The organism is Variovorax sp. UMC13 (assembly GCF_014170375.1).
Lineage (GTDB): Bacteria > Pseudomonadota > Gammaproteobacteria > Burkholderiales > Burkholderiaceae_C > Variovorax.
Window position 1 is genome coordinate 219,308 of record NZ_LZZW01000010.1, and the last position, 194,102, is coordinate 413,409.

158 protein-coding genes and 1 pseudogene (1 of these 159 cut by a window edge) are annotated in these 194,102 nt (G+C 69.8%); 68 read left to right on the forward strand and 91 right to left on the reverse strand.

Features of this window, described 5'->3' with window-relative positions:
- Positions 1-3,107, reverse strand: partial view of an SdrD B-like domain-containing protein gene (locus A9977_RS06075; RefSeq protein ID WP_183023976.1) — the start only. Its footprint begins 4,882 nt before the window's first position; 3,107 of the gene's 7,989 nt are visible here — the first part of the coding sequence; the start codon lies at positions 3,105-3,107; the stop codon falls past the left edge of the window.
- Between the two features lie 365 nt (positions 3,108-3,472).
- A complete protein-coding gene (locus A9977_RS06080; protein ID WP_405054671.1) occupies positions 3,473-4,207 on the reverse strand; it encodes a response regulator transcription factor in 735 nt (244 codons plus the stop codon).
- Positions 4,208-4,328: 121 nt separating this feature from the next.
- Here A9977_RS06080 and A9977_RS06085 point away from each other — a divergent pair, with 121 nt between their 5' ends.
- On the forward strand, positions 4,329-6,386 hold the full coding sequence (locus A9977_RS06085; protein WP_259651833.1) for a sensor histidine kinase: 2,058 nt from the start codon (positions 4,329-4,331) through the stop codon (positions 6,384-6,386).
- On the opposite strand, the gene A9977_RS06090 is transcribed toward A9977_RS06085, so the two are convergent.
- From A9977_RS06090 to A9977_RS06110, 5 genes are all read right to left on the reverse strand, one after another.
- Entirely contained in the window at positions 6,387-7,094 is a 708-nt protein-coding gene (locus A9977_RS06090) for an ABC transporter ATP-binding protein (protein WP_183023979.1), read from the reverse strand.
- Positions 7,087-7,845, reverse strand: a complete 759-nt coding sequence (locus A9977_RS06095; RefSeq protein ID WP_183023980.1) for an ABC transporter ATP-binding protein — start codon at positions 7,843-7,845, stop codon at positions 7,087-7,089. The genes A9977_RS06090 and A9977_RS06095 overlap by 8 nt, the downstream gene beginning before the upstream one ends.
- The gene (locus A9977_RS06100) at positions 7,842-8,843 is read right to left on the reverse strand and encodes a branched-chain amino acid ABC transporter permease (protein ID WP_183023981.1); all 1,002 of its coding nucleotides are present in this window, start codon (positions 8,841-8,843) and stop codon (positions 7,842-7,844) included. Before A9977_RS06100 ends, A9977_RS06095 begins: the two co-directional genes overlap by 4 nt.
- Positions 8,843-9,715 (reverse strand): branched-chain amino acid ABC transporter permease, encoded by an 873-nt coding sequence (locus tag A9977_RS06105; RefSeq protein ID WP_183023982.1) that lies wholly within the window; start codon positions 9,713-9,715, stop codon positions 8,843-8,845. The genes A9977_RS06100 and A9977_RS06105 overlap by 1 nt, the downstream gene beginning before the upstream one ends.
- Positions 9,716-10,029: 314 nt before the next feature.
- Complete coding sequence (locus A9977_RS06110) at positions 10,030-11,205, reverse strand: ABC transporter substrate-binding protein (RefSeq protein WP_183023983.1); 1,176 nt, start codon at positions 11,203-11,205, stop codon at positions 10,030-10,032.
- Positions 11,206-11,402: 197 nt separating this feature from the next.
- Between A9977_RS06110 and ampC the strand changes: the two genes are divergently transcribed.
- Complete coding sequence (gene ampC / locus A9977_RS06115; RefSeq protein ID WP_183023984.1) at positions 11,403-12,569, forward strand: class C beta-lactamase; 1,167 nt, start codon at positions 11,403-11,405, stop codon at positions 12,567-12,569.
- Between the two features lie 19 nt (positions 12,570-12,588).
- Here ampC and A9977_RS06120 read toward each other — a convergent pair whose 3' ends face one another.
- The 3 genes from A9977_RS06120 to A9977_RS06130 are packed head-to-tail and all read right to left on the reverse strand — an operon-like array spanning position 12,589 to position 15,486.
- Positions 12,589-13,575, reverse strand: a complete 987-nt coding sequence (locus A9977_RS06120; RefSeq protein ID WP_183023985.1) for a PDR/VanB family oxidoreductase — start codon at positions 13,573-13,575, stop codon at positions 12,589-12,591.
- A gap of 31 nt (positions 13,576-13,606) precedes the next feature.
- On the reverse strand, positions 13,607-14,383 hold the full coding sequence (locus A9977_RS06125) for a GntR family transcriptional regulator (RefSeq protein WP_183023986.1): 777 nt from the start codon (positions 14,381-14,383) through the stop codon (positions 13,607-13,609).
- The gene (locus A9977_RS06130; RefSeq protein WP_183023987.1) at positions 14,380-15,486 is read right to left on the reverse strand and encodes an aromatic ring-hydroxylating dioxygenase subunit alpha; all 1,107 of its coding nucleotides are present in this window, start codon (positions 15,484-15,486) and stop codon (positions 14,380-14,382) included. The genes A9977_RS06125 and A9977_RS06130 overlap by 4 nt, the downstream gene beginning before the upstream one ends.
- Positions 15,487-15,630: 144 nt before the next feature.
- On the opposite strand from A9977_RS06130, the gene A9977_RS06135 reads away from it, so the two are divergent.
- Positions 15,631-16,752: a 5-methyltetrahydropteroyltriglutamate--homocysteine S-methyltransferase gene (locus A9977_RS06135; protein WP_183023988.1), complete on the forward strand. Its 1,122-nt coding sequence runs from the start codon at positions 15,631-15,633 to the stop codon at positions 16,750-16,752.
- 28 nt (positions 16,753-16,780) lie between these two features.
- On the opposite strand, the gene A9977_RS06140 is transcribed toward A9977_RS06135, so the two are convergent.
- Entirely contained in the window at positions 16,781-17,674 is an 894-nt protein-coding gene (locus A9977_RS06140) for a LysR family transcriptional regulator (protein ID WP_183023989.1), read from the reverse strand.
- A gap of 100 nt (positions 17,675-17,774) precedes the next feature.
- Between A9977_RS06140 and A9977_RS06145 the strand changes: the two genes are divergently transcribed.
- From A9977_RS06145 to A9977_RS06155, 3 genes are all read left to right on the forward strand, one after another.
- Entirely contained in the window at positions 17,775-18,692 is a 918-nt protein-coding gene (locus A9977_RS06145) for a dihydrodipicolinate synthase family protein (protein WP_183023990.1), read from the forward strand.
- Between the two features lie 52 nt (positions 18,693-18,744).
- Positions 18,745-19,704 carry a tripartite tricarboxylate transporter substrate binding protein gene (locus A9977_RS06150; protein ID WP_183023991.1) on the forward strand — a complete coding sequence of 320 codons (960 nt, stop codon included), beginning with the start codon at positions 18,745-18,747 and terminating at the stop codon, positions 19,702-19,704.
- Positions 19,705-19,958: 254 nt separating this feature from the next.
- The gene (locus tag A9977_RS06155) at positions 19,959-21,341 is read left to right on the forward strand and encodes a phospholipase D-like domain-containing protein (RefSeq protein ID WP_183023992.1); all 1,383 of its coding nucleotides are present in this window, start codon (positions 19,959-19,961) and stop codon (positions 21,339-21,341) included.
- 3 nt (positions 21,342-21,344) lie between these two features.
- Here the strand turns inward: A9977_RS06155 and A9977_RS06160 are convergent, their stop codons facing one another.
- A complete protein-coding gene (locus A9977_RS06160; protein WP_259651834.1) occupies positions 21,345-22,520 on the reverse strand; it encodes an ROK family protein in 1,176 nt (391 codons plus the stop codon).
- A gap of 153 nt (positions 22,521-22,673) precedes the next feature.
- Between A9977_RS06160 and A9977_RS06165 the strand changes: the two genes are divergently transcribed.
- Complete coding sequence (locus A9977_RS06165; protein ID WP_183024140.1) at positions 22,674-24,167, forward strand: glycine betaine ABC transporter substrate-binding protein; 1,494 nt, start codon at positions 22,674-22,676, stop codon at positions 24,165-24,167.
- Between the two features lie 3 nt (positions 24,168-24,170).
- Here A9977_RS06165 and A9977_RS06170 read toward each other — a convergent pair whose 3' ends face one another.
- On the reverse strand, positions 24,171-25,172 hold the full coding sequence (locus A9977_RS06170; RefSeq protein WP_310936096.1) for a tripartite tricarboxylate transporter substrate binding protein: 1,002 nt from the start codon (positions 25,170-25,172) through the stop codon (positions 24,171-24,173).
- Between the two features lie 203 nt (positions 25,173-25,375).
- Here A9977_RS06170 and A9977_RS06175 point away from each other — a divergent pair, with 203 nt between their 5' ends.
- Positions 25,376-26,464 (forward strand): isocitrate/isopropylmalate dehydrogenase family protein, encoded by a 1,089-nt coding sequence (locus tag A9977_RS06175; RefSeq protein ID WP_183023994.1) that lies wholly within the window; start codon positions 25,376-25,378, stop codon positions 26,462-26,464.
- A gap of 3 nt (positions 26,465-26,467) precedes the next feature.
- Here the strand turns inward: A9977_RS06175 and A9977_RS06180 are convergent, their stop codons facing one another.
- The 9 genes from A9977_RS06180 to A9977_RS06220 form a co-directional block, all read right to left on the reverse strand.
- Positions 26,468-27,136: a glutathione S-transferase gene (locus A9977_RS06180; RefSeq protein WP_259651835.1), complete on the reverse strand. Its 669-nt coding sequence runs from the start codon at positions 27,134-27,136 to the stop codon at positions 26,468-26,470.
- Positions 27,129-28,565: an aldehyde dehydrogenase family protein gene (locus A9977_RS06185; protein WP_183023995.1), complete on the reverse strand. Its 1,437-nt coding sequence runs from the start codon at positions 28,563-28,565 to the stop codon at positions 27,129-27,131. Before A9977_RS06185 ends, A9977_RS06180 begins: the two co-directional genes overlap by 8 nt.
- A gap of 204 nt (positions 28,566-28,769) precedes the next feature.
- Positions 28,770-30,446 (reverse strand): ShlB/FhaC/HecB family hemolysin secretion/activation protein, encoded by a 1,677-nt coding sequence (locus A9977_RS06190; RefSeq protein ID WP_183023996.1) that lies wholly within the window; start codon positions 30,444-30,446, stop codon positions 28,770-28,772.
- On the reverse strand, positions 30,443-49,270 hold the full coding sequence (locus A9977_RS06195) for a leukotoxin LktA family filamentous adhesin (RefSeq protein ID WP_183023997.1): 18,828 nt from the start codon (positions 49,268-49,270) through the stop codon (positions 30,443-30,445). Before A9977_RS06195 ends, A9977_RS06190 begins: the two co-directional genes overlap by 4 nt.
- 261 nt (positions 49,271-49,531) lie before the next feature.
- Complete coding sequence (gene gudD / locus A9977_RS06200; RefSeq protein ID WP_183023998.1) at positions 49,532-50,857, reverse strand: glucarate dehydratase; 1,326 nt, start codon at positions 50,855-50,857, stop codon at positions 49,532-49,534.
- Positions 50,854-51,306: a nuclear transport factor 2 family protein gene (locus tag A9977_RS06205; RefSeq protein WP_183023999.1), complete on the reverse strand. Its 453-nt coding sequence runs from the start codon at positions 51,304-51,306 to the stop codon at positions 50,854-50,856. Before A9977_RS06205 ends, gudD begins: the two co-directional genes overlap by 4 nt.
- Positions 51,307-51,348: 42 nt before the next feature.
- On the reverse strand, positions 51,349-52,260 hold the full coding sequence (kdgD, locus tag A9977_RS06210) for a 5-dehydro-4-deoxyglucarate dehydratase (RefSeq protein WP_183024000.1): 912 nt from the start codon (positions 52,258-52,260) through the stop codon (positions 51,349-51,351).
- 154 nt (positions 52,261-52,414) lie between these two features.
- The gene (locus A9977_RS06215; protein WP_183024001.1) at positions 52,415-53,395 is read right to left on the reverse strand and encodes a tripartite tricarboxylate transporter substrate binding protein; all 981 of its coding nucleotides are present in this window, start codon (positions 53,393-53,395) and stop codon (positions 52,415-52,417) included.
- A gap of 125 nt (positions 53,396-53,520) precedes the next feature.
- On the reverse strand, positions 53,521-54,372 hold the full coding sequence (locus A9977_RS06220; protein WP_183024002.1) for a FadR/GntR family transcriptional regulator: 852 nt from the start codon (positions 54,370-54,372) through the stop codon (positions 53,521-53,523).
- 128 nt (positions 54,373-54,500) lie between these two features.
- Here A9977_RS06220 and A9977_RS06225 point away from each other — a divergent pair, with 128 nt between their 5' ends.
- The 16 genes from A9977_RS06225 (at position 54,501) to A9977_RS06300 (ending at position 69,251) form a co-directional block, all read left to right on the forward strand.
- Positions 54,501-55,250: an amino acid ABC transporter permease gene (locus A9977_RS06225; protein WP_183024003.1), complete on the forward strand. Its 750-nt coding sequence runs from the start codon at positions 54,501-54,503 to the stop codon at positions 55,248-55,250.
- A 58-nt stretch (positions 55,251-55,308) separates the two neighbouring features.
- Positions 55,309-55,953 (forward strand): amino acid ABC transporter permease, encoded by a 645-nt coding sequence (locus tag A9977_RS06230; RefSeq protein ID WP_310936097.1) that lies wholly within the window; start codon positions 55,309-55,311, stop codon positions 55,951-55,953.
- Positions 55,937-56,755, forward strand: a complete 819-nt coding sequence (locus tag A9977_RS06235; protein ID WP_183024005.1) for an amino acid ABC transporter ATP-binding protein — start codon at positions 55,937-55,939, stop codon at positions 56,753-56,755. Before A9977_RS06230 ends, A9977_RS06235 begins: the two co-directional genes overlap by 17 nt.
- 52 nt (positions 56,756-56,807) lie before the next feature.
- Positions 56,808-57,605: a transporter substrate-binding domain-containing protein gene (locus A9977_RS06240; protein ID WP_183024006.1), complete on the forward strand. Its 798-nt coding sequence runs from the start codon at positions 56,808-56,810 to the stop codon at positions 57,603-57,605.
- Between the two features lie 13 nt (positions 57,606-57,618).
- On the forward strand, positions 57,619-58,419 hold the full coding sequence (locus A9977_RS06245; protein ID WP_183024007.1) for an NAD(P)-dependent oxidoreductase: 801 nt from the start codon (positions 57,619-57,621) through the stop codon (positions 58,417-58,419).
- A 152-nt stretch (positions 58,420-58,571) separates the two neighbouring features.
- The gene (locus tag A9977_RS06250) at positions 58,572-59,477 is read left to right on the forward strand and encodes an SMP-30/gluconolactonase/LRE family protein (RefSeq protein ID WP_183024008.1); all 906 of its coding nucleotides are present in this window, start codon (positions 58,572-58,574) and stop codon (positions 59,475-59,477) included.
- Positions 59,478-59,525: 48 nt separating this feature from the next.
- Positions 59,526-60,503, forward strand: coding sequence for a TRAP transporter substrate-binding protein (locus tag A9977_RS06255; protein ID WP_183024009.1), 978 nt, complete (start codon positions 59,526-59,528; stop codon positions 60,501-60,503).
- Positions 60,504-60,617: 114 nt separating this feature from the next.
- Positions 60,618-61,106, forward strand: coding sequence for a TRAP transporter small permease (locus tag A9977_RS06260; RefSeq protein WP_183024010.1), 489 nt, complete (start codon positions 60,618-60,620; stop codon positions 61,104-61,106).
- 4 nt (positions 61,107-61,110) lie between these two features.
- Positions 61,111-62,406 carry a TRAP transporter large permease gene (locus tag A9977_RS06265; RefSeq protein WP_183024011.1) on the forward strand — a complete coding sequence of 432 codons (1,296 nt, stop codon included), beginning with the start codon at positions 61,111-61,113 and terminating at the stop codon, positions 62,404-62,406.
- Between the two features lie 20 nt (positions 62,407-62,426).
- On the forward strand, positions 62,427-63,977 hold the full coding sequence (gene garD / locus A9977_RS06270; protein ID WP_183024142.1) for a galactarate dehydratase: 1,551 nt from the start codon (positions 62,427-62,429) through the stop codon (positions 63,975-63,977).
- Positions 63,978-63,995: 18 nt separating this feature from the next.
- Complete coding sequence (locus tag A9977_RS06275; protein WP_183024012.1) at positions 63,996-64,760, forward strand: SDR family NAD(P)-dependent oxidoreductase; 765 nt, start codon at positions 63,996-63,998, stop codon at positions 64,758-64,760.
- A gap of 44 nt (positions 64,761-64,804) precedes the next feature.
- Positions 64,805-65,785 carry a tripartite tricarboxylate transporter substrate binding protein gene (locus tag A9977_RS06280; protein WP_183024013.1) on the forward strand — a complete coding sequence of 327 codons (981 nt, stop codon included), beginning with the start codon at positions 64,805-64,807 and terminating at the stop codon, positions 65,783-65,785.
- Positions 65,786-65,889: 104 nt separating this feature from the next.
- Positions 65,890-66,879 (forward strand): tripartite tricarboxylate transporter substrate binding protein, encoded by a 990-nt coding sequence (locus tag A9977_RS06285; RefSeq protein ID WP_183024014.1) that lies wholly within the window; start codon positions 65,890-65,892, stop codon positions 66,877-66,879.
- A 361-nt stretch (positions 66,880-67,240) separates the two neighbouring features.
- A complete protein-coding gene (locus tag A9977_RS06290; protein WP_183024015.1) occupies positions 67,241-68,314 on the forward strand; it encodes a diguanylate cyclase in 1,074 nt (357 codons plus the stop codon).
- A gap of 353 nt (positions 68,315-68,667) precedes the next feature.
- Positions 68,668-68,940, forward strand: coding sequence for a hypothetical protein (locus tag A9977_RS06295; protein WP_183024016.1), 273 nt, complete (start codon positions 68,668-68,670; stop codon positions 68,938-68,940).
- A gap of 14 nt (positions 68,941-68,954) precedes the next feature.
- Positions 68,955-69,251, forward strand: a complete 297-nt coding sequence (locus A9977_RS06300) for a hypothetical protein (protein ID WP_183024017.1) — start codon at positions 68,955-68,957, stop codon at positions 69,249-69,251.
- A gap of 76 nt (positions 69,252-69,327) precedes the next feature.
- Here A9977_RS06300 and A9977_RS06305 read toward each other — a convergent pair whose 3' ends face one another.
- Entirely contained in the window at positions 69,328-69,666 is a 339-nt protein-coding gene (locus tag A9977_RS06305; RefSeq protein WP_183024018.1) for a PRC-barrel domain-containing protein, read from the reverse strand.
- Between the two features lie 315 nt (positions 69,667-69,981).
- Here A9977_RS06305 and A9977_RS06310 point away from each other — a divergent pair, with 315 nt between their 5' ends.
- Positions 69,982-71,100: a hypothetical protein gene (locus tag A9977_RS06310; RefSeq protein ID WP_183024019.1), complete on the forward strand. Its 1,119-nt coding sequence runs from the start codon at positions 69,982-69,984 to the stop codon at positions 71,098-71,100.
- A 75-nt stretch (positions 71,101-71,175) separates the two neighbouring features.
- Here the strand turns inward: A9977_RS06310 and A9977_RS06315 are convergent, their stop codons facing one another.
- The 8 genes from A9977_RS06315 to A9977_RS06350 form a co-directional block, all read right to left on the reverse strand.
- Positions 71,176-72,108 carry a DMT family transporter gene (locus A9977_RS06315; RefSeq protein ID WP_183024020.1) on the reverse strand — a complete coding sequence of 311 codons (933 nt, stop codon included), beginning with the start codon at positions 72,106-72,108 and terminating at the stop codon, positions 71,176-71,178.
- Entirely contained in the window at positions 72,105-72,500 is a 396-nt protein-coding gene (locus A9977_RS06320) for a hypothetical protein (RefSeq protein WP_183024021.1), read from the reverse strand. Before A9977_RS06320 ends, A9977_RS06315 begins: the two co-directional genes overlap by 4 nt.
- An 81-nt stretch (positions 72,501-72,581) precedes the next feature.
- Complete coding sequence (locus A9977_RS06325; protein ID WP_259651836.1) at positions 72,582-73,415, reverse strand: AraC family transcriptional regulator; 834 nt, start codon at positions 73,413-73,415, stop codon at positions 72,582-72,584.
- An 88-nt stretch (positions 73,416-73,503) separates the two neighbouring features.
- Positions 73,504-73,689 (reverse strand): hypothetical protein, encoded by a 186-nt coding sequence (locus A9977_RS06330; RefSeq protein WP_183024022.1) that lies wholly within the window; start codon positions 73,687-73,689, stop codon positions 73,504-73,506.
- Complete coding sequence (locus A9977_RS06335; RefSeq protein ID WP_183024023.1) at positions 73,686-74,858, reverse strand: PepSY domain-containing protein; 1,173 nt, start codon at positions 74,856-74,858, stop codon at positions 73,686-73,688. The genes A9977_RS06330 and A9977_RS06335 overlap by 4 nt, the downstream gene beginning before the upstream one ends.
- A gap of 34 nt (positions 74,859-74,892) precedes the next feature.
- Positions 74,893-76,977: a TonB-dependent siderophore receptor gene (locus tag A9977_RS06340; RefSeq protein WP_183024024.1), complete on the reverse strand. Its 2,085-nt coding sequence runs from the start codon at positions 76,975-76,977 to the stop codon at positions 74,893-74,895.
- Positions 76,978-77,205: 228 nt separating this feature from the next.
- The gene (locus tag A9977_RS06345; protein ID WP_183024025.1) at positions 77,206-78,033 is read right to left on the reverse strand and encodes an alpha/beta hydrolase; all 828 of its coding nucleotides are present in this window, start codon (positions 78,031-78,033) and stop codon (positions 77,206-77,208) included.
- Entirely contained in the window at positions 78,020-79,333 is a 1,314-nt protein-coding gene (locus A9977_RS06350) for a hemolysin family protein (RefSeq protein ID WP_183024144.1), read from the reverse strand. The genes A9977_RS06345 and A9977_RS06350 overlap by 14 nt, the downstream gene beginning before the upstream one ends.
- 22 nt (positions 79,334-79,355) lie before the next feature.
- Here A9977_RS06350 and A9977_RS06355 point away from each other — a divergent pair, with 22 nt between their 5' ends.
- A complete protein-coding gene (locus tag A9977_RS06355) occupies positions 79,356-80,201 on the forward strand; it encodes a symmetrical bis(5'-nucleosyl)-tetraphosphatase (RefSeq protein ID WP_183024026.1) in 846 nt (281 codons plus the stop codon).
- A gap of 15 nt (positions 80,202-80,216) precedes the next feature.
- On the opposite strand, the gene A9977_RS06360 is transcribed toward A9977_RS06355, so the two are convergent.
- On the reverse strand, positions 80,217-80,930 hold the full coding sequence (locus A9977_RS06360; protein WP_183024027.1) for a GNAT family N-acetyltransferase: 714 nt from the start codon (positions 80,928-80,930) through the stop codon (positions 80,217-80,219).
- Between the two features lie 98 nt (positions 80,931-81,028).
- Here A9977_RS06360 and A9977_RS06365 point away from each other — a divergent pair, with 98 nt between their 5' ends.
- On the forward strand, positions 81,029-82,504 hold the full coding sequence (locus tag A9977_RS06365; RefSeq protein WP_183024028.1) for a PLP-dependent aminotransferase family protein: 1,476 nt from the start codon (positions 81,029-81,031) through the stop codon (positions 82,502-82,504).
- Here A9977_RS06365 and A9977_RS06370 read toward each other — a convergent pair.
- From A9977_RS06370 to A9977_RS06410, 9 genes are all read right to left on the reverse strand, one after another.
- Positions 82,501-83,424: an AraC family transcriptional regulator gene (locus A9977_RS06370; RefSeq protein ID WP_259651837.1), complete on the reverse strand. Its 924-nt coding sequence runs from the start codon at positions 83,422-83,424 to the stop codon at positions 82,501-82,503. The genes A9977_RS06365 and A9977_RS06370 overlap by 4 nt on opposite strands.
- Positions 83,425-83,462: 38 nt before the next feature.
- Positions 83,463-84,164: a fumarylacetoacetate hydrolase family protein gene (locus A9977_RS06375; RefSeq protein WP_183024029.1), complete on the reverse strand. Its 702-nt coding sequence runs from the start codon at positions 84,162-84,164 to the stop codon at positions 83,463-83,465.
- An 82-nt stretch (positions 84,165-84,246) separates the two neighbouring features.
- Positions 84,247-85,203, reverse strand: coding sequence for an ABC transporter substrate-binding protein (locus A9977_RS06380; RefSeq protein WP_183024030.1), 957 nt, complete (start codon positions 85,201-85,203; stop codon positions 84,247-84,249).
- A 33-nt stretch (positions 85,204-85,236) separates the two neighbouring features.
- Entirely contained in the window at positions 85,237-86,385 is a 1,149-nt protein-coding gene (locus tag A9977_RS06385) for a cytochrome c (RefSeq protein ID WP_183024031.1), read from the reverse strand.
- Between the two features lie 13 nt (positions 86,386-86,398).
- The gene (locus A9977_RS06390; RefSeq protein ID WP_183024032.1) at positions 86,399-87,172 is read right to left on the reverse strand and encodes an ABC transporter ATP-binding protein; all 774 of its coding nucleotides are present in this window, start codon (positions 87,170-87,172) and stop codon (positions 86,399-86,401) included.
- Complete coding sequence (locus A9977_RS06395; RefSeq protein WP_183024033.1) at positions 87,166-88,233, reverse strand: ABC transporter permease; 1,068 nt, start codon at positions 88,231-88,233, stop codon at positions 87,166-87,168. Before A9977_RS06395 ends, A9977_RS06390 begins: the two co-directional genes overlap by 7 nt.
- Positions 88,230-89,228 (reverse strand): ABC transporter substrate-binding protein, encoded by a 999-nt coding sequence (locus tag A9977_RS06400; RefSeq protein WP_183024034.1) that lies wholly within the window; start codon positions 89,226-89,228, stop codon positions 88,230-88,232. The genes A9977_RS06395 and A9977_RS06400 overlap by 4 nt, the downstream gene beginning before the upstream one ends.
- Before the next feature lie 28 nt (positions 89,229-89,256).
- Positions 89,257-90,081 (reverse strand): class II aldolase/adducin family protein, encoded by an 825-nt coding sequence (locus A9977_RS06405; RefSeq protein WP_183024035.1) that lies wholly within the window; start codon positions 90,079-90,081, stop codon positions 89,257-89,259.
- A 151-nt stretch (positions 90,082-90,232) separates the two neighbouring features.
- A complete protein-coding gene (locus tag A9977_RS06410) occupies positions 90,233-91,339 on the reverse strand; it encodes an LLM class flavin-dependent oxidoreductase (protein ID WP_183024036.1) in 1,107 nt (368 codons plus the stop codon).
- A 147-nt stretch (positions 91,340-91,486) separates the two neighbouring features.
- Between A9977_RS06410 and A9977_RS06415 the strand changes: the two genes are divergently transcribed.
- The 3 genes from A9977_RS06415 (at position 91,487) to A9977_RS06425 (ending at position 94,725) form a co-directional block, all read left to right on the forward strand.
- Positions 91,487-92,698 carry an acyl-CoA dehydrogenase family protein gene (locus A9977_RS06415; RefSeq protein ID WP_183024037.1) on the forward strand — a complete coding sequence of 404 codons (1,212 nt, stop codon included), beginning with the start codon at positions 91,487-91,489 and terminating at the stop codon, positions 92,696-92,698.
- Positions 92,699-92,729: 31 nt separating this feature from the next.
- Positions 92,730-94,367: a rhodanese-related sulfurtransferase gene (locus A9977_RS06420; protein WP_183024038.1), complete on the forward strand. Its 1,638-nt coding sequence runs from the start codon at positions 92,730-92,732 to the stop codon at positions 94,365-94,367.
- Positions 94,368-94,503: 136 nt separating this feature from the next.
- Entirely contained in the window at positions 94,504-94,725 is a 222-nt protein-coding gene (locus A9977_RS06425) for a hypothetical protein (RefSeq protein WP_183024146.1), read from the forward strand.
- A 32-nt stretch (positions 94,726-94,757) separates the two neighbouring features.
- On the opposite strand, the gene A9977_RS06430 is transcribed toward A9977_RS06425, so the two are convergent.
- The 10 genes from A9977_RS06430 to hpaH form a co-directional block, all read right to left on the reverse strand.
- Entirely contained in the window at positions 94,758-96,236 is a 1,479-nt protein-coding gene (locus A9977_RS06430; protein ID WP_183024039.1) for a DEAD/DEAH box helicase, read from the reverse strand.
- A 111-nt stretch (positions 96,237-96,347) separates the two neighbouring features.
- Positions 96,348-97,226, reverse strand: coding sequence for a neutral zinc metallopeptidase (locus tag A9977_RS06435; protein WP_183024040.1), 879 nt, complete (start codon positions 97,224-97,226; stop codon positions 96,348-96,350).
- Between the two features lie 49 nt (positions 97,227-97,275).
- Positions 97,276-97,530 (reverse strand): hypothetical protein, encoded by a 255-nt coding sequence (locus tag A9977_RS06440; protein WP_183024041.1) that lies wholly within the window; start codon positions 97,528-97,530, stop codon positions 97,276-97,278.
- A 115-nt stretch (positions 97,531-97,645) separates the two neighbouring features.
- Entirely contained in the window at positions 97,646-98,212 is a 567-nt protein-coding gene (gene dcd, locus A9977_RS06445) for a dCTP deaminase (RefSeq protein ID WP_183024042.1), read from the reverse strand.
- Between the two features lie 56 nt (positions 98,213-98,268).
- Positions 98,269-99,561, reverse strand: a complete 1,293-nt coding sequence (gene guaD / locus A9977_RS06450; RefSeq protein WP_183024043.1) for a guanine deaminase — start codon at positions 99,559-99,561, stop codon at positions 98,269-98,271.
- A gap of 57 nt (positions 99,562-99,618) precedes the next feature.
- On the reverse strand, positions 99,619-100,716 hold the full coding sequence (locus A9977_RS06455) for a BMP family ABC transporter substrate-binding protein (RefSeq protein ID WP_183024044.1): 1,098 nt from the start codon (positions 100,714-100,716) through the stop codon (positions 99,619-99,621).
- An 84-nt stretch (positions 100,717-100,800) separates the two neighbouring features.
- The gene (locus tag A9977_RS06460; RefSeq protein WP_183024045.1) at positions 100,801-101,748 is read right to left on the reverse strand and encodes a fumarylacetoacetate hydrolase family protein; all 948 of its coding nucleotides are present in this window, start codon (positions 101,746-101,748) and stop codon (positions 100,801-100,803) included.
- Complete coding sequence (locus A9977_RS06465) at positions 101,745-102,617, reverse strand: extradiol ring-cleavage dioxygenase (protein ID WP_183024046.1); 873 nt, start codon at positions 102,615-102,617, stop codon at positions 101,745-101,747. Before A9977_RS06465 ends, A9977_RS06460 begins: the two co-directional genes overlap by 4 nt.
- 14 nt (positions 102,618-102,631) lie before the next feature.
- Complete coding sequence (locus A9977_RS06470; RefSeq protein WP_183024047.1) at positions 102,632-104,101, reverse strand: aldehyde dehydrogenase family protein; 1,470 nt, start codon at positions 104,099-104,101, stop codon at positions 102,632-102,634.
- Positions 104,102-104,266: 165 nt separating this feature from the next.
- On the reverse strand, positions 104,267-105,070 hold the full coding sequence (hpaH, locus tag A9977_RS06475; protein WP_183024048.1) for a 2-oxo-hept-4-ene-1,7-dioate hydratase: 804 nt from the start codon (positions 105,068-105,070) through the stop codon (positions 104,267-104,269).
- 246 nt (positions 105,071-105,316) lie between these two features.
- Between hpaH and A9977_RS06480 the strand changes: the two genes are divergently transcribed.
- A complete protein-coding gene (locus tag A9977_RS06480; RefSeq protein WP_183024049.1) occupies positions 105,317-105,628 on the forward strand; it encodes a DUF1161 domain-containing protein in 312 nt (103 codons plus the stop codon).
- A 3-nt stretch (positions 105,629-105,631) separates the two neighbouring features.
- On the opposite strand, the gene A9977_RS06485 is transcribed toward A9977_RS06480, so the two are convergent.
- Together A9977_RS06485 and A9977_RS06490 are read right to left on the reverse strand one after the other, a co-directional pair.
- On the reverse strand, positions 105,632-106,075 hold the full coding sequence (locus A9977_RS06485) for a GNAT family N-acetyltransferase (RefSeq protein WP_183024050.1): 444 nt from the start codon (positions 106,073-106,075) through the stop codon (positions 105,632-105,634).
- The gene (locus A9977_RS06490) at positions 106,072-106,989 is read right to left on the reverse strand and encodes a LysR family transcriptional regulator (protein WP_183024051.1); all 918 of its coding nucleotides are present in this window, start codon (positions 106,987-106,989) and stop codon (positions 106,072-106,074) included. The genes A9977_RS06485 and A9977_RS06490 overlap by 4 nt, the downstream gene beginning before the upstream one ends.
- A 128-nt stretch (positions 106,990-107,117) precedes the next feature.
- On the opposite strand from A9977_RS06490, the gene A9977_RS06495 reads away from it, so the two are divergent.
- From A9977_RS06495 to A9977_RS06505, 3 genes are read left to right on the forward strand one after another with little or no spacing between them, the layout of a single operon-like run.
- Positions 107,118-108,053: a hydroxymethylglutaryl-CoA lyase gene (locus tag A9977_RS06495; protein ID WP_183024052.1), complete on the forward strand. Its 936-nt coding sequence runs from the start codon at positions 107,118-107,120 to the stop codon at positions 108,051-108,053.
- A gap of 13 nt (positions 108,054-108,066) precedes the next feature.
- Positions 108,067-109,218 (forward strand): CaiB/BaiF CoA-transferase family protein, encoded by a 1,152-nt coding sequence (locus A9977_RS06500; RefSeq protein WP_183024053.1) that lies wholly within the window; start codon positions 108,067-108,069, stop codon positions 109,216-109,218.
- A 35-nt stretch (positions 109,219-109,253) separates the two neighbouring features.
- Positions 109,254-110,237 (forward strand): tripartite tricarboxylate transporter substrate binding protein, encoded by a 984-nt coding sequence (locus A9977_RS06505; RefSeq protein ID WP_183024054.1) that lies wholly within the window; start codon positions 109,254-109,256, stop codon positions 110,235-110,237.
- A gap of 7 nt (positions 110,238-110,244) precedes the next feature.
- Here A9977_RS06505 and A9977_RS06510 read toward each other — a convergent pair whose 3' ends face one another.
- Complete coding sequence (locus tag A9977_RS06510; protein ID WP_183024055.1) at positions 110,245-111,294, reverse strand: adenosine deaminase; 1,050 nt, start codon at positions 111,292-111,294, stop codon at positions 110,245-110,247.
- Positions 111,295-111,463: 169 nt separating this feature from the next.
- Between A9977_RS06510 and A9977_RS06515 the strand changes: the two genes are divergently transcribed.
- From A9977_RS06515 to A9977_RS06525, 3 genes are all read left to right on the forward strand, one after another.
- Positions 111,464-112,699, forward strand: coding sequence for a phosphatase PAP2 family protein (locus A9977_RS06515; protein WP_310936100.1), 1,236 nt, complete (start codon positions 111,464-111,466; stop codon positions 112,697-112,699).
- Between the two features lie 71 nt (positions 112,700-112,770).
- Entirely contained in the window at positions 112,771-113,394 is a 624-nt protein-coding gene (locus tag A9977_RS06520) for a GNAT family N-acetyltransferase (RefSeq protein ID WP_183024057.1), read from the forward strand.
- 232 nt (positions 113,395-113,626) lie between these two features.
- The gene (locus A9977_RS06525) at positions 113,627-115,078 is read left to right on the forward strand and encodes a SulP family inorganic anion transporter (protein ID WP_183024058.1); all 1,452 of its coding nucleotides are present in this window, start codon (positions 113,627-113,629) and stop codon (positions 115,076-115,078) included.
- A 31-nt stretch (positions 115,079-115,109) separates the two neighbouring features.
- Here the strand turns inward: A9977_RS06525 and A9977_RS06530 are convergent, their stop codons facing one another.
- From A9977_RS06530 to A9977_RS06575, 10 genes are all read right to left on the reverse strand, one after another.
- The gene (locus A9977_RS06530; protein ID WP_183024059.1) at positions 115,110-115,487 is read right to left on the reverse strand and encodes a type II toxin-antitoxin system HigA family antitoxin; all 378 of its coding nucleotides are present in this window, start codon (positions 115,485-115,487) and stop codon (positions 115,110-115,112) included.
- A 49-nt stretch (positions 115,488-115,536) separates the two neighbouring features.
- Complete coding sequence (locus A9977_RS06535) at positions 115,537-115,848, reverse strand: type II toxin-antitoxin system HigB family toxin (RefSeq protein WP_183024060.1); 312 nt, start codon at positions 115,846-115,848, stop codon at positions 115,537-115,539.
- Between the two features lie 107 nt (positions 115,849-115,955).
- A complete protein-coding gene (locus tag A9977_RS06540) occupies positions 115,956-117,125 on the reverse strand; it encodes a BMP family ABC transporter substrate-binding protein (RefSeq protein ID WP_183024061.1) in 1,170 nt (389 codons plus the stop codon).
- 166 nt (positions 117,126-117,291) lie between these two features.
- Entirely contained in the window at positions 117,292-118,212 is a 921-nt protein-coding gene (locus tag A9977_RS06545) for an ABC transporter permease (RefSeq protein WP_183024062.1), read from the reverse strand.
- A complete protein-coding gene (locus A9977_RS06550) occupies positions 118,212-119,363 on the reverse strand; it encodes an ABC transporter permease (RefSeq protein ID WP_183024063.1) in 1,152 nt (383 codons plus the stop codon). The genes A9977_RS06545 and A9977_RS06550 overlap by 1 nt, the downstream gene beginning before the upstream one ends.
- Positions 119,356-120,894 carry an ABC transporter ATP-binding protein gene (locus tag A9977_RS06555; protein WP_183024064.1) on the reverse strand — a complete coding sequence of 513 codons (1,539 nt, stop codon included), beginning with the start codon at positions 120,892-120,894 and terminating at the stop codon, positions 119,356-119,358. Before A9977_RS06555 ends, A9977_RS06550 begins: the two co-directional genes overlap by 8 nt.
- A gap of 121 nt (positions 120,895-121,015) precedes the next feature.
- Positions 121,016-121,972, reverse strand: coding sequence for a LysR family transcriptional regulator (locus A9977_RS06560; RefSeq protein WP_183024065.1), 957 nt, complete (start codon positions 121,970-121,972; stop codon positions 121,016-121,018).
- A gap of 163 nt (positions 121,973-122,135) precedes the next feature.
- Complete coding sequence (gene xdhB / locus A9977_RS06565) at positions 122,136-124,571, reverse strand: xanthine dehydrogenase molybdopterin binding subunit (RefSeq protein ID WP_183024066.1); 2,436 nt, start codon at positions 124,569-124,571, stop codon at positions 122,136-122,138.
- Position 124,572: 1 nt separating this feature from the next.
- Positions 124,573-126,180: a xanthine dehydrogenase small subunit gene (gene xdhA, locus A9977_RS06570; RefSeq protein WP_183024067.1), complete on the reverse strand. Its 1,608-nt coding sequence runs from the start codon at positions 126,178-126,180 to the stop codon at positions 124,573-124,575.
- 191 nt (positions 126,181-126,371) lie between these two features.
- Positions 126,372-127,634 (reverse strand): Nramp family divalent metal transporter, encoded by a 1,263-nt coding sequence (locus A9977_RS06575; RefSeq protein ID WP_183024068.1) that lies wholly within the window; start codon positions 127,632-127,634, stop codon positions 126,372-126,374.
- 99 nt (positions 127,635-127,733) lie between these two features.
- Between A9977_RS06575 and A9977_RS06580 the strand changes: the two genes are divergently transcribed.
- The gene (locus A9977_RS06580; protein WP_183024069.1) at positions 127,734-128,567 is read left to right on the forward strand and encodes an alpha/beta hydrolase; all 834 of its coding nucleotides are present in this window, start codon (positions 127,734-127,736) and stop codon (positions 128,565-128,567) included.
- 6 nt (positions 128,568-128,573) lie between these two features.
- Here A9977_RS06580 and A9977_RS06585 read toward each other — a convergent pair whose 3' ends face one another.
- Both A9977_RS06585 and A9977_RS06590 read right to left on the reverse strand, forming a co-directional pair.
- A complete protein-coding gene (locus A9977_RS06585; protein ID WP_183024070.1) occupies positions 128,574-129,908 on the reverse strand; it encodes a glycerate kinase in 1,335 nt (444 codons plus the stop codon).
- 54 nt (positions 129,909-129,962) lie between these two features.
- Positions 129,963-131,168, reverse strand: coding sequence for a urate hydroxylase PuuD (locus tag A9977_RS06590; RefSeq protein ID WP_183024071.1), 1,206 nt, complete (start codon positions 131,166-131,168; stop codon positions 129,963-129,965).
- A gap of 232 nt (positions 131,169-131,400) precedes the next feature.
- Here A9977_RS06590 and A9977_RS06595 point away from each other — a divergent pair, with 232 nt between their 5' ends.
- The gene (locus A9977_RS06595; RefSeq protein WP_183024072.1) at positions 131,401-131,754 is read left to right on the forward strand and encodes a VOC family protein; all 354 of its coding nucleotides are present in this window, start codon (positions 131,401-131,403) and stop codon (positions 131,752-131,754) included.
- Between the two features lie 16 nt (positions 131,755-131,770).
- Here A9977_RS06595 and xdhC read toward each other — a convergent pair whose 3' ends face one another.
- A complete protein-coding gene (gene xdhC / locus A9977_RS06600) occupies positions 131,771-132,571 on the reverse strand; it encodes a xanthine dehydrogenase accessory protein XdhC (protein ID WP_183024073.1) in 801 nt (266 codons plus the stop codon).
- Between the two features lie 68 nt (positions 132,572-132,639).
- On the opposite strand from xdhC, the gene A9977_RS06605 reads away from it, so the two are divergent.
- Entirely contained in the window at positions 132,640-133,155 is a 516-nt protein-coding gene (locus A9977_RS06605; protein ID WP_183024074.1) for a hypothetical protein, read from the forward strand.
- On the opposite strand, the gene A9977_RS06610 is transcribed toward A9977_RS06605, so the two are convergent.
- Positions 133,136-134,059, reverse strand: coding sequence for a LysR family transcriptional regulator (locus tag A9977_RS06610; RefSeq protein WP_183024075.1), 924 nt, complete (start codon positions 134,057-134,059; stop codon positions 133,136-133,138). The genes A9977_RS06605 and A9977_RS06610 overlap by 20 nt on opposite strands.
- A 169-nt stretch (positions 134,060-134,228) precedes the next feature.
- Between A9977_RS06610 and A9977_RS06615 the strand changes: the two genes are divergently transcribed.
- A complete protein-coding gene (locus tag A9977_RS06615; protein ID WP_183024076.1) occupies positions 134,229-135,602 on the forward strand; it encodes an aspartate aminotransferase family protein in 1,374 nt (457 codons plus the stop codon).
- A gap of 14 nt (positions 135,603-135,616) precedes the next feature.
- Positions 135,617-136,495: a transporter substrate-binding domain-containing protein gene (locus A9977_RS06620; protein WP_183024077.1), complete on the forward strand. Its 879-nt coding sequence runs from the start codon at positions 135,617-135,619 to the stop codon at positions 136,493-136,495.
- A gap of 6 nt (positions 136,496-136,501) precedes the next feature.
- Here the strand turns inward: A9977_RS06620 and uraH are convergent, their stop codons facing one another.
- Entirely contained in the window at positions 136,502-136,852 is a 351-nt protein-coding gene (gene uraH / locus A9977_RS06625; protein ID WP_183024078.1) for a hydroxyisourate hydrolase, read from the reverse strand.
- A gap of 84 nt (positions 136,853-136,936) precedes the next feature.
- Between uraH and A9977_RS06630 the strand changes: the two genes are divergently transcribed.
- The 5 genes from A9977_RS06630 to A9977_RS06650 all read left to right on the forward strand — a co-directional run bounded on the left by A9977_RS06630 (position 136,937) and on the right by A9977_RS06650 (position 142,305).
- Entirely contained in the window at positions 136,937-137,602 is a 666-nt protein-coding gene (locus tag A9977_RS06630; protein WP_183024079.1) for a GntR family transcriptional regulator, read from the forward strand.
- Complete coding sequence (puuE, locus tag A9977_RS06635; RefSeq protein WP_183024080.1) at positions 137,599-138,543, forward strand: allantoinase PuuE; 945 nt, start codon at positions 137,599-137,601, stop codon at positions 138,541-138,543. Before A9977_RS06630 ends, puuE begins: the two co-directional genes overlap by 4 nt.
- Before the next feature lie 160 nt (positions 138,544-138,703).
- A complete protein-coding gene (gene uraD / locus A9977_RS06640; RefSeq protein ID WP_183024081.1) occupies positions 138,704-140,491 on the forward strand; it encodes a 2-oxo-4-hydroxy-4-carboxy-5-ureidoimidazoline decarboxylase in 1,788 nt (595 codons plus the stop codon).
- A 17-nt stretch (positions 140,492-140,508) separates the two neighbouring features.
- Positions 140,509-141,735 carry an ArgE/DapE family deacylase gene (locus A9977_RS06645; RefSeq protein WP_183024082.1) on the forward strand — a complete coding sequence of 409 codons (1,227 nt, stop codon included), beginning with the start codon at positions 140,509-140,511 and terminating at the stop codon, positions 141,733-141,735.
- A 141-nt stretch (positions 141,736-141,876) separates the two neighbouring features.
- Positions 141,877-142,305, forward strand: a complete 429-nt coding sequence (locus A9977_RS06650; RefSeq protein ID WP_183024083.1) for a YciI family protein — start codon at positions 141,877-141,879, stop codon at positions 142,303-142,305.
- 40 nt (positions 142,306-142,345) lie between these two features.
- Here the strand turns inward: A9977_RS06650 and A9977_RS06655 are convergent, their stop codons facing one another.
- Positions 142,346-142,765 carry a hypothetical protein gene (locus tag A9977_RS06655; RefSeq protein ID WP_183024084.1) on the reverse strand — a complete coding sequence of 140 codons (420 nt, stop codon included), beginning with the start codon at positions 142,763-142,765 and terminating at the stop codon, positions 142,346-142,348.
- A gap of 238 nt (positions 142,766-143,003) precedes the next feature.
- On the opposite strand from A9977_RS06655, the gene A9977_RS06660 reads away from it, so the two are divergent.
- On the forward strand, positions 143,004-144,500 hold the full coding sequence (locus tag A9977_RS06660; RefSeq protein ID WP_183024085.1) for a nucleobase:cation symporter-2 family protein: 1,497 nt from the start codon (positions 143,004-143,006) through the stop codon (positions 144,498-144,500).
- 12 nt (positions 144,501-144,512) lie between these two features.
- On the opposite strand, the gene A9977_RS06665 is transcribed toward A9977_RS06660, so the two are convergent.
- Positions 144,513-145,370, reverse strand: a complete 858-nt coding sequence (locus A9977_RS06665; protein WP_183024086.1) for an aldo/keto reductase — start codon at positions 145,368-145,370, stop codon at positions 144,513-144,515.
- Between the two features lie 134 nt (positions 145,371-145,504).
- Here A9977_RS06665 and A9977_RS06670 point away from each other — a divergent pair, with 134 nt between their 5' ends.
- The 3 genes from A9977_RS06670 (at position 145,505) to A9977_RS06680 (ending at position 148,821) form a co-directional block, all read left to right on the forward strand.
- On the forward strand, positions 145,505-146,818 hold the full coding sequence (locus tag A9977_RS06670; protein WP_183024087.1) for a C4-dicarboxylate transporter DctA: 1,314 nt from the start codon (positions 145,505-145,507) through the stop codon (positions 146,816-146,818).
- A gap of 5 nt (positions 146,819-146,823) precedes the next feature.
- A complete protein-coding gene (locus A9977_RS06675) occupies positions 146,824-147,528 on the forward strand; it encodes a GntR family transcriptional regulator (RefSeq protein ID WP_183024088.1) in 705 nt (234 codons plus the stop codon).
- A 159-nt stretch (positions 147,529-147,687) separates the two neighbouring features.
- The gene (locus tag A9977_RS06680; RefSeq protein ID WP_183024089.1) at positions 147,688-148,821 is read left to right on the forward strand and encodes an AI-2E family transporter; all 1,134 of its coding nucleotides are present in this window, start codon (positions 147,688-147,690) and stop codon (positions 148,819-148,821) included.
- 15 nt (positions 148,822-148,836) lie between these two features.
- Here A9977_RS06680 and A9977_RS06685 read toward each other — a convergent pair whose 3' ends face one another.
- Entirely contained in the window at positions 148,837-149,742 is a 906-nt protein-coding gene (locus A9977_RS06685; protein WP_183024090.1) for a LysR family transcriptional regulator, read from the reverse strand.
- 111 nt (positions 149,743-149,853) lie between these two features.
- Between A9977_RS06685 and gcl the strand changes: the two genes are divergently transcribed.
- The 8 genes and pseudogenes from gcl to A9977_RS06720 all read left to right on the forward strand — a co-directional run bounded on the left by gcl (position 149,854) and on the right by A9977_RS06720 (position 160,508).
- Positions 149,854-151,647, forward strand: a complete 1,794-nt coding sequence (gene gcl, locus A9977_RS06690; RefSeq protein WP_183024091.1) for a glyoxylate carboligase — start codon at positions 149,854-149,856, stop codon at positions 151,645-151,647.
- Between the two features lie 138 nt (positions 151,648-151,785).
- Positions 151,786-152,571, forward strand: coding sequence for a hydroxypyruvate isomerase (gene hyi, locus A9977_RS06695; protein WP_183024092.1), 786 nt, complete (start codon positions 151,786-151,788; stop codon positions 152,569-152,571).
- A gap of 13 nt (positions 152,572-152,584) precedes the next feature.
- On the forward strand, positions 152,585-153,487 hold the full coding sequence (locus A9977_RS06700; RefSeq protein WP_183024093.1) for a 2-hydroxy-3-oxopropionate reductase: 903 nt from the start codon (positions 152,585-152,587) through the stop codon (positions 153,485-153,487).
- Positions 153,488-153,587: 100 nt separating this feature from the next.
- Positions 153,588-155,888 carry an NADP-dependent malic enzyme gene (locus A9977_RS06705; protein WP_183024094.1) on the forward strand — a complete coding sequence of 767 codons (2,301 nt, stop codon included), beginning with the start codon at positions 153,588-153,590 and terminating at the stop codon, positions 155,886-155,888.
- A 289-nt stretch (positions 155,889-156,177) separates the two neighbouring features.
- Positions 156,178-156,417 (forward strand): RNA polymerase sigma factor, encoded by a 240-nt coding sequence (locus tag A9977_RS34175; protein ID WP_259651838.1) that lies wholly within the window; start codon positions 156,178-156,180, stop codon positions 156,415-156,417.
- A 6-nt stretch (positions 156,418-156,423) separates the two neighbouring features.
- Positions 156,424-156,777 carry a sigma-70 family RNA polymerase sigma factor gene (locus tag A9977_RS34180; protein WP_310936098.1) on the forward strand — a complete coding sequence of 118 codons (354 nt, stop codon included), beginning with the start codon at positions 156,424-156,426 and terminating at the stop codon, positions 156,775-156,777.
- On the forward strand, positions 156,774-157,802 hold the full coding sequence (locus A9977_RS06715; protein ID WP_183024095.1) for a FecR domain-containing protein: 1,029 nt from the start codon (positions 156,774-156,776) through the stop codon (positions 157,800-157,802). The genes A9977_RS34180 and A9977_RS06715 overlap by 4 nt, the downstream gene beginning before the upstream one ends.
- Positions 157,803-158,161: 359 nt before the next feature.
- Positions 158,162-160,508 (forward strand): annotated as a pseudogene (locus A9977_RS06720) (TonB-dependent siderophore receptor).
- A 12-nt stretch (positions 160,509-160,520) separates the two neighbouring features.
- Here A9977_RS06720 and A9977_RS06725 read toward each other — a convergent pair.
- Together A9977_RS06725 and A9977_RS06730 are read right to left on the reverse strand one after the other, a co-directional pair.
- Positions 160,521-161,588, reverse strand: coding sequence for a DUF917 family protein (locus tag A9977_RS06725; protein ID WP_183024096.1), 1,068 nt, complete (start codon positions 161,586-161,588; stop codon positions 160,521-160,523).
- Positions 161,589-161,634: 46 nt separating this feature from the next.
- Positions 161,635-163,275: an OPT/YSL family transporter gene (locus A9977_RS06730; RefSeq protein WP_183024097.1), complete on the reverse strand. Its 1,641-nt coding sequence runs from the start codon at positions 163,273-163,275 to the stop codon at positions 161,635-161,637.
- A gap of 156 nt (positions 163,276-163,431) precedes the next feature.
- On the opposite strand from A9977_RS06730, the gene A9977_RS06735 reads away from it, so the two are divergent.
- From A9977_RS06735 to A9977_RS06760, 6 genes are all read left to right on the forward strand, one after another.
- Complete coding sequence (locus A9977_RS06735; protein ID WP_183024098.1) at positions 163,432-164,205, forward strand: IclR family transcriptional regulator; 774 nt, start codon at positions 163,432-163,434, stop codon at positions 164,203-164,205.
- A 143-nt stretch (positions 164,206-164,348) separates the two neighbouring features.
- On the forward strand, positions 164,349-165,380 hold the full coding sequence (locus A9977_RS06740) for an ABC transporter substrate-binding protein (RefSeq protein ID WP_183024099.1): 1,032 nt from the start codon (positions 164,349-164,351) through the stop codon (positions 165,378-165,380).
- On the forward strand, positions 165,380-166,237 hold the full coding sequence (locus A9977_RS06745) for an ABC transporter ATP-binding protein (protein WP_183024100.1): 858 nt from the start codon (positions 165,380-165,382) through the stop codon (positions 166,235-166,237). Before A9977_RS06740 ends, A9977_RS06745 begins: the two co-directional genes overlap by 1 nt.
- On the forward strand, positions 166,234-167,010 hold the full coding sequence (locus A9977_RS06750; protein ID WP_183024101.1) for an ABC transporter permease: 777 nt from the start codon (positions 166,234-166,236) through the stop codon (positions 167,008-167,010). The genes A9977_RS06745 and A9977_RS06750 overlap by 4 nt, the downstream gene beginning before the upstream one ends.
- Before the next feature lie 7 nt (positions 167,011-167,017).
- Positions 167,018-167,503 carry a nucleoside deaminase gene (locus A9977_RS06755; protein WP_183024102.1) on the forward strand — a complete coding sequence of 162 codons (486 nt, stop codon included), beginning with the start codon at positions 167,018-167,020 and terminating at the stop codon, positions 167,501-167,503.
- A gap of 55 nt (positions 167,504-167,558) precedes the next feature.
- Entirely contained in the window at positions 167,559-168,101 is a 543-nt protein-coding gene (locus A9977_RS06760) for a hypothetical protein (protein ID WP_183024103.1), read from the forward strand.
- Here the strand turns inward: A9977_RS06760 and A9977_RS06765 are convergent.
- Both A9977_RS06765 and A9977_RS06770 read right to left on the reverse strand, forming a co-directional pair.
- Positions 168,098-168,499, reverse strand: a complete 402-nt coding sequence (locus tag A9977_RS06765; protein ID WP_183024104.1) for an OsmC family protein — start codon at positions 168,497-168,499, stop codon at positions 168,098-168,100. The genes A9977_RS06760 and A9977_RS06765 overlap by 4 nt on opposite strands.
- A gap of 52 nt (positions 168,500-168,551) precedes the next feature.
- Positions 168,552-169,628 carry an aromatic ring-hydroxylating dioxygenase subunit alpha gene (locus A9977_RS06770; RefSeq protein ID WP_183024105.1) on the reverse strand — a complete coding sequence of 359 codons (1,077 nt, stop codon included), beginning with the start codon at positions 169,626-169,628 and terminating at the stop codon, positions 168,552-168,554.
- Positions 169,629-169,817: 189 nt separating this feature from the next.
- Between A9977_RS06770 and A9977_RS06775 the strand changes: the two genes are divergently transcribed.
- Positions 169,818-170,336: a nucleoside deaminase gene (locus A9977_RS06775; protein WP_183024106.1), complete on the forward strand. Its 519-nt coding sequence runs from the start codon at positions 169,818-169,820 to the stop codon at positions 170,334-170,336.
- A gap of 285 nt (positions 170,337-170,621) precedes the next feature.
- A complete protein-coding gene (locus tag A9977_RS06780; protein WP_183024107.1) occupies positions 170,622-171,452 on the forward strand; it encodes an urease accessory protein UreD in 831 nt (276 codons plus the stop codon).
- A 3-nt stretch (positions 171,453-171,455) separates the two neighbouring features.
- On the opposite strand, the gene A9977_RS06785 is transcribed toward A9977_RS06780, so the two are convergent.
- The gene (locus A9977_RS06785; RefSeq protein ID WP_183024108.1) at positions 171,456-172,631 is read right to left on the reverse strand and encodes a GGDEF domain-containing protein; all 1,176 of its coding nucleotides are present in this window, start codon (positions 172,629-172,631) and stop codon (positions 171,456-171,458) included.
- Positions 172,632-172,744: 113 nt separating this feature from the next.
- On the opposite strand from A9977_RS06785, the gene A9977_RS06790 reads away from it, so the two are divergent.
- Positions 172,745-174,205: an MFS transporter gene (locus A9977_RS06790; protein WP_183024109.1), complete on the forward strand. Its 1,461-nt coding sequence runs from the start codon at positions 172,745-172,747 to the stop codon at positions 174,203-174,205.
- On the opposite strand, the gene A9977_RS06795 is transcribed toward A9977_RS06790, so the two are convergent.
- From A9977_RS06795 to urtB, 14 genes are all read right to left on the reverse strand, one after another.
- Positions 174,165-175,601 carry a cytochrome c gene (locus tag A9977_RS06795; RefSeq protein ID WP_259651839.1) on the reverse strand — a complete coding sequence of 479 codons (1,437 nt, stop codon included), beginning with the start codon at positions 175,599-175,601 and terminating at the stop codon, positions 174,165-174,167. The genes A9977_RS06790 and A9977_RS06795 overlap by 41 nt on opposite strands.
- A 3-nt stretch (positions 175,602-175,604) precedes the next feature.
- Complete coding sequence (locus A9977_RS06800; RefSeq protein ID WP_183024110.1) at positions 175,605-177,257, reverse strand: GMC family oxidoreductase; 1,653 nt, start codon at positions 177,255-177,257, stop codon at positions 175,605-175,607.
- A 58-nt stretch (positions 177,258-177,315) separates the two neighbouring features.
- On the reverse strand, positions 177,316-177,939 hold the full coding sequence (locus A9977_RS06805; RefSeq protein WP_183024111.1) for a sugar dehydrogenase complex small subunit: 624 nt from the start codon (positions 177,937-177,939) through the stop codon (positions 177,316-177,318).
- A 58-nt stretch (positions 177,940-177,997) separates the two neighbouring features.
- Positions 177,998-179,419: an MFS transporter gene (locus A9977_RS06810; protein WP_183024112.1), complete on the reverse strand. Its 1,422-nt coding sequence runs from the start codon at positions 179,417-179,419 to the stop codon at positions 177,998-178,000.
- Positions 179,416-180,684 carry an MFS transporter gene (locus tag A9977_RS06815; protein ID WP_183024113.1) on the reverse strand — a complete coding sequence of 423 codons (1,269 nt, stop codon included), beginning with the start codon at positions 180,682-180,684 and terminating at the stop codon, positions 179,416-179,418. Before A9977_RS06815 ends, A9977_RS06810 begins: the two co-directional genes overlap by 4 nt.
- A gap of 113 nt (positions 180,685-180,797) precedes the next feature.
- On the reverse strand, positions 180,798-182,279 hold the full coding sequence (locus A9977_RS06820; protein ID WP_183024114.1) for a heavy metal sensor histidine kinase: 1,482 nt from the start codon (positions 182,277-182,279) through the stop codon (positions 180,798-180,800).
- The gene (locus A9977_RS06825; RefSeq protein WP_183024115.1) at positions 182,276-182,974 is read right to left on the reverse strand and encodes a heavy metal response regulator transcription factor; all 699 of its coding nucleotides are present in this window, start codon (positions 182,972-182,974) and stop codon (positions 182,276-182,278) included. Before A9977_RS06825 ends, A9977_RS06820 begins: the two co-directional genes overlap by 4 nt.
- A complete protein-coding gene (locus A9977_RS06830) occupies positions 182,971-186,138 on the reverse strand; it encodes an efflux RND transporter permease subunit (protein ID WP_183024116.1) in 3,168 nt (1,055 codons plus the stop codon). Before A9977_RS06830 ends, A9977_RS06825 begins: the two co-directional genes overlap by 4 nt.
- Positions 186,135-187,316, reverse strand: coding sequence for an efflux RND transporter periplasmic adaptor subunit (locus tag A9977_RS06835; RefSeq protein WP_183024117.1), 1,182 nt, complete (start codon positions 187,314-187,316; stop codon positions 186,135-186,137). The genes A9977_RS06830 and A9977_RS06835 overlap by 4 nt, the downstream gene beginning before the upstream one ends.
- A gap of 4 nt (positions 187,317-187,320) precedes the next feature.
- On the reverse strand, positions 187,321-188,856 hold the full coding sequence (locus A9977_RS06840; RefSeq protein WP_183024118.1) for an efflux transporter outer membrane subunit: 1,536 nt from the start codon (positions 188,854-188,856) through the stop codon (positions 187,321-187,323).
- Positions 188,857-188,930: 74 nt separating this feature from the next.
- The gene (gene urtE / locus A9977_RS06845; protein ID WP_183024119.1) at positions 188,931-189,623 is read right to left on the reverse strand and encodes an urea ABC transporter ATP-binding subunit UrtE; all 693 of its coding nucleotides are present in this window, start codon (positions 189,621-189,623) and stop codon (positions 188,931-188,933) included.
- Positions 189,624-190,369: 746 nt separating this feature from the next.
- Entirely contained in the window at positions 190,370-191,242 is an 873-nt protein-coding gene (urtD, locus tag A9977_RS06850) for an urea ABC transporter ATP-binding protein UrtD (protein ID WP_183024120.1), read from the reverse strand.
- Complete coding sequence (gene urtC / locus A9977_RS06855) at positions 191,239-192,453, reverse strand: urea ABC transporter permease subunit UrtC (RefSeq protein WP_183024121.1); 1,215 nt, start codon at positions 192,451-192,453, stop codon at positions 191,239-191,241. Before urtC ends, urtD begins: the two co-directional genes overlap by 4 nt.
- A complete protein-coding gene (gene urtB / locus A9977_RS06860; protein WP_183024148.1) occupies positions 192,450-193,997 on the reverse strand; it encodes an urea ABC transporter permease subunit UrtB in 1,548 nt (515 codons plus the stop codon). The genes urtC and urtB overlap by 4 nt, the downstream gene beginning before the upstream one ends.
- Between the last annotated feature and the right edge of the window lie 105 nt (positions 193,998-194,102).

The following is a 194,102-nucleotide window of genomic DNA, read 5'->3' on the forward strand; positions in this document are numbered from 1 at the left end:
TCGACGTCGGCGCGGAAGCGGAAGGTGGTGTTCTCGCCGATGGCGTTGTTGCCGGGCTGGGCGTCGTACTGATCCAGCGAAGCGTCCGCGAACGAGGCCTTGACGTTGTTCGTGAAGATGCCCTTGCCGACGCCCTTGAGCACCACCGTGAACTGCAGCGTGCTGAGTTCGCCGGTGTTGCCGCTGCCGCTGCCGCCGAGCACGGGCACGTTGAACACGACCTGCCCACCGGGCTGGCCGACGGTCACGCCGCTGAGGTCGATGGTGGTGCCGGGCGGTGCATTGGCCGGAATCGCAGCAGAGACGAAGGTGGGCGCCGCCTGGCCAGGGATCGTGCCGGCGGTCGGCAGGGTGTCGACCAGCCGCACGTTCTCGGCGGTCGAGGGACGGTTGTTCGACAGCGTGATGGTGTAGCGCACCTCCTCGTCCGACATGGCCGGGTCGACCGAGTCGGTCTTGGCCACCACCAGGTCGTAGTCGGGCGCGGTGACGTTCGCCGGCGCCGAATTGCTGTTGTTGTTGTTGACGTTCTCGGGCGTCTTCGTGGAGACCACCACGTTGTTGATGACGGTGCTGCCGTTCAATACCGCCAGCGGGCGCATCTCGACCCGGACTGTCTGCTGCGCACCGCGGGCGATGCTGGTCCAGCTGCAGGTCAGCTTGTTGTTCGCTGACGGACCGACCGGCTGCGTGGTGTTCGGCTGCACGGCACATGTGCCGCCACCGCTCGGCGTGGCCGAGATGAACATCAGGTTGGGCGGCAAGGTGTCGTCGATCTGCACGTCGTAGGCCGTGCTGTAGCTCAGGTCGGCGAAGGTGCGGTTCTTCGCGGTGATCACGTAGGTCAGCAGCTGCCCGACCTTGACAGGCGTGGGGTTGGCGCTCTTGTCCACGGTCACATCGACCAGCGCCGTGTAGTAGGCGGTCGCGTTGGCCGTGTTGTTGGCAAGGTTCGGGTCGGCTGGCGTGGCCGCCAGCGCGTTCGCCGAGTTGGCGATCGGGAAGTCGTGGCTGGTGGCCGACGTGCCGCTGCCGTAGTGGCGTACATCCACGGCGATCACCGGGCACAGGGGCAAGGCACTCGGTGCGTCGGTGCTCGCGCGGCAGACCGGCAGCGTCGTGATGTTGCAGCTCTGCAGCGCGGCGGTACCGCCGCCCGCGCCGGGCGTGCCGACACTGCAGCTGCCGCCGAAAGTGGCGCCGTTGGGCGTCTGCAGCACCGTGCTGGCACTCGACCCCACCACGCTCTGGAAGGTGTCGGTGACCGCGACGTCCCGGGCCACCGACTGGCCGCGGTTCACGACCTCGATCTCCCACTTCACCGGCTGGCCGGCCACCTGCCGGTTGCCAGCGGTACTGCCGATGCCGACCACGCGCTTGAGCACGAGCACGTCGGCCTGCGTTGCCGACTCGTCGATGCCGGTGCCGATCGTGGTGCAGTCGTTGCCGGTCTGGGTGTCGGGATCGGTGCCGTTGCCCAGCGCCACGTTGACGCAGGCCTGGTTGCTGATCAGGCCACTCGCCGGCAATGTCGGGACGATGGACGGGATGTTCACGGTGCCGCCCGACACATTCACGGCGAGATCGGCGGTGAGCGTGCGTTCGCACGACACCAGGGCCGGGCCGTTCACGGGGTAGGCGGCGGGCACGCCACCGTTCACCGTGCAGACGTAGTTGGTGCCCGAGGGCCGGGCGGTGATCTGCACGCCGGCCGGCACGTTGTCCACCAGCGTGATCCTGCTGCCGCTCAGCAGGCGGGTGCCACCGAGGTTGGTGGAGCTCAGCACGTAGTTGAACGCCGTGTTCAGCGGCACGTTCAACTGGCCGGTGGAGAGGCTCTTGCCGACGCGGAAGTCGGTGTCGGACAGCGCCACGTTGGCCGCGGCCGTGCCGGTCTTCGAATCCGCCAGCGGGCCGCCGGAACTGACGGTCGCGCTGTTGGTGATCGGTGCGCCGGGTGTCATCGCGGTCACCGGCACGACGATGTTGCCGAGCGCGACGTTGGAGCCGCCCGCGCCACCGATGTCGGGACGCGTGCAGCTCACGGTCTGGCCTGCGACGCTGCAGTTCCAGCCGCCGGTGCTGGTGATGGGCGCCTCGATCCGGAAGTTCGACGGGAGGGTGTCGGTGACCGTCACGCCCACCGGTGGGCTGCCGCTGAATGAAGGCGCCAGCGTGAAATTGAAGCGCTGGCCGGTCAGGATCTGGCCGCCGTCGTGGCTCTTGGCCATCGCCAGTGCACTGCCCGCGCTCACCGTGGTGTTGGCCGTGGCGGCGTTGTTGCTCGAGACGCCGTCGCCGACGTTGCCGGTCGGCGCCACGTTCGCCTGGTGGGTGATCGTCGAGCCCGTGGCGGCGCTGACCGTGCCATTGACCGTGAAACTCTGGCTCGCTCCCAGCGCCAAGGCGCCGGCCGTACAGCTCAGCGTGTTCGAGGCAATGGTGCAGCCCGCGGGCGCCTGCGTCACGCTGAAGCCCGGCGGCAGCGGATAGGTCAGCAGCGAACCCGAGCTCGCATCCGGACCGTTGTTGGTGAGCCTGAACACCACCGACTGCACGCTGCCACTGCCGGCCGTGCTCGGCGCGGTCATGACGAGCGCGATGTCCGCGCCCTGGTTCACCGTGATGGTCTTGGGCACCGGCGGGTTGCTGCCCTGGGGCGTGGCCACCACGGTGAGCGTGCCCTGGGCCCGCGTCTGCAGCAGCACCTCGAACACCCGGGTCTGGCCGCCGGCCAGCGTGATGCCGCTGCAGCTGACCGTGCCCGGCCCCGCGTCGCCGACCGCCACGCTGGACGTGCAGCTGCCCACGGGCACGGCGCCCGTGCCCCGGTAGACGGTGTTGGCCGGGATCGTGAAGGTGAACGAAGTGCCCGGCGCGCCGACCGCGTTGCCGTTGTCGTCCGAGACGCCGATCGCCGTGCTCACGGTGCCCCCCGCCGGCACGATCTCCGGCGTGGGCACCACGCTGGAAATCTGGGTGGCGGCCTGCGCGGCGCCGGCCAGCAGCAGCGAGGAAGCGACAAGAACGGCGAAGCGCCTGGCAACTTGCGCGGCGGTGGCGAGGCCCGTGAGGGGACGGACTCTCGAAATACTCAGGATGGTCATTGCGTGCGGTCGGTCATGAGTGACGCCGCCCGGATGCCGCGCATGGCGCGCGGCGTCCGTCGTGGGCGGCAGTGCTCCGAAAAACCTCCTTGCGCGGTCAAGCGCGTTGCGGGGGAGGTCTTCGACGGCCGCGATTGTTCTTGTGCACCCCGGTTACATTCAAACCGAGTTTTTGACAATTATTGACAATTTGTGACGCTCACGAATACTTTGGGATTCGTCAATTGCAAACTGGCCGCTCAATTGCAGATTCATTCCGCTGAAAAGCGGAAATACCGCACACTTTTAAAGACGGCGTGCGCCGCAATGCACAAGGCCCGGGGGTCCCGGGCCTTGAATCCTTTTGCCGAAGCGGCGGTGCTTTGCTACTTCGCCAGCACGTAGCCGGTGCCGCGCACCGAATACAGCGGCAGGCGCATGCCCAGCTTGCGCGCCTTGCGGCGCACCCGGCTGGCGATGGCATCGACGCGGTGGCCGTCGAAATCGAAGACGTCCCCGCCCAGCGCCAGGATCAGTTCGTCGCGGCTCACGGTCTGGCCGCGGCGGCGGAACAGGCAGCCCATGAAGGCCCGCTCGCTGGTCGTGAGCTTCATCTCCAGCCCGTTGGGATCGGCGACGATCCACTCGCCTTCCAGCAGCCGCCAGGTGCCGGCGCGCACCTCGGGGGGCGCAGGCGGCGCGCTCGCCGCCACCGGTGCCGGCGCCGCCACGGGGGGCAGGCGCCGCCCCAGCGCGTTCAGGGTCTCGGCCAGCTCGTCGATGTGCACCGGCTTCACGAGGTAGGCGTCGGCCCCGGTGCGCAGACCCAGCAGCCGCTCGTCGAGCTGGCCGCGCGCCGTGACCAGCACCACCCCCACGCCGCCCGCGGCGCGCAGGTGGGCCACCACCGACAGGCCGCTTTCACCCGGCAAGCCGATATCGATCACCGCCACATCGCAGGGCGCGATCGCAAAAGCCTTGTAGAACTCGGGCGCAGCCGGAAAGCCGGCGGTCTGAAAACCCAGTGCAGCCAGGCTAAAGAGCATTTCTTCGCGAAGATCGTCGTCGTCTTCCAGAACATGAACACGCAAGCGCCGGGGTGTGGTGATAATTTTCATCATTCTTAATAAATTGTAATTACGTCATTTCCGTTGCGTTCAACAGAAATTCGCTCCGCCCCGCCTTTTGTTCTGGAACGCGTCTCTTCCGATGTCCTTTTCCCCGTTGTTGCGAAGCTGCCTGATGGCGCTCTGCCTGTGGCTGGCCGCGCCGGCCTGGGCCTTCCTGACCCTGGCGCCGTCCGACGGGCTGGCGCGCGCCGCGCTACCGACGGATGCGGTCGAGGTGCTGAACGATCCGTCGGGCGCCTGGGACATCGCAGCCGTGAGCCAGGGGCCGCCCAGCCAGGACTTCGTGCCGCTGACCCGCCCGCTGGCGGCGGGCTTCACCCGCGACGTGGTCTGGCTGCGGCTGTCGCTGGCCCGTGCCCCCGAGACGCCCGCGCCCTGGCTGCTGCGCATCCTGCCGGCCCGCCTGCACGACGTGACGCTGTACGCCCCCGACGGCCGAGGTGGCCATGTCGCCACCGAGCTGGGCGCGGGAAGGCCCTTCGCGCAGCGCGAGATCGCCGACCATCACTTCGTCTTCCCGCTGACGGTCGGAACCGCACCCGCGCACTACTTCGTGCGCCTGCACAACGAGGCCGGCCCCCTGCAGGCGCAGCTCGAGCTCTGGCAGCCCGCGGGCTTCGAGCGCGAGCGCGGCACCGACTACGTCTTCATCGGCGCGCTGATGGGCGCGGTGGCGCTGGCGATCTGCATGAACCTGTGCTTCTGGGCCTGGCTCAAGGAAGGGCTCTATGGCCACTACGCGCTCTACCTGTTCGTGCTGTGCGCATTGCTGCTGCTGCGCATGGGTTACGCGGCGCAGTGGCTGGAGCCCGGGCGCGCCCTGCCCTTCGACCAGATCATGCTGGCGGCCCAGTGCGTGTTCAACGCGGTGGCCACGGCGTTCATGGCGCGGATCTTCGGCTTCCGGCGCCACGCGCGCTGGGCGGCGCGCTTCTTCGATCTGATGGTCGCCTGCAACCTGGCGGCCCTGGCGCCGGTGCTGGCAGGCCACCCCGCCGCGGTCGCACCCTGGCTTGCCACCGGCAGCCTGGTGTCCACGCTGTTCGGCGCACTCTTCGTCTGCTACCTGATCGGCGTGCGCCGACGCTGGCGCTACCTGCTGCCGGCCGCGGCCTTTTCGGTGGGCACGCTGCTGGGCCTCTACGCCATGCTCCAGACCTGGCTCGGCCAGGCGCTGCCCGGCGGCCTCAGCGAGGACATCCACCTGCTCGGCACCATCACGCACCTGGTGCTGCTCAACGTCGCCGTGGCCGACCGGACCCGGCATGCGGAGCGCAACTACCGCCTCGAGAAGGAACGCGTGTGGTCGGTCACGCGCGACGCCGAGCAGGCACTCGAGGTCAAGGTGATGCAGCGCACCGCCGAGCTGGCGCGCGCCAACGTCGCGCTGCGCGACGAGATCAAGAAGCGCGGGCTGCTGGAAACCCGGCTCCTGCAGTCGATCGAAGTCAAGCGCAACGCCATCAAGCAGCAGCATGAGTTCGTGTCGATGGTGTCGCACGAATTCCGCACGCCGCTGGCGGTGATCGACGCGGCCGCGCAGTCGCTCGACATCTCCGCGCTCGGCGCCGATCCGACAGTGAAGCCGCGCACCGCGAAGATCCGGCGCTCGGTGCAGCGGCTCTCGATGCTGATCGAGAACATCCTGACCGTCGACCGGCTGCAGCTCGAGCAGCGCCCCCTGCGGCTGGAGCCGGTGGACGTCGAGCTGCTGCTGCGCGGGCTGTGCGACACCTTCAACATGCCCGGCGCCCGGCGCCTGCGGCTCGAGGCACGGGTCCACGCGCCCGAGGTCGAAGCCGACCGCTCGCTGCTGGAGATCGCGCTGCAGAACCTGATGCACAACGCGCTCAAGTACTCGCCGTCCGAGCGCGGCGTGCGCGTGGTGCTCACGGGCGAGGCGGAGGGCGTGTCGATCGAGGTGATCGACCAGGGCGTCGGCGTGGCGCCCGACGAGACGCAGCACATCTTCGAGCCCTACTACCGCTCGGCGCGCATGGCCAAGGTGCCGGGCTCGGGCCTGGGGTTGCACCTGTCGCGCGAGATCGCGCGCCGGCATGGCGGCGAGGTGAGCCTGGTCGCGACCGGCGACGACGGCTCGACCTTCCGCCTGGTGCTGCCGACCACGCCGCCACCGCCGCCGCCGCGCTCGGACTTCGCGGCGCTGTAACTACCGCGCCACGCCGAGCAGGCGGTCGAGCAATTCGGGCTGCGCGCGCAGCGCGGGCGCGCTCGAGGCATGCACCACGCGGCCATGGTCGAGCACCACCGCCTCGTCGGAGATCGCGAGCACGGCCTGCGGATGCTGCTCGACGATGATCGCCGCCAGGCCCTCGGCCTGCGTGACGCGGCGGATCGCGCGCAGCAGCTCTTCCACGATGATCGGCGCCAGCCCTTCGAGCGGCTCGTCGAGCAGCAGCAGCCGCGGGTTGAGCACCAGCGCGCGGCCCACCGCGAGCATCTGCTGCTCGCCGCCGGAGAGCTGCGTGCCCAGGTTGCCCTTGCGCTCGGCCAGCCGCGGGAACATCGCGTAGACGCCCTCGGGCGTCCACTTGCCGGGACGCTGCACCGAAGTCAGGTTCTCGTGCACCGTGAGCGACTTGAAGATGTTGCGCTCCTGCGGCACCCAGCCGATGCCGGCGGCCGCGCGGCGGTGCGGCGCGAGCCGGTCGAGCACGGTGCCGGCCAGCGCGATGCGCCCGCCGTGCTGGCGCGTGACGCCGGCCAGCGTGTTGATCAGCGTGGTCTTGCCGGTGCCGTTGCGGCCCAGCAGCGCCAGCGTGCGGCCCTCGGCCAGCGCGAAGGACACGCCGTCGAGCACCACCGCCTCGCCGTAGCCTGCGCGCAGGTTCTCGATCTGCAGCAGCGTTTCACTCATGCGTGGCTCCATGGCCCAGGTAGACCTCCTTGACGCGCGGGTCGGCCGCGATGGCCTCGGGCGTGCCCTCGGTCAGCACCGCGCCGTTGACCAGCACCGTCATGCGGTCGGCGAAGCCGAACACCAGGTCCATGTCGTGCTCGATCAGCAGCACCGTGACCCCGGCCGGCAGCGCGGACACGGTCTGCAGCAGCTCCTCGCGCTCGCCCGCGGGCACGCCGGCCACCGGCTCGTCGAGCAGCAGCACGCGCGGCTCGCAGGCCAGCGCGATCGCGATCTCCAGCAGCCGGCGCTTGCCGTAGGCCAGCTGCTTGGTGGGCTGGCGCGCCACGTCGGCCAGGTGGAACTGCTCGAGCAGCTGCGCCGCGCGCGCCGTCACCGCCGTGTTCGAACCCAGCGGCCGCCACCATTGCGCGCCCAGGCCCCGGTGCTGCGACACCACCAGCACCAGCGTCTCGAGCGGCGTCATCGAATCGAAGAGCTGGTTGATCTGGAAGGTGCGCACCAGCCCGCGCGCCACGCGCTTGTGCGGCGCCAGGGTCGTGATGTCTTCGCCCAGCAGGGTGATGCGGCCTTCGCTCGGCGTGAGCACGCCGGTCAGCTGGTTGATCAGCGTGGTCTTGCCCGCGCCGTTGGGGCCGATCAGCGCATGGCGTGCGCCGCGCTTCAATTCCATCGACACGTCGTGGGTGGCGGTGATGCCGCCGAAGCGCATCACCAGGCCATGGGTCGAGAGCACGGTATCGCTCATGCCGCGTCCACCTTCTTCTTCGTTGCGCCGGCACCGAACCAGGTCCAGGGCTTGAACAGCCGGTCGCGCCCCACCAGCACCAGTAGCACCAGGATCAGGCCGATCCAGAACATCCAGTACTGCGGCGTCACGGCCGACAGCCAGGTCTGCAGCAGCTTGAACACGATGGCGCCCACCACGCCGCCATAGAGCCAGCCCACACCGCCGATCACCAGCATCAGCAACACGTCGGCCGAGCGATCGAAAGCCAGCACGTCGAGCGAGGCGAAGCCCGTGGTCTGCGCCAGCAGGGCGCCCGCGGCACCGGCCACGCCGGCCGCGAGGGTGTAGATGACCGCGACCCGCGACACCACCGGGATGCCGATGGCCATGGCGCGCAGCCGGTTGTCGCGGATCGCCTTGAGCGTGGCGCCGAAGGGCGAATGCACCAGCCGGCGCATCAGCAAAAACAGCAGCAGCATCACGGCCAGCGAGTACCAGGCGGCCGTGCGGCCGTAGAGATCGAATTCGAACAGGCCGAGCACCGGCCCCATCACCACGCCCTGCAGGCCATCGGCGCCGCCGGTGAGCCAGTCGAGCTTGTTGGCCAGTTCCAGCAACAGCAGCGCGGTGCCCAGGGTGACCATCAGCCTCGTGAGGTCGCTGCCGCGCAGGATCGTCACGCTGGCGACCAGGCCCAGCAGGGCCGACAGCACGGTCGCGAACACCAGGCCCACGGTCGGGTCGGGCATCACGAGCTTGGCGAACAGCGCGGCCGCATAGGCGCCGAAACCGAAGAAGGCCGCATGGCCCAGCGACACGATGCCGGTATAGCCCAGGATCAGGTCGAGCGACATCGCGAACAGCGCGACGATGGCGATCTCGTTGACCAGCAGCGAATGCGAGGGCATGAGCAGCGGCAACGCGAAGGCCGCGGCCCAGGCCACGAATTCGAGCGGGTGCCAGCGGGCCTTGCGCAGCAGGGCCGACTGGAAGTCGGCGGCGGACGGTGCGTCCATCAGCGACCTCCCTTGCGGGTGAACAGGCCCTGCGGGCGCCACATCAGGATCAGGATCATCAGCAGGTAGACGGTGAACGCGCCCATCTTCGGAATGAAGTACTTGCCCGCCACGTCGGCCACGCCGAGCAGCAGCGCGGCCGCGAGCGGCCCGGTGATCGACGAGGTGCCGCCGACCGAGACCACGATCAGGAAATAGATCATGTACTTGAGCGGGAAGGTCGGGTCGAGCCCCAGGATCTCCGCGCCCAGCGCGCCGCCGAGGCCGGCCAGGCCCGAGCCGACCGCGAAGGTCAGCAGGAACACGCGGTTGACGTCGATGCCCAGGCCCGAGGCCACGCGCGGATCGTCGACCGCGGCGCGCAGCCGGCTGCCGAAGCGGGTCTTCGACAAGATCAGCTGCAGCACCACGGTCAGCACCGCGCACACCGCGACGATGAACAGCCGATAGTGGCCCATGCCCAGCATCCATGCGCCGTCGCCGAGCTCTGTGCGCCCGCGCAGCCAGTCGGGCAGCTGCAGGTTCTGCTGCGAGGAGCCGACGAAGTAGTCGATGGCCGCCACCGCCATGAAGGTCAGGCCGATGGAGAACAGCACCTGGTCCAGGTGCGACTTGCCGTACATCGGCCGGTAGAGCGTGCGCTCCAGCAGCGCGCCGGCGCCGCCCACCACCACGAAGGCCAGCGGCAGGCACAGCAGGAAGGGGATGCCCAGCTTCTGCATCGCGAACACCGTGAGGTAGCCGCCCGCCATGGCGAACGCGCCGTGCGCGAGGTTGATGAAGTTCATCAGCCCCAGCGTCACGGCCAGCCCGACCGCGAGCACGAAGAGGAGCATGCCGTAGGCGATGCCGTCGAAAAGAATGGTCAGCATGGTTCAGTCGGGACGCGGGAATACGGATGGCCGGACGCAGAGGACGCGGAGATTTCGCAGAGGACGCAAAAAAGAAAATCAGAAATTTCTTCGACCTCCTTTTGCGCCTTCTGCGTCGTTTCGGACTTCCTTCTGCGCCCGGAAGTCCGATCCTGTGCTTACTTGGCGGACCCTGGAATACGGATGGACGGACGCAGAAGACGCGAAGGTTTCGCAGAGGACGCAAAAGAATATCGAAGAAATCTTCTTGGTTTCTTTCGCGTCTTCTGCGTCATCTTGGTTTTCGTTCTGCGTCCGGAAGTCCGGTCCCGCTTTTACTTGGCCTTTCCAGGGTCCTTCACACCCTTGATCACGTCGAACTCGACGTTGTACAGCTGCCCGTCCTTCTTCTCGACCTTGCGCAAATACACGTCCTGCACCACGTCGCGGGTCTGCGCGTCGATCAGCACCTGGCCGCGCGGGCTCTCGAAGATCTGGCCCTTCATCTTCTCCAGCAGCGCGGTGCCGTCGCCCTTGCCGCCAGTGGCCTTGAGCGCTTCGTAGATCACCCGCATGCCGTCGTAGCCACCGATGGCCATGAAGTTGGGGCGCATCTTGGGATTGGCCTTCTCGAAGGCCTCGACGAACTTCTTGTTCATCGCCGACGGGTGCGCGGCCGAGTAGTGGTGCGAGGTGACCACGCCCAGCGCGCCGTCGCCCATGTCGTTGAGCTGGTCGTCGTCGGTCACGTCGCCGGTGGCGATCAGCCGGATGCCGGCCTTGTCCATGCCGCGTTCGAGGAACTGCTTCATCACCGCCGCGCCCGCGCCCGAGGGCACGAACACGAACAGCGCATCGGGCTTGGTGTCGCGCACCTTCTGCAGGAAGGGGGCGAAGTCGGGGTTGCGCAGCGGCACGCGCAGCTTGTCGAGCACCTTGCCGCCGTTGAGCTGGAAGCGCTCGCTGAAGAACTGCTCGGCGTCGTTGCCCGGGCCGTAGTCGGCCACCAGCGTCACCACGGTCTTGATGCCGTTCTTGGGCGCCCAGTCGCCCATCGGCACCGACACCTGCGGCAGCGTGAAGCCCGAGCGCACGATGTAGGGCGAGGCCTCGGTGATGCTGGAGGTGGCCGCGGCCATCACGAGCTGGGGCGTCTTCGACTGGGTGGCGATGGGCGCCACGGCCAGCGCCAGCGGCGTCAGGCCGAAGCCGGCGAGCACGCCGACCTTGTCGTTCACCACCAGCTCCTGCGCCAGGCGCTTGGTCACGTCGGGCAGGCCGGTGTCGTCCTTGACGATCAGCTCGATCTTGCGGCCGGCCACGGTGTCGCCGTTCTGTGCCATGTACAGGCGCGCGGCCGCTTCGATCTGGCGGCCGGTGGACGCCGATTGGCCGGTCATGGGCAGGATCAGCCCGATCTTGAAGGGCGTGGTCTGCGCCTGCGCGGCGAAAGGCAGGGCCAGTGCGATGGCGGCCAGGCCTGCGGCCTGGACCAGATGGCGACGTTGCATGGTTGTCTCCTGAGGAATATGGAATGCCGTAACCGGCGTCATTGTGAACACGCCCGGGCGCGCCGACTTCGCGGCAATCCCCTAGGCGACCGATGCTGCGGCGGCATTGTGCGCGAACACCATGCAACATGTGCGGTGATCGCGCAACAGGCAGGGGCGGCTAGCATTTCCGTCCCTGTCACACACGAAAGAACCTCATGCCTGCACGCGCTCGGCTCCGCGCCGGATTCACCCCTGTGATCGGCGCCCTCTTGTTCGCGAGTGCCGCGCTCGCCAAGGCGCCGCCACCCACCCCACCCATCGACGAGGTGGTGCGCGAAGCCGCCCACACCTTGATGCAGCAGAACGGCATACCCGGCCTGGCGATCGCGGTCACCGTCGACGGCCGGCAGCATTTCTTCAACTACGGTGTCGCTTCGAAGAAGACGCAGCGCCCGGTCACGCGCGACACCCTGTTCGAGATCGGCTCGATCAGCAAGACCTTCACCGCCACGCTGGCCAGCTACGCCCAGGCCACCGGCCGGCTCGCACTCACCGATCCGCCGGCCAGATACCTGCCGCCGCTCGAAGGCAGCGCCTTCGGCGATGGGACCACGCTGATGCACCTGGGCACCCACACCGCCGGCGGCTTCCCGCTGCAGGTGCCCGATGCGGTGCAGACCACCGGGCAGCTGTTCGGCTACCTCCGCACCTGGCAGCCGCAATACCCGGCCGGCACACGCCGGACCTACGCCAACCCCAGCATCGGCATGCTGGGCCTGATCGCGGCAAAGAGCCTGGACATGCCCTTCGAGGAGGCGATGGCACGGCACGTCTTCCGCCCGCTCGGCCTGAAGCACACCACCCTCGACGTGCCCGCCGCGCAGATGGCCTCGTACGCGCAGGGCTACACCAGGACCGACGCGCCGATCCGCCTGCGCGGCGGCATGCTGGGCGCCGAGGCCTACGGCGTGCGCACCAGCGCACGCGACCTGATCCGCTTCGTCGAGGCCAACCTGCGCGGACCCGGCACGACGCCGCTGCAGCGCGCCATCGACGCCACCCACACGGGCTACTTCCGCACGGGCGTGATGACGCAGGACCTGGTCTGGGAGCAGTACCCCTACCCGGTCGCGCTGCCGGTGCTGCTCGAAGGCAACGGCGACAAGATGGCCTACGAGACCCAGGACGCCACGCCCATCGACCCGCCGCAGCCGCCGCAACAGGCCGTGTGGATCAACAAGACCGGCTCGACCAACGGCTTCGCGGCCTATGTGGCCTTCGTGCCCGCGAAGAAGATCGGCATCGTGCTGCTGGCCAACAAGAACGTGCCGATCGCGCCGCGCGTGCGCCTGGCCTACGAGATCCTCGAGAAGCTGGAGTGATCGCCTCGGCATCGCGGCCTCAGGCGTCCGGGCGGTAGGCGGAGTCGAGCGTGAGCGTGCCCACGGCGCGCGAGACGCAGGCGCAGATGCGCGTGTTCGCCGCTTTCTCGTGGGCGCCGAGGAACACGTCGCGGTGGTCGAGCTCGCCGTCCACGGCCAGCACGTCCATCGCGCACAGGCCGCATTCACCGCGCTTGCAGTCCGAGAGCGTCTGCACGCCGGCCGCCTCGAGTGCGTCGAGCAGCGTGCTGTCGGCCGGGACGGTGATCGTCAGGCCGTGGCGCGGAATGCGCACCTCGAAGGCCTGCGTGGGCAGCCGGCCGCTGCTGCCGAAGGTCTCGAAGCGCAGGTGCTCGAGGGGCCGGCCGGCCGCCTGCCAGGCGCGCTTGATCGCTTCCAGCATCGGCACCGGGCCGCAGGTGTAGAGCTGGCCGCCGGGCGGGAGCGCGGCGATGGCGGCGTCGAAATCGATGGCGGCCGCGCCTTCGTGGGCCGACACGCGATCGCCCAGTGCCGCCCGCAGCTGCGAGAGGTAGCCGAGCTCGCCCGCATGGCGCGCGCCGTAGAGCATCCGCACCGGCACGCCGTTGCGTTGCGCATGGGCGCCGAGGCGCTGCGCCATTCCCACCAGCGGCGTGATGCCGATGCCGCCGGCCACCAGCAGGTAGCCGGGCGCGCCGAGGTCGAGCGCGAAGTGGTTCTGCGGCGCGCTGACCTGCAGGCGATCGCCCACGCCCAGCCGCCACATCGCCAGCGAACCGCCACGGCCGTCGTCGAGCCGCTTCACCGCGATGCGCCAGCACCGGCCGTCGCCCTCGCCGACCAGCGAGTAGCAACGGGTCTGCAGCGTGCCCTGCGCGGTCATCACCTGCACCTGCAGGTGGGCGCCGGGTTCATGGGCACTGGCGAAACCGCCGTCGGGACGCAGTTCGAATTCGCGCACGGTGGGCGTGACGTCGCGCAGCGCCACGACCTGCGCCTGCAGCCATTGGAGATCGCTTTTCATCGGGAGGGCACCCCAGGAGACCGACGACCGCTCAGCCGCGGCGGCGGATCAGCTGCACGCCGGGCAAGGGGCGCTGCGCGGCGGTGAGCGTGCCATGCAGCGCCTCGCGCAGGTTGCGCCGCGCGATGCGGCTGTGCTCGCGCATCAGCGCCTCGGCACGCGAGCCCTCGCCGGACTCGATGGCGTCGAGCACCTGCACGTGCTGGTCCTGCGCGATCACGAGCATGTCGCGCGCGGCCGGCGAATTCGCCTGCACGATGACGAAGCCCGAGGGCGAGGCGAAAGGCAGCTTGACCACGCGCTCCAGCTGCTGCGCGATGACCGGGCTGCCGGCCATCTCGCACAGCAGCGCATGGAAGCGCTCGTTGTGCGTCACGTAGCGCGAGAAGGCGGCGTCGTCGAGCGCGGGCTCGCGCAACAGCTCGTCGATGCGGCTCAGGCAGGCGCGCGCCTCGCGCAGCACCACCGGCGCCGCGCCGCGCTCGGCCGCGAGCCGCGCGACCAGGCCTTCGAGCGTGCCGCGCAGTTCGATGGCATCGGCCACGTCGCGTTCGGAGAAAGTGCGCACCGCATAGCCGCCGTTGGGCAGGGCTTCCAGCAGGCCTTCCTGTTCGAGCCGCATCAGCGCGCTGCGCACCGGCGTGCGCGACACGCCGAGCTGCTCGGCGATGGCCACCTCGGCGATGCGCGCACCGCCGGGCAGCTCGCCCGCGAGGATCATTTCGCGCAGCCGCAGCTGCGCCTTCACGGCCTGCGAGCTGCCGCTGTCGCCGGGCTCGGCGGCGGTGGACACGGTGGCGACCTTCATGCGACCTGCCCCTCGGCGGCGTGGATCGGGATCGCGGCGCGCGCCGGCCGCTCCCGCTCGACCATGCGCTCGATGAGCCTGCGCGCCCACATCGAACCGGCGTCGATGTTGAGGTTGTAGAAGCGGTGGTCGGGGTGGTCGTCCATGGCCTTCTGCTGCGCCTCGAGCACCAGTTCGTCCTCGCGGAAGATGCCCGAGACGCCTTCGCGCAATTCGTGCGTGAGGCGCTGTTCGCCGATGCAGTAGTTGCGCGAGAAGGCCCAGAAATACAGGCAGGTCTTGTCGGTCTCGGGCGTGATGGTGTTGAGCACGTAGCCGTTCACGCCCTTGCTGCGGTCGCCCGGGTGCTCGCCCTTCGGCACCGCCCCGCTGCCGGCCTCGGCCACGCCGACGTCGATGTTCACCGTGCACGGGCCTTCGAAACGGATGATCTGCCAGCGGTCGACCTTGCCGGTGTAGCCGCGCGCGTGGCGGATCTGGCTGCCCCAGAAGGGCGGCGGATCGATGTCCTCCATCCAGCGCGTGACGGTGGCCGAGCGGTCGCCGTGCGTGGCGACGAAGGGCGCCTCGGCCACTTCGCGGTTGCCGATGGACGAGCCGTGCACGAAGGTCTCGTGCGTGAGGTCCATGAGGTTGTCGACCACCAGGCGGTAGTCGCAGTTCACGCGGATCATCTTGCCGTCGCCGGCCCAGGCCGGGTCGTCGTTCCAGTGCATGTCGGGCACCATCGCCGGGTCGGCCTTGGCCGGATCGCCGGGCCAGATCCAGACGAAGCGGTGCTTCTCCACCGCCGGAAAGCTGCGCACGCAGGCCGAGGGATTGAGCGTCTCCTGGCTCGGCATGTGGGTGCAGCGGCCCTGGCTGTTGTAGACCAGGCCGTGGTAGCCGCAGACCAGCTCGTCACCCTCGAGGCGACCCAGCGACAGCGGCATCAGCCGGTGCCAGCAGGCGTCTTCCAGCGCGGCCACCTGGCCGTCGGTGCGGCGGAACAGCACCACTTTCTGGTTGCAGACGGTGCGCGGCAGCAGCGCGTGGCGCACTTCCACGTCATAGGCGGCGGCGTACCAGGCGTTCAGCGGAAAGGCACTCGTGGGCGTTTTCATGAATACTCAATGTATACAGAAACACCGAAAAATCCAGCGTTTCCGCCAATTTCAAGGGTAAGTACTGATCATCCTGTACACATCGACTTCCGCTTCGGAGGCGATACGATGCTGCGCTCGATCCCCATCCGACGGAGACCTCCCATGTCACAGCACGCCGCCCTCCCCGCCCGCTACGACCATGTCGGCAGCTTCCTGCGCCCCCAATACCTGCTCGAGGCGAGAGAGCAGAAGGCCAAGGGCGCGATCACGCCCGAGCAGCTGCGCACGGTCGAAGACCGGGCCATCAGCGAGATCGTGCAGTTCCAGCAGGACGTGGGCCTCAAGAGCATCACCGACGGCGAGTTCCGCCGCACCTACTTCCACATCGACTTCCTCGACCAGCTGGGCGGCGTGAAGACGGACATTCCGGTCACCATCCGCAAGCCCGACGGCACCGAGGAACTGGCACCGCCCGCGATGCGCGTGATCGACAAGGTCCGGCACGTGAAGAACATCCAGCTGGCCGACTTCGAGTACCTCCAGAGCCAGGTGGCGGCCGGCCGCACGCCCAAGGTGACCATCCCCTCGCCCACCATGCTGCACTTCCGCGGCGGACGCGCGGGCATCAGCAAGGTGGCGTATCCCGAGCTCGACCCGGTGTTCTACGACGACGTGGCCCAGGCCTATGGCGACGAGCTGCGCTCGCTGGCCGCGGCCGGCTGCACCTATGTGCAGATGGACGACACCAACCTCGCCTACCTCTGCGACGAACGCATGCGCGAGGCGGCCCGCCAGCGCGGCGACGACCCCAACGAGCTGCCGCACCGCTACGCCGCCTTCATCAACAAGGTGGTGGCGCAGAAGCCGCCGGGCATGCTGCTGGCCATGCACCTGTGCCGCGGCAACTTCAAGAGCACGCATGCCGCGGCCGGCAACTACGAGCCGGTGGCCGAGGCGCTCTTGAAGGAGATGGACCTCGATGCCTACTTCATGGAGTACGACGACGCACGCTCGGGCGACTTCAAGCCGCTGCGCTACCTGCCCAAGGGCAAGACCGTGGTGCTGGGCCTGGTGACCACCAAGTTCGGCGAGATGGAAGACAAGGACGAACTCAAGCGCCGCATCGACGACGCCGCGAAGTACGTGCCGCTCGAGCAGCTCGCGCTGTCGCCGCAATGCGGCTTCTCGAGCACGGTGCACGGCAACAACATCGCGGTCGAGGCGCAGCGCAACAAGCTGCGGCTGGTGATCGAGACGGCGCGCGAGGTGTGGGGTACCGACTAGGGCCTGTTCACACCACAGGCCCTGGCCTTCAGACAGCGGCAAAGGCCCGCTGCAGCGCCTCTCGCACCGTGTGGGCCACGCCCTCGCGGCTGCCCTTGCGCCAGACCAGGTGCAACTCCGATTCGAGTGCCGCGTGGGGCTGCAGCGCGCGGAAGGCCACGTGGGCATAGCCCAGGCGTTGCGCCGATGCGGGCACCAGCGCCACGCCCATGCCCGCATCGACCAGCGACAGGATCGAGTGCGTGTGACTCAGCGTCTGCACCGTCTCGGGCGCCACGCCTTCGGCGCGCAGGCGCCCGGCGATGAGCTCGTAGAGATAGCGCGTCTCCGACGGGCAGAACTCGATGAAGGGCTGGCCCTGCAGGGCCGACAGCGGCATCGCCGGCCCCTCGGCCAGCGCATGGCCGCGCGGCGCGGCCAGCACCAGCGGCTCGCGCATCAGCGTGCTCGCGTCGGCGAAGCTGCGCGGCACGAAGGGCCGCACGATGCCGAGCTCGATGCGGTCGCCGGCCAGCGCGTCGAGCTGGTCGGTGGTCTGCATCTCGCGCAGCATCACCTGCACGTCGGGCAATGCGGTGCGCAGCGCGAGCAGCACCGTCGGCAGGACCGAGAAGCTGGCCGCCGCGATGAAGCCCAGCGTCACGCTGCCGGCGTCGGCCCGCATCGCGCGGCGCGCGGCCAGCGCCGCGGCCTGGCTGCGGCGCAGGATGTCCTCGGCCTCGCGCAGGAACACGCTGCCGGCCGGCGTGAGCCGCACCGTGCCGCCCGCGCGCTCGAGCAGGCGCGCGCCCACCTCGTGCTCGAGCAGCTGGATTTGCCGCGTGAGCGGCGGCTGGGTCATGTTCAGCAGGACGGCGGCGCGACCGAAATGGAGTTCGGTCGCGACGGCCACGAAGCAGCGGAGTTGGGAGAGCTGGAACACGATTCAGTTTTTGAATGGCGGCATCGCCTGATTGGATTGGACGCGATCGTCGCCGGTTTCTAGAGTCGCCACTCGGCTTTCATGATTCTGGAGACAAGCGATGAGTTTCTTTCACGGCGCGGACCTGCGCCAAGCGTTGAACGGCATTTCGGGCATTCTGGTCACCCCCTTCGACGCGAACGACGCGATCGCGCCCGCACCGCTGCAACCCGTGGTCGACCGCGCCATCGCGGCCGGCGTGCAGGTGCTGGTGGCCAACGGCAACACCAGCGAGTTCTACGGCCTGCAGGCACACGAGGCCGAACAGGCGGTGCGCATCTCGGCCGACTGCGTGCGCGGCCGCGTGCCGCTCCTGGCCGGCATCGGCCGCAGCGTGCACGAAGCCTGCGCGCTGGCCCGGGTCTCGCGCGCGGCCGGCGCCGATGCGCTGATGGTGCACCAGCCACCGGACCCCTTCGTCTCGCCGCGCGGCGTGCTGGCCTATGTGCAGCGCATCGCCGAGGCCGGCGAGGGACTGCCGCTGGTGCTCTACCTGCGCAACGAGAACATCGGGCTCGACGCGATCGAGGCCCTGTGCCGCGTGCCCGAGGTGGTTGGCGTCAAGTGGGCATCGCCCACGCCGCTGGTGCTGGCGCAGGCGATGCGCCGCACCGCCGACCGTGAACTGGCCTGGGTCGGCGGCCTGGCCGAGGTCTGGGCGCCGCCCTTCTATGCGGTCGGCGCGCGCGGTTTCACCTCGGGGCTGATCAACGTGATGCCCGAGCGCTCGGTGGCGATCTACAACGCACTGGAAGACGCCAACCACGCGCGTGCCATGCAGCTGATCGACGAGATGCTGCCCTTCGAGGAACTGCGCGCGCAGGAGAACAACGGCACCAACGTGACCGTGGTCAAGACCGCGCTGCAGATGATGGGCAACGACTGCGGCGCCACCCGCGCGCCCTCGGCCTGGCCGCTCACCGATGCACAGCAACAGGCGCTGCATGCGCTGCTGCAGGGCTGGCAGCTCACCCGCTGAGCCCGCCTCCCTCTCTTTCTCTCGCGCACCCCATAACGATCAAGGACAAACCATGAAACTGCGTCGCTCCCTGCTGCTCTTCGCCGCCCTGCTGCCCCTGGGCAGCGCGGCCCTGGCCCAGGCCTATCCCGCCCGGCCGATCACCATCGTGCTCGGCTCCACCGCCGGCAGCGCCACCGACGGCCTGGCGCGCGCCATCGCGGCCGAGGTCACCAAGTCCAGCGGCCAGCCGGTGATCGTCGACAACCGGGCCGGCGCCTTCGGCGGCATCGCGGCGCAGTACACGGCCAACGCGCAGCCCGACGGCTACACGCTGTTCATGACCACCAACACCACGCAGTCGGCCAACCCGCACCTGCTGAAGAAGCTCAGCTACGACCCGATCAAGGACTTCGCGCCGGTGGCATTGCTGGCGCGCGGCTACCTGGCGCTGGTGGTCAACCCCAAGGTCAAGGCGAACAACGTGGCCGAGCTGGTGGCGCTGGCCAAGAGCGCGCCGGGCAAGCTCAACTACGGCTCGGGCAGTTCGTCGGCACAGGTGGCGACCGAACTGTTCCAGCAATCGACCGGCACCAAGTTCACCTACGTGCCGTACAAGGCCAACCCGCCGGCCGTGCTCGACCTGGTGGGCGGGCAGATCGACCTGATGATCGTCGACCTCACGACCAGCCTGCCCCAGGTCAAGGCCGGCAAGCTGCGCGCGCTGGGCATCAGCAGTGCGAAGCCCTCGCCGCTGGTGCCCGAGGTGCCGACCATCGCCACCTCGCTGCCCGGCTACGAGTTCGGCTATTGGAACGCGCTCTATGCGCCCGCCAAGACGCCCGCGCCGGTGGTGCAGCGGCTCAGCGAACTCATGCGCGACGCGCTGGCCACGCCCTCGGTGCGCCAGGCGATCGAGAAGACCGGGCAGGAAGTCGCGTTCGCGCCGCCCGAGGAGCTGGCGAAGTTCCAGCTGGCGGAGCTGGAGCGCTGGGGCCGGATCATCAAGGCCGCGGGCATCGAACCCGAATAAAGGTCCTCCCCCGAAGGCTCGCGCACTGCGTGTCGCTTCGCCCTCCCCCTCAAGGGGGCGACACCAGCGGTCCGGCGAAGCCGGTTCCGCGGTAGCACTTGGCTCTCCCCCGAAGTCTCGCGCACTGCGTGTCGCTTCGCCCTCCCCCTCAAGGGGGCGACACCAGCGGCCCGGCAAAGCCGGTTCCGCGGTGTCCCTGGTACTTCGCTGGATAGCGCGGGGCGTTTCGCGCGGGCCGGTTAATCTCTGCGGACATGCCGCACCTGCTCCAGCCCTGGCTGCCCTCGCCCTCCCAGCATTTCCTGGTCGTGACCTTCGCGCTGCTCGTCTATGTGCTGACGACGCGGGCGCGGCGCGAGCAGCGGGCGCCGACCACGGCCATCGCCTGGGTCATGGGGCTGCTGCTGATCCCGTACGTCACGCTGCCGATCTACCTGCTGTTCGGCCAGCGCAAGCTGCGGCCGGTGGGCGCGCCGCGGCCGCCGCGCACGCTGCCAGCGGGCCACTGGGCGGCCGAGCTCATCGAGAGCTTCGGCCTGCCGGCCCCCGGGCGCTGCGCGCCGCGCTTCCATGCCGACGGCGCCGCGGCGCGCGATGCGCTGTGGCAGGTGATCGACGGCGCGCGCACGCGGCTCGACGTCTGCACCTTCATCATCGGCGACGACGCGCTGGGCCACGAGGCCGTGACCCGGCTCACGCGGCGAGCCCGCGACGGCGTGCAGGTGCGCGTGCTGCTCGACGGCTTCGGCGCGCTCACGCTGCCGACCCACCACTTCGATGCGCTGCGCTCGGCCGGCGGCACGGTGGCGGTGTTCCGGCCGCTGTTCAGCCTGCGGCGCAACGGCCCGCGCAACCTGCGCAACCACCGCAAGCTGGTGATCGCCGACGACCGCTGGCTCTGGTCGGGTGGACGCAACCTCGCGGGCGAATACTTCACCGGCAACGACGAGCATCCGGTGCCCTGGCGCGACCTGTCCTTCGACCTGCACGGCAGCGTGGCCGAGGCCGCGGCGGTGCAGTTCGAGCACGACTGGTCCTCGGTGCGCGACACCACGCCGCGCGACATCCCGCCCAGCGCCACCGACACCCAGCGCGAGGACGGCACGCTGGCGCAGTTCCTGCCCAGCGGCCCGGACCAGACCGAAGACACGGCGCACGCGCTGCTGATCGACGCCTGCTTCCGCGCCGAGCACCGCATCCTGGCCATCACGCCCTACTTCGTGCCCGACGACGGCCTGCGCAACGCGCTGCGCCTGGCCGCGCGGCGCGGCGTGCAGGTGACCATCGCGGTGCCCGAATGCTCGAACCACCGGCTGGCCGACTTCGTGCGCGCGCGGGCGATGCGCGACCTGGCCGGCGCCGGCGTGACCTTCCGCATGCTGCCCTTCATGGCGCATGCCAAGGCGGTGGTGGTCGACGAGCAGCTGGCGCTGTGCGGTTCGATCAACCTCGACCTGCGCAGCCTGCTGCTCAACCACGAGGCGGCGGTGGTGTTCTACGGCCGCGCGCCCATCGACTGGCTGGCCCACTGGATCGAGACCACGGCCTCGGCCGGCGCGCCCTACCGCGCGCGGCGGCCCGGGCTGATGCGCGACTTGGCCGAAGGCCTGCTGCTCACCATCGCCTTCCAGCTCTGAGCTTCAGCGCTTGCGGGCCTTGGCGGCCTTGGCCTTCTTCTGCGCGTCCTCGATCGGCTTGAGCGGCTTCGGCGCCTTGCCGTTCTTGCCGGGCGCTTCCGCCGGCGGCACCTGCACCTCGGGCTTGTTGGTGTAGCTCGCGTTGCCCAGCCCGGTGCCGATGGTGAGGATGGCCCAGTGCCTGACGTCGCGCATGAAGGGCAGCTCGCTCAGGCCCTGCACCACCGCATCGTTGTGCAGCCGTGCGGTGGTGGGTGCGCCGCCGATGGTGGGCAGGCGCTTGCACAGTTCGCTGGGCAGATGGAAGGTGTCGCTCTCCCAGTCGCCCGGCAGGTTCTGGGTGCCGGCCGCGATCGAGCCGTCGGTGCGGATGCGGCCCGGGCAGGCGATGCCGACGAAGGGCGCGAGCCGCACGCCCTTGGCCGCGCAGTGGTCGATCAGTTCCTGCAGCATCTGCGCCAGCCGCTCGACCAGCCCGCTGCGGCTGGGCTTGTCGTCGGCATGGCGCCACTTCATGCGCCGCACCACCTTGGCCAGCGACAGGTCGGGCGCCTTGCGCAGCCGCGTCTTCACGATGCCGCAGCGAAGGTTGGTGCCGCCGATGTCGACCGCGAGGATCGCGTCGTAGGCCGCCAGCATGTCGGGCGGCACCAGGTGCACCCAGCCGATCAGGCCGCCGTCGTCGACCTCGTGCGACAGCCGCGCAAGCGGCACGCGCACCTTCATCTCCTGCAGGATCGCCGCAGCCTGCAGGATCGCGCGCTCGCCCACGTCGCTCTCGGGAAAGCCGCCGCCGATCACAATGCGCTCGACCTTCTGCCATGACGGCTCACGCAGGAAGCGGCGCGTGACGTGCGCCAGTTCCTCGGCGAACTCCTCGATCGCGCCGTGCAGCACGTCGGAGGCTTCGGAACCGTTGCGCGTGAGCATGCGGTCGAGCGCCTTCTTGCTCAGGTCGCGCGACGGCTGCGGCCCCATCGGGTCCTCGCCGCCGTTCTTGCGCCGGCGCTTGCGCCACTGCTCGAGCAGGGCGCGGAAGGCGGTCTGGCTGGCCTGGTCGCCGGCAAAGCCGTCCTGGCTGTCTCGCACCTGCAGGCTGTAGCCGTCGACCAGCACCGAGGGGAGCTCGCGCGCGCCATGTTCGGCGGCAAGGTGGGACGGCACGGTCGATGGGGCCATGGGTGCTTTCGAAGGAAATGGGATGCATCGAATGTGGCCGCGATGGCCCCGCACACGCATCGGCGCGGCGCACGAACGGCTGTAGGAGCGCGGCCTGACCGATACACTGGGCCGATGCGCCTGCCCACGCTCCGCCATGTCTGGTGCCTCTTCATGGTCTGCCTGGGGATCGCCCTGAGCCTGCCTGCCTTGGCCCAGACCGAGCGCGACAGCCTGCGCATCGGCTCCAAGCGCTTCACCGAGTCCTACATCCTGGCCGAGCTGCTGGCCCAGAGCGCGGCGCCGCACACGGCCGCGCCGCCCGTGGTGCGCCAGGGGCTGGGCAACACCTCGATCGTCTACGAAGCGCTGCGCTCGGGCGCGATCGACCTGTACGCCGAGTACACCGGCACCATCGCGCTCGAGATCCTGCAGGGCGCGGCCTCGATGACGCGCGAGGAGATGAACGCCCGGCTCGCGCCGCTGGGCCTGGGGGTGGCCATTCCGCTGGGCTTCAACGACGGCTACGCGCTGGCCATGCGCGCGGCCGATGCCGACCGGCTGCAGCTGCGCACCCTGAGCGACCTCGCGCGCCACCCCGAACTCAAGCTGGGCCTGTCGAACGAGTTCATCGGCCGCGCCGACGGCTGGCGGGGGCTGGCCGCGCGCTACGGCTTTGCGCAGAAGCCCACGGGCCTCGACCACGGCCTGGCCTACGACGCCATCGCCGCCAAGCAGGTCGACGTGATCGACATCTACACCACCGACGCCAAGATCGAGCACCTGGGCCTGCGCGTGCTGAGCGACGACCGCAGCTACTTCCCGCACTACGACGCGATCGTGCTGCACCGGCTCGACCTGCCGGCGCGGCTGCCGCAGGCCTGGGCCGCGGTGCAGAAGCTCGAGGGCCGCGTCGACGAGCGCGCCATGATCGCGATGAACGCGCGCGCCGAGCTGCAGGGCGCGGCCTTCGACACCATCGCGCGAGACTTCCTGGCCGGCGGCAGTGCCCCCTCGGCCCAGCGCGGCTTCGTGGCCAAGCTGTTCGGCGACGACCTGGGCCGGCTCGCGCGCCAGCACCTGCTGCTGGTCGCGGTGTCGGTGGGCCTGGCGATCCTGATCGCCGTGCCGATCGCGATCCTCGTGGCGCCGCATGCCCGCACCCGCGCCATGGTGCTGGGCGCCGCGGGCCTGCTGCAGACCGTGCCTTCGCTCGCGCTGCTGGCGGTGCTGATCTCGCTGCTCGGGATCATCGGCACCGGGCCGGCGCTGATCGCGCTCACGCTCTATTCGCTGCTGCCGATCATGCGCAACACCGTCACCGGCCTGGGCGAGGTGCGCAGCGGCCTGCGCGACGCGGGCACCGCGCTGGGCATGACGCCCGCGCAGAACCTGCGTCTGGTGGTGCTGCCGCTGGCCATGCCCACGCTGATCGCGGGCGTGCGCACCGCCACCGCGATCGCCATCGGCACCGCCACCATCGCGGCCTTCATCGGCGCGGGCGGCTTCGGCGAGCGCATCGTGACCGGGCTGGCGCTCAACGACCGGCAGCTGCTGCTGGCCGGGGCCCTGCCCGCGGCCGCGCTGGCGCTCGCGAGCGAGCTGGTGTTCGAGGCCATCGAGCGGCTGCTGGTGCGGCGCGCACCGACCCCGCCCGCGGCCGCCTAGCGGCTACTTGGCGGCCGCGGGCGAAGAACCGACGAAGGCGCCCGATTGGGCCAGGGCCGCCACGCGCTCGCCTTCCTGCGCGATCACGCGGCGGAACGGCGCCGGGCCGCTCTCGGCCTCGCCCGGCCCCTGCGCCGCCAACAGCGCGAGCCGGCTCTTGAAGTCGGCGCTCGACACCACGGCCGTGAGCGCGCTCGTGAGCCTGGCCATGGCTTCGCCCGGCGTGCCCTTGGGCGCGAGCAGGCCGTTCCAGATGCTCAGGTCGAAGGCCGGCAGGCCGGCTTCGGCGAAGGTGGGGATCTCCGGATGCTGGGCGAGCCGCGCGCCGCCCGTGACCGCGATGGCCTTGACCCGGCCGTCCTTGTGCAGCGGCAGCATGGTCACGGTCTGGTCGATCACCGCGTCGATGGTGCCGGCCATCAGGTCGCTCAGCGCCGGGCCCGAGCCGCGGTACTGGATCATCTCGGCCTTCACCCCGGCCTGCTGCAGGAACAGCGCCTCGGCCAGGTGCGCGGTGGTGCCCGGGCCGCCCGAGCCGAAGTTGATCTTGCCCGGCGCCTTCTTCATCTTGTCGACCAGCGCGGGCAGCTGCGTCACGCCGGTCGCATTGCTCACCGACAGCACCATCGGCACCTTGGCGATGATGCCGATCGGCTCCAGGTCGTTCGCCGGGCTGTAGGCCGACTTGGGGTAGAGATGCGGCAGGATCAGCAGCGACTGGTTGATGAACAGCAGCACGCTGCCGTCGGCCGGCGAGCGCAGGAACTTCTGCATGCCGACCAGGCCGCCCGCGCCGGTGACGTTCTCCACCACCACCGAGCGCTCGAGCCGCGCCCCGAGCGCCGTCGCCGTGAGGCGCGCCAGCGCATCCGAGCTGCCGCCCGGGGGCACGGTGACGATCATCGTGATCGGGCGGTCGGCCGCGGCCTGCGCTTGCGCCTGCGACGTGGCGGCGACGCCGAGGCCGAGCGCGATGAGGGTGGTGAGGACGGATCTTCTGAACACTTGCTGTCTCCTTCGGTTCTGATGTCTTGTGGCAATGTGCGGGCGTTGCCGCCAACACATCACATCAATTTATCATACAAGTCCAGGCGAGAAGCTTCGACTTCGGGCGATGGCACCGGGAATTACCCTCAGCAATCATCCAAAGTCGTCTGATATATTCATCATACAACTCACCGGATTTCCACTCTCTCTTTCAAGCCACCATGCAAACTTACGACATCGCGACCATCGAAGGCGACGGCATCGGACCCGAGGTCTGCCAGTCGGCCGTGTCGGTGCTCACCGAAGCCTGCGGCACCCAGCGCCTGCGCTTCACCCAGCTCGGCGGCGGCGCGGCGCACTACGTCAAGACCGGCGCGGTGCTGCCCGACGACACCTACGCCGCCTGCAAGGCTTCGCACGCGATCCTGCACGGCGCCGCGGGCCTGCCCGGCGTCACCTACGCCGACGGCACCGAGGTCGGCAACGACCTGCACCTGCAGCTGCGCTTCCGGCTCGACCTGTTCGCCAACGTGCGGCCGATCCGGCTCTACAGCGGCGTGCAGTCGCCGCTGCGCGACTGGCAGCCGGGCCAGATCGACTACGTGATCGTGCGCGAGAACACCGAGGGCCTCTATGCGAGCCGCGGCGGCGGCATCAACCTGCGCGGCGAGGTCGCGACCGACACGCTGGTGGTCACGCGCAAGGGCGTGGAGCGGGTGGCGCGCTTCTGCTTCGAGCTGTCGCGCCGCCGCCAGGGCGCGCCGCGCGACGGCCAGCGCCGCGTGACGGTCTGCGACAAGGCCAACATCCTGCGCACCTACGCCTTCTTCCGCGCGGTCTGCGACGAGGTGGCGCGCGAGTACGACGACGTGCAGATCGACTACGCCTATGCCGACGCCATCACCGTGCACATGCTCAAGAAGCCCGACTTCTACGACGTGATCGTGGCCGAGAACATGTTCGGCGACATCATCTCGGACCTGGGCGCGGGCACCGTGGGCGGCCTGGGCATCGCGGCCTCGGCCGAACTCGGCGAGACCCACGGCCTGTTCCAGGGCGCGCACGGCTCGGCCCCCGACATCGCGGGCCAGAACGCCGCCAGCCCGCTCGCGACCATCCTCTCGGGCGCGCTGATGCTGCGCTGGCTGGGCGAGCAGCACGGGGACGAGGCGCTGAGGCGCGATGCCGACCGCGTGGAGCAGGCGGTGGAAGCGGTGCTGGCCGCGGGCCAGACTGTGCCGCGCGACCTGGGCGGCAACGCCAGCTGCACCGAGATCACCGCGGCGGTGTGCCGGCAGCTAGCGCGCTGAGCGCTAAGGAAATATCTGGCGCGCGGCACCCGGCGCCCACGGCGGGTACTTCTGCGTCGCTTCGCGCCAGGTCTCGCTCGCGGTCAAGGTCGCGAGCCAGTTCACCAGCGCGGGCCAGGGCTGCGCCGCGAACCAGTCGGCATCGACCTGCGCGAACTGGCGCACGAAGGGCGCGATCGCCATGTCGGCCAGCGTGGGCCGGTCGCCGAACAGGTGCGAGCCCTGCACCAGGCGCTGGTCCAGGGCCTGCAGGAACAGCGCGCCCTCGGCCCGCTGCTGCAGCGCATCGACGCCTTCGAAGCGGTTCGGGTACTTGTAGCGGTCGAGCTGCTGCTTGAAGGCGCCGTCGCATTGCGCGACCAGCGCCAGCATGGTCTCGGGTGTTTCCTTCGGCGGCTGCAGCCAGGCCTGCGGATCATGGCGCGCCAGTGCCCACTGCATGATGTCCAGGCTCTGGTCGATCACCTGCCCGCCGGGCAGCACCAGCACCGGCACCGTGGCCTTGGGCGAGGCCTCGATCAGCGCCGCGGGCTTGTTTCGCAGCACCACCTCGCGCAGCTCGCAGCGCGTGCCGCTCGCAAGCAGCGCGAAGCGCGCCCGCATCGCATAGGGGCAGCGCCGGAAGGAATAGAGCACCGGCAGCGCCGCGCTGCCCACGTCGGTCTCAGGCAAGGGTGTAGGCCGTCTTCACCGTGGTGAAGAACTCCTGCGCGTAACGGCCCTGCTCGCGCGGGCCGTAGCTCGAGCCCTTGCGGCCGCCGAAGGGCACGTGGTAGTCCACGCCCGCGGTCGGCAGGTTGACCATCACCATGCCGGCCTGGCTGTGGCGCTTGAAGTGCGTCGCGTACTTCAGGCTGGTGGTCGCGATGCCCGCCGACAGGCCAAACTCGGTGTCGTTGGCCGTGGCCAGCGCCTCTTCATAGCCCTTGACGCGGATCACGCTGGCCACCGGGCCGAACACCTCCTCGCGGTTGATGCGCATGCCTGCGCCCGACTCGCTGAACAGCGCGGGCGCCATGTAGAAGCCCTCGGTGTCGCGCTTCAGGCGCTCGCCGCCGACGGCCAGCACCGCGCCTTCGCTCTTGCCGATCTCGATGTAGCTCAGGTCCTGCTCGAGCTGGCTCAGGCTCGACACCGGGCCAATGTCCGTGCCCTGCGCCAGCGCGTCGCCGACCTTGATCTTCTCCATGCGGGCCTTCATGGCCGCGATGAACTGCGGGTAGATGCCGTCGGTGACGATCAGCCGGCTCGAGGCGGTACAGCGCTGGCCGGTGGAATAGAAGGCGCTCTGCACGCTGAGCTCCACTGCCTGCACGAGGTCGGCGTCGTCCAGGATCACCTGCGGGTTCTTGCCGCCCATCTCCAGCTGCACCTTCTTGTGGTTGGTGGCGCACTGGACCGCGATGCCGCGACCCACGCCCACCGAGCCGGTGAAGCTGATCGCGTGCACGCCCGGGTGCGCCACCAGCGCATTGCCGATCACGCTGCCGCGGCCCATCACCAGGTTGAACACGCCCGCCGGGATGCCCGAGCGGCTGATGATCTCGGCCAGCGCCCAGGCGCTGCCGGGCACCAGGTCGGCCGGCTTCAGCACCACGCAGTTGCCGAAGGCCAGCGCCGGTGCGATCTTCCAGGCGGGGATCGCGATCGGGAAGTTCCAGGGCGTGATCAGGCCCACCACGCCCACCGGTTCGCGCGTGATCTCGACGCCGATGTTCGGGCGCACCGAAGGCAGCGTCTCTCCCGACAGGCGCAGGCATTCGCCGGCGAAGAACTTGAAGATCTGGCCCGCGCGGGTGGCCTCGCCGATGCCTTCGGCGCGGGTCTTGCCCTCTTCACGCGCCAGCAGCATGCCCAGCTCTTCCTTGCGCGCCAGGATCTCGGTGCCGATCTTGTCGAGCGCGTCGGAGCGCGCCTGGATGCTGCCCGTGGCCCAGGCCGGAAAGGCCGCGGTGGCCGCGGCCACGGCCGCATCGACGTGCGATGCGTCGCCCTGCGTGTATTCGGCGATGGTGTCGCCCAGGTTCGACGGGTTCAGGTTCGGGCTGTAGCTGTGGCCCTTCTTCCATTCGCCGCCGATCAGGTTGTCGTGTTGTTGCATGGTCTCGTCCTCGGGTGGATGGGGAAGCGCGCCGGCATGCCGTGCGCGGGGGCGGTCAGGGGGGTCGGCAAGCTTAACGCGGGCCTGCGGCGAACAGGCTTCGCCCGCCCCCATCCCCCACGCCCGGGAGGTGGAATCGACGCTCGGCCGGCAGCCACGGGCTGCCGCAGCACGGTGCCCTGCGACGCCTCTTCCCGACGGCGGCTACAGCAGGCTGGAGATCAGCTGCACCGTCACCTGGTAGTTGCGATGGGTCTGCGGCACGTCGTCCAGGCCGTAGCCCAGGGTCATGCGCAGGCTGGTGCGCTTGCCGATCGCGGCGTTCAGGCCCCAGCCGATGCCGGTGAGCTTTTCGCTCGGCGCCAGCAGCGAGGCCGGCGGGCGGTAGGGCGAGGTGCGGCCGTGGTCGACGAAGAAGAAGCCGGTGGCGGCGACAGTCTGCGAGCCCAGCGTGGTGTTGACCAGCGGATGGTGCAGCTCGACGTTGAGCGCATAGCCCTCATCGCCCGAGAACGCGCCCACCGGATAGCCGCGCACGCTGCCCTCGCCGCCCAGGAAGAACTGCTCGCCCGAGGGCAGGTTCTTGTCGCGCGCCCACTGGCCGCCCAGGCTGGTGCGCAGCGAGAAGCCGGGCGTGAGGCCCTGGTTGTAGCGCACCGAGGCGCGGTCGACCTGGTATTTGATGCGCTCGAACAGCACCGTGGCATCGGTCCAGTACTTGATGTAGCTGGCGGTCACCGAGCTGGTGTCCGCGGCCCACTGCCATTCCATGCCCAGGCTGCGGTCCTTGCTGTCGGTGCGCTGCAGGAACACGTCGTCGATGTAGTTGCTGCTGATGCGCCGCTTGGTGCCCGCCACCACGTCCCATTGCGAGCTGGCATCGATCCACACCGGCTGGCGCAGCGACAGCACGTGCGCGCGCGAGTTGCCGGTGATGTTCAAGCTCGACAGCGCGCCGTACTTGATGGCCGTGCGGTCCTCGTAGAAGCCCAGGCTGAGCCGGCCGCCGTAGCGGTTGATCGGTATCGCGTAGCTGGCGGCGCGGCTGTCCTGGCCGCGGGCGCGCGTGTACGACAGCGAGACCTCGTCGCGCCAGCCCAGCAGGCTGCGGTTGCGGTACGACAGGCCGGCGCGCCATTCGCCGGTGAGCTTGCTGCCCATGTTGTCGACCGTGGCCAGCAGCTCATGCTTGGGCGGCTCGATCACGGCCACGCGCAGGTCGGTGGTGCCGAAGTTTTCGCCGGGCAGCAGGTCGGCCTGCAGCCGAACGTCGTTGGTGCGGTTGAACCAGACCAGGCCCTGCTCGAGCTTGTCGAGGTCGACCAGCTGGCCGGCCTGCAGGCCCAGGCGCGGCGTGATGAACTCGGCGCTGGTCGAGGCATTGCCCTCGATCAGCACCTTGCCCACGCGGCCCTCGACCAGGCGCACCTCGATCACGCCCGCAGTCACGTCCTGCTGCGGGATCGTGGCCAGCGCGGTGACCACGCCCTTCTCCTTGTAGAGCGCGTTCACGCGGTCGGCCAGCTGCTGCAGCTCGGCCAAGGTGACCTGCCGGCCGCGGTAGTCGGCGGCGATGGCCTCCAGCGCGGGCGCGGCCAGGATCTCCGACGGCGAGAAGCGGATCTCCTTGACCGCCACGCGCACGCCGCTGCCGGTGAGCGGCGCGGGCGTGCTCGGCGCGGCCGGCCGGATCAGCGGCTGCGCGGGCTGCTGCAGTTCGCGCTCGGCCTCGCGCCGGCGCTGCTCCGACTCGATCTGGCGCTGCTGCAGCGCGCCCGCATCGGCCGCCGGCGGCAGCACCAGGGGCGGGACAGGCACGGACTGGGCGGCGGCCTGGACAACGGCCAGGGCCGCCAGGGCCGTGACGGAAAAACGAATCATCGTGTGCACTCCGGAACAATGTTCTTGCTGCAGTCGCCGTCCAGTTTCACCGGCACGCCCGAATAGCGCACCGGCCGGAGGTCCTGCCCCTCGGTGCCCTGGCGGGCCTCGAGCGTGGGGTCTTCGCGCTTGCGCGCCACCGACAGCGCCAGCTCGCTGAACTCGACCGCGCTGCGGTTCAGGCCCATGTCGGCGATCTGGTCGTGCTCGGGGCTGCGGTAGATCACGAACGCGTCGGTGAACGCGTGGTTGTCGTACAGCGAGAAGCTGAAGGGCGCGCCGAAGGAGAAGATCTGCACGTCGGCACCCGGCTGGATGCTGCGGTCGTGCTGGTCGATCACTACATGGGTCTGCGGGTTGGTCACGGTCGCGCGGTCCACCACCAGCATGCTGTCGATCGCGAGCGGGCCGACCGGGTTGGTGATGGCCGCGGTGCGCGCCTTGAAGCGGTCGATCGCGAAGCCGCCCTGGCCCGACAGCGCCAGCACCACATCGCTCGCGGTGCCGCCGTTGAAGCCGGTGACCGTGCCCTTGACGGGCTTGGCGCCGCCGTAGATGTTGGCGTTCACGCGGTCGCCGGCCAGGTCGAACAGCGAGACCACATGGAGGCGGTCGGCCGCCACGCGGCCCGATGCGCGCATCACGACCGCATCGGCCGTGAGCGTGCCGGCCGTGGCGTTGCCGCCGGTCGACGACAACGTGAAGGTGCCGCCGGCCGAGCCCTCGCGCACGTCCACGTCGTGGCGTGCCTCGAGCGTGAAGTCTCGGCCCGCCTTGACGCGCTCCACCGCCACCTCGCCCTGCGGCGCGCTGAGCACGCCGTCGAGCGCCGCGTCCAGCGTGCCGATGCGCAGGTTGCCGGTGCGCGCCTTCGCGATCACGCTGCCCTGGGTGCTGGCGAGCGTGCCGGCCGTCAGGTGGCGGCCCGCATCCAGCACGATGTCGCGCTGCGCGCTCGCGGTGCCGATCGTCAGGTCGCGTCCCGTCGTGGCCTGGATGCCGCCGCCGGTGCTGGCCAGGGTCGTGGCCTGCAGGTCGCGTCCCGCGGCCAGCACGATGTCGCCACCGGCCGTTGCGCGGTTCACGCCGATGTCCTGCGCCGCCGCGATGCCGATGCGGCCGCCGGCCGTGGTGGCGTCGGCCTGCACCGAGCCTGCCGTGGCGCTCATGTCCACGTCGCCACCGGCTTGCGTGGTGCCCGCGACCACATCGCCGGCGTTGGCCGTGAGCGTCACGTCGCCGACCGAGGCGGTGGTGCTGCCGGTGCGCAGGTCGCCGGTGGCGGCGCTCGCGCGGATGTCGCCGGCCAGGCTGGACAGCGTGGTGGCCGCCAGGTTGCGGCCTGCGGCCAAGGCGATGTCGCCGCCGGCCGCGGCCGTGGTCAGCGCGATGTCGCGCGCGGCCGTGGCCTCGATGCGCCCGCCCGCGGTGGTGGCGTCGGCCTGCACCGAGCCCGCGCCGGCGATCAGCGCGACGTTGCCGCCGGCTTGGGTGCGGCCCGCGGCCACGTCGCCGGCATCGGCCACCAGCGTCACGTTGCCGGCCGTGCTGGTGGTGCGGCCCGTGCGCAGGTCGCCGGTGGCGGCGCGTGCGCGGATGTCGCCCGCTGTGCTGGCCAATGTGCCCGCCGTCAGCGCGCGGCCCGCGGCCAGCACGATGTCGCCGCCCGCGCTGGCCGTGCCCAGCGCGATGTCCTGCGCGGCCGTGACGTCGATGCGCCCGCCGGCCGTGGTGTCGGTGGCCTGCACCGAGCCCGCGGTGGCGACCAGCGCCACCTGGCCGCCGGCCTGCGTGCGACCGGCCGTGATCTGGCCCACGTCGGACTGCAGCCGCACATCACCGAAGGCGACGGTGCGGCCCGCATCAATGTTGCCGCCGGTGGACACCAGCGTCACGCCGCCCAGCGTGCTCTCGACCGCGGTGGTGGTGATCTGGCCCGTGGCCGTCAGCGTCGCGTTGTCGACGCTGGTGAGCTGGCCCACCACCACGTCGCCGCTCACCGCGAAGTCGGCGCTGCCGCCGGCCTTGGCGTCGAGGTGGCGCAGGCGCATCTCCAGCGCGTTGCCCTTGCCGATGTCGCCACCGGCCTCGATGGTCACGCCGGCCGCGGGTGCGGCGTCGGCCACGATGTCCAGGCGCGTGTCGCCGCCGTCGCGCACGTCGCCGCCGGCCTTGATGCGCACCGCGTCGGCCGTACCGTTGCCGGTCGAGATGCCGGTGATGGTGGCGTCGGTCAGCGTGTCGATGCGCACCGTGCCCACGTCGCCGCGCAGCGTGGCGCCGTCGGCCATCGTCAGTTCACCGGCCGAGAGCTTCAGGTTCGACGCCGTCGAGCGCACCGACGACGTGGCGGCCATGGCCAGCGTCAGCCCTGCGCTCAGGTCGACCGCGCCGGCCGCCTGCACCGCGCCGTAGAGGCGCAGGTCCGCATCGCCCGAAAGGCTGGCGCTGCCGCCGGCCGTGACGTCGCCGAAGTTCAGGTAGCGACCGCGCGGGCCGTTCAGGTGGATGTCCTGCGCGGCCTGGGCCGTGATGCGGCCCGTGGTGCCGGTCACGCCCACGTCCAGCGCGCCCGCGCCGGCCGCACCGATGTTGCCGTTGCGCGCTGTCAGGTCGATGTTGTTGGCCAGCACGTTGAGGCCGGTGTCGCCGATCGCGTCGAGGATCGAGCCCTCGGCCGTGAGCTTGGCGGTCTGGCGCGAGAACACGGTATCGACGTTGAGGTCGCCCTCCTCCTCGATCTCGATGTTCTCCGAGGCGCGCGCGGTCAGCGTGGCGCCGTCGCGCAGCTTGAGGCGCAAGGGCTGCGACTGGCCGGCGTTCACGCCGTCACCCGGCACGTAGCCGATGCCGCCGTAGGCCGCCTCGAGCACCAGGTTGCCGGTCTGCAGCGGGCCCGAGGTCGGGAGCGCGTTGGTGATCGAGCCGCGCACCTTGATGCGCGTCTCGCCCGTCACGTCGATGCTGCCCAGGCGCGCGCTGCCCATCGAGGCCAGGAAGGCCGAGCCGATGTCGGTGCCGGCCACGGGTGCGGCCGTGACCGAGGCGTTGAAGGCATCGAGCGCGCTAAAGTTCACCGGCGCGCGGCGCAGCACCGTGATGGCGCTGTCGGTCACCACGATGTCGGAGCGCTCGGCCGAGGCCAGCGCCACCTTCATCTCGTCGGTCAGGTTGCGCGGATCGATGTTGGTCGGCACCACCACCGCGCCCTTGGTCTCGCCGATGGCGATGCCCGCCTGCAGCGTCACGTTGCGGCCCGACACGTTGGCGCTCTTGACCACCGGGTTGGTGTTGGTCACGTCCTTGAGCAGGCCCGCGCTGATCGAGATGCCCAGCTCGCGGTCGGTCCATGAGGACTTGGCCAGGATCGCGTCGCGCTCGGCGGTGCTGGCCTGGTAGCGGAAGCCGCTGTCGTAGCTGGCGCTGAAGCCGCCCACCTTCTCGTTGAGCGCGTGGTAGCTGGCGGTGCGCTCGGTCTCGAAGGCGGCAATGGCCGCCGCACTCTGTTGCGGCGTCTGGCCGGCCACGGTCAGGCCCTGCCGCTCGGCGGCCGAGGCCTGGTACTTGAAGGCCGGGTCGTAGGCGCTGGCATCGGGCTGCGTGCTGCGGATCTGCCAGTACAGCTTGTATTCCTGCGTCAGGCCCTGCTCGTAGGACTTCATGGCCTGCGCCTGGTTGGCCTTGTTCTCGTCCGTGCCGGCGCGCAGGCCCGAGGCGTCCCAGAAGGCCAGCAGCTCGTTCCAGGTGCGGGTGTCGACCGACTCGATCGGGTTGTTGTCGATGATCCGGCCCGGCGCCTTGAGCAGCACGTCGCCGCCGGTGGACACCACCGTGTCGACCAGCAGGTGGCCGGCGGTGTTGCCCGACCAGGCCTGCGTCTCGATGCCGATGTCGCCCTGGGCCGAGGCCCTGAGGCCGAACAGGCCGCGCTTGGAAATGTCGTCGCTGTAGCCGACGTTGACCTTGAGCGGCGCCGCGATGCCGCCGATGGCACCGTTCTGCGATGTCAGGTCGACCCGGTCGCCCTGGATCAGCGAGGTGGCGGCGTTGGCCGCCACGATGCTGCCGTCGGAGCGCAGCGTGACGCGGCCCTTGCCGTCGAGCGCGCTGCCGCCGGCCGTGACGCGGCCCACGTTCAGCGTGCCCACGGTCTGCTCGACGTTGACGTTGCCCTGTGCGGCCGCCGCATCCAGCTTGCCGCCGTTGACCGCCACCGCGATCGCGCGCGCCGGGTCGGCGTTGAGCGTGCCGCCCACGGTGCCGGTGGCGTTGAGCACGATGTCCTTGCCGGTCACCAGCGCCGTGTCGTTGAGCTGCACGATCGAACGGTCGGCCGTCGACACGCCCGCCACCGGCGTCACGCCGCTGCCGGCGTTGACGGTGGTGGTGCCGCTGCTGTTGCGGATCTCGCCCTTGAGCAGCACGTCGGCCGCCGAGTTGACCGTGACCTTGCCCTGGTCGTAGCCGCTGAACTCGATGTTGATCTTGTTGTCGGCGGTGAGCGTCTTGGTCGTGATGGTCGTGGTCGGCGTGGTCTCGGTGAACTTCTGGTGGTAGTTGCCCGCGATGCACAGCGTCCACCAGTTGCAGGTCGACCACTCGTCGGTCTTGACCCACAGCGAATCGCCGGTCTTGTGGGTCTGTGAGTTCTGGGTGTACGGGGTCCCGGTCTTGCCCGTGTCGGTGTACAGGTAGGTGCCGTTGTCCAGCCGGTAGCTGTCCAGGATGAAGGGGCCGGACTGGCTGACCACCTCGCCGGTCGGGCCGGTGCGCAGGCTGGACGAGCCGAAGAACTGCGCGCCCTTGTAGTGCCAGTAGCTGATGGTCGAGTTGTCGGTGCCCGTGGTCCAGGCGTAGCGCAGGCCGGTCTGCGGCGCGTAGGTGGTCGCGCGGCCACTGGTGGCCAGCGTGTCGACCACGTCGTTGCGCGTGACCACGCCGTTCTCGCGCTTGTAGACCGTGTGCGTCTTGGTCAGCTGGCTGCCGTTGCCGATGCCCTGGATGTCGGTGATGTCGATGATCCCGGCGATGCCGCGGCCGGTGCCGGTGCTGTCCTTGCCGGTGTCGAGCCTGTTGATCACCACCGACAGGCCGGTCGGGTTGTTGACCAGGATCTGGCCGTAGCCGTCGAGCGCGCGCAGCGTGCCCGCGCCGTTGGTCGAGGTGTTCATGATCTGGCCGTACACCTGGATGTAGCCGCCGCTGACCTGCGTGCCGTCGAGCTCGAAACGGTTGTTCACCACGTCGTAGCTGGCGCCGATGTTGCCGTAGTCCGACACCAGCTGGTACAGGCCGCCGGACACGGCCGTGCGCGTGGCCCAGTCGGCGGTGTTGCGGTCGGCCTTGGCAAAGTCCATGCCGACCTCGAGCCGCTTGAGCAGCGCGTCGTAGGTCACGACGCCCGCCGCCACCGTGTAGGTGGTGTAGCGCAGTGCATCCTTGGCCGCGCCGGTGGCGTTGTTGTAGGCCGTGACGGCGTTGTCCAGCGAGGTCTGCGACAGGCCGAAGAAGCTGGCCGTGCCGGTGAGCTTGGGCGCCGCCGGCAGGTCGATCTTCCAGTCCTGGATGCCGCTCTGCACCAGGCTGTTGATGTTGAGGTAGCGCGCGCTCAGGAACACGCTGCCGTTGGCCACGATGCCGCCGCCCAGCGGCGTGCCGTTGTCCTTGATCGAGGCCGGGTCGCCGCCCACGTGGAAGAAGTTGTCCACGTAGCTCTGCACGAAGTCGCCGTTGTCGGCCTTGATGTCCACCGTGCCGGCGCGGATGCTGCCGTTCGACAGGATGCTGCCCGCAGCGCTCTTCACCGTGACCGAGCCGCGCAGGTTGCTGATGTCGCCCGCCAGCTCGATGTTCGGCGCCGGTGCCAGCACGGTGGCGCCGGCCGCGTTCGCGTCGTAGGTGCTGGTGATGTTGATGGCCGGCTTGGGCGCGGCGCTGGTGTCGCGCGTCAGCACCTGCAGCGCGCTCGCGCCCGTGCCGGTGCTGTTGATGGCGTTGATGTCCGCGCCCGAGTTCACCAGCACGCCGTTGAAGCGCACCGTGCCGCCGTCGTCGCTGTTCACCGTCAGGTTCTTGAGCTTGAGGAAGTTGGGCGTGTTGTTGACGATGTCGATCTGCGCATCGCCCGGCGCGTTGAGCTGGCCCGTGCCTTCGAGCACGTCGCCCGAGGTCCGGATGTTGCCCAGCTTGACCGTGATGTCGTTGACCGTGATGAAGTCCGCGATCGGCCCGTTGGCCGGGGTGGTCGACTGCTGGCCCAGCGTGCTGTTGAGCTGCACCAGGTTGGTGGCGGCGCTGGTCTTCTGGCCGATCGAGGTGTCGAGCGCGGTGGCGGTCTGGTTCACCACCTGCACATAACCGGTGGTGGCGTTGGCGAACTTGCCGGCCTCGGTGTCGATGGTGACCGCGGCGCTGGCGATGCCGTTGCGCGCCGCATCCGCATTGCTGCGCGCGGTGTTGATCGCCGTGACCACGCCGTCCTGGCTGCCGTCGCTCTTCTTGAACGCGGTGGCCAGCGCCGCCTGGTTGGCGCTGATGGTGGCGTTGTTGCTCGCGATCTTGGTCGAGGCGGCATCGATGGCCGCGCTCTGCGTCGAGACGCTGGTCAGCAGCGTCTTGATCTCGCCGGCCCGGGCCAGGATGCTGGCCTGGCGGGTGTCGATCTCGGCCTGCTTGGCCATGTAGGCGGCCGAGCCGTAGGCCAGGGCCTGCATGTCGGTGCGCAGCCCGCCGATCTCGCCCAGCAGCCCGTCGATGACCGTGTTCTTCTGCGCGATGGTCGTCAGCGCGTTCGTGTTCAGCGTGCGGTTCTGCTGGATCGCCGCCAGCTGCGTCGCGTTGTCGCCGATCAGCGCCTGCGTCGCCACGTAGGTGGCGTTGCCGACGCTGAAGTTCGCCAGCGACTTGAGCTGGGTGTCGATGCCGGCGTTGGTCGTGGCCAGCGTGCCGGTGTGGGTGACGATGCTGCCGGCGCTGGTGCCGATCTGCGTGGCCGAGCCGATGGCCGCGGTGGTCGTCGCCTGGATCAGCTGGCCGCTGCCGGTCGCCTTGCCGGTCTCGCTCATCAGCTGCATCTGGTACTGCTTGATCTGCGTCTCGGCGATCTGGCGCGGGCTCGGGTTGTTCCACTGGCCCGGGTTGATCAGCGGCTGGCCCGTGGCCGGGTCCAGCTTGATCGTGCCGTCGGGGTTGGTCGCGCCGCTGGCCAGGCCGAGCTCGACCAGCTTGAACATCAGGAAGTTGATCTCGGCCTGGTAGGCGCCGCGCGCCACCTCGTCCGACGCGTACTGCGACATCAGGCTGCGCAGCTTCATGATGCGCTCCTGGATGTCGGCGCCGATGCCCTTGCCCAGCTCGACCGAGTAGGTCACGCCCTTGCTGGCGGTCGACTTCATGCGCCACAGCACCTGCTTGCCGACCTCCACGTACTTGGCCGGATCGGTGGTCGGGTTGCCGGCCGTGTCCACGAACTGGCCCAGCTCGTTGGTCTGGAAGACCTTGGCATACACCGGTGCCGAGACCGGGTTGCCGGCCGCGTCGATGAGTTCGATCTCGAAGGTCAGCGAGGCGCGGCGGTTGATGCCGGTCATGGCGATGCCGTCGACGTGCACCACGGCGCTTCCCGTCGAGCGGGTCGAGCCGCCGATCACGTCGAAGGACACGTCGCCGCCGCCGAACAGGTTGCTGATGCCGCTCGCGATGGCGGCCAGCGCCTCACGGTAGAGGTCCTTGCCGATGCCCTTGGCATTGACGCTGACGATGCCCTTGTCGGCATACAGCGCGATGTCCTCGGCCGACTCGACCTTGCTGCCGGTGGCCAGGCTCACGCGTGCATTGCTGTTCACGTTGGCCTGCGCATCGGGGTCGGTGGTGATCGGGATCGCGGTCTTGTTCCAGAGGTTGACCGCCGCGTTGGCGTCGATGCGCGTGCGCGTGCCGTCGTAGCCCTGGCCGCCCGAGAGCATCACCGAGCCGTCGTCGGCGCGCAGCAGCGCGTTGGTGTCGACGATGGCCTGGTTGTTGCCGTTGTAGACCGCATAGGCGCGGCCCGAGGGCGCGCCCGCCAGGCCGTAGACGTTGGCCTGGGCCCGCGCGTCGAGCGCCACGGTGGCGTGCGCGCCGGCATTGATGTCGCCGTTGTCGCTGGTCACGCTCGCACCGTCGCCGAAGGAGACGGTGGCGTCGGCTCGGTTCACGTTCACGTTCGAGACCGAACGCGCCACCGAGATCAGGCCGCCCGAATCGAGCCGCACCTTGTCGCGCGCCACGATGTCATTGAAGGCGTCCATGTCCAGCCGCGCGGTGCCGGCCGAAGGCAGCAGCGCATGCACCTTGGCACCGGCGCCGATCGCGGCGGTGGTGATGTGCGAGATGTCGGTCTGGCTCGAGGCCGCGGGCAGGTCGATCACGCCGCCCGAGCCCGAGTCGACGTTGAAGCCTGCCGTGTCGCCGTTGCTGGAACCGATCCAGTCCTTGCGGCTGCTGTTGCTGGCGCTGAGCTTGATCTCGTTGGCCGAGACCACGCCGTTGTCGCCGATCGCGGCCGTGACCGTGCTGTTCACCGTGTTCACCGCCTTGGCGCCGCTCGCGCCCACCACCGAGGCGTTGACGCTGTTGACGGTGGCGTTGTAGTCGGTGGTGTGGCGCGCATCGAGCGAAACCTTCTTCGCCGCGATGCGGTGCGAGCCGTCGCCGCTGCCGGTGGTGGCCTGCGTGAGACTGGTGCCGGCGGTGGTGGCGGTCGCGGCCGAGCCCGCGATCAGGCCGCCGCTGCCCGAGATGGCGTTGGCGCGGTTGGTGTCGGTGCCGTCGGCGCTGAGCGCGAGCTGCGCCATCAACGTGGTGTTGGCGACCGGGGCCGCGACCTGGACGTTGTCGCCCAGCGTGGCCTGCGTCACCGTGTTCGAGGTGGCGCGCGCGTCGTTGAAGCCCGCCGCCACGATGCCGCCCGCGAAGCCCGAGGCATCGGCCTGCTGGCGCGTGTTGTTGAGCGCGTTCACCGCCGCCGTGCCGGTCAGCGTGAGCGTACTGCCGTCGCCCACGCGGCTGTTGACGCGGCTGTCGGTGTCGGCATGGGCCGAGGTCGCGGTGAGGCCGGCGAACAGCGCGCCCGAGGCGCCGGTGGCGTTGGCCGACACGTTCGGCCCGCTGCCCGCGAGCTGCTGCGCGGCCGAGACCGTGAGGTTGCGCCCGCTCAGTTGCGTGCCGCTGCCCAGGTAGGCGTCGACGCGCGAGACCGCCTCGGCCGTGGCCACCGCGGCGCCCGCGGCGGCCGTGAAGCTCAGGTTCACGCCCAGCGATTCGGCCTGCGCGCGGGTCTTGCCCGTGGCTGCGATGCGTGCGTCCTCGGCCAGCCGGATGTCGCCGCCGCTGACGAAGGCGCTGACTTCGGGCGTGGCCTTGGCCGTCGCCACCGAGCCGCTCAGCGCCAGGCCCAGGCCGGCCGCGGCCGCCACCGCATGGCTCTGGGCCTGCACGTCGGATGCCGCCTCGACCGTCAGCGCGCGCACCGCGTCGCCGGTGGCTGCGCCGATCTGCGCGCCGCTGCCGATCGAGGCGCTGGTCGAGCCGTCGATGACGCTGCGGGCGATCGATGCGCCGGCCACGTAGGCGCCGACGCTGGCGCCGTAGGCTTCGGCATCGAGCGAACGCGTGTCGGTGGCGTTCACCAGCACCTCGTCGGCCTTGTGGATGGTCAGGTTGTTGCCGATGGCCGCGCGGGTCACGCTGTCGTCGGCCAGGCTGGCGTAGGCCGCGTTGAGCGCGACCACGCCGCCGGTGCCGGCGAAGCCCAGGGCCTGCGCCTTCTCGGCCAGCGAGGCCGTCACCCGCAGGTCGCCGCCCGCGCTGACCGTCACGTTGTTGCCCACCAGTGCCTGGTTGGCGAGTTGGAAGTTGGCGATGCCCACGCCGGCCCCGAGGCCCAGCGCGCCGACCGACACCGCGCCGGTCTTCATGCCGAAGTCCAGCGTGCCGTGCGCGTTCACGCCCACGTCGCGGCCGGCCACGAGCACCGCGCCGTCGCCCACCTGCGCCGCGTTGCCCGAAGGCTGCGGCGCGCTCAGCGAAGAAGAGATGCTCACGGCCGAGCGCTTGCTCTGCGCGGTGGCCGCGATGTCGCGGGTGCGCGCGTCGTCCGATGCGGCCAGCATGCGGCCCACCGTGTCGTCGCTGGCCTGCGCATCGGCTTCCTGGTTCACGTTGCGCGGGTTGCCCGCGTGCGAGAGCTGGTCGGTCGCGTCCTGGCTCAGCGCCTCGCCGATGCCGTAGACCGCGATGCCGCCGGCCAGGCCCACCAGGCCGCCCGCGCCGCTGACCACCGTGGTCGTGTAGTCCTGGCGGCTCAGCGCGTTGACGCCGATGTCGCGCGCGGCCGTCACCTTCGCATTGCTGCCGATCGAGGCCGTGGTGCGGTTGTTCACCGTGCCCACGTCCACCGCGCCGGCCAGCGCGCCCGCGCCCAGCGCCAGCGAGCCGGTGACCACCTGCGAGCGCAGCTGGTTGCGCGCGCTGACGTTCACGTCCTGCGCGGCGTTGGCGCCGGCGTTGGCCTGGTTGATCTTTGCGTCGTTGCCGATCGAGGCCTGGGTGTCGGAGCGCACCGACTCGACCGAGATCGCGCCCGAGATGCCCGCATAGAGACCGGCCGCGCCGCTGGCGACCACGGTGAACAGGTCTTCCGAGGAGGTGGCCTGCACCTGCACGCCACGCGCATCGGCGATGGTCGCATCCTCGTCGCGGCCGCTGAAGGCCGTCATGTCGTTGCCCGTGCCCTTGCCCAGCGCGTTCACCGTCACGCCGTCGCCGATGCCGGCCTGGGTGGTCTTGGTGAGGCTGCTCACGCCCACGGCCGCACCCACGCCGGCCGCGCCAATGCCCGCTGCCGCCGCGCCCGCGACCATGTCGGTCTGGGTGTCGTCGCGTGCCGCCACGCGCACGTTGCCGCTCGCGTCGATGCGGGTCGTGCCCGCGCCCACCAGCGCCTGCGTGGTGTTGGCGATGGACACCACCGCCACCGAGCCCGCCACCGCGACCGTGCCGGCCGCCGACAGGCCCACGCCCATGTCGAGCACCTGGGTCTGGCCCTCGGCCAGCACCTGCACGTCGCGCGCGGCCTTGACCTGCGCGCCCGAGGCGATGGCCGCCTGCGTGGTGTTCTTGCTCACGAACACGTCGGCGCCCGCCCCCACGGCCACCGCGCCCGCGCCCGAGGCCGCACCGGCCAGGCCCAGGTGGAACTGCTCGTTGCCGGCCGCGACGCGCACCGATTGCGCGGCGTCGGCCACGTCGGCCGTCTGGTTGATCTTCGCGCCGGCGCCGATCTGCGCGCGCGTGTCGGTGTCGACGGTGGACACGTTGGCGCCCAGCGTGATCGCCGCGGCGCCCGCGCCCGCGCCCGTGACCGCATAGGCCTTGACGCTGTCGCTGTTGGTGGCCGTCACGCCCAGGCCCTGCAGGGCCTCGGTGCGCGCGGTGGCGCTGCGCTGCTGCGTGAGCGCCTTGAAGGCGTCGCGCCCGCCGATGCCGTTGCCCTGGGCGTCGGTCGGCGCCAGGCCGCCCTTGGTCACGCGGCCGTCGCCGGTGATCGCGCCGCCGTAGGCGATGTCGTAGTGGCCGGTGGCGGCCTGCAGCGCCGTGCCGTAGCCCAGCGCCTGCACGTTGGCGTTCTCGCCGATGCGCGCCAGCGTGGTCTTGTCGAGCACCACCACGCCGGCCGCCGCGCCCACCGCGGCCGAGCCGCCGGCCGCCGCGCTGCCCGCGATCAGGTCGACGGCGGTGCGGCCGTCGGCCGCCACCAGCGCGTTGCCGCGCGCGCGCAGCGTGGCGCCGTCGCCGATGCGCGCCTCGGTGTCGGTCTTGAGCGTGAAGACCGCGGCCGAGCCGGCCAGGCCGGCCGAACCGCCGGCGCCGAAGCCGATGCTGCTCAGGCGCAGGTCTTCCTGCGAATTGGCCTTGACCGTGAGGTTCTGGCCGGCCTCGACCCAAGCGTTGCCGCCGATCCAGGCCTGCGTGGTCTTCGACAGCACGCCCACGTCGCCCGCGGCACCGCCGCCGACGGAGCCGCCGCCGCCCGCGCCCGCCACCACGTCGAACACCGTGGTGTCGTCGCTCGCGGACACGGCCACGCTCTGCTGGCCGGGCGTCGCGCCCTTGTTGAGCTGCACGCCGTCGCCCAGGTAGGCCTGGGTCTGCGCGTTGAGCACGTTGACGATGGCCGAGCCGCCCACCGCGACCGAGCCCGCGCCCGCGGCGCCGACGGCGAAGGTCTTGAGGTCTTCCGATGCCGCGGCCGCGACGCGGGCCGCGCCGTCGACGCGGGCCTGCACACCCTTGCCGACGAAGGCACGGGTCTCGTTCTCGATCGTGTGCACGGCCGCGGCCACGCCCACGCCGACCGAGCCGCCCACCGCCACGCCGCTCACGATGTCGAACACCGACAGCGCGTTCTTCGCATCGAGCGAGAGATTGCCGCCGGTCTGCACTTTGGTGGCCGCCGAGTCGGCGATGTAGGCCTGTGCCGTGTTCTTGGTGGTCAGCACGTTGGCCACCCCGGCCACGGCCACGTTGCCGCCGGCCGCGCCGCTGAAGCCGATCAGGTTCACGTCCTGCAAGTTCGTCGCGCCCAGGCGGATGCCGCCCGCGCCGTTCACGTCGGCCCCGGTGCCGATGTGGGCGCTGGTGTCGTTGTGGCTTGAGACCACCGCGCTCGACACGCCCACGCCGACCTTGCCGCCCAGCGCCGCCGCCGCGGCCAGCGAGGTGGCGCCGGTGTCGTTGAGGCTGGTCAGCGCGACCTCGCCGGTGGTGACGACCTTGGCGCCGTTGCCGATCGCGGCCTCGGTGGTGTCGGTGAACACGTTGACCGCGAAGGCGCCGGCCACCGAGACGTTGTCGCCGGCCGCGCCGGACACGGCCTCGGTGTAGTAGTTGGTGCCGCCGATCAGCGGGCCGCTGGTGAGGCGGTCGGGCAGGTTCTTGATGTCGTCCACGCCCGAGACCTGCAGCGACACGCCGGGCGTGCTGACCTTCAGGTTCTGCGCGTTGAGCGACAGGCTGGCCGCATCGACCTGCGCGTTGTCGCCCAGCGTGGCCTTGTACTGGTTGTTCGAGACCACGGTGGCCACCGAGGCGCCCACGCCCACGGTGCCGGCCTTGGCCGCGGCCCAGGCCTTGGCGCCCAGCAGGCTGGTGTTGGTCGCGTCGAGCCGGATGTTGCCGGCCTGGTCGATGCGCGCGTTGGCGCCGATCGAGGCCAGCGTCTGCGCGTTCGACACCGCGACCGCGAAGGCCCCGGCCACGCCGACCTTGCTGGCGCCGGCGCCGGCCACGCCCTCGGCCGCGAGCTTGCGGGCGAAGGCCGGCGAGGTGTTCTGCGTCGAGGCGGCGGTGACCGACAGGTCGCCCACCTTGGTGACGTGCGTGTTGTCGGCCAGCGAGGCCACGGTGCTGTTGTTGGCGATGCTGATGCCCACGCCCACGGCCACGCCGACCTGCGTCTTGGCATCGACCGCATCGCCCGCGCCGCGCGCACTGAAGTTGCTGTCGTTGTTCGCGGCCACGCTCATGGCGCCGCCCGCGGCCAGTGTGCGGCCGCCGGTCACGGCGGCCTGCACGTCGTCGTCGAGCACGTTCACGCCCACGGCCGCCGCGATCGCGACCTTGCCGCCGCCCTGCGTGCCCTGGTTGGTCTGGCTGTTCTGGTTGTTGGCGAGCGTCTTGCTGCTGGTCGCGCTGTCGGCCTGCGCCTTGTTGTCGTCGTAGGTCTTCGAAGCCTGCGAGCCGCCGGCGCTGGCCGTGGCGTCGGCCGTGTAGGCGCGCGTGGCGCTGGCCGTGAGTGCGAGCTTGCCGCCGGCCGACAGGTCGCGGTCGAGCACGGCCTGGGTCTGGCTGTTGCTGGTGATCACGCCCGCGGCCGCGCCGATCGCGGCGGTGCCGGACTTGGCCTCGCCCTTCGCGGTGGCGGTGTGGGTGCCGCTGCTGGTGGCCTGCAGCGCCACGTCGCCGCTGGCCGCGACGCCCGCGCCGGACTGGATCAGCGCCTGCGTGCTCTGGTTGAGCGTGGTCACGGCCACGGCCGCATCGAAGGCCAGCTTGCCGCCGGCCGCGCCCGAGGTGGCCTGGGTGTCGCTGTCGACGGCCGTGGTGGCCGCGACGGCGAGGTCGCGCGCGCCCGTCAGGCCCGCGTTGGTGCCCAGGCGTGCCACCGCGGCCGCATCGATCAGGTTGAGCGCCACCGAGACGCCCACGCCCACGCTGCCGCCCGAGGCGCCGCCGGTGGTGGTCGGCAGCGCCTGGGCCACGGCCTTCACCCGGTCTTCGGCCGTGAGCGACACGTCGCCGCCGCCGGCCTGCAGGGTGGCGCGCTCGCCCACCAGCGCCTGGCTCGCGGTGTTCGCGAGGTTGAGCGCCAGCGAGGCCGCGATGCCGACCTTGCTGCCGCCCGCGCCCGATTCGGCCTTGGCCTCGATGTCGTGCTGGCGGTCGCCGGCCACGTCGGTCATGGTGGCGCCGACCGCGATGCCCTTGGCGCGCACCGTCGCGTCGTTGCCGATGCCGGCCAGCGTGGCCGACTTCACCTGGTTGACCGAGGCCGCGGCGCCGATGCCCACCTGCGCGGTCTTGCCGACCGCCGTGCCGTCGGACTTGGCGCTGGCATCGGTCTGGCCGCTGGCGGCCAGTTCGAAGGCGCCGGTGGTCGACACCGTGCGGTTCGCGGCCACCGAGGCCGTGGTGTTGGCGTCGATCACGTTGACCGCCACCGCGGCCGCCACCGACACCTTGCCTTCGCTCGACGCCGCCGAGGCCTTGCCGCCGGCCGCGTTGCCGGTGGCCGTCTGCTGCTTCGCGCTGCCGACCTTGGCCTGGGTCTGCTGGGTCTTGCCGTAGGCGAGCTGGTTGTCGACCTTGTCGTCGACCGTGGCGTCCTCGACCTTCTTGCCGTCGGCACCGGTCTTGCCGGCTTCGTCGTCGGACTTGCCGCCCTTGGAACTGGCGGTGGCCGTGGTCGTGTGCCGGGACGAGGCCGTGGCCTTGAAGCGCACGTCGCCGGTCGCGTCGAGGATGTCGCGCTCGGTGGTCGCGCTGGTCACATCATTGACCAGCGCGATGCCGACCGCCGCGCCGATGGCCGCGCTCTCGCCCACGGCGCTGCCCTTGGCGGCGGTGGTCGTGACGTTGCGCTGCGTGGCCGAGACGCTGACCGCGCCCGTGTTCTGCAGCGCCGCGCCCGTGCCCAGGCGCGCGCTGGTGGTGTTGTTGAGCATCGCCAGTGCGAGCGCGGGCGTGATCGCCACGCCGCCGGCCGAGCCGGCTTCGGCTTCGGTCGCGGCCTTGTGCGCGGCCTTGGCGTCCAGCGACACCGCCCCGCTGCCCGCGAGCGTGGCGCCGTCGGCGATCTCGGCCGTGCTCTGGTTGCCCGTGATGTTCACCGCCACCGAAGCGCCGATGCCCACCTTGCCGCCGCTCGCGCCCTTGTCCACCGGCACGGCCTTGGCCGTGATGTCGGTGTTGTTCTCGGCCGCCAGCGCCACCGCGCCCGTGCCCGCATCGACGTTGGCGCCGCTGCGCACCGCGGCATCGCTGCGCGTGTCGACCAGGTTCAGCGCCAGCGAGCCGGCGATGCCGACCTTGCTGCCGCCCGCGCCCGAAGCGGCCTCGGTCTGCACGGTGTGGGTGCTGTCGCCCGCCACGTCGGTCATGCCGGCGGACAGCGAGAGACCGTTGGAGCGGACCACGGCGCCGCCGCCGACGATCGCGTCGGCCACCGAGGCCACCTTGTTGACCGACACCGCGGCACCGATGCCGACCTGCGTCGTGCTGCCTGCGGTCTTGCCATCGGCATCGGCCTGGGGCAGCGCGCTGCCGTCGCTCACGACCTTGGCGTCGGTGTTGTTCGAGGCGGAAAGCGTCAGGGCGCCCGCCGATGTCACGTCGACCGGCAGCTCGGCGCGCGCGGTCGCGTTCTGCAGGTTGACGCCGACGGCCGCGGCCACCGAGATCTTGCCTTCGCTGGTGCTGGCTGAGCCCTGGCCGTCCTTCTGCGCCTGCACGGCGTTGCCGGTCGAAGCCTGCTGCTTGCTGTCGCCCACCTTGTTGGCCGACTGCTTGTTCTTGCCCAGCGCAAGCTGCTTGCCGATCTTGTCGTCGACGCTCGCGTCCTCGCCGCCGCCGGCCGCACCGGCGTCGTCGGCCTGGTGGCCGCCGCTCGCGCTGGCCGTGGCCGAGACCTCGCTCGCGGACGCGCCCTGGGCCTTGAACGTGACCTGGCCCTTGCCCGCGCCCGAGGCGCCGTTCGCGACGATCGCGCGCGCCGTCGTGGCTTCGACCAGGTCGTCGACCAGCGCCACCGCCACGGCCGCGCCGATCGCGGCCTTGCCGCCGACCGCGCTGCCCTTGGCCGTGGTCCGGGTGGTGGCCGATTGCGCGGCGTTCAGCAGCAGGTCGCCGCCGAGCGTCAGCGGCAGCTTGCTGCTCGCGCCCAGGCTGGCCTGCGTCGTGTTGTTGGCGATCGAGACCGCGACCGAGGGCGTGATCGAGATGCCGCCTTCGGAGCCGGCTTCGGCTTCGGTCGTCACCGCATGGGTGCCGCCCGCGTCGAGCGCCACGTCGCGCGCGCCCTGCAGCTGCGCACCGTCGGCCAGCTGGGCCAGCGTGCGCGTGCCCACCACATTGACCGCCACCGAGGCGCCGATGCCGACCTTGTCGCCGCTCGCCCCGCTGGCTGCGGGCGTGGCCTTGGCCGTGCTCGCGCTGGCGTTGCGCGCCGTCAGCGCCACGTCGCCGCCCGCCCCGGCGAGCGTCACGTTGGCGCCGCCGCGCAGCGCGGCGGCGGTGGCGCTGTCGATGGCGTTCACGGCCAGCGCGCCGGCCACGCCGACGTTGCTCGCACCCGCGCCGGACACGGCCGTCGTGGTGAAGCTGTTGACCGGCGCCGCGGCCGCCATCGAGGCGCTGGCGGACACGCTGCCGGCCTGCAGCGTCTGGGCGATCGCTGCCTCGTTGCTGAGTTGTGCGAGGTTGATGGCCACGGCGGCGGCCACGCCGGTGGCGCTGTTCGTGGCGCTGCTGTCGGCAGCGACCACCACCGTGTTGCCCTCTTCGCTGCGCAGGCCCACCGCGCCCGCGACCTTGGCGGCCTGGCCCGAGGCGAGCAGGGCCTGCGTGTGGCTGCTGAGGTCGCTCACCGCGACCGCGCCCGCGACCTTGATGCCCTCGCCCGGCGCGCTGTCGGCGGTGCTGGCGTTGTCCTTGTACTTGGCCAGCGTCTGGCTGCCCTGGCTGCTGCCGCTGTCGTCCTTCTCGGCACCCTGGCTCGCGGCCTTGGCCGTGACCGTCGCGGTGTTGCGCGAGGCGGCCGACAGGTCGAGCGCGCCCGCGGTGATCGCGGCTTGGCCGTCGATCACGGCCGAGGTCGTGCTGTCGATCACGCTCACGGCCACCGCGGCGCCCGCGGCGTTGTTGCCGGCGGCGGCCGCATCGGCCACCGAGGTGGTGCTGACCGTGTTGACGGCCGCGAGGCCGAGCTTGCCGGTCACGGCCGCGGTGCTGGTGTCGGTCACGCGCACCTGGGCCAGGCTGGTCACGTCGGACACGGCCACGGCCGCATCGCCGGCCTTGTTGGCCAGCGCCGAGGTGGGCGTGGCGTTGGTGCTCACGCTGGTGGTGGCGCCCAGCAGCGCATCGCCGCCGACCGTGAGCTGGCTGCTGCCGCCCACGTTCACCGTGGCGCGCGCATCCACGCGCTGCACGCTGGCCGCGATCGGCGTGGTGAAGGTGGAGGTGGCGACCGTGGTCGTCGCCTGCGCCGTGAGGTTCTCCAACGTGCGCAGCTGGCTGCCCTGGATGTCGATGCTGGCCGCGGCTTCGGCCTTGGCCAGGCCGCTGGTCACGGCCAGCGAGGCGTCGGTCAGCGTCGACGTGGCCGACAGCTCGATGCTGGTCGCGAGCATCTGCGCGCCGTCGAGGTTGATCGCCGCCTTGCCGCCCTGGGTCTGGCTGGCGATGATCCGGATCCGGCCTTCCTGCTCGACGATGCCGGTGGCCACCGAGAGCCCGTTGGCATTGACCACGTCGCTGAAGTCGGGCGCGGTGCCCAGGAAGCGCGCGCCGCTGTAGATCGCGCCGCGCACGTTGATCGCGCCGGCGCTCAGCACCACGCCGTTGATTGCGTTGACGCGCCCCAGGATCGAGACCGTGCCGTCGGCGTTGAGCGGCGCGGTGCCGTTGAGCAGCTGCTGCACGTAGTTGGCATTCGGCCCGTTAGCGCCGAAGAAGCCCTGCACGAAGGCCGCGGTGGGCGTGCTCACGTTGAGCGAGCCCACGTTGACCACGCCGCCCGCGCCCACCACCAGGCCGTAGGGGTTGGCGAACCAGACGTTGCCGCCGATGCGGCCGTCCTTGATGCCGTTGAGCACGCCGTTGATGTCGGTGCGCGCGTCGCGCACGATGTTGATCAGGTTGGTCGCGCCCGTGGGCACGTGCAGGTTGGCGATGTTCCCCGCGTCCACGCTGAAGCGGCTGAAGGAGTTGAAGGCGTTGCCGCCGTTGACCGTGGTGGTCGTGATGTTGACGGCGTTGACCGAGGGCTGGCTCAACTGGGTGTTGGTGCGCCCGTCGATCACGATGCCGTCCAGCGGCCCCGCCATGGCCGGCGGCATCACGCCGGCCGCGCTGCCCAGCGTGGCGGCCAGCAGCGCGGCCAGGCGCTTGCGGCCGATGCCGCCCTTGCTGCGGCCCTTGGCGTTTTCCGCCACCGCCACCCACATGCTGAGCGCCTCGTTCCAGACAATACGGTAGACGCGGTTCATCGACGAGTGGCTGTGCATGGGGGATGTCTCCAGGAGGCACGACCGACGGACCGCGCCGAAAGCAAGCGTTACCTTTGCGGAAACAAAGGTAAAAAGATCCCCTAGATGTAACCTTTTTCTAACAAAAGCACAATCTGGGCGCTTCTGTTGTTACGCATCCGGGCCATCCAGGCCCCGGATTTGGCGCGGCACTACAACAATCGGCCCCTTTTGAACGCCAAAAAGCCCACGGCCTCTTGCGAAACCGTGGGCTCCTGGGCCCCAAGGGCGGCGCGGGCCTCAGCGCACCATGCAGGGCCGCTTGTTGTCGAAGCGCCAGCCCGGGACCAGGTACTGCATGGCCAGCGCATCGTCGCGCGCGCCCAGGCCGTGCTGCAGGTACAGCCGGTGCGCCTTCTCGACTTCGTCCATGTCGAGCTCCACGCCCAGGCCGCCCTGCTGCGGCACCTGCACGTAGCCGCCTTGGATCTGCAGCGGCGCCTTGGTGAGGCGCTGGCCGTCCTGCCAGATCCAGTGGGTGTCGATGGCCGTGACCTGGCCCGGCGCCGCCGCGGCCACGTGGGTGAACATCGCGAGCGAGACGTCGAAGTGGTTGTTCGAGTGCGAGCCCCAGGTCAGGCCCCAGGCCTGGCACAGCTGCGCCACGCGCACCGAGCCCTGCATCGTCCAGAAGTGCGGGTCGGCCAGCGGGATGTCGACCGACTGCAGCGACAGGCTGTGCACCATCTCGCGCCAGTCGGTGGCCACCATGTTGGTGGCGGTGGGCAGGCCGGTGGCGCGGCGGAACTCGGCCATCACCTCGCGGCCCGAGAACACGCCTTCGGCGCCGCAGGGGTCTTCGGCGTAGGCCATCACACCGTGCAGGTCGCGCGTGAGGCGGATCGCATCCTTCAACAGCCAGCCGCCGTTGGGGTCGAGCGTGACGCGCGCCTGCGGGAAGCGCGCGTGCAGCGCACGGATCGCCTCGACCTCCTCCTCGCCGCGCAGCACGCCGCCCTTGAGCTTGAAGTCGGTGAAGCCGTAGCGCGCATGGCTGGCCTCGGCCAGGCGCACGATGGCCTCGGGTGTCATGGCCTCTTCGTGGCGCAGGCGGAACCAGTCGTTGTCGGCCTCCGGTTCGCTGCGGTAGGCCAGGTCGGTCTTGGTGCGGTCGCCGACGTAGAACAGGTAGCCCAGCATCTGCACCGCGTCGCGCTGCTGGCCTTCGCCGAGCAGCGCCGCCACCGGCACCTCGAGGTGCTGGCCCAGCAGGTCGAGCAGCGCGGCTTCGGCCGCCGTGACCGCGTGGATCGCGACGCGCAGGTCGAAGGTCTGCGTGCCGCGCCCGCCGCTGTCGCGGTCGGCGAAGCGTGCGCGCATCGCATTGAGCACCGCGTTGTGGCGGCCGATGGGCTGGCCCACGATCAGGCCGCGCGCGTCTTCCAGCGTCTGGCGGATCTTCTCGCCGCCGGGCACCTCGCCCACGCCGGTGCGGCCCGCGCTGTCCTTCAGGATCAGCAGGTTGCGCGTGAAGAAGGGGCCGTGCGCGCCGCTCAGGTTCATGAGCATGCCGTCGTGGCCGGCCACCGGCACCACGCGCAACTCGGTGACGACGGGGGTCGTCATTGCGGCGGCCTGACCGCCTGGCGCGCGAGCAGCTTCCAGCCGCCGCCCTGCTTCTGCCAGACCTGGAGGATCTTGATCGCGACCTTGCCCGGCTTGCCCCCGTCGAGGGTGTCGGCCGTGAGCGTGTGCCGCACGATCGCCGCATCGCCGGCCACCTTGACGCTCTGCTCGGTGATCGCGATGGTGACGAAGTCCGAGGCGCCGCTCATCAGGTCGGCGATGAAGCTGGCCTTGGTATCGACCTTGCCGCCCGAATGGCCGTAGCTCAGGTCCTCGGCCACCAGCGCGTCGAGCGCGGCGGGTGTGGGGTCGATCATGGCCACGCGCAGCTTCTCCGCGGCGGCGGCCACGGCCGGGGCATCGGTCGTGCCGCCGCCGGAGGTCAGGCCGGCACAGCCGGCCAATGCCACCGAGGCCGCGGCCATGAGGAAGGCTTTCTTCAACAGCATGCTTGTCTCCGTTCTTGTTCTGTCGGATCGTGCACCGGCTGCTTACTGCTTGCCGAGCTTGTCGATCAGGCTCTTCAAGATTTGCATCTCGTCGGGTTTCAGGTCCGTCAGCGGTGCGCGCACCGGGCCCGCATCGTGGCCCACGATCTTCGCGCCGGCCTTGACGATGCTCACCGCATAGCCCGGCACGCGGTTGCGCAGCTCGAGATAGGGCATGAAGAAGGTCTTGAGCAGGTGGTGCTGGGTCGGCAGGTCGTCGGCGGCGACGGCCTTGTAGAAGTCCATCGCGGTCTTCGGGATGAAGTTGAAGACGGCCGACGAATACACCGGCGTGCCCAGCGCCTTGTAGGCCGCGGCATAGACCTCGGCCGTGGGCAGGCCGCCCAGGTAGGCGAAGCGGTCGCCCATGCGCTGGTAGATCGCGACCATGGCCTCGATGTCGCCCACGCCGTCCTTGAAGCCCACCAGGTTCGGGTTGCGCTCGGCCAGGCCGGCCAGGGTCTCGGGCTTGAGGCGGCTGGTGGCGCGGTTGTAGACGATCACGCCGAACTTCACGCTCTTGCACACCGCTTCGACATGCGCCGCCAGGCCTTCCTGGCCGGCTTCGGTCAGGTAGTGCGGCAGCAGCAGGATGCCGTGCGCGCCGGCCTTCTCGGCCGCCTGCGCGCACTGGATCGCGAAGCGCGTCGGGCCGCCCGCGCCCGCGATGATCGGCACCACGCCGCGGCAGGTGTCGACCGCGGTCTGCACGATGCCCGGGTACTCGTCGCCGGTCAGCGAGAAGAATTCACCCGTGCCGCCGGCCGCGAACAGCGCGCTCGCGCCGTAGGGCGCCAGCCATTCGAGGCGCTTCTCGTAACCCTTCTTGTGGAAGTCGCCGTTGGCGTCGAAGTCGGTCAGCGGGAAGGAGAGCAGGCCGGAGCCCATGATGGATTTGAGTTCTTGGGGGTTCATCGAAGCACCATGAAGAAAAGTTGATGAGAGAAAAAAAGAAGAAGCCAACGCCTCTGTTCGTGAACAACCGCGGAACCGGCTCCGCCGGGCCGCTGGTTGTGCCCCCGGAGGGGGGAAGGCGCCCGTGACACGAAGTGCGCGAAGCCCTGGGGGGCTAGTCCAGCTTGATGTCGGCCGCCTTGACCACCGCCGCCCAGCGCGCCCGTTCCTTGTTGAAGAACTGCTCCTCCTCGGCCGGCGCCATGGTCACGACCTCGGCGCCCTGCCCGGCCAGCCGCGAGCGGATGTCGGCCGAGCGGATCACGGTGATCAGCTCCTTGTTGAGGCGCTGGATGATCGCGTCGGGCGTGCCCTTCGCGACCCGCACGCCCTGCCAGGTGCCCGACTCGTAGCCCGGCACGCCCTGCTCGGCGATGGTGGGCACGTCGCCGATCAGCGGCATGCGCGTGGCCTTGGACACCGCCAGCACCTTGAGCCGGCCGGCCTGCACCTGCGGCAAGGTGGCCAGCATGCCGTTCATCAGCACGTTGGTCTGGCCCGACACCGTGTCCTGCACCGCCTGCACGCCGCCCTTGTAGGGCACGTAGGTCCACTTGGCGCCGCTGGCGCGCTCGAGCGCCACGCCGGCCAGGTGCGGCGCGCTGCCGGTGGCCGTGACCGCGAAGTTGAGGTCGCTGGTCTTCGACAGCGCGACCAGTTCCTTGAGGTTGTTGGCCTTGACCGAGGGATGCACCACCAGCAGGTGCGGCGAATAGGCCAGCATGGTCACGCCGCGCAGGTCGGTCGAGGGGTCGAAGGACAGCCGGGTGTAGACCGAGGGGCTGATCGCGAGCGCGCCCACGTCGCACAGCAGCAGCGTGTAGCCGTCGGGCGCCGACTTGGCGACGAAGTCCGCGCCGAGGTTGCCGTTGGCGCCGGGCTTGTTCTCGACGATCACGCTCTGCTTCAGGGCCTCCGACAGCGGCTGGCTGATGGCGCGCGCAATGATGTCCGACGACCCGCCCGGCGGGTACGGCACGATGATCTTGATCGGCCTGGAAGGCCAGCCGGCCTGCGCGCTGGCGGCCAGGGGCAGGCCCAGGGAAAGTGCGGCAAGGGAGGCGGCGCCCAGCAGGCGGCGGCGATGGGAAAGCATGGTGGTCTGTCTCCTGTCGGTGAAATCTTCCCTGCACCGTGAACCGGCGAAGTGGTCAGTCATCGTACAACTTAAGAAATGACTTGTCCAGCCTTGTCCCGCACGATGCACGGGATCGCGCGGCCTCAGCCGCGCGCTGGTGGGGTGGCCGCCGCCGCGTCCTGCGCGGCGCGCTGCGCCGCTTCTTCCTGCGCGATGCGCAACCGCTCGCGGCTGTTGGTCAGGTGGATGCGCATCGCCGCCCGCGCCGACTCGGGGTCGCGCCGAGCGATGGCCGCGTAGATCTCTTCATGCTCGCGGTTGACGCGGCTCAGGTAGGCCCCGTTGCGGTCCAGCGTGCGGATGGCGTTGATGCGGGTGCGCGGGATGATCGTGGTGCCCAGGTGGCTCATGATGTCCGCGAAATAGGGGTTGCCGGTCGACTGTGCGATCTGCAGGTGGAAGCGGAAGTCCGGCGCCACGGTGTCGCCGGCCACCGCCACGTTGCGCTCGAAGTCGTCGAGCGCCTGGCGCATCACCTGCAACTGTTCCTCGGTGCGGCGGCTGGCGGCCAGGCCGGCGGATTCGGTCTCGAGGCTGATGCGCAATTCGAGCACCGCCAGCACGTCGACCGAGGTCGCGATGTCGCCCGCGTCGAGCCGGAACACGCTGCCCGCGCGCGGCTGCAGCACGAAGGTGCCGATGCCGTGGTGGGTCTCGACCAGGCCCGCGGCCTGCAGCTTCGACAGGGCCTCGCGCACCACGGTGCGGCTCACGCCGAAGCTTTGCATGATGGCCGACTCGGTCGGCAGCTTGTCGCCCGGGCGCAGCAGCTGGCTGCGGATCTTCTCGCTCAGGTCTTCCACCAGCCCGTGCGCCAGGCTGCGGCCGCGCTGGCGCGGACGGCCCGCGAAAGCAGCCCCCGCCGCAGCCCCGCCGGCACCGACGTCCGGCGGCGCGTCTGACGCCAAGGGATTACCCGCAATCGACTGAACCATGGTCACGATGATAATCGACAAGCAGGTTGTACGACAACAGATGACATACCACCCAGACCTCCTCGGAAACCGCGTCACGGGGCGTCCAAGCCTCTGAGGAGGCTCGGCAGTTCCGCTCCGGCACTCACATGAAGTATTCGCTCGACTTCGCTCCCCTGGCCCCCTATTGGCCGGTCTTCGTCAACGGCGCCTGGCTCACGCTCAAGATGACCGCGCTGGCGGTGCTCATCGGCGTCGCCATCGGCACGCTGGTGGCCTTCGCCAAGCGCAGCCGGATCAAGCCGCTGGCCCGCGTCTGCAGCCTCTACATCGAGATCGTGCGCAACACGCCCTTCCTGGTGCAGATCTTCCTGCTGTACTTCGGCCTGGCCAGCTTCGGCGTGCGCATGCCCACCTTCGCGGCCGCCGTGCTCGCGATGGTGATCAACATCGCGGCCTATGCGGCCGAGATCATTCGGGCCGGCCTGGAGTCGGTGCCGCGCGGACAGATCGAGGCTGCCGAATGCCTGGGCCTGTCCAAATGGCGCATCGGCTGGCACGTGATGCTGCAGCCCTCGATCGAGAAGGTCTACCCCGCCCTCACGAGCCAGTTCCTGCTGATGATGCAGGCCTCGGCCATGGCCTCGCAGATCTCGGCCGAGGAGCTCACGGCCATCGCCAACACCGTGCAGTCGGACACCTTCCGCTCGCTCGAGACCTACATCGTGGTCGCGGCGCTGTACCTGGTGCTGTCGCTGTTCATCAAGCTCGTGACCTGGGCGCTGGGCGAGTACCTGTTCCGCCGCCGCCGCGTGGTGCGCCGCGCGGCCGCGCAGGCGGGCAAGTTCCAGCCAGCGGGCTCGACGGCCACCGTCGCCGTGCATGGGGGGGCTGCATGAGCGCCGCACGGCCGCCCGAAGGCGCTTGCACCGCAGCGCGAAGCGCGGAGGTGCGCCCGTGAACTTCGGCAGCTTCACCTTCACGCACCTGCTCTACCTGGTGCAGGCCATCGGCTGGACGCTGGTGCTCTCGGCGCTGGCCTTCGCGCTCGGCGCGATCGGCGGCTTCGGCCTGATGCTCGCGCGCATCTCGCCGCGGGCCTGGCTGCGCTGGTCCGCACTGATCTACATCGAATGCATCCAGGGCATCCCGCTGCTGATCCTGCTGTTCATCGTGTACTTCGGCCTGTCGGTCTACGGGCTCTCGCTGCCTTCGCTGGTGGCGGCCGGGCTGGCGATGATGATCTACGTGAGCGCCTACCTGGGCGACATCTGGCGCGGCTGCATCGAGGCCATGCCCAAGCCGCAGTGGGAAGCCTCCGAATGCCTGGCCTTCTCGCGCTGGCAGACGCTGCGCCTGGTGATCATCCCGCAGGCCGTGCGCCTGTCGCTGCCGCCCACCGTCGGCTTCCTGGTGCAGATCATCAAGATGACCTCGCTGGCCTCGGTGATCGGCTTCGTCGAGCTCACGCGCGCCGGCCAGATCATCAACAACACCATCTTCCAGCCCTTCCTGGTCGGTGCCTTCTATTTTGCCCTGTGCTATCCGCTGTCGCGCTGGAGCGAAGCGATGGAGAAGAAACTCAATGTCGCCAATCGATAAACCGTCGCCGGCCCGCGCCCAGGTCGACCTCGCCGCCCCCGCGGGCGGCAGCCATGCCCACGACGCGGCCCGCGGCGCGCCCATCGTCAAGCTGGACCAGGTCTACAAGAGCTTCGGCGCCAACCAGGTGCTCAAGGGCGTGTCCTTCGAGGTCGCCAAGGGCGAGATGATCGCCATCATCGGCGCCAGCGGCTCGGGCAAGAGCACGGCGCTGCGCTGCATCGACCGGCTCGAGGTCATCGACCAGGGCAGCATCGAGGTCTGCGGCATTCGCGTCGACAGCCCGAGCGTCGACCTGAAGAAGCTGCGGCTCGAAGTGGGCATCGTGTTCCAGAGCTACAACCTCTTCCCCCACCTCTCGGTGCAGGAGAACATCATGCTGGCGCTGCGCCACGTGAAGCAGCAGTCGCGCAGCGAAGCGCGCGAAGTCGCCCTGCGCGTGCTCGAGCAGGTGGGCCTGGTGGAAAAGGCCGACGCCTACCCCGAACAGCTCTCCGGCGGCCAGCAGCAGCGCGTGGCCATCGCGCGTTCGCTCGCGATGTCGCCCAAGGTCATGCTGTTCGACGAGGTCACCTCGGCGCTCGATCCGCAGCTCACCGGCGAGGTGCTGCGCGTGATGGAAGACCTTGCGGCCGGCGGCATGACCATGCTGCTGGTCACGCACGAGATGGCCTTCGCCAAGCGCGTGGCCGACCGGATCATCTACATGCACAAGGGCACGGTGTGGGAGACCGGCACCGGCGAGATGCTCGACGCGCCCAGAACGCCGGAGCTGCATGCCTTCCTGAACAACGGGCTGTGAACAGGCAGCCCGGTTCATTTCATTTCCTCCCCATCCATTCCAGGAGACTTTCATGACACTCGGCACCCTCTTCACCCGCAGCTGCATCGCACTGGCCCTCGCCGGCGGCCTCGCGCAGGCCGCCATGGCCGACCAGCTCGACGACATCAAGAAGGCCGGTACGATCCGCGTGGCCATCGCCATCGGCACGCCGCTGTTCAGCTACACCGACGCCAACATGCAGCCGACCGGCTCCGACGTCGACACCGCCACCGAGCTCGCCAAGGACCTGGGCGTCAAGCTGCAGATCGTGCCGATCAACACCGCGGCACGCATCCCGACGCTGCAGGCGCAACGCGCCGACGTGGTCATCTCCAGCCTCTCGATCACCGAGGAGCGCGCCAAGGTGGTGGACTTCTCGATCCCCTACTCGGCCATCACCATCATGGTGGCCGCACCCAAGGACATGAAGATCGCCAGCTACGCCGACCTGAGCGGCAAGCGCATCGGCCTCACGCGCGCCACCACCAACGACACCATCACCACCCGCGAAGCCAAGGGCGCGGAGATCATGCGCTACGAGGAAGACGCGACGCTGATCACCTCGGTGGTGACCGGCCAGGTCGACATCTTCTCGAGCACGCCCTCGAACATGGGCGAGGTCAACAAGCGCGCGCCGGGCAAGAACTACGAGATGAAGTTCTCGCAGCTCGATTCGGGCCTGGGCATCACGATGAACAAGGGCAACCCCAAGCTCAAGGAATGGGTCGACGGCTGGGTCGCGGCCAACATCAAGAACGGCAAGCTCAACACCATCTACAAGAAGTACCACGGTCGCGACCTGCCGGCCACGGTGTTCAAGCCCGCCTGAGGACCCAGCGACCATGGCAAAGGAACTGGGTCGGCTGCTGTTGACCGGCGCCGCCGGCGGGCTGGGCAAAGTGCTGCGCGAATCGCTCAAGCCCTCGGCCGCGGTGCTGCGGCTGTCCGACATCGCGGGCATGGCGCCGGCAAGCGGCGAGAACGAAGAGGTCGTGCCCTGCGACCTGGCGGACAAGGCGGCGGTCGATGCGCTGGTGCGGGGCTGCGACGCCATCGCCCACTTCGGCGGCGTGTCGGTCGAGCGGCCCTTCGAGGAAGTGCTCGAGGCCAACATCAAGGGCACCTTCCACCTCTACGAAGCCGCGCGCCGCCACGGCGTGAAGCGCGTGGTGTTCGCGAGCTCGAACCACGTGATCGGCTTCTACCGCCAGGACGAGCCGCTCGATGCGCACGTCGCGCGCCGGCCCGACGGCTACTACGGCCTGTCGAAATCCTTCGGCGAGGACCTGGCGCAGTTCTACTTCGACCGCTGGGGCATCGAGACCGTGAGCATCCGCATCGGCTCCTCCTTTCCCGCGCCGCTCAACCGCCGCATGATGAGCACCTGGCTCAGCTACCGCGACCTGACGACGCTGATCGAGAAGTCACTGTTCACGCCCGACGTGAAGCACACCGTGGTCTACGGCATGTCGGCCAACCGCGACCTGTGGTGGGACAACGCTGCGGCCGCGCACCTGGGCTTCGTCCCGCAGGACGGCTCGGAGGTCTTTCGGGCGCAGGTCGAGGCGCAGCCGCCTGTGGCGCCCAACGACCCGAACGCGATCTACCAGGGCGGTGCGTTCACCGCCCAGGGCCCTTTCTGAAATGACCACCCCCAGGCTCCGCGCACTGCGTGTCGCTCCTCCCTCCCCCTTCGAGGGGGCCACACCAGCGGCCCGGCAAAGCCGGTTCCGCGGTGTGTCTGGAAGGGGCATTTCCCTCGGCAACCCAGCGGGCCACTGCCCGCACTGATCTCATGGCCAACGCCGCCGAACTCGTCCTCGACGCACGCAATGCCACGGGCGAAAGCCCCGTCTGGCATACCGCGGAACAAGCGCTCTACTGGGTCGACATCCCGGCCAGGCAACTGCATCGCCTCGACCCCGGCAGCGGCGCCCACAGCAGCTGGACCGGCGACGAGATGCTGGCCTGCATCGCGCCGCGCGCCGGCCATCCGGGCCAGTGGATCGCGGGCATGGAGAGCGGCCTGTTCGCCATCGCCACGCGGGACGACGGCACGCTGGCCACCACGCCGCTGGCCCACGCGGTGCACGCCGCGCACGGCATGCGCTTCAACGACGGCCGTTGCGACCGCCAGGGCCGCTTCTGGGCCGGCACGATGCTGATGGACATGGCGGCCGGCCGCAGCGTCGGCCGCGTCTACCGCTACCAGAGCGACGTCAACGCCGAAGCCGCGCTGCGGCTGCAGATCGACGAGCTGATCGTGCCCAACGGCCTGGGCTTCAGCCCCGACGGCCGCACGATGTACCTGTCCGACTCGCACCCCTCGGTGCAGGCGATCTGGGCCTTCGACTACGACCCCGACACCGGCACGCCGCACCACCGCCGCCTGTTCGTCGACATGAAGCCCCTGCCCGGCCGGCCCGACGGCGCGGCCGTCGACGCCGACGGCTGCTACTGGATCTGCGGCAACGACGCCGGGCTGGTGCACCGCTTCACGCCCGCCGGCAGGCTCGACCGTTCGCTCGCCGTGCCGGTGAAGAAGCCCGCGATGTGCGCCTTCGGCGGCGCCGGGCTCGACACGCTCTACGTCACCTCGATCCGCCCCGGCGGCGACGTGGCCGACCAGCCACTGGCCGGCGGCGTGTTCGCGCTGCGCCCCGGCGTGCGCGGCCTGCCCGAGCCGGCCTGCGCCTTCTAGCAGCCCACCCGTTTTTCGATCCCACCAACGAGAGCAAGAGGAAGACAAATGACCATCCGACGCACATTGATCGCGCTCGCCGCCTGTGCCGGCGCAGCGCTCATCGGCAGCGGTGCACACGCCACCGAGTTCCGCTCGGCCGATATCCACCCCGACGACTATCCGACCGTGACCGCGGTCAAGTTCATGAGCGAGCGCCTCAAGGCGCTGTCGGGCGGCAAGCACAGCATCAAGGTCTACAACAACAGTTCGCTCGGCAACGAGAAAGACACCATCGAGCAGACCAAGATCGGCGCGCTGCAGATGGTGCGCGTGAACATCGCCCCGATGAACAACATCTGCGCCGAGACGCAGGTGCCGACCATGCCCTTCCTGTTCCGCTCGGTCGACCACCTGCACAAAGTGCTCGACGGCCCGATCGGCGAGGAGATCTTGAAGAGCTGCGAGAAGCAGGGCTTCATTGGCCTGGCCTACTACGACAGCGGCGCGCGCTCGATGTTCACCGCCAAGAAGCCGGTGCGCAGCTTCGCCGACATGAAGGGCCTGAAGGTGCGCGTGCAGCAGTCGGACCTGTGGGTCTCGATGCTCGAGGCCATGGGCGCCAACGCCACCCCGATGCCCATGGGCGAGGTCTACACCGGCCTCAAGACCGGCCTGATCGACGCCGCCGAGAACAACTATCCCACCTACGAGAGCGCGCGCGCCTTCGAGGTCGCCAAGTACTACAGCAAGACCGAGCACTCGATGGCGCCCGAGATGCTGCTGTTCTCCAAGCGCGTGTGGGACAAGCTCACGCCGCAGGAGCAGGGCTGGATCCGCCAGGCCGCCAAGGAGTCGGTGCCCTACATGCGCAAGCAGTGGGAAGAGCGCGAGATCAAGTCGCTGGCCACGGTGAAGGCCGGCGGCGCGGAGATCATCGACGTGGACAAGGCGCCGTTCCAGGCCGCGATGAAGCCGGTGTACGACAAGTTCATCACCGACGCGAAGTTGAAGGACCTCGTGAAGCGGGTGCAGGACACGAAGTAGCACCTCGCTCCTTCCCCTCCGGGGGAAGGTCGGGACGGGGGCCTCGCAGCGTGCCGCGGGCCCCCACCCCTGCCCTCCCCCAGCGGGGGCGGGCGCAAGACAAAGAACAAAACCATGTACACCAAGATTTGCCGCACGCTCGCGCGTGCCTGCATGTGGCTGGGCATCGTCGGTCTCGTCGCGGTGATCTGCGCCGTGAGCTGGCAGGTGTTCGGCCGCTACGTCATGAACAACACGCCCACCTGGGCCGAGAGCCTGGCACTGCTGCTGGTGCTCTACGTCACGATGTTCGGCGTGGCCGTCGGCGTGCGCGACGCGGGCCACATCGGGCTCGAGTCCTTCCTCGTGCTCGCGCCCGACTGGCTGCGCCTGAAGATGGAATACCTGATCCACGCGCTGGTGCTGGTCTTCGGCGCCGCCATGGCCTGGAACTGCGCCTCGCTGGCCGAATCGGTGTGGGATTACCGACTGCCCACGCTGTGGATCTCCGAAGGCTGGAAGTACGTGCCGGCCGCGATCTCCGGCGTGCTGATCGTGATGTTCTCGATCGAACACATCATCGCGCTCGCCCAGGGCCGCGAAGTCGAACCTGCATGGGGCTGACCGCATGACCATCCCTCTGCTGATTCTCTGCATCTCCTTCACGCTGTTCCTGCTGCTGGGCGTGCCGGTCGCGTTCTCGATCGGGCTCTCGGCCCTGGCCACGCTGGCCTACGAAGGCCTGCCGCTCGCGGTGGGCTTCCAGCAGATGACCTCGGGCATGGGCATCTTCTCCTTCCTGGCGATCCCCTTCTTCATCTTCGCCGGCGAGCTGATGCTGTACGGCGGCATCGCCGACCGCATCGTCGACTTCGCGCGCAACCTGGTGGGCCATGTGCGCGGCGGGCTGGGCATGTCGAACGTGGTGGCCTGCACGCTGTTCGGCGGCGTCTCGGGCTCGCCGGTGGCCGACGTCTCGGCCATGGGCGCGGTGATGATCCCGATGATGAAGAAGGAGGGCTACCACGCCGACTACGCGGTCAACGTGACCACGCACGCGGCCCTGGTCGGCGCGCTGATGCCCACCAGCCACAACCTGATCATCTATTCGCTGGCGGCCGGCGGCAAGGTGTCGATCGCGGCGCTGATCCTCGCGGCGCTGCTGCCCGCGGTGATCCTCACGCTGAGCAACCTGGCGGCCGCCTACCTGGTGGCGGTCAAGCGCGGCTACCCCAAGGGCACCTTCCCGGGCTGGGCCATCGTGGCGCGTTCCTTCGCGGCGGCGCTGCCGGGGCTGTTCATCGTGGTGCTGATCCTGGGCGGCATCCTCTCGGGCATCTTCACCGCCACCGAATCGGCCGCGGTGGCCGTGCTCTACGCGCTGGCGCTGACCATCCTGCTGTACCGCACGCTCAAGTGGGAGCACTTCATCAAGGCCGCCTCGAAGGCGGTGCGCACCACCGGCGTGATCCTGCTGCTGATCGGCATCTCGAGCACCTTCGGCTACCTGATCAGCCTCTACGGCGTGGCCGAACTCACCGGCCAGATGCTGTCGCAGATCACCAGCACGCCCTGGGTCATCTTCCTGATGATCAACGTGATCCTGTTCGTGCTGGGCACCTTCCTCGACATGGCCGCGACCATCCTGCTGTGCACGCCGATCTTCCTGCCGATCGCGCAGCAGTACGGCATGACCTCGGTGCAGTTCGGCATCGTGATGCTGATCAACTGCGCGCTGGGCCTGAACACACCGCCCGTGGGCACCACCCAGTTCGTGGGCTGCGCGATCGGCGGCGTGTCGGTGGGCACGGTGATGCGCACCATCTGGCCCTTCTACGGCGCGCTGATCTTCGCGCTCGGCGTGGTGACCTTCGTGCCGGCCTTCTCCACCTGGCTCCCGAGCCTGTTCATGGTGGTCAAGTGAAGCCGCCCCTGTCCATCCAGATGCACGAACGCGACAACGTCGCGATCGTGGCCAACGACGGCGGCCTGCCGGCGGGCACGGTGTTCGCGTCGGGCCTGGTGCTGGTCGACAAGGTGCCGCAGGCGCACAAGGTCGCGCTCGAGGACATCCCCGAAGGCGGCGTGGTGCGGCGCTACGACGTGCCCATCGGCTATGCCTTGAAGCCCATCCCCGCGGGCAGCTGGGTGCACGAGCGGCTGCTGCGGATGCCCGAGGCGCGCTCGCTCGAGGGCCTGCCCATCGCCACCGTGGCGGCGCCGGCGATGCCGCCACTGGAGGGCTACAGCTTCGAGGGCTACCGCAACCCCGACGGCTCGGTCGGCACGCGCAACCTGCTGGCCATCACGCAGACCGTGCAGTGCGTGGCCGGCGTGGTCGACTTCGCGGTGCAGCGCATCCGCGCCGAGCTGCTGCCGAAGTACCCCAACGTCGACGGCGTGGTGGGCCTGGCGCACGGCTACGGCTGCGGCGTGGCGATCGACGCGCCCGACGCGATCATTCCGATCCGCACGCTGCGCAACATCAGCCTCAACCCCAACTTCGGCGGCGAGGTGATGGTGATCAGCCTGGGCTGCGAGAAGCTGCAGCCCGAGCGCCTGATGCCGCCCGGCACCATCCCGCTGATCGACGAGCGCAACGTGGCCGACGTGGGCAACAGCGCCGACGCCAAGCTCGACGTGCTGTGCCTGCAGGACGAGGCGCACGTGGGCTTCATGTCGATGGTCGATGCGATCCTGCGCCAGGCCGAGGAACACCTCGAACGCCTCGACGCCCGCCGGCGCGAGACCGTGCCCGCGAGCGAGCTGGTGGTGGGCGTGCAGTGCGGCGGCAGCGACGCTTTTTCAGGCGTGACCGCCAACCCGGCCGTCGGTTTCTGCACCGACCTGCTGGTGCGCGCGGGCGCGACCGTGATGTTCTCGGAAGTGACCGAGGTGCGCGACGGCATCGACCAGCTGACCTCGCGCGCCAGCACGCCCGCGGTGGCCGAGGCGATGATCCGCGAGATGGCCTGGTACGACGCCTACCTCGACAAGGGCCGGGTCGACCGCAGCGCCAACACCACGCCGGGCAACAAGAAGGGCGGGCTGTCGAACATCGTCGAGAAGGCCATGGGCTCGATCGTCAAGAGCGGCAGCGCGCCGATCTCGGGCGTGGTGCCGCCGGGCGAGAAGGCCCGGCAGAAGGGGCTGCTCTATGCGGCCACGCCCGCCAGCGACTTCATCTGCGGCACGCTGCAGCTGGCCGCGGGCATGAACCTGCATGTGTTCACCACCGGCCGCGGCACGCCCTACGGCCTGGCCGAGGTGCCGGTGATCAAGGTCGCGACGCGCAGCGACCTGGCGCGCCGCTGGCACGACCTGATGGACATCAACGCCGGCCGCATCGCCGACGGCGAGGCCAGCATCGAGGACGTGGGCTGGGAGATGTTCCGGCTGATGCTCGACGTGGCCAGCGGCCGGAAGAAGACCTGGGCCGAGCACTGGAAATTGCACAACGCATTGGTGCTCTTCAACCCCGCACCCGTGACCTGAATTCACAAGGAAGAAAAGATGGAAGACCTTCAAGGCAAGACCGCCCTCGTCACCGGCGCCAGCACCGGCATCGGTGCCGCCGTGGCCATCGCCTACGGCGCGCGCGGCATGCGCGTGGCCGTGCATTACAACCAGTCGGCCGGGCCGGCACAGGCGGTGGTCGACACCATCGTCCGGGCCGGCGGCGAGGCCTTCGCGATCCAGGGCGACGTGCGCGACTCGGCCGCCATCGCCCGCGTGGTGCGCGACACGCACGCGCGGCTGGGCGGCATCGACGTGCTGGTGAACAACGCCGGGAGCCTGGTGAAACGCGCGCCCATCGCCGAGTTCGACGACGCGCTGTTCGACGAGGTGCTGCACATCAACGCGCGCTCGGTGCTGGCCTTCTGCCGCGAGGTGGTGCCGCTGATGCGCACGCGCGGCCAGGGCGGCAGCATCGTCAACGTATCCTCGGTCGCGGCGCGCACCGGCGGCGGGCCGGGCGCCTACCTCTATGCGGGCGCCAAGGGCTTCGTGAGCACCGCCACGCACGGCCTGGCCAAGGAACTCGCCCCGGACCACATCCGCGTCAACGCGGTCGCCCCGGGCGTGATCCAGACGCCCTTCCAGGACCGCTTCTCCACGCCCGCGATCCTCGAGTCCTTCAAGGCCGGCATCCCGATGGGCCGCATCGGCGAACCCGACGACTGCACCGGTGCCTTCCTCTACCTCGCCTCGGCGCAGCTCTCGGGCTACGTGACGGGCCAGGTCCTCGAGGTCAACGGCGGGCAGTACATGCCCTGAGGCACACCGTTTTTTTTCCTCATTCCAACAGCAGAGACAGACCCATGACAGCCCTTCCCTTCCTGCGCCGCATCGCCGCGCTGTCCGCCCTCGCCGCCCTGGCCTTGGGCGCCGCCGCGCCGGCCGTGGCTCAGGCCCCCAAGTTCCCGACCCGCACCATCGAGTTGCTGGTGCCCTACCAGCCCGGCGGCGGCACCGACGGCTTGGCACGCGCCTTCGCCGACGCGAGCCGCAAGCACATCGACCAGAGCATCGTGATCGTCAACCGGCCCGGCGCCGGCGGCGCGATCGGCTGGACCGAAGTCATCAACGCCCGGCCCGACGGCTACAAGCTGGCGGTGCTCACGGTCGAGCTGCTCACGCTGCCGCACCTGGGCCTGGCCAAGTTCAATTACGACGACTTCCAGCCCATCGCGCAGCTCAACGCCGACCCGGCCGCGATCACGGTGAAGTCCGATGCGCCCTGGAACACGGTGGAGGAATTCCTGGCCGACGCCAAGAAGGCGCCCGAGAGCATCCGCGTGGGCAACTCCGGCAACGGCTCGATCTGGCACCTGGCCGCGGCCGCGCTGGAGGACAAGACCGGCACCAAGTTCAACCACATCCCGTTCCAGGGCGCGGCGCCCGCGGTGCTGGCGCTGCTGGGCGGCCACATCGAGGCCGTGGCCGTGAGCCCGGCCGAGGTCACGACGCATGTGCAGGGCGGCAAGCTCAAAGTGCTGATGGTGATGGCCGACCAGCGCGTCAAGGGCTTCGAGAAGGTGCCGACCGCCAAGGAACGCGGCATCGACCTGTCGATCGGCACCTGGCGCGGCCTCGGCGCGCCCAAGAACACGCCGCCCGAAGTGATGGCGCGGCTGCGCGAGATCGCCGCCAAGACCGCCGCCGAGCCGCTGATGCACGAGGTGATGGACAAGCAGAACCTGGGCTACGTCTACACCGACGGCGCGGTGTTCAAGGAGACGCTGGCCAAGGACAACACCTACTTCAAGGGCCTGATCACCAAGCTCAACCTGAAACCCTGACCGGCTCCACGCACCGCGTGCCGAAGACCTAGAACAACACGGCACCACCCCTCAGGCGCGTCGCGTCTGCGGGCCTTTCTCGACCATCGAACGGAGACAAGACCATGCAACGCCGCACCCTCATCCAGACCGCCATCGCCGGCCTCGCCGCCAGCGCCCTGCCCGCTGCTTTCGCCCAGGGCGCCTGGCCCACCGGCAAGGCCATCACCTACCTGGTGCCCTTCCCGGCCGGCGGCACGACCGACGTGCTGGGCCGGCTGATCAGCCAGAAGCTGGGCATGGTGCTGGGCACCAGCGTGGTGATCGACAACCGCGGCGGCGCGGGCGGCAGCGTGGGCTCGGAGATCGCCTCGCGCGCGGCCCCCGACGGCTACACGCTGCTGGGCGGCACCATCAGCTCGCACGCCATCAACGTGAGCCTGTACCCGAAGATCGGCTACGACCCGGTCAAGTCCTTCGCGCCGGTCACGCTGATCGGCACCAACCCAGTGGTGCTGGTGGTCAATGCCGCCAGCCCCTACAAGACGCTCAAGGACGTGCTCGAGGCGAGCAAGGCCAAGGCCGGCGGCCTGTCCTCGGCCTCGGCCGGCACCGGCACCTCGCAGCACCTGTCGCTGGAACTGCTGGCCTTCAAGTCGGGCGTGAAGTTCACCCATGTGCCCTACAAGGGCAGCGGCCCCGCGATCCAGGACGTGATCGGCGGCCAGGTCGACATGATGTTCGACACCACGGTGGTGGCCGCGCCGCACATCCAGAGCGGCAAGCTGCGCGCCATCGCCGTGACCTCGGCCAAGCGGCTCGCGTCGCTGCCCGAGGTGCCGACCATCGCCGAGTCGGGCCTTCAGGGCCTGACCGATTTCGAGGTCGTGTCGTGGCAGGCCATCTTCGTGCCGGCCGGCACGCCGGCGCCGATCGTCGACCGGCTGCACAAGGAGATCCGCACCATCCTCGCGCAGCCCGAGATGCAGGAAAAGATGAAGGGCTTCGGCATGGAGCCGGCCGACATGACGACCGCCCAGATCGCGGCCTTCCAGAAGGCCGAGGTCGAGAAGTGGGCGCAGGTGATCAAGGCCGCGGGCGTGAAGGTCGAGTGACGCGCCTCGCCTGACGGGCGCGGGCGCCTGCGGCCGTCAACGGCATGGCGGGCCACGGGGCCTCCGCGTGCCGGGTACCATCGACGGATGCCGGCGCATCCGCCTGGCGGCCCACGGCGACGGTCGAGGCCGCGGCGGGGCAGGCCCAGCCCGTCCAGGACCGAGAAATTCACACGCGATCCAGCGCATCCGCCAAGACAGCCCTGCTCCCGGGAACGGCCGCCGCACCTGCGGGCCTTCCCCGCACGATTTCCCAGATGCGCTCCCACTGCGAGACACGACCCCACCGCCTCGGCCTGTCGCCGTCGTCTTGCCGCTCGCGCGCCCGGATCCCGGGATGCGCGCTCGTACGGAACCCACCGTGCCCTTGAGACCCGACGAAGCGCCAGCGGCCGACAGCGAAGAAGCCTATCGCGAACAGACGCTCAGGCGCCTGCAGGCCACGGCCGTCGAGATGGGCGTGACGGCGGTGCTGGGCTCGGCGGTCGCGCTGCTGGCGCGGCTGCTGATCCCCACGCCCGAGTACCTCGTGCTGCGGGTGCTGCTGCTGCCGCTGACGGCGCTCTTCGCCTACCTGATCGTGCGGGCCCCTTCGGTGCGCACCTACGGCGTCGCCTGCATGGCCACCATCGCCACGGTCAGTTTCAACAGCTACCTGGGCGCGCTGGGCACCGACCAGCCGCTGATCTACTTCCTGCCCGCGGCGGCCATCGTGATGCTGGCCACCAGCTTCTTCTGGATCACGCTGGCCCAGTGGCTCGGCGGTGCGCTGGCCTGCTATGCCTTCTTCCTGCCCTTCGTGCTCGACCCCACGGCCAGCCGCACCGACACCGTGTTCTGCGTGCTCTTCGCGGCCATGGCCCTGGTGACCAGCTTCGTCAGCCACCTGCGCATGCAGGACTACCAGCGCCGGGCCTTCGACCAGGAATGCCGGCTGGCCCGGCTCTCCGTCACCGACACGCTCACGGGCGCGCTCAGCCGGGCCGAGTTCCTGCTGCAGGCCGACCGGGCCGCCGGCCGGGCCCGCGCGGCGGGCACGCCGCTCACGCTGCTGTACCTGGACATCGATCATTTCAAGCGCCTCAACGACGGCCATGGCCACGCGGCTGGCGATGCCGTGCTGCGCGGCATGTCCGAGGTGCTGCACAAGGCCTTGCGCAATGGCGACGTCTTCGGCCGGCTGGGCGGCGAGGAGTTCTGCGTGCTGCTCCCGGACCAGGGCGAGGTCGAGGCCCGCGCGCTGGCCGACCGCCTGCGCGCGAGGCTGGCGTCGGTGCCGCGGCCCGACGGGCCGCTGACAGTCTCGGCCGGCATCGCCGGCATGCGCGACGGTGAATCCGTGCTGCAGACACTGCACCGGGCGGACCTGGCCATGCTCAGGGCCAAGCAGGCGGGGCGCGATACGGTGTGCGTGGCGCAGGACGCAGCCTGCTGAAGCCGGGCCGCCGGGGGGCCCGGCATCCGACGCGGAATCAGGCGCCAGCCGAAGCGCGAGTCGTCGCTTCCTGGTGGCCGCCTTCTGACCACCCGGAACCGAGTGAGTCCACATCGCAACGCCCCTGGGTACCCGGACCGCGTCCTGGACGGCCTCACCGTCGAATTTCGGACTACTAAAGTTCTCTTTCTCCTACAGGCCGATCGCCTCAGCGTCCTAGATTGACTGGAACGAGGGCAAGCGCGCCGTCCAGGCGCGACGAGACACGAGACATGCACGCGCACGAGCCTGATGCATCCGCGCAGACGAGCTCTCTGCGGCTGATACCTGGAAGACAGGACTGGAGGTGAAAGATGCTGTCGATCAGTCAAAAAGAGTCGATCCTTCGCAAGGCCGGCGTGGCCATCCCACGCTTCCCCACGCGGCGCCCGCCGCCTCCCCAGCGTTTCGACGATGACGGCACCCGCTACGCCGAGGCCGAGCGCATGGCGGACGACGAACTGAAGCAGGCCGTGGCGCGGTGGAAGGAAGACATCGAAAGCCTTTACGAGACGCACATCCGCCGTCGGGTGGAAGCCACCATCCAGACCGTCAAGAGCCACGCCATCGGCGATCGCGGCGGCTGAACGGAAGGGACACCATGCGCGATCACCATCGTGAGCAGGACGAGGCCGGTTCCGGGGACGAGGAGCCCGCCAAGGGCATCGTGGAGGACATCCTGTCGACCGAGCAAAAGGTGTCGATCCTGTGCAAGGAGGGTGCCGTGGTGCCCACCTTGCCTGTGCGGCGCGCATCGCGGCGGCGGTGGTTCGGACAACGACGCGAGTTCAACGTGAAGCGGGTGCAGCGCCTGGACGCGGAGCACGAGCAGTCCCTGCAGGAATGGAAGAAAGCGGTCGACATGCTCTTTGCAGCATGGCTGACAGCGCAGCGCTGAACGCCTGCGCCGCCGGGGATGCAGCGGACGCGGGCGGCACGCCGCCCGGTCCCTCGGCACGCCCGGGGCGATGGCATCAAAGACCGTAGTAGTTGTTGATGCGCATGGTGTAGGGGTCATCGTATTCCGGCACGCTGCTGTCGGCGTACCTCGGAGCGCCCTCGAGCTTGGCCTTGTCCAGCGGCACCACGTAGCCGCCCTGCGAGGTGTCGTAGTTCAACATGCCCCACGGAATGGGATAGCGATCGGTCCCCATGCCCAGAAAGCCGCCGAACTCGAGCACGGCATAGCGCACCTGCCCGGACAGCTTGTCGATCATGAGGTCGTCGATGGTGCCCAACTTGTCGCCCGCCGTGTTGTAGACGGCGCTGCCTTCGACCCGGTCTGAAGAGATCACGTTTGCCGACATGGCCATGACTGTTCTCCTGTCGACGCATCTGGGAGACGCCGACGCTGCTCCAAAGCCCAGGGGCGTGGTGTCCCTCAAGCCGCGCCGAGGCCTCATAGGTCTTGCGCGGAGCGCCACGTAGGACTTCTCTGCCACCCGCAGTTCCACGCGCGTCCGGATCGCGGCCTCGCGCGGGAAGCATGCGCCGTGCGCCCCAGGCGAGGGCACCGATCAGTGACTTTGGACACTGGTGCCACGGCGCAGCCCCACCTATCTTCACCGGCACCGCCCCACGGACCGTTCCGTGACGGCGTGCATGACAAACACCGGAGGTAGAAGATCATGAAGACGAAGTTGTTCCTGGCCGTGCTGGCGACCGCGGCATTGGTGGCGTGTGGCGGCGGCGGCGGTGGCGGCGATGGCACGCCGATCGGCGTGGGACCCACACCCACACCCACGCCCGGCGGTGGCGCAGGCCCGGGCCCGGGCACCGACCCCGTGACGAACCCGCAACCCGGCACGGACCCCACGCCGATCAGCGCCGACTACAAGTTCCTGAGCTTCCGGCAGGAGCGCAACTTCGACACCGATTCGGCCGAGAAGCGCTTCGACGACTACATCGCCCTGCTCAACCGCGAAGGCGCGGCCGGCTATCGCTACCTCGAGGGCGAGGCCAGCGGCGACATCCTGACGCTGCGCGACAACTTCATGATGGTCAAGGACAGCGACACCACCTACCGCTACGCGTACAAGCGGCTGACCTACGACATCCTGCAGTCCACCGCGCTGCAGGCGCTGCTGGCGCAGGCCAAGGAGCAGGGCGCGCAGGGCATGGTGTTGCTGAAGATCCTCGCGCCCATTGCCATCAACGGCAACAACGATCCCGAGTTCGCCGTGCTCTACCGCCAGGACCTCGGCAGCTCGGCCACCTTCGACCTGACGGCCGAACCCTATGCCGCCACCTCCGCCGACTACGTGAGCCGCGCCAACGCGCAAGGCGCGAACGGCTACCGGCCGTGGGCCAAGCCGGCCCTGTACGGCCAGGGCGACTACCAGTTCTTCCTCAAGGACCTCAGCAGCGCGGCGCGCTATGAAGTGAAGGCGGTGGTCAGCCCGCAGAGCGTGGTCGGCGGCACGGTCGACGACCTCAAGGCGCAGATCCGCAACCAGGGCACGCAAGGCTTCCGGCTGCTGAAGAACCGCTTCATGGAAGACAGCAAGGACTTCCTCTTCTACGTGAAGGACACGACACAGGCGAGTTCCTTCGCCTACGAGTTCCTCGAGAACCCCGACCCGGTGTTCGGCCTGCAGGAAGCCAACGCGATCCAGGCCAATGCACAGACGGCCAACGGCCTGCGCTATTTCGGCCTGCCAGACTCGCCGCTGTTCTTCCGGGCCTCGGCCTGCACCGGCCCACTGTGCCTGTCGCCGGACCGCACCGAGACCAGCGACCAGAACTGATCGCGGCCCGCTGCGCTCAGCCCGCGAGGCCTGGCCGCTGGGCGTCGGCGGCGTCCAGGTCGGTCCTGGGCCCGGTCAAGGCGCGGACGGCGCGGCCACGCGCGCCGCGGGCCGCAGCGTGGTGACGAAGAAGCCGAGCAGGATCAGCACGATGCCCGCGACATGGAAGGCGCGCACCGGCTCGCCCAGCGCCACGAAGGCCAGCAGCGCGGTGAACAGCGCGACGAGGTGGAAGGACACGCCGGTCACCGTGGCGCCGAGCGTCGCGACGCAGCGGTTCCAGAGGATGAAGGCGAACAGCGAGGCGAAGATGCCGATGTAGAGGACCGCCCCGAGCGAGGCCGGATCGCTCGGGATGCGCGCCCCGCGCGCGAGCTCGAGGGCCCAGAAGGGCATCAGCACCAGCAGCCCCGTGGCCATGGTCGCCAGCAGGAACACCAGCGGGCTGATCGCGGCCGGCTTGCGGCGCAGCAGCACCGAGTAGACCGCGTAGTTGGCGACCGCCAGGATCACCAGCAGCTCGCCGCCGTCGAAGCGCAGCGCCGCCAGGCTGGCCATGTCGCCGCGCGCCACGATCCAGGTCACGCCCACGAAGGAGATGGCGATGCCGGCCAGCGTCTTCCAGGTGATGCGCTCGACGCCGAGCAGCACCGCGGCCAGCGGGACCATGAGCGGCAGCGTCGAGTTGAGGAAGGCGACGCTGGCGGCGGGCACGGTCTGCAAGGCCAGGTAGCCGAGCGCGTTGTAGCCGGCGATGCCGAAGGCGCCGCAGGCCGCGATCAGCCGCCAGTGCCTGGCCAGCAGCGCGCGCTCGCGCCAGGCCTGCCGCCAGACGAAAGGCGCCAGCACGGCCAGCGCCACGACCCACCGGCCGACCGCCAGCGACACCGGCGGAAAGACCGGCCCGAGCGCCCGGCCCAGCACCAGGTTGCCGGCCCAGAAGGCGGGCGGCAGCCACAACAGCCAGAGCGGACGCGCCCACAGGGCGAGCAGTGCGTTGCGCATCACCGCTCCTGCAGCCCGATGCGGACCCTGCGGTTGGAACGCCCCTTGTTCTCGATCTTGAGGATGCGGATCGGGCGCGAGGCGCCGGTGGAGTCCAGGTGCGTACCGCCGCAGGCCTGGCGGTCGAGCCCGGCGATCTCGACGATGCGGACCAGGCCTTCGGGCGACGGCGGCGGCGTCACCGAGCGGGAGCGCAGCAGCCCCTTCTCGGCGTGGGCGGCGTTCAGGAGCAGGTCGCTCGCCGCCACCGCCAGGTCCTGGGCCAGCACGTCGTTTCCGCCGCCACCGGGGTAGAAAGGATGCCGGGAGAGCCGCACCGCACCGGGCCGCGCCCCGATGACCGTGGCATCGAGCGTGAGAATGTCGGGATGGTCCTGGCAGAAGCGTCGCGTCATGGGTCACCTTGCTGATGGACCTCAGCATGGCAGGACCGCGCGAAACGCTATTGGTCGGAATTGAGGGTGGCGCGACGAATCTCAGCGCGCCCGCGCGTCCACATACTGGCGCGGCGTCATGCCGAAGGTGCGCTTGAAGTGCTTGTTCATCGCGCTCTGGTCGCAGAAGCCGGCGGCCAGCGCCGCTTCGACGAAGGACTGGCCCGCCTGCAGCCCGCGCAGCGCGGCCCTGAGGCGCAGCTGCGTCAGGTAGGCGTGCGGCGTCAGGCCCAGCGTGCGCTTGAACGCCACGATCAGCTGGAACGGCGTCAGGCCCGCGGCCGCGCCCATCTGCTCGAGGCTCAGGCTCTGCGCATGGCCATCGCGCAGCAGTTCCAGCACCGGCGCGAGCGCGGCCTTGTCCCTGGGCGCCTGGGGCATGCGGCGCGCCGCCTGCCCGTGCCGCTGCAGCAGGTCGCCGAAGGTGCGCACGAGCAGCTCGCGTTGCAGCAGCGTGTCCTGTGCGTCTGCGTCCAGCAGGCGATGCAGCGCCGTCAGCCGCGCGACGAGGTCCGTGTCGGGCACGGTGTTGGCGGTGAAATAGCCGGGCCGGTCGAGGCCGAGGGCGCCAAGCAGCTCTCGCATGGCCGGTTCGGCCAGGTAGAAGGCGCGGTAGCGCCAGCGCGCGCTGCCGCCCATCCGGCCCGAATGCGGCTCGGACGGGTTGAAGACCAGCAGCGCGCCGGGGTGGGCGATGTCCGTGCGTCCCCGGCTCCTGAACTCCGAACCGCCCGCTTCCGTCACCGCGACGACGAGGGAGTCGTGCACATGGGGCGCGTAGTCGTGCGTGGTGAAGTCCGCCTGCAGCAGGTCCATGCCCGGCAGGCCAGGCGCATGCCGGTAGCGGGAGGTGTTGCGAGGGTCCAGGCGGGCCAAAGGGAAGGTCCTTTCCAAGCCGCGGCGCCACGCGGTGCCGTGCGTGGGATGGTAGCGCCCGCGCACCGGTACCCCGCCGGCATCGCCGCTAGCGCGGCTTGCGCACCCAGCCGAACCAGACGCACACGCCGACCGGGATGCCCAGCGTGAGCCAGGCCAGCATGTCGCCCGCGCCGCCGTCGCTGAACAGCGCGGAGATCAGGCCCACCGTGGTCAGCAGGCCCAGCGCGATAGGCCAGCCCCAGAGTTTCCAGAACGCATGCTTGGGCTTCACGAGCGGATCTCCTTGAGGGCGGGCGCGGCCTGCGGCGGGGCGGCCAGGGCCTCCCTGCTCTTGGGCAGGGGCACGCTGTTGCCGCGCTTGAGCCACAGGTAGAGGCCGCTGCCCAGCACGATGATGGTCGCGATGTCGAGCAGCGCCCAGAGGATCTGCATCGGCATGCCGCCGTAGTCGCCGAAGTGCAGCGGCTGCGACACGAGCAGCGCCGTCAGGTACCAGGGCAGCTTGGGCGCGGCCGTGACCTCGGCGGTCTTGGCGTCGACCAGCACCGGCTGCAGCAGCTTGGAGGTGAAGGGCTCGTTGCCCTTGAGGAACACCGTCGTGTGGTGCGGGCTCGAGAAGGCCGTGCCCGGGAAGGCGATGAAGGACAGCTTGGAGTGCGGCGCGACCGCGTAGGCCGCGTCCAGCGACTTCTGCACCGACGCGCGCTCGCCCACCGCCACCACCGGCTGGTCCTTGTAGGGCGCGAGCAGCGCGCTCAACTGGTCGTACTGCCAGTACTTGATCACCAGGTCGGCCCAGGTGTTGATCATGCCGGTGCCGCCGACCACGAAGGCCCAGACCAGGGTGACGATGCCCAGCAGGTTGTGCAGGTCCAGCCACTTCAGGCGCGGGCGCTTGTCGTGCCGCACCGTGCCGAACTCGAGCTTGCGCATGAAGGGCGCGTAGAGCACCACGCCCGAGACGATGGCCACCAGCAGCAGCAGGCCCATGAAGCCCAGGAACAGCTTGCCCGGCAGGCCCGCGAACAGATCGACGTGCAGCTTGAACATCACGTACATGAAGCCCTCGTCGAACTTGGGCTGCGCCAGCACCTCGGCCGTGCGCGCGTCGACCGCCACCGACTTGAAATCGTCGGTGGGCGCGGGCGTGGGCGTGAGCGTGACGAACCACAGGCCGTCGTCGTCTTCCGGCTGCGAGACGAACTGCACCACGCGATCGGGGTGCTTCGACTTGGCGACCTCGAGCACGCGGTCCAGGCTCACGCGCGGCGTGCCGGCCGGCATCTTCGGCGCCTCGATCTCGGTGCCCAGCAGGTGGCCGATCTCATGGTGGAAGATCAGCGGCAGCCCGGTGAGGCACAGCAGCAGCATGAACACGGTGCAGACCAGGCTGCTCCACTTGTGGACCCAGGCCCAGGTCTTGATTCTTCGGCTGTTCATCGTGGTCTTCTTTGGGAGTTTTTTCAGTCGCGGATCAGAAACGGTAGGTGGCGCTGGCCACCACCTCCCGGCCCTTGCCGTACCAGCAGTCGCCCCGCGCCAGGCAGGTGCTGAAGTAGGTCTTGTCGGTGGCGTTGTTGACGTTGAGCGCATAGCGCCACTTCGCAGTGTCGTAGGCCAGCACCAGATCGAGCAGCGCGACGCTGGGGATGTTCGGGCCGTAGCCGCCGTAGGACGTGTCGCGGAAGCTGCTCAGGTAGCGCACGCCCGCGCCGGCCGAGAAGCCGGTGGTGCCGGCGATCGCGAAACGGTACTTGGCCCAGACGCTGGCCTGGTGCCTGGGCACGCCTTCGATCTCCTTGTCGAGATCGCTGTAGGTGTAGTTCGCGATCAGGTCGAGGTCGCGGCCGATCGAGCCCTTGGCCTCGAGCTCCACACCACGGCTCTTGGTTTCGCCCAGCTGGTTGAAGGTGTTCGGCATCGGCTGGACGATCTGGTTCTTCTCGCGCAGGTCGTAGACCGCGGCGCTGTAGGCCATGGCACGGCCCTGGGGCTCGTACTTGAGGCCGGCCTCCCACTGCTCGCCCCGCAGCGGCTTGAAGACCTGGCCCATGCGCGGCGATTGCGGCGTGAACGACTCGGTGTAGCTCAGGTACGGCGACCAGCCCGACGGCAGCACATACATCGCGGCAAAGCGCTTGGTGGTGGCGCTGGTCGTCTGGTCCTCGCTGCCGGCCACGCCGGACACGGCCCGGTCGTGGCGCAGGCCGGCCAGGAAGATCCACTGCTTCCACTTGAGCTGGTCCTGCGCGTAGACGCCGCTGTTGCGCTGCGTGGTGCGCGGCAGGTCGGAGCGCACGGGCTCGACGAAGTTGCCGTAGACCGGCGCGTAGGCGTCGATGAAACTGTAGTTGCTGCCGCTCGCGACGTTCTCCCGCTGGCGCGAGAAGTCGGCGCCCAGCAGCAGCGTGTGCTGCACCTCGCCGGTGGCGAAGTGGGCCTCGGCATGGTTGTCGATCGCGGCGAGCCGGTTGCGGGTCGACGAACTGTCGCCCACGCGGCCCAGCAGGCGCTTGTTGATCGGGTCCGCCCCCCAGCCGCCGGTGAGGGTGAAGAAATCGCCGTAGTGGTAACGGCTGTCGTTGTCGTTGCTGGCGAGGCGGAAGTTCTGCCGCACCGTCCAGGTGTCGTTGAAGCGGTGCTCGAACAGCCAGCCGAAGCTCTTGCGCTCGCTGTTGTAGTAATCGCCGGGCTCGCCGATGAAGCGGCTCGCGGGGATGCGGCCGTTGGGGTTGGGCTGGATGGTGCCTTCCCAGGGCAGGAACTGCGAGCTCGAGCCGCTCTTGTCCTTTTGCCACAGCGCCTGCAGCGTGAGCGAGGTGGCCGCGCTCGGGCGCCAGGTCAGCGAGGGCGCGATCAGGCTGCGGTCGTCGGGCACGTGGTCGACCTGCGTGTCGGCATTTCGGTGCAGCGCGACCAGCCGGTACGACCAGTCGCCGTCCGCGCTTAGCGCGCCGGTCAGGTCGGCCTGGACCTGCTTGCGGCCCCAGTTGCCGAACTGCACGCCGACCTCGCGCTGCGTCTCGACCTGCGGCCGCTTGCTGACCATGTTGACGATGCCGGCCGCGGTGCCCGAGCCGAACAGCATGCCCGCGGGGCCGCGCAGCACCTCGAGCCGCTCCAGCGTGTAGGGCTCGGTGCGCGTGGTGCTGGTGTAGTAGCCGTAGGCCTGGCGCAGGCCGTCGAGGAACACGGTCGGCTCGCTGCCGCGGATGCGCACCGAGTCGGTCCGCGCGTCGAGGCCGTAGGCGTCGGAGCGCACGCCGGCGGCGTAGCCCAGCGCGTCCTGCAGGCTGGTCGCGCCCTGGTCGACGATCTGGTCGCGGGTCACGACGGTGACGGCCTGCGGCGTCTCGGCCAGCGGCGTGTCGGTCTTGGTCGCGGTGACGGCGTTCTTCGCCCGGTAACCGATCACGGCCGAGGTGGCGGTCTCGCGCTCGGTGTTGGCGTCGACGCGCACCTCGGGCAGCGTGGCGCCGGCGCCTTGTGCAGCGGCCTGCAGCGAGAGAAGGCCGAGGGCGAGGGAGAGCGTCGAGCGACGGGCGAAGTGTGGCATCATGCGAATCGTCACCGATGGTTAAATGAGAAAGATTCGCATTCTATCCAGCGGTCGGCCCTTGCGGCGCTGCGCACGCCGAAGCGTTGCATGGGCGCCTCAACGACTTAGAACGTGTGAAGGAGCCGTCGCGAGCGCGCCGAGCCTGTATCGAGGAGCGGAGCCGCACTTGCGTGCGGTGAGCACCGCAGATGCGGGATCGGCGTGCGCAGCAGGCTCATTCGCACGTTCTCAGCTCAATGCATGTTCCAGCAGCAGATCGACCTGCCGCCCCAGCGCACTGCCCGGCGCGACCAGCCGCTGCAGCAGGCTGAAGTGGTCGGTCCCGGGTTCGAAGTGCAGCGTGGAATGGTTGCCCATGGCCAGCCAGACCTCGTGCATGCGCCGGCTCTGTTCGCGCATGGCGGGCGTCTCGTCGGCCCCGGCGGCCAGCAGCAGCGGCGGGCCGTTCGACACCGCGCGGTAGAGCGGCGAAGCGGCCATGGCGCTGTCGGCATCGAGGCGCAGGTTCTCGTTGAGCGAGGTCCGGGCCAGCGGCACGAGGTCGTAGAGCCCGCTGAGCGCCAGCACCCCCGCCACCTCGACCGTGGGCAGGCCGCGCGCCGCCCAGTCGGTCAGCCCCATCTCCATCGCCAGGTGGCCGCCGGCGGAGTGGCCCGCGGCGATCAGCGGCAGCGCGGCGTCGGCATGGGCCAGCACGGCCGGCATGGCGCTGCGCACGGTCTCGGTCAGCGCGGCCAGCGAGACGCTGGGGCACAGCGGGTAGTTGACCATCGCCACATGCAGCCCGCGCTGCACCAGCGAAGGCGCCACGAAGCGGAAGCCCGCCTTGTCGCGCCACTGCCAGTAGCCGGGGTGCAGGTAGACCAGCACGCCGCGCGCGCGCGGGCCGGCGTCGAAGAAATCGAAGGTGCAGCGTTCGCCGACGCCGTAGTGCAGGTCGAGCGTGCACGGGCCTTCGCGCACCGCCTCGGCGCTGCGCTGTTCGAATTCGGCGAACAGCGCGGGAAAGCCCGGCCGGGCCTGGCCCTTCAGGTATTCGTATTCAGGATCGTCCATCGTCGCTCTCGGTGCTTGCATGGGCCACCACGCGGTCGATGCGGCGGCCTTCGAGGGCCGTGACCTCGAAGGTCCAGCCCGCGCATTCGATGCGCTCGCCCACGATCGGCAGCTGGCCCGACACGGCCATCAGCAGGCCGGCCACGGTGTTGTAGCGGCCGCGCTCCTCCTCGGGCAGCTCGCGGATCGCGAGCCGCGCGCGCAGCTCCGACACCGGCATCAGGCCGTCGAGCTCCCAGGCGCCGTCCTCGCGCTTGTGGGCCCAGGCGTCGGTGGTGGTGTTGGACTGCAGCTCGCCGGTGATGGCCTCGAGCAGGTCGCGCGGCGTCATCAGGCCCTGCACCACGCCGTACTCGTCGACCACGAACACCAGCCGGCCGGCGCGCATGCGGAACTGCTCGAGCAGCTCCATGCCGGTGAGCGTCTCCGGCACGAAGGAGGCGGGCTGCGCCACGCCCTCGATGCTGCCCTCGTGCTGGGGGCCGAGCCGCAGCAGGTGCGCCACGCTGATCACGCCCACCACATCGTCGAGCGAGTTGCGGCACACCGGGTACCAGGAATGCACCAGGTTGAGCGCGCCGGCGGCCGCCACCTTCTGCAGGCTGGAGGCCACGGTGTCGGTGGCGTCCAGCCACTCGATGTCGGCCCGCGGCACCATCAGCGAGCTCAGGCGGCGGTCGTCGAGGTGGAACACGTTGCGCACCATCTGGTGCTCGTGCATCTCGATCACGCCGGCGTCCACGCCCTCCTCCAGGCTGGCGGAGATCTCTTCCTCGGTCACGGTGCGCGCGGCGTTGGAGTCGATGCGCAGCAGCTTCAGGATCATCGCGGTGGCGCCCGACAGCAGCAGCACGAAGGGCTTGGCGCCGGTGGCCAGCGCGCGCATGGGCCGCGAGACGAAGCGCGCCACCGGTTCGGGGTAGAGCTGGCCGATGCGTTTGGGCACCAGCTCGCCGAAGATGATGGTGAAGAAGGTGATGCAGGTCACGACCACCGCGGTCGAGGCCACGCTGGCCGTGCCGGCGCCCATGCCCGCGCCTTCCATCCAGACCGCCAGCGGCGCCGCGAAGGCGGCCTCGCCCACGATGCCGCTGAGCATGCCGATGGACGTGATGCCGATCTGCACACTCGACAGGAACTGGGTCGGGTCCTGCATCAGCTTGAGCGCCGCGGCGGCGCCGGCATCCCCTGTTTCGGCCAATGCGGCGAGCCGCGCGCGACGGCTGGTGGAAAGGGCCATTTCGGACATCGCGAACAACGCATTGAGCGTGGTCAGCAAGGCCAGCAGGAAAACATCCATGAACGAAGGAGAGAATGGGGACATGGCACTTTACTTGATCGGCGACGTGCAGGGCTGCGACGAGGCCCTGGGCCGCCTGCTGCAACGCATCGACTTCTCCCCCAGCCGCGACACGCTGGTGCTGCTGGGCGACCTGGTGAACCGCGGCCCGGCCTCGGCCGACGTGCTGCGCCGGGTGCAGGCGCTGGGCGGCGCCGCGCGCAGCCTGCTGGGCAACCACGACCTGCACCTGTTGGGCGTGGCCCACGGCGCACGCAAGTCGGGCCGCAAGGATACGCTCGACGGCGTGCTCGACGCGCCCGACCGCGACGCGCTGATCGACTGGCTGCGCCACCAGGCGATGGCGCTGCACCAGACCGTCGGCGGGCGCGACCTGCTGATGGTGCATGCGGGCGTGCTGCCGCAATGGTCGGTGGCGCAGACCCTGGTGCTGGCGGCGGAGGTCGAAGCGGTGCTGCGCGGGCCGACGCTGGGCGAGTTCGTGCGCACCATGTACGGCAACGAGCCCGCGCAGTGGGACGATGCATTGACGGGCACCGCGCGGCTGCGCGCCATCGTCAACGGCCTCACGCGCTTGCGTTTCTGCACCGCCGAGGGCGTGATGGACTTCGACACCAAGGACAGCGCCGACGCCCCGCCGGCCGGCTTCATGCCCTGGTTCGAGGTGCCGCAGCGCCGCAGCGCGAACGCCACCGTCGCCTTCGGCCATTGGTCGACGCTGGGCTGGATCGACCGGCCCGGCCTGCTCTCGACCGACACCGGCTGCGTCTGGGGCGGCTGCCTCAGCGCGGCGCGCATCGGCGCCACGCTGGACGACATCGAGCACTTCGAAGTGAAGTGCGATCAGGCGCAGAAACCCGGCGCCTGATCCCGGTGCGGCCGCTCAGGCGGCCGGCCGGAACCGCTCCAGCGCCGTGCGCTGTTGCCCCTGCGCGTCGAAGTTGTCCGGCGCCAGCCAGCGCTCGAAGGCGCTGCGCAGCGCCGGCCATTCGCTGTCGATGACCGAGAACCACGCGGTGTCGCGGCTGCGGCCCTTGTAGACCAGCACCTGGCGGAAGACGCCTTCGAAGCGGAAGCCCAGCCGCTGGGCGGCGCGCCGCGAGGGCTCGTTGCAGCTGTCGCACTTCCATTCGTAGCGGCGGTAGCCCAGCGTGTCGAAGGCCAGGCGCATCAGCAGGTACTGCGCCTCGGTCGACAGCGGCGTCTTCTTCAACAGCGGCGAGAAGGTGACGTGGCCCACCTCCATCACGCCGTGCGCGGGCTCGATGCGCATCAGCGCCAGCGTGCCCACCGCGCGGCCACTGGCGCGGTCGATCACCGCGAAATGCATGGGATCGGCGCTCTGCGCGATGCGCTCGATGTAGGCGCGCGTGGCCGCGGGATCGTCGGAGCGCTCGATCGACAGATACGTCCAGTCGCGCCCATCGGGCGCCTGCGCGTAGGCGGCATGCAGGTCGCCGGCGTGCCGGGCCGCGTCGAGCGGCTCGAGCCGGCAGAAGCGGCCCTCGATGGGCTGGCGCGGCGGCAGGGCATGCGGGGTCCAGTCGGGCAGCGCGGGGCCGACGGGCTGGCCGAAGTCGTTGAGGCGGGTGGGCATGGCAAGGTCTTTCGAAAAAAGGGGCTGGCACGGCCAGCAGAAGCCCCGAAGGTAGCCGCGCCATGGCCCCATTGGAAGTGCCAGGCAGAATGCGTTTCATGGTGCCACGGTCCGCCCCCTCCCCCGCTGCCCTGCTCGAGGCCCCGCTGCGCCGGGAACGCGACGCGGGCCCGATGCAACGCCAGCTGTACGAGCGGCTCAGGCACGCCATCCTCGACGGCAGCCTCGCGCCCGGCAGCCGGCTGCCGGGCTCGCGCATGCTGGCCGAGACGCTGGCGATCTCGCGCAACACCGTGAGCGCGACCTACGAGCACCTGGCGGCCGAAGGCTATGTGCAGCCCGACCGCCAGGGCACGCGTGTGGCCGCGCTGTCGGCGCCGGCGCTGCGCGGGCGCGCGGCGGCCCCCACCGGCACCCCGGTCACCGCGCGCCGCCTCGCGGCCTTCCCGCCGAACGCATCGCGCCCCGACTCGGACGCCGCGCTGCGCCCCGGCGTGCCCGCGCTGTCGCACTTCCCGCTGACCGCCTGGCGCCGCGCGCTCGACCGGGCGCTGCGCGCGGCGGGCCCGGCCGCGCTGGGCTACGGCGACCCGCTGGGCGAAGCGCCGCTGCGCGCGGCCATCGCGCGGCACCTGTCGGTGGCACGCGGCGTGCGCTGCGCGCCGCGGCAGATCGTCGTCACCGAGGGCGCGCAGGAGGCGCTGACCCTGTGCGTGCGCCTGCTCACCAATCCAGGCGACGTCGGCTGGGTCGAGGACCCGGGCTACCGCGGCGCCAAGGCCGCGATGCGCGCGGGCGACCTGCGCATCGTGCCGCTGCGGGTCGACGCCGAGGGCCTGCAGGCACGCGAGCGCGACTGGCAGCAGCACCCGCCGCGGCTGGTCTACACCTCGCCCTCGCACCAGTACCCGGGCGGCGCGGTGCTGAGCATCGCGCGCCGGCTCGAACTGATCGCCCGCGCGCGTGCGCACGGCGCGTGGATCGTCGAGGACGACTACGACAGCGAGTTCCGCCACGCCGGCGAGCCCATCGGCGCGATGCAGGGGCTGGTGGAGGACGCGCCCGTGCTCTACGTCGGCACCTTCAGCAAGACGATGTTCCCCTCCCTGCGGCTGGGCTTCCTGGTGCTGCCCGAGGCGCTGCTACCGGGCGTGCAGGCGCCGCTCGAGGAGATGCTGCGCGGCGGCCACCGCCCTGAGCAGCTCGCGATGGCCGACTTCATCGAGAGCGGCCAGTTCAGCCGCCACCTGGGCCGCATGCGGCGGCTCTACCGGGGCCGGCAGCAGGCGCTGCGGCTCGCGCTGCAGCAGCACCTGAAGGTGCCGCACAGCATCGAGGGCGGCCACTGCGGCCTGCACCTCACGGTGCGCCTGCCCGCGGAATTCGACGACCGCCGGATCGCGGCCGAGGCGCTGCGCCACCGCATCGCGCCCGGGCCGCTGTCGGGCTTCGCGCTGCAGCCGCTGGCCGGTGACAACGGCCTGGTGCTGGGCTACGGCAACACCTCGGCCGAGCTGTTCGAGCCGCTGGTCCGGCGGCTCTCGCAGATCGCGCGGGCGAGCGCACGTCCCTAGCCCGGCGTGCCCGCCTCGTGTGAGCGCCGGAAGTTGCGCGGCGTGGTCCCGACCCACTGGCGGAAGCGCCGGTTGAAGTAGGCCTCGTCGGTGAAGCCGCACTGGTGGGCGATCTCGCGCACCAGCAGCGAGGTCGACGACAGCAGTTCCTTCGCGCGCTCCATGCGCCGCTCGGTCACCAGCTCGGTGAAAGTGCGGTCGGTCTTCTTGCGCAGCAGGTTGGCCAGGTAGTTGGGCGAGAGGAAGGCGGCGGCGGCCGCATCGGTGAGCGACAGCGGCTGGTCGAGGTTGTCGCGCACATAGCGCAGCACGCGCTGCAGGGCGTCGCGCTGCGAGGTCCGGCCGTTGTGCTGCAGCGAGCGCCGCATCAGCGCTTCTTCCTGCCGCATGCAGGCCAGCCCGATGATCTGCTGCACGATGCCCCGCATCGCGATCTTGGCGCCGAAGCCGCGGCCCGCGTTGAGCGCCTGCAGCTCGTCGAGCCAGCCGCGGATGCGCGCGAAGTCCGCCGCGTCGAAGGCGAAGTCGACGTACTCCTGGAACAGGAAGGGCGCGAGGTCGGGATGGCGTGCGAGCGAGACGTCGTCGAGGTCCAGCGCATCGACCTCGAGCGTCGGCCAGAGAAAGCGCTGGTCGAAGTTGACGATGCAGTACAGCGCCTCGGGCGGGTGCGGGATCACGTGCACCCGGTAGGGCAGCACGAAGCTCAGGTGGCGCGGGCCGAAGGGCCGCACCGCGCCGCCGATGGCCTGCTGCGACTGCCCTTCGATGCCGACCTGGATCTGGAAGTAGGCATGCCGGTGCGGCAAGGTGAGCTCGTTGCGCGCACCCTGGAAGCGGATGTCGAAATCCAGGTGATCGGCACGCTCGTGCATGCCGTAGGTGCGGACGGAGGTGGGAAGGGAAGAGGAAGAGCGCATCGCGCCCGCGAGCCTACGCCAAGCCGCGCACCGCCGCTTCAGGCGACCTCGACTGCCAGCACCCCCACGCCCGCCACCGTGCCGCGCAGCCGGTCGCCGCGCTGCACCGCGCCCACGCCGGCCGGTGTGCCGGTGAAGATCAGGTCGCCGGGCTGCAGCGTGAACAGCGTCGACAGGTAGGCGATGGTGTCGGGCACGTTCCAGATCATGTCGGACAGGTCGCCGACCTGGCGCTGCGCGCCATTGATCTCGAGCCGGATCTCGCCCGCGGCCGGATGCCCGGCTTGTGCCACCGGCACCAGTTCGCCGCAGGGCGCGGAGCCGTCGAAGGCCTTGCCGGTGTCCCAGGGCCGGCCCGCCTTCTTGGCCTCGGCCTGCAGGTCGCGGCGCGTCATGTCCAGGCCCACGGCATAGCCGTAGACATGCGCGAGCGCGTCCGCCGCGGCGATGTTCGCGCCGCCCGTCTTGAGCGCCACCACCAGTTCGATCTCGTGGTGCACGTCGCTCGACAGCGTCGGGTAGGCGAAGGCCGCGCCGTCCGCGACGATGGCGTTGGCCGGCTTCATGAAGAAGAAGGGCGGCTCGCGCTCGGGGTTGTGGCCCATCTCGCGTGTGTGTTCGGCGTAGTTGCGGCCCACGCAGAAGATGCGGTTGACCGGGAAGCGCGCGCGCTCGCCCGCGATGGGCAGCGAGTGGACGGGCGCGGGGGCGATGGCGTAGCGGGTGTCGGTGGAAGTCATGGATCGACTCTAGCCAGCGACGGCCCGCGCGCCGGGCACGCGTCTACGCAGGTCTTGGACTCCGCTACGTTTCAGCGTTCGCTCAGCCGGCCACGCTGAAGCCGGTGTCGAAGGTCCCCTTCACATCGAGCGGCTGCTTGATCAGCCCGACCTGGCGGTAGAAGTCGGCCGTGGCCTGCTGGTCGGCGACCACCTGCGCGTCGATGGCCACCCACTTCTGCTGGCGGCGTTCGAACTGCAGCTTCGCCGCCTCGGGCGGGATGCCGATGATCCGGGCCAGCGCGGCCGAGTAGGCGTCGACGTTGTCGTAGGACCAGCGCTGCGCCTTCACCACGCGCTGCAGGAAATCCTGCAGCACCGGCCGCTTGGCGGCGATGGCGCCGTCGGTGGCGGCGAGGTAGCTCAGGCCCGGCAGCAGGCCGCGCCCGCTGACCAGCACCCGCGCGTGCTTGCTGACCTCGGCCAGCGCGGTGTAGGGCTCCCAGGTGGCCCAGGCGTCGACCGAGCCCTGCGTGAGCGCCAGCTTGGCATCGGCGGGCGCGAGAAAGCGGATGTTCACGTCCTCGGGCTGGAGGCCGGCCGAGCCGATGGCCTTGAGCGCCACGTAGTGCCCGATCGAGCCGCGGTTGGTGGCGATGCTCCTGCCCTTGAGCTCGGCCGCGGACTTCAGTGGCGAGTCGGGGCGCACCAGCACGGCCGTGCCATAGGCATCGGAGCGGTTGGCACCGATGGCCTTGACGCGCGTGCCCGCGGCCAGCGCGAAGATCAGCGGCGCATCGCCGATCGGTCCCGAATCGACCGCGCCCGCATTGAGCGCCTCGGCCAGCGGCGCGGCGGCCGGGAACTCCGACCACTGGATGTCGTAGCCCAGACCCTCGAGCCCGCCCGCGGCCTCGAGCAGCGCGCGCAGGCCGCCCTTCTGGTCGCCGGCCTTGAGCACCGGGCGGGACTGGGCATGCGATGCGACGGCGGGCAAGGCCAGGGCCGCGGCGGTGCCGAGGGCCTGGGTCACGAACTGGCGGCGGGAGGAGAAGGTCATGGCTCGATTTCTTTCTTTGAGAGAGGGGAGAATTCAGTGGACGAAGCCGCCCTTGACGAAGCGCACCGGCTGCGCGTCCATGCGGCGGATCAGCGCCTCCAGGCCGTCGGTGGGCGGTGCAGCGTCCACGGCGCGCGGCGCGATCTCGGTGCGGCACAGCAGGTCGTCGTCCGACCAGCCGGCCTGGCCCGGCCGTCCGAGCGCGCGCAGCCAGCCGTCGCGGTCGGCCAGCAGTTCAGCGCCGGCCAGCGCCGCGCTGCCCGCGACCTGCGAGAACGCGGCCCAGGCGGCGTCGCCCTCGAGCACGCAGCCCGCGCTCGGCGCGGCCGAGGCGGCGGGTCGCAGCCAGACCGTCACCAGGCGTGGGTCCTCCAGGGGCGGCGCGCCCGCGGCCACGATGCGCACGCGCTGGCCGCGCCAGCTCGCGAGCGGGCGCGCCGGGCCGCCGTCGCAGCGCACGCCGGCATCGGGCAGCGCCACGGGCAGCGCCCAGGCGCCGGTCGCGCGCAAGGTCTCGCCCGCGGCCTGCGCCTTCATGAAATCGATCAGCGCCCAGGCCTCGTCGTCGCGCAGCACGGCGCCGAAGGCCGGCATCGACGGCGCGCCGTGGCGGTCGCGCGTGCCGTTGAGCACATGCCACAGCAGGTCGCCGTCGGCGCGCCGCCACAGCAGCGGACCGCTCAGGTTGGGCGGCCATACGGGCTGCGCGGCCGCAAGCGGCCCCTGCCCTCGCCCGTCGCTGCCGTGGCAGGCGATGCAATGCTGCGCATAGAGCGCGCGGCCCTGCGCGATCGATTGCACCGTGAAGCCGCTGGGCGAGCGATGGAAGCTGGTCGGCGTGGCCGGCACCCAGGCCACTCGCGCGTCGGGCCAGGGCGCGAGCAGCAACAACAAGGGCACGCTGGCCAGCAGGGGCCAGCGGCGGCGGCGCCAGAAGACCGCCAGCAGCAGCACGAGGGCGCACAACGCGAGCACAGCCACCGTGAGGCCCAGGCGCCGCGCCTGGCCCAGGTCGATCAGCAGGTTCTCGCCCGACAGCCGCCAGGCCCAGGGCCAAGCCGGCTGGCCATGGCTGGTGCCCGCCAGGCCCAGCCAGCCGAGCAGGCGCAGCAGCGCGAGTTGCACCGACTGCAGCAGCGCGATCAGGCCGTTGAGCCAGCCGCCCTCGGTCCAGGCGCTCACGCCGTCGCTCGGCTCACCATGTCGCGTCCAGTCCGAGATGCCGCAGCGCCTCGTGCCGCAGCTCGACCAGCCGCGGATGGTTGCGGTGCCGCGGGTACGGCAGGTCGACCACCAGCTCGGCCACGATGCGCGCCGGGCGGTCGCTGAGCACGATCACGCGCTTGGCGAGGAACAGCGCCTCCTCCACGTCGTGCGTCACCAGCAGCGCCGAGAAGCCGGCGCGCTGCCAGAGCTTGACCAGCTCGCTCTGCATCGCGATGCGGGTGAGCGAATCGAGCTTGCCCAGCGGCTCGTCGAGCACCAGCAGCTGCGGGTCGTTGACCAGCGCGCGCGCCAGCGCCACGCGCTGCGCCATGCCGCCCGAGAGCTGGTGCGGGAAGCTCTTCGCAAAATCGGCGAGGCCCACCAGCGCCAGCGCATCGTCGACACGCGCACGCTGCGTCTTGAGCAGGCCGCGCGCCTGCAGGCCCAGCGCCACGTTGTCCCAGACGTTGCGCCAGGGGTAGAGCGTCGGGTCTTGGAACACGACGATGCGCGAGGGGTCGGGCCGGGTGATGGCCTCGCCGTCCTGCGCGATGCGGCCCACGGTCGCGGGTTCGAGCCCGGCCACCAGGCGCAGCAGCGTCGACTTGCCGCAGCCGCTGGGGCCCAGCAAGGCGACGAACTCGCCGGGCTGCACGCGCAGGTCGATGTGGTCGAGCACCTGCAGCACGCCGTCCTGCTGCTTGAACCAGTGGCTCACGCCCTCGATGTCGATGTGGGCGCCGGCCGTGGCGGTGGCTACCATTGGACGGTCCCCTTCTGCCACGACAGCGCGCGGTCGCGCACCGTGAACAGCAGCGTGATCAGGCCCGAGCACAGCACCGCCATCACCCCCAGCGCCGCGTACATGTTGGCGTAGGCGGCCCAGCCCTGGGCCCACTGCAGGTACCAGCCCAGGCCGGCCTTGACGCCCATCATCTCGGCCGTGACCAGCACCGAGAACGATGCGCCCAGGCCCATGAACAGGCCCACGAACACCTGCGGCAGCGCCGCCGGGATCGCCACCCGCCGCACCAGGAACCACTCGGAGGCACCGAGGGTGCGCGCCACGTCGTAGTAGCTCTTGTTCACCGAGGCCACGCCCGACCAGGTCAGCACCGCCACCGGGAAGAAGGTGGCGAGCCCGACCAGGAACACGGCCGCGGCATAGCTCGAGGGCGCGAAGAAGAAGGCCAGCGGCAGCAGCGCCGACGCGGGCACCGGCCCGAGGAAGCGCAGCACCGGGTGCACCCAGTAGCCCGCGATGCGCGACCAGCCGATCCACACGCCGGTGCCGAAGCCGACCAGCGCGCCCAGCACGAAGCCGTGCGCGAGCAGGCGCAGCGAATGCACGGTCGAGAGGCCGAGCCGGGCCCAGTCCTCGTAGGCCACGTCGATCAGGCTCTGCGGCGGCGCGAAGAAGGGCGGCGGCAGCAGGCCCAGCTTGGCCGTCAGCAGCTCCCACAGCGCCAGCAGCAGCGGCGCGGCGATCAGCCACTGGCCCGCGGGTCGCAGCCGGCGCCCGGCCGCACCGGCGTGCGCGCCGAGCAGCGCCACCAGCAGCAGCAGCACGCCCGCGACCAGCGCGGCCACGCCGAGCTCGGTGGTGAAGGTCCAGTCGTTGAAGCCCACTTCCTTGTTGGGCCAGTAGAGCGTGAGCGCGCCGAAAGCCAGCCAGGCGATGGCCGCGACGATGCCGGTGCGCCAGAGACCGGTGACGACGGCGTCCTGCAGGGATGCGGGTACGGCCGTCGCGCGCGGGGTCTGCGCTCGCACAGGCGCGGGCCGTTCGAGGTGCCCCCCCAAAACCTGCTCAGCGGTCGTCATGCCAGCACATCCACCGCCACGTGATTGGCGAGTCGCACCGGATCGGTCGAGGCCTTGAGCACGCCGACCGAGCGGAAGTCGCGCGCATAGAACTCGACCTCGTCGCGCAGGTTCTTGCCCACCGGATGGTGGCCGTGCGTGAGCGTGCCCAGCAGCGCCTGCAGGTCTTCCACCGGCACCTTGGGCGAGTACTTGGCGAACAGCTTGGCCGACTCGTTGGGGTTCTCGGCCACGAAGTCCGAAGCCTGCACGATGGAGCGCACCAGCGCCGCCACCGTGGGCTTGTCCTTGCGCACCAGCTCGCCGCGCGCGCCGACGATGCAGCAGACCTTGTCCTTGTATTCGCCCGAGAGGTTCGACGCCAGCTCGACGTAGCGGCCCTTGTTGCGCTTCTCGATCAGGTAGAGCGTCGGGTCGCCGTCGGCGATCGCCTGGATCTCGCCCTTGTTGACCGCGATGTCGAGCAGGTCGGCCGGGTACTGGCGCCAGGCCACGTCCTTGTCGGCATCGATGCCGTTCTTCTTGAGCAGGATGGAGAAGAAGTTCTTGCCCGGGCTCGCGATGTCCGACACGCCGATGGTCTTGCCCTTGAGCTTCTGCAGGTCGGTGATGCCGGCCTCCTTCACGCCCACCAGCCGCACGCAGCCGCCGTGCGAGCTGCCCACGATCTTCACGTCGAAGCCCGACTCCAGCGGCTTGAGCCAGCGGTGGATCATGCCGACCGCGGCATCGGCCTTGGCCGTGGCCAGCGACTCGAGCAGCTGGTCGGTCGAGCCGGTGTAGTTGATCAGGTCCACCTGCAGGCCGTTCTTCTCGAAGAAGCCGCGCTCCTGCGCCACCACCACCGGCGACAGGCAGAAGGCCGATGCGTTCCAGGCGAAGGTGAGCTTGCGCGGCTGCGACCAGGCGCGCGAGGCGAGCAGGCCGCTCGATGCGACGACCGCGGCGGCTCCGCCGGCACGCAGGACGCCGCGGCGTGAAAGGGATGTGTTCATGCTGGAGGGACCTCGTTTACTTTTGGATTTACAGGAGCAGTTCGGGCTCGGCCTCGACCAGCCCTTCGTAGAGGCTCTCGAAGGCATGGCGCGCGCCGTCGGGCCCGCCGATCTGGCCGTGCGTGTGGCGTGCCACCGCCTCGTCGATGGGCTGCGGCGTGCCGGCGGCCTCGGCCAGCAGCTGCGTGTGGCAGGCGTTGTCCAACGCGATGTACCACCAGGCCGCGGCCTCGACGCTCGGGCCTGCGGTCAGGATGCCGTGGTTCTTCAGGATCGCACCCTTGCCGTTGCCCAGCGCCTTGGCGATGCGCAGGCCTTCGCTGTCGTCGACCACCATGCCGGTGAAGTCGTCGAACAGCGCCACGTCGCCGTGGAACACGCAGCTGTCCTGCGTCAGCGTGTCCAGCTTGCGGCCCAGCGTCGACCAGGCCTTGCCGTAGGTCGAGTGGGTGTGGGCCGCGGCGACGATCCCGGGGTTGTATTCGTGGATGGCCGCATGGATCGCGAAGGCCGCCTTGTTGAGCGGCCGGTCGCCGATCACGGTCTCGCCCTTGGCATTGACCAGCAGCAGGTCCGACACCTTGATGCGCGAGAAATGGATGCCCAGCGGGTTGACCCAGAAGTGATCGGTCAGCTCGGGGTCTCGCGCGGTGATGTGGCCGGCCAGGCCTTGCGCGAAGCCGAAGCGCGCGAACAGCCGGAAGGCGCCCGCCAGCCGCTCCTGCCGATGGCGGCGCTCGGCCTCGACACTGGTGCGCGGCGTCGGCGGGTCGAACCAGAACTTCTGCTGCGGGTTGGGGTTGAGCTTCAGCGGCTGGGCCGCGTGGCGGTCGATGGAAAGAACGGCGCTCATGGGGTTTCCTCGTGTGTGGGGGGTATTGCTCCTTCCCCCTCCGGGAGAAGGCGGGGATGGGAACTTGACGGCATCAAGCGCCGTCACGGCATCCAAGGCCGCGGGCCCCCACCCCAACCCTCCCCCGGGAGGGGAGGGAGAAAGAAAAAAGTCAGGCCGCCTTGCGCGCCGAAGCGATGCGCTGCGCCACCAGCTCGTGCGTGCGCGGGATCAGCGCGCGCCCGTAGTCGCTCGCGTCCTCCAGCGGGTCGAAGCCGCGGATCAGGAAGGTGGTCACGCCCAGGTCGTAGTAGTCGAGCAGCGCATCGGCGACCTGCTCGGGCGTGCCGACCAGCGCGGTGCTGTTGGAGCGACCGCCGATCTCCTCGGCCACCGCGGTCCAGAGCCGCTTGTCGACGCGCGAACCCTGCGCCGCCGCGGCCAGCAGGCGCTTCGCGCCTTCGCTCTGCTGCGGTCCGCCACGGTTGTAGCCCTGCACCACGCGCAGGCGTTTGGTCTCGGCGAGGATGGTCTCGGCGCGCGCCCAGGCCGCCGCTTCGGTCTGCGCGAGGATCGGCCGGAAGGACACCGAGAAGCGCACGCTGCGCCCGTGCTTCGCGGCCTCGGCGCGTACGCGGGTGGTCAGCTCGCGCGCCTGGTCCAGCGACTCGCCCCACAGTGCGTACACGTCGGCATACCGGCCCGCGACCGGGATCGCCGCCGCCGATGCGCCGCCGAAGTACACCGGCACGTGCGGCTTGCCCTGGCGCGTCTGCACCGGCTTGACCTCCGAGAAGGCGTTCTGGAAGCGGTAGTGCGCGCCTTCGTGGTCGAAGGGCTTGTCGGACTGCCACACCTTGTGCAGCACCTCGAGGTACTCGTCGGTGCGCGCATAGCGCTGGTCGTGGTCGAGCCAGTCGCCGTCGCGCTTCTGCTCGTCGTCGGAGCCGCCCGAGATGTAGTGCACCGCGAGCCGGCCGCCGCTGAACTGGTCGAGCGAGGCGAACTGGCGCGCCGCCAGCGTGGGCGACACGAAGCCGGGCCGGTGCGCCAGCATGAAGTGGATGCGCTCGGTGACCGAGGCGGCGTAGGCGACGGTCAGCGTCGCGTCGGGACCGGTCGAATGGTGCGGCACCAGGATGCGGTCGAAGCCCGCGTTCTCGTGCGCCTGCGCGAAGGCCTTGACGTAGTCGCGGTCGATCGCGGGACCGCTGGGCGCATGGACTTCCGAGACCTTCTGGCCCTGGATCATGCCGATGAATTCCATGGGACTGCTCATGGGTTTTCCTTCGACGTGGACGTGCAAAGCGGGTTGCAGGACCGAGACCGTAAGCGCCGCCCGACCCAAACCCAAGGAGGAAAAGCGCGTTTGGATATGCGCGAAACTTTGTTCGCCCGGCCGGGGCTCGCGCTTACCGTCGCAGGCATGAGCACCCACGCCCTGCAACGCACCGCCCTCCCCCCCGCGCCCGCCACCGACGACGTGGTGCTGGCGCAACTGACGGCCCGCTTCGCCGCGACCGCGGCCGACCACGACCGCTACGGCAGCTTCCCGCACGACAACTTCGCCGCGCTGCAGCAGCACGGGCTGATCGCGCTGGTCGCGCCCACGGCCCTCGGCGGCGGCGGCGCCTCGCTGGGCACGGCACGGCGCGTGATCGCGGCGGTGGCGCGCGGCGAGCCCGCGACCGCGCTGATCCTCACCATGACCTACCTGCAGCACAGCACGATCACGCGCGCCGACAGCCGCTGGCCGCGCCACCTGCGCGAACGCGTGCTGCAGGACGCGGTGCGGCACGGCGCGCTGGTGAACGCGCTGCGCGTGGAACCGGCGCTGGGCTCGCCCGCGCGCGGCGGCCTGCCCGGCACCCTCGCCCGCCGCGACGGGGAGGGCTGGACGATCGACGGCCACAAGCTCTACACCACCGGCATCGAGGGCCTGGGCTGGCTGTCGGTCTGGGGCCGCACCGACGAGGCCGAACCGCGCGTCGGCACCTTCCTCGTGCCGCGCGATGCGCCGGGTGTGCGCGTGATCGAGAGCTGGGACCACCTGGGCCTGCGTGCCTCGGGCAGCCACGAGGTGGTGTTCGAGAAGGTGCGCATCCCGCTCGACCATGCGGTGGACCTGCGGGCCCCGGCCGACTGGGCACCCGACGCCGGCAGCCAGACCGACATCGACGGCCACGCCACGCAGAACGCCTGGATGGTGGTGCTGCTGGGCTCGCTCTACGACGCCATTGCGCAGGCCGCGGCCGACTGGCTGGCGGCCTTCCTCCACGAACGCGCCCCCGGCAGCCTGGGCGCGCCGCTGGCCAGCCTGCCGCGGGTGCAGGAACAGGTGGGCGAGATCCGCGCGCTGCTGCGCAGCAACCGGGTGCTGCTCGACCAGGCGGCGGCCGAGGTCGATGCCGGGCGTGCGCCTTCCGTGGTCGACAGCGGCCTGCTCAAGTACACCGTGACGCGCGACGCGGTGCGCGCGGTGGAGATCGCGCTGCAGCTGTGCGGCAACCACGGCCTGAACCGCCGCAACCCGCTGGAGCGCCACTACCGCGACGTGCTGTGCAGCCGCATCCACACGCCGCAGAACGACGCCATCCTGCTGGCCGCGGGCAAGGCCGCGCTGCGCCCCGCGGCCTGAGGCGCCGCCGAACGATCGACAATCCCTTTCCATGACCACTGCCACGCTCACCCCCGCCGACGTCCGCCACCACCTGCTCGCGCGCGACACCGAGATCGCGCTGCTCGACCTGCGCGAGGAGGACCCCTTCGCCCAGGAACACCCGCTGTGGGCCGCCAACCTGCCGCTGTCGCGCATCGAGATCGAGGCCTGGCGCCGGATCCCGCGGCGCGATACGCTGATCGTGCTGTACGGCGAACACGGCGGCATCGACCTCGCGCCCCAGGCCGCGAAGGTCTTTGCCGCGCTGGGCTACACGAATGTCCACCGGCTCGAAGGCGGCCTCGAAGGCTGGCGCGCGGCGGGCGGCGAGCTGTTCCGCGACGTCAACGTGCCGAGCAAATCCTTCGGCGAACTGGTGGAGCACGAGCGGCACACGCCCTCGCTGTCCGCGCCCGAGGTCAAGGCGCTGGTCGATGCCAAGGCCGACGTGGTGGTGCTCGATGCGCGCCGATTCGACGAGTACCAGACCATGAGCATCCCTTCGGCCACCAGCGTGCCCGGCGCCGAGCTGGTGCTGCGGGTGCGCGCGCTGGCGCCCGACCCGGCGACGCAGGTGATCGTCAACTGCGCGGGCCGTACGCGCAGCATCATCGGCACGCAGTCGCTGGTCAACGCCGGCATCCCCAACCCCGTGGCGGCGCTGCGCAACGGCACCATCGGCTGGAAGCTGGCCGGCCAGGTGCTCGACCATGGCGCCGACCGCCAGGCGACCGCCCCGCTGTCCGACGCGCAGCGTGCCCAGGCGCAGGCCGATGCGCGCCGCGTGGCCGACCAGGCCGGCGTGCGCCGCATCGCGCTGGCCGCGCTGCACACGCTGGAAGCCCCCGGGCGCACCGTCTACCGCTTCGACGTGCGCACGCCCGAGGAATACGCCGCCGGCCACCTGCCGGGCTTCGCCAGCGCGCCCGGCGGCCAGCTGGTGCAGGAGACCGACCACCAGGTGCCGGTGCGCGGCGCGCGCATCGTGCTGGCCGACGACGACGGCGTGCGCGCCGCGATGAGCGCCTCGTGGCTCGCGCAGATGGGTTGGGAGGTCTATGTGCCGAGCAGCGTGCCGGACGCCGCGGCGCTCGGCGAGAAGACCGTGCCTGCGCCCGCCTACCCGTCGGTGGCCGCCGTGGTGGCGGACATCACGCCCAGTGAACTGGCGGCGCTGCTGAAGCTGCCTTCAGGCACGGCCGTGATCGACGTGACCACCAGCGCCAACCACGTCAAGCGCCACATCCCGGGCGCCTGGTGGGCGATTCGCGCGCAGCTCGCGGATGCGCTGGCCGTGGTCCCGGCCGTGCAGCGCTATGTGTTGACCTGCGGCAGCAGCCTGCTCGCGCGCTATGCCGCGGCCGACCTGCGCGCGCTGCTCGACGCGCGCGGGCAGCAGGAGGTCGAGGTGGTGGTGCTCGCGGGCGGCAACGCCGCCTGGTTCGCCGCCGGCTTCGAGGGCGAGAGCGGCGAGGCGCGGCTGGCCAACCCGCGCACCGACCGCTACCGCCGGCCCTACGAGGGCACCGACGCACCGGCCGAAGCCATGCAGGCCTACCTCGACTGGGAGTTCGGCCTGGTGGCGCAGCTGGGGCGCGACGGCACGCACCACTTCAGCGTGATCGGGCAACCGCCGAAAGCGGCCTGAAAGCATCGCAACGCGGCCGTCACAGTATGTAGGCCGGGTAAAGGATCGCGCGGCGCAGCGACATCCGTCATCGGCCAAAGCGCCTGGACGTTGGTGGGGGACACCCACAACAACACCTGTCAGGAGCTTTGCCATGATCAGACTTCCCGTCCTTGCCCTGTCCGCCGCCACGCTGGCGGCGGCCCTCACCGGCTGCGTGGTCGCACCGGTGGCGCCCGCCTACGCAGCGCCGCCGGGCGTGGCCTATGTGGCGCCGACCTATGTGTCGCCGGGTGTGGGATTCGTCTGGGCCTACCACCCGCGCTATGGCTGGGGCTGGCACCACCCCCAATACGGATGGCACCGTGGATGGCGGTGACCGAAGCGCGCGCTGCGCGCTTCGTTTGAGCCTCAGCTCGGCTCGGCGCTCTTGAACAGCGCCGCGACCTTGCGCTTGGGCTTGATGTTGCTCGAGATGCCGCGCGCGGGCGCGGCCTTGGCGGCGGCCTCCCAGGCGGGGGTGGCGTCGGGCTCGCCCGGTTCGTAGGGCTTGTCGAAGAAGGGGTCGCGCGAGGCCGAGCGGTGCGGACGGCCGGCGGGGCCGCGCGCGGGGCTGCTGCTGCGCACTTCGCCGCGGGGCTCGCGCGGGGCGTCGAGCTTGTCGAGCACGTCGCGTGCATCGCCGGCCTCGCCCTCCTCGCGCCAGTGGCGGCGGCCGTCGTTGATGCGGCCGCGCGGGCGGTCTTCCTCGTACTCCATGGCCTCGAGCTCGATCGGCTTCTTGATCAGCTTCTCGATGTCGGCCACCAGGCGCGCGTCGTTGCCGCCGCTGGCGAAGCTCACGGCCAGGCCAGAGGCGCCGGCGCGGCCGGTGCGGCCGATGCGGTGCACGTAGTCTTCGGCGTTGAACGGGATGTCGAAGTTGAACACCGCCGGCACGTCCTTGATGTCCAGGCCACGGGCCGCGACGTCGGTGCACACCAGCAGGTCGACTTCGCCCTTCTTGAAGGCCTCGAGCGCCTTCAGGCGTTCGTCCTGGCTCTTGTCGCCGTGCAGCGCGGTGGTCTTGAGGCCTTCACGCTCCAGCGAGCGGGCCAGCCGGGCGCAGCCCAGCTTGCTGTTCACGAAGACGAAGGCCTGCGTGATGCCGCGCTGGCGCACGATCTGCTTGAGCGCGCGGCGCTTGTCGTCGTCGCCCACGCTGTAGAAGCGCTGCTCGACGGTCGATGCGGTTTCGTTGGGGCGCGCCACCTCGATGGTGACCGGCTCCTGCAGGTAGCTGCCGGCCAGGCGCTTGATCTCGGGCGAGAAGGTGGCCGAGAACAGCAAGGTGGTGCGCTGCTTGGGCAGGTAGCTCAGGATGCGCTGCAGGTCGGGCAGGAAGCCGATGTCCAGCATGCGGTCGGCCTCGTCGAGCACCACGTACTCGACCTGGTTGAGCACCGCGTTCTTGGCCTCGATGTGGTCCAGCAGCCGGCCTGGCGTGGCGACCAGCACCTCGACGCCCTTTTTCAGTTCCAGCGTCTGGGGTTTCATGTCCATGCCGCCGAACACCACCGCGCAGCGCAGGTTGGTGTACTTGGCATAGAGCTTGACCTGCTGGGCGACCTGGTCGGCCAGCTCGCGCGTGGGCAGCAGCACCAGCGCCCGCACCGGATGGCGCGCGGGCGAGGTGGAGCTGTTCTCGTGCTTGAGCATGCGCTGCAGCAGGGGCAGCGAAAAGGCGGCCGTCTTGCCAGTGCCGGTCTGGGCGGCGCCCATCACGTCCTGACCCGACAGCACCACCGGAATGGCCTGTTCCTGGATCGGCGTCATGGTCTCGTAGCCCATTTCGGCTACGGCGCGCGCCAGCGGTTCAGCCAGCGAAAGATTGGAGAAGGAGCTTGTCATGAAGCCCGCTATTGTCGCACCGCGGCAAAAAACGGCGATGACAACGCGGAAAAGCGGCTTTTCAAGCCGCTCCGGTGGCGCGAAAACCACGCACCGCGACGCTTACAGTCTTTACAACTGCTTGGCAGCGAAGGTGTCGCAAGCCTGCATGCTGCCGGTCTTGTAGCCGTTGCCGAACCAGCGCTGGCGCTGGGCGCTGGTGCCGTGCGTGAAGCTGTCGGGCACCACCGCGCGGCCGGCCGAGCGCTGCAGCGCGTCGTCGCCGATCTTCTGCGCCGCGTTCATGGCCGACTCGATGTCGCCCGGGTCCAGCCACTGCTTCGACTGCTGCGAGCGGTTGGCCCAGACGCCCGCGAAGCAGTCGGCCTGCAGTTCCACCCGCACGCTGACCGCGTTGTTCTGGGCCTGGCTGAGCCGCCCGCGCATGCCGTCGACCTTGGCCGTGATGCCGAGTTCGTCCTGCACGTGGTGGCCGACCTCGTGCGCGATCACGTAGGCCTGGGCGAACTCGCCCGGCGCCCCGAGGTCGCGCTTGAGCGTGTCGAAGAAGCCCAGGTCGATGTAGACCTTCTTGTCGCCGGGGCAATAGAAGGGGCCCATGGCCGACTGGCCGGTGCCGCAGGCCGTGGGCGTGGCGCCGCGGAACAGCACCAGCCGCGGCGCGGTGTAGCTGCCGCCGTTCTGCTGGAAGGCCGCGGTCCAGACCACCTCGGTGTTCTTGAGCACGGTCGAGACGAAGGCCGCCTCGCGGTCGTCGGGCGGCGGCTTGTGGGCCGGGCCCTGCTGCTGCACCTGCGGGGCCGGACCGCTGCCGCTGAGCAGGCCCAGCACGGTGAGCGGGTTGATGCCGAAGATCCAGCCCGCGATCAGCGCGACCGCGACCGTGCCGATGCCGACGCTGCGCCCGCCGATCGGGAAGCCACCGCCACCGCCGCCGCCATCGCGGCGGTCTTCGACGTTGTCCGACTGTTCATTGCCTTCCCATCTCATCGCGCTCTCCTTCGCCGGTGGATGACGGCGACGCCCGGATCGTACGCGCTCAACGGGCCGAAACGTAACTGACGCTGAGCAGGCCGCCCGGTTCGACGGCGCGCTGCGAGGCGGTCGCCGAGCTCTGCGTGTTCGCTGCGCTCGTGCCCTGGCGTTCGGCCGCGTAGAAGCGCTGGGCCTTCTCGACCTGCGAACGGGTCAGCGACACCATCCAGACGATCTGGACCAGCACGACGGCGAACAGGACGGCGAGCAGCAGCCAGCGGTAGGGACGCGGTTGGCGCAGGGCATTCGACTTGGGCATGGGAGGCTCCGGTACCGCGGGCACAGCGCGGTCGGGAGCGATATTGCAGCGCCGGTGCCTGCAAGCCACAGGCGCCGGGGCGCGACCGGCTGTAGGACCGAAGCGGCCCCGCGCCTCAGGTTTTGGGCAGCGTGACGCCGCGCTGGCCCTGGTACTTGCCGCCGCGGTCCTTGTAGCTGGTCTCGCAGACCTCGTCGCTCTCGAAGAACAGCACCTGCGCGCAGCCCTCGCCCGCATAGATCTTGGCCGGCAGCGGCGTGGTGTTGCTGAACTCCAGCGTCACATAGCCTTCCCACTCGGGCTCGAAGGGCGTGACGTTGACGATGATGCCGCAGCGGGCATAGGTGCTCTTGCCCAGGCAGATGGTCAGCACGTTGCGCGGGATGCGGAAGTACTCGACGGTGCGCGCCAGCGCGAAGCTGTTGGGCGGGATGATGCAGTAGTCGCCGTGCATGTCGACGAAGCTCTTCTCGTCGAAGTTCTTCGGATCGACCACGGTGCTGTGGATGTTGGTGAAGACCTTGAATTCGGGCGCGCAGCGGATGTCGTAGCCGTAGCTCGAGGTGCCGTAGCTGATGATCTTCTGACCCGCGGCCTCGCGCACCTGGCCCGGCTCGAAGGGCTCGATCATGCCGTTCTGCTCGGCCATGCGCCGGATCCACTTGTCGCTTTTGATGGTCATGTCGGGTGTCCTTAGGGGGCGCTATTCTAGGCACCCCGTCGCCCGGACCGGCGCGCTCAGCCCGGCAGTGCCTGCGAAATCACCGTCCGCTCGATCAGGCGGTCGTCGCCCAGCACGATCATCGCGAACAGCAGCTCCTCGAGGTTCTGCGCCAGCCCGGTCTTGCGCGCCAGCAGCGGCGTGGCCTGGGGGTTGATCACCACGAAGTCCGCCTCGCAACCCGGCTGCAGGTTGCCGATGGTGCCGGCCAGGCCCAGCGCCTCGGCCGCGCCGCCGGTGTGGCGCCACCAGAGTTCGGAAGGGGCGATGCTGATGCCGGGCTTGGTCTGCCCCTCGCGGCCCACGTAGTAGGCGGCCAGCATGGTGGTGAAGGGGCTGAAGCTGGTGCCGCCGCCCACGTCGCTGGCCAGGCCGTAGCGGTAGCCGATGCGGTCGGCGCCTTCGAAATCGAAGAAGCCGCTGCCCAGGAACAGGTTGCTGGTCGGGCTCACCGCGGTGGCGGTGCGGGTGGCGCGCATCAGCTGCCGGTCGGCATCGTCGAAATGGATGCAGTGGGCATAGACCGCGCGCTCGCGCATCAGGCCGAAGCCGTTGTAGACCTCGAGGTAGGAGCGCGCCTGCGGGAACAGCTCGCGCGCCCACTTCACCTCGTCCTTGTTCTCCGCCACGTGCGAATGGACCCAGGTGTCGGGGTAGCGCGCCGCCAGTTCGCCCGCGCCGCGCAACTGCGCATCGGTGCTGGTGGGCGCGAAGCGCGGCGTGATCGCATAGCCCAGCCGGTCGACGCCGTGCCATTGCCGGATCAGGTCTTCGGTGTCGACCAGGCTCTGCACCGTGTCGTCGCGCACGCCGTCGGGCGAGTGGCGGTCCTGCAGCACCTTGCCGGTGATCATGCGCAGCTGACGGCGTTGGGCCGAGGCGAAGAAGGCCTGCACCGAGGGCACGTGCGAGGTGGCGAAGGCCAGCGCCGTGGTCACGCCGTTGCGCAGCAGCTCGTCGAAGAAGACCTCGGCCACCGCGGCCGAATGGGCCGGGTCGGCGAAGCGGCTCTCGGCCGGGAAGGTGTAGTTCTCCAGCCAGGGCAGCAGGCCGTCGGCGGGCGCGCCGATGATGTCGGTCTGCGGGAAATGGATGTGCATGTCGATGAAGCCGGGCGCCAGCATGCGGCCGGGCCAGTGCGTGACCGCCGCATCGGGGTGGCGCGGCGCCACCGTCGCATGGCTGCCGGCTTCGAGCACGCGCTGGCGGCCCTGGGCATCGGGCGCGACGACCAGCAGGCCGTCGTCCTCGTAGAGGGGGCGACCGTGGTCGTCGAAGCGCAGGAGGGCGGCGCGGTAGGCTCTTTTCATCGTGGCCGAAGCCTAGCGCAAGACGCGCCGGCGCCGATCCACCGCCGCGTATAGCGGCTATCGGGCGACACGCCCCTGCACGCCCTCGACCAGCCAGTTCATCTTGAGGACCTGCTCGTCGGCCAGCGCGCTGCCCTTGGCGATCACCACATGCCCGTCGTTGTCGCGCACGTCGGCGGCCACGGCCGCGAAGGGCCGCAGCTGGCCCGCGGCGATGTCCTTCTGCCGCGCCAGCACCTCGTCCTGCACCGCCTTGGGTACCTTGGGGCCGAAGTCGCCCACGCGGATCATTCCTTCCTTGACGCCGCCCCAGAGCTTGCCGCTCTTCCAGCTGCCGTCGAGCACGGCGCGCGCGCGCTGTGTGTAGTAGCCGCCCCACTGGTGCGTGACCGCGACGATCTGGGCGTCGGGCGCGACCTTGCGCATGTCGGAGTGGTAGGCCACCGCCATCTTGCCGCGCTCCTGCGCGGCCGCCATCACGGCGGTCGAGCCGGTGTGGAAGGCGATCACGTCGGCGTCCTGGTTGAACAGCGTCATGGCGGCGTCGCGCTCCTTGGGCGGATCGAACCAGACGTCGAGCCACACCACCTTGACCTGCGCCTTCGGGTCGACCGAGCGCATGCCCAGCGTGAAGGCGTTGATGCCCTGCAGCACCTCGGGCATCGGGAAGCCCGCCACGTAGCCCGCCACGTGCGTCTTGGTCATGCGCCCGGCCGCCACGCCGGCCAGGTAGCGGCCCTCGTAGTAGCGCGCGTTGGCGGTGGCGACGTTGGGCGTGGTCTTGTAGCCGGTGATGGACTCGAACTTCACGTCGGGGAAGTCCTTCGCGACCTTCAGCGTCGGCTCCATGTAGCCGAAGCTGGGCGTGAAGATCAGCTTGTGGCCCTGCTGGGCCAGGTCGCGGATCACGCGCTCGGCGTCGGCGCCCTCGGGCACGTTCTCGACGAAGGTGGTCTGCACCCTGGGGCCCAGCGCGGCCTCGACGGCCTTGCGGCCCTGGTCGTGCTGGTAGACCCAGCCCGCGTCGGCCAGCGGTGCGACGTAGACGAAGCCGATCTTGAGCGGCGGCGCGGCGGGCGCAGCGCTTTGTTGTGAAAAGGCGGGAGACGAAAAGCAACAGGCAGCCGCGAGCGCGGCCACGAGGTTTTTGTACATGGTGTTCCTCTACATGGCCCCGGTGAATGAAAAACGCGCTGCAGCCGGGACGCCTGCAACGCGGGGCGGTATTTTAAGCCACCGTCAGCGCCCCGCCTTGGCCCGGCGCAGGTTGTCCTTCAGATGCTCCGGCACGCGCTCGTCGAAGCCCAGCGCCACGCGGCGCACCTCGGGCGTGTCGGTGGGCGCATGGCCCACGCCCAGCGCGCTGGCGCGCGGCGCGTCGATGGCCACCACCGTGCCCTCGACCCGGCCGATGCCGCTGATCTCGCAGGCCACCACGTCGCCCGCATCGACCGAACGCGAATGGCAGGGCGTGCCCATCAGGATCACGTCGCCCGGCAGCAGCGTGATGTGGCGCGCGATGTCGGCGATCACGTAATGCGGGCCCCAGATCGTCTCGTCGCCGATGTGGGCCTCCTGCACCACACGGCCGTTGACCGTGGTGCGCAGGGTCTGGGCGAACAGGTCGACGCCACGCACGATGCCGGGCCCGATGGGCAGCAGCGTGTCGGCGCCTTTGACGCGCAGCATCGCGCCCTGGTCGGTGTCGCGGAAGTCCTGCAGTCCCATGTCCAGCGCGGGGCAGAAGCCCTCGATGAAGTCCCAGGCCTCGTCGGGCGTGACGTTGCGGCAGGTCTTGCCGATCACCACCGCGTACTCGCCCTCGTAGTTGAGGTACTTCACGTCGGCCGGCTTGAGGATCTGGCCGCCGTGGCCGTTGAGCGCCGTCGGCGGCTTGGTGAAGTAGGTCGGCGTCTCGCTGGGCTTGGGCTTGTTGCGGGTCTCGTGGCTGCGCGAGCTGTAGGAGATATGGACCGCGATGATCTTGCTGGGCGAGACCGGCGGCAGGTAGTGCGGGCCTTCGGCCTCGAGCAGCCGGCCGTCGTCGAGCCGCAGCCGGCCGGCGTCGGCGCCCTCTTCCACCACCGTGCCCCAGAAGGCGCTGCCGCCCACCAGCACGCGGCGGCGCTCGACGCGCGGGCCGCGCATCACGGCGGGCAGTTCATGGAAAGGAAATTCGAAGTTCATGGCGTTCCCTGAAACCACATGTGGATGTTGCCGGTGCCTCTCGCGTTTTCATACGCCGAGAGCGTCTCGCCCGGCGTGCGGCATTGCGCCCCGCCCAGCGCGCCCAGCATCTGCAGGTAGTGCGCGCCGAAGGCCTCCCAGGGCAGGCGGCGGTACTCGGTGTCCCAGCGCTCGAGGATCTGGTCGTGCCGGCCCTGGCGCAGCAGCTCGATCGCGCCCTTGTCGCTCGCGATGTTCTCGGGCCGCGACACGTTGCTCTCGTGGAAGATGCGCGGATGGTTGGGCTTCCAGTCGATGCCGTTGAACTTGTGGCTCAGCGCGCCCGAGGCGATCAGCAGCACGCGCAGGTCGCTGCGTTCGATCGCTTCGCCGATGGCCTCGCCCGACTTCAGGAAGTGCGGCCACTCGCAGTTCTGGCACGAGCTCACCGTGACCACCGGCAGCGCCGGTTCCTCGAAGCGCAGGTGCTTCACGAGGTTGATGGTCGGGTACTGCCGGCCCAGGTCCGGGTGGGCGATCACGCGGTTGTAGCCGCCGCGCTCGCGCGACACCGTCTCGATGGCCTGCGCCAGCGCCGGATGGCCGCGGTAGTCGTAGGGCACGCCGTGCAGGTACCAGGGCATCTCGTCGGAGGTGTACATGCCGCTGTACTGCCGGCCGCCGTCGACCAGGTGGTAGCCGGTGGTGAACCAGTGGGTGTCGAAGATCACCGCCACGTCGGGCTTCGCTTGCGCGATCTTCGCGCGCAGCCGGGCGTAGCCGGCGATCAGGTCCGAGTCCTCGCCCGCGCCCTGGAGCCGGCGGAATTCCTCGCACTGCATCAGGCCCGGGTGGTGCGAGACCAGCGCGGCGCCAACGATCGTTCCCATGTGTTGTTTCCTTTTCAACGGTGGCTGAAACTGGCCTTGAACGGCTTCTTCGGGACCACGACGTCCTTGACGTCACAGAAGAACTCGAAGCTCCAGTCGCCGCCCTCGCGGCCCACGCCGCTGCGCTTGATGCCGCCGAATGGCGCGGCCAGGTCGCGGATGCCGAAGCTGTTGACCCAGATGAAGCCGGTGCGCACCCGCTGCGCCACCGCGGTCGCATGCGCGGCCTCGCCGTAGCAGACGCCGCCCAGGCCGTAGTCGGTGCCGTTGGCCAATGCGATGGCCTCTTCGTCGTCGGCGAAGGTCTGCAGCGTGAGCACCGGTCCGAAGACCTCGTTCTGCACGATCTCGTCGTCCTGCCGCAGGCCGGTGAGCATGGTGGGCTGGAAGTACTGGGCGCCGAAGCCGTGCCTGGCGCCGCCCCACAGCACCTGCGCGCCGCCGGCCACCGCGCGATCCACGAAGCCGGCCACGCGCTCGACCTGGCGCGGATGGATGATCGGCCCGACCTCGGTCGCCTCCTCGCGCGGATCGCCGACCGTGAGCTGCGCGACCTGCGCGCGCATCGCGGCGACGAAGGCCTGGGCCACCTTCTCGTGCACCAGGAAGCGCGTGCCCGCGAGGCAGACCTGGCCCGCGTTGCGGTACATCAGTGCGCCGGTCGCGGCGGCGGCCTCGAGGTCGGCGTCCTCCAGCACGATGAAGGGGCTCTTGCCGCCCAGTTCCAGGCTGCAGGGCACGAGGTTGGCGCCGGCCGCCTGCGCGATGGTCCTGGCGGTGGGCACCGAGCCGGTGAAGGACACGCGGGCGATGCGCGCGTCGGCCACCAGCGCGGCGCCGGTGCGCGCGCCCGTGCCCTGCACCACGTTGAACACGCCCGGCGGCAGGCCGGCCGCGTGCGCGGCATCGGCCAGCAGCGAGCAGGTCAGCGGCGCCCATTCCGGCGGCTTGAGGATGCAGGTGTTGCCGGCCGCCAGCGCGGGCCCGAGCTTCCAGGTCGAGAGCATCAGCGGCGCGTTCCAGGGCGTGATGATCACCACCACGCCGGCCGGGTCGTGGCGCACGATGTGCTGCGCCTGCTCGGTGTCGATGGGGCGGTCCTGCAGCGTGAGCGCGTGCTGCGCGAACCAGCGGATGTTGAGCATGGCGCGCGGCACCACGCCGTGGCGCATGCGCGAGAGCAGCACGCCGGCGTCGTTGCTCTCGAGCAGGCAGAAGGCCTCGGCGCGCTTCCCGATCTCCTCGGCGAAGCGGTCCAGCAGCGGCTGGCGCTCGGCCGCGGTCAGCGCGCTCCAGGCCGCAAAGGCCTTCTGCGCGGCGGCGATCGCGGCCTCGACATGCGCGGCCGTGCCTTCGGCGATGCGGCCCAGCAGGCGCTGGTCGATCGGGCTGTGCAAGTCGAAATGCTGGTCTGACGGCACGCGGCGGCCGTCGATGTAATGGTCGGGGGACACGGCGATGCCGGCCACGTCGAGGGTTGTCATGGGTACACCTTCACAAGTCGGTTGTCCATTGCGCTACACGCCGCCCGCGGCCGACGAAACGGGTGCAGCCAAGGCGAGAGATACCGCGGAACCGGCTTTGCCGGGCCGCTGGTATCGCCCCCTTGAGGGGGAGGCGCCGAAGGCGCTTCAGGAGTGGGATTCATTTCAGATGAAGCGGACGGAGATCGAACCCAGCGGGCCATAGTCCGCATGGAACACATCGCCCGCCGCGCAGGGCACGGGCCGGGTGAACGAGCCGCCCAGCACGATCTCGCCGGCATCCAGGCCCTGGTCGAAGGCCGCGAGCTTGTTGGCCAGCCAGGCCACGCCGTTGGCCGGGTGGTTAAGCACCGCGGCGCCCAGGCCCGACTCCTCGATCACGCCGTTCTTGAACAACAGCGCGCCGGCCCAGCGCCAGTCGACCGCGTCGGGCCGCATCGGCCGGCCGCCCAACACGATCGCGGCGTTGGCCGCGTTGTCGGCGATGGTGTCGAGCACCTTGCGCGGCGCCTTGGTCTCGCGGTCGAACTGCTCGATGCGCGCGTCGATGAGTTCCAGCGCGGGCACCACGTAGTCGGTGGCGTTGAGCACGTCGAACAGCGTCACGCCCGGGCCCTTGAGCGGCTTCGCGAGGATGAAGGCGAACTCGGTCTCGAAGCGCGGCACGATGAAGCGGCTCGCCTCCACCTCGGCGCCGTCGCGCAGCAGCATGTCGTCGAGCAGGGTGCCGTAGTCGGGTTCGGTGATCTGGGAGGCCAGCTGCATCGCGCGCGAGGTGAGGCCGATCTTGTGGCCGATCACGTGCCGGCCCTCGGCCCGGCACAGCTTCATCCACTCGGCCTGGATCGCGTAGCTGTCCTCGATGGTCATCGTGGGATGGCGGCGCGAGAACTGTTCGAGCTGCACGCGGCTGCGCTGCGACTGCTGCAGTTCGCGCGCCAGCGCGGCGTGGATCGACGCATCGAGCATGAGGTGTCTCCGTCTTGGTTCAAAGTGCGGGCCACGAGTGTCGGCCGCGCCCGGCGCGCTCACAAGCAATGGTTTCGGAGCCATTCGCAAGCAGGGATTGATAGTCCCGCGCCGAACCGGGCGGCGGCTGAAGCATTCGGTTGCAGCCGCCCCGCCGGATGCTGGCAACCTCGGGGCTTCATGGAAAAAAGAAATCCCTTTCAACGACACGCGTCCGCCCTTCGATGCCTGGGGCTCGCGGCCCTCATGCTGGGAGGCGCCGCCCAGGCACAGAACAACACCGGCGCGAGCTGCGAAACCCTGCGCGCGCAGATCGAATCGCGCATCGCCGCGGCGGGCGTGGCCCAGTTCAGCGTGACCACGGTCGACGCCAACGCGCCCGCCAACGGCAAGGTCGTGGGCAGCTGCGAGCTGGGCTCGAAGAAGATCGTCTACGAGGTCAGGGACGCCAAGGCGCCCGCGCAGGGCACGGCCGCGCCGCGGCCGGCCCGCGGTCCGGCCATCGTCACCGAGTGCCGCGACGGCACGGTCTCGATGGGTGGCGACTGCCGCCCGTAGCCCTCAGTGCGCGTCGTCGGCGCGCGAGGCCAGCAGCAGGTAGGCGCTGTCGCCCGTGCCCCCGCTGCCGGCCTGCGTGAAGCCGCAGGCGCGATAGAAGGCCTGCGCGCCTTCGTTGAGGCTCAGGCACTTGAGCACGAAGCGCGTCTGCGGCCAGCCCGGCAGCGCCCGCAGCAGGGCCCGGCCCACGCCGCGCCCGGCCCAGGCGTGGTCCACGTACAGGTGGTGGATGAAGCGCTCGGGTGCCCAGAGCGCGATGAAGCCGATCGGCCGCGCCGCGTCATCGAGTGCCACCCAGAGTTGCTCGTCCTGTGTCTGGGCATCGAAGTCGGCCAGCGCGAAGGCCTCGGCGGGCTGCCAGACGAAGGTCTGGCGGCGCGAGCGCAGGAAGAGTTCGCGCAGCGCTGGGGCATCGGCGGGCTCGGCACCGCGGACGGTGAAGCTCATGCGCCGGCCTCCTCGGCTTCGCCCTTCCTCACCAGGAACTCCACCATCTTCGCGGCCGCGGGCTGCAGGCTCTCGGCCTCGCGGTAGCAGACCGCGAAGCGCCGGCGCGCCCAGCTCTCTTGCAGCGGGATCACCTGGACCATGCCCGTGCGCGCGGAGGCCAGGCCGACCTGGCGCGGGATCACGCTGATGCCCAGGTTGGCCGCCACCACGCGCAGCGCGGCGTCGAAGTTCGACACCACCACCCGGTAGCTCAGCGTGCGGCCGGCGCGCGCCGCGGCGCGGTGCAGCATGGTGTGCACCGCCGTGGCCGGCGGCAGGCCCACGTGCTCGAAGTCCAGCGTCTGCTCGAAGCGCAGCGTGCGCCTGCGCGCCAGCGGATGCTCGGGGTGCACCGCCACCGCGAGTTCGTCGCGCCGGTAGGGCCGGTGCTGCAGCCCCTCGAAGCCGATGCTGTCCCAGCACACGCCCAGCGACGCGCTGCCCTCGCGCACCATGCGCACCAGGTCGCGCGAGAAGCGCTCCTCGATGTCGACCTTGATGTCGCGGTGCGCGGGCTCGCGCATGAAGGCCGCCACGTCGTCGAGCAGCGATTCGGCGATGGCCGAGGCGCTGGCCACCAGCCGCACCTGGCCGCGGATGCCGCCCGCGAAGGCCGCCACGTCGGACTCGATGCGCGCCAGGGTGAACAGCAGCGTGCGCGCATGCTCGAGCAGCGCCAGCCCGGCCGGCGTGAGCTCGACGCCGCGCCGCCCGCGCACCAGCAGCGGCGCGCCCAGCTGGTGCTCGAGCTGGGCGATGCGCTTGCTGATGGCCGAGGGCTCGATGTGCTCCTGCGCCGCCGCCTGCTTGATGTTGCGGTGGTCGCACACCGCCACCAGCAGGCGCAGGGTCTTGAGGTCGAGGTCTTGCATCGCGTCTTTCTGAGAGATTCCGATCTGGAACTTTGCATGTTCCGATTTACCACTGGATCATGCCATCGGGAATTCCTATAGTGGGCCCACAGCGCGCTGCAACCCGCAGCCCGACCCGGAGACACACGATGAATGGATTGCCCGCACGCGCCACGGTGCGCGAAGTCGGTCTGCGCGACGGCCTGCAGAGCATCGCCACGGTGCTGCCGACCGAGCGCAAGCGCGAATGGCTGCGCGACGCGGTGGCCGCGGGCCAGCGCGAGATCGAGGTCGGCTCCTTCGTGCCGGCGCGCCTGCTGCCCCAGCTGGCCGACACCGCCGAGCTGCTGGCCTATGCCAAGACCCTGCCCGGCCTTTCGGCCTCGGTGCTGGTGCCGAACCTGCGCGGCGCCGAGAGCGCGCTCGAGGGCGATGCCGACCTGATGATCCTGCCGCTGTCGGCCAGCCACGCCCACAGCCTGGCCAACCTGCGCAAGACGCCCGACGAGGTGGTGGCCGAGCTGGGCCGGATCCGCGCGGCCCGCGACGCTTCGGGCCGCAGGACGCTGATCGAGGGCGGCGTGGGCACGGCCTTCGGCTGCACGTTGCAGGGCGCGGTCGCGCCGGCCGAGGTGCTGCGCCTGCTGCAGGCCCTGCTCGACGCCGGTGCCGACCGCGTGAGCCTGGCCGACACCGTGGGCTACGCCGACCCGCTGTCGGTCAGCCGGCTGTTCGAGCAGGCGCTGAAGATCGCCGGCGACCGCTTCTGCTGCGGGCATTTCCACGACACGCGCGGCCTGGCGCTGGCCAACGTGCTGGCCGCGGCGCAGTTGGGCGTGAGCCGCTTCGACGCCTCGCTGGCCGGCATCGGCGGCTGCCCGCACGCGCCCGGCGCGAGCGGCAACGCCGCCACCGAGGACCTGGGCTTCATGCTGGCCGCGATGGGCATCGACACCGGCCTCGACATGGACGCGCTGCTCGCGCTGCGCGCCAAGGTCGCGGGCTGGCTCGCGGGCGAGCAGACGAACGGCGCGCTGTGGCGGGCCGGCCTGCCGAAGACCTTCCCACGCGCCGCGGCGCACTGAAAAAGAAAAGTCCATGAACACTCCCCCGACCGCCACCGGCCTGCCGCTCGAAGGCGTGCGCGTCATCGAATTCACCCACATGGTCATGGGCCCGACCTGCGGCATGATCCTGGCCGACCTGGGCGCCGAGGTCATCAAGGTCGAGCCGCCCGGCGGCGACAAGACGCGCCAGCTGCCGGGCCTGGGCATCGGCTTCTTCCGCAGCTTCAACCGCAACAAGAAGAGCGTGGTGCTCGACATCCAGACGCCCGAGGGCCTCGCCACCGCGGTCGAGCTCATCGGCCAGTGCGACGTGATGCTCGAGAACTTCCGCCCCGGCCTGATGGCGCAGCTGGGCCTGGACCACGCCACGCTGTCGGCGCACTATCCCCGCCTGATCTACGTGAGCCACAAGGGCTTCCTGCCCGGCCCCTACGAACACCGCACCGCGCTCGACGAGGTGGTGCAGATGATGGGCGGCCTGTCGTACATGACCGGCCCCGAGGGCCGGCCGCTGCGCGCGGGCACCAGCGTGAACGACATCATGGGCGGCATGTTCGGCGCCATCGGCGTGCTGGCCGCGCTGCGCGAGCGCGAGCGCACCGGCCGCGGCCAGGAGATCCAGAGCGCGCTGTTCGAGAACTGCGCCTTCCTCTCGGCCCAGCATGTGCAGCAGTTCCTCATGACCGGCGAGCCCGCGCCGCCGATGCCCTCGCGCGTGTCGGCCTGGAGCGTCTACGACGTGTTCACGCTGGCCGAGGGCACGCAGCTCTTCATTGGCGCGGTCAGCGACAAGCAGTTCCAGACCCTGTGCCGCGTGATCGACCGGCCCGACCTGGCCACCGACCCCGCGCTGGCCACCAACGCGCAGCGCGTGGCGGTGCGGCCCGCACTGCTGCGCCAGCTGGGCGAGACGATGGCGCACCGGCGCATCGACGAACTCTCGGCGCAGCTCGAGGCCGCCGGCCTGCCCTATGCGCCCATCACCCGGCCCGACCAGCTGGTCGACGACCCGCACCTGCTCGCCAGCGGCGGCCTGGCGCCGATGGAGGCCGAGGACGGCAGCCAGACGCAGGTCGTGCTCCTGCCGCTGCTCATGGGCGGCCGCCGGCCGGGCGTGCGGCAGGCGCTGGCGAAGATCGGCGAGCACACCGACGAAGTGCTGGCCGGACTGAACGCGCGCTGAAGCCCATTCGATTGACACAAGACGGAGACAAAGAAATGAACACAGCCATTGCACGCCGCACCCTGCTCGCCCTGGGCGCCGCCGCACTCTGCACCGCCGCCGGCCTGGCAAGCGCACAGGGCAACACCACGCCGCTGCGCGTGATCCTGCCCGTGGGCGCGGGCTCGGGCGTCGACACCATCATGCGATCGGCACAGGTCGCGCTGTCGAAGGCGCTGGGCGGCCAGCCGGTGGTGATCGAGAACCTGCCCGGCGCGGGCGGCATCAGCGGCACCCAGGCGGTGGTCAAGGCCGCGCCCGACGGCAACACCGTGGGCGTGGTGTCGAACAACCACGCGGTGAACCCCAGCGTGTTCAAGAAGATGCCCTACGACGGCATCGCCGACCTCACGCCCATCACCATGATCGGCGGCTCGCCCTTCGTGCTGGTGGTGAACCCGGCCAAGGTACCGGCAAAAAATGCGAAGGAGCTGCAGGCCTTCCTCAAGGCCAAACCGGGCGCCTACAACTACGGTTCCTCGGGCAACGGCACCATCATCCACCTCGCGGGCGAGATGTACATGGAGGCCGCGGGCGTCGAGGTGCGCCACATCCCGTACAAGGGCATGGGCCCGATGCTGGCCGACATCGTGGGCGGCCAGGTCGAGATGGGCGTGGGCGCGGTGCCCGCGGTGCAGGGCCACCTGAAGGCCGGCACCTTGCGCGCCATCGGCGTGATGGGCAAGCAGCGCGTAGCCTCGCTGCCCGATGTGCCGACCATCGCCGAGCAGGGCTTCCCGGGCGTGGACGTCGAGGGCTGGTTCGCGCTGGTGGGGCCGGCGAAGCTGCCGGCCGCGCAGGTCAAGCGGCTGCACGACGCCATCGTCGCCGCCTTCAACGACCCCGAGGTCAAGGCCGCGATGGCGCGGCAGGACAACTTCATCGCTCCCACCACGCCCGAGGCCGCGGCGCAGTTCTTCAGGACCGAGCAGGAGCGCTACGCCCGGCTGGTGAAGAAGGCGAACGTGCAGGTCGAGTGACGACGCTTCAGGCGGCGGCGAAGCGCGCGAAAGTCTCGTTGAGGCGCTCGATGTAGCGCGCCTTGGCCGCATCGTCGATGAAGCTGCCCTCGAAGCTGTTGGCCGCCAGCTGCCAGGCGTGCTGCGCCGTGAGGCCGGTGGCCGCGAAGGTCTGCAGGAAGTTCTCGTTCATGTAGCCGCCGAAGTAGGCCGGGTCGTCGGAGTTGACGGTGGCGGCCAGGCCGGCGTCGAGCAGCGTGCCGAGGTTGTGTTCCTTCAGGTCGGGGAACACGCAGAGCTTGAGGTTCGACAGCGGGCACACCGTGAGCGGGATGCGCTCCTTCGCGAGGCGCGCCATCAGCGCCGGGTCCTTGGCGCTCTGCACGCCGTGGTCGATGCGCTCCACCTGCAGCACGTCGAGCGCGCTCCAGACATAGGCCGGCGGGCCCTCCTCGCCCGCATGGGCCACAAGGTGCAGGCCCAGTTCGCGGCAGCGCGCGAACACCTTGGCGAACTTCTCGGGCGGATGGCCGACCTCGCTCGAATCGAGGCCGACGCCGATGAACTTGTCGCGGTAGGGCAGCGCCTGTTCGAGCGTCTCAAAAGCCTCTTCTTCGCTCAGGTGGCGCAGGAAGCACAGGATCAGCGCGGCGCTCACGCCCAGCTTGGCCTCGGCATCCACGCAGGCGCGGTGCAGGCCGTCGATCACCACCTTGACGTCGACGCCACGCGCGGTATGGGTCTGGGGGTCGAAGAACATCTCGGTGCGCAGCACGTTGTCGGCCGCGGCGCGCTCGAGGTAGGCCCAGGCCATGTCGTAGAAGTCCTGCTCGTGGAGGAGCACGCTGGCGCCCGCGTAGTAGATGTCGAGGAAGGACTGGAGGTTGGTGAAGGCGTAGGCCTGGCGCAGTTCCTCGACGCTCGCGTAGGGAATGACCACGCCGTTGCGCTGCGCCAGCGCGAAGATCAGTTCGGGCTCGAGCGAGCCCTCGATGTGCATGTGCAGCTCGGCCTTGGGCATGGCGCAGAGCAGTTCGGGCAGCCGGTCGGCGGGGATCTTGAAATCGTGGGGGTTCATGCAGGGACTCTAAATCCATTTGCGGCGCAGCGACAATGGGCGCCCTGGCCGACAGCGCCGTCGGTCGCCGGGTCCGACGTTTTCCGAAGAATAGAGTGCTCCTCATGTCGAAGCGAATGCCTGCTGTCCCCAGCGTCCGGGGAGACGGACGTTGAACGCCTTGAACCTGGTGCTTTTCGACTGGCTGGGTGCGGGCTTCGCGCCCCACGCCGCGCTGCTGCGCATCGCCTCGCTGCTGGCCGAGGGCTCCACCTGGCTGTGCGCCGCGCTGATCGTCGGCGCGGCCTGGATGCAGCCGCCGGTGCGCCCGCGCGTCGCGCTGATCCTGGTGGTGGCGGGACTGGTGTCGATGCTCTCGCGCGAGATCGCCGCCGTGCTCGCCATGCCCCGGCCCTTCATGCTCGGGCTCAGCCCCCTGCACATCCCGCACGATGCCCGGCCCGGCCTGCCCAGCACCCATGCCTCGGTGATGTTCACCGTGGCCTTCATGCTGCTGACCGACCGGCGCCTGCGGGCCGTCGGCTGGGCGGTGCTGGCCATGGCCGTGCTGACGGGCGGCGCGCGGATCTACGTCGGTGTCCATTTCCCGCTGGACGTGATGGCCGGCGCCCTGCTCGGCGGCTGCGTCGCCGCGGGGGCGCAGGCCGTGCTGATGGCCACCGGCCGCCTGCGCGAAAGCGCCAGACCGCAACTGACGGCAGTCGCCCGGACCCTGTCCCATCCACGGTCCGGGCCTTGGTTGCTGGTCGGCATCGCGCTGGGCGCGACCTGGATCGGGCTCAACATGCCCTTGTCCTTCCGGCCGAGCCTGCTGCAGCAGGGCGGCGCCATCGGCAACAGCACGCTGATCGGCTACCTGCTCGCGGCGCTGTTCGTGCTCAGGATGCGTCCGCCGGCATGGTCGAAACGCGATGCCGGCGCATTGCTCGTCGTGCTGCTGGCCCTGGCCGCGAACGAGGCCGGCCTGCACGTCGCGCTGTTCGGCATCAGCATCCTCAAGGCCCGTTTCTACAGCGGCGGCACGCTGTGGCAGATCGCCGTGGCGCTGGCCCTGCTGGCGCCGATCGCCATCGCCGCCGGCTGGCTGCTGCGCCGCTCGCACGGCGTCTGGCGCAGCGCGCTCGCGCGCCGCCGCTGGCGTGCCGCGGCCCGCACGGTGGCCTCCTTCGGGGTGGCCGTCGTGACGATCAGGGTTCTGGACGGACTGCCGGGCCTCCTGCTGGATGCCGGGATGCTGAGCGAGGTGCCGAGCGCGATGCACTATCTGTTGCTGAGCCTCGAGGAGATCCTCGAGCTGGCGCTGCCGCTGCTGGCCCTGCTGGCGCTGGTGCAGCTGCGGCTGGGCCGCCATCCCACCTGGCTGCGCCGCGGCGACGGCGCGCCCCGGCTGGCGGCCACGGCCTGAGGTCGCAGCCGCGCGATGGCGCGCGCTACGCTATCGGTCCTGTCACCGCCCAGACTGCCCAAGGAAATGAAATGGACCTTCAACCGACATTGACCGCCGCCGAGGCCGAGTTGCGGCCGCTGCAGGCGACCGATGCGCCCGCCCTGCTCGAGGCCGCGGCCGACGGCGAACTGTGGACGATGAAGCTGACCGTCATTCCCGGGCCGGAAAGCGTCGAGCGCTATGTCGCGACCGCACTCGCCGGCCGGGAAGCCGGCACCGTGATGCCTTTCGCGATCGTCCGGCGCGACACCGGCCGCATCGTGGGCAGCACCCGCTTCTGGAAGATCGACCGGGCCAACCGCAAGCTCGAGATCGGCCACACCTGGCTGGGGCTGTCGGTCCAGCGTTCGGGCATCAACACCCAGGCCAAGTACCTGCTCTTGCGCCATGCTTTCGAGGCCATGGGTTGCGTGCGCGTCCAGTTCACCACCGACGAACTCAACGAGCGCTCGCGCGCCGCGATCCTGCGCATCGGCGCCCGGCAGGAGGGCGTGGTGCGCCACGAACGGATCATGCCCGACGGCCGCAAGCGCAATTCCGTGCGTTTCAGCATCATCGACGACGAATGGCCCGAGGTGAAGGCGATGCTGGAGCGCCGGCTGGACGACGGGCCACCCGCGCCCTTCTCCGCTTCATCGGCTTCATCGGCCTGACCCGTCCCGCAGTGGCTGGGCACCGACGAAGACAGGAATCCCGGTCCCCCGAGTTCCTGCGTTCTCCCCATAAACCTTGGGTAACTCTGTGAATAACTCAGGCAATGCCTTGTAAAGAACACGCAAGTTGTTGTTTTTAAATGAGAAAGCCTAGGCTGCCCAAAAGGTGGGCAGTGGACACCTTCAGCTCGGGTGAGTCTTTAGCAGAATTTTTTCGTACTGTCAGCTTTCAATGCCTCTTTCCCGACTGCGCGCCGAATGGGCGCCAAGCATTCCGCGCGAACTCATGGCGGGTGCCGTGGCCACCTTCGCGCTGATCCCCGAAGTCATCGCCTTCTCCTTCGTCGCCGGCGTCGACCCCTCGGTCGGCCTGTTCGCCTCCTTCGTGATCAGCATCGTGATCGCCTTCACCGGCGGCCGCCCCGCCATGATCTCGGCCGCCGCCGGCTCGGTCGCGCTGGTGGCCGCGCCGCTGGTGCAGTCGCACGGCCTGGCCTACCTGCTCGCGGCCGGCGTGCTGGCCGGCCTGGTGCAGGTCGCGTTCGGCCTGCTGCGGCTCGGCGCGCTGATGCGCTTCGTCTCGTCCTCGGTGCGCACCGGCTTCGTCAACGCGCTCGCGATCCTGATCTTCGCGGCCCAGATGCCGCACCTGGTGGGCGCCAACGGCGCGACCTGGGGCCTGCTGGCGCTGGGCCTGGCGATCATCTACCTGCTGCCCCGGCTCACTTCGGCCGTGCCCTCGCCGCTGGTCTGCATCGTGGTGCTGTCGGTGCTGGCGGCCGTGGCCGGCCTGCCGGTGAAGACCGTGGCCGACCTCGGCCAGCTGCCCGACGCGCTGCCGATGTTCGGCTGGCCCGACGTTCCGCTGGACCTGGCCACGCTGCGCCTGATCGCGCTGCCGGCGCTGGCCATCGCGATGGTCGGCCTGCTCGAGTCGATGATGACGGCCAAGGTGGTGGACGAACTCACCGACACGCCCAGTTCGAAGAACCGTGAATGCACCGGCCTGGGCATTGCCAACGTGGCGGCCAGCCTGTTCGGCGGCATCGCGGGCTGCGGGATGATCGGCCAGACGGTGAGCAACGTGCGCTACGGCGGCCGCGGCCGGCTGTCGACGCTGTTCGCCGGCGCCTTCCTGCTGATCCTGATGGTGCTGCTCAAACCCTGGGTGTCGCAGGTGCCGGTGATCGCGCTGGTGGCGATCATGGTGATGGTCTCGGCCTCGACCTTCGACTGGTGCTCGCTGCGCGGCATGGTGCGCCACCCGCGGGTGTCGAGTGCGGTGATGCTGGTCACCGTCGCGGTGACCGTCGCGACCGAGAACCTCGCCGCCGGCGTGGCCGTGGGCGTGATGCTCAGCGGCGTGTTCTTCAGCTTCAAGGTGGCGCGGCTGATGGGCGTGGCCATCGAGGACGACACGTCCGGCGGCCCGCGTGTCTACCGGGTGACCGGCCAGGTCTTCTTCGCCTCGGCCGAACTGTTCGTCGATGCCTTCGACACCCGCGCCACCGAGAACCACCCGGTGCGCATCGACCTGACGCAGGCGCATTTCTGGGACCTGACCGCGGTCGAGGCGCTCGACACCGTGGTGCAGCGCCTGCGCAAGCACGGCAGCGTGGTCGAGGTGGTGGGGTTGAATGCGGCGAGCCGGGTGCTGATCGATCGGCTGGGCAGGGGCGCGTAGCGATCGCTCGTGACGCTCTACGCCTCGCGCCTCAAGCTGCGACGGCGTCCGATTGGCGAATCAGCACTTCGGCCGGGATGCGAAGGCCGTCCGCGAGCCTTCGGATCATGCCGAGCGACAGCGGGCGCTTGTACGCCAACACTTCGTACACCCGGTTGAGCGGGCCGATGTAGGGCACGAGGTCTTTCACCGTCAGGCCTGCCTGCTCCATCCTGAACTTGATGGCCTCGACGGGGTCGGGCGGATCGATGGAGTGATGCTTGGCCTCGTAGGCCTGGACAAGCGTCACCAGCACATCGAGGCGGTCGCCATCCGCTGTGCCCAGGTCCGGATCGCGTTCCATGAGGAGCGACACATCGCGCAGCGTCGCCTTGTAGTCCGCTGGGGTCCGGATCGGATGGATATTCATGTCGTTCACTCCAGACGCGACTCCCGCGTCCCTTGAATAAACACACCGTCTACTGAGTCTGGTCGACGGTTTCGGCATCGATCGCGTCGTACGCAACATGCGTCCCGACGAACTTCACGTACACCACCTGTTGCTTGTAGGAGATCGACACGATCAAGCGATAGTCGTTCCCCTTGATATTGAAGACCACACGCCCGCCCTTCAGGATGCTTGCGTTGGCGTAGCGCGCCTTCACGTCTGCAGGCTGGGTCCATGCTGCCGCCGTCGCTTCGGCGTACCAGGCCTTCAGCGCTTGTTCTGCATGGCGGTGTGCGGGCAATGCCCAGAAACTCCGCAATGTCGACAGCGCAATCACTCGCATCCCGGGATTTTAGTCCCATTTTGGGACCATGCACCAGTCCCTTAACGACAAACGGGCCACACCCTTGCAGGTGTGGCCCGTGAAGCAGTTGGTTATGAACTGCGCTTTTACTTCTTGTCGCCGCCCGGCACCTTGCCTTCGACGCCCTTGACGTAGAAGTTCACGCCCGAGAGGAACTTGTCGTCGGCCACGGCACCGGCCGCGACCACGTCCTTGCCGTCCTGGCCCAGGATCGGGCCCTTCCAGATCGAGAAGCTGCCGTCCTTCAGGCCGGCCTTCACGGTCTCGACCTTGGTCTTGATGTCGGCCGGCACGTCTTCAGCCACCGACACCAGGTCGATCGCGCCTTCCTTCACGCCCCACCAGCTCTGGCCGGTGGCCCACTTGCCATCGAGCGCGTCCTGGGTGGCCTTGATGTAGTACGGACCCCAGTTGATCACGGCCGACGCCAGGTGGGCCTTGGGGCCGTAGGCGGTCATGTCGGAATCCCAGCCGAAGGCGCGCTTGCCCTTTTCCTGCGCGGTCTTGAGCACGGCCGGCGAGTCGGTGTTCTGGAACAGCACGTCGGCGCCGCCGTTGATCAGCGCGGTGGCGGCTTCGGTTTCCTTCGGCGGGCTGAACCATTCGTTGACCCACACCACCTTGGTCGTGATCTTCGGGTTCACCGATTGCGCGCCCAGCGTGAAGCTGTTGATGTTGCGCAGCACTTCGGGGATCGGCACCGAACCGACCACGCCCAGCGTGTTCGACTTGGTCATCGCGCCCGCGATGATGCCGGCCATGTACGCGCCTTCGTAGGTGCGGCTGTCGTAGGTGCGCATGTTCTCGGCCGTCTTGTAGCCGGTCGCGTGCTCGAACTTGACTTCCTTGTTGTCGGCAGCGACCTTGAGCAGCGGCTCCATGTAGCCGAAGGTGGTGCCGAAGATCAGCTTGTTGCCCTGGCCCACCAGGTCGCGGAACACGCGTTCGGCGTCGGCCGACTCGGGCACGCTTTCGACAAAAGTGGTCTTGATCTTGTCGCCGAATTCCTTCTCGAGCGCCTTGCGGCCGTTGTCGTGCGCGAAGGACCAGCCGCCGTCGCCCACCGGGCCGACATAGGCGAATGCGATGTTGAGCGGCGCGGCGGCAGCCGGCGCGGCAGCGGCGGCCGGTGCGGGCGCGGGGGCCGGTGCGGCGGCCGCCGGCTCTTCCTTCTTGCCGCAGCCGATCAGGGCGGCGGAAGCGACAGCCGTGACGGCGGCCAGCTTGAGCAGGGAGCGCTTGTTCAAATCATTCATTTGTCGAGATCCTCGATAGGTTGGCGGAAAAATCAAGAGCGATAGCAATGGTCGACACCGGCGCAGCCGAAGCGCGAACACCGCGGAACCGGCTTTGCCGGGCCGCTGGTGTTGCCCCTGGAGGGGGGCTCGGCTACACGAAGTGAGCCGATTCGGGGTGGGCTTATTATGAGCCGGGGTAGAAGGGTTTCCCGATGGAAGCGGGCATGTTGGCGCGGATGAACGCGGGATTGCGCGAGATCAGCGCCAGCACCACGATCGGCGCGATGTACTGCAGCATGCTCAGGAACTGGCTGGGCACGTCGACGCCGGTGCTCTGCAAATGAAAGCCCAGCATCGACACGCCGCCGAACAGGTAGGCGCCCAGCAGCACGCGCACCGGCCGCCAGGTGGCGAAGGTGGTCAGCGCCAGCGCGATCCAGCCGCGGCCGGCCACCATGCCCTCGACCCACAGCGGCGTGTAGACGGTCGACAGGTAGGCCCCCGACAGCCCGCACAGCGCGCCGCCCGCGACCACCGCCATGAAGCGGATGCGCCGCACCGGATAGCCCAGCGCATGCGACGACTCGGGCGATTCGCCCACCGAGCGCAGCACCAGGCCGGCGCGCGTGCGGTAGAGGAACCAGATCAGGCCGATGGTGAGCACCACCGCGAAATACACCATCGGGTGATGCCGGAACAGGGCCGGGCCGACCAGCGGGATGTCGCCCAGCACCGGCAGCGCGTACGACACGCTCTCGGGCAGCTTGGCTTGCACGAAGTTGATGCCGACGAAGGCCGAGAAGCCGACGCCGAACAGGCTCAGCGCGAGCCCGGTCGCGTACTGGTTGGTGTTGAGCCAGATCACCAGCACGCCGAAGACCGCGGCCATCGCCGCGCCGGCCGCCATGCCGGCCAGGAAGCCCAGCCAGGGGTTGTGCGTGGTCACCACCGTCGCGAAGCCCGCGATGGCGGCGCACAGCATCATGCCCTCGGCGCCGAGGTTGACGATGCCGGCCTTCTCGTTGATCAGGAGGCCGAGCGCCGCGATGGCCAGCACGGTGCCGGCGCTCAGCGACGAGCCGATGAGCAGTGCGTAGGAGTCCATCAGACTTGTCCCCCGGTGGTGCGCGCGACGGGCGCGGTGAGTGGTGTACTGGCTTGCAGCGAAGAGGTGGTGGCGGCGACCGATGCCGCCTTGGCCGCGGCCTTGCGGCGCACGCGGTAGACGATCAGCGTGTCGCAGGCCAGCAGCGAGAACAGCAGCAGGCCCTGGAACACGCCGGTCAGCGACTTGGGCAGGCCCAGGCGCGACTGCGCGAGTTCGCCGCCGATGTAGAACATGCTCATCAGGATGGCCGAGAAGATCATGCCCACCGGATGCAGCCGGCCGACGAAGGCCACGATGATGGCGGCGAAGCCGTAGCCCGCGGGCACGTAGGGCGTGAGCTGGCCGATCGGGCCCGCCACCTCGAGCGCGCCCGCCAGGCCGGCTGCGCCGCCCGAGGTCAGCAGCGCGATCCAGACCGCGCGCCGGGCCGAGAAGCCCGCATAGCGCGCGGCCGCCGGCGCCAGGCCGCCGACCTGCTGCGCGAAGCCGGCGCGGGTGCGGAACAGGAACACCCACAGCGCGCCCGCGCCCACCAGCGCGATCAAGAGGCCGATGCTCACGCGCGAGCCCTTGATCAGCCGCGGGATCTGCGTGACCGCGTCGAAGGTCTTGGTCTGCGGGAAGTTGTAGCCCGCCGGGTCCTTCCAGGGCCCGTAGACCATGTAGCCCAGCAGCAGCGTCGCGACGTAGACCAGCATCAGGCTCACCAGGATCTCGTTGGCGTTGCACTTGTCGCGCAGGAAGGCCACGATGCCGGCCCACACCATGCCGCCCAGGATGCCGGCCATGAGGATCGGCACCACGATCCACGGGCCGGTGCCCTTGTCGGCCAGCAGCGCCACGCCGCCGGCGAAGATCGCGCCCATCACGAACTGGCCCTCGGCGCCGATGTTCCAGACGTTGGAGCGGAAGCACACGGCCAGGCCGAGCGCGATGATCAAGAGCGGCGTGGCCTTGACCATCAGCTCGCCCAGCGCGTAGCCGCTCTTGATCGGCTCCCAGAAGAACACGCCCAGGCCCTTGACCGGGTCCTTGCCGAGCAGCGCGAACAGCGCCACGCCGATCACCACCGTGATCAGCAGCGCGAGGATCGGCGAGCCGTAGGTCCAGAAGCGCGAGAGTTGCGGGCGGGGTTCGAGCTTAAACATGGGCCATCTCCTTGGCGGCAGCGGGTGCGCCGTGGGCGTCCCAGAGGCCGCTCATCCATTCGCCGATCTTCGGCACGGTCGCGGCGGCGCGGTCGACCGAGGGCGACAGCCGCCCCTTGGCGATCACATAGAGGCGATCGCTGATCTCGAACAGCTCGTCGAGCTCCTCGCTCACCACCAGCACCGCGCAGCCGGCATCGCGCAGCGCCAGGATCTCGTTGCGGATCAGCGCCGCCGCGCCCACGTCCACGCCCCAGGTCGGCTGCGAGACGATGAACAGCTTGGGCTTGGCGTCGATCTCGCGCCCGACGATGAATTTCTGCAGGTTGCCGCCCGACAGCGAGCGCGCCGCCGCATGCGGGCCGCCGGCCTTGACGTTGAAGCGCCGGATGATCTCGCTGGCATGCTGCGCGAGCTGGCCGGTGCGGATCCAGCCGCCCTTGCCCACCGAGTCGCTGCGCGTGAGCAGCATGTTGTGCGCCAGGCCCAGGGTGGGCACCGCGCCGCGGCCCAGCCGCTCCTCGGGCACGAAATGCACGCCCAGCGCGCGGCGCTGGCGCGGCCGCAACCTGGCTGCGGCCTGGCCGAAGACCTCGATCATCGCGGGCTCGGCCCGCGTGTCCTCGCCCGACAGCGCATAGAGCAGTTCCTTCTGGCCGTTGCCCGAGACGCCGGCGATGCCCACCACCTCGCCCGCGCGCACGTCGAGCGACACGCGGTCGAGGTCGACGCCGAACTGGTCCTCGCGCGCCAGCGTCAGCGCCTTGACGCGCAGCGCCACCGCGCCCGCCTTGAGTTCGCGGTGCTGCAGCGGCGGCGGCTCGGCGCCGATCATCAGCCGCGAGAGCGACTCGTTGGTCTCGTTCTGCGGATTGCACACGCCCGTGACCTTGCCGCCGCGCAGCACGGTGCAGGCGGTGCAGAGCTCGCGGATCTCGTGCAGCTTGTGGCTGATGTAGAGGATGCTGCAGCCTTCCGATGCCAGCTTCTTCAGCACCACGAAGAGCTTGACCACCGCCTGCGGCGTGAGCACCGAGGTGGGCTCGTCGAGGATCAGCAGTTGCGGGTCGGTCAGCAGCGCGCGGATGATCTCCACCCGCTGCATCTCGCCCACCGACAGCGTGTGGACCGGGCGCGAGGGGTCGATGTCGAGCCCGTACTCGCCGGCCTTGGCCGTGATGCGGCGCGTGACCTCGGCCAGCGCCAGGCTCTTGTCGAGCCCGAGCCAGACGTTCTCGGCCACGGTCAGCGTGTCGAACAGGCTGAAGTGCTGGAACACCATGCTGATGCCCAGCGCGCGCGCCTCCTGCGGATTGCGCACGTTCACGGCCTGGCCGTTGAACATCACCGTGCCCTCGTCGGGCTTGACGGAGCCGTAGATGATCTTCATCAGCGTCGACTTGCCGGCGCCGTTTTCGCCGAGCACGGCGTGCGTCTCGCCCGGCTGGACCACCAGCGAGACGTCGCTGTTGGCCACCACCGCCGGGTAGCGCTTGGTGATGTGGGAGAGCTGGAGTCGTGGCGTGGTCATGCGTGTCTCGCTGGCATCGTGGTTGTCATGGGGGCCGAATCGGTCCGTGGATCCATCGTTGTTCTTCGGTTTCGGCATCGACGTGGAAGCAGGAAGCAGGCCACGCGCGGTGCCCGGGGCGCTAGGGTTCCAGAACGGCGGCGGCGGCGGGCGAACGCAGCGAGGCCGCCACCGACTTGATGCGCTCGCGCAGCCAGCGCGCCGAGCTCGACGCATGCGTGCGCTCATGCCACAGCTGGTAGTACATCAGGCGCGGAAAGCTCACCGGGCACTCGACGATGCGCACCGGCAGCCGGGCCGCGAAACGCTCGCAGTACTGGCGTCCGGTGGTCAGCACCAGCAGGCTCGAGGCCACCATGTCGGGAATCAGGCCGAAATGCGCGCAGCGCGCCGTGATGTTGCGCTGCAGGTCCTGCGCGTCGAGCATCTGGTCGATGATGCCGCGCGCGCCCGGGTGCATCGGCGTGGGCGCGACGTGCTCGGCCGCCAGCCAGGTCTCGGCGTCCCAGCCGCGGCGCAGCACCGGGTGGTCGGCGCTCACCAGCGAGACGATCTCGTCGCCGAACAGCCGGGCCATGTGCAGGTCCTCGGGCGGCTTGAGCCAGTTGCCGATCACCAGGTCGACGTCGCCCAGCGACAGGTGGCCGTGGTAGTTGGAGTCGGGCGACAGCGGGTGGATCTCGATCTTGCACAGCGGTGCCTGCGCCTTCACCTGCGTGACGAACAGCGGCAGGAACATCGGGTCGAGGTAGTCGCTGGCGGCCACGCGGAAGGTGTTGGTGGCGGTCTGCGGGTCGAAGCCGCGGGCGTCGCTGAACAGCACCTCGGCCGAGCGCAGGATGCTGGCGGCGGGCTCGATCATGCGCAGCGCGGCGTCGGTCGGCACCATGCCCGAGCCGGAGCGCACCAGCAGCGGGTCGCCCGACAGTTCGCGCAGCCGCTTGAGCGCGGCCGAGACGGCGGGCTGGTACATGCCCAGCCGGATGGCGGCGCGCGACACGCTGCGGTCGGTCAGCACCGTGTGCAGCACACGGATCAGGTGCAGATCGATCTTGTCGAACAGCGCTTGGTCACGCATTCGGCTCCCCCCCAGTCTTCGCGCACTGCGTGTCGCTCCGCCAACCCCCTACCGGGGGCGACACCAGCGGCCCGGCAAAGCCGGTTCCGCGGTGTCTCACGAAAGAGGAAAAGAAGTCGAGCATGGCGAGTCTGTCGGTCACGCTGCGAAGTCTAAGTGCTGCCTATCCCTGCACGGCCGTGATCGCGGCCAAAATCGCCTCGCTGGTCGCGGGCGCGCGCAGCGGCGGGTCGATCCGGTGCCCGCCGGCGGCCGAGACGGCGTCGCGGATCGCGAAGAAGACCGAGAAGGGCAGCAGCAGCGGCGGCTCGCCCACGGCCTTGCTGCGGTGGATCGAATCCTCGGCGTTGGGGCCGTCGAACAGCCGCACGTTGAACACGGGCGGGCAGTCGTTGGCGGTCGGGATCTTGTAGGTGCTGGGGGCGTGGGTCGTGAGCTTGCCGCTCTGCGGATGCCAGACCAGTTCCTCGGTCGTGAGCCAGCCCATGCCCTGGATGAAGGCGCCCTCGACCTGGCCGATGTCGATCGCCGGGTTCAGCGAGCGGCCCGCGTCCTGCAGGATGTCGGCGCGCAGCAGCTTCCACTCGCCGGTCAGCGTGTCCACCACCACCTCGCTCACGGCCGCGCCGTAGGCGAAGTAGTAGAAGGGCCGGCCCTTGAGCCGGTCGCGGTCCCAGCTCAGGCCCGGCGTGGCGTAGAAGCCGTCGGACCAGAGCTGCACCCGGTCGATGTAGGCCTCGCCCACCAGCGTGGCGAAGCTCAGCGTGCGGCCGGCGACCTCGACCTGGTCGTTGGCGAAGCGCACGTCGGCCGGCTCGCCGCCATGGCGCGCGGCGGCGCACACGGCCAGCCGCTCGCGGATCTGGCGCGCCGCGTCCTGCGCGGCCTTGCCGTTGAGGTCGGCGCCGGTCGAGGCCGCGGTGGCCGAGGTGTTGGCGACCTTGGTGGTGTCGGTGGCGCTCACGCGCACGCTCTCGAAGCCCACGCCCAGCTCGTGCGCCACCACCTGGGCCACCTTGGTGTTGAGCCCCTGCCCCATCTCGGTGCCGCCGTGGTTCACCAGCACCGAGCCGTCGCTGTAGACATGGACCAGCGCGCCCGCCTGGTTGAAGTGCTTGACGTTGAAGGAGATGCCGAACTTGAGCGGCGCCAGCGCCAGGCCGCGCTTGAGCACCGGGCTCGTGCGGTTGAAGGCGGCGATCGCCTCGCGTCGCGCGCGGTAGTCGCTGCTCTGCTCGAGCTCGGCCACCAGTTCGTGGATCACGTTGTCGGTCACCACCTGCTCGTAGGGCGTGACGTTGCGCTCGTCCTTGCCGTAGAAGTTGATGCGCCGCACGTCCAGCGGATCGCGGCCCAGCGCGCGCGCCACGGTGTCGAGGATGTTCTCGACCGCGATCGCGCCCTGCGGCCCGCCGAAACCGCGGAAGGCGGTATTGCTCTGGGTGTTGGTCTTGCCCGAATAGCCGTGCATCGACACCTCGGGCAGCCAGTAGGCGTTGTCGAAGTGGCACAGCGCGCGGGTCATCACCGGCCCCGACAGGTCGGCCGAGTGGCCGGCGCGCGAGACCATCGAGATCTCCGCGCCCAGCAGCCGGCCCTCGTCGTCGTAGCCGACCTCGTAGTCGTACCAGAAGCAATGGCGCCGGCCGGTGACCATGAAGTCGTCGTCGCGGTCCAGCCGCAGCTTGACCGGGCGCTGCAGCTTGTTCGCCGCCACCGCCGCCACGCAGGCGAACAGGCCCGACTGCGATTCCTTGCCGCCGAAGCCGCCGCCCATGCGCCGGCATTCGACATGCACCTCGTTGGCATGCAGGTGCAGCGCGTGCGCCACCAGGTGCTGCATCTCGCTCGGGTGCTGGGTCGAGCAGTGCACATGCATGCCGCCGCCCTCCTTCGGAATCGCGTAGCTGATCTGGCCCTCGAGGTAGAACTGCTCCTGCCCGCCCACGTCGAGCGTGGCCTTCAGCCGGTGCGGCGCGGCCGCGATGGCGGCCCGCACCGCCGCCTGCTCGTCGCCGCCCGGGGCGGAGGCGCTGCGCCGCAGGTGCATCGGCGGCACCACGTACTGGCCGCGCGCGTGCGCGTCCTGCGGCGTGAGCACCGGCGGCGCGGCCTCGACCGTGAGCACCTCCTTGGCGCGCGCGGCCACGCGGCGGGCGATGTCGCGCGTCTGCGCGATCACCGCGAACACCGGCTGGCCCAGGTAGCGGATGTCGCCGCTGCACAGGATCGGGTCGTCGTGCACGATCGAGCCGCAATCGTTGCTGCCCGGGATGTCGGCCGCCGACAGCACCGCCACCACGCCGGGCAGCGCGCGCAGCTGGTCGAGGTCCATGCCGGTCAGGCGGCCATTGGCCACCGGCGACAGGCCCAGCGCGCAATGCAGCGTGCCGCGCAGTTCGGGGATGTCGTCGATGTAGGTGGCCTCGCCGGCCACGTGCAGCTGCGCCGATTCGTGCGGGCGGCTGATGCCCACGCGCGCGCCGCCGTCGTGCGCCTTGGCCTCGGCACCGCGGTCGATGCGCGCCAGGATGTTGGCCTCGTAGTCGGCAAAAGCCTCGGCGGGCTGGAGCAGCAAGGCGTCGATGGACTTGTTCATCTCAGGCTCCTTGGACCGTGGCGGTGGCCGCGGCCGGCAGCACGTCGTGGGGCATCACGCTCCAGACGCTGGTGGATGCAGGCGGCAGCGCGTCGGTGGCGCGGGTTTCCAGCCACAGGCGCTGGACCAGGTTCTGCGCCACCTGCAGCCGGTAGGCGGCCGAGGCGCGCATGTCCGACAGCGGCTGGAAGTCGTCGGCCAGCGCCTGCTGCGCGGCCTTCACGCTGGCCTGCGTCCAGGGCTGGCCCAGCAGCGCGGCCTCGGCCCCGGCCGCGCGCTTGACGATGCCGGCCATGCCGCCGAAGGCCAGCCGCACCTCCTTCACCGTGTCGCCGTCGAGCGCGAGTGCGAAGCCCGCGCACAGCGCCGAGATGTCGCAGTCGAAGCGCTTGCTGATCTTGTAGGCCCGCACCTGGCGCTGCAGCGCGGCCAGCGGCACCGACAGGCCCTGGACGAACTCGCCGGGCTCGAGCCGGTTCTTCATGTAGTCGAGGTAGAAGTCGGTCAGCGGCAGGCGGCGCGTGCGCTCGCCGCGGCGCAGCTCGATCTGCGCGTCCAGCGCCATCAGCACCGGCGGCGAGTCGCCGATGGGCGAGCCGTTGGCCACGTTGCCGCCCATGGTGCCCGCGTGGCGGATCGGCGGCGAGGCGAAGCGCAGCCAGACATCGACCAGCGAAGGCGCGCGCTGCGCCAGCGCGCTCCAGGCGGCTTCGAGCGAGGCGCCGGCGCCGATGTAGAGCGCGTCGCCGCGCTCCTCGACCACCTTGAGCTCGGCCACGTCGCCCACGTAGAGGATGTCGCCCAGGTCGCGGAACTGCTTGTTGACCCACAGGCCGACGTCGGTCGAGCCCGCGAGCAGCCGTGCCTCGGGCTTGCTCTCGCGCAGCGCGGCCAGGGCGGCCAGCGTGGTCGGCGCGTGGAAGTGGTCCTGGCGGCCGTCCCTCGCGGCGGCATAGTCGAAGGTGCCGTCGCGCCGCAGGCCCTCGAGCGCCTGCACCACCGGCCGGGTGTCGAAAGGCATCGCGGGCAGATCGAACATGCGCTGGCCGGCATCGAGGATCGGCCGGTAGCCGGTGCAGCGGCACAGGTTGCCCGACAGCTCGTCGGCCAGCTGCTGGCGGCTCGGGCGGGTGCCCGTGGCCTTGTGGTGTTCGTAGCTGGACCACAGCGACATCACGAAACCGGGGGTGCAGAAGCCGCACTGCGAGCCGTGGCAGTCGACCATCGCCTGCTGCACCGGATGCAGGCGCTGCACCGGGTGCTTGTCGTGGCGCGCGGCGTCGTGCGTGCGCTCGGCGGCGCAGCGCGACTTCAGGTCCTCGACCGTGAACAGCGCCTTGCCGTGCAAGGTGGGCAGGAACTGGATGCAGGCGTTGACCGTTTCCAGCTTCAGGCCGCCGACGGCGCCGGGCGTGCCCTCGGGCGCCAGCTCGCCGATGACCACGGTGCAGGCGCCGCAGTCGCCTTCGTTGCAGCCTTCCTTGGTGCCGGTGCAATGGGCGTCCTCGCGCAGCCAGTCGAGCACCGAGCGCGTGGGATGCACGCCGCCCACCTCGATGGTGCGGCCCTGGTGGAAAAAGCGGATCGGTGAAGTCGTCGTGGGCGTCATGTTCTGGTGCGGCTCGGGTCGGTCGGGGCGCTGCGTTTCGCCCATTTCGGGCGGTGCATTCCGCCCATGCTGGAACTTAAGGCCCGCAGGCCTCTGTTTCATACGGACGTCACCATAGTGGCTATATGGGCAAGCCGCTGGCGGGCCGCCGATGCAGCCATTGTCGTCCCGCCGGCAGCCCGGCGAAAGACTCAGAAGAACAGATCGCGCGCCATCATCAGCACCGCGAAACCCATGAGCGCGGTGCCGCCCCAGCCCAGCCAGCGGGTGCGCCGGCTCGAGACGAAAACGCCCATCACGCGCTCCTTGGCGACCAGCATCATCATGGCCGCCATGATCGGCACCGCCACCACGCCGTTGACCACCGCGCTCCAGTACAGCGCCTTCATCGGGTCGATGGGCGTGAAGTCCAGCGCGGTGCCGACCAGCGTCGCGATGCCGATGATCCCGTAGAAGGGCTTGGCCTCGCGCCAGTGCAGTTCCAGCCCCTCGTCCCAGCCGAAGGCCTCCGCCACCGCATAGGCCGCCGAAGAGGCCAGCACCGGCACCGCCAGCAGGCCGGTGGCGATGATGCCGCCGGCGAACAGCCAGAAGGCGAAGTCGCCGGCCAGCGGGCGCAGCGCCTCGGCGGCTTGCGCGGCCGAGGTCACGTCGTGGATGCCCGCGGTGTAGAGCACCGAGGCCCCCACCACCATCACGAAGAAGGCGATGGTGTTGGAGAAGATCATGCCGATCCAGGTGTCGAGCTTGACCCGCCGCAGCCCGCGCCAGATCTCGGCCTCGGTGCCGACGTGGCTCACGCCGCCGCCCTTCTGCCGCAGCTCCTCGACTTCCTGCGAGGCCTGCCAGAAGAACAGGTAGGGCGAGATCGTCGTGCCCAGCAGCGCGACGATCATCATCCAGTAGTCGCTGCTCCACTGCAGCTGCGGCACCACCAGATCGTGCAGCACCCTGGCCCAGGGCACCTTGACCGCGAACACCGTCGCCACATAGGCGAACAGCGTCAGCGTGAGCCACTTGAGGATGTGCGCGAGCCGGCGGTAGGGCACGAAGATCTGCAGCAGCACCGTGACCACGCCGAACGCGAGCGAATGGAAGTGCTGGCCGCCGCCGACCACCAGCTGCAGCGCCTCGCCCATGGCGCCGATGTCGGCCGCAATGTTGATGGTGTTGGCCAGCACCAGCAGCCCGATCAGGCCCAGCAGCAGCCAGCGCGGCATGTGGTCGCGCAGGTTGGCCGCCACGCCCTTGCCGGTGACCCGGCCGATGCGCGCCGACACCATCTGGATCGCGATCATGAAGGGCAGCGAGAGGAACACCGTCCAGAGCAGGCCGGTGCCGAACTGCGCGCCGGCCTGGGTGTAGGTGGCGATGCCCGAGGGATCGTCGTCCGCCGCACCGGTGACGACGCCGGGGCCCACGTGGCTGAGGAAGGACGGGATCCGGTTTTTCATGGGTGCGAAGCTAGCATGGGAGGATGGGGCGAAACTGACGAAATCACGGACTCACCCGATGCGGCGAAACTAGGGCCTGTCTGTCTTCCAGGAGCCTCCTTGTCATCCAAAGCCTCCCGCATCGCACTCTCGGCCTCGGCCGCCGCCCTCGGCAGCCTCGCGGCCTACTGGACGCTCCTGGCCACGCGGCAGGGGCATATCCTGTTCAACGCCCGCAAGCTGCCCGTGGTGCACCTGTCCGAGCACTTCTCCACCTACTCGCACACGGTGCCGGGCGGCATGGTGCGCGGCTATGTCTACCACCCGCTGGGCGAAGAGGCGCTGCAGGACCTGTTCATCTATTTCGCCGGCCGCGGCGAGGACGTGCGGGCCACGGCCCAGGCGCTGCACTGGCTGCCCGAGGGCTTCGGCCTGGCGGCCTTCAACTACCGCGGCGTGGCCGATTCGCAGGGCGACCCGTCGGAGATCGCCTCGGTCGCGGACGCGATCCAGTTCGCCAGCCACCTGCGCCGCGCCTTCCCGCGCGCGCGGCTGCATGTGGTGGGCCGCAGCCTGGGCACGGGCGTGGCCATCCAGCTGGCGGCGCAGCGCGACTTCGCGAGCCTGCAGCTGGTGACGCCCTACGACTCGATGCTGGAGGTGGCGAAGAAGCGCTTCCCGCTGGTGCCGCTGGCGCTCTTGCTGCGGCACCGCTTCGACTCGCTCAAGCACAGCCAGGAGGTCGCGGCCAAGACCCAGGTGCTGCTGGCCGAGCACGACGTGGTGGTGCTGCCCGAGCGCTCGCAGAAGCTCATCGACGCCTGGCCCACGCCCGTCCAGGTCCAGACGGTGGCGGATTCGGACCATCACAACATCATGGGCCTCGAGGCGACCTGGCTGCACCTGGTCGACTTCGCACTGACGACCGTGCTGCCCGAGACCAAGGCCGCCTGACACGGCTCAGAGAATCAGCAGCGCCCGGAAGTCGTTGACGTTGGTGTGGGTCGGCCCGGTGACCAGCAGGTCGCCGATCGCGTCGAAATAACCGTAGGCGTCGTTGCGGTCCAGGTGGTCGGACAGCTTGCGGCCCGCGGCCGTGGCGCGCGCCAGCGTGTCGGGCGTGACGAAGGCACCGGCGTTGTCCTCGACGCCGTCGATGCCGTCGGTGTCGGCGGCCAGTGCCCAGACCTGTTCCTGGCCCATCAGCGCGCCGGCCAGCCCCATGCAGAACTCGCCGGCCCGGCCGCCCCGGCCCTTGGCCTGGCCGGGCTGGCGCGGCCGGATCGTGACCGTGGTCTCGCCGCCCGACAGGATCACGCAGGGCCGCGCGAAGGGCTCGCCGCGCAGCGCCACGGCACGCGCCAGCGCTGCATGCACCTTGCCGACCTCGCGCGACTCGCCCTCGATCTCGTCGCTGAGGATGTGCGCCGCGATGCCCGCATCGCGCGCGGCCTGGGCGGCCGCTTCGAGCGACTGCTGGGGCGTGGCGATCAAAAAGGTTTCATGGCCCTGGAAGACGGCGTCGGCCGGCTTGGGCGTCTCGAGTTCACCGCTCTCCAGCCGGGCCCGTACCGGCGCGGGCACCTCGATGCCGTAGCGGTCGAGAACCGCCAGCGCGTCGGCGCAGGTGGTGGCGTCGGGCACGGTCGGGCCGCTGGCGATCACGGCCACGTCGTCGCCGGGCACGTCGCTGATGGTCAGCGTCAGCACGCGGGCCGGCGCGCAGGCCGCGGCCAGCCGGCCGCCCTTGATGCGCGACAGGTGCTTGCGCACGCAGTTCATCTCGCCGATGCCGGCGCCGCTCTCCAGCAGCTGCTTGTTGATCCGCTGCTTGTCTTCCAGCGTCAGGCCTTCGGCCGGCAGCACCAGCAGCGAGGAGCCGCCGCCCGAGATCAGGCACAGCACCAGGTCGTCGGCCGTCAGGCCCTGGGTCAGCGCGAGGATGCGTTCGGCGGCCTGCATGCCGGCCGCATCGGGCACGGGGTGGGCCGCCTCGACGATCTCGATGCGTTGCGGCACGCCTTCGGGGCGCGGCGGGATGTGCTCGTAGCGCGTGACCACCAGCCCCGACAGCGGCGCCTCGGCCGGCCACAGCGCCTCCAGCGCCTGCACCATCGAGCCGGCCGCCTTGCCCGCGCCCAGCACCAGCGTGCGGCCCTTGGGCGGCGGCGGCAGGTGCGCGCCCAGCGTGTGCAGCGGCAGCGCGCGCTCGACGGCCGCGCGGTAGAGGTGTTCGAGGAAGGCGCGCGGCGCCGTGCGGGGATCGGGGGCGGTGACCGGGGTCGAGGCTGTCATGTGTGGCTTGTCTCCAATGCCGGAATTCTGCCGCACCGGCCGCCCCGCCCTCACCTACTCGGTCTTTGCGCCGGCCTGGAACCAGCGGCCGATCAGCGCCCGCTCCGCGTCGGTGATCTGGGTCGCGTTGTTCATCGGCATGATCTTCGTGACCACCACCTGCTGGTAGACCGCCTGCGCATGGGCCGCGACCTGGTCGGGCGTGTCCAGCCGCACGTTCTTCATCTGCACGGCCGCGCCGTGGCACATGTAGCAGCGCTGCTCCAGCACCTTCTGCACGTCGCCGAAGGCCACCTTGGGCACCACGGCGCCGGCCACCGGCGCGGCCACCGGTTCGGGCTTCATCCAGACGATGGTCAGGCCCAGCACCGCGATGCCAAACAGCGCATAGGGCAGCGGATGGCGCGCATTGCCCAGCTTGAAGCGGTGGCGCACCACGAAGAACTGGCGAATGGCCGCGCCGCCCAGCATGATCAGCAGCAGCACCACCCAGTTGTACTTGTGGGTGTAGGTGAAGCTGTAATGGTTGCTCAGCATCGCGAACAGCACCGGCAGCGTGAAGTAGGTGTTGTGCACGCTGCGCTGCTTGCCGCGCTGGCCGTGCACCGGGTCGACCGGCCGGCCCTCGCGCAGCGCCTGCACGTTCTTGCGCTGGCCGGGGATGATCCAGAAGAACACGTTGCCGCTCATGGTCGTGGCCATCATCGCGCCGACCAGCAGGAAGGCCGCGCGGCCGGCGAACCACTGGCAGGCCAGCCAGGTCGCGAAGGCGATGAAGATCGCGATCAGCACGCCGACGATGGTGTCGCCGTTCTTGCGCCGCCCGAAGATCTGGCAGATGCCGTCGTAGACGATCCAGAACACGACGAAGAAGGCCAGCGCCACCGAAATCGCGGCGCCCGGCTGCCAGTCCATCTTGCTCTTGTCGATCAGGTAGGTGCTGGCGTTCCACAGATAGGACATCGTGAACAGCGCGAAGCCGGTGAGCCAGGTCGAATAGCTCTCCCAGTACGACCAGTGCAGGTGGTCCGGTACCTTCTTGGGCGCCAGCGTGTACTTCTGCATGTTGTAGAAGCCGCCGCCGTGCACCGCCCACTGCTCGCCGCCCACGCCCTTGTCGAGCGACTCCTGGTCGTGCGGTTTCTCGAGGCTGTTGTCCAGCATCACGAAATAGAAGGAGGCACCGATCCAGGCGATGGCGGTGATGACGTGGACCCAGCGCAGCAGCAGGTTGGCCCAGTCGAGGTAGTAGCTTTCCATGCTCAACCTTGTCGGCGCGTGGGTGCGCCTTGTGAGGGTTTGGATCTGCTCACCACTGCGGGCGCTGTAAGCAGATGAATGGCCGCGAACGCAGGTCTGGCGACCTCGCTCCGCTGCGGCTTGTTGTGGACCAAAGTGTATACACATTTCCTCCGTGTCTGGTGGTTTTTATGGGCAGGGATTTACCGTATCGACCAGCACAATCCGGGCCACCTTCACGCATTGGAACGCCATGGCAGCCACGGGCCGGGATCGGCAGATCGACAACCTCGAGTTCAACGTCGCGGACATCGCGCGCAGCAAGGCCTTCTACGGCGCGGTGTTTGGCTGGGCCTTCACCGACTACGGTCCCACCTACACCGAGTTCAGCGACGGCCGGCTGACCGGCGGCTTCACCACGGGCGAGCCGGTGCGGCCGGGCGGCCCGCTGGTGATCCTGTATGCCGACGACCTGGCCGAAACGCAGCGGCGCATCGAAGCCGCGGGTGCGGCGATCTCCCGGCCGGTGTTCGCCTTTCCGGGCGGCCGCCGCTTCCACTTCACGGACCCGGACGGCTACGAGCTCGCGGTCTGGTCGGCGCCCTGAGCCGGCCCGGCGGCGCTCATTGCATCAGCAGCTGCGCCGCCACCGCGACCGCGATCACCTCGGGCTCCTTGCCCTCGATGCCCGGCACGCCGATCGGGCAGGTGATGCGCGCCAGCTCCTCGGGCGTGAAGCCGCGCGCCTCGAGCCGGTGGCGAAAGGTCGCCCACTTGGTCTTGCTGCCGATCAGGCCCACGAAGGGTAGGTCGTCGCGCGCGCGCAGGCGCTGCAGGCAGGCGATCACCACGTCGAAGTCCTCGGCATGGCTGAAGCTCATGATCAGCACGCACGAGCCCGGCGCCAGCCCGGCCACCGCGCCCTGGACCGGTTCGGAATGCTCGGTCTCGATCTGCACCGGCAGCGCGGGCGCGAACACGCCCTCGCGGCTGTCGATCCAGCGCACCGAGAAAGGCAGCGTGGCCAGCAGGCGGGCCAAGGCGGCCCCCACATGCCCGCCGCCGAACAGCGCGACCGGCTTGAAGTGCGCGCTGAGCTCGCGGGTCAGCGCCGGCACGTCGCGCGCGATGACCCGCTGGAAGGCCAGGAACACCACGCCGCCACAGCACTGCCCCAGGCTGGGGCCCAGCGGGTAGCGGCGCACGGCCTCGATCGGCTCGCCGCCGGCCAGCCAGGCGCGCGCCTCCTGCACCGCCTGGAATTCGAGCTGGCCGCCGCCGATGGTGCCGGTCAGGTCGTCCTGCCAGACCGCCATCCAGGTGCCGGCCTCGCGCGGCACCGAGCCCTGCGTGGACGCGACGCGCACCAGCACCGCGGCTTCGCGGCCGAGGCGCTGCAGCAGTTCGTCGAGGGCCGGGATCATCGCGGGATTGTCCTCCCGGATCACACGCCGATGCATGGGCCTGGCGTATGCACGGTATAACGTCGGCGATGATTTTCCGCCTCACCCCGCGCCATGTCGCGCTCGCCGCCGCCCTGTCCGCCACGCTCTGGCTCGCCGGTTGCGGCACCGCCCCCACCGCCACCACGCCCGGCCAGGTGCCCGGCCAGCTCAGCGGCGCCACCTCCGCGCCGCCGGGCCCGGTCCAGCAGCCGGCGCCCCGCGCATCGGTCGCGGCCAACCCGCGCGAGTACCGGCGCGACGCCGCCCGCCACGTCTACGACGCCAACAAGGACCGCATCTACGGCGGCAAGCTGCCGGCCGTGCTCTATGCCGTGGGCACGCTGCAGGTGAACCTCGACGCGGGCGGCAAGGTGCTGTCGATGCACTGGATGCGTGCCCCCCAGCATGCGCCGGAAGTGATCGCGGAGATCGAACGCACCGTGCTCGCCGCCGCGCCCTTCCCGCCGGCGCAGCGCCTGGGCCCGGTGACCTGGACCGACACCTGGCTGTGGGACAAGGGCGGCCGCTTCCAGCTGGACACCCTCACCGAGGGACAGCTGTAGCCACGCACGGGGACGGCGCCCCGCTGCAGATCCGTTCCCACAACTGGCCGACCACCGCCCGCGCCTGCGTCCGGGCGCGGTAGGCCACGATGCTCACCCCCACATCCCAGGCGCCCTCGCCCACCGGCACCAGGTCGGCCAGCCGCCCGGCGACGAAGGAGCTGTCGGGCAGCCAGGCGATGCCCAGGCCCTGCGACGCCAGGTCGCCCAGCACGTCGGTCATCTCGGCCTCGAAGGCCCGGTAGCCGAACAGCGGCTGCGACGATTGCTCGATGGCCGAATCGACCACGCGCGCGAAGTAGCCGCTGGCCGAGTACATGAGCAGCGGCACCGGCCGCTCCGGCGTGCCCGGCAGCCCGAGCCCGCCCGAGGCGGCCAGCGCGCGCGACGCATAGGGCCGCACCTGCTCCACCCCCAGTTCGTGCCGCTCGAAGCGCGCCATGTCGAGCTGGATCGGATGCGCCGCCTGGTGGAAGCCGATCAGGATGTCGGCCGAGCCCGCATTAAAGGCCGACACCGTGTCGTGCACGTTGCCCACCTCCAGGCTGCAGGTGATCGCGCCTTCGCCCGACCATTGCCGCCACCATCCCGGCAGCCGCGTGCTGGCCAGCGCATAGGTCGAGGCGATGCGCACGTGGTTGCGCGAGGGCGCGTCGCCGATCGCGGCCTTGGCGTCGGCGATCTGGTCGAGCAGCCCGGTCGCGACCTTGCGGAAACGCTCGCCCGCCGGCGTGAGCCGGGTCGGGAACGCGGCGCGGTCGATGAGCTTGGCGCCCAGCCATTGCTCCAGCGCCTGGATGCGGCGGCTGAACGCGGCCTGCGACACGTTGCGCATCTCGGCCGCGCGGGTGAAGTTCTGCACTTCGGCCAGTGTCACGAAGTCCTGAAACCAACGGGTGTCCATTGCCTGATTTGCTCCTTTGCCACGACCTTTTGCAAGTCGCATGCCGATTCGATTTGCGCATCGGCCATGCGTGACGCGCATTGCGGCCGGATGCAAACTCAACATTGGACCGCAGGCCGCCCGCTCGCGACCATCACGAATCCCCTCTTCACAACCCAAAGGATTCATCATGAGCGAGCAACTTCGCGCGGCGGCCAAGGAATACATGGTCCGCTACGGCGGCGACACCTTCCCCAACCTGTTCCGCAGCGCCCGCGGCGCCATCGTGATCGACGACACCGGCCGCGAGATCCTCGACTTCACCTCGGGCCAGATGTGCGCCACCATCGGCCACAACCACCCGGCCATCGTGCGCGCGGTGCACGAGGCCGGCGAGAAGGCCTTCCACATGTTCAGCGGCATGATCCCCGAGGTGGTGGCCGAGCTGGCGCAGAAGATGGCGACCGACTGGATGCCCGCGCCGCTGACCAAGTCGATCTTCGTCAACACCGGCTCCGAGAGCAACGAGGTGGCGCTGCGCATGGCGAAGATGTACACCGGCGGCTTCGAGATCCTGGCCGTGGGCGGCTCCTGGCACGGCGTCACGGGCGGCACCAGCGCCGTGTCCTTCGCCAGCGACCGCAAGGGCTACGGCGTGCACGTGCCCGGCGTGTTCGTGATGCCCGAGCCCAACGCCTACCGGCCCTACATCCAGGGCATGTCGGCCGAGGAGTCCGCGCTGACCTGCCTCGAGCTCGGCCTCAAGATGTACGACATGGCCTCGACCGGCCGCCGCGCGGCCATCATCATCGAGCCCATCATCAGCGCCGGCGGCGTGCTGGTGCCGCCCAAGTCGTACATGCAGGCCCTGCGCAAGGCGGCGGACGATCGCGGCATGCTGCTGATCTTCGACGAGGCCCAGACCGCCTTCGGCCGCATCGGCCACCGCACCGCCTCGGATTTCTACGGCGTGGTGCCGGACATCATGTCGGTCAGCAAGACCATGGGCGGCGGCCTGCCGCTGGCCGCGACGGTGACCAGCCCGAAGATCGAGCAGGACGTGTTCGAGAAGGGCTTCACCTTCTACACCAGCCACGTCTCCGATCCGCTGCCCGCCACCGTGGGCCTGGCCGTGCTCGAGACCATCCGCAGCGAGGGCCTGATTGAACGCGCCCGCAGCACCGGCGCCTACCTGCGCGGCCAGCTGCTCGACATGCAGAAGCGCTACGAGGCCATCGGCGACGTGCGCGGCGAAGGCCTGCTGCTGGGCGTGGAACTGGTGCAGGACCGCGACTCGCGCCTGCCCTACCACGAGCTGGGCGCGCGCACCACGAAGAAGTGCTTCGAGCTGGGCCTGAGCATGAACATCCGGCGCCGGCCCGAGCGCGGCTCGGTCTGGCGCATCGCGCCGCCGCTCAACGTGCACCTCGAGGAGGTCGACCGCGCCGTCGCCATCCTCGACCGCGCGCTGCGCGAGAGCCTGGACGAGATCGCGCGGCCCGCGCCCGTGGCGCGCGCGGACGCGAAGGTGGCCGGCAAGGCCGTCGCGGCGGCGAACAACTGAAGGGCGGCGTCACCATGACCCGACCTCTTCTCCTCGGCGTCGCGCTGGCCCTCGCCTGCCTGGGCGCCGGCGCGCAGGACAGTGGCACGCTCGCCAAGGCCCGGGCCGCGGGCAGCGTCACGATGGGCGTGCGCGACGCCTCGCCGCCGCTTTCGTACTCGCTGGGCACCGGCTATGCGGGCTACCACGTCGAACTGTGCGAGCAGATGTTGTCGAAGCTGCTGCCCGGCGTCGCGATCCGGCAGATGGCCGTGACCTCGCAGAACCGGCTGCCGCTGCTGCAGAACGGCACCATCGACATCGAGTGCGGCTCGACCACCAACAACGCGGCCCGCCAGCAGCAGGCCGCGTTCGCCCACACGACCTACATCACCGAAGCGCGCTTCGCGGTGCGGGCCGCGAGCGGCATCGGCTCGGTCGAGCAGCTCAAGGGCAAGACGGTGGTGACGACCACCGGCACCACGCTGGTCCAGCGGCTGCGCCGGCTCGAGCAGGAGCGGCACATCACGGTGGTGCTGGCCAAGGACCATGCGGAGAGCTTCCTGCTGCTGGAGAGCGGGCGCGCCGACGCCTTCGCGATGGACGACAACACGCTGGCCGGCAACATCGCCAACGCGCGCAACCCCGGCGACTTCAGGATCGTGGGCAAGCCGCTGGGCATCGAGCCGATCGCGATCATGCTGCGCAAGGACGATCCGGCCTTCAAGAGTGCGATCGACGGCTACCTGGCCGCGGCCATGGCCTCGGGCGCGCTGGAGAAGCTCTATGCCAAGTGGTTCATGGCGCCGATCCCGCCCAAGAACGCGGTCATCAACATCCCGCTGAGCGATTCGCTCAAGGCCGCGTTCCTCGCGCCCAACGACCGGCCGGCCGAGGCCTACGAGGAGAAGTAGCGCCGCTCAGGACCCGCGGTAGGTGGAGTAGCTCCACGGGCTGACCAGCAAGGGCACGTGGTAGTGCTGGTCGGTGTGGGCCACGCCGAAGTCCAGCGAGACCTTGTCCAGGAAATTGGGCTCGGGCAGCTGCACCCCGCGGGCCTTGAAATAGGCCGCCACGTCGAAGGTCAGGCGGTAGGTGCCCACGCGCAGGCTGGCGTTGTCGTAGAGCGGCCCGTCGCTGCGGCCGTCGGCGTTCAGGGTGAAGCGCTTGACCAGCGTGGCCTGTTCGCCCTGCGTGGTGTACAGCGCCACCGCCATGCCGGCGGCGGGCCCGCCGTGCATCGTGTCCAGTACGTGGGTGCTCAGGCCCATGGCTCGCTCCTTCGGTCCGGCGGTGCCGGTAGTTTGGTGGACAAAAGTGTATACAGTTGTGGGATTCAGGTCTATCATGAATGCATGGAGTCCTCCACCACCGGCGCGATCGTCGACGCCCTCACCAAGGCGATTGTCGAGCACCGCCTGCAACCCGGCAGCAAGCTCGCCGAACAGAAACTGGCCGACCATTTCGGCGTCTCGCGCACGCTGGTGCGCCAGGCGCTGTTCCAGCTGTCGCAGAACCGGCTGATCCGGCTCGAGCCCGCGCGCGGCGCCTTCGTGGCCGCGCCCACGGTCGACGAGGCACGGCAGGTCTTCGCGGTGCGCCGCATGCTCGAAGCCGAGATGACGCGCGCCTTCGTCCGCCAGAGCACGCCGGCCCGGATCAAGGCGCTGCGCGAACACGTGGCGCACGAGAAGGACGCGGTGTCCGGCGGCAGCGCCCGCCAGCGCAACGAACTGCTGGGCGACTTCCACGTGCGCATGGCCGAGCTCATGGGCAACGAGGTGCTGGCGCAGATGCTGGGCGAACTGGTCTCGCGCTGCGCACTCATCACGCTGATGTACCAGAGCACGAGCGCGGCCGAGCACTCGCACGACGAGCACGCCGACATCGTGAAGGCGCTGGCCGCCCGCGACGAGGAGCGCGCGGTGCGCCTGATGACCGAACACCTGGAACACGTCGAGGCCGAACTCACCTTCGACCGCAAAGTCCCCACCAACGACATCTCGCAAGCCTTGTCATGACCGTTTACGACTCCACCCTGCCCTACCCGCGCGACCTGGTCGGCTACGGCCGCAACCCGCCGCATGCGCGCTGGCCCGGCGGCGCCCGCATCGCGGTGCAGTTCGTCCTCAACTACGAGGAAGGCGGCGAGAACGCCACGCTGCACGGCGACGCGGGCTCCGAGCAGTTCCTGTCCGAGATGTTCAATCCGGCCAGCTACCCGGACCGCCACATCAGCATGGAAGGCATCTACGAGTACGGCTCGCGCGCCGGCGTCTGGCGCATCCTGCGCGAGTTCGAGAAGCGCGGGCTGCCGCTGACCGTGTTCGGCGTGGGCATGGCGCTGCAGCGCCATCCCGAACTCACGGCCGCCTTCCAGGAACTGGGCCACGAGATCGCCTGCCACGGCTGGCGCTGGATCCACTACCAGAACCTCGACGAGGCCACCGAGCGCGAACACATGCGCCTGGGCATGGAAGCCATCGAGCAGCTCACCGGCGAACGCGCGCTGGGCTGGTACACCGGCCGCGACAGCCCGCGCACCCGCCGACTGGTGGCCGACTACGGCGGCTTCGAATACGACAGCGACTACTACGGCGACGACCTGCCCTTCTGGATGAAGGTGCAGAAGACCGACGGCACGGTGGTGCCGCAGCTCATCGTGCCCTACACGCTGGACGTCAACGACATGCGCTTCGCGCTGCCGCAGGGCTACTCGCACGCCGATCCCTTCTTCCAGTACATGAAGGACAGCTTCGACGCGCTCTATGCCGAAGGCGACCCGGACGGCGACGACAGCCCCAAGATGATGAGCATCGGCATGCACTGCCGCCTGCTCGGACGCCCGGGCCGCATCACCGCGCTGCAGCGCTTCCTGGACCACATCGCGCAGCACGACAAGGTCTGGGTCTGCCGCCGCGTGGACATCGCGCGCCACTGGAAGCAGGTTCACCCGGTATGACGTCGGCCACGGTTCGTCGCACGCTGCCTTCCTCCTTCCCCCTCCGGGGGAAGGCCGGGATGGGGGCCTGCGCCCGAGCCGAAGCTTCCGCATCTTCAAGCGCCGCGTGCCCCCACCCCTGCCCTCCCCCAGCGGGGGAGGGAGCCAGACAAGGAACGATATGAGCCAGACGAATCTGACCGTTGCCCAACTCAACGCCGCCGCGCCGGCCGAGGCCATCGCGCTGCTCGACGGCGTCTACGAGCACTCGCCCTGGATCGCCGAGCGCGCGCTGGCCGCACGGCCCTTCCGCTCGCTCGCGCACCTCAAGCATGCGCTGGCGCAGGTGGTGAACACCGCCGCGGCCGACGAGCAGATCGGCCTGATCGCGGCCCACCCCGAGCTCGCCGGCAAGGCCATGGTCAGCCAGACGCTCACGGCCGAGTCGACCAACGAGCAGCGCAAGGCCGGCCTGACCGACTGCACGCCCGAGGAGTTCGCGCAGATCCAGCAGCTCAACGCCGACTACAACGCGAAGTTCGGCTTCCCCTTCATCCTCGCGGTGCGCGGCCCGCGCGGCACCGGCCTGCCCCGGCGCGAGATCATCGAGACCTTCGCGCGCCGGCTGCACCACCACCCGGCCTTCGAGCGCGGCGAGGCGCTGCGCAACATCCACCGCATCGCCGAGATCCGGCTCGACGACAAGTTCGCCGTCGACCTTGCGCTGGGCAACGACGTCTGGGACTGGCAGGAACAGCTGTCGGTCCACACCGATCCCGGCTATGCCGAGAAGGGCCAGCTCACCGTCACCTACCTGACCGACGCGCACCGCGCCTGCGCCGCGCAGATCTCGGCGCTGATGCTGGCCACCGGTTTCGACTCGGTGCACATCGACGCGGTCGGCAATGTCGTGGGCCGATATGAAGGCGCCACGCCCGACGCCAAGACCCTGCTCACCGGCTCGCACTACGACACCGTGCGCAACGGCGGCAAGTACGACGGCCGGCTGGGCATCTTCGTGCCCATCGCCTGCGTGCGCGAGCTCAAGAAGCAGAACAGGCGCCTGCCCTTCGCCTTCGAGGTGGTGGGCTTCGCGGAAGAGGAAGGCCAGCGCTACAAGGCGACCTTCCTGGGCTCCGGCGCGCTCATCGGACACTTCGATTCCCGCTGGCTCGACCAGAAGGACGCCGACGGCATCACCATGCGCGAGGCCATGCAGCACGCGGGCCTCCAGGAAGAGGACATCCCGAAGATCCAGCGCGATCCGGCGCGCTACCTGGGCTTCGTCGAGGTGCACATCGAGCAGGGCCCGGTGCTGACCGAGCTCGACCTGCCGCTGGGCATCGTGACCTCGATCAACGGCAGCGTGCGCTACGTGGGCGAAGTCATCGGCATGGCCAGCCATGCCGGCACCACGCCCATGGACCGGCGCCGCGACGCCGCCGCCGCGGTGGCCGAGCTGATCCTCTACACCGAGCGGCGCGCCGCGCAGGATGGCGACTCGGTCGGCACCGTGGGCATGCTCGAAGTGCCCAGCGGCTCGATCAACGTGGTGCCGGGCCGCTGCAAGTTCAGCCTGGACCTGCGCGCGCCCAACAACACGCAGCGCGACGCGCTGGCCACCGACGTGGTGGCCGAGCTCCAGGCCATCTGCGAGCGCCGCGGCGTGCGCTTCGAGCTGGAAGAAACCATGCGCGCCGCCGCCGCGCCCAGCGCGCCCGCCTGGCAGCAGCGCTGGGAGACGGCGGTCGATGCCCTGGGCATCCCGCTGTTCCGCATGCCCAGCGGCGCCGGCCACGACGCGATGAAGCTGCACGAGGTGATGCCGCAGGCCATGCTCTTCGTGCGCGGCATCAACTCGGGCATCAGCCACAACCCGCTCGAATCGAGCACCAACGACGACATCCAGTTGGCGGTCCAGGCCTTCCAGCACCTGCTCGAAGGCCTGACCACCGACCCCGCCCCCTGATTCGGAGAAGACACGACATGACCGACTACGCCAAGCTCGACGCCTGGATCGACGCCCACTTCGACGAGGAAGTGAAGTTCCTGCAGCAACTGGTGCAGGTGCCCACCGACACGCCGCCCGGCAACAACGCGCCGCACGCCGAGCGCACGGCCGAGCTGCTGAAGGACTTCGGCTTCGAGGCCGAGAAGCATGCCGTGCCCGCGCAGGAAGTGCAGGACTACGGTCTCGAGTCGATCACCAACCTGATCGTGCGCCGGCCCTACGGCAGCGGCGGCCGCACGGTGGCGCTCAACGCGCACGGCGACGTGGTGCCCCCGGGCGACGGCTGGACGCACGACCCGTATGGCGGCGAGATTGCCGAGGGCAGCCTCTACGGCCGCGCCGCGGCGGTCAGCAAGAGCGACTTCGCCAGCTTCACCTTCGCGCTGCGTGCACTCGAGGCCGTGGCCAAGCCCACCCAGGGCGCGGTCGAGCTGCACTTCACCTACGACGAGGAATTCGGCGGCATCCTCGGCCCGGGCTGGCTGCTCAAGAACGGCCTGACGAAGCCCGACCTGATGATCGCGGCCGGCTTCAGCTACGAAGTGGTCACGGCCCACAACGGCTGCCTGCAGATGGAAGTCACGGTGCACGGCAAGATGGCACACGCGGCCATCCCCACCACCGGCGTCGACGCGCTGCAGGGCGCGGTCAAGATCCTCAACGCGCTCTATGCGCAGAACACGCGCTACCAGCAGGTCACGTCGAAGGTCGAGGGCATCACCCATCCCTACCTCAACGTCGGGCGCATCGAAGGCGGCACCAACACCAACGTGGTGCCCGGCAAGGTGGTGTTCAAGCTCGACCGCCGCATGATCCCCGAGGAGAACCCGGTCGAGGTCGAGGCCGCCATCCGCCAGGTGATCGCCGATGCGGCCGCCGAGAGCGCGGGCATCACGGTCGAGATCAAGCGCCTGCTGCTGGCCAATTCGATGAAGCCGCTGGCCGGCAACAAGCCGCTGGTCGACGCGATCCAGAAGCACGGCCAGGACGTGTTCGGCGAACCCATCAAGGCCATGGGCACGCCGCTCTACACCGACGTGCGCCTCTACGGCGAAGCCGGCATCCCCGGCGTGATCTACGGCGCCGGCCCACGCACCGTGCTCGAATCGCATGCCAAGCGCAGCGACGAGCGCGTGGTGCTCGAAGACCTGCGGCGCGCGACCAAGGTCATCGCACGCACGCTGGCCGACCTGCTGGGCTGAGCGCAGCGCCCGCTGCCGTGCCATGCGGCGTCGATGCCGCTGCCTGGTGGCCGGCGGGCGACGCACCGTCGATTGGCGCCGCGTCCCTCGTCGCGCTAAAGTGGACCGAGGGCCTTTCCTCTGTCTACCAAGGAGATCGACATGCGTTTCATGGTGATGGTGAAAGCGACGAAGGACAGCGAAGCGGGCGTGATGCCCACCCAGGAAGAATTCGCCGCGATGGGTGCCTTCAACGAGCAACTCGTCAAGGCCGGCGTGATGGAGGCCGGCGAGGGCCTCCACCCGAGTTCCCGGGGTGCCAGGGTCGCGTTTTCCGGCAAGGATCGGCGTGTGATCGACGGGCCTTTCCCCGCGACGCAGGAACTGGTCGCGGGCTTCTGGATCTGGAAGTGCGCCTCGCTGCAGGAGGCGATCGAATGGGTCAGGAAATGCCCCAACCCGATGCGCACGGACTCCGAGATCGAGATCCGGCAGATCTTCGCACCGGAAGATTTCGGCGACGCGCTGACCCCCGAACTGCGAGAACAGGAAGAGCGGCTGCGCCGGGAAAGCCAGTCGCGCGCCGACTGACGCGAGACGCCTTTACCGCCTGGTGCCGCCAACCGGGCAGCTACTGCGCCACGAAGGCAATCACCTCGCCATTCACGTTGCGTTTGTAGAAGAGCATGTTGTCCTTGACCCGCACGTCGTTGCAGCTGCTCTCGATGGTCTTGCGCATGTCCTGGCAGAGCTTGTCACCTTCGAGTCTCACCTTGCCGTCCAGCATGCCCGCTTCTCCTTGCATGGCGATCCGGTAGCCGGAATCGGCCCCGAAATCCAAGGTCAGGGACTTGCCGTCCGCTCGCTTGCCGACGAACTTCTTGCCTTCGAGACCCTTGAGCGTTTCGGCCGTCAAGGGCGTCGCGTCGGTCGGAAATTCCTTGGGCTGCGCGCTCGCGACACCCATCCAGATCGCGGCGATCCAGACACCCGCATTCCGGCAGCTTCGAGGAACGGCGGCAGCACCGAGGCATGGACGGTTGGAAGTCATGGGCAACTCCTTCTGGTCGTTGGGTGGACACGAGGCCGGACGCCATCTTGCTTCGCAACCCGCCATCGCATCCCATTTTTTGTGAAACCTTTTGTTTTAGATTTCTCTGAAATTTGCGCCTTCACGGCCGCCGCAGCCGTGCTTCCAGACCGATAGAAAACACTATTGCGCACATCTTTGTATACAGTTAATGTGGACTGATCGTCGACCTTCGTCGTTTTCAGCAGGAGTTTTCGCCATGAGCACTCACTCGTCCGCACCGCCCGCCACGGTCCATCCCGTGGACCAGCGGCTCCCTCTCGGCAAGGTTTCGGCCCTCGGGCTGCAGCATGTGCTGGTGATGTATGCCGGGGCCGTCGCGGTGCCGCTGATCGTGGGCCGCGCGCTCAAGCTCACGCCCGACGAGGTCGCGCTGCTGATCTCGGCCGATTTGTTCTGCTGCGGCATCGCCACGCTGATCCAGTCGCTGGGCGCCACGCAATGGTTCGGCATCAAGCTGCCGGTGATGATGGGCGTGACCTTTGCCTCGGTCGCGCCGATGGTGGCGATCGCCAATGCCAACCCCGGCACCGCGGGGGCACAGCTGCTGTTCGGCTCGATCATCGGGGCCGGCGTCATCTCGATCCTGATCGCGCCCATGGTCAGCCGCATGCTGCGCTTCTTCCCGCCGGTGGTCACCGGCACGATCATCGCGGTGATCGGCATCAGCCTGATGCGCGTGGGCATCAACTGGATCTTCGGCAACCCCTTCGGCCCGACCGCGCCCGCGGTGGTCGACCCGGTCTATGCCAAGTGGCTGGCCGAGGTCACCTCGCCGGGCAGCTCGATCCCGCCGGTGCCCAAGGGCTTCGCGATCATGCCCACCATGCCCAACCCCAAGTACGCCGACCTCACGGGCCTGGGCGTGGCCGCGCTGGTGCTGGTGTCGATCCTGCTGATCGTGAAGTACGCCAAGGGCTTCGTCGCCAACATCTCGGTGCTGCTGGGCATCGTGATCGGCGCGGTGGTGGCCTCGGTGATGGGCATCATGACCTACGAGAAGGTCGGCAAGGCGCCCTGGTTCGACGTGGTGCTGCCCTTCCACTTCGGCATGCCGGCCTTCGATCCGATCCTGATCCTCACCATGACGCTGATCATGATCGTGGTGATGATCGAGTCCACCGGCATGTTCCTGGCGCTGGGCGAGATGACCGACCGCAAGGTCGACCAGAAGGCGCTGGCCAAGGGCCTGCGCACCGACGGCCTGGGCACGCTGATCGGCGGCATCTTCAACACCTTCCCCTACACCAGCTTCTCGCAGAACGTGGGCCTGGTGGCGGTCACCGGCATCAAGAGCCGCTATGTCTGCGCGGCCGGCGGCGTGATCCTGGTGGTGCTGGGCCTGCTGCCCAAGATGGCGGCGCTGATCGAGTCGCTGCCCACCGTGGTGCTGGGCGGCGCGGGCCTGGTGATGTTCGGCATGGTGGCCGCCACCGGCATCCGCATCCTCTCGGGCGTGGACTTCAAGACCAACCGCCACAACCCGATGATCGTCGCGGTGTCGATCGGCGTCGGCATGATTCCGCTGATCGCGCCCAACTTCAAGCAGTGGATGCCGCACGGCCTGCACTCGCTGATCGAGTCGGGCATTTTGCTGGCCTCGATCACGGCGGTGCTGCTGAACCTGTTCCTCAATGGCGCCAAGCACGACGAGCAGGCTGTGATCGCCGCGGCCAAGCAGGCCGAGGCGCACTGAACCGGCTCACCGTCAGATCATTGCCAGAGGCGTCTTTCGCCGCGGCGGTGGCCGCAATCGGTCCAGTTCGGCCAGGGTCGCCGCATCCAGCACCAGGTCCGCGGCGGCCAGGTTCTCCTTCAGGTGCGCACTGCGCGCCGCCTTCGGGATCGCGACCACGCCGGGCCGTGCGATCACCGCGGCCAGCGCGAGCTGCGCGGCCGTCACGCCCAGGCGGGTCGCGAGCCGGCCCAGCGCCGCGTCCCCGGCCAGCGCGCCCTGGTCGATCGGGCTGTAGGCCATCAGCGGCATGCCGCGCTCGCGCAGCCAGGGCAGCAGCGCGAACTCGGGCCCGCGCTCTCCCAGCGACAGATAGACCTGGTTGACCGCGCAGCCGGGGCCATCGCCGATGGCCTGCGTCAGCGCCTCCATGTCGTCGGTGTCGAAGTTGCTCACGCCCCAGTGGCCGATGCGGCCCTTCGCCACCAGCGCCTGCATCGCCTCCACCGTTTCACGCAGGGGATGGTTGCCGCGCCAGTGCAGCAGGTAGAGGTCGATCGCGTCGAGCCCGAGCCGCTGCAGGCTGCGTTCGCAGGCGTCGCGCGTGTCCTCGCGGCCGGCGTTGTGCGGATAGACCTTGCTCACGATGAACAGCTCTTCGCGCCGCACGTCGCCGGCACGCAGGGCCTCGGCCACTGCCTGGCCCACCACGGTCTCGGCGCCGCCCTCGCCGTACATCTCGGCCGTGTCGATGAGCCGGTAGCCCAGCACGATGGCCTCGCGCAGCGCCGCGACCTCGGCCACGCGGCGCGCTTCGGCCTCGCCCATTTGCCAGGTGCCGAGACCGAGAACCGGCATCTCGCCACCGGTGGGAAGGGGAAGTTTTCGCATGGCGCCGATGGTACGAGCGCCCCGGAATCCGCCCCGGGATAACCCTCTGTGGTGCCCTGGGCATCTTGCCTACATTTCTTGTATGCAAGATAGAGCGGTCCTTGCATGCAAACCCAAAGACAACAGGAGACTCCATGCCTCGCTTCGCCAAATCGCTTTTCGGTCAGGTGGTCATCGCGCTGGTGCTGGGCGTGCTCGCGGGGCTGCTGGCCCCCGAGTACGCCGTCAAGCTCAAGCCGCTGGGTGACGGCTTCATCAAGCTGATCAAGATGATCATCCCGGTGCTGGTGTTCTGCGTGGTGGTGCACGGCATCGCCGGCGCGGGCGACCTGCGGCGCGTGGGCCGGGTGGGTATCAAGTCGCTGATCTACTTCGAGGTGCTGACCACCATCGCGCTGGCCATGGGCCTGGTGCTGGCCTTCGTGTTCGAGCCTGGGGTGGGCATGAACGTCGATCCGTCCAAGCTCGACCCGGCCGCGATGAGCGCCTATGCGTCGAACGCCGACAAGCTCACCAGCGGCGGCACGGTCGACTTCCTGATGAAGCTGATCCCCACCACGGTGGTCAATGCCTTCGCCACCGGCGACGTGCTGCAGGTGCTGCTGTTCGCGGTGCTGTTCGGCTGCGCGCTCACGCTGCTGGGCGAGCGCGGCAAGCCGGTGGCGGTGGTGGTGGACGCGCTCTCGCTGGTGTTGTTCAAGATCATGGGCATCCTGATCAAGCTGGCGCCGCTGGGCGTGCTGGGCGCGATCGCCTTCACCGTCGGCCAGTACGGCATCGGTTCGCTCAAGCAGCTGGGCATGCTGGTGGCGCTGTTCTATGGCGCGGTGCTGGTCTTCGTGTTCGTGGTGCTGGGGTTGGTGATGCGCATGTCGGGCTTCAGCCTGTGGAAGCTGCTGCGCTACCTGCGCGAGGAACTGGCGGTGGTGTTCGCCACTACCTCCTCCGACAGCGTGCTGCCGCAGATCATGGCCAAGCTGCGCCGCATGGGCATCCGCGATTCGACGGTCGGGCTGGTGATCCCCACCGGCTACTCGTTCAACCTCGACGCCTTCTCGATCTACATCACGCTGGCCGCGGTGTTCATCGCCCAGGCCACCAACACGCCGATCTCGATGGCCGACCTGATGACCATCCTGGCGATCGCGCTGGTCACCTCCAAGGGCGCGCACGGCGTGCCGGGCTCGGCCATCGTGGTGCTGGCCGCCACGCTGCATGCGATTCCGGCGATCCCCGCGATCGGGCTGGTGCTGGTGCTGTCGGTCGACTGGTTCATGGGCATCGCCCGCGCGCTGGGCAACCTGATCGGCAACTGCGTGGCAACGGTCGCCATCGCCGCGTGGGAAGGCGACATCGACCGCGAACGCGCGCATGCGGTGCTCGACGGCACTTACTCGCCCGACGACGAGCCGCTGGCCGAAGCCGCCCCGCTGTCGACGGGCCACTGAGCGCCATGGCGACCGACGTCAGCCCCACTGCCATCGCCGCGCGCGTGGTCGAGGCCATCCTGGCGCAGAAGCTGGCGCCGGGCGAGCGGCTGGGCGAGCAGACGCTGGCCGAGACCTTCGACGTGAGCCGCACCATGGTGCGCGAGGCGCTGATGCAGCTGCAGGCGCGCGGCTTCGTCGAGGTGCAGCCGCGCCGCGGCTGGTACGTGGTGGAGCCCTCGGCCGAGGAGGCGCAGGACGCCTTCGCCGCCCGCCGCATCGTCGAGGCCGGCATCCTGGCCGAGAGCAAGGGCCGGCCGCTGCAGAAGGTGATCCGCAAGCTGCGCGAGCACATCGGCCAGGAGCAGCGCGCCATCGACGGCGCCGATGCCGCCACCCGCGCCTTCCTGCTGGCCGACTTCCATGTGTGCCTGGCCGAGCAGATGGGCCACCGGCTGCTGGTCGACGTGCTGCGCGACCTCACGGCCCGCACCACGCTGGCCGCCACGCTCTACCAGTCGAAGCACCATGCGGGGCAGTCGTGCGCCGAGCACGGCGCGATCGTCGCGGCGCTCGAGGCCGGGGACAACGCCGCGGCGCGCACGCTGATGATCACGCACATCGGCAACGTCGAGCGCGCGCTCGAGGTCGCGCCGGCGCCCGGGCTCGATGCGCCGGGCCGGCTGCGGGCCGCGCTGTCGCCGGTCGAGCTGCCGCGCGGCAAACGCTGAAGCCGTGACTTATTACCGCCGACCGCTATCGAATGCGTAGCTAGAGGGCCAGCGCTGGCCACGGCCCGGCGCCGGTTCCGGACCGGCCTTGTGGGGGCTCATGAGGGCATGCCCGCCGACACGACGGCGGCAGCGGGCTCGGATAAAGTCCCCTCACCTATGAATTCACCCCAACTCCAGCGCGGCGTCTTCCTCGCCCTGCTCGCCGCCGTCACCGCCGCCTTCGTCTGGGTGCTGCATCCCTTCTTCGGCGCGGTGCTCTGGGGCGTGGCACTGGCCATCCTGTTCACGCCGCTGTTCAAGTGGCTGCTGAAGAAGATGCCCGGCAAGCGCAACGCCGCGGCGCTGTCGACCCTGGCGCTGTGCCTGTTCATCGTGATCCTGCCGCTCGCCATGGTGGGCGTGTCGCTGGTGCAGGAGATCGCGCTGGTCACGCAGAACATCCGCTCGGGCGAGATCAACTTCGCCACCTACTTCCAGCAGATCCTCGATGCGCTGCCGCAGTGGATGCTCAACCTGGTGCAGCGCTTCAACCTCGGCAATATGGAAGCCTGGCAGGCCCGCATCTCGGCCGGTGCCGCGCAGGGCAGCCAACTGGTCGCCAGCCAGGCGCTGACCATCGGGCAGAACACCTTCGATTTCCTGGTGAGCTTCTTCGTGATGCTCTACCTGCTGTTCTTCCTGGTGCGCGACGGCGCGGAGCTCTCCAAGAAGATGCGCGACGCGCTGCCGCTCGCCAAGCCGCACACCCACTACCTGCTCAACAAGTTCACCACCGTGATCCGCGCCACCATCAAGGGCAACGTGGCGGTGGCGGTGGCACAGGGCACGCTGGGCGGCCTGACCTTCTGGTTCCTGGGCGTGCAGGGCGCACTGCTGTGGGCCGTGCTGATGGCCTTCCTGTCGCTGCTGCCCGCGGTGGGCGCGGCGCTGATCTGGGGCCCGGTGGCGATCTACTACCTCGCGACCGGCCAATGGTGGCAGGGCGGCGTGCTGATCTTCGTGGGCGTGTTCGTGATCGGCCTGGTCGACAACATCCTGCGCCCGCTGCTGGTGGGCAAGGACACGCAGATGCCCGACTACATCGTGCTGATGTCCACCATCGGCGGCATGGCGCTGTTCGGCATCAACGGCTTTGTGGTCGGCCCGGTGATCGCGGCGCTGTTCATGGCGGCCTGGAGCCTGTTCGCGGACTCGGGGCATGTGGGCTCGGGGCACGCGTCGGACGACCCGGCCGAGCCGCTGGGCGCACCCGATCCCGTGGTGGTCGAGGCGCAGCGCAAGAAACACTGAGCGCGGCAGGCGGCCTCAGCCGCCGTTCCACCAGCCTTCCTCGAAATGCCCCTGCAGGAAGGCCACGAAGCCCGACACCTTGCCGGGCAGCAGCTTGGGCGAGGGGAAGACCGCATGGATCTCCTGCTCGGGCAGGCTGTGGTCGACCAGCACCGCCAGCACCTTGCCGGCCGCCAGCGACTCGCTCGCCACATAGCGCGGCATCAGCGCGATGCCGAGCCCGTCGCGCGCGGCCGCGAGCACGGCCGACAGGTTGTTCGAGCGGAAGCGGCCCGACACCGGCACCGTGACCGGATCGCCCTTGGGCGTGTGCATGCGCCAGAACTCGTCGCCCACCACGCTGCTGTAGACCAGCGCCACGTGCGCGCCCAGGTCCTGCGCCCGCCGGGGCGTGCCGTGCTTCTTCAGGTAGGCGGGTGACGCCACCATGACCCACGGGTTGACGCCCAGGTAGCGCGCGCCCAGCGAGGAATCGGCCAGCTTGCCCATGCGGATCGCAACGTCGATGCCCTGCGCGATCAGGTCGACATAGCGGTCCTCGAAGCTCAGGTCGAGCTGCAGCTGCGGATGGCGGCGCATGTAGGCCAGCGCCAGCGGCACCACCACGCGGCGGCCGAAGGCCACCGAGGTGCCGATGCGCAGCAGCCCCTGCGCCTGGTTCTGGCGCAGCTGCACGATGCTGTCTGCCTCCTGCGCGTCGCGCACGATGCTCTTGCACTTCTCGTAGTACAGCGCGCCGGGCTCGGTCAGGCTCACGCCGCGCGTGTTGCGGTTGAGCAGCCGCACCTTGAGCCGCGCCTCGGTGGCCGCGACCTGCTTGGTCACGGTGGGCTGGGTGGTGTTGAACTCGCGCGCGGCCTTGGAGAAGCTTCCGGTCTCCACCACGCGAACGAACATCTCCATGGCTAACAGGCGGTCCATGGCCCGCATCCTAGCCACTTATTCCGCCACGGAATAGCTTTTATGGCCCCCCGCCCTCTTCTTCGAACGCGCCCCGCTTCCTACAGTGGGCCCACCACAAGGAGAGTTCCCATGGCAAAGATGACCGCGGCCCAGGCCGCCGTGCTGGTGATGGAAAAGGAAGGCGTGACACAGGCCTTCGGTGTGCCGGGTGCGGCCATCAACCCGCTGTATGCGGCGCTGCGCGGGCGCGGCAGCATCGCCCACATCCTGGCGCGCCACGTCGAGGGCGCCTCGCACATGGCCGAGGGCTACACGCGCGCCATCGCCGGCAACATCGGCGTGTGCATCGGCACCTCGGGCCCGGCCGGCACCGACATGATCACGGGCCTCTACTCGGCCTGGGCCGATTCGACCCCGATCCTCTGCATCACCGGCCAGGCGCCGCGCGCGCGGCTCTACAAGGAGGACTTCCAGGCGGTGGACATCGAGTCGATCTCCAAGCCCGTGACCAAGTGGTCGGTCACGGTGCGCGAGCCCGGCCAGGTGCCGCAGGTGTTCCAGCAGGCCTTCCACCTGATGCGCTCGGGCCGGCCCGGCCCGGTGCTGATCGACCTGCCCTTCGACGTGCAGATGGCGCAGATCGAGTTCGACATCGACAGCTACGCGCCGCTGGTGCCCTACAAGCCGGCCGCCACCCGCGCGCAGATCGAGAAGGCCATCGGCATGCTGAACGCCGCCGAGCGTCCGTTGATCGTGGCTGGCGGCGGCGTGATCAACGCCGATGCGAGCGAGTTGCTGGTGCGCTTCGCCGAGGCCACCGGCGTGCCGGTGATCCCCACCCTGATGGGCTGGGGCGCGATCGCCGACGACCATCCGCTGATGGCCGGCATGTGCGGCCTGCAGACCAGCCACCGCTACGGCAACGCCACGATGCTGGCCAGCGACTTCGTGCTGGGCATCGGCAACCGCTGGGCCAACCGCCACACCGGCTCGGTCGAGGTCTACACCAAGGGCCGCACCTTCGTGCACGTGGACATCGAGCCCACGCAGATCGGCCGCGTGTTCACGCCCGACTTCGGCATCGTGTCCGATGCCAGGGCCGCGCTGGAACTGTTCGTGGAAGTGGCCGAGGCCATGAAGGCCGCGGGCAGGCTGCCGGACCGTGGCAGCTGGGCCGGCGCCTGCCGCGACCGCAAGCGCACCATGCTGCGCAAGACCCATTTCGCCGATGTGCCGATGAAGCCGCAGCGCGTGTACCAGTGCATGAACAACCACCTGGAACGCGACACCTGCTACGTGAGCACCATCGGGCTGTCGCAGATCGCGGCCGCGCAGTTCCTGCACGTCTACAACCCGCGCCACTGGATCAACTGCGGCCAGGCCGGCCCGCTCGGCTGGACCATCCCCGCCGCGCTGGGCGTGCGCGCGGCCGACCCCACGCGCAAGATCGTCGCGCTCTCGGGCGACTACGACTTCCAGTTCATGATCGAGGAGCTGGCCGTGGGCGCGCAGTTCAAGCTGCCCTACCTGCACATCGTGGTCAACAACTCCTACCTCGGGCTGATCCGCCAGTCGCAGCGCGGCTTCGAGATGGACTACTGCGTGCAGCTCGCCTTCGACAACATCAACGCGGCGCCCGATGCCGGCATCGAACGCGGCTACGGCGTGGACCATCTCAAGGTGGTCGAGGGCCTGGGCTGCAAGGCGATCCGCGTGCGCACCCAGGAAGAGATGGCGCCCGCCATCGCCCGCGCCGAGGCGCTGATGGCCGAGTTCAGCGTGCCGGTGGTGATCGAGGTGATGCTGGAGCGCATGACCAACATCGCGATGGGCACCGAGATCGACGCCATCAACGAATTCGAGCCACTGGCCGAGAGCCTGGCCGATGCACCCACGGCGCTGGCGGTGGCGATGCTGGATTAGCCAAAGCTCGCCCCCAGGCTACGCGCACTTCGTGTCGCTTCTCCAACCCCCGACCGGGGGCAACACCAGCGGCCCGGCAAAGCCGGTTCCGCGGTGTTCCTGGAAAGAAGCGCGCTCCCACTTTTCGGAATTTCGACCATGCCCCAATTCGCCGCCAACCTCACGATGCTCTTCACCGAGCTGCCCTTCATGCAACGCTTCGAGGCCGCCGCCAAGGCGGGCTTCGAAGGCGTGGAGTACCTCTTCCCCTACGCCTTCGACAAGAAGGAACTGGCCGCGGCCCTGCGCGCCAACGGCCTGCAGCAGGTGCTGCACAACCTGCCGGCCGGCGACTGGGACGGGGGCGAGCGCGGCATCGCCTGCCACCCGGACCGCACGGGCGAGTTCGCCGAAGGCATCGCCATGGCGATCGACTACGCCAACGCGCTGGGCTGCCCGCAGGTCAACTGCCTGGTCGGCAAGCTGCCGGCGGGCGTCGATGCGCAGCTCGCCCGGCAGACAGTGGTCTACAACCTGCACCTCGCGGCGCGCCAGCTCGAGGCGGCCGGCCTGCGGCTGCTGATCGAGCCGGTCAACAGCTTCGACATCCCCGGCTTCTTCCTCACGCGCACCGAGCAGGCGCTGGCGCTGATCGACGAGGTCGGCTCGGCCAACCTGCGGCTGCAGTACGACATCTACCACGCGCAGCGCATGGAGGGCGAACTGGGCCAGACGCTGACCAAGCACCTGGCGCGCATCGGCCACATCCAGCTGGCCGACAACCCGGGCCGCGGCGAGCCGGGCACGGGAGAGATCAACTACCCCTGGCTGTTCCGGCACATCGATGCGCTGGGCTACGAGGGTTGGATCGGCTGCGAATACAAGCCGCGCGGCACCACGGTCGACGGCCTCGGGTGGCGCGAGGCGCTGACCGCACAACAATAGGAGCAACAAAGACATGAGCACCCCCCAGAAGATCGGCTTCATCGGCCTCGGCATCATGGGCGCGCCCATGGCCGCCCACCTGCTCGACGCGGGCCACGCGCTGTTCGTCCACACGCGCAGCGGCGCGCCCGAGCCCTTCGCCTCGCAGGCCCGGGTCTGCGCCTCGGCCACCGAGGTCGCGCGGCAGGCCGACATCGTGTTCCTCATGGTGCCCGACACGCCCGACGTGGAGAAGGTGCTGTTCGCCGAGGACGGCGTGGCGGGCGGGCTCTCGGCCGGCAAGCTGGTGGTCGACTGCAGCTCGATCGACCCCATCGCCACGCGCGCGTTCGCCCAGCGGATCGCGGCGCTGGGCTGCGGCTACGTCGATGCGCCGGTCTCGGGCGGCGAGGTCGGCGCGCGCGCGGCCAGCCTGACCATCATGTGCGGCGGCGCCGAGGCCGACTTCGGGCGCGCCAGGCCGCTGCTCGAAGCGATGGGCAAGAACATCACGCACGTGGGCGAGGTGGGTGCGGGCCAGGTCACCAAGGTGGCGAACCAGATCATCGTGGCGCTCAACATCGCGGCCGTGGCCGAGGCGCTGGTGTTCGCGTCCAAGGCCGGCGCCGATCCGGCCAAGGTGCGGCAGGCGCTGACGGGCGGCTTCGCGTCCTCGCGCGTGCTCGAGGTGCACGGCGAGCGCATGATCAAGCGCACCTTTTCGCCGGGCTTCCGCATCGCGCTGCACCAGAAGGACCTGCAGCTCGCGCTGCAGGGCGCGCGCAGCCTGGGCCTGGCGCTGCCGCAGACCGCGGCCGCCGCCCAGCTGATGAACACCTGCGCCGCGCTGGGGCACGGGCAATCCGATCATTCGGCGCTGGTCAAGGCGCTGGAGGCCATGGCGCAGCATCCGGTGGCACCCGATCCCGCGCAATAACCCGGTACGGCCCGCTGCCGTATTTCCACCGTACAGGAGAGGTGCCGCTTTGCGGTAGCCTCTCCTTTGTTTTTGACAACGAAGATCCCGGAGATCCCCCATGGCCACCAAACTGTCACCCGCCGAAGAGACATTGCGCGAAGCAGCGCGCGAATACCACCGCAGCCCCGTGCGCGGCAAGATCTCCGTCACGCCCACCAAGCCCCTGCTCAACCAGCGCGACCTGTCGCTGGCCTACTCGCCGGGCGTGGCCTATCCCTGCCTCGACATCGAGGCCGACCCCAGCCTCGCGGCCGAGTACACCTCGCGCGGCAACCTGGTGGGTGTCGTCACCAACGGCACCGCGGTGCTGGGCCTGGGCAACATCGGCCCGCTGGCCGCCAAGCCGGTGATGGAAGGCAAGGGCTGCCTGTTCAAGAAATTCGCCGGCATCGACGTGTTCGACATCGAGCTGGCCGAGACCGACCCCGACAAGCTGGTCGAGATCATCGCGGCGCTCGAGCCCACGCTGGGCGGCATCAACCTCGAGGACATCAAGGCGCCCGAGTGCTTCTACATCGAGCAGAAGCTGCGCGAGCGCATGAACATCCCGGTGTTCCACGACGACCAGCACGGCACGGCCATCATCTCGGCCGCCGCGCTGATCAACGGTCTGGAGCTGGTCGGCAAGAAGATCGAGGACGTGAAGATCGCCGTGTCGGGCGCGGGCGCCGCGGCGCTGGCCTGCCTGGACGTGATCGTCGGCCTGGGCGCGCGCAAGGCCAACATCCACGTGGTCGACTCCAAGGGCCTGATCTACGTCGGCCGCGCGGGCGGTTTCGACGAATCGAAAGCGCGCTTCGCCCAGACCGACAGCGGCGCACGCACGTTGGCCGACGTCATGAAGGACGCCGACGTGTTCCTCGGCTGCTCGGCGCCCGGCGTGGTCACGCAGGACATGGTCAAGGGCATGGGCACGCAGCCCATCATCCTGGCACTGGCCAACCCCGAGCCCGAGATCCGGCCGGAGCTGGCCAAGGAAGTGCGGCCCGACTGCATCATCGCCACCGGCCGTTCGGACTACCCGAACCAGGTCAACAACGTGCTGTGCTTCCCCTACATCTTCCGCGGCGCGCTCGATTGCGGCGCGACCAAGATCACCGAAGAGATGAAGCTGGCCTGCGTGCGCGAGATCGCCGAACTGACCAAGGCCGACATCAGCGAGGAAGTGGCCACCGCCTACGCGGGCCAGGAACTGGTCTTCGGCCCCGACTACCTGATCCCCAAGCCCTTCGACTCGCGCCTGATCCTGCGCATCGCGCCGGCCGTGGCCAAGGCCGCCGCCGCCTCGGGCGTGGCGACCCGCCCGATCGAGGACATGGAGGCCTACCGCCAGCACCTGACGCGCTTCGTCTACCAGACCGGCATGTTCATGCGCCCGGTGTTCGGCGCCGCCAAGCTCGCGACCAAGAAGCGCGTGGCCTATGCCGAGGGCGAGGACGACCGCGTGCTGCGCGCCGCCCAGCTGGCGGTGGACGAAGGCCTGGCCAAGCCGATCCTGATCGGTCGCCCGTCGGTGATCGAGGCCCGCATCAAGAAGGCCGGCCTGCACCTGCGCCTGGGCGTCGATGCCGAGGTGGTCGACCCCGAGAACGATCCGCGCTTCCGCACCTACTGGGAGGCCTACCACCAGCTCATGGGCCGCCAGGGCATCACGCCCGAAGCCTCGAAGAGCATGGTGCGCCGCTCCAACACCAGCATCGCCGCGCTGATGGTGCACCTGGGCGATGCCGATGCCATGCTGTGCGGCCTGGTGGGCCGCTTCGACAGCCACCTCAAGATCCTGCAGCAGCTGCTGGGCACCAAGCGCGGCGCGCCGGGCTTCGCCACGCTCAACGCGCTGACGCTGGAGAAATACACGCTGTTCATCGCCGACACCAGCGTGCACGAAGACCCGACCGCCGAGCAGCTGGCCCACATCGCGCTGATGGCCGCGGAAGAAGTGCGCCGCTTCGGCCTGCCGCCCAAGGTGGCCTTCCTGTCGCACTCGAACTTCGGCACCTCGGAGCGTGCCTCGGCGCGCAAGATGCGCATCGCGCGCGACCTGTTCGCCAAGATGGCGCCCGATGTCGAATGCGACGGCGAGATGCACGGCGACGCGGCGCTGTCGGAAGACATCCGCCGCACCTCGCTGCCCACCAGCACGCTGACCGGCGAGGCCAACCTGCTGATCTGCCCCAACCTCGACGCCGCGAACATCCTGTTCAACGTGCTCAAGATGACCGGCGGCAACGGCATCACGGTCGGCCCGATCCTGCTGGGCGCCGCGGCCACGGTGCACATCCTCACGCCCTCGGCCACGGTGCGCCGCGTGCTCAACATGACGGCACTGGCGGTGGCGCAGGCCTCGATCCAGAAGTAAGGCACCGTGGGGATGGCGGGCGCGCCGCCCGCCATCCCCGCCACGCCACGCATCGCGCGCTCGATAGAATGGCCGCCGGTTTCATTCCGCCACCCGGCATCCGCGCATAGCCAGGCCGCCAGGCCCGCCAGCCCCTCGTTGCTTCATCCGCAGCGCACGGGGTTCCGCCATTTCGGATCCGTGGCATCCCGGTGCGTCCTGTGCTTGCCCTCCCCTTTGCTGTTGCCTACTCCCGCGCGGCCCCGTGCCGGCCCGGGCCATGGCGCGCGCCTGTCTCATGGGAACGGCGATGAAGCACGAAGAGGAGCCCGGCCCGTTCGGCCCCTTCTACAGGCGCTGGCGGGCACCGCTGGGGCGCATGCTGGCGCGCTACTTCAAGACCCCGGCCGACATCGAGGACGCGACGCAGGAAGTCTTCGTGCGGATGCTGGTGGCGGACAAGCGCCTGCCCGCCGACGAGGAGCGCCCCTACCTGCACCAGGTGGTGCGTAGCGTGGCGGCCTTCGCGCAGCGCAAGGCACCGCAGTAGGCCGGCGTGCGCGTCGTGTCGATCGAGGACTGCCGCGAGGAGGTCGATGCGCTGCCGGTCGAAGGCCGTGGCGACACCGCGCTGGAGGCCGAGCAGCGCCAGCAGCTCACGCGGCTGCGCGATGCACTGCACGAACTGCCCGAGCGGCAACGCCAGGCCTTCGTGCTGCACCGGGTGCAGGAGCTGACGCTGGAGCAGACCGCGCAGCGCATGGGCATCACCGTGCGCATGGTGTCGCGGCACCTGAGCCGGGCCTTGGCCTATTGCGAACTCCGCGTACGCTACGCCGATCGCGCCCAGATGCAGGCCTTCGCGGCCGCGCAGGAAGCCGGAGCGGACGCGGCCGAGCCCCCACGATGATGCAAGCACTTCCACCCGACCCCTCGCCCCAGGCCCTGGCCCGGCTGCACGCGCTGGCGGCCGACTGGTTCGTGCGCCGCCAGCAGACGGGCTGGACCGGCGCCGACGAGCGCGCGCTGAACGACTGGCTGGACCAGAGCCCGCTGCACCGCGAGATCCTCGACGGCATGGCGCGCCGCTGGCAGCAGGCACCACAACTCAAGGCGCTGTTTCCGGAAACCTTCGGCACGACCGCACCCGCCGCTGCCGCGCCCGTCAAGCGCCCCCTGCCGACAGCGCCGCGGCGGCGCTTTCTCCCGGCGCTGGCCTCGGGGTTCCTGGCCCTGGTCCTCGTCGCCGCGCTGGGCGGCTGGTACCGATGGGAGCACACCGCCAGCTACACGCTGCAGGCCCGCACCGCGCCCGGCGAGACCCGCGAGCTGCAGTTGCCCGACGGCTCGCGGGTGGCCCTCAACATCGACAGCCGCCTTTCGGTGCGCTACTACCCGCGCCGGCGCGCGCTCGTGCTGGAACAGGGCGAGGCCTTCTTCAAGGTCGCGGCCGACAGCGACCGCCCCTTCACCGTGGACGCCGGCCCCAGCCAGGTCCGGGTGGTGGGCACGGCCTTCAACGTGCGCGCGGGCCCGCCCCGGCTGGTCGTGAAGGTGCTGGAAGGGGTGGTGCAGCTGCGGGCCGACCGCGACCGGCCCGACGCCGAGGTCCTGCGGCTCGCCGCCGGCGCCGGCATGGCCATCGACACGGCCACCGGCCAGCGCCACGGCGTGCCGGCCGAGGCCGACACCGTGGGCGACTGGCGCACCGGCCAGGTCCGCTTCAGCGGCGCCCCGCTGGCGGAGGTGGCGCAGGAGCTGGCGCGCTACATCGGCGAGCCAGTGCTGCTGGAAGACCCTGCGCTCGGCCAGCTGCGCGTGTCGGGCCTGCTCGCCACGCACGCGCCCGAGCGTTTCCTGCGGGCCCTGCCGAGCCTGATCCCGGTGCACGTGCAGCCGCGCGAGGGCGGCGGCTGGCTGGTGCGCAAGGGCTGAGGTGCGCACGCACGAAAGACACATCTTGTTTCAAACTTCGCCGACGACGCAGGTTCCAGGTTTGCGCCCGATCCGGCTTCTCTAGAGGCAGGGGCGCGAAATGCTTCGCGCCCGCACGGCTGCCAGCCACGGACCCTTGAAGGCACCCGCCTTCGCCACCCAGCCACGGCCACCACCCCGGGCGCGTCTTCGCGTGCGGGTCGGGGGACTTCGCCCGGCCCTGCATGCGCGCGCCCATCGAACAACGGCACAGCACTGGAGTGGCAATGCAAGCGGAAAGCGCACGACGCAATGAGGGCGGGATGGAACACAAGGCGGCAGGACAGCGGCGGCCCGCGGTGAGGACGAGAGGCCACGCGATGCGGCCGCGGCTGCTCGCCTGGATGGTCGCCGGCGCGCTGGCCGGCATGGCGGCGCCGGTGGCGGTGCAGGCGCAGCCGGCCGTGGCGCCGGCCGAGCGCATCGCCTTCGACCTGCCCGCGCAGCCCCTGCTGGACGCCTTGCGCGCCTTCGGGCGCCAGACCCGGTACCAGGTGCTCTACGACGGCGCGCTGATCGCCGGGCGCCAGGCGCCCGCGCTCAGCGGCCGCTTCACGCCGCGCGAGGCCATCGAGCGGCTGATCGCGGGCTCGGGCCTCGGCGCGCACAGCGCCGAGCAAGGCAGCTTCACGCTGCGCAAGGTGGTGGCACCGGAACTGCGCGAGGGCAGCGCCGCCACGCTGTCGACCGTCACCGTGACCTCCCTCGGCGAGCGCTTGAACGGCAGCTACGCGGGCACCGACCGCAGCGCCGGCACCAAGCTGGGCACGCCGCTGATCGAGACCCCGCGCTCGATCTCCATCGTGAGCCAGGAGCAGCTGCAGACCCAGGCGCCCAAGTCCTTGTCGCAAGCCCTGTCGTACACCGCCGGCGTCTCGACCGAGGTGACCGGCGCCGACGTGCGCATGGCCGGCGCCACCATCCGCGGCTTCAGCGACGGCAGCTCCTACTACAAGGACGGGCTGCGGCAGTTCGCCGCCGGCTCCTACGGCTCGTGGAACGACGACATCGACGAGCTCGAGAGCATCGAGGTGATCAAGGGGCCGGCGTCGATCCTGTTCGGGCAGGGACGCCCGGGCGGCGTGATCAACGTGGTGTCCAAGCGCCCGGAGGCCGGCCACGTCAACAGCGTGGGCGCCTCCTACGGCAGCTACCACCGCCGCGAGCTCAGCGCCGACCTCGGCGGTGCGATCGGCAACGACGGCGACCTGCTGTACCGCCTGAACCTCAAGGGCCGCGACGGCGACGACCGCACCATCGGCTCGCGCGACGACCGCGTGTCCATCGCGCCTTCGCTGCGCTGGAACCTCTCCGCGCGCACCCAGCTGACGCTCGCGGCCCAGTACTCCAACGAGCGCGGCACACCCAAGTCGTGGTGGCCGAGCCTGTTCACCTATCCGCAGATCAAGGACCTGCCGGCGCGCCTGACCGCGGGCGACCCGGCCTTCGATCGCTTCAACCGCGACACGCGCGCCATCGGCTACGCGTTTTCGCACGAGACCGACAACGGCTGGAAGCTCACGCAGAACCTGCGCTATTCCACCATCGACATCGACTACCGCCACATCTACGCCATGGACGTGCTGGCCGACGGGCGCAACATCTCGCGGGCCAGCCTGGCGCAGCGCACCGAAGGCAAGACGCTGGCCGTCGACAGCCGCATCCAGAAGGAGCTGCGCTGGGGCGAACTGCAGCACACCTTCTCGCTGGGCGTGGACCATGTGCGCTACAAGGAACGCGGTGGCCTGGGCTTCGGCTGGGACGTGCCCGACCTCGACATGTACGCACCGGTCTACGGCCAGTTCATCGCGCCGCCCGAGCTGTCCGAGAGCAATGCCGACCTGCGGCAGACCGGCCTCTACACGCTCAACCAGCTCAAGTGGAACCGCTGGATCGGCAACCTGAGCCTGCGGCACGACCGGGTCCGCACCGAGCAGACCAGCACCACGCAGCCGCAGATGCGCGACCAGGCCACCACCGGCAGCGCCGGGCTGCTCTACCTGTTCGACAGCGGCTGGGCGCCCTACCTCAGCTACGCGACCTCCTTCGATCCGGTCACCGGGCTGCAGTACGACGGCAGCACCTTCAAGCCCCGGCGCGGCAAGCAGTACGAGCTCGGCCTGAAGTACCAGCCGGCGGGCAGCACGACGCTGCTCACGGCCTCGGTCTTCGACCTGACCCAGACCAACGTCTCGACCCAGGACCCGGACCATCCGCGCTTCAACGTCCAGACCGGCGAGGTGCGCTCCACCGGCCTCGAACTCGAAGGCCGCTTCCCGCTGACGCGCGAACTGAGCACGCTCACCAGCTACACCTACCTGGACCCGCGCACCACCCGGAGCACGCGCCCCGCGGAGATCGGCCGCCAGACCTTCCAGACCTGGCGCCACACCGCGAGCGTCTGGCTCGACTACCGGCCGCGCAGCGTGCCGGGCCTGATGGTCGCGGGCGGCCTGCGCTACAAGGGCCGATCGCCCTACAACCTCTCGTCCACCGGCCTCGTGAATCAACGACGAGGTCACGGTGGCCGACCTCGCCATCGCCTACGAGACGGCCAGGTACCGGGTCGCGCTGAACATCAACAACCTGTTCGACAAGAAGTATTTCGCCGGCCCCTTCCGCGCCGCGGACCGGGAAGCCACAGTCAGCGTCAAGTACTACTGGTAGAGGCCAGGGCGCTCAGGCCGGCAGCGCGTCTTCCGTCGGCGCGAAGGCCTCGCCCAGCGACTGCTCCAGCGGCCGGTAGAGCTCGGGCATGAACATCGTGCGCGAGAGCAGCAGCCGCGCGCGCGGCGCCACCAGCACGCGCAGCGTCGCGCCCTCGCGCACATGGGCCGAGACCACCGGCTGGCCGTCGCCGGAGAAGGTCATCACCAGGTCGGGGAAGCGGGCGATGCGCCGGCCCTGCTGCTCGAGCAGCATGTACTCGTTGATGAAGCGCAGCGTGGTGCGCGCCGCGTCGTCGAGTTCGACGATGCCCACGTCCAGGCCTTCCTGCTGCTCGCAGCGGTAGCTGCGCACCGTGCCTTCGGCCACGAGGCGGCCGTCGAGCGCGCGCGCCACGGCGTCGACGCCGCCGTCCAGGTAGGTCTGGCCCAGCGCGATCGCATGGCTGATGGCGCCCGGCGCGCCGTGCTGCGTCGCGTAGCCCACCGTGACCGGGTTGCGCGCCACCGCCACCAGGCCGCCCGCCTCCACCGAGGCGCGGCGCACCACGGCCGAGGTCTGCTCGAGCCGGCCCGCCACCACGCCTTCGACATAGCGTCCCGGCTCGCCGCCCGCATAGGCCTGCACCGAACGGTAGCCGGGCTCGGTGTGCAGGCCCAGCGCGCCCATCACGCTCGACGGGTGGGCGCGGCCGTTGCAGGCCAGGTCTATCACCGGCAGGCCGGTCATGGCCGCATGGAACCAGCCGTTGACCGTGGTCTCGGCGCCGTTCTCGTTGGCATGCAGGCCGACCAGCCGCTGGCCCGCGGGCAGCTCACGCTGCAGCAGCTCGAGCGTGCGCAACAGGTGCGCGGGCTGCACGTGCGGATCGGGCGCGGCCGGCGCGCCGACCAGCGCCATGGTGGCGGTCAGCGCGGCCGGGTCGAATTCGTCGATGCTCCAGAGCTGCGGCGTGCCGACCTGCAGCGCCAGCCCCGCGGCGCGCTCGCCCGAGGCGATCAGCCCGCCGCCGCCGCCGCCCAGGATGGCGCCGCCCCAGATGGCTGCGCGGACGTCGTCGGGTGTGAGGTTGCGTTTCATGGATGTAGAGGTCCTGTGATTGAAGAAGAAAAGAGAACGGTGGGGGCTACTTGCGCAGGCTCTTCACCGCGCCCGAGAAGAAGCTGTAGAGCGCATCGCCGGCGATCACGCCGCCCGCGAAGACCTCGAGCCTTTCGCGCGCCGAGGCGCCGATCACGCGGTGCACCACCAGCCGGCAGCCGATGCCGGCCGCGACCATCCAGCCGGCCATGGGGCTCGCGATCAGCAGGCCGGTGGCGAACAGCACGCCCAGCTGCTGGCGCGCGCCGCCCAGGATCTGCAGGATGGCGCCGGGCACGGCCCACAGCGCGAGATTGCGCGCGGTGTCCAGCGAGATGCCGGCCTTGATGGCCGCCACGTAGGCCGCGTTGATGGGCGCGGTCTGGTGGTTAGCGAAGAACATGCGGTAGGTGCAGGCCACCACCACGATGGCCACGCCGAAGCCCACCATGCCGGCGATCATCTGTTCGCGCCGGCCCTCGCGCTCGAAGGCGGTGTCGGAGGTCTCGCCGCGCAGGATGTGGCCGGCCTTGAGGTCGTAGCCCATGTCGGCGAAGGCCGGGCCGGTGGCGGCCGAGAAGCCGGCCAGCACCACCAGCGCCTCGGGCGGGAAGCCGATCAGGATGCCGATCAGCAGCGAGATCAGCGCCACCGCGAAGGCCGGGAACCAGCCCGAGTGCATGGCCGCGATGCCCACGATCAGTTCGTGCACGAAGGCCGCGAAGGTGCCGTAGATCACGAAGCACACCAGCATGGTGGGCGACATGCCGGTGTAGACGCCCGTGCCCACGGCCAGCAGCACCATGATCGCGAGGTAGCCGACGCTGCCCAGGCGCAGCGAACGGCCGAGTGCCGTGGCGCCGCGGGCTTCCTGTGCGGCGACCGCGGCCGAAGCGCCCGCCGTGCGCTCGCGCTTGTGCAGCACCACCCGCGCCACCTGCACCAGCGCCACGATCCCCGCGCCGATCATCATCCCGTGCGGCAGGTAGAGCGCGCCGATGTCCAGCCCGAACAGCGGCGCCGAATAGCCGCGCACCAGCAGGCCGATGCCGAAGGCCGTCATCGCGCCCAGCCCGCCGATCAGCGCCACGCCGAAGGCCGACATCGGCAGCTTGAACACCGCGCCCGCCACACCGGTGGCCAGCCCGCCCAGCAGCAGCCAGGCCTGCTTGCCGCCGCTGTCGCCGGCCTTGATCGCCTCGGCCGCGGCGATGCCCAGCGGCCAGGGGTTCTTCGCGGGGAAGGCCGGCGTGTCGAACATGCGGTAGAGCAGCCAGGCGTCGAGCAGCATCGCCAGGCTCACGCCGACGAGCATGGGCACCACCATGTCGGGCAGGCCGAACAGGAAGGGGATGCCGATCGGTAGGAACAGGCTGTTGGCCGCGCCGAAAGTGGCCGAGGAGATGCTGGTCTGCGCCAGGTTCTGCGCATGCACCGAACGGAAGCCGCGGAACATGGCCAGCGGCACGCGCGCCAGCGTCATGGCCGCGAGCGCGCCGATCAGCGAGGTGCTGGGCGTGATGCCCAGGCTGGCCAGCATCTGGATGCCGACGATGGCGCCGAACACGCTCAGCACCACCGTGAGGATCAGGTTGGCCGGCGCCAGCGCCTTCGGATGCAGTTCGACAGGCGCAGGGCCCGCGTCGTCGGCCTGGAGCGGGCCGGCCGCCCTCGCTTCATGGGTCATGGTTCTTCCTTGTAGTTCCATTTTATGGAACCATATCCAATAAAATTGAACCAATGATAGAAGCCCACCTTGCGCTGTCAAGGCCGGTTCACCCTGATCGGCCGGACGGTGCGGGGGTGGAACCTATGATTCCCCCTTCGCCAACTCCCTTGAACTATGAGCACTCTCGCCAACGCCATGGACGTCCTGAAGCTGATCGCGCGGCTGCGTCGCGACATCACGGTGACCGACGTGGTGAACGAGCTGGGCCTGCCCAAGAGCTCGGCCTCGCGCACGCTGAGCATGATGGCCGGCTACGGTTTCCTCGACCGCGACGCGGCCACGCGCGCCTACCGCCCGGGCGGCGTGATCATGGAAGCCTCCTACCACTTCCGCGCCTCGCACAACGCCGCCTCGCTGGTCGAGGAGGCGCTCGACGCGCTGGTGCGCGAGACCGGCTTCACCGGCTACGTCAACGTGCTCGAAGGCGTCGACACGCTGGTGATCCAGATGCGCATCGGCGCCGGCGCGCTGCAGATCTACACGCCGCCGGGCAGCCGCGCGCCGGCCTATTCCAGCGCCATGGGCCGCGCGTTGCTGGCCCGCGCCAGCGACGCGGAGGTGACGGCGCTGTTCGAGCCCCGGCTCGACCGGGCCCAGGGCGATGCGCCCAAGACGCGCAAGGAGCTGCTGGCGCGGCTGGCGGTGATCCGCGCCAGCGGCTGGGCGCTGTCGCGCGGCGAGGCCGTGCCCAACGTGGCGGGCATCTCCTCCTCGGTGTTCGACTCGGCCACGCGCCAGAGCTACGCCTTCGGCATCGCGCTGCCGGCCGACACGCTGACGGACGCGCTGGTCGAACGCTTCGGCGGCATCGTGCGCGACGCGGCGGCCAGCGTGGGCAAGCGGGTCGGCGACCCGTATTGGCTCGGCTTTGGTGCAACCGAAGCCTGATCTCCGCGTCCGTGCCTTGAAGGGGTGCGCGACGCACCATCCTGTGATCTCTTGAAAGGCCTGCACCAATCGCGTGCGGGCACCGTTTTTGCTTTGGATGTCGAAGAACTTCTCCGCATTCATCTCTTTCAAGGATCGCCCGCATGAACAAGCGCCAACTGCTCCAGTCCTTCCTTGCCGCCTCGGCGCTCAGCTTCGGTCTCTCGTCGGCCTTCGCCCAGACCCCGACGCCGATCAAGTTCCAGCTCGACTGGCGCTTCGAAGGACCGGCCGCGCTGTTCCTGCATCCCGCCGCCAAGGGCTACTTCAAGAACGCCGGGCTCGACGTGACCATCGACGCGGGCAACGGCTCGGGCGGCACGGTCACGCGCGTGGCCTCGGGCGCCTACGAGATGGGCTTCGCCGACCTCGCGGCGCTGATGGAATTCCACGCCAACAACCCCGACAGCCCCAACAAGCCGGTGGCGGTGATGATGGTCTACAACAACACGCCGGCCTCGGTCATGGCGCTCAAGAAGAGCGGCATCACCAAGCCCGCGGACCTGGCCGGCAAGAAGCTGGGCGCGCCGGTGTTCGACGCGGGCCGCCGTGCCTTCCCGATCTTCGCCAAGGCCAACAACGTGGGCGCGGTCAACTGGACCGCGATGGACCCGAGCCTGCGCGAGACCATGCTGGTGCGCGGCGACATCGACGCCATCACCGGCTTCACCTTCACCTCGCTGCTCAACCTCGAGGCGCGCGGCGCCAAGGCGGCCGACGTGGTGATCCTGCCCTACCCCGACTACGGCGTGAAGCTCTACGGCAACGTGATCATCGCCTCGCCCAAGCTGATCAAGGAGAACCCGGCGGCGGTGAAGGCCTTCCTCTCGGCCTTCGCCAAGGGCGCCAAGGAAGTCATCGCCAACCCGGCCGTGGCGATCGAATCGGTCAAGGCGCGCGACGGCATCATCGACAGCAAGCTCGAGACCCGCCGCCTGCAGCTGGCCATCGACACCGTGATCAACAGCCCCGACGCCAGGGCCGAAGGCTTCGGCGCGGTCAACGCGGGCCGCATGGCGCTGATGGCCTCGCAGGTGTCGGACGCCTTCAACACCAAGACGCGCGTGAGCCCCGATGCGGTGTGGACCGCCGCGCTGCTGCCGCCCGCGGCCGAACTCAACATCCTCAAGAAGTGATGGCCGACGCACCCGGCACCGGCGCACCCTTCGTCGACTTCCAGGACGTCTGGCTCGCCTACAACGAGGAACTGCTGCGCGCCAACCACTTCGCGGTCGAGGCCATCGACCTGAAGGTCAAGCGCGGCGAGTTCATCGCCATCGTCGGCCCCTCGGGCTGCGGCAAGTCGACCTTCATGAAGCTCACGACCGGGCTCAAGATGCCTTCGATGGGCAAGATCCGCATCGACGGCCAGCCCGTGACCGGCCCGCTCAAGATCTCGGGCATGGCCTTCCAGGCGCCCTCGCTGCTGCCCTGGCGCACCACGGTCGACAACGTGCTGCTGCCACTGGAGATCGTCGAGCCCTACCGCTCGAGCTTCAAGGCCAGGCGCAAGGAGTACGTCGAGCGCGCGCGCCGGCTGCTGCAGAAGGTCGGGCTCGGCGGCTACGAGGACAAGTTCCCGTGGCAGCTCTCGGGCGGCATGCAGCAGCGCGCGAGCATCTGCCGCGCGCTGATCCATGAGCCCAAGATGCTGCTGCTCGACGAGCCCTTCGGCGCGCTCGATGCCTTCACGCGCGAGGAGCTGTGGTGCATCCTGCGCGACCTCTGGACCGAGCAGCAGTTCAACGTGATCCTGGTCACGCACGACCTGCGCGAGAGCGTGTTCCTGGCCGACACGGTCTATGTGATGAGCAAGAGCCCGGGCCGCTTCGTGGTCCGGCGCGAGATCGAACTGCCGCGTCCGCGCGAGCTCGAGCTCACCTACACCAAGGAGTTCACCGACATCGTGCTCGAGCTGCGCAGCCACATCGGGGCCATCCGCAACACCGGCATCTCAGCCGCCCAGACCGCCGCCGCAGGAGCCGCCGCATGAGCAGGAACAACAGCAAGCAGATCGAACGCTGGTCGCCCTGGATCCTGCTGGTCGCGGTGATCGTGCTGTGGCAGATCGTCTGCTCGGCCTTCGAGGTCTCGGACTTCATCTTCCCCAGCCCGATCCGCATCTGGAACCAGTTCTGGGAGTTCAAGACCATCATCGCGGGCCATGCCTGGCGCACCTTCTGGGTCACGATGGCCGGTTTCGGCCTGGCGATCGTGGTGGGCGTGCTGCTGGGCTTCGTGGTCGGCAGCTCGCGCCTCGCGTATGCGGCGATGTACCCGCTGATGACGGCCTTCAACGCGCTGCCCAAGGCGGCCTTCGTGCCGATCCTGGTGGTGTGGTTCGGCATCGGCGTCGGGCCGGCCATCCTCACGGCCTTCCTGATCAGCTTCTTCCCGATCATGGTGAACATCGCGACCGGCCTGGCCACGCTCGAGCCCGAGCTGGAAGACGTGCTGCGGGTGCTGGGCGCCAAGCGCTGGGACGTGCTGATGAAGATCGGCCTGCCGCGCTCCATGCCCTACTTCTTCGCCTCGCTCAAGGTCGCGATCACGCTGGCCTTCGTCGGCACCACGGTCAGCGAGATGACCGCCGCCAACGAGGGCATCGGCTACCTGCTGATCTCCGCCGGCTCGGCCATGCAGATGGGCCTGGCCTTCGCAGGCCTGATGGTGGTGGGCGCGATGGCGATGGCCATGTACGAGCTGTTCAGCGTGGTCGAGAAGCACACGACCGGCTGGGCGCACCGCGGTTCGCAAGACCAATAATGGGCGCATGACACCTGAACAGATCACGAAGGCGCTGCGCCGCGCCGACACCGTGGCCCGGCGCGCGATGGCCATGGGCCGCCATCCCTTCGGCGCGGTGCTGGTCGCGCCCGACGGCGAGACGGTGCTGGCCGAGCAGGGCAACATCGACACGGTGCAGCATGCCGAGGCCACGCTGGCGCGCACCGCGGCGCAGAACTGGCCGGCCGACTACCTGTGGCAATGCACATTGGTCACGACCTTCGAGCCCTGCGCCATGTGCGCGGGGACGGCCTACTGGGCCAACATCGGGCGCGTGGTCTATGGCGCCGAGGAATCGGCGCTGCTCGCGCTGACCGGCGACCACCCCGAGAACCCGACGCTGTCGCTGCCCTGCCGCGAGGTCTTCGCGCGCGGCCAGAAGCGCATCGAGGTGATCGGTCCGGTGCCCGAGGTGGCCGACGAGATGACGGCCACGCACCGCGGTTTCTGGGCGCGCGACGGCGCCAGCTGAGCGGGCCCGATCCCCAAGTGGTTACAGTGGCGCCGGCCTTTCGCCCTTCGCCTCCATGACCAAGATCCAAGCCCGCCGCCAACTCATCGTCATCCTCCTCCTGTGCGTCGCCCTGGGCGGCGCCGCGCTGCGGCACCTGAGCGCCCCCGGCACCACCGCGCGCGACATCGGCACGCTGCTGATGCTGCTGTGGATTCCGGTGATCGGCAACGTGATCGCCTGGCTGATCGGCCGCGTCAAGCGCAAGCCCGCGGTGGCAGCGCCGGTCGCCACCTTCACCGAGGCCGCGCCCTTCCGGCCGCAGCTGCAGGTCGAGCTCACGCTGCGCCCGCCCTCGGTGCCGGCCGAGGACATCGCCATCGCCGAGGGCGAGCATCACTGCGCCTTCGTGCTCGGCAACGAGGGCTTCTCGGGCAAATGGCAGGTGCCCGAGGGCGGTTCGTTCCGGCGCGGCACGGCGCAGGTGCTGCCGGTCGAGTTCCTCACGCCGGCGCTCGCGCTGCCCAAGTTCCAGCCCGGCACGGTGTTCCGGATGCTGGTGGGCGAATCCTTCATCGGCGACGGGCGGGTGCTGCAGGTGCTGGACGCGGGCCGCTAGGCTGCCCAGCCGGTCTCGATCTCGGTCTTCACGTCGACCATGAGCCGGTGCACCGGGCACTTGGCGGCCACGCGCAGCAGCTCGGCGCGCTGCGCCTCGTCGAGCGCGCCGGTGACGTGCAGCGAGGCCTTGAGCCGGTAGACGCCCTGGCGTTCCTGGCTGTCGTCGCGCTCGATCTTCACCTCGATGTCCTCCACCGGCATGTTCTTGCGCTGCGCATAGAGCAGCACCGTGAGCGCCTTGCACGAGGCCAGCGCGGCGTCGTAGAGGTCGTGCGGCGAAGGGCCCGCATCGGCACCGCCGCCCGCGGGCGAGGCATCGACCGCGAAGGCGTGGTTGCGCACGTGCACGGTATGGCGCGTGCCGGTGGTGCCGTCGCGGCGGACTGAAATGCTCATGGGGAGGCTCCTGGGAAGTGAGCGGCCATGGTAGCGCCGCGCCCTGGCGCGCTCAGGCCGCCTGCGCGAGCGGAATGGTGCGCGTGCCGCGGTGCACTTCGCTCTCGCCGTGCTTCGCCAGCAGCTGCATCAGGTGGCGCCGGATCAGGATGCCCGGCTTGTCGGACTCCATCGAGTACTCGACGCCGCGGCGGCGCGTGTCGACCATCGCATCGGGGTCGGTCGACTCGAGGATGTCCTTGTCCTCGCGCGTGATCTCCTGGTCGAAGTCGATCAGCAGCTGCGCCGGACAGTCGGCCTCGGTGTCGTTGCGGTAGAGCCATTGGCACAGCTGCATGCGCCCGTCGTCGATGGGCGTGAAGCAGTTGATGATGATGTGGCGGATGCCCGAGGGGTACTCGATGTCGAGCCGGCGCGAGAAGGGCAGGAAGTAGGCGTTGCGCATGTGGCGCTGCGTCACCGGCTCGCTCACGCCGCTGATCGCATGGAAACGCGCCGGGTTGGCCGCGGCGATCACGGTCTCGGCATAGAAGCCGTTCTCGCGCTCGACGAACTCGTACTTGCTGGGCTTGGGCTTGTCGGGCACGCCGAAGGTGGCGCGGTGCACGAAGCTGAAGTGCGAGTTGTCGAAGGAATTCTCAAGCGCGCGCATCGGGCTGGTCTGCCACTCTTCATGGAACTGGAAGATGGTGCGATAGGCCGGGTCGTCGAACTCTGGCACGGCGGGAATGTCGGCGATCGGGTCTTCCAGCGCGACCCAGGCGTAGCCGTAGCGCGCGCTGCAGTGGTAGGCGGTGGTCCGGTACTCGGGCGAGATCTTTCGGTCGGCCTCGTACTGCGGGATGCGGATCACCTGGCCACTGCGGTCGTAGGTCCAGCCGTGGTAGCCGCACTGGATCGCGCCCGAGGCGCAGGCCTGGCCCCGGGCATCGACGCACCAGCCCTTCGAAAGCTTCGCGGTGCGGTGGCAGCAACGGTCGCGCAGCGCGGCCGGCTGGCCGTCGGCATCGATGAACAGCACGATGTCCTCGCCCAGCAGCCGGAAAGGCTTGGGGCCCTTGGCCAAGTCGGTGAGCGGCATGACCGCATGCCAGAACTTGCGGAAGACGGGTTGTCGGGTGACGAGCATGAGCGGACTCCTTCGGTTGCGTGGGAACAAGCGTGAAAGAGCAATTTCCCGCCGACCGTGCCGGCTGAACGCTTCTACTCTGGGCCGATGCACAAGCAAGTTGCGCACCATGCCTCCGCTCCTTCCCCGCGTCAGAGGGCGACACGGCACATTGGCATGCCTCGTGCTTGAATCGATGCAGGTCCCGACATGCATTTCCAATCCCTCACCCTCCCCTGCGAAACCACCCTCGACGAGCGCGACGGCCGCTACCTGCGCAAGGCGATCCTCTGGTCGCATGCCGCGGGCCGGCGCGGCAACCGGCCCTTCGGCGCGCTCATCGTGTCGGCCGAGGGCGAGGTGCTGGCCGAGGGCTACAACAACACCTTCGAGACCGGCGACTGCACCGGCCATGCCGAGGTCAGCGCGATCCGCGCGCTCGCGGCCAGGCGCCCCGAGCGCGCGCTGCTGGCCGGCGCCACGCTGTATTCCTCGGCCGAGCCCTGCGTGATGTGCGCCGGCGCGATCTTCTGGGCCAACATCGGCCGAGTGGTGTTCGGCATCGACGCCGAGCGGCTGCGCGCCTTCCGCGGCGAGCGCCAGGACCAGCGCGACGCCGAGCTCTCCTGCCGCGACGTGTTCGCGGCCTCGCCGCACCCGATCGAGTGCATCGGGCCGGCGCTGCTCGACGAGGCGAGCGCGGCGCATGAAGGCGCCTGGAAGACCTGAGGCTCCAGGGCCTGTTCGCACTGTTTTCGGGGATCGCGTTGGTTGAGCCAGGGGCTGGATGCAAGGCGCATGCGCGCAGCAAGGCCTGCGCCTTGCAAGCGCGGGCAACGCCGCAGACGGCCCCTGGCTCAGCCAACCCTTCGGGAAGGCCTGCCATGGCGGGCCACTCGGCGTTGCGTTCCTTGCGCGTGCGGCAGCACGCGCAGCGTCACGCGCCTTGATTGGCCCGCCATGGCAGGCCTTCGCGACCCCGGAAACAGTGTGAACAGGCCCTAGACTCCCTCCATGCCATGGCACGCCCGACTCGCGCTCGACTACAGCGCCGAAAACCAACGCAGCGTCGCACGCTTTCGCCACGACGGCCCGCTGCGCATCCTCCAGAGCCTCTACCCCGAAGGTGACGCGGTCTGCCACAACGTGCTGGTGCATCCGCCCGGCGGGCTGGTGGGCGGCGACACGCTGGACATCGTCATCACCGGCGCCCCCGGCAGCCATGGCCTGGTGACCACGCCCGGCGCCACGCGCTTCTACCGCTCGGAGGGCGAGGCCGCCGTCCAGCGCACGCAGATCAAGCTCGAGGCCGACGCCCGGCTCGAATGGCTGCCGCTCGAGGCGTTGTGCTACAGCGGCTGCCGCGCCGAGAACCGGCTGCGCATGGCGCTCGCGCCCGGCGCCGAACTGCTGGGCTGGGACGTGAGTGCGCTGGGCCTGCCCGGCGCCGACCTGCCCTTCGAGCGCGGCAGCCTGCTGCAGCACATCGAGGTGCCGGGCGTGTGGCTCGAACGCGGGCGCATCGAGGCCAGCGACCAGCGCCTGCTGCAGAGCCCGATCGGCCTGGCCGGCCACCGCTGCATCGCCTCGCTGTTCTTCGTCGCCGGCACGCCGATCCCGCGCGCCCGGCGCGAGGCCCTGCTCGAGATCGCGCGCACGCTGGCCGACGCGCACCCGCTGGCCGCCAGCGCCGGCGCGACCGGCCCGCATGCCGAGGTGGTGGTGCTGCGCGTGCTCGCGCCGGTGGTCGAGCCCGCGATGCAGCTGCTGCGCCAGGTCTGGCAGGCCTGGCGCGCGGCGCTGTGGCAGATGCCGGCCAGCGCGCCGCGCATCTGGGCGATGTAGGGCTCAGGCCACTTCGACGCGGTTGCGGCCCGCGGCCTTGGCGCGGTAGAGCGCCGCATCGGCCCGCGCCAGCATCGCATCCAGCGTGTCGCCCGGGCCCTGGAAGGCGGCCATGCCGATGCTCACCGTGAGCCGGTCGATGCCCGCGGCCGCAAGCGGCGAGCCGGCCTCGAAGGGCCGCGCCAGCCCTTCGCGCAGGCGCTCGGCCAGCGCATGGGCCGCGTCGGGCGCCAGGCCCGGCAGCACCGCGAGGAACTCCTCGCCGCCGTAGCGGCCCAGGCGCGCCGCGGCCGGCAGCGGTTCCTGCAGGCGCTGCGCGAGTTCACGCAGCACCTCGTCGCCGGTCTGGTGGCCGAAGGCATCGTTGATGCGCTTGAAGTGGTCGGCGTCCAGCATCAGCAGGGCCATCGGCGCCTCGCCGCGCCGGCTGCGGGCGAAGGCTTTCTCGCCCTGCGCGAACAGCGCGCGCCGGTTGAGCACGCCGGTCAACGGATCGTGCGAGGCCAGGAACTCGAACTCGATGCGCACGCGGTCGGTGGCCATCAGCACGCCCGCGATGCTCATCAGCAGCGCGGTGAAGGAGTACATCACGATGTAGACCACCTGCAGCCACGAGGGCTGGAGCAGGTCGGAGCCGGCCGCACCGAACAGCACGGTGACGAAGCGCAGCCCCGCCACCGTGGCCTGCAGCAGCAGCAGGCCGGTCATCACGCGCATGCCGAGGTGCGACAGGCGATGCCGCAGGTAGAGCTGCGCATGGAAGGCGAACAGCACCGAGATGGTGACCGTGAAGACCGCCAGCCGCATCGTGTAGTCGGGCTGGAACTGCGAATACCAGAACAGCACCGCGCCCAGCACCAGCGTCACGATGCTCCAGCCGCGCGTGTTGCGTTCATGGCCCAGGAACAGCTGGCTGCCCGCGTAGTAGGTGATGCAGCCCTGGAACAGCACCATGTTGGCCAGCGGAATCGTGAGCACGTCGGGCAGCACGCCACGCATGGCGAACAGCACGGTGCTGCCGAAGCACATCAGCGGCGCCAGCGTCCATTCGCGCAGCCCGCGGATGCTCGAGGGGTAGCTGCGGCGCATGGAAAACATCACCAGCGACATCAGCAAGCCCATCACGCCGGCGAGGACGATGACGGAGCGAGGGTCCAGGGCGGAGGACAGGGTCGGCATGGCGGCTGTGGCTTGGCGAGGTTGCCAAGCGTAACCGACGACCCGCCGCCGCATTCGGGGCCTTGGCCGACAGCGCCGGCCGGGGCCTGCTGCCTACAGTGCGAAGCAGCCGCATGACGAAGCCCACCACCACCGACATCCCCGCCCGCCTCGACCGCCTGCCCTGGTCGCGCTGGCACTGGCGCGTGGTGATCGCGCTGGGCGTGGCCTGGGTGCTCGACGGGCTCGAGGTCACCTTGGTCGGCTCGCTGGGCGGCGTGCTGGAGCGCGACGACACGCTGGCGCTCACGGCCGCGCAGATCGGCGGCGCCGGCTCGCTCTACATCGGCGGCGCGGTGGTCGGGGCGCTGGTCTTCGGCCGGCTGGCCGACCGCTGGGGCCGCAAGAAGCTGTTCCTGATCACGCTGGCCGTTTACACCGTGGCCAGCTTCGCCACCGCGTTCTCGCCCGGCTTCGGCTTCTTCGCGCTGTGCCGCTTCTTCACCGGCGTGGGCATCGGCGGCGAGTACGCGGCCATCAACTCGGCCATCGACGAACTGATCCCGGCGCGCGTGCGCGGACGGGTCAACCTGGCGATCAACGGCAGCTTCTGGGTCGGGGCCGCACTGGGCGCGGGCCTGAGCCTGGTGCTGCTGGACCCGCGCGTGCTGGGCCCCGTGTGGGGCTGGCGCGCGGGCTTCGGCCTCGGTGCGCTCCTCGCGCTGGCCATCCTGCTGGTGCGCCGCCACGTGCCCGAAAGCCCGCGCTGGCTGATCGCGCACGGCCGCGCCGACGAGGCCGAGGCCGTGGTCGCGCGCATCGAGGCCGAGGTCTCCGCACAGCACGGGCCGCTGGCGCCGGTGACGCAGCAGCTGGTGTTCACCCGCCAGGCCGCGCCCTCGCTGCGCCAGGTGGCGGAGGTGCTGCTGCACCGCTACCGCCAGCGCAGTGTGGTCGCGCTCTCGCTGATGGTCTCGCAGGCCTTCTTCTACAACGCGATCTTCTTCACCTACGCGCTGGTGCTCACGCGCTTCCATGGCGTACCCGACGGCCGCGTGGCGCTCTACATCTTCCCTTTCGCGCTCGGCAACGTGCTGGGGCCGCTGCTGCTGGGCCCGCTGTTCGACCGCGTGGGGCGCCGCAGGATGATCGCCTTGACCTATGTGCTGTCGGGCGTCGGCCTGGCGCTGACCGGCGCGGCCTTCATGGCCGGTTGGTTGAATGCGCTGACGCAGGCGCTGTGCTGGTCGGCGGTGTTCTTCCTGGCCTCGGCCGCGGCCAGCTCGGCCTACCTCACGGTGAGCGAGGTGTTCCCGCTCGAGATGCGCGCGCTCGCCATCTCGCTGTTCTACGCGGTGGGCACCGGGGCCGGCGGCTTCGCGGCGCCGTTCCTGTTCGGCCTGCTGATCGACACCGGCAGTCGCGGCGCGGTGGCGGTGGGCTATGCGATCGGCGCCGCGCTGGTGATCGGCGCGGGCCTGATCGCGCTGCGCTGGGGCGTGGACGCCGAGCGCCGTTCGCTCGAGGACATCGCGCCGCCCATGGGCTCCGATGTCAGCCCGGCAGGCGACGTCGGCGTCGCAGCCAGACGCTGAGCAGCACGATCACCAGCACCAATCCCGCGATCATCGCCGGCAGCATGAAGGGCTGCGCCTGCGCCAGCAGCGGCTTGGCGCCACCCGCGCGCGCCACGGCCACGTCGCCCTCGCTCACCGCGGCCGCGCTGTTGCCGTAGCGCACGAGCACATGGTTGGCGATGGCGGCGATCTGCCCATCGGTCAGCGGATCGACGTACGACAGCGCATCGAAGCGCGGCATCAGCACATGCGTGTCGCCCACCTTGCGGTCCACGCCGTAGAGGATCGCCGCCACCAGGTTGGCCGGATTCGCGAGCCCGGTCGCGGTGTTGTGGAACAGCGAGGGATAGGCCTGGTTGCGGCTGCCCGCGCCGCTGGCCTGGTGGCAGCTGGCGCAGTAGCCGTTGTAGAGCTGCTCGCCGGTGGTGAGCCGTTGCGGGTTGTTGAAGGGCGCGGTGCCGCGTTTCGTCGCTTCGCTGCTCCAGGCCGCGCCCCAGGCATGCGCAGGCTTCGCGCCCTCGGCATCGGCCTTGTCGCGGATCGGCACGGTGCCCTTGAGGTACACGGCGATGGCCTGGAGGTCGGCCTCGGGCAGGTGCTGCAGGCTGTTCTCCACCGCCTCGGCCATGCCGCCCGCGGCCTGGGCCTTGCCTTCGACCCGGCCGGTGCGCAGGTACTGCACCAGCTCGGCCTCGCTCCAGCCGCCGATGCCGCTCACCGCATCCGACGTGATGTTGGGCGCGAGCCAAGGGCCGACCATGCCGCCGGCCAGCGCCTGGCCGCCCTGCTCGGCCATCAGCGCATTGCGTGGCGTGTGGCAGGCGCTGCAGTGGCCCAGCGCGCCGGCCAGGTAGGCGCCGCGGTTCCATTCGGCGCTCTTGGAGGCATCGGGCTCGAAGCGGCGGTCGTCGAGGAACAGCAGGTTCCACACGGCCATCGAGAAGCGCAGGTTGAAGGGAAAGGGCAGCGCGGTCTGCGCGGCCTCGGTGTCGACCGGTGCCACGCCGTGCATGAAGTAGGCATAGAGCGCCGAGGTGTCGGCGTCGCTGAGCTGCGTGTACGAGGTGTAGGGCATGGCCGGGTACAGCCGCGCGCCGTCGCGGCGCACGCCCTGGCGCAGCGCGCGCGCGAACTCGGCCTCGCTGTAGTCGCCGATGCCGGCCGTCTTCGAGGGCGTGATGTTGGTCGCGTAGATGGTGCCCAGCGGCGACTCGATCGAATAGCCGCCCGCGAAAGGCTTGCCCTTGCCCGCGGGCAGGGTGTGGCAGGCCATGCAGTCGGCCGCGATCGCGAGCTGGCGGCCCTTGTCGATCAGCTCGGCGGGCGGGGCCTGCTGCGCCATCGCGGCGTGCACCAGCAGCATCGCCAAACCCAGCGACGACGCGGTGCGGCGGATCAGTGAATGCAGCGTCATGGCTCAGCCCTTCGCCAGTGCGCGGCCGATCGCATCGGCGGCCTTCAGGCCCAGCGCCGCCATGGTCAGCGTGCTGTTGACCACGCTGGCCGAGGGGATCGGGCCGCCGCCGGGCAGCCAGAGGTTGTCGTGGTCGTGCGTGCGGCAGTCGCCGTCGACCACCGAGTCCTTGCTGTCGGCGCCCATGATGGTGCCGCCCATGATGTGGTTGTTGGCGTTGAGCGCGCTCGTGATGTTGAACTCGGTCGCGCCGAAGAGCTGGCCGATGTGCTCCAGCTGCTTGTGCGCGGCGGCCGCGCCCTTGCGCACGTAGTCGCCCACGTCGTAATGGATCTCGGGGCAGGCCAGGCCCAGCGGGTCCTTGCGGGTCGCGCTCAGCGTGAGCCGGTTGTTCGGATCGGGCAGCGGCTCCAGGCTGATCGACAGGTCGACGCCGAAGGCCGCGCGGCGGCGGATCTCCTCGTCGAGCGCCGGGCCCACCAGCCCGAGCTTGAGCGCCTGCTGCGTGGCCGGGCCGACGCGCGTGATGTTGTTGAGGATCATCTTGTTGGAGGAATACTCGCTGCGGAAGGCCCCGTCGCGCGGGCCCACCAGGCAGCTGCTCTGGGCCGGGCCGCGGCCGATCCACAGCGGCTCGTTAGCCAGGAAGGTGCAGTGGAAGCCCGAGTGGTCCATCATGTTGCGGCCCACCTGGTCGGAGCTGTTCGCGATGCCCCTGGGGTTGCGCTCGTTCGCCGCGAGCAGCAGCAGGCGCGGCGTCTCCAGGCTGTTGCAGGCGATCACGAACTGGCGCCCGGTGGCCTTGTGCGACTTCCTGTCCTTGTCGTACCAGTGGACCGCGGTGATGCGGTTGTTGGCATCGGTGTCGATCCTGTAGGCCACGGCTTCGGGCAGCAGCGTGGTGCCCTTGGCCTCGGCCGTCTGCACATGGTGGATGCCGTTGTACATCGCGCCGATGGGGCAGATCGGCTGGCAGTTGTTGTTGCCGCAGCAGGTCGGCCGGCCGTTCCAGGGCCGCGTGCTGCGGCCCTGCGGGATCGGCACCGAGCGGTAGCCGTGCGCATTCACCACCTCGGCGAAGCGCTTGTCGCCGTAGCTCCAGGGCACCATGTCCATCGGATAGGGCCTGCTGCGCTCCGAGGGCGACTGCTGCGCCGGGTCGTTGGGGCCGGCCACGCCCATCTCTTCCTCGGCGCGACAGTAATAGGGCTCCAGCTCGTCGTAGCCGATGGGCCAGTCGCGGCCCACGCCGTAGGTCGACTTCATGCGCAGGTCGACCGGCAGGTGGCGCCAGCTCGAGGCGGCCCAGTGCCAGGTGGTGCCGCCCACCACGCGCAGGTAGCCCTGCTGGAAGCCCTTGCCGTCGGGGCCCGACAGGCCGACGTAGTCGTTGGGCGGGAAGTACAGCGGCGCGGGCGCCAGCGGCGACTGCGGGAACAGGCCCTGGAAGTCCGAGCCCACGCGGTTGGCGAAAGGCATGTTGCGCCAGTTCTCGACCGCCTGGGCGCGCTGGATGCGCGGGCCGGCCTCGAGCATCAGCACCGCGTGGCCCTGGCCCGCGAGCTGGTCGGCGATCATCGCGCCGACCACGCCGGAACCGACCACGACCACGTCGGCGGTGGCATCGCCATCGGCCGTGAAGACTGCTTTTTTCATCGTGTTTTTTCTTTGTGTTGTTCTGGGGGATGGGCGAAGCGGGTGAGGCGCGCGGCGGCTACTGGCTGCGCATCACCGGCGGCGGCGGCGGCTTGGGCTTGGCCTGCGCGGCCTGCTGCGGCGTCGGCACGCCGACCTCGGGCGGCGCCGCGGTCCACCACAGCGGCCCTTCGTTGCAGTAGGTCGGCACCGAGAGGCCGTCGGCCACGGGCCGGTACATCAGCGCCTGCTCGTAGGCCACGACGGTGGTGGCGGGGCCCGCGGTCACGGTGCCCGTGTACCAGGCCGCGACCACGGCCAGTGCCGCGTCACGCAGGCCCGCGCCCGAGGCCGCGGCCAGCAGTGCGTCGGGCGCCATGCCGGGCTGGACCAGGCCGGCCAGCGTCTCGGCCTGCGCGGCGAAGGCGCCATCGCCCTGCACCATCGCCTCGCGGATGCGGCCGGCGGTCACGGCATCGATGTCCTCGTGGCCGGTGATGGCCCGGGAGAAGGCGAAGAAGCGCGCGACGGCGGCGGCATCGACCGCGGTGCCTGTGGTTGCCGCAGCCGCCGCGGCGGGCGGCGTCACGCCGCTCGCGGGCCAGCCCAGCAGCGAGGTCGATGCGACGGCGGCCGCGGCCAGCACGGCCTCGCGGCGCGTGAACCGCGCGGGGCCCGAAGGCGGGGTGTTCTCGGGGGTCATGGGCTTCTCCTCTGTGGCCTCGCGAAAAAAGAAAGGGCGCGATGTCGCGCCCACGAAATCAGCTCGGCCGTGCGAGAGGTCGGCGCACTTCGTCGCCCGCATCGCGCGCCAGCCGGCGCACGTCGAACAGCGGCAGCAGCGCCAGCACACCGATCACGGCGAAGGCGATGCGGAATTCGTCGAGCGCCAGCGCCGAGCCGGGGCTGCCGTGGCCGCCCAGCAGCAGCGCGGCCAGTTGCAGGGCCAGCGCGCCGATCGCGATGCCCATCCCCAGCGCCATCTGCTGCAAGGTGTTGAACAGGGTGTTGGCGCCGCTCATGCGCGGCTGCGGCACGTCGGCGAAGGCCAGCGACGCGAGCGCGGTGAACTGCATCGAGCGCGCCAGGCCGCTCACGAAGAGCACGGCCGCGATCACCGGCACCGGCGTGGCGGGCGACATCAGCGCACAGGCGAAGATCGCGGCCGCATTGATCAGCCCGTTGACCAGCAGCACCTGGCGGAAACTGAAGCGGCGCAGCACCGGCCCGGTCATGGGCTTCATCGCGATGTTGCCCGCGAACACCGCGAGCACCAGCAGGCCGGCCTCGAAGGCGTTCAGCCCGAAACCGAGCTGGAACATCAGCGGCAGCAGGAAGGGCACGGCGCCGATCGCGATGCGGAACATCGAGCCACCATACACCGTGACCGCGAAGCTGGGCACGCGCAGCGCCCACAGGTCGACCATCGGATGCGGATGGCCGCGCGCATGCCGCACCGCCAGCACGCCCAGCACCAGCGCGGCCACCGCGCTGGCCGCGGCCGCCAGGCCCTCGCCGCCATGGCTCAGCAGCTCGACCGCGGCCATCAGCGCCAGGCAGGCGCCGCTGGTGAACACGAAGCCGCCGAAATCGAAGGGCCGGCGCGTCTCGGCCTGGCCCCTGGGGATCAGCAGCAGCGCCGCCACCAGGCCCAGCAGGCCCAGCGGCACGTTGAGGAAGAAGATCCAGTGCCACGACCAGTGGGTGGTGATGAAGCCGCCCACGGGCGGCCCGAGCACCGGCGCCGCGAGCCCGGGCCAGGTGATGGTGGCGATGGCCCGCATGAGCTGCGGCTTGGGCGTGTTGCGCAATACGACGAGCCGGCCCACCGGCACCATCATCGCGCCGGCCGCGCCCTGCAGCACGCGCGCCGCGGTGAAGCTGGCGAGGTCGGTGCTCAGGCCGCAGAGGATGGAAGCCAGCGTGAACAGCACGATGGCGGCGGCGAACACGCGCCGCGCGCCGAAGCGGTCGGCCACCCAGCCGCTGGCCGGGATCAGCACCGCCAGCGTGAGCACATAGGCCGAGACGCCGATGCTCATGGCCACCGGCGCCACGCCGAAGGATTTCGCCATCTGCGGCAGCGCGGTGACGATCACCGTGCCGTCGAGGTTCTCCATGAAGAAGGCCGCCGCCACCAGCCACGGCAGGGCCGCGGGCGAAGCGGCCTTCTTCAGGTTCATGCGCGTTCCGCGGCGACCGTGCCGACCGCGGGGGCGGCGCTCCGCCGCTCGGCCTTGAGCGACCAGGCGAAGATGCCCAGCCCGGCCAGGCCCAGCAGCGCGCCGACCCAGCCGGTGGAGGTCCAGCCCAGGCCGGCCGTGATGGCCACGCCGCCCAGCCAGGCGCCCAGTGCGTTGGCGGTGTTGAAGGCCGAGTGGTTGAGCGCCGCGGCCAGCGTCTGCGCCTCGCCCGCCACGTCCATCAGCCGGATCTGCAGCGGCGCGCCGATGGCCACGATGGTGCCCAGCAGGAAGGTGGCGAGCGCCGCCGTGGCCACATGGTGGGCCGCGAACACGAAGCCGGTCAGCACCAGCACCGACCACACGAGCAAGCCACCGATGGTGCGCATCAACGACTTGTCGGCCAGCCGCGAGCCGACGATGTTGCCCGTGACCATGCCCAGGCCGAACAGCGCCAGCACGAAGGGCACGCCGCCCAGCGGCAGGCCCGCGACCTCGGTCAGCGTGGGCTTGATGTAGCTGAACACCGCGAACATGCCGCCGAAGCCGATGGCGCCGATGCCCAGCGTGAGCCAGACCTGCGGCCGGCGCAGCGCGTCGAGTTCGCGCATCGGGCTGGCGCCCGAGGCGGCCGGCATGTCGGGCACGCCGCGGCGCAGCATGGCCATGGCCAGCAGCGCGATCAGGCCGACGAAGACGAAGGCCGCGCGCCAGCCGAAGACCTGGCCCAGCCAGGCCGCGATGGGCACGCCCACCAGCGTGGCGCCGGTGAGCCCCAGCATCACCAGCCCGACCGCGCGGGCGCGCTGCCCCGGCGGCGCGAGCGTGGCGGCCACCAGCGCGGCCACGCCGAAGTAGGTGCCGTGCGGCAGCCCGGTGAAGAAGCGCAGCAGGTTGAGCGAGCCGTAGCCCGGCGCCAGCGCCGAGGCGAAGTTGCCCAGCGCATAGACGCCCATCAGCGCGATCAGCAGCGCGCGGCGGTTCCAGCCCGCGGCCAGCACCGCCAGCACCGGCGCGCCGAACACCACGCCAAGCGCATAGGCGCTGATCACGTGGCCGGCCTGCGGGATGGTGGTGCCGATGTCCTTCGCGACCTCGGGCAGCAGGCCCATGATCACGAACTCGCCGGTGCCGATGGAGAAGCCGCCGATGCCCAGCGCCAGCACGGCGCGCAGCAGGGTGCGGTCGCGCGCGGCGTCGGAGGCCGCGGGCAGGTCGTTCGGGGCGGCGCCGTCAGCGGGCGTGGGGGCGGTCACGGAGCTCATCTTCAATCGTTGTGTCGGTGGTCCCCGCCGGCAGTGCCTCGGCCCGCGAACGTGGCGTCGGCGAAGGCGACGGGCACGCGGCGTGCGGCCGGCCTTTGCGGCGGGATGGGTAGTTACCCTAGGTTCCCAACCGTATCACGAGCCGGCCGATCCTGCAGCGGGCCCGGTATTTCCCGAGCGCCCGCCTGCGCCGCTGCCTCCTCGCCGTCCGGCCCCGGCCGGCGCGACACGCTGAAGCCGAAGGTGTTGACCCCGCCCTGGCTGCCCACGCCGACCTGCCCGCCGTGCATCGCCGCCACCGCCTTCACGATCGCCAGGCCCAGGCCGTGGCCATGGTGCTCGCCCTGGCCGCGGCGCGATTCGTCGACCCGGTAGAAGCGGTCGAACAGCTGGCCGATGTGGGCCGGCGCGATCGGCTCGCCCGGGTTCGACACCCGGATCCAGGTGGCTTCGGCCTGTTCGTCCAGCGCGACCGACACGTCGGCGCCCGGCGCCGAATGCTCGATCGCGTTCTGCAGCAGGTTCGACATCGCGCGCCGGAACAGCGCGCTCTCGATGCGCGCGGCGGCGCCCAGGTCGCCCTCGATGCGCACCCGCACGCCCTTGTCGTCGAGCACGAACTCGAAGAACTCGATGGTCTTGCGCACCTCCTCGGCGATCGGCACCCGCACCAGGCCGGTGGCGAGCTCGCCGCGGTCGGCGCGGGCCAGGAACAGCATGTCGTTGACGATCGAGCGCAGCCGCTCGAGGTCCTCGAGGTTCGAGGCCAGCACCTCCTGCAGCTCGGGCGCGGCCCGCTGGCGCGAGAGCGCGACCTGGGTGCCGCCGATCAGGTTGGCCAGCGGGGTGCGCAGCTCGTGCGCGACGTCGGCGTTGAAGGCCTCGAGCTGCGCATAGGCCTGCTCGAGCCGGGCCAGCGCACCGTTGAAGGCCTCGGCCAGGGCCGAGAGCTCGACCGGCAGCGCCTCGGCCTGCAGCCGCTGCGACAGCGTCTTGGGCCGCAGCGCCTGCGCCTCCTGCGACAGGCGCTGCAGCGGGCGCAGCCCGAGCCGCGCGATCCAGTAGCCGGCCAGCGCCACCACCAGCACCGAGCCCAGGCCCAGCGCGACCAGCGCGCTCAGGAAGGTCTCGCGGGTGCGCGCATAGGGCTCGGAATTGCGCCCGACCACCAGCCGCACCGCCGGCCGGCTCTCGAAGGGCGGGATGTGGACCGACAGCGTGCGGAAGGGCCGCTCCTGGCCCGGCAGCATCACGTCGCTGCTGCGGCCGTTGGCCTCGCGCACCAGGCCGTCGATCTCGGCCAGGCCCTTGCCGTACTGGAAGCGCGGGTCGTCGCTCAACACCCAGAAGCGCACGCTGCCGTCCTCGGGCGTGAGCGCGTCCATGCGGGCCTGCACCCGCGCCCAGCGCTCGGGCGTGCCGATCGACTGGATCCAGAACTGCAGGCTCTTGAGCGTGGTGTCGAGCTCCTCGTACTGGTGGCGCTCCAGCTCGCGCGTGAGCACGCCCTGCAGCGCCGCGCCGACCAGCGCGAAGGTCGCGAGCGAGGCCGCCACGAACATGCACACCAGCCGCGCGGTGATGGAGCGCTTCATGGCGCCGCGCCCTCCTCCGCGCGCAGTTCCAGCACATAGCCCATGCCGCGGATGGTGTGCAGCAGCTTGGGCGAGGAGGCCGCGAAGGGGACGTCGATCTTGTCGCGCAGCCGCTTGATCGCCACCTCGACCACGTTGGTGTTGCTGTCGAAGTTCATGTCCCAGACCAGTTCGGCGATCGCGGTCTTGGACAGGATCTCGCCCTGGCGCCGCGCCAGCACCGCCAGCAGCGCGAACTCCTTGGCCGTGAGGTCGATGCGCGTGCCGCCGCGGAAGGCCTTGCGGCCCAAGAGGTCGATCTGCAGGTTGGCGATGCGCAGCTGCATCGGCTCCTGCGTGCGGCCGCGCCGGTTGAGCGCCTGCAGCCGCGCCAGCAGCTCCAGAAAGGAGAAGGGCTTGATCAGGTAGTCGTCGGCGCCGTCGTGCAGGCCCTTGATGCGGTCCTCCACGCTGTCGCGCGCGGTCAGCATGATCACCGGCGTCTGCTTGACCGTGCGCAGCGCGCGCAGCACCGAGAAGCCGTCGAGGCCGGGCAGCATCGCGTCGAGCACGATCACGTCGTAGTCGTGCTGCAGCGCCAGGTGCTGGCCGTCCAGGCCGTTGTGCGCCATGTCGACCGCACAGCCCTGCTCGGTCAAGCCCTTGTGCAGGTAGTCGGCGGTCTTGAGCTCGTCCTCGACGATCAGGATCTTCATGGCGTGGCCGCGGCCTCCCCTGGTTCCGTGCGGGCGGCCTTGCGCGCGGCGCGCGCCTCCTTGCGGCGCTGGAACCAGAAGTGGGCTCGGTCGAGGTAGAGGTAGACCACGGGTGTCGTGAACAGGGTGAGTGCCTGCGACAGTATCAGACCGCCGACCATCGCGTAGCCCAGCGGCCGGCGCAGCTCGGAGCCCGAGCCGTGGCCCAGCATCAGCGGCAGGCCCGAGAGCAGCGCGCACATGGTGGTCATCATGATCGGGCGGAAGCGCAGCAGGCAGGCCTGGTAGATCGCCTCCTGCGGCGCCATGCCCTGCTCGCGCTCGGCCTTGAGCGCGAAGTCGATCATCATGATGCCGTTCTTCTTCACGATGCCGATCAGCAGGATGATGCCGATCAGCGCGATCACGCTCAGGTCGTAGCCGCCCGCCATCAGGATCAACAGCGCGCCCACGCCGGCCGAGGGCAGGGTCGAGAGAATCGTCAGCGGGTGGATATAGCTCTCGTAGAGCAGGCCCAGCACGATGTACACCGCCACCAGCGCCGCCGCGATCAGGTAGGGCTGCGAAGACAGCGAGTCCTGGAAGGCCTGGGCCGTGCCCTGGAAGGCGCCGCTGAGCGACTGCGGCAGACCCATCTCGGCCTGGGCCTTGTTGATCGCGTTGACCGCATCGCCCAGCGCATGGCCCGGCGCGAGGTTGAAGGAGATCGTCACGGCCGGGAACTGGCCCTGGTGGTTGATCGCCAGGTGGGCGTTGCGGCTGGTGTCGACCTTGACGAAGGTCGACAGCGGCACCTGCTGGCCGGTCAGCGGCGAGTTCAGGTAGAGCTTGCCGAACAGCGACGGGTCCTGCTGCAGCGCGGGCGTGACTTCCAGCACCACGTGGTAGCTGTTGAGCTGCGTGAAGTACTGCGCCACCTGGCGCTGGCCGATCGCGTCGTAGAGCGTGGCGTCGATGGTGGCCGGCGTGATGCCGAAGCTCGCCGCGCGGTCGCGGTCGATGGTCAGCACGGCCGAGGCCGCCGCGTTCTGCTGGTCCGAAGCCAGGTCGGTGAGCTCGGGCAGCTCGCGAAAACGCTGCAGCAGCTTCGGCGCCCAGGTGTTGAGCTCGTCGAGGTTGGAGTCGGTCACCGTGTACTGGTACTGGGTGCGCGAGGCGCGCGCGCCCACGCGGATGTCCTGGCCCGCCTGCAGGAACAGGTTCACGCCCTGCACCTTGGCCAGCTGCGGCCGCAGCCGCGCGATGATCTCGTCGGCGGTGGCGGTGCGGCCGGCTTCCTTGGACTTGAGGCTGATGAAGAAATTGCCGCTGTTGAAGGTCGACGAGCTGCCGTTCATGCCGAAGCCGGTCACGTCGGGGTCCTGGCGCACCACGTCGGCCAGCGCCACCATGCGCCGGTTCATCGAGACAAAGGAGCTGTCCTGCGCCGACTCGGCGAAGCCGGAGATGAAGCCGGTGTCCTGCTGCGGGAAGAAGCCCTTGGGAATGACCACGAACAGGAAGCCCGTGGCCGCCACCGTGGCGATGAACAGCATCAGCGTGAGGAACTGGTGGCGCAGCACCAGGTGCAGGCCGCGCTTGTAGCCGCCCAGCAGGGCGTCGAAGCCGCGCTCAAACAGCTGGTAGAGCCGGCCGTGCCGGCGCGCATGCTCGTTCTTGAGGAAGCGCGAGCACAGCATGGGCGTGAGCGTGAGCGAGATCACCACCGACACCACGATGGTCAGCGTCACCGTGACCGCGAACTCGCGGAACAACCGCCCGACGATGCCGCCCATCAGCAGCAGCGGGATGAACACCGCGATCAGCGACACCGAGATCGAGATGATGGTGAAGCCGATCTCGCTCGCTCCCTTGTACGCGGCCTCCAGCGGCGACAGGCCCTCTTCCACGTAGCGGTAGATGTTCTCCAGCATCACGATCGCGTCGTCGACCACGAAGCCCACCGCGATGGTCAGCGCCATCAGCGACAGGTTGTCCAGGCTGTAGCCCAGCAGGTACATCACCGCCACCGTGCCCAGCAGCGCCAGCGGTACGGTCACGCTGGGGATCAGCGTGGCCGGCACGTTGCGCAGGAACACGAAGATCACGCCCACCACCAGCGCGATGGTCAGCAGCAGCGTGAACTCCACGTCCTTGACCGAGGCGCGGATGGTCTCGGTGCGGTCGATGATGGCGTTGACCTCCACCGTCGGCGGGATCGAGGCCTTGAGCTTGGGCAGCGCCGCGTTGATGCGGTCGACCGTCTCGATCACGTTGGCGCCCGGCTGCTTGGTGATCGCGAGCACGATCGAGCGGCCGTTCTGCACCGTGCTGCCATGGGGGGCGGCGGCCCCGGCATAGGCCCAGCCGGCGATCTTGGCGTTCTCGGGGCCGTCGACCGCCACGCCCAGGTCGCGCACCCGGATCGGCGCGCCGTTGCGGTAGGCCAGGATCACGTCGTTCCACGGCCCGGCCTTGAGCAGCTGGTCGTTGGTGTAGACCGTGAAGCTCTGGTCGACGCCGTCGATCGTGCCCTTGGGCTGGTTGACCGTGGCCGAGGCCAGCACCGTGCGCACGTCCTCCAGGCTCAGCCCGAGCGCGGACAGCTTGGCCGGATCGAGCTGCACCCGCACCGCGGGCTTCTGCACGCCGCCGATGTTGACCAGCCCGACGCCGGAGATCTGCGAGATCTGCTGCGCGAGGATGTTGTCGGCGTAGTCGTTGACCTCGGTCAGCGGCAGCGTCTTCGACTGCACGGCCAGGATCAGGATCGGCGAGTCGGCCGGGTTGACCTTGCGGAAGGTCGGCGGGCTCGGCAGGTTGGCCGGCAGCTGGCCGGTCGAGGCGTTGATGGCCGCCTGCACGTCGAGCGCGGCCGCGTCGATGCTGCGGTCGAGGTCGAACTGCAGCGTGATCTGCGTGGAGCCCAGGCCGCTGGTCGAGGTCATCTGCGACAGCCCCGCGATCAGCGAGAACTGCCGCTCCAGCGGCTGCGCCACGTTCGAGGCCATGGTCTCCGGACTGGCGCCGGGCAGCGAGGCCGAGACCTGGATGGTCGGGAAGTCGACCTGCGGCAGCGGCGCCACCGGCAGCAGCGGGAACACCGCCGCGCCGACCAGCAGGATCGCCAGCGCCAGCAGCGTGGTGCCGATCGGGCGCTTGATGAAGGCGGCGGAGATGCTCAATTGCGGCTCCCGCTGGCGGGCTTTGGGGGCTCGACGACAGTGACGCCGGGCTTGAGCTTGTACTGCCCGTCGGTCACCACCCGCTGGCCGGCCGCCAGGCCCTTGTCGATCACGGCCGTGCCGTCGGCGATCTGCACCACGTGCACCGGCACGTTCTGCGCCTTGTCGTCGGCGTCGACCGCCCAGACGTAGGTGTTGTCCTGGCCGCGCTGGACGGCGGCGGCGGGCACGGTGAGCGCATCGGGCCGGCGGTCGAGCTGCAGCCGCACGTTCACGTACTGGCCGGGCCACAGCGTGTGCTGCGGGTTGGCGAAGCTGCCCTTGAGCTGCACGGTGCCGGTGGCGGTGTCGATCTGGTTGTTCAGCAGGATGAGTTTGCCGGTGCCCAGCAGTTGCGTGCCGGAGCGGTCATAGGCCACCACCGACAGCGGCTGTGCGCTCTGCTGCTGCTGCGCGCGGTGGATGTCCTGCACCGCATCCTCGGGCAGCGTGAACTGCACCGCGATGGGGTCGATCTGGTTGATCACCACCAGCCCGTTGGTGTCGGCCGCATGCACGATGTTGCCCGGGTCCACCAGCCGGGCGCCCGCGCGCCCGTTCATGGGCGAGGCGATGCGCGTGAAGCTCAGCTGCACCTGCGCGTACTGCACCTGCGCGGCATCGCTCTGCACCGTGGCCTCGAGCTGGTGGACCAGGGCCTTCTGCGTGTCCACCTGCTGCTGCGTGGCCGCGTCCTGCCCGAGCAGCGTGGTGTAGCGCTGCAGGTCGGCGCGCGCGTTGGCGAGCTGGGCCGCGTCCCGGGCCCGGGTGGCCTGCGCCTGGGCGAGCTGGGCCTGCAAGGTGCGCGGATCGAGCTGCGCAAGCAGCTGGCCGGCCTTCACGTCCTGCCCCTCGACGAAGCCGACCTTGTCGAGCTGGCCGTCGATGCGCGCCCGCACGGTCACGGTGGCCATCGAGGCGACGGTGCCGATGCCGGAGCGATAGACCTGCACGTTCTGCGGCGTCACGCGCGCGGTGCTGACCTGCACCGGCGGCGGTGCCTTGGGGGCCTCGGGCTTGGCGGCATGGGCGGCCTGGTGCGTGAGCGCCCAGGCCCCGCCGCCCAGCAGCAGCACGAGCGCGGCAGCCGCGAGCCAGGTGGTTCGGCGAGGGGGGGTGGCGGTGTCGGCGGTCGTCATGGCATCAGTTCCCGGAAGTCTTCGGTGCGGCGGCCACGGCGGTGGCGTCGGCGGCGTTCCAGCCGCCGCCCGTGGCCGCGATCAGCGACACGCTGGCGGCCAGCTGGCGGCCGAGCACCTGCGCGGCGGTGCGCTGGTTGGTGAGCGAGAGGGTCTGCGCCGTCACCACGCTCAGGTAGGTCGCGGTGCCCGCGCGGTACTGGCTCAGCGCCAGCCGCTCGGCGAGCTGCGCGGCGCGCACGGCATCGGCCTGCAGCGCCGATTCGCGCTCGAGCACGCGCAGCGTGGCCAGGTTGTCCTCCACCTGCTGGAAGCCCCCGAGCACGGTCTGCTTGTATTGCGCGACCGAGGCGTCGTAGGCGGCCACGGCCTGGTCGGTGTGCGCCTTGCGCAGGCCGCCGTCGAACACCGTCTGCGCCAGCGCCGCGCCCAGCGACCACACGCGGCTGGGCGTGTCGAACAGCGAGGCCAGGCCGGCGGCGCTGAAGCCGCCGCTGGCGCTGAGCACGATCTGCGGGAAGTACGCGGCCTTGGCAACACCGATGTTGGCGTTGGCGGCCTGCACGCGGCGCTCGGCGCCGGCGATGTCGGGGCGGCGCTCGAGCAGTTCCGAGGGCAGGCCGGTGGGCGCGACCGGCAGCTGGAGCTTGAGCGCGGCCGAAGAGGACAGCGTCTCGGCGGTCGGCGGCTGCGAGGTCGCGGCCAGCGGCGCCAGCGAGAAGGCGGCGGGCGCCTGCCCCGTGAGCACCGCGATCGCATGCTCGAGCTGCGCGCGCTGGGCCTCGAGGTCCACGGCCTGGGCCTGCGCGGTCCTGAGCTGGCTTTCGGCCAGCGCCACGTCGGAGCGCAGCACGGTGCCGGCGGCGTACTGGTGCTGCGTGAGCTCCAGCGCCCGGGCGTAGGCCGCGGTGGTGCTGGCGTAGAGGTCGCGCTGCAGGTCGATCACGCGCACCTGCAGGTAGTCCTGCGCCAGCGTGGTCTGGATGCTCAAGCGCGCACCCGCCAGGTCGTCGGCACTGGCCTGCTCGCTGGCGCTGCCGGCCTCGACCGAACGCCGCACCGCGCCCCAGAGGTCGGGCTCCCAGCTGGCGCCCAGGCCCAGGGTGTCGGTGGTACCGAGCCGGACGGCGCCGGTGCTGTTGGTCTGCGCGCGGCTGGCGCCGGCGTTGAGGCCGACGCTGGGGAAGAAGTTTGCGCGCGCTGCCGCGGTGATGGCCTGCGCCTGGCGGTACTGGGCCTCGGCGATGCGGAGGTTCTGGTTGGCCGCGTTGGCCCGCACGATCAGCGCGCCCAGTACGGGGTCGCCGTAGGCCTCCCACCAGGGATGGCTGGCGTCGACGGCCTGCGGGGCGGCGGTCTTCCAGGGGCCGCCGCTTTCCTTGTAGGCCAGCGGCAGGTCCATCGCCGGGCGGACGTAGTCGGGGCCGACCGCGCAGCCGGCCAGCAGCAGCGCGGCCAGCGCGAGCAGGCTCAGCGTCGCTGGCGGGGAACGGAGAAGGCGCGCCGGTCGTCGCGCGCGTGCTGCATCGGATGCGTCCATGGTGGATGCACTCTAGGCACCCGCCACAGACCGCACGCTGTCGGATTCATGACGGTTCTGTCAGTTTGGGCGCCTCAGATCGCGACCAGCTGGCGCACGCCGTCGGCTTCCATGTCCTTGCCCAGCCCGCGCGCGATCACCTCGCCGCGCTCCATCACCAGGTAGTCGTCGGCCAGTTCCTGCGCGAAGTCGTAGTACTGCTCGCACAGCACAATCGCCATGTCGCCGCGGTCGGCCAGCATGCGGATCACGCGGCCGATGTCCTTGATGATCGAGGGCTGGATGCCCTCGGTGGGCTCGTCGAGGATCAGCAGCTTGGGCTTCGGTGCCAACGCACGCGCGATGGCGAGCTGCTGCTGCTGGCCGCCGGAGAGGTCGCCGCCTCGGCGGTGGATCATCTGCTTGAGCACGGGGAAGAGCTCGAACAGCTCCGAGGGGATCGGGGTGCTGCCGCTCTTGTAGGCCAGGCCCATGCGCAGGTTCTCCTCGACCGTGAGGCGGGCGAAGATTTCCCGTCCCTGGGGGACGAAGCCCATGCCGGCGCGGGCCCGGTCATAGGGCGTCTTTTTCTGGATCGGCTGGCCGTCGAATTCGATGCTGCCGCTCTTGATGGGGACCAGGCCCATCAGCGATTTCAGCAGCGTGGTCTTGCCGACGCCGTTGCGGCCCAGGAGGACGGTGACCTTGCCCAGTTTGGCTTCGAAGCTGAGGTCGCGGAGGATGTGGGAGCCGCCGTAGTACTGGTGGATGTTTTTTACCGTGAGCATTCTTGTGCCTCTGCGCTTTGGTTGAGGGCGGGGCCGGGACTCGCCCCGGCGGGCGACTCACTTTCTTTTGCTTCGCCAAAAGAAAGTAAGCAAAGAAAAGGCGACCCTGCTGTCTGCGACCCTCCGCTTCGCTGCGGGCAACCTGCGGTGCTCGCGGTTCGCGGGGACTCGCCCCGGCGGGCGACTCACTTTCTTTTGCTTCGCCAAAAGAAAGTAAGCAAAGAAAAGGCGACCCTGCTGTCTGCGACCCTCCGCTTCGCTGCGGGCAACCTGCGGTGCTCGCGGTTCGCGGGGTCTCGCTCGAACTCGCTTCGCTCAGACAATCGCGAGCCCTGATCCGCGAACCGCTGCGCTCCTCGGCGCAGCCAGAAGGGATTTGGGAGCGGGAACCGAACGGGCCATCGCTTCGCTCGGCCATCAAAACAGACATCAGCACCGCAGGCGCAAGGCGCCTGCGGTGCGTTGTGGGCCGAGCGAAGCAAAGGCCCGAGCGCTCTTCAAGCCCCTCTGGATGCGCTGAGGAGCGGAGCGTTTCGCGGATCAGGGCTCGCAGTTGTTTGAGCGAAGCGAGTTCTGCGAGACCCCGCGAAACGTGAGCACCGCAGGGTGCCCTGGAGCGAAGCGGAAGGGTCGCAGACGGTGGGGTCGCCTTTCTTTTGCTTACTTTTCTTTGGCGAAGCAAAGAAAAGTGAGTCGCCCGCCGGGGCGAAATCCCGGCCCCAGGCCCCACCAACGCCAACAACGGATCAACGACCAAGATAGACCTCGATCACCCGCTCATCCCCCTGCACCTCATCCAGCGTCCCCTGCGCCAACACAGACCCATCGCACAACACCGTGACGATCTCCGAAATGGTCCGGATGAAGCTCATGTCGTGCTCCACCACCATCAGCGAGTGCTTGCCCTTCAAGGTGAGGAAAAGCTCGGCCGTCCGCGCCGTCTCCTCGTCGGTCATCCCCGCCACCGGCTCGTCGAGCAGCAGCAGCTTCGGGTCCTGCATCAGCAGCATGCCGATCTCCAGCCACTGCTTCTGCCCATGGCTCAGGTTCCCCGCCATGCGCGACACGCTGTCCGCCAGGTGGATGGTCTCCAGCACCTCGGCCAGCCGGTCGCTCTGGGCCGAATCGAGCCGGAACAGCATCGACTGCCGCACGCCCTTGTTCGTCTTCAACGCGAGTTCGAGGTTCTCGAACACCGTGAGCTGCTCGAACACCGTCGGCTTCTGGAACTTGCGGCCGATGCCCAGCTGCGCGATGTCGGCTTCCTTGTGGCGCAGCAGGTCGATGGTGCTGCCGAAGAACACGGTGCCCGAATCGGGCCGCGTCTTGCCGGTGATGATGTCCATCATCGTGGTCTTGCCCGCGCCGTTGGGGCCGATGATGCAGCGCAGCTCGCCCGGCGCGATGTCGAGCGACAGTTTGTTGATCGCATTGAAGCCGTCGAAGCTCACGCACACGTCCTCGAGGTACAGGATGCGGCCGTGCGTGACGTCGACCTCGCCCGGCGTCGCATGGCGGCCGAAGTCTGCCGCGCGGCCGCCCGATTCGGTCTGCCCCGGCACCGGGCCATGGACCTTCGCGATGCGCTGCGCGCCCTCTTCCATCAGGTCGGGCGTCATGCGCGGGCTCCTTCGGGCGTGGCGACAGTGGGTGAAGGAAGGGCCGCGGGCTCGACGCCTTCCGACGCGGCCAGCGCGCGCTGCGCCTCGAGCCGGCCGTCGCTGGGGGATTTTTCCTTCGCGCGCCACTTGCGCACCAGGCCCACGATGCCGTTGGGCAGGAACAGCGTGACGGCGATGAACAGCGCACCGAGGAAGTACAGCCAGTACTCAGGGTAGGCCACCGTGAGCCAGCTCTTCGCGCCGTTGACGATGAAGGCGCCGAGGATCGGGCCGATCAAGGTGGCGCGGCCGCCGACCGCGGCCCAGACCGCGATCTCGATCGAGTTGGCCGCGCTCATCTCGCCGGGGTTGATGATGCCCACCTGCGGCACGTAGAGCGCGCCCGCCACGCCGCACATGATGGCCGAGATGACCCAGATCGTGAGCTTGTAGGGCAGTGGGTTGTAGCCCGAGAACATCACGCGCGTCTCGGCATCGCGAATCGCTTGCAGCACGCGGCCGAACTTGCTGCGGACCAGCCATTGGCTGAACAGGAAGAAGCCCAGCAGGGTCAGGCCGGTGAGCACGAACAGCGTCATGCGCATGCCCTGGGTGGCGATCGGGATGTCGAGGATGCGCTTGAAGTCGGTGAAACCGTTGTTGCCGCCGAAGCCGGTCTCGTTGCGGAAGAACAGCAGCATCGCGGCGAAGGTCATGGCCTGCGTGATGATCGAGAAGTACACGCCCTTGATGCGCGAGCGGAAGGCGAAGAAGCCGAACACGAAGGCGATCAGGCCGGGCACCGCGACGATCAGGATCAACGTCATCACGAAGCTGCCCGAGAAGGTCCAGTGCCAGGGCAGCGTCTTCCAGTCGAGGAACACCATGAAGTCGGGCAGATCGCTCTTGTAGTTGCCGTCGGTGCCAATCTGGCGCATCAGGTACATGCCCATCATGTAGCCGCCCAGCGCGAAGAACATGCCGTGGCCCAGCGACAGGATGCCGGTGTAGCCCCAGATCAGGTCCATGGCCAGCGCGCAGATCGCGTAGCACATGATCTTGCCGAGCAGCGCGACCGCGTAGTCGCTCATGTAGAACGCGCTCTCGCGCGGCAGCACGAGGTTGAGCAGCGGCGCCAGCGCGCACACCACGATCAGCGCGACGAAGAAGGCCGTCCAGCCCTTGCCGCTCAGCAGCGGGCCTTTGGTGGGGAGGGTGATCTTGCTCATGCTTCTGCACTCCGGCCCTTCATGGCAAAAATTCCTTGGGGCCGCTTCTGGATGAAGATGATGATGAAGACCAGCACCGCGATCTTCGCGAGCACCGCGCCGGCCCAGCCTTCGATGAACTTGTTGAGGATGCCCAGGCCCATGGCCGCGTACACCGTGCCGGCGAGCTGGCCCACGCCGCCCATCACCACCACCATGAAGGAGTCGACGATGTAGCTCTGGCCCAGGTCGGGGCCGACGTTGCCGATCTGGCTCAGCGCGCAGCCCGCCAGGCCCGCAATGCCCGAGCCCAGCGCGAAGGCGTAGGTGTCGATGCGCGCGGTGTTCACGCCCATGCACGAGGCGATCGGCCGGTTCTGCGTGACGCCGCGCACGAACAGGCCCAGCCGCGTGCGGCCGATCAGCCATCCCATGGCCAGCAGCACCAGCACTGCGAAGATCACGATGCAGATGCGATTCCAGGGCAGGGTCACGTTGCTCAGCATGCTGAAGCCGCCGCTCATCCAGCCCGGGTTCTCGACGCCCACGTTCTGCGCGCCGAACAGCGTGCGCACCAGCTGCTGCAGCATCAGGCTGATGCCCCAGGTGGCGAGCAGGGTCTCGAGCGGCCGGCCGTAGAGGAAGCGGATCACGCCGCGCTCGAGCACCGCGCCGACCAGCGCCGACACCAGGAAAGACACCGGGATGGCCGCCACCAGGTAGAAGCCGAAGGCCGATTCGGGCAGGTACTTCTGGAACAGGCCCTGCATCACGTAGGTGGCGTAGGCACCGATCATCATCAGCTCGCCGTGCGCCATGTTGATCACGCCCATCAGCCCGTAGGTGATGGCCAGGCCCAGCGCGGCCAGCAGCAGCACCGAGCCCAGGCTGATGCCGCTGAACACCGCGTTGATGCGGTCGCCCCAGACCAGCGCACCGTCGATGCTGGCGATGGAGGCGGCGATGGCGCTCTTCACGCCCGCGTCGGTCTCGTCGGCCAGGCGCTGGTTGAGCAGCAGCTTGGTGTCGGGGCTCTTGCGTTCGGCCAGCGCCTGGGCCGCAGCGATGCGCCGGGCCGGGTCGGCGCTGTTGAGCGTGGAGGCCGCGCGCACCAGTTCGAGTTGCGCCTTGATGGCGGGATTCGTCTCCGCGGCCAGCGCCTTCTCGACGGCCGGCAGTCGCGACTCGCTGGGCTCCTTGAGCAGGCCCTGGGCGGCTTCGGCGCGCACCTTGTCGTCCTTGCTGCCGAGTTGCAGCACGGCCTGCGCGGCGTCGAAGGCGCCGCGCATCATGTTGTTGTTGACCACGTCCTCGGCGGTCTCGGGCACCTTGAGCTCGACGCCGGTCACGGGGTCGTAGCCCTTGTCGTCTTTCATCACGAAGACCTTGTCCTCAGTGAACTTGACCGCGTCGTCGGCCATGGCCTGGATGAAGGCGGCCGTTTTCTCGTCGGCCGTGAGCACGGCCTTGTCGAGCGCGGCGATCCGGGCCTCGGTGTCGCCGAAGGCGATGGCCCGGGCTTCGTCGGCGGTCAGCGCGTGGGCGGCCGATGCCATGAAGAGCATGGCGGCGATGGCGCAGTGGAGGGAGCGTCGAAGCATGTGCTGCACGGCATCGCGCCGCGTTGAGCATTGCCTTGCGCCCTCCCCTTCCGGGGGAGGGTTGGGGTG

Excerpts from the sequence above, each read along its gene's own strand:
- A9977_RS06750 (WP_183024101.1), top strand. The coding sequence starts at position 166,234 with ATGAGCAGGAACAACAGCAAGCAGATCGAACGCTGGTCGCCCTGGATC.
- A9977_RS06125 (WP_183023986.1), bottom strand. The coding sequence starts at position 14,383 with ATGAAGGTCGCCACCGTGTCCACCGCCGCCGAGCCCGGCGACAGCGGC.
- A9977_RS06785 (WP_183024108.1), bottom strand. The coding sequence starts at position 172,631 with ATGCCGACCCTGTCCTCCGCCCTGGACCCTCGCTCCGTCATCGTCCTC.
- A9977_RS06765 (WP_183024104.1), bottom strand. The coding sequence starts at position 168,499 with ATGAGCATTTCAGTCCGCCGCGACGGCACCACCGGCACGCGCCATACC.
- A9977_RS06215 (WP_183024001.1), bottom strand. The coding sequence starts at position 53,395 with ATGCTTTCCCATCGCCGCCGCCTGCTGGGCGCCGCCTCCCTTGCCGCA.
- A9977_RS06440 (WP_183024041.1), bottom strand. The coding sequence starts at position 97,530 with ATGCCCAAGTCGAATGCCCTGCGCCAACCGCGTCCCTACCGCTGGCTG.
- A9977_RS06525 (WP_183024058.1), top strand. The coding sequence starts at position 113,627 with ATGCCTCTTTCCCGACTGCGCGCCGAATGGGCGCCAAGCATTCCGCGC.
- A9977_RS06825 (WP_183024115.1), bottom strand. The coding sequence starts at position 182,974 with ATGAAGATCCTGATCGTCGAGGACGAGCTCAAGACCGCCGACTACCTG.
- A9977_RS06835 (WP_183024117.1), bottom strand. The coding sequence starts at position 187,316 with ATGACGACCGCCGACACCGCCACCCCCCCTCGCCGAACCACCTGGCTC.
- urtC (WP_183024121.1), bottom strand. The coding sequence starts at position 192,453 with ATGAGCAAGATCACCCTCCCCACCAAAGGCCCGCTGCTGAGCGGCAAG.
- A9977_RS06375 (WP_183024029.1), bottom strand. The coding sequence starts at position 84,164 with ATGACTTCCACCGACACCCGCTACGCCATCGCCCCCGCGCCCGTCCAC.
- A9977_RS06265 (WP_183024011.1), top strand. The coding sequence starts at position 61,111 with ATGACCATCCCTCTGCTGATTCTCTGCATCTCCTTCACGCTGTTCCTG.
- uraH (WP_183024078.1), bottom strand. The coding sequence starts at position 136,852 with ATGGGCCTGAGCACCCACGTACTGGACACGATGCACGGCGGGCCCGCC.
- A9977_RS06335 (WP_183024023.1), bottom strand. The coding sequence starts at position 74,858 with ATGAACAGCCGAAGAATCAAGACCTGGGCCTGGGTCCACAAGTGGAGC.
- A9977_RS06380 (WP_183024030.1), bottom strand. The coding sequence starts at position 85,203 with ATGACCTTCTCCTCCCGCCGCCAGTTCGTGACCCAGGCCCTCGGCACC.
- A9977_RS06355 (WP_183024026.1), top strand. The coding sequence starts at position 79,356 with ATGGCACTTTACTTGATCGGCGACGTGCAGGGCTGCGACGAGGCCCTG.
- A9977_RS06480 (WP_183024049.1), top strand. The coding sequence starts at position 105,317 with ATGCTGGGAGGCGCCGCCCAGGCACAGAACAACACCGGCGCGAGCTGC.
- A9977_RS06405 (WP_183024035.1), bottom strand. The coding sequence starts at position 90,081 with ATGAGCGCCGTTCTTTCCATCGACCGCCACGCGGCCCAGCCGCTGAAG.
- A9977_RS06485 (WP_183024050.1), bottom strand. The coding sequence starts at position 106,075 with ATGAGCTTCACCGTCCGCGGTGCCGAGCCCGCCGATGCCCCAGCGCTG.
- A9977_RS06660 (WP_183024085.1), top strand. The coding sequence starts at position 143,004 with ATGAGCACTCACTCGTCCGCACCGCCCGCCACGGTCCATCCCGTGGAC.
- puuE (WP_183024080.1), top strand. The coding sequence starts at position 137,599 with ATGACCGTTTACGACTCCACCCTGCCCTACCCGCGCGACCTGGTCGGC.
- A9977_RS06175 (WP_183023994.1), top strand. The coding sequence starts at position 25,376 with ATGCAAACTTACGACATCGCGACCATCGAAGGCGACGGCATCGGACCC.
- A9977_RS06415 (WP_183024037.1), top strand. The coding sequence starts at position 91,487 with ATGAGCACCCACGCCCTGCAACGCACCGCCCTCCCCCCCGCGCCCGCC.
- A9977_RS06085 (WP_259651833.1), top strand. The coding sequence starts at position 4,329 with ATGGCGCTCTGCCTGTGGCTGGCCGCGCCGGCCTGGGCCTTCCTGACC.
- A9977_RS06410 (WP_183024036.1), bottom strand. The coding sequence starts at position 91,339 with ATGAGCAGTCCCATGGAATTCATCGGCATGATCCAGGGCCAGAAGGTC.
- A9977_RS06585 (WP_183024070.1), bottom strand. The coding sequence starts at position 129,908 with ATGACAGCCTCGACCCCGGTCACCGCCCCCGATCCCCGCACGGCGCCG.
- A9977_RS06820 (WP_183024114.1), bottom strand. The coding sequence starts at position 182,279 with ATGAAGCGCTCCATCACCGCGCGGCTGGTGTGCATGTTCGTGGCGGCC.
- A9977_RS06320 (WP_183024021.1), bottom strand. The coding sequence starts at position 72,500 with ATGACGCGACGCTTCTGCCAGGACCATCCCGACATTCTCACGCTCGAT.
- A9977_RS06100 (WP_183023981.1), bottom strand. The coding sequence starts at position 8,843 with ATGGACGCACCGTCCGCCGCCGACTTCCAGTCGGCCCTGCTGCGCAAG.
- A9977_RS06725 (WP_183024096.1), bottom strand. The coding sequence starts at position 161,588 with ATGAAACGCAACCTCACACCCGACGACGTCCGCGCAGCCATCTGGGGC.
- A9977_RS06235 (WP_183024005.1), top strand. The coding sequence starts at position 55,937 with ATGTCGCCAATCGATAAACCGTCGCCGGCCCGCGCCCAGGTCGACCTC.
- A9977_RS06395 (WP_183024033.1), bottom strand. The coding sequence starts at position 88,233 with ATGACGACCGCTGAGCAGGTTTTGGGGGGGCACCTCGAACGGCCCGCG.
- A9977_RS06245 (WP_183024007.1), top strand. The coding sequence starts at position 57,619 with ATGGCAAAGGAACTGGGTCGGCTGCTGTTGACCGGCGCCGCCGGCGGG.
- A9977_RS06225 (WP_183024003.1), top strand. The coding sequence starts at position 54,501 with ATGAAGTATTCGCTCGACTTCGCTCCCCTGGCCCCCTATTGGCCGGTC.
- A9977_RS06165 (WP_183024140.1), top strand. The coding sequence starts at position 22,674 with ATGGTCTGCCTGGGGATCGCCCTGAGCCTGCCTGCCTTGGCCCAGACC.
- A9977_RS06430 (WP_183024039.1), bottom strand. The coding sequence starts at position 96,236 with ATGACAAGCTCCTTCTCCAATCTTTCGCTGGCTGAACCGCTGGCGCGC.
- A9977_RS06300 (WP_183024017.1), top strand. The coding sequence starts at position 68,955 with ATGCGCGATCACCATCGTGAGCAGGACGAGGCCGGTTCCGGGGACGAG.
- urtB (WP_183024148.1), bottom strand. The coding sequence starts at position 193,997 with ATGCTCTTCATGGCATCGGCCGCCCACGCGCTGACCGCCGACGAAGCC.
- A9977_RS06840 (WP_183024118.1), bottom strand. The coding sequence starts at position 188,856 with ATGGACGCATCCGATGCAGCACGCGCGCGACGACCGGCGCGCCTTCTC.
- A9977_RS06610 (WP_183024075.1), bottom strand. The coding sequence starts at position 134,059 with ATGGACACCCGTTGGTTTCAGGACTTCGTGACACTGGCCGAAGTGCAG.
- A9977_RS06815 (WP_183024113.1), bottom strand. The coding sequence starts at position 180,684 with ATGAGCTCCGTGACCGCCCCCACGCCCGCTGACGGCGCCGCCCCGAAC.
- A9977_RS06435 (WP_183024040.1), bottom strand. The coding sequence starts at position 97,226 with ATGAGATGGGAAGGCAATGAACAGTCGGACAACGTCGAAGACCGCCGC.
- A9977_RS06550 (WP_183024063.1), bottom strand. The coding sequence starts at position 119,363 with ATGTTTAAGCTCGAACCCCGCCCGCAACTCTCGCGCTTCTGGACCTAC.
- A9977_RS06795 (WP_259651839.1), bottom strand. The coding sequence starts at position 175,601 with ATGACGCTGCATTCACTGATCCGCCGCACCGCGTCGTCGCTGGGTTTG.
- A9977_RS06490 (WP_183024051.1), bottom strand. The coding sequence starts at position 106,989 with ATGCAAGACCTCGACCTCAAGACCCTGCGCCTGCTGGTGGCGGTGTGC.
- A9977_RS06760 (WP_183024103.1), top strand. The coding sequence starts at position 167,559 with ATGACCAAGATCCAAGCCCGCCGCCAACTCATCGTCATCCTCCTCCTG.
- A9977_RS06150 (WP_183023991.1), top strand. The coding sequence starts at position 18,745 with ATGAAACTGCGTCGCTCCCTGCTGCTCTTCGCCGCCCTGCTGCCCCTG.
- A9977_RS06730 (WP_183024097.1), bottom strand. The coding sequence starts at position 163,275 with ATGACCCATGAAGCGAGGGCGGCCGGCCCGCTCCAGGCCGACGACGCG.
- A9977_RS06770 (WP_183024105.1), bottom strand. The coding sequence starts at position 169,628 with ATGCTCGTCACCCGACAACCCGTCTTCCGCAAGTTCTGGCATGCGGTC.
- A9977_RS06545 (WP_183024062.1), bottom strand. The coding sequence starts at position 118,212 with ATGGACTCCTACGCACTGCTCATCGGCTCGTCGCTGAGCGCCGGCACC.
- A9977_RS06280 (WP_183024013.1), top strand. The coding sequence starts at position 64,805 with ATGACAGCCCTTCCCTTCCTGCGCCGCATCGCCGCGCTGTCCGCCCTC.
- A9977_RS06110 (WP_183023983.1), bottom strand. The coding sequence starts at position 11,205 with ATGCAACGTCGCCATCTGGTCCAGGCCGCAGGCCTGGCCGCCATCGCA.
- A9977_RS06680 (WP_183024089.1), top strand. The coding sequence starts at position 147,688 with ATGAATTCACCCCAACTCCAGCGCGGCGTCTTCCTCGCCCTGCTCGCC.
- A9977_RS06185 (WP_183023995.1), bottom strand. The coding sequence starts at position 28,565 with ATGCAACAACACGACAACCTGATCGGCGGCGAATGGAAGAAGGGCCAC.
- A9977_RS06620 (WP_183024077.1), top strand. The coding sequence starts at position 135,617 with ATGACCCGACCTCTTCTCCTCGGCGTCGCGCTGGCCCTCGCCTGCCTG.
- A9977_RS06400 (WP_183024034.1), bottom strand. The coding sequence starts at position 89,228 with ATGAACACATCCCTTTCACGCCGCGGCGTCCTGCGTGCCGGCGGAGCC.
- A9977_RS06645 (WP_183024082.1), top strand. The coding sequence starts at position 140,509 with ATGACCGACTACGCCAAGCTCGACGCCTGGATCGACGCCCACTTCGAC.
- A9977_RS06555 (WP_183024064.1), bottom strand. The coding sequence starts at position 120,894 with ATGACCACGCCACGACTCCAGCTCTCCCACATCACCAAGCGCTACCCG.
- A9977_RS06495 (WP_183024052.1), top strand. The coding sequence starts at position 107,118 with ATGAATGGATTGCCCGCACGCGCCACGGTGCGCGAAGTCGGTCTGCGC.
- A9977_RS06505 (WP_183024054.1), top strand. The coding sequence starts at position 109,254 with ATGAACACAGCCATTGCACGCCGCACCCTGCTCGCCCTGGGCGCCGCC.
- A9977_RS06460 (WP_183024045.1), bottom strand. The coding sequence starts at position 101,748 with ATGAACTTCGAATTTCCTTTCCATGAACTGCCCGCCGTGATGCGCGGC.
- A9977_RS06655 (WP_183024084.1), bottom strand. The coding sequence starts at position 142,765 with ATGACTTCCAACCGTCCATGCCTCGGTGCTGCCGCCGTTCCTCGAAGC.
- A9977_RS06780 (WP_183024107.1), top strand. The coding sequence starts at position 170,622 with ATGCCATGGCACGCCCGACTCGCGCTCGACTACAGCGCCGAAAACCAA.
- A9977_RS06790 (WP_183024109.1), top strand. The coding sequence starts at position 172,745 with ATGACGAAGCCCACCACCACCGACATCCCCGCCCGCCTCGACCGCCTG.
- A9977_RS06665 (WP_183024086.1), bottom strand. The coding sequence starts at position 145,370 with ATGCGAAAACTTCCCCTTCCCACCGGTGGCGAGATGCCGGTTCTCGGT.
- A9977_RS06465 (WP_183024046.1), bottom strand. The coding sequence starts at position 102,617 with ATGGGAACGATCGTTGGCGCCGCGCTGGTCTCGCACCACCCGGGCCTG.
- hpaH (WP_183024048.1), bottom strand. The coding sequence starts at position 105,070 with ATGCTCGATGCGTCGATCCACGCCGCGCTGGCGCGCGAACTGCAGCAG.
- A9977_RS06390 (WP_183024032.1), bottom strand. The coding sequence starts at position 87,172 with ATGGTAGCCACCGCCACGGCCGGCGCCCACATCGACATCGAGGGCGTG.
- A9977_RS06735 (WP_183024098.1), top strand. The coding sequence starts at position 163,432 with ATGAGCACTCTCGCCAACGCCATGGACGTCCTGAAGCTGATCGCGCGG.
- A9977_RS06715 (WP_183024095.1), top strand. The coding sequence starts at position 156,774 with ATGATGCAAGCACTTCCACCCGACCCCTCGCCCCAGGCCCTGGCCCGG.
- A9977_RS06360 (WP_183024027.1), bottom strand. The coding sequence starts at position 80,930 with ATGCCCACCCGCCTCAACGACTTCGGCCAGCCCGTCGGCCCCGCGCTG.
- A9977_RS06595 (WP_183024072.1), top strand. The coding sequence starts at position 131,401 with ATGGCAGCCACGGGCCGGGATCGGCAGATCGACAACCTCGAGTTCAAC.
- xdhB (WP_183024066.1), bottom strand. The coding sequence starts at position 124,571 with ATGAACAAGTCCATCGACGCCTTGCTGCTCCAGCCCGCCGAGGCTTTT.
- A9977_RS06275 (WP_183024012.1), top strand. The coding sequence starts at position 63,996 with ATGGAAGACCTTCAAGGCAAGACCGCCCTCGTCACCGGCGCCAGCACC.
- A9977_RS06095 (WP_183023980.1), bottom strand. The coding sequence starts at position 7,845 with ATGAGCGATACCGTGCTCTCGACCCATGGCCTGGTGATGCGCTTCGGC.
- A9977_RS06255 (WP_183024009.1), top strand. The coding sequence starts at position 59,526 with ATGACCATCCGACGCACATTGATCGCGCTCGCCGCCTGTGCCGGCGCA.
- A9977_RS06745 (WP_183024100.1), top strand. The coding sequence starts at position 165,380 with ATGGCCGACGCACCCGGCACCGGCGCACCCTTCGTCGACTTCCAGGAC.
- A9977_RS06650 (WP_183024083.1), top strand. The coding sequence starts at position 141,877 with ATGCGTTTCATGGTGATGGTGAAAGCGACGAAGGACAGCGAAGCGGGC.
- A9977_RS06470 (WP_183024047.1), bottom strand. The coding sequence starts at position 104,101 with ATGACAACCCTCGACGTGGCCGGCATCGCCGTGTCCCCCGACCATTAC.
- A9977_RS06805 (WP_183024111.1), bottom strand. The coding sequence starts at position 177,939 with ATGACCCCCGAGAACACCCCGCCTTCGGGCCCCGCGCGGTTCACGCGC.
- A9977_RS06295 (WP_183024016.1), top strand. The coding sequence starts at position 68,668 with ATGCTGTCGATCAGTCAAAAAGAGTCGATCCTTCGCAAGGCCGGCGTG.
- A9977_RS34175 (WP_259651838.1), top strand. The coding sequence starts at position 156,178 with ATGAAGCACGAAGAGGAGCCCGGCCCGTTCGGCCCCTTCTACAGGCGC.
- A9977_RS06705 (WP_183024094.1), top strand. The coding sequence starts at position 153,588 with ATGGCCACCAAACTGTCACCCGCCGAAGAGACATTGCGCGAAGCAGCG.
- gudD (WP_183023998.1), bottom strand. The coding sequence starts at position 50,857 with ATGACGACCCCCGTCGTCACCGAGTTGCGCGTGGTGCCGGTGGCCGGC.
- A9977_RS06520 (WP_183024057.1), top strand. The coding sequence starts at position 112,771 with ATGGACCTTCAACCGACATTGACCGCCGCCGAGGCCGAGTTGCGGCCG.
- A9977_RS06080 (WP_405054671.1), bottom strand. The coding sequence starts at position 4,207 with ATGATGAAAATTATCACCACACCCCGGCGCTTGCGTGTTCATGTTCTG.
- A9977_RS06340 (WP_183024024.1), bottom strand. The coding sequence starts at position 76,977 with ATGATGCCACACTTCGCCCGTCGCTCGACGCTCTCCCTCGCCCTCGGC.
- A9977_RS06810 (WP_183024112.1), bottom strand. The coding sequence starts at position 179,419 with ATGAACCTGAAGAAGGCCGCTTCGCCCGCGGCCCTGCCGTGGCTGGTG.
- xdhC (WP_183024073.1), bottom strand. The coding sequence starts at position 132,571 with ATGATCCCGGCCCTCGACGAACTGCTGCAGCGCCTCGGCCGCGAAGCC.
- uraD (WP_183024081.1), top strand. The coding sequence starts at position 138,704 with ATGAGCCAGACGAATCTGACCGTTGCCCAACTCAACGCCGCCGCGCCG.
- A9977_RS06605 (WP_183024074.1), top strand. The coding sequence starts at position 132,640 with ATGATTTTCCGCCTCACCCCGCGCCATGTCGCGCTCGCCGCCGCCCTG.
- A9977_RS06370 (WP_259651837.1), bottom strand. The coding sequence starts at position 83,424 with ATGCGCTCTTCCTCTTCCCTTCCCACCTCCGTCCGCACCTACGGCATG.
- A9977_RS06120 (WP_183023985.1), bottom strand. The coding sequence starts at position 13,575 with ATGAAAAGCGATCTCCAATGGCTGCAGGCGCAGGTCGTGGCGCTGCGC.
- urtD (WP_183024120.1), bottom strand. The coding sequence starts at position 191,242 with ATGACGCCCGACCTGATGGAAGAGGGCGCGCAGCGCATCGCGAAGGTC.
- dcd (WP_183024042.1), bottom strand. The coding sequence starts at position 98,212 with ATGACCATCAAAAGCGACAAGTGGATCCGGCGCATGGCCGAGCAGAAC.
- A9977_RS06260 (WP_183024010.1), top strand. The coding sequence starts at position 60,618 with ATGTACACCAAGATTTGCCGCACGCTCGCGCGTGCCTGCATGTGGCTG.
- A9977_RS06590 (WP_183024071.1), bottom strand. The coding sequence starts at position 131,168 with ATGGAAAGCTACTACCTCGACTGGGCCAACCTGCTGCTGCGCTGGGTC.
- A9977_RS06670 (WP_183024087.1), top strand. The coding sequence starts at position 145,505 with ATGCCTCGCTTCGCCAAATCGCTTTTCGGTCAGGTGGTCATCGCGCTG.
- A9977_RS06240 (WP_183024006.1), top strand. The coding sequence starts at position 56,808 with ATGACACTCGGCACCCTCTTCACCCGCAGCTGCATCGCACTGGCCCTC.
- A9977_RS06195 (WP_183023997.1), bottom strand. The coding sequence starts at position 49,270 with ATGCACAGCCACTCGTCGATGAACCGCGTCTACCGTATTGTCTGGAAC.
- A9977_RS06455 (WP_183024044.1), bottom strand. The coding sequence starts at position 100,716 with ATGTACAAAAACCTCGTGGCCGCGCTCGCGGCTGCCTGTTGCTTTTCG.
- A9977_RS06535 (WP_183024060.1), bottom strand. The coding sequence starts at position 115,848 with ATGCGAGTGATTGCGCTGTCGACATTGCGGAGTTTCTGGGCATTGCCC.
- A9977_RS06090 (WP_183023979.1), bottom strand. The coding sequence starts at position 7,094 with ATGAGTGAAACGCTGCTGCAGATCGAGAACCTGCGCGCAGGCTACGGC.
- A9977_RS06350 (WP_183024144.1), bottom strand. The coding sequence starts at position 79,333 with ATGGATGTTTTCCTGCTGGCCTTGCTGACCACGCTCAATGCGTTGTTC.
- garD (WP_183024142.1), top strand. The coding sequence starts at position 62,427 with ATGCACGAACGCGACAACGTCGCGATCGTGGCCAACGACGGCGGCCTG.
- A9977_RS06800 (WP_183024110.1), bottom strand. The coding sequence starts at position 177,257 with ATGAAAAAAGCAGTCTTCACGGCCGATGGCGATGCCACCGCCGACGTG.
- A9977_RS06285 (WP_183024014.1), top strand. The coding sequence starts at position 65,890 with ATGCAACGCCGCACCCTCATCCAGACCGCCATCGCCGGCCTCGCCGCC.
- A9977_RS06500 (WP_183024053.1), top strand. The coding sequence starts at position 108,067 with ATGAACACTCCCCCGACCGCCACCGGCCTGCCGCTCGAAGGCGTGCGC.
- A9977_RS06615 (WP_183024076.1), top strand. The coding sequence starts at position 134,229 with ATGAGCGAGCAACTTCGCGCGGCGGCCAAGGAATACATGGTCCGCTAC.
- A9977_RS06220 (WP_183024002.1), bottom strand. The coding sequence starts at position 54,372 with ATGGTTCAGTCGATTGCGGGTAATCCCTTGGCGTCAGACGCGCCGCCG.
- A9977_RS06675 (WP_183024088.1), top strand. The coding sequence starts at position 146,824 with ATGGCGACCGACGTCAGCCCCACTGCCATCGCCGCGCGCGTGGTCGAG.
- A9977_RS06155 (WP_183023992.1), top strand. The coding sequence starts at position 19,959 with ATGCCGCACCTGCTCCAGCCCTGGCTGCCCTCGCCCTCCCAGCATTTC.
- xdhA (WP_183024067.1), bottom strand. The coding sequence starts at position 126,180 with ATGACGCCCACGACGACTTCACCGATCCGCTTTTTCCACCAGGGCCGC.
- A9977_RS06105 (WP_183023982.1), bottom strand. The coding sequence starts at position 9,715 with ATGCTGACCATTCTTTTCGACGGCATCGCCTACGGCATGCTCCTCTTC.
- A9977_RS06575 (WP_183024068.1), bottom strand. The coding sequence starts at position 127,634 with ATGAAAAACCGGATCCCGTCCTTCCTCAGCCACGTGGGCCCCGGCGTC.
- ampC (WP_183023984.1), top strand. The coding sequence starts at position 11,403 with ATGCCTGCACGCGCTCGGCTCCGCGCCGGATTCACCCCTGTGATCGGC.
- A9977_RS06310 (WP_183024019.1), top strand. The coding sequence starts at position 69,982 with ATGAAGACGAAGTTGTTCCTGGCCGTGCTGGCGACCGCGGCATTGGTG.
- A9977_RS06130 (WP_183023987.1), bottom strand. The coding sequence starts at position 15,486 with ATGAAAACGCCCACGAGTGCCTTTCCGCTGAACGCCTGGTACGCCGCC.
- hyi (WP_183024092.1), top strand. The coding sequence starts at position 151,786 with ATGCCCCAATTCGCCGCCAACCTCACGATGCTCTTCACCGAGCTGCCC.
- A9977_RS06560 (WP_183024065.1), bottom strand. The coding sequence starts at position 121,972 with ATGCGTGACCAAGCGCTGTTCGACAAGATCGATCTGCACCTGATCCGT.
- A9977_RS06775 (WP_183024106.1), top strand. The coding sequence starts at position 169,818 with ATGCATTTCCAATCCCTCACCCTCCCCTGCGAAACCACCCTCGACGAG.
- A9977_RS06540 (WP_183024061.1), bottom strand. The coding sequence starts at position 117,125 with ATGAATGATTTGAACAAGCGCTCCCTGCTCAAGCTGGCCGCCGTCACG.
- A9977_RS06630 (WP_183024079.1), top strand. The coding sequence starts at position 136,937 with ATGGAGTCCTCCACCACCGGCGCGATCGTCGACGCCCTCACCAAGGCG.
- A9977_RS06700 (WP_183024093.1), top strand. The coding sequence starts at position 152,585 with ATGAGCACCCCCCAGAAGATCGGCTTCATCGGCCTCGGCATCATGGGC.
- A9977_RS06420 (WP_183024038.1), top strand. The coding sequence starts at position 92,730 with ATGACCACTGCCACGCTCACCCCCGCCGACGTCCGCCACCACCTGCTC.
- gcl (WP_183024091.1), top strand. The coding sequence starts at position 149,854 with ATGGCAAAGATGACCGCGGCCCAGGCCGCCGTGCTGGTGATGGAAAAG.
- A9977_RS06135 (WP_183023988.1), top strand. The coding sequence starts at position 15,631 with ATGTCACAGCACGCCGCCCTCCCCGCCCGCTACGACCATGTCGGCAGC.
- A9977_RS06145 (WP_183023990.1), top strand. The coding sequence starts at position 17,775 with ATGAGTTTCTTTCACGGCGCGGACCTGCGCCAAGCGTTGAACGGCATT.
- A9977_RS06740 (WP_183024099.1), top strand. The coding sequence starts at position 164,349 with ATGAACAAGCGCCAACTGCTCCAGTCCTTCCTTGCCGCCTCGGCGCTC.
- A9977_RS06510 (WP_183024055.1), bottom strand. The coding sequence starts at position 111,294 with ATGAACCCCCACGATTTCAAGATCCCCGCCGACCGGCTGCCCGAACTG.
- A9977_RS06530 (WP_183024059.1), bottom strand. The coding sequence starts at position 115,487 with ATGAATATCCATCCGATCCGGACCCCAGCGGACTACAAGGCGACGCTG.
- kdgD (WP_183024000.1), bottom strand. The coding sequence starts at position 52,260 with ATGAACCCCCAAGAACTCAAATCCATCATGGGCTCCGGCCTGCTCTCC.
- A9977_RS06205 (WP_183023999.1), bottom strand. The coding sequence starts at position 51,306 with ATGCTGTTGAAGAAAGCCTTCCTCATGGCCGCGGCCTCGGTGGCATTG.
- A9977_RS06190 (WP_183023996.1), bottom strand. The coding sequence starts at position 30,446 with ATGATTCGTTTTTCCGTCACGGCCCTGGCGGCCCTGGCCGTTGTCCAG.
- urtE (WP_183024119.1), bottom strand. The coding sequence starts at position 189,623 with ATGCTCACGGTAAAAAACATCCACCAGTACTACGGCGGCTCCCACATC.
- A9977_RS06160 (WP_259651834.1), bottom strand. The coding sequence starts at position 22,520 with ATGGCCCCATCGACCGTGCCGTCCCACCTTGCCGCCGAACATGGCGCG.
- A9977_RS06365 (WP_183024028.1), top strand. The coding sequence starts at position 81,029 with ATGGTGCCACGGTCCGCCCCCTCCCCCGCTGCCCTGCTCGAGGCCCCG.
- A9977_RS06305 (WP_183024018.1), bottom strand. The coding sequence starts at position 69,666 with ATGGCCATGTCGGCAAACGTGATCTCTTCAGACCGGGTCGAAGGCAGC.
- A9977_RS06755 (WP_183024102.1), top strand. The coding sequence starts at position 167,018 with ATGACACCTGAACAGATCACGAAGGCGCTGCGCCGCGCCGACACCGTG.
- A9977_RS06250 (WP_183024008.1), top strand. The coding sequence starts at position 58,572 with ATGGCCAACGCCGCCGAACTCGTCCTCGACGCACGCAATGCCACGGGC.
- A9977_RS06345 (WP_183024025.1), bottom strand. The coding sequence starts at position 78,033 with ATGGACGATCCTGAATACGAATACCTGAAGGGCCAGGCCCGGCCGGGC.
- A9977_RS06685 (WP_183024090.1), bottom strand. The coding sequence starts at position 149,742 with ATGGACCGCCTGTTAGCCATGGAGATGTTCGTTCGCGTGGTGGAGACC.
- guaD (WP_183024043.1), bottom strand. The coding sequence starts at position 99,561 with ATGAAAAGAGCCTACCGCGCCGCCCTCCTGCGCTTCGACGACCACGGT.